Here is a 230,686-nt window from a genome sequence, read left to right on the forward strand (position 1 = left end):
CTAATACTAAAGCTGATGTTGGATTATTAACTGTTATCCAACCATCTTTTTCAGAAGCAATAGTTTCTTTGTAAGATGGAAAAACAACATTAGATGAATCTTTTTGTTCATTATTTTCTTTTTTCTTATCGTTATTACCTAGAGCAAATACCTTTTGTGTACCATCACAGTCACTGGTAGATTTTTTAAAACACTGGATTTGAGCAGATTCGCTTTTAGTTTCAGATTTAGAAAATAATAGAAAACCAACTTGTGAGACTAGCAGGACACCAGTTACAGAAATAATGGATGTCCACATTTTTTTTCTCAATATATTCCCTTCTCTCCTTATGAATTTTATCTTCATTCTATTTCTGAATCTTTTTTGAAAACCATTTTTTGATTAAACAGAAAACGAAATTATAATAATCCAAGAGAGAAAAACAACATATGGGGTTAAGTGGGTTGAAAGTTGATAATTTATATCTACATGTTGAATGGAGGTTTGGGAGAATGATACAAATAAATCAAGTGATTCTGGATTAAAATTTAAATTTATGGATTTAAACAACGAAATAAAATAACTGTTATAATCGTAATAGTTTTAAACTAATATGTTATTTTCAATACCTTTTTTGAATTATAGGGGGAAATATAGTGGAAGAAAAGAAAGTAAAACGTACTGCTCCGCCAGATAAAATTGAAACGCCTAAGTTCTATCGTCGTCCAGAAGTTTTAGATGCTAAAACTTACAAAACGGATACTCCATTTGGAAAAGGATATGTAACAGTAGGTCGTCATCCTGAAAAAGGGAATGTAGAAGAAGTATTATTCAAACTTGGTAAAACAGGTGCAGATATTGCAGCTATTGCAGACGGAATGGCTATCGCATTAACAGGTATGCTAAGCCCTAGAATTGCTAATCTTTCCGAGGAAGAAAAAATTGATTGGATTATCAAGAAATTCAAGGGTATTACGGGTCAAACAACAGTTGGATTTGGTCCAAATCGAATTGATTCTCTTCCTGATGCTATCGCTAAAGTATTTATTAAAATGGCGTATGGCGAACAAATAGAAGAAAAAGGGGAAGTAGTAGCAGAACAACCTAAAAAGAAAATGAACAATGACTCCGTTGATGTTTGCCCTCAATGCGGCAAAGCAACGTTTGTTAAACAAGGTGGTTGTACAACATGTTTGCCTGACCTAGGCGGTTGCGGTCATAGTAAATGTAGTTGAATTTATAAGATTTTAAACAAACAGAGATTGGGAAACCACAATCTCTGTTTTGTTATTCCTAAAAATTATTATCGGTTTTTCAAAATCTAATATTATAAAATAAGTTACTTCTCCTAGCGAGGCATGTTTTTATTGGTAAGCATAGTAATCACTTTTCTTAGGGGTTTTTAAAATCTCACTGAATACATAAGAAAAGTGAGGTGGGAGAGATGGAAGTAAGGGAAGAACTATTTTATTTATATGAAAAAGAAAGTTATATTCAGAATAAGTTAGGGATTCATAAGAAACATATGCAAGTAACAATTGATGCCATATATGATGCTTGTCATTGGTTAGAAGAATCGTGTTTTAAAGATATGATAAAGAACGTACAAGTTGAGATTAGTGACACTCCAGTAATTGATACAATGGCTCTCATAGGAATTGATGATAACGATAATGATATTTTAGTATTTATTAATATTGCACATGTAGTTTATTATTTTGAAAAGGAAAAATACGACGATATATTTCTTTTAAATAAAATGACTTGTTATGAATTTGCAGCTTTTGTATTTTTACATGAAATTGGTCATCTAGTACATGCTTGTCTTCAAAATCCGAATGAAAATTTTATTGAAGAAAAACTAAGAATTCACCTAAATGAGAACAAAAAAATCTATAATAGATTTAAGGGATGGGTTAGGGATTCAAAATACAATGATTATGAAGAACATAATATGATTCATAAGAAATATAGAAAATTACCTAATGAAAGACAAGCAGATAATTTTGCTAAAAGGTATCTTAAAAATGTAGTACAACGTAAGAAAGGAAGAAAATGATGCAAAGGTTGTATATAGATGGAAGTGCAAGGGGCATGACTGTAGGATGTGGAATAGCTATAGTAGATTTAAATCATTTAGTTGAACCCTATTCAAGTTATAAATACATGCCCATAACCGAATCGATATATGGAGAATATTATGCTATGTTTGAAGCGTTACGAATTATTAAAGAAAGAATGTATCGCATAGCTGTAATTAATACTGATAATCAACATTTCTTTTCAATGTTTGAAAAAACAAAAGGTGTTTTTGTAATGAAAAAACCAATTTCAGAAGTACCAGTAGATTTGCAGCCATTGATTAATTCCATACACAGTTTGTTGTATACTATTTCGAGAAACAGCAGAAGTAAATTGGTGATTGAAAAGGCTTGTGAAGATAAAAAAGAAGATGTCTTTTACAGAAACATTGCGCATTACGAAAGTAGAAGGTATTTGTCAGAAGTAGATGATATTTACTTAGAAAATAATGATTTATTGCTGCATGATAATGTGAAAAATAAAAGTAAATTAAATAGATTGTCAGCCAAAACTAAAACATTAAAAGAAATAATGGATGAAGATAATGTTATTTCTTTGTAGATATGAATTGTAAAAAGCAATGCGTCTTTCATAAAACGCATTGCTTTTTTAATTTCAATATTTATGAGTATAGATTAATATTTATCTTGTTAAGATTGCTGATACAGGTAAACTGAATGTTTTATTTTTGTGAAAATTTTTGTCAAAAGAAAAACCAGCATGGGCTTTGAATTCATATGTTTTTCCAGGTTTTAATTTTTGTATGATTTGTTTAGGGAATTCGTATTCTTCAACTTGGGGCTTGTTTCGAATTAACGTTGTTTTTCCAAGAGGTAAAGGCATCATGGATGGGTAATTAAATGTTCCATTTTTTTCTTCGATACTAAAGTTAAAGATGCGGTATCCATTATAAACTACTATTTTATCATTTTTTCCGATATACGTAATCGTAGCTGTAACCTTATTGGTTTGCAAAACATCATCTGCATCGATTGTTGCGATGAAATCACCAACTTGATAAATATCTGTTCTATTAGAGATACTTGTTTTAGATTTCGAAATAAAAATGCTACTAATTAAAGTTAGAATAAAAACAATGATTAAAGAAATCACCAAGGTCTTTTTCATTACTATCAATTCCTTTCTTTATAAGTGAACGGTATATGAATCGCTGGATTTAACAAATAACCCCAAATGAAAACAGAGCGATTCAATTAAGAAAAGCTCTGTTTTTTTATGCTAATTTAATATTAATCTATTAATCAAAACTTGTTATGATGATAAAATCTAGTTTTGATTGATAGTTATTTTTTTGATTACGTTATCTGCTGTCTCGTTATAATAGACAGATTTGTCTTTGTGATTATAAGTGAAGGTAGATACACCATTTGCTAGGACATAGTTTTCCGCTGTTCTGAAGTTATATAATTGTAATTCCCCGGCTTCAGAATCAATCGTATAGATTATACTTTCACCATCAATCCACTCAGCGTTTGTGATGTTTTGTAAATCTGGACAAGTCGTACCATTAATGGTTACTTTCTTACCTGTTAAATCTCCATCGATATTAGAAAACGATGCGATGTAAATAAGTTTATCAGTTCTAAAAGGGTTTACTTTTAAATGAACTAGATACTTCAAATCAGGATAATTCGGTAAACCAAATAGTTTTTTGGGAGATTTTCCGAATTGAAGTTTGTAAAGAGAGTTATCAGATTTTGAATAACTGATTACATAATCTTTATAGGGCTGTGCTAAATCTGATGAAAAATTTCTAAAACCAATTTCTTCTGCTTCGATTGAACTTTTTGGAATCGGTTGATAGAAGTATTTATTAGGTTGTTCTTGTATTGCGAAATAATTAAATTCACCTTGTCTACCGAAATCAATTGCGCTGCTTGCTATTTTGACAATCTCTTCAAAACCATCTGTATTTTTTATGAAATCATAGCTATAAAGTGTATATCCCTTGTCGTTCTTCTTTTCAAATAAAATATATGGAGTATTAGAAGAAGGGAATGCTTTTGTAACACCATCGGTTAAAGAGAAAGTTTCTTTTTTTGATGGGTCATAATATAGTATTTCATTTGCATTTCTATACATAAAAATATATCCATTGTAGTTACCGATTATTTTTCGGCTCATTCCAGGGAAGTTACTATTTTCAACTATAGTAGGTTGGCTTAAATTATAGGAACCTAGTTTGGAAGTGTCTTTTTTTGATTCAAATATAGTCTTAAGCGTCACTTCTGTTTCGTGAACTTCTTTGGTTTCATCATATTGTTTGTCTTGAATTGCTAAATCTTCTTTTGTAACCTCACCATAAATAACGGATGACTGCGAACTTTTATGTGTTTTCTGAGTATTATCTACTGTGGTTGGAGCAACGTCTTTAGATTTATTAAATATAATTATGATAAGAATTATTGCAATTAGTAAAAAAACAGTTAAAATGCCAAGGACTGTTTTGCGTTTATTTAATCTCAAGTAAAATCGCCTCTCTTTTTTCTCATGAAAATTTATTCTATGATACCATATTAAAAAAAATTGGAAAGTTTTTTGGTAAGGAGGTGTAAGAAAGATGCTATTAGTTAAGATAGCTCTATATATATTTGTGTTTTTCTTTATTATGTATTTGGCACATAGGGCTTTGTGGTTAATCTTTTTCTTGTTTAATTTTAGATTTTGGGAAATGGCTATGTTAAAATATGCAAATGGATTTTTTGAAAGTCTTGAGCCATCTCACAAAATTCTTTTCTTAATATTTTTATCGGTTATTTCTTATTTGATGATTTATTTTACAACTATGAAAATGCCTTTAATAAGATATATTTTATTAGGGGTAATGTTTATATTAGCGATAAGGACCTATGATATCTCAGATATATTTATGTTTAAAGATTATTTCGAGAAAAGTGGAATGTGGGGACTGGATTATTGGAGCAAACAAATCAGAGGGGTATTTTCATTAAAAGAAGGCGATATTTTTGGCGTGTTTCAAGATGTATGCAATGTCTTTGTAAAGTTTTTTGTAAATGTATTTGATTCGGTCAAGAAGTTATAAAAAAGACGGTAAATAAGTTTACCGTCTTTTTTCTTTTTTCCTAGATTTATAATCATCTAAATAGGAATCGTGTATACCAAATAATGCTCCAAGCCAAAAGTAATAGGTGTGAAATGGTATTTCATCTATGACTTCATTTTCCATTAAAAAATACTTGTGTGAAAACTCCTCACAATAAAAGAAAAGATTTACATCTAGGCTATAGTCATCTAGCAAGAAATACAATTGTCCAAAAAATTTTCCATCGACATAAACTGTAATAGCTTGTGATTCTTCTACTTCCTCTCCTTCCAAAAAGGGCTCTTCAATATATAAATTTTTCCCTCTGTTTTTAAAATATTCTTGGAGATGGGTTAGAAAAAACGGGAAAAAATTGCTTCTCGAAGTATATTTAGAAATTGAAATAGTTGGAGCGTTATGATAAATGAGCTCAATTTGATTTAAATAGAGCATATAATCACCTCTCGATACCGCTAAAACGAACCCAAAATAACATATTTCTAGGGAAAAGCAAATAATTGAATAACTTTATTTAAAAAAGCTAGAAGTTCTAATTTTTTTGTAATTTTCCTGCAAGGAAAAAATAAAAAGGGGGATGCAATTGAATATTCAAAGTGTAAGTTCGCAGTCATTGCAAAACAATGGTAATTTGCAAAAGATGGATAAGTTACATGTAAATCCGTTTAAAAAAGAATTCAGTTTAGATATGACAAAGAAAGAGAAGGTCCATGATACAAAAGAAACGTTGGAGAAAATGTTATCTGATATTAATGATTTAAAGGATAAAATTGATTTTGAAGTAACGGTTGAAAATGTCATGAATTATAAAACTCTTGTGAAGTCTTTTTTGACTTTTTACACAGAACATGCTTTGCAGACAAAAGATATCATATATAGAAATGGAAGAAATAATGAAAAGTTAACGATTGTTAAAAAAATTGACGATGGTATTAAAGAGTTAGATGATACGATGTCATTGCTTGATACAAAGAGTGGACATTTGGATATGCTTCGACGGATTGGTGAAATCAACGGTATGATTGTCAATTTAAGAGTATAAGAATCGTCTTTATATGTTTTTTAATGAAGAAAGAAGGAAATAAAATGTACGAAAATCTATTTTCGAGTTTATCACAAGTTAAATCAAAATATGAAGAAGGAATTGAGGTAACTGAAAAGATTTTTGATTCCCTAAAAATGAACAATATTAAGGCGCTGCCGCCTTTAACGACTACGCAAACTGAATGTATGTCTGAAATTAAAATATCGAAAGAGAATCTAAGAGATACTTTGAAAAATATAATATTGAAACACAAAATTGATACGGAAGACTACAGAATACATCACATTCTCTATTTATTTACACAAAAACAAAAAGAAGACGTTATTGATTTATCTAGGTTAATTCATACATTGGAAGTCTCATTGCAGAGAGCGTTGTACAGAAATCAAGATATGTTGGCTTCTATTATTAATTCAACGCAAACAGTTGTAGAAGCTGCTATTGATTATAGTGAAAATGAATATAGTGAAAGTCAATTGTTCCTGAATGAAAAATTTTAAAAAGGGAGGTAAAAATAAATGACATTAGGTTTCAATACATCTTTATCTGGTTTATTTGCTGCTCAAAGGGGAATTCAGACCTCGCAGATGAATGTTTCTAATTTAAATACAGAAGGATATGTTCGTCAGAGAATGCAACTTTCTGAAAATGCTTCGGCGGGAGGAGCAGGGATTGAACAAAAAATCGGTTCAGGTGTGCTAGTAGAAAGTATCAAAAGAATGACGGATGCAAATATGCGAAATAACTACAATAATCAAAGTTCGAGAGTAGGATATTACGAACAAATAGAGTCTGTTTTGAATGAAGTAGAAACTGTTATGGGTGATTATTCAATTGGTAAGTTAAGCAATATGATGGGCGGTTTCTTTAATGCTTGGCAAGAAGTATCGAAATTCCCTGAAGAAAGTTCATATCGATATGCATTAGTTGGCGAAACGGCAAAATTCACTCAAAAAATTAATGAAATGGGAAAGGAATTAAGTAGAGTAGAACAGGATACAGTTGGAAATATCGGAGTACAAGTATCTGAAATGAATACCATTTTAAACGGGCTTGCAGAAGTTAATAAGAAGATTAATCAAACCGGTGAATTTGTACCAAATGCGCTTTTAAATGAAAGAGATAGATTAGTTAATAAGTTGTCATCATATGCCGAAATAGAGGTTTCATTTGAAAGTAATAATCCAGAGGCTATTAGTATTAGGTCTGGAGGCGCATATCTTCTTGACAACGAAAAAAGCTATGATATTCGTTTAGTGAACTCGAACAATGAATACTATTTATCAAATGGAACCGCGAGAATTGATATGTCGACTGGTAAATTAAAGGCTAATTTAGACATAGTTGATAATTATATTGGTTCCTACAAAAAACAATTAGACACATTTGCAACGGGACTTATAAAACAAGTAAATGATATTCACAAAACAGGATTTAGCATTAATGGGGATACTGGTATAGACTTTTTTGTGGGAACTGGAAGCAAAGATATTGCAATAAATCCTGCATTGAAAGCTGACCCTAGTAAACTTGCTACTTCAGCTGTAGCTGGTGTAGAAGGTAATACGGACATTGCGAAGCAAATTGGGAATGTCATGAATCAAACTGTTTCAGATAATATGAGTTTTAGAAATTACGTAAACTCTTTTAGTATGGAGATGGCACAAGATTTGAATACAGTATCTAATCAAGTTGCTATTCAAAACGAAGTGCTTACAGGAATTGGAGAGCGAAAAGCTAGTATTGAAGGAGTTAATTTAGAAGAAGAAATGACTAATCTGATGATGTATCAGAAACTATTTACGGCAAATGCTAAGGCGATAAAAGCTATAGACGAAACGTTAGATACAATTTTGAATATTAAACAATAGAATTTTTCTTTTTGTAGGGGGTATCATGATGAGAGTTGCTTCTTTTCATCAATTTAATCTAAACCAATTGAATATTAATCTGATTCAGGAAAAACAAGGTAAACAACAGTTGCAAGTGTCGACGGGGAAAGAATTTTCTAGAGCTAGTGAAAATCCAATAAAAGCTAAACAAGCTGAAATTATTACACAGGCTATGGATAAAGTAGACCAATACCAGAAGAATGTGAATGATGCAAAAGGTATTCTAGAAACAACAGCAACCATTTTGCAAAACACATATCATCTTCTTGAAAATGTAAATACTGAAGTTCTAAAAGCGCAAAACGGTACATATAACCAAGACGATTTAGATACTATCGCTATGGTTATTGATAAAAATATTGAACAGCTAGTTTCAGCAGGAAATACACAACATTTAAATAGATATATTTTTTCAGGTGAAAAAATGTTAACGAAGCCATACGACTTTGATGGAACAAACTTAACATATAACGGAAATGATAATGATGTTAAAATCGGGGTTTCTCCGTATATTGATACTACAGTTATGAACAGCGGTAACAAATTTTTTACAGATACAATTAAAAATCTAGTAACAATGAGAGACCAGATAAAGGCTGGAGATAGAGTGGGATTGGCTGCTAGTTTTAAAACGCACCAAACTAATATGGATGCTGCCTTGAATTCTATAGCTGAAGTTGGTGTGCGTTTAGATGGTTTAAATGTTGTAAATGAGGGATTTATAGCTCAAAAGAATAATTTAGAAGCGAGACGTATGGATGTTGAAGATGTTGATTTTACAAAATTAATGGTTGATATATCTGCAACACAAAGAACATACCAAGCTACTTTAAAAGCGACTACTATGATGTTCGATTCAAGTATTTTGAATTATATGTAATAAAGTTTTATTTTTAAATGAAGAGGTGGAAAAAATGCCAGCAGAATTAACCAGATTTGATAATACTACTCGATTAATGGGAGTAGCTAATACTTTATTTAATACAAATGACCTTGTGGATGCAGAATTACAGATATTAGACGCGCAAGCTAAACCAAAAAGAACTCAAAAAGATTTATTAACACAGGAGCAAACTGTTTGGAAGAATTTTAAAACAGATTTTGGTAGTCTAACAAGTAAATTTTCAGATTTAAGATTTTATAAGACGAGTCAAAAAGATATTTCTTATACAAAAGAGGGAGTAGTCTCTTTCAAAGCAGGAGCAACTGCCCAATCAGGGGATTATGTTATAAAAGTTAATGCTTTGGCTGCAAAACATCAAATTGCAGGCTCAGATATGGGGGCTACTGATAAAGCCTTAGGTATTGATGATACGATTAAGATAAAAGATAAGGATTTAAAAATTACAGATACTATGACTCTTAGAGATGTTGTTAATGCTATTAATGGAGGGAATTATGGAACTTCCGCTTCCATTATATCTAATAGATTGGTGCTGACATCAAAAGATTCTGGTGCTAAAAATTCGTTAGAATTTAGTGATGGAGCCAATGGTGCACTAAAGACATTAGGGATTTTGAATGCAGATGACTCCATTAAAAATGAGTTAAGTAAGGGACAAGATGCTGAATATGTTATCAATGGTATTGAGTCAACTAGTCCAACTAATACCATTACAAATGCAGTTGATGGATTTACAATAGATTTAAAAAATACTTCTAATGAAGAAATTAGAATTTCAGTACAAAATAACAAGACGGATGCTGTAAAAGCGATTGAAGATATGGTTACTGCTTACAATAAATCAATAAACCAATTTAAAAGTTATACGGATAAGGGCACATTCTTGCAGGGGCAGTCGATTCCGCTAAATATAAGAAGAGAAATGACGCAAATAAGTAACTTTTCTTCTAAAGATGGAGAGCATTTGTTCAATTATGGTATCCAAGTTGATGGGGTTTTGAAAGATGGAACGTTAAAATTAGATAAAACAAAACTTGAAAAAATGTATACTGATGACCCAGAAAAATTTGAAAATATGTTTTTTGGACAAAATGGATTAGGAAAATTCATGGAAGAAAAAATGCTTAAATTCACGGGAGAAACAGGTACAATTAATGGGAAAATTAATGGATTGCAAAAAAGCATTGATACTATTACTAAGGATTTAAAACAATTTGATGTTTATTATGCAAATCAAAAAGATTCGATTTTAAAAAAATATAGTCAATTTGAAAAGACCTTAGCGGGATTAAATTCAACAATGGAATATATGAAGGCTCAAATGTCAGCACTTACAGGTTCTGATAAATAACGAAAGGGGAATAACTAATGGAAGGGTATAAAAAATACATGGAAGATGAGATTATGACAAATCATCCAGTAGAAAATACTATTCTAATGTATGAAAATTGTATTAAAAGGCTTAGAGTTGTTAAAAAATATTATCAGGATTTTAAATTTTCTCAGGCAGATGAAGAATTAGAAAGAGTAGAACAAATTTTAGCAGAACTAAAAATGCAAGTAAATGAATCAGTTGATTTGGAATTAGCGAAAAATTTATATGGATTGTATGACTATATCTTAGCTGAATTATTTAAAATTCATAAATTAAGAATTATTGAACCTATTGCTAATATAGAAGGTATATTGAAAGATTTAATTGAAGGTTTTAGAGGAGCAATGAAAAATGCAGAGTAAAAGTGAAGTTTTATCCGAGTTTTTAAAAAGTTTACGTAGTTCGTTTGAGAAGGAAGATATGAATCAATTTAATGAACATTTAATAGAATTCAATGAATGGTTAAAAGGTTTGAATGAAGAAGAAAAAATTGAAATAATGCCAATTGGAATGCGTGAAATTGACTTAATAATGAATGAAGTGGAAGATAAAAAACAAATGTATGAAGAAATTGCTTTTGACCAAACGAAAAAGCACGGAGCGAATCAAAAATATAGTCAATATTAATTGGAACAGAGAGGGTGAGAAGTGGTTTGCAATCAATTTTACTGGTTTTTCTAAAACTATCAGGAATTCTTTTGTTTGCTATTTTAAATCAAATTTTCATATCAATGTTGTATAAAAAGGGATTAAGTTTCAAAACAAAATTATTTTCAATTATAGGATTAGTAATTGTAAATGTAGTTATAATCTTTTTCATGTACAGTGACATGGGAAAAATAATGTTTTTACTTCCGGTAATTGTTTTAGGACCTTCTTATCCTCTGATTTTCGATAGAAAAAAGAATAACAAAAAAGATTGTTAAATGTAATTGAGAAAGAAACCTACTAAATTTAAATAATTTAGTAGGTTTCTTTTGTTTGCATATCTTTTGAAAGTTTGTAGGGTTTTAGTGATTCGCGGTAAAAAGAAAAAAGAGAAAATGAATTTATTCTGAAAAGAGAGGATTTTATGAGTTACGTAGATGACCTTAGTGGAGTAATGAGTTACTCTGTGAGAAAAAGAGAAACGATATCAAATAATATTTCAAATCAAACTACCCCGAATTATAAGGCACAAGTAGTACGATGGAATGATGCATTAGAAGGCGATGCGAATAGTTTAAAAGTTACAAATGAGGGACATATTCCATTAAACCAAAATGGAGAGAAATTCACTATTCAAAGTGATAATGAAACAGAGGTTAGGTCTGATGGGAATAGTGTTGATTTAAATAAAGAAATTGTAGAAATGATGAAAAATAACCAAATTTTTTCACTTTCTTTAAATGCACTAAATAGTTATTACGAATCTATGGGTGCGGCAAGAGGTAAATAGTGTTTTTTCCTTTAAGGGGGCTAACTTATGTTTAATAGTATCGATATTTCTGGTTCTGGTATGGCGATGTCAAAAAGATGGATGGAAGTCACTAGTAATAATATAGCTAATATTAATACTACCAGAGGTACAGACGGAAACCCATACAGAAGACAAACGGTTGTATTAGAAGAACGAACAAAATTTGAAAGTTTCCTTGATAGAGAAGTAGGAAATGGTGTTCAAATAAAGGAAATTGCACAAGATAAAACGGAAGATTTAATATACAATCCAGAACATCCAGATGCAATGAAAAATGGCTATGTAAGAATGCCAAAAATTAATCTAACAGCTGAGATGACGAATATGTTGGCAGCACAAAGAACATATGAGGCAAATGCTTCTGCATTTTCAGCAAACAAAAAAATGATGGAAAAGGAACTGGAAATTGGTAAGTAATCAAAATCAAAATCAAAGGGGGATAGGTAGTTAACTACCGATATCAATGATAGTAAATAATATTGGGAATCAAATTAATAGCACCTTATCTTTAAGTGGCGATAAAGCAGTATCTAAGGAGAATAAACTTAGTTTCGAAAACATGCTAAATACTGTTAGTTCGATAGAAGCAAATCAAGTTAATACAAAGGCATCTGTTTATAATATGCTGACTACTGGAGAAGGAGATACACATGAGGCGATGATTGCAATGCAAAAAGCAGCTTCACAAATTAAAACAGCATCTGTTGTTAGAGATAAATTTCTTGAAAGCTATAACGCCATCATGAATATGCAAATCTAATATGGATGGAAGTGTGAAAAATGGAAAATAAGAATTTTATGAATAAGTTAAAGGAGTTTGGTGGTAAATATAAGGGAATAATCATCGGGTTAGTAATTGTTATATTTGCTATTTATACTTATATTAGCTTAAAGCCGGATGGATATGAAAAATTATATTCAAGTTTATCAGATGAAGATAAACAATCAATAGTTGTAGAGCTATCCAAACGGGGTGTTGATTACAAAATTGATGATGCAACAAAAACAATCTCTGTGAAGAAAGAAAATGTGTCATGGGTTCGTCAAGAAATGAGTGATATTGGACTTCCTAGTAGTCAATCAGGTGCACAAGGCTATGATATATTTATGGAAAGTTCTCTTGGTAGTACGAAAAAAGATTTAGAGCTAAGAGAGTTAAAAGCTCGAAAAGGACAATTAGAACTAGAATTGGTTCGTAGTTTTCCTTTTATTGACGAAGCTACAGTCAATCTAACGATTCCTGAACAAACAAGTTTGTTTGAAAAAGAAGATAAAAAAGGAACGGCGTCGGTTACTCTAGGGTTTAAAAGAGGTTCTGATGTTACTAAACAGCAGCTGCTAGGCATACAAAACATGGTTAGTTCAGCGATTCCAGGCGTTGCACCTGAAGATGTGAAAGTAATAGACAACAAAAAAGGGATTATTTCTGATTCAATTTTAGAAGAAAATAATTTGGGTTCTAGTCAATATGAAAAACAAATGACTATTCAGAAAGAAGCAGAAAATGGCATTCATGATGATATTAAACGTTCTCTTTCAAGCTTGTTTGGATATGATAATGTTCAAATCAATGTAAAGGTTGCTATTAATTTTGATGATATTTTGCGAAAAAGTGAAAACTTCGATAATAAAGGTGTGCTAAGAAGTCGAAATAAACAAGCAGAAGACACTGCAAAAATTGATGGAATAACTAATCCTGAAGCGGGAATAGATGCAAATGGGGAAGTTGTTGGATATGACGTAAATTCAAAAAATGGAAAAGTTGTGTATAAACAAAAAAAGGAAAATACCACTGAAAACTATGAAATATCTAAAACAATTGAAACAGTAAAGAAAAATCCAGAATTAACAAATACGAATATTGTAGTTTGGGTAAATCAAGCCGCATTAAAGCAGAGACAGATAAATGTTAATCAATTTAGACAAGCAGTTGGTATTGCAGCAGGATTAAAATATAATCAGCCAACGGATTCTTTTGACAATGGACAAGTAAGTGTTCTTTTCTTGGATTTTCAACCTAAAGATAAAGTAGAGGTAAAAAAACCAGTAGAACAGAAAGGTTTGGGAGCTTTTCTTAGTAAATATGGTTTATTTGTAGGTATTGGCTTAGTGATTCTATTAGCGGTAGTCGGTGTTGTACTATTTTTACTAAATAAGAAAAAGAAACAAGAAGAAGCTGAAACTATTGCTGCAATGGCAAGACAAAGAGAACCGGAAACGCTGGAACAAAATGGATTAGAAGCAGAAACTCAAAGTGAGGGTATACATATAGTATTCGACGACGAAGATTCTGAATCTGAAGAACAAAAACAAATCAGAATCAAGAAAGAAGTTAGACACAAAGAATTAAGCGAACAAGTAGTTCAGTTGAGCGATGAATATCCTACAGAATCTGCTGAATACATAAAAAAACTACTAAAAGAAAGGAAGTAGTTAAGTATGGAAAATGAAAATACAGAAAAAAAAGAATTGCCATCGCGGGTAAGAGCCGCGATGTTAATTCGTATGTTCAGAACTGAAACTTCTCAAAAAATTATACAAGAATTAAATAAAGAGGAACAAGAAATACTAGCTCAAGAACTAGGTAAACCTGGGGATTATACAAAGGATGAATACAATGAAGTAATGGCTGAGTTTTTATTCTATTTCGGAAGTAGAAACATTGGAACAATAGGAAATGGAATTGATTACTTAAGAAATCTATTTAAGCATATGGACGAAAAGGATTTCCAAAAGATGTTAGGACGTGTCTATTATGATGTAGATAATCCATTTGAATTCTTAAAGAAAGTGAAAGATGTTGAACCTTTAATTACAGCATTAGGAAAAGAAGACCCTCAAACAATTGCTCTTGTTTGTAATCACATGGACGCTAAAATGGCTGGAGAATTACTTCAAACTCTGCCGGAAGAAAGAATGATAGAAACGTTTATTGCCTTGGCTAAATTAGAACAGGTAGACAGTGAGTTAATATTTAAAATTGGTAAACTTGTAGAAAATCAACTAAATAAAATGAGCATGGGAGATTCTAATCAACAAGAGGGATTAAAATCTGTTGTTAATATTCTAAATAATGTACCTCGCGGTATTGAAAAAGTCGTATTAGAACGACTAGAAGTTGTTGATAAACCGTTGTCAGTTACAATCAAAGAAAATCTATTTACATTTGATGACCTGAAAACATTGGATAGTCTAACTTTACAAAAAATATTAAACGAAGTTCCGGATATAGGAACATTGGCGAAAGCTATGAAGTTAGCCCCAGAAGAATTAAAAGAAAAATTATTGCAGTCTATGTCTGAAGGTAGAAGAGACATGGTTAGGGATGAATTGGATGGAATGGGACCTGTAAAACTTAAAGATGTTGAAAAAGCGCAGCAAGATATTGCTACTCTTGTAAAACGTCTTGAGAGAGAAGAGAAAATTCAAATAGCTAGAGGTGATGAAGATGTCATCTTATAAAAATGGAAGTGGTAACAGAATTCCCCGTGATTCTGTTACCCTTTCCAATGAATTGTACAGAATAAAAATAGAGGATGTAATTGGAGAAGAATTTTTAACAAATGAAGAAAAAGAAGAACGAGTAAAAAAGAGTGATTTACAATTAAAGGAGGAAGAGTTAAGAGATTATGAAGAAAAATTAAAAGAACATGAACAAAAGTTACAAATGGAATTAGAGAAATTTGAAACAGAAAAAATGGAATTACTAGAAAGAATTCAAAAAGAAGAAGAAAAATATGAAAGAAAAAAAAGACAAGAATACTATGATATAAGGGAATTCATGTGGGAAAATGCAATAAAACTTTCTGAAGAAATAGTTGGTCAAAAAATTAGAACAGAAGATTTCTCAATGCCAGAAATGTTCAAAGGTTTAATAAAAAAACTTCCCATTGCTTTTGAAGAACTTACAATTACGGTTCATCCTGAAACGTTAGAATGTATAAAAAAGGATAATTCCAAAGAAAGTTGGATGTTGGAAAATATTAATTGGAAGTTAGATTATAAGCTAGAAATTGGTGAATTTATGGTAGAAGAAGAAAATGAATACTATGATTATCGATTTTCTTCCATATTCAATAAAATAAAAGGGGATATTCGTAATTTAAACCAACAAATTAGAAGAGAGGGAGAATAATGATGAATTTTCAAAAAGAAAATGAATATTGGAGAGGAATTGTAGATTCTTCTTCTCTTTTTTTAAGAAGAGGAAAAATACATACAATTAAAGAACAATATTATGTTTCAAAAGGTCCGAAAGCAAAAATTGGTGACATATGCTTAGTTGGAGATAATAAAATTATGTGTGAGGTAGTAGCAATTGATAGAGAAAACAACATATTGCTGCCTTTTAATGTGGGAGAAAAAGTTGAAAATGGTGATTGGGTAGAAATTATATCAGATATGGTTTATGTGCCTGAACCATCTTATATTTTAGGGAAAGTTTTGAACGCGAATGGAGAAGTAATTAATAATCCTGGAAACTATCCATTACAAGAAATATCATTAGAAAGTCCTCCAATCAATGCGTTTGAACGGGAGGAAATAACGGATGTAATGGTTACTGGAATAAAAGCAATCGATGGTATGACGACCATAGGCGTAGGTCAAAAAATAGGAATTTTTGCTGGTTCTGGTGTAGGTAAATCGACTCTTTTGGGGATGATAGCAAAAAATGCAGAAGCCGATGTAAATGTAATAGGTCTAGTTGGAGAACGTGGTCGTGAGGTAAAAGATTTTATTCGTAAGGAGTTAGGAGAAGAAGGGTTAAAAAGAAGTGTGCTAGTAGTAGCAACTTCAGATGAAAGCAGATTAATGCAATTAAGATGCGCAAAATTAGCTACATCAATTGCAGAAAAATTTAGGGATGAAGGAAAAAATGTTCTACTTATGATGGACTCGGTTACTCGTTTTGCTGATGCAAGGCGTGACCTAGATATAGCAACTAAAGATTTCCCTGTAGGAGGAAAGACCTTATCTATGGGTGATTATATGAAAAAGTTGCTTGAACGTTCTGGAAAAACTAAGAAAGGTTCAATTACAGGGATATATACAGTATTGGTAGATGGAGATGATGAAAATGGTCCAGTTCCTGATTTAGCTAGGGGTATATTAGATGGGCATATTATTTTAAGTAGGGATTTAGCCACTGCTGCTCATTATCCAGCAATCTCTGTTTTGGGTTCAGTCAGTCGTATTATGGAAGACATTGTTGATGAGGAACATTGGAATATAGCGAATAGAACAAGATACTTGTTGTCCCTTTATAGAGATAATGAGACATTCTTTAAATTAGGTACAATTAAAGAAACACCAGATAATATCCATATTTTCGAAGCTAAGAATAAAACAGAAGGAATAAACCAAGTATTGAAACAAGGAAGACATGATGCGGTGAATTTTGAAGATACTGTGCAGCTGTTTAAGGAGAAAATATAATGAAATATTGGAATAGATACTTGTCTGCATTATGTATTATTTACGTATTTATTTTATATTATTGCGAATTGAGAATTGATGCAGGCATGGTATTTGTTCTAATTATAGGCACTTGTTTGTTCTTTGTTCCTAAAATAAAAAAGAAACAAATGTTATGGAGAATTTTAAAGATATGTTTGGCGATGGGCTTAGTTCTAATGTTGATTTTTGAAAGTTTAATTTTTCTAGAATCAAGAAATGATGTTATTAAGGATAAAATTGATTTTGTAGTAGTATTAGGGTGTGGATTAAGAGATGGTTCACCATCTGAAATGCTAAAAGATAGATTGAATAAAGTTATTCCGTTCTTGGAGAAAAACACCAAAACAAAGGTGGTTGTAAGTGGTGGAATTGGAATAGGCGAAGTTCAATCAGAAGCACAGGTAATGGAAAAATATTTAATAGCTCATGGCATAGAAAAAGAAAGAATTATTAAAGAAGAAAAGGCAACTAGTACATATGAAAATTTAGTGTTTAGTAAAGATATTTTGATAAAAAGAGCATATGATTATCAAAATAAACATGTTTTAATCGTAACAAGTGATTTTCATATGTTTAGAAGCAAATTAATAGCTAAAAGGCTAGAATTTAATACTTTTGGATTAGTATCTAGAACACCTATTATAAACATTGTACAAGCTCATTTAAGGGAATATCTAGCCATTACAAACTCTTATTTTTTTAATAAATAAAACAAGAATTATTATTTAAGGTGAATGTTAAAATAACATTTGCCTTTTTTTATGCAATGTAAGTGAGTGGGAATATGAAAGAAAATGTTTATAATGCAATAAAACTTAAATTAGAGCAAGAGAAAATGGAAGTAGAAGAAGAATTAACGGTGTTACAAGCAAAAAAATATGAATTAAATAACCGTAAAAGTGTGGAAGAAAATAAATTAAGTGCATCTACAAAAATTTTAAAAGAAAAAAAGACTGTAAGAGCAGGAATGTTAACACAAAGATTTAATTCGGATTTTGTAAAACAATGTGAAAAAGAGATAAAAATAATTGATAGCTATATTCAAAAACAAAATATTGAATTGGAGAAAATAAAGGAACAAGAAAAGTATGTAGATGGTATGTTTCAACAAAAGTTGAAAGAAAAAGAAAAACAGGAGAGAAGAAAAGAAGAGGAGATGCTATTTGAATATAAAAAATGGTTGGATTTTTCTTAAGTAAGGGGGAAGGAGTTTTACTCCAATTACTATGAATATAACAGCATTATTGAACGTGCTACCTAATAATACCAATGGGGTGAGTAACACTTTAAAAGAAGAAAATGTTTCTAGTCCTAGAACGAACAAAGGTGAAGAAACGTTTTCAAATATATTAAACAAAGACAATTTAAAGAAAAAAACAGTAACACAAACAAAAAATGAAACAAGTAAAGATGAGAAGACAAAGGCGACTGACATTAAAGAAGAAGGTGCCCAAAAAGCTAATGTTAAAGAAACTAATGCAAAAGAAACGGATACTAAGGACAATGGTGTTAAAGAAACTAATGTTAAAAAAACTAACGAAAAAGAAACTAGTGCAAAGGAAACGGATACTAAGGATAATAATGTTAAAGAAACTAATGCAAAAGAAATTGATATTAAAAAAATTGATATTAAGAAAGATGAAATTCAAAAAGTTGATAATAGTGCGGAAAAGATAGAAGAACTTAATATTAAAGAGGACTTAGAAATCAAAGGGGATTTAAAAAACGGAGAAGACGTAACATTAGATGACAAAGAGTTATTCTTTAAAAATAATCCGGGTTTTAAAATTGATATTAATAATAAAGCAAAGAGTATTTCTGATAAAACAGAGCATTTATCAAAAGTGGACTTTGAAAATTTAGAATTAAATGCTAAGGAACTTGTTGAATTGTTACAAAATATAGCTGAAAAAGTTTTAAATAAACAAGAAACTGAAAAAATAACAACACCAGATTCAGAAAAATTAGTGGAAAAGACGAAAGATTTATTAGAAATACTTAAAGACTTGCAAAATGTTTTAAGTCAAGGAGAACAACCTAATCAATTAATGAACAACCTAAATAAATTAATAGAAAGCGTAAGTGAGTTCAAGAATAATATAGGCGGTATAGAAGATTTTAAAAATTTAAAAGAAATAGGTACTGTTTTAAGTGATATTAAAAATGAAACATGGGAAATAGGAAAAGATATTATGAATAATGAAGAATTAAAACCTATGTTCACTAAGTTTTTAAACAAAATAAATGAATTAGAAGATGCCATTGTTAATATAACAAAAGATAAAACTTCTAATATTAAATTAGAAGTTATTGATATCATGAAAAGCGAATCACCAAGTAATGAAAAAGCCGAAAAACAAAACGAAATAGATGGAAACAGTACATTCAATGAGATTGAAGTAGAAAAAAACACGCCTACAAATAATGTAGAAAATAACATTACAATAAATAGAGTTGAACATAATGCGATTGATAAAAATATAAAAGCAGAAAAGCCAATGGAACTTAATCTTGAACAGTTAAAACAAAAAGTTCATGATAAATTCGAACAAATCCAGAAAATGATTGTAACTAAAGATAAAATGTTTGTGCAATTAATTCCAAAAAATTTAGGTAATGTGGAGATGTTATTTAAAAAGACTTCGGAAGGTATAGAATTAACTATCGAAACGGAAGGGAAAAGAACGAAGCATAAGTTAGAGATGTTATTTGATGATATGAAAAAGGATTTTAAAGAAAGAAATCTAGAGTTAAACTTTGTTTTTAAAGAAAAACCAAAAGAAGAAAAAGAAGAAAACTCAGAAAGAAAAAATGAATATAGGCAGAAAGAACGAAATGTAGAAAATGAAAATGAGCCTGAAGAGGTTTTCGAAGAAATTATGGAACGTGTATTGAGAGGTGAATAATTTGGAAGTTAACAGTCCCACAGTCACTCCTACGGTTACTCAAACAAATAACGTTAATGCAACAACTAATGCAACAACTAAAGCAGCAGCAGAACGAGGAGTAATGAATAAAGATGATTTTCTAAAATTGTTTTTAGCTAGTTTACAATATCAAGACCCTATGAGTCCTATGGAATCAAAAGATATGATGGCTCAAATGAGTCAATTGACAATGGTTGAGCAAATCACAAATTTAGGGAAAGTTGTAGATAATCTTAAAGCAGCAGTACAAAAAAATCCATTAGAGCAAGGTATGGGGTTTTTAGGGAAAGAAATAACAGGGATGACAACAGAAGGTGAACTGGTGGAAGGAAAAGTTAACCAAGTTCAAGTATATAAAGGTGTGCTTGAACTTATCGTTAATAACAAACCTATTGAAATAGGGAATATTGCTAGAGTAGCAAATTATCCAATGGATAAACCGGTAGATAAACCAGAAGAAAAGCCAGTGGATAAACCAGTGGATAAACCAGTGGATAAGCCGGTAGATAAACCAGTAGATGCAGATAAACAGACACCCGTAGAAAGTAATAAATAGTTTTATTTTTGTTTTTTAGTATATAAGGAGAGTGGAACGACAATGATTCGTTCATTATCAGTTGGTGTTACAGGATTAAAAACTTTTCAAGAAGCTCTTGCGATTACATCTAATAATATTGCAAACTCCCAAACAGTGGGACATAAAGGTCAAAAAGCTAGTTTTGAGGATTTAGTTTATTTTCAATCTAGACCGGGTTCAAAAAGCACAGATAAATTTGCTGGTGTAAACCCTAATGATATTGGTAGTGGTGTAAAACTGTCAGGTGTTAAAACTAATTTAGCACAAGGAGCTATTAATAATACAGGTGGAAAAACAGATGTAGCAATTGAGGGAAATGGATATTTCATGGTTGGTAATGCCAATGGAGATGACGTTTTATATACAAGAAAAGGTTCGTTTTTGGCTGATAAGTATTTGACAACAGAAGGTGGTCAATATGTATTAGGATGGGGAGTTAATCCTATGACAGGAAAATTAGATACAACTACCGTTCCTAAAAGAATAGAAATTCCTATGGACCAAGTAATTCCAGGGGAGGCTACTACGAAATCTACAATAAAAGGGAATATTAATTACGATACACCAATTGGAGAATCGGTGAGAACACAATTTCCAGCATATGATGCAATGGGTAAAAGAACAGATGTTACTGTAGAATATGTAAAGACTGGAAATAATACATTTAAATATGTTGCAATGCCTTCCGATATTAAACAAACACCATCAATAAAAAATGCAATGCTTAATATTAAAGGTAATGCAGGTGACTTAATTCCGGGAGATTATAAAGTAGACCTTCAACAAGTAGCCGGAAATCAAGTTAAAATTACAATTACACCACCAGCAGGAAGTCCAATAGGTCCAATTACACAAACTGTGAGTGATATAGACCAAACTGTTACTTTGAAAAACGGTACAAATGATTTTATGACTCTTGATTTAAAAAAGATGAAATCAGCTAATGATTCTACTGTGGTTACAATCGGAGAAACAGGTGATGTTGCTTTCGATATGACTGGTAAAGTTTCTAGTATTACTAATTTTGGAAACGATGCGGTTCCTACTATTTCGTATGTTTCACCAGCTTCTGGGCAAAAAGTAAATATAGAATTAACAATGAACAATTTAACTTTGTATGCAACAGAAAATGGTTTAAGAACAGAAGGTGTAGATGGTAAAGCGGCAGCAATGATTAAAGATTTTAGTGTTACTGATGACGGGATTGTTGTAGGTCAGTATAGTGATGGTTCTATTAAAGAATTAGGACAAATTGCGGTAGCTGTCTTTGATAATCCTCAAGGATTAACTCGTGTAGGTGCTAGTGAATATGCACAAACTCCAGCTTCTGGAGAACCTGGAATTGCTCGCTCTGGTGATGTTGGAGCAGGAAGAATCCGAGCAAATTCTTTAGAAAATTCAAATGTAGATTTGTCACAAGAATTTGTAGATTTAATGATTTATCAAAAAGCATTTCAATCTAACACAAAAATAATACAAGTTTCGGACCAAGTTATAGATGGAATTGTTAATTTGATTCGATAAAACAGGGGGGATTTCCCCTGTTTTTTATTATGAAATTATATAAAAAAAGATAGAAAATAAGATTAGAAAAAGATTTTTATAAATCTTGTTGAAATTTATTAAGAGAAAAAAGAAAAGCGAGAGGTGAAAGTAATGAATATAGAAGAAAAACACAAGTTTTTTAATGAGCTTGGATTTTTTACATTATGTAATGCTGCGCCGGCATTGGGAAGATTTTTAAAAGATACTATCATGATTTCTTCTCCTAAGACAGAACTAGTTAGTATGGCGGATATTGAAAAGGAAATTAAAGATTTAGTATATACAACGGTTGTATTTAACGGTGGGGAAATTGGAGAAACACACGTATTTTTAACTGAAAAAGATGCAATGTGTTTAGCTAAGTACGTAATTAAAAAGAGATTAAATTCAGAAAAAGATGTTGAGGAATGGGATGAACTTTCCATTAATGCAGTTGAAGAGGTAATGAATATACTAGGTGGAAATATGACTGAAATTTTAACTGTAGTTTTTGGTAAAGGAGTCATAATTGATGTACCAGAATTAAAGTATGGTAAAGATAGTGTCGAGTTATATCCAAAAGATGAGGAATTAGTTTTAAATACTTTTACAATGCATCTTGGTACAGGAGAAAAAATAAAGATGAAAGAAATAGCAAAAGCATCTTATTACAAAGAACTTGTAAATCAATTAAGGAATAGGGTGTGAATGATGAAAACTAGAGATGAAATACCGTTAACGGTTAGTTTTGAATTAGGTAATACTAAAAAAAGTATTAAAGATTTATTAAACATCTCAAAAGGAACAACGTATCGCCTAGAAAATTCAAAAAAAGATATTGTAACTATCAAAATTGGAAAAGAAAAAATTGGAGAAGGAAATATATTTATTCGCGGAGGAAAAATGTACGTTGAAATAGTGAAATTAGGAGAAGAGGGGGAAAATAAGTGAATAAGAAAAAGATTTTAATTGTAGATGATGCCATTTACATGAGGGCGGTTTTGAAAGATTTATTAGAAAAAAACGGATATGAAATTATAGGTATGGCAAAAAACGGTGAAATGGGAGTACAAATGTATGAGCAATTATACATTTCAGGAGATAAACCAGACCTGGTATTAATGGATATAACCATGAAAAAGAAAAATGGGATTGAAGCCCTTAAAGAAATAAAACAAATTGATGCAATGAGCAAAGTTGTAATGGTTAGTTCGGTAGGAGCAAAAGATTCTTTGGTAGAAGCAATTCAAGCAGGTGCCAAATATTTTATAAAAAAACCTTTTGAAGATGATGAACTCTTAATTACAGTGAAAAAAGCCATAGCAAGCAATTAATACAGAAACATAAAAAGGAGGTAAAAATTTGAGTAATGATAAATTATCCCAAAATGAGATAGATGCTTTGATATCGTCTTTTCAAACAGGTGGAGAAGATGCTATTGAAATGGATAATTCTAAATATAAAGCTTATGATTTCAATAGACCGGAAAAATTCAGTATTGATAATCTACAAAGTATTGAAAGAATCGCGAATACAATTTCGAAGAGTGTGTCACAATCATTAACTGCAAGATTAAGGACTCCTATTAATGTTGATTTTTCAGGAGTTGAGCAGGTAGCATTTGTAGCAGATTATGCAGATACCATGACCAAAGATTATTATGGTTTCTTTATAACAAGTTTAGGACATCCAGATTTGCATGAAATAGTAGTGGAAATAGATTTAGCTTTAATCATGGCTATTCATAAAAGATGGTTAGGAAATGAACTACCAAAAACATTAGGAGAAAGAATACCATTAACTGATATCGAACAATTAACGGCAGTGAAACTTTTAGAAAGCGTTATTTATGAAAACCTAGAAACAGCTTTTGATAGTGTTGCGCCAATAAGTCCAAAATTCATTGCATATCAAACGGATTCAACATTGTTAAAAATAACTTCTGGAACAGATATGGTTGCACTTGTTAATTTGACTGTTAGCAATGAACATTGGCAGTCCACTATAAGGTTGGTGATTCCATATGAATCTGTAGAGCCAATCATTGATAAATTAACTGTTGAGAACATTATGGAGTTTTCTCATAATAAGAAAAAAAATAATTATAGAGAGGATATTGAAAAAGGTTTAAAAAATGTAGTAGAAGATATTTATGTTAATGTCGGTGAGACTACGATGACTGTAAGTGAACTTGCAGAAATTGAAGTAGGGGATTTCTTGAGATTTGATAATAAAGTCACAGAACCGGTTAAAGGTTATGCCGCTGGCGTACATAAATTTAATTGTTTAATAGGAAAAGATAGAAGTAAAAAAGCTTTTCGTTTTCTGAATTACACGGAAGAGGAAGAAGAGATAGCAGATAAAGTGCAAGAAGCTTAAAACGAAGATTAAAAGGAGTGATAATATTGGAAAGAAAACCAGAAATTTTTTCAGTTGAATTTGAAGACTTTTCAGGTTCAGCAAGTCAGAAATTAGGTAATATCCAAAATGATATTGCGAAGCTGGCAGACCTAAAATTGAAGGTTATCGCTCAATTAGGAACAAGCAAGTCGAATATAGGAGAAGTGTCCAAATATAAGGTTGGGGATTATATAGAAGTAGACCGAATGGCAGGACACACAGTTAATATCTACGTAGGAGAAGAAAAAATCGCTATTGGAGAAGTAATACTAATGGACAAAAATTTTGGATTGAGGGTTACAGAGGTAATTTCTAAAAAAGGCGAGTTTTTGAAAAATATAAGTAAGAATGGAGAGATAGAATAAAATGTTTTGGTCTCTATTTCAAATGATAATAGTTTTTGGTGCAATGGGAGCTGGAATTTATTATTTTGTAAAAAAAATGAAAACAAATCAGTTTAACAAAATTGGAGATAGCGGGAAAATTAAAGTTATTGATGGAATTAATTTAACTTATCAAACATCTTCTTACTTATTGGACGTAGATGGACAACTTGTTTTTGTGGTTATTGGACCTAATGGAATAAATACTACTCCATTGAAAGAAAAACGTTTTGAAGAATTGATGAATTCTGGATTTGAAAAAACTATGGAAAAGGAAGAAAACGAGTATGATAATGAAAATGAGTAAATATAGAATAATCACACTTTTGGTGGCTATATTTGCTCTCTTTCTTTTCGGACAAGAAGCATATGCAGAAACAGTTCCAAGTGTGCACTCTGCCTCTAACTCACTTAATGATGGATTTATAGATATTAAAATTGGTAGTGAGGAAAAAGGTGGGGACCCTGTTGTAAAAATGCTCCTAATGGTTTTCCTTATGTCAATAGGACCTTCATTGGTAATTATGTTTACACATTTCACCTATGTAGTTATTGTTTTAAGTATGACTAGACAAGCATTAGGAACAATGAACATACCGCCTAACCAAGTTCTTATTGGTTTGGCAATTTTTATCTCAGCTTATATAATGTTCCCAGTTTTAAATCAGGTTTATAAAGAAGCCTGGGTTCCCTTAGAAAAAAATAAAATTGAAACAGTAGAAGCGTTAAAAATTGCTGAGAAACCATTAAAAAAATATATGCTAGACAATACATATGAAAAAGATTTATCAATGATGATGAAAATAAGAGGGGATAAAAAACCTACCAGTTATAAAGATGTCTCTATACTAGCAGCTGTACCAGCTTTTAGTTTGACTCAAATTCAAAAAGGTTTATTTACCGGTATGATGATATACTGGACATTCATATTTATTGATATGATTATTGGTGGATTGTTAATGTACATGGGTATGATGATGCTACCTCCTATGATTATAAGTTTACCTATTAAAATATTGATTTTCATTTATCTAGGTGGATACTCAAAAATTACAGAGATTATTTTCAAAACTGTTCAAGTGAGCTCATAGCTAAGTCTATGAGCTCTTTTTTTATAAAGAGAAAATTATAAAAATAAAATGATTAGGAAAAAAGGAAAAAAAGAAAAAAACAGTTACAAGAGGTGAGATTTATGGATGAAACCCTGTTTATAGAATTATTTAGACAGTATTTTTACAAGGCTTTTGAAATTATGACGCCAGCATTGATATCGAGTTTGGTTATTGTTTTAGTAGTAGCGGTTCTAATGACTGTTATGAGTATTCAGGAACAAACACTTACTTTTTTACCTAAATTAGTTGGTTTTGTATTGGTCTTAGCTGTAATGGGTCCTTGGATGTTTGATTCCCTTGTTACACTAATAGCAGATACCTGGGATAGGATTCCTTCGCTATTATGAATCTAGGGGATAATCTAACAGTAATTATTTGCGCATTTGCGAGGATATCGGCATTTTTGTTTATGATACCTTTGCTTTCCGGAAAAATGATACCTAGAATGGCAAAAATAGTTCTGTCCGTTGGTTTGTCTCTAGCTGTTGTTGGAAGGGTGGAAGTCAGTACGTTTCAAAGTGAATTTGAATTAATAGGATACATTATAATGCAGGTCATTATTGGTGTTACATTGGCTAAAATCGTAGAAATGCTTATGGTGATACCAACAATAGCAGGTTCAATAATGGATATGGAAATGGGATTTTCATCAGTAAGCTTATATGACCCTACAACAAAGCAAAACAATACTATTTTAGGTGTTATGTTAAATATCATGTTTGTTGTTAGTTTTATTTCATTAGGTGGAATACAAAGTTTAATAATGACTATTGTGCGCTCATTTGAATTAACAGAAACATTAATGTTCTTGGGAAAAAAAGAATTTTTAGAACTTGTTACTTCAATTTTCGGTTATATGCTATCATCTGCGGTGCAAATTGCTTTACCAATTATGGGTGCCATGTTTGTTGTGAATTTTGTAATGTTAATTATCGGTAAAACAGCTCCACAGACACAAATATTAACAAATATGTTTCCTATTAAAATAGGTGCAGGTATTCTCTTTTTAGCAATAACAATACCAATAATGGGAGATGTTTTTCAACATCTTTCAGAAAAAGTAATTGAAGAGTTTATTCATTCTTTCAATTATATGTTTAAAAAGTAAATTTATAAGGGGGGATAATAGTTGGCTAAGGATGCAAAAACCGAGAAAGCCACCCCTAGGAAAAGGCGGTTAGAGAGAGAACAAGGTAACTTGGCTCGAAGTAAAGAAATGGGAACGTTTTTAACGTTACTATCCTTTGCAATACTGTTGTTTGTATTTGGTAGTAAATTAGCCAAAGACATGCTAGATTTAGTTTCCTCTCTATACAATATGATAATGACTGGCGCTAAAGCGCCAGATTTGATTATTGGTGGGTTTAAGCAAGTATTTTTCACATTGATTCCTGTTTTTGTATTGGGTACATTATTTTATATTATCAATTATGTTTTGCAAGTAAAATTTCTTTTTTCTTTTAAAATTATTAAGCCTAATTTTAAGAAACTAGTTAATTTTAAAGGTTACTTTGGGGAATTATTTTCAAGGAAGAAGGTCATAGAGGTACTTCGAAATTTTGCGATGCTTATACTGTTCGTAGTTATAGCTTACTATGTTTTAAAAGGAAAAGTTAGTATATTAGCGGGTTCAATATGGGTTCCTTGGCAAAAGGCATTTGAAAATATTATTGGAGTATATAAGGTTGCTTTTTTATCGTTATTAAGTTTGTTATTTTTTATAGCTCTCATAGATATGCTATATCAAAAATGGGAACATGAACAGAAAATTAAAATGAAAAAAGAAGAAGTTAAAGATGAATCTAAGAATAACGAAGGAAGTCCAGAAGTTAAAAGAAGAAGAAAAGAACTTATGTTTGCATTGCTTCAAAAAGATGTTACTGAAAAAGTGCCTCAAGCAACAGTTATTATTAATAACCCGACTCATATTTCAGTAGCATTAAGATACAAAAAAGGTGAAGATGATTTGCCAGTTGTCATTGCGAAAGGCGAAGAACAATTAGCGTTATATATGCGTACTTTAGCTAAAGAACATAAAGTTCCGATGATTGAAAATAAACCATTAGCCCGTACTTTATATTTTAATGTGGATGTTAATCAGCCAATACAAGAGGAAATGTTTGAAGCTGTGGCGATGATTCTGCGCCAATTAATAGAAAAGAATCAAATAGAACTCTGATATTAGGAGGAAGAAATGATTAATCAGGTTAGAAACTACTTTCCAATAATGTTAGCAATCTCTTTTATTGTTGCATTATTGATTCCTTTGCCGGGATGGATTTTGGATTTAGTAATTGTATTTATTCTGGGTATTTCAGCCTGGGTTTATATGAACGCAACAAGAATTAATGAATGGAATGAAATGAAAACATTCCCTTCTATTTTATTATTAGTGGGTATATTTAGGGTTTCTGTAAACGTATCTACAACGAGAAAGATTTTAACTGATGGACAGCCAGGTCATGTAATTGAGCAATTCGGAAATTTTGTTATTGATGGCAATTTAATGGTTGGAGCTGTAATGTTTATTATCCTTATTATTTTCCAATTTATCGTAGCAAATGGTGCGAGTCGTACATCAGAAGTAGCTGCACGTTTTACGTTAGATGCTATGCCCGGAAAGCAGATGGCAGTTGATGCGTCGGCACAAGCAAAAGAAATAACCAGAGAAGAAGCTGAGGAAAAACGTAAATTAATATTAATGGAATCTGATTTTTATGGGGCTATGGATGGTGCAAGTAAGTTTATTAAAGGCGATGTCGTATTTGGAATCGCCATCTTATTTATAAATATCATTTTTGGTTTAATTGTAGGTATAGCTCAAAAAGGAATGCCTTTTGCAGAGGCTTTAAATGTTTATACTAAACTTACTGTTGGAGAGGGAATTGTAAATCAAATTGGTTCATTGTTACTAGCGATTGCTTCAGGATTAGTAGTAACAAGGGTATTTGATAATAGTGGAAAAACCTTACCAGGAAGTATTTATGATGAACTAATGAAAAATGGTGTGGTCGTCTATGCATTAGGAGCATTATTTATCCTTATGGGCGTATTTACTCAATTACCAGCGGTGCCTTTCGTTGGCATTGGGGGAGGAATTATGTATTTAGGATTCCAACACCAAAGAAAACTTACAAGAGCAACTGAAGAAAAAATGCTAAAAGAATTAGCAGAAATTAAAGATAAAGAGGAAGAACAAGAAAAAGCACAAATATCCGACAATGTAGCGTTGGCTAGAAAGAATGATTTAATTTTAGTAGAGTTGGGTGTAGATTTAATCCCATTAGTTTTGCGAAATGAAAAAGCTAAAAACAAGGTTGAATTAATGAGAAAAATGATTGCTACGCAGCTTGGTATAAGGGTGCCGGCTATAAGTATTAAAGATAATACTGGATTAAAACCAAAAGGTAGATATGTAATAAAAATAAAAGGTGCAAAAGTTGCAGAGGGTGTCTTGAAAAGTGGACATTTACTAGCACTTAAAACTCCTCACACGCTTTCAGAACTTAATGCTGAACCTGTTAAGGACCCTATATTTAATGAAGATGGTTATTGGATTGAAGAGGATGCGGTTAGTGAGGCTAGAATTGAAAATTATCAAGTGCTTGAACCGTTAGGTATTATGGTTACCCATTTAGATATGTCTATAAGAAAAAATCTACATGAAATTTTGAATAGGCAGCAAGTAAAAGAATTATTATCTACCTTAGAAGATGATTACCCAGTGTTACTGGAAGAAATTAACGAAGAAAAGTTGAATTTATCTACAGTGCAAACGGTATTACAGAATTTGTTAAGAGAAGGAATATCCATTCAAGATTTGCCTACTATAATAGAGGGAATTTTAGACGGCAAAAGAATTTATAATAACGTAGACGATATTATGGCTATTGTCCGTGAAAAAATCTCAAAACAACTTTCTGAAAAGGCAACAAGTCGAGATGGTAAAATACATGCGATACTGTTTGACGAAGAAGTAGAATTAAAAACTGAAATTGTTCTAGATGGACATAAAGGTTACTTTTTGAATTGGGATATAGAACTTGAAACATATATAGTTGAACAACTAGCCCATGCAATTCGAAAAGTTAGATTAAAGGACAGAGAGCCTATACTTGTTGTTAGAAGAAAAGATTTTCGTTTTGGAATTTTGAAAACGTTGAGAAGGTATAATACCGATATTCAAATATTGTGTGTAGATGAGATGGAACCAGAAGTTTTAGTAGAGTATTCCGCAATCATCAAATAAAAATGAAATAAGGGGGTGAATGGAGAGGTCTCCTCTCCGTTAAAAAATGACTAGTAAAGTGGTAACTGAGTACGGAAGAACTAGAGAAGAAGCTGCATCAAAACTGAAGACTAAATATCCAAGTTCTGAAATTTTTTATGATAGAACATTCCGTAATGGTTGGAAATTTTGGTCGAAAAAGTGGGAGTTGAAAGCTGTTTTATATGAAGAGCCAAAACAACCAAAAGTAAAAGCAGAAGAACCAAAAGTAAAAGCAGAAGGAAAAAAATCCAAAACAGAAGAAAAAACAAAAAATAAAAAAAATAATAATCAACAGGAAGCTTTAAATACAGATGAAAGAAAAGCTACTCTTTTAAAAATGTTAGCTAATTCAGAAGTTGCACCAAATGGGACAACAAGTGTTAGTGACCAAAAAATTGAAGAGTTAATGAATACAGTTGATATGTTGATTAAAAAATTAAATACAGAAGAAAAGAAAAAAAGTCTTCCATTGCCTTTAGAAAAAATGGAATCGTACTTAAAAGAGCAAGAAGTCGATGATAGAACAGCACGAATTTATGTGGAAAAAGTTGAAGAAGAATTCAAAGGTGTTCCTAATATTGAAGATAATGAAGTTAATGAAAGTATTCGTTCGCTAATTGAAAATCAAATCAATGTAATGGGTCCAATGAAGAGTGAAGAGAAAAAAATTATCTGTGTAGTTGGTCCTACAGGAGTTGGTAAAACTACAACCCTTGCAAAAATTGGTTGGGAAATTATTAGTCAAAATCGAACAGTAGGGTTTATTACTACCGATACTTTCCGTTCTGGAGCTAAAGAACAATTGGAACAATACGCACAGAAAATGGACGCAGAAACAATTGTTGCAAAAAGCGCAAAAGAATTAAAAGAGGCAATTCAATATTTCCAAAATGTTAATAAGGTAGACCATATCTTAATAGATACAGTGGGACGAAATCCTCTTGTAGAGGAATCAATTGAATCTGTAAAAGAGTATCTTGAGATTGCAAAACCACAAAATGAAGAAGAAATGTTAACGTGTTTAGTGCTTTCTTCTACTAGTAAAGTTCGTGATTTAAAAGAAACACTAAGTCGATTTGAACAGGTGAAAATAGACTCTATGATTTTTACTAAACTGGATGAAACTTATAATATTGGCAGTGTATTGAATGTATTTAATTTTACAGATTTACCTTTGTTATATGTTACTGATGGTCAAGATATTACGAAAAACATTTATGCCCCAACTAAAAGAATGTTGTCAGAAAAAATCTTAAATAAAGATACGGCTTTAGAAGGAAAAATAATTGCTTAAAATGCTCCTATAGGAGCATTTTTTTTTATTTATTTACATGATTTTTAAAGGAATTCCCATGTAATGTGGAATCTATGGAAAGATAGGTTTTGTTTTTTTAGAGGTGAATTAAATGGTATCCGATAAACTTTGGAATCAATACTTTAATAATCGAACGATTGAAAACAGAAATAAAATTGTTGAAGGCTATCGCTATTATGTACGTTATTTAGTTAATAAAATTTATCACTCTGTTCCAGAAGGGTTATCTAAAGAAGATTTAATTCAAGAAGGAAATAAAGGATTAATTGAAGCTGTAGAACGTTTTAATCCGATAAACGGAAATAAGTTTGAGACTTATGCAAAAATTAGAATTACCGGTTCTATTTTTGACTTTATTAGATATTATAAGAAAAGCAACTTAGGTATTTCTCGTATTAAATCAACACGTATTCGAGAAATTATTGAAAAGAAAAATGAATTAGAACAGATGTTGAACAGAACTCCTTCTAAACAAGAAATAGCAGATGCTTTGAATATGAATGTTGAAGATTATGAAAAAATCCTTCAGGAAAAAGAAGTTAAGGTGTTTTATGAAGAAGATTATTTGGATAGAAAAAATATAGGTTTCGAAGCGGAAGAAGATAGAGGGATTGAAACACCGGAAGAAAATTATTTGATGAAGGAAGAAAAAAATTTACTTCAAGAAAAAATTAAAAAGTTGAATGATGTTCAAAAGAAAGTATTGCAGTTATATTATTACGAAGAAAGAAATTTCAAAGAAATTGGAGAAGAATTATCTTTAACTGAATCTAGAATCAGTCAAATACATAAAAAAGCAATTCATAGATTGAAATATCTATTTGATGAAACTATAGATGGCAAAATAAGAGCGCGTGGGTAAGGGGTGAAATGAATGGAAGGTATTTATATAGGAGCTATGGGTATGCTTTCTAGTCAGAATCATATAGATACGCATGCAAACAACATAGCGAATGCTAATTCAAATGGTTTTAAGTTTGATACAATGATGTCAAAAGTATTTGAAGAAAAAAGTGCATATAGGAATGAGGGTGGAGCAAGAACATTTATCGGGGATTATTCTAATAAGGTTGTCGATGAAGGGATTATAACAAATTTAAGACCTGGACAAACTAAAATTACGAATAGCCCTTTAGATGTTACTGTTAATGATAAACCAAATGGAAATGTTTCATTCTTTGTTGTATCAAAGGATAACAAACAATACCTAACTAGGAATGGGGAATTTGAGTTAGATGATGAAAGAAAATTACGTACAATGTCAGGTGCGTACATTTTAGATTCAAATAATAAAAAAATAACAGTTCCTAAAGGTGTAAATCCTATGATAGATAAGGAAGGTAATGTTAGAAATAATGAAACGGGAGATTTGTTAGGGAAAATTCAAATGAGGGCAATTTCTCAAAATAATAGACCAAATCTAAACAAAGAAGAAGGTACGATGTTTAGTTATATGGGGGGAATTAATCAATTGCCAATATCCCAATCTGAAGTTCAATCTAATATGCTAGAACTATCTAATGTAGATATGTCTAAAGAAATGGTGGATTTATTGAATTCACAGAAAAGTTTTCAAGCAAATCAAAGAGCCTTTTTAAGTTATGATAAAGTGTTGGACAAGGAAGCAAATCAATTAATTAGATAAAAAGCTCGTAATTTAGACGAGCTTTTTTAAAAAAATAAATTAATGTTGAATACATTTAAATATAGAGAAGGGGAATGAAATTATGAGTAAATCAAAAGTAGTGATTTTAGGAGCAGGTTATGGTGGAATGTTAACTGCTCTTACATTACAAAAAAAGATGAGCAAGAATGAAGTGGAAATTACTTTAGTTAATAAAAATGACTATCATTATTTTACTACTGAGTTACATCAACCAGCAGCAGGTACGTTTCCGGCAGAAAAGACAAGAGTATTAATTAGAGAATTAATTAATACAAATAAAATAAATTTTATAAAAGATGAAGCTATAGAAATTAAGACGGAAGAAAAAAAGGTTGTTTTAGGTAATTCTACATTGGAATATGATTATCTAGTAGTAGGATTAGGAGGAGAATCAGAAACATTCGGTATTCCTGGTCTGAAAGAATATGCATTTGGAAAATGGACATTCGATGGCGCTACTCAGTTGAACAATCATATTGAAAATCAATTTGCTAATTATAATAGCCAATCTGATAATAAAGATAGTTTATCAATTGTTGTAGGAGGCGCAGGATTCACAGGTATTGAATTTGTAAGTGAAATTGCTGAAAATGTGCCCAACCTTTGTAAAAAATATAATATTCCAAGAGAAAAGGTGAGAATTTCATGCGTAGAAGCAGCGCCAACAGTATTACCAGGGTTTGATGAAGATTTAGTAAAATACGCAACAGAAAGATTGAAAAGAAAAGGAATTGAATTTTTTATCGGTACGCCAATTAAAGAGTGCAATGAAGAAGGCGTTATTTTGGCAAATGGAGAGGAAATAAAAGCTGGTACAGTAGTATGGGCTGCTGGAGTAAGAGGTAGTTCGATTATCGAAAAATCAGGTTTTGAAAATGTAAGAGGTAGAGTCGGTGTAAATGAATTTTTACAAGCGCCTGGATTTGAAAATATATTTATAATCGGAGATAGTTCTTACATTATGAATGAAGAAACCGGAAGACCATATCCTCCAACAGCTCAAATAGCTATGCAAATGGGTGCAAATTTGGGTCAAAATTTAACCTCTATTATAAAAGGCAAGAAACAGGGTTTAATTTCATTTAAGCCGCAAATTAAAGGGACTGTTGCTTCTCTGGGTCGTAAAGATGCTATTGGTATAGTTGGGAAACGAAAAGTGTATGGTTTTGTAGCTACATCATTAAAAAAAGTTATTGATTTAAGATATTTATTTATCATCGGTGGAATTAAACTTGTATTAAAAAAAGGTAGATTTTAAAAAAATCCATTGGTATTAATATACCAATGGATTTTTTTATGTATTAATTATGATTTAAATGATATAACAAGTCGTTTGAATCAACTATTAATGAGATAGAGCCGTCCCCAAGTATATTACATGAACTAATTCCTTTTGCTCCTTGTACAAATGGATGCATAGATTTTACTACTATACTTTGTTGACCTAAAAATTCATCAATTGTTAATCCAACTATGTAATTATGAGAGCGTAAAATCATAATTTTAAAAAATGGATTGTCATCTTTTTCTCTTAGTTGCATACCGAAAAATTCTTCCGCATAAATAATAGGTATTTCCTTATCTTTTAAAAAGAAATATTTTTTGTCAGAAGAAGTACGGACCTCTGTTTTTTTAATATTAATAACTTCTTCTACCTGTGAAATAGGGAAAGTAAAGTATTCGTTATTAACTTTAGTTATCATACCTTCTATAATAGCTGTAGTTAAAGGAAGAAAAAGAGTTATATTAGTCCCGACATCATCAATAGAAGATACGGAAATTGAACCGTTAATTGCATCTATTTTTTTTCGAACTGCATCCATCCCTATTCCTCGACCCGAATATTCCGTCACTTTTTCAGAAGTTGAAACACCAGATTTAAAAATCAATTCCAGTAAATCTTGTTTATTCATATTGTTTGCAAGCGAAGGGGAAACAATATTTTTATTAATGGCAACTTGTTTTAAAGTTTCAAGATTTATGCCTTTTCCATCATCAGAAATAGTTATGATGACCCTGTTTTTATCGTGTTTAGCTTGAACTGTTATTGTTCCTTCAGGATTTTTCCCTTTTTGAATTCGATGCTCAGGGGATTCAATACCATGAATAACAGAATTTCGAATGATATGCATAAAGGGGTCAAATAATTCATCCAGTATGCTTTTGTCGATTTCGGTGTTACCGCCAATTGTATTAAGTTTAATAGGTTTATTGTACTCTTTTGAAAGTTCTCGTATGTCTTTTGGGAATCGATTAAATAATTGTTCAAAAGATGTCATACGAATCTCTAATACGCTTTCTTGTAAATAATCAACATGAGAATTTATTTCATTAAAAAGTTCTTCTAATTCTTTTCTTTTCTTAGTTCCAGTAAGAAAATCATTTTGGATAAGAAATTGGTCCAATTTATTCTTTAATATAACTAATTTTGATGTGTGTTTTAACACATTGTCGATTCTCCTGGTAGATATTCTTAAAGGCTGGGATTTAGTCCTTTTTCGGGAACTTTTATTAGGTTCATTTTTGTTAGAATCAATAAATTCTTTAATAGATTTTGTCTGGTAATCTTTTGGAGCTGAAGAAACTACTCTGTTATTATAAGGAATGTTCGTTACTTCACCTACATTATCCAAATTCAAAATAAAGTCTCGTATTTTATCTTGTTCGTGTTCAGAATTTATTTGAATTGTAATTAAATCAAAATCTTTATTTTTTAATAAATCATCTTTGCTAGGAATGAAAAATGAATCAGGATAAGTTTGTTCTATTTCTCTATACACTATAGTTAAATAGCCATGTTTGTAATCTTCATCAGAAATTAGCGTAATGTTAAAAAAGTGTCTTTTACTTAAATTTTTTAAATTAGCCTCGTCTTCTTCATTATGAGATTTTAGATTACTAAAAAATATATCAATTTTTTCTTCTTCCATAGTTTCAGTGCTTTCATTTTCAATATAATCTTTTAATTCTCTAATTAAAGTATCGAATTCTAATAGTATAGAAACATCTGCTTCGAATAGTTCCTCTTTTTGTTTTAAGATTTCTAAATAATCTTCAAATGTATGGGTGATTAAAGCAATCTTTTCTACATGATTTTTGCATACGTGGTTATCTTCTTTATTTAAATTATTGAGCAACGATTTTGAACTACCTTTAATAGTGTGTACGTTAATATACAAATCATCAAGCAACGAAATATTGGCTTCTTTTTCAATTTCAAAAAAAGTTGTTGAATATTCTTCTAATTCTTCTTCTAATTCATATAAAAATAAATTAATTAATTCATTCAGTTCCATTATTTATCAACTCCCTTTTAAAAATGTCATATATTTTTTTTATGCTAAGTAAAATAACTAGTTCTTCGGAGGAATCTCTGTCTTTATTAAAATGTTTATCATCCATTCGAATTGTTCCATCAGAAAAAATACGGACATGTTCTGAAACATAGGTGAATTCTTTCTTTGGAGGTACATCTGTTTCTTTAAGTTCGAAAATAGAATCGGCAAGAATACCAATTAATTTATCATTGTGTTCAAATAAAAGAACGAAATCTTCAGTTCCTGATGTTTTAGGTAATTTCATTCTTTCTTTTAAATCTATGATAGGAACAATTTGTTCTTCAAAGTCTATAATGCCACTAATATATTTTGGTAAATTAGGAACTTTTCTAATTAAAGGTGTTGGTATAATTTTGTCTAAAGTATCTATTTTTACACAATAATACTCGTCACTTAGTTCAAAAACTACGTATTCTTGTTTATTGAGAGTAAGATTTTTTGTTGATTCCATTAAAAACATCTCTGCCTTTCTGAAATTAAAATTCAAAATTTAATTTTTTTAGAATTCGAATTGATATAATTAGCTCATTAATGAACTAGTTATATAAGATATTCAACATAAAAATAAATTTTCTGTTTTAAAAAAGGTTTTATAAGAAAAAAAGAAAAAATAATTTCCAAGGAGTGATTATTGATGGAAAAGGATAAGAACTTAGAACTCATGTCACAAGAATTCAATCCACAATATGACCTAATCAAGGCAGAAGATGTTAAATTGTTTATGACTAATCTTCCCAAAACTCCAGATAAAGAGATGGTCAAAAGGCTTCTTTTAGAACTTCCTCAACAAATTACTTTTTTAGATAATCAAGCGGTTGAATTCAAGAAAGAAATTAAAGATGCTAAAACAGCAGCGAAAGCTAAAAAAAATCTTCTTGAAATTGAAAAAAGTGAGATTCGAAAAATAGAGATTGAGAAGTTTTCAAAAGAACATGAATTGTATATGAGTAGAACTCAAGAATTAATGAGAGAAATTATGAATTCTGATGAACAAAATGCTTCTTTGAAAAAAGCGTATTTACAAGAAGTTGCTCGTGCAATCAAACCGGAAAGACCTACAAGAGCTGATTTGGATGATATAGCTAATATCAAAACTAAACACTTGCAAGAAGATATCGATGAACTCGAAAAAAGAATAAGCGATTATCAATTCGAGTTAGACCTTCTAGCAATAAAAAAGGATTTCTACAATAATATGTGGATTACAGTAAGGGCATATAAAGGAATCATTGTAGAAGAAATGAGAATGCTTAGCGAGCATTAATAAAATACCCAAAATTTTAGGAGGTTAATTTGAAATGAACGAAAAAAATAACGGAATAAACAGTACGGTATGGTGTGGTGAAGTAGTAGAACCATTAGCATTTAGCCACGAAATTACTAAGAAAGACACTAATGAAGTGGTTGAAAAGTTCTATCGCTTTTCACTTAAAACTAAAGTAATTACTAATAAAGGCAAAGAATTAGATGATTCTATTTTACCAATTATAGTTAGTGAAAAACATCTGAATGGTTTAGAAAAAGAATTAGAAGTTGGAGATGTAGTGTTTATCCGTGGTTCTTGGAGAGCATATACTATTAATGAAGAAAATAGCCGTAAAGTAGAACAAGTAGGGTTTGTAAATCATATTGTTCATTCTGAATTAAAAGAAGGTAAATATTTAAATCGCTTTGATTTCCAAGGTTATTTAGTAGATAAATTATATATTCCGGTTCGTGATGAAGAAACAGGAAAACCATTGCGTGACCCAGAAACTAAAAAGTTTGTTCCTTTATTAGATGAAGAAGGCAATAAACAATGGACAGTTCGTTTAAATCGTGAAAAGAAAGTCGTAAATGATTATACGATTGCAATTAATACGAATAACCGTTCATTCTATATTCCAAGTGTATCTTATTTCGGTCTTGCTAAACGTGTAGCGGAAGATTTCCCACTTGGTTCTGAAGTAAAAGGTTCTGGTTATGTTCGTTCTCGTTCTTATGATGACGGTTTTGGTAATACACAAACAGTGTATGAGGCAGTTGTTGTTGCTCTTGAACTAGTTCCTCAAACAGAAGAAACAGAAGTTGTAAATGGTGCAGAAACTCAAGAATAATACATAATGCGAATAAACGCATAAAAAGGTTCCATTTTTTAATGGAGCCTTTTTTATTATATGAATAAATATAATTCAGAAATCTATATAGAAACAGGGGTGTATTTTTCTGAATTTCATTGCTAAAATATGAAAAGATGTTATATTCCAGACATAAGGAAAATAAAATTCAGAAAAAATAAAAATACATGATAAAATAAGATAAAAAAACAAAAAAGGAGAATGCTTTATGGCAATTTTGAATGCAAAAAGTACAATGAATCAAAACAGTATAATAGAAATCGAGGATTACTTTCATGCTGTGAAATCAAACGGATTAAGTTATGCTGCAATTACTAATGATGGAACACTGCATGACTTATTTGAAATCTCAGAAGCTGCAAAACAAACAGGTTTAAAACCAATTGTTGGTAGCAAATTTCCGTTTAGAATTGGTTCTAATGTAATTGATTTAGCACTTTATCCTCGAAATAATAGAGGTAAAAAGAAGCTAAATGCTCTAAGCACTAGATTCCACAAAAACCAAAGAAGAAACTTTGGTTTAGAAGGAATGAAGAACATTTTGCATGATATGGCAATAGTCGTTGATGCAGGAAATGCTGATTCTAAAGCAACCAAAGAAGTTATAAAAACTCTAACTACATTTCTTGAAAAAAATACTTTGTTTGTTGGTTTACAGGAAACATTTGAACAGGATAACAAAGAAAAGAACTTAGAAATTAAGAAAGTTCTTGTTGATGAGAACATTAAATTTATTCCTTTTAATGAAATTAAGTTTTTGAAAGAGGAACAAATGGATAGTTTCAATTACTTTTCAAAAATGAAAGGTCTTGATACTGTCGAAGATATTGAAAATGTATTACCTACAGTGGAAGATGTTGAACAAATGTTTGATTACATGGAAGATATAGAAGATGGCACAACTGATATTGTATCGCAAATTAAAGCGGATTATATTATTGACCAAGAGGCTATAAAAATACCTTCTTACCCAGTTCCATTGGATTTTAATCCAAGTGAAAAGTTCAAAAAACGATTCCAGGAATATATTAAAGTGGCTTCTGAAAAACAAATCAGAAGCGCAGGTTATTTATGGCACTTGGTATTTAAAGGATTAGTAGAAAGATATGGTGTTGATGAAGTTGCTATTAATAGAGCAATTAAAGAAATGGAAGTTATCGTGAAAATGAATTTCTCTGATTACTTTTTAATTGTTTGGGACTTCATTGATTACGCAGGGAAGAATGGTATTATTATTGGTCCGGGTCGTGGTTCAGTAGCGGGGAGCATTGTATCGTTTTGCTTAAATATTACAAAAGTATGTCCTATAAAATATAAGTTGCAATTCGAAAGATTCTTAAGCAAATATCGTAAGGGTATGCCGGATATCGATGTAGATGTTAGTCAGAAAACTCGCGGTAAGTTGATAGCATATCTTCGACGCAAATATGGTAAAGGTTTTGTTTCTCATATTATTACAAGAGCCAATTATGGATTTAAAAACATAAATAATAATATGTTAAAACAAATGAGAGTTCCAGAAAACCTTGTTACAGATATGATGAAATTTTCACCAGAGTCTTATAACAGTGTTAGCGAACTAATTGAAAAAAAACCGGAAGCAAAAGAACTTATGGGGAAATCAAAAGATGTTCGTGTGTTGCTTGAACAAGGATATGCACTTAAAAATATGCCAAACACAACTTCAATTCATGCAGCTGGAATTATTATTTCAGGTGAACCACTAGAAGAAGGTGGTTTACCAATGATGTATGATGAGGAAGGGAATTTGGTTACTCAAATTCAAAATGATACAGATAAAAATTCATTGGAAAAGATGGGTTATTTGAAGTTTGACATTTTAGGTTTGAGAAACTTGGATGTAATTCAAATGGCAAAACAGTTAGTGGAAAAGAAAACTGGAAAACAATTTGGAGAAATCCCTCTGGATGATTCAAAAACTCTAGAATTGTTAGAAACGGCAAAATTTTTAGCAGGAATTTTCCAACTTGAATCTATTAGTGCTAAAAATGTTATTAAACAAATAGGAGTTAAAAGTTTTGATGACATCGTAATGGTAAATGCCTTTAATAGACCGGGTCCATTGGATTTCGTTCCTGTATATGCACAAAGAGCAGGGGAACCTATTAAGATGTTTGATGAAAAAGGAAATGAACTTCGTAATGTAGATAAACTGTATCCAACTCTTCAGGAAACAAGGGGTATCATTATATTCCAAGAACAAATTAATGAACTTGTTTGTGTGTGGGCTGGATATAACTTGGCAGATGCTGATGTATTTAGAAGAGCAATTTCTAAAAAAGATGAAGAGGCGTTAAAGAAAGAAGGAGAAAAGTTCATTAAGAAGTCTGTTGAATTTGGACGTGATGAACAAACTACTATTGAATTATTTAAAATCATTTTAAGATTTGCTAAATATGGTTTTAATAAGAGTCACGCAGTAGTTTATTCTATGATTACTTATGAACTTGCTTATCTAAAAGCGAATCATCCGTTGGAATTTTGGTCAGCGTTATTGACATCTGTTGGAAATAGCACTAAACAGGTTGCTGAATATATCTCAGAGGCTCGACAAATGGGAATCAAAATATTGCCGCCAGATATTAACTTATCTACAGATGAATTCCAGGTTGAGGAAAATGCTATTCGTTGTGCATTCCAAATGGTGAACGGTGTTGGGGTAAAAACATCTAAAGGAATTGTAGAGGCGCGAAATAATGTTCCATTCAAGCACATTTACGATGTAGTTAAGCGAATTAAAACGACGCCGAGTGTAGATAATGGAAATCTTGAAGCATTTGCGCGTATCGGAGCATTTGATTCCGTTGGAGAGAGACATGCGGTATTAGCGCATTTATCGAACAAAGAAAATGTGACGCCGTTAACACTAGGAGAGAAAGTTGCTTTAGAGTTAGAAGGTTGTCATGTTGAGTTTTCTATTCCTGAAGAAATTCGGGAGAAACTAAAAAATGCTATTTCTCAAAAAGAAAATTATGTTGCGGGGATAGTTGAGAAAGTAGAAAATAAGATAGATAAATACAAAAGAGAGATGGCTAGGATAGAAATGATTTCTCTAGATGGAGATTATTATAGTCCGGTTATTTTCTCTAAACTATGGAAAGATGTGAAAAATGATATAAAATGTGGCTCCGTTGTTTTAGCTGAGATTAGCAATGGGAAAAAAGGAGTCATTGAAAAAATTTCGACAATAAAATTATAGAATCGACTTTTAAAGTCGGTTCTTTTTTTTATTTTTATTGGACTTTTTTTGAAAAAAATAATATATTGTGCTGGGTTTGATTATGAGGAGGGCTTATGATGAAACGAATTATTATGGTTTTTGTCTTTTTGCTTTCAATGAGTTCTTTAGTTTATACGTTATTAAGAAAGAACAAAAAAGTGAATGAAAATAAGGACAACGAATGGTTCATTTAAAACTACCTATTATAGGTAGTTTTTTAATATATGAATAAGGATTTAAAGGTTTTTTAATTTTAAATAAAAATGTAAAAGTAGAAAACGGAGTAGAAGGGAGATACAGAATTGTTAACGAAAGTCTATACTTATTTTAGAGGATTGAATACATCGTGGCAATCCATTATTTTCGTAGGAACAGTTTCTATTTTATTTTTTGTGATTGTTTCTCAAAGTTTATCTATTATCCAAATGAGGTATCACATCAATGGGTTAGAAGAAAGCATTATGGAATCGGATAATGAAAATAAGCTGTTAGTGGAAAAACTAGAGAAAACTTCTACAGAAAAATATGTTGAAGAAATAGCTCGCGAAAAGCTAGGGATGGTTAGAAGTAACGAAGTGCCTGTTCAAGTTAACGTTGTTAAAAGTGAAAAAACTACAGAAGAAAACCACATCTTAGACTCTAAAGATAAAGCTGGAATTTATCTTGAAGAATGGTATACACAATTGGGTAAGTGGTTTAAAAAAGAGAAAAAATAGGGGTGAGTTAACATGAAAATCATGCCCATTAAAGAAATACCTTATTTTTCACGATTAGGACAAAATATCTATCGACATGATGGTTTATTGGCTTTGCCTAGGGGAATCGTCTTAAGAGAAAAAGAATTGAAAGAAATAGAACACTATGGAATAGATTTTACTATTGTTTATGATAAAACTATTTCAATGGGAAGTTACGAAGATACAAGTTTTACTCTGAACGTAATAGAATCTGCTTTTTTAAAGACGACTTTATGGGAAGAAAAAACTGGAGAAATTTTGTATGAATATATACATAATGAGGTTATTAACAATAAAAAAGTTGCAAAAATGCTAAACGAATTAAGAATAGCGGATTCCTATTCATTTGCACATAGTATCAATATTAGTTTGGTAGTTTCGAGTATACTTATGAAAAAGGTTAAGGATTACGAAACTTTAGGTAAAATTGCATATATATCATTAATTCATGACATTGGAAGATTAAAGATGATAAATCTTTTTAATAAAGAGGGGAAGTTAACTAGTAAGGAATACGAGGTTTTAAGAAAACATCCAGAAGAATCATATAACATGCTGAAAAAAGCGGGTTTCATAGATGCAGAAGTATCTTTTGTAATAGAAACTCATGAAAAATATAACGGTACTGGTTATCCATATAATCTAAAAGGACCTGAAATTTCGGAATTAGGACAATTGATATTAATTGCGGATGTTTATAATGCTCTTTCTAGTTTTAGACCTTATAGGGACTCTTATTTGCCTCATATTGTTTCACAAATGATTGAAGAAGAAAAAGGGCATGCTTTTGGTAAAGAAGTCGTTGAAATATTTAAAGAGAACTTTGAACCCTACAAAAAGGGAATGCTAGTTGTTTTAAATGATAATACAATAGCCAAAGTGAAAAATACATTTTTCAGCAAAACTCTTCCTGTTGTGGAACTGATTGATGAGGAAACAGGTGAAGTATTAAAAATGGTAGATTTATCATCAAGTAATAAGTATAGAATTAAAAGGATTATCGGTGTATAAGAAGCGCTTAAAAAAGCTGCTTCTTTTTTATTAGGGGGAGGGATTAATTTTGAATTACTTTAAACCGGATTTTTATTTTGAACATTTTTCAAATATTAGCGTTGATTGGTTAAAGAAAAATAATATAAAGCTAATTTTATCGGATATAGATAGCACGCTCGCTCCACATAATGAAATGGGAGATGAACATTTAAATAAATGGCTAGATGAACTAAAAAAGGAGAACATAGAAGTTGTCTGTGTTTCTAACAACACGGAAAAACGAGCTAGAGATTTTGGTGAGCATCATAATTTAGCTGCATTAGGAAAATGTAAAAAACCAAAAACAAAAAAAGTGGAACAATTTATTGAACAAAAGGGAATAAAAAAAGAAAATATTGTGTTAATAGGAGACCAAGTATTTACAGATATATGGTTTGGTAAACGATTATTTGTACGAACAATATTAGTAATGCCAATTGGAAACTATCAGCCCGTTTGGATTAAAGCAAAAAGAATCTTGGAAAATAAAATGCTCAAAAATTGGAAATTAAAATAAAGAATATATTTGGCTGTGCCTAAATTAAAAAGAATAGGTAGATTAGCAAATGAAGGAATATATAAAAGTACGAATAAAACAAGATATGGAGCAATCAGTATTTCTAATTGAATTTTAAAATATAAGTGCATGTTTATAAAGAAAAAGCCGAAACCCTGTTATAGTAAGAGGGTTTTTGTTGTGGATGTTTTTCAAGATAATAAAATTATAAATTAAAACTAATTCAGAAAATCACATGGTATACTTACGCGGGAGAGGTGATGAGATTTGAAAACTTTAGTTATTGCAGAAAAAGAGTCTCAAGCTTTAGACTTGAGTAAAGGTTTGGAGAAATACGGTTCTTTTAGGTTAAATAAACCTGGTCGTTATTTCGAAAGTAATAAATACATAATTACATGGGCTCAAGGGCATATTTTAGGATTAAAAGAACCTAGGGACAGTGAAAATTGGGGAGACAGAAAATGGGAGTTAGAAGCGCTTCCTTGGTATCCACCAAATAATAAATTTGAATATAAAGTTACGAATGAAAGAATATATAATCAATTGAAAGCTATATTTCAGCGCAGCGATATTACGGAAATCATCGTTTCTACGGATGCTGGACGCGAAGGGACATTAATTGCACAAGAATTAATTGACCATTTTGAGTTTAAAGGTCCTGTTAAACGTTTTTATGAATCGGCAGTATTATCACCTGAAAATATTCAGCGCATCATTGAAAATGATTTAAAAGGTCAGGATTTTATCGTGCCGAGGGTTAAAGCTGCATATGCAAGGTCGTTTGCAGATTTATTGCTAGGTATGAATTTTTCAATAGGATTTTCTGCAAAAGCAGGGGCTACATTGAGTATGGGGCGCGTGAAAACACCAGTAATGGCAATATTAGCGCAAAGAAAAAAAGAAATTATGAACTTTAAAGAAGAAACCTATTTTGAATTAGAAGCTGAATTTGGAGGAGTTTATAAAGGGCTTTGGTTTAAAGAACAACTAAGTAATACAAAATTTGGGAAACTTGAAGAAATAAAAGCAATGATAGCAAAAATTTCAGGGAAAGATGGAATAATAGTAAAAAAGGAAGTTAAAAAAGTACCAGAAAATCCTAAACTTCTTTATAGTTTAACTACTCTTCAACGAGAAGCTAGTAAAAAGTTTGGATTTGACCCAGACCGAACACTAGAAATTGCTCAATCTTTGTATGACACGCATAAAATGCTAAGTTATCCAAGAACAGAGTCAGAGGTTATCGGGACAGGTCATGTAAAAGATTTGCCTGCAATTTTAAATGCAATTAATGTAGATACGTATTCAAGTCATGTACAATATATTTTAAGTAATGGAATACCAACTAATAAACGTATGGTTAATGATAAAAAGTTATCAGACCACCACGCTATAATTCCTACAAATATAGCACCTAAGATATCTGCCTTAAATGGTGATGAAAGAAAAGTTTATGATTTGGTAGTAAAGAGATTTTTATCTGCGTTCTATCCTGCTGCTATGTATGAAAAAACAGAAGTAATTACTGAAGTTGAAGGAGAAACTTTTAAAACGTCAGGAAGAATTGAAGTAGATAAAGGGTGGAAGGTAGTTTACGGTTCGGATGTAGAAGACGGGGATGATGATTCAGAAGATGCAAATATCCCTCCTATTGAACAAGGGGAATCTAGGGTCGTTTCCACAACAAAAGAAATTTCTAAGAAAACTTCGCCGCCAAAATTATATGATTACGATTCTTTGCTAGCTATAATGGTAAATCCGAAAAGATTGTTGGCGACGGATGAACTGAAAGAAGCGTTGGATTCAGCAGAAGCTCCAGCTGGTTTAGGGACAGTAGCTACCCGTGGGGAAATAATTAAAGAATTATTGAATAGAGAATACATAATCAAAAAAGGTAAAAGTTTAGATATTAGTGATTTTGGGATGTTAATGATTGAAGTATGCCCGGAAAAATTAAAGTCTCCAGAGATTACGGCTGAGTGGGAAGGCAAATTGAGAAAAATGGAATTAAATGAGTATGAGTTTGATGTATTTATGGATGAGTTGCATAGTTATATCGAAAGCATTTTAGATGAATTACGTGTTACTCAATGGTCAGTTGCGTTTCCGAGAAAAAATGGAGGAGAAGAGGTTGCCACATGTCCGCATTGTGGTACTGGCATTAAAAATATCGGAAAAGTGTATGTATGCGGAACAAGTACACCAGAAGAAACTTGTTTTATTGTTGCTACAGAAATAGGGAAGAAAAAGATTGCGCCTAGCTCAATTAAGGAATTAGCTGAGAATGGTGAGACAAAGCTCATTAAGGGTTTTACTTCTAATAAAGGTAAAAAATTCGATGCAAAATTAAAATTAGATGGAAAGAAATTATCTTTTAATTTTGATAAAGATGAAATTGCTGTTTGTCCTTATTGTCAAACTTCTGTTACGGATAAAGGGAAAGTGTATTCTTGTAACACTAATTCTATTGAAAATCCTTGTTTTGTTGTATTTAAGGAAATAGCCAAAAAACAAATTCCAATATCTGCTGTGAAACAGTTAGCAGAAAAAGGTTTAACAAATGAAATTAAAGGTTTTACAGGAAGTAAAGGTAAATTTGATGCTAAATTAAAACTTGAAGATAAAAAAGTAAGTTTCGCATTTGATGTGAAAACGAAGTCAGAAAATAAAGCAACTAATTTAAAATGTCCATTCTGTCAAAAAGGTGAAATTAAAGAAAATGAAAAAAGGTTTGGATGTAACAATTGGAAGGAAGGTTGTAAATTCACTGTTTGGAAAAATGAAGATAAAATTACTGTAAATGTTGTTGATAAATTAATTAAAGATGGAGAATCTGGAAGAATTGATGGTCTTCGTTATCCAAACGGGTCTTATTACAATGCCAATCTTAAATTAGACTTGAATAAAAAGGTTATAAATACAGAATACATTAACGATTAAGTTCTTTTATGCAATAAATTAAAAGAACCGATGTACAGTCGGTTCTTTTTTGAATGAATATATTTGTGGATACAATTAAATAAACTATCGTCTTAATGTTAATTTAATAGTTTTTAGCTTTATAATTTAGCTGATTGGTTTGGATTTTAAAGGTAAAAAATGACGTTTTTAATAAAAGTAAAAAAATAAATTCAGAAACAATAAAAAATAAAAAAAATAAAAAGGGTTTCTGAATTTCTTCGATAAATATAGTTTATTGACAAGTACAGAATAAATGTTCAGTCAACGAATATAAAAAATGGAAATCAGAAAATGAAAAGGTACTTTAGGAGGTAACTATAATGGAGAACTTTAATGAAATTTTAGAAGCATATAAAGGTGCAAAAATGTTAGTGGTGGGCGCTGGTGGTGGCGGTTCCAATGCTATTAATTATATGATTTCTCAAAATGTAAAAGGCGTGGACTTTGCTATTGTAAATACTGATATTCAAGCAATTCAAGAATCAATCGCACCTAAGAAATTACAAATTGGTATTAAACTAACTCGTGGTCTTGGTGCTGGTGCTAATCCTGAAATTGGTCGTAAAGCTGCTGAAGAAAGTATTGAAGATATCGAAGCAATGTTAGAAGGATATGATTTAGTATTTGTTGCCGTAGGTCTTGGTGGTGGTTCTGGTACAGGTTCTGCTCCAGTTGTTGCAGAAGTAGCTAGAAGAAAAGGAATTCTAACAGTTGCTGTGGTAACATTACCATTTGGATTCGAAGGTCGTTCTCGTATGAAAAAGGCTATGGAAGGAAAACGTGAATTGACTGAACATGTGGATACAATTATCACGATTCCTAATGACCGTTTAACGGGTCATGTACAAGCTTTAGGCAAAAAATTCAATATGAAAAAAGCATTCGAAGAAGTAAACAATGTATTGCTTCAAGCTGTAACAGGAATTACGAATTTAATTACAAAGCCAGGTTTAATCAACTTAGACTTTGCTGATGTTAAAACTATCATGTCTATTCGTGGTGCTTCTTTAATGGGTATGGGTGTTGGTACAGGTGAAGACCGTATTCGACAAGCGACGGAAGCTGCAATGAGAAACCCGTTATTAGAGCAAGGCATTGATGGTGCTCAAGGTATTCTATTTAATATTACTGGTAATGAAAATCTTGATTACGAAGATTTCATTTTAGCAAACGAAATCATTTCTCAATATATTTCTGAGGATGCAGAAATTATTACTGGAACTGTATTAGATGAGACGATTCCAGAAGACACAGTTTATGTAACTGTTGTTGCCACTGGATTTCCAGAATTAAATAAGCAAGTTGCAGCTCCTATGGCAAACAATGCTCGTCTTGTGAATTCTTTACAAGACCGCAATATGGAACGTCGACCTGTAGCTGAAAGAGCTCCAATGATGGAAAGAACTCCAATGATGGAAAGAGAACCAGTTCAACAACCGATTGCGGAAGAACAATATGAGGGAAATAATGATTTTGTAACAAAAGAAATGAATAGTATTTTTGAAGGTTTAGATATGCCTTCGTTCATGCGCAACCTAGGGCGTAACTAGTGCATAGGGGGATGTTTGTATGCAAAATCGTTTAAGTGAAAATATAAAAGAAAAAGAATTTAAGGAAATAAAAGTAGGTCTTCTTGGTGCAACAGTAGTTTATGGAAAGCAAGAGGTTGAGGATTACCTTCAATCTCTTGCAAATGATGTTGAACAATTAGAAAAAGATATTAAACTTTCTTATAGAAAGATTGAATTGCTTGAATCTCAGCAAAAAATCACTTCTGAATTAAAAGGTCGCTCAGCAGAAGAACTTCAACAATATGAGAAAGACCTTGTTGAAAGAGCAAGACAAGTTGAGAGAATGGAAAAATCATTTAAACGTATGGTTCTTATGGCAGAAGAAGATGCGGAAAAAACAAGAGAAAGTGCTAAGAAAGAAGCTAAAACTATTCTTACAGAAAGCAGAAAACGTGCAGAAGAATTGTTAGATGAAGCTAAGAAAAAGCTTGATGAAGCACAAGGAGAATCTCTAACAATTGTTGAAGAAGCTAAGGAACGTCGTCTGATGATTGATAATAGATATCAAGAAATTAAAAAAGAATTAGTAGGAATACATAATTTCATTGAAAAAGTTGTTATCAGTGAAAAAGGTTTAGAGAAATCGCTCTTCTCTGAAAAAGCTAAGCAAGCAGTTATTAATGAGTAGAAGGGACTTACCCTTCTATTTTTTTGTTAGGAAAAGGTTTTTATAAAAACTAAAACAAAAAATAGGTACAGAACAATTAAAGGAGGTAATCTCCAAAAGATGAAGCTTTTTGGAAAAATTAAATGGCAAAAGTTGAAATTAGATTTAGAATTGTCCATAGTATTGATAGCGCTAATGGCAATAGGGTCGTCCTTTGTATTTAGTGCTAGTTCGATAATGGCAAGAGAAAAATATCACAATATGATGTATTTCTTTGATAGGCAAGTTGTTTATTTGGTCTTAGGAACTATAGCTATGTTGATTATATCAAAGATTAGATATCAGAGTTTACGTGGCTATATTTTATTATTGAATATAGTAACCATCCTTCTAAATTTAATGATTGTTTTTGGAATTTCATCTGTCAGTGTAAACGGGGCAGCTCGTTGGATAAGTATCTTTGGTATTACTTTTCAGCCATCTGAGTTAGCAAAGATTACGTTGATAGTTACGCTAGCAAGCATGATTGACAAAAGAAGACGAATGGGCGTATTAAACGACATATTCCAAGGGATTCTTCCTATTGCAGCGTATTGCGCTATGATAATAGGTATTGTATTCATGCAAAAACACATGAGTGCTTCGGGTGTCTTGATATTTAGTGCAGCTTGTATGCTAATTGTCTCTGGTTTGAAAAAACAGTATGTAGCTATTGCCGGTGGAGCAATTGGTGTATTTGCCTTACTTGCGGTTTTAATGTTCCCGTTTCGTATGAAACGTATGTTTAGTTTCTTAGACCCATATAAAGATGCGCTAGGTTCTGGATTCCATATTATACAAAGTTGGAGAGCTTTGGCTGGTGGTGGACTAGATGGACTTGGGTTAGGAATGAGTCGTCAAAAATTCTCATGGCTACCAGAGAGTCATACAGACTTCATTCTCGCAATTATTGGAGAAGAATGGGGATTTATCGGAATACTAATCATATTTGGTCTTTTTGTATGGTTCTTGCTTCGTGGAATAGTTATTTCATTAGAAGCTCCAGATTGCTTTGGAATGATAATAGGAACTGGAATTGTGAGTATGTTCTTCTTCCAAGTAGCAATTAATGTATCCGTAGTAACGGGAATGTTCCCTGTTACAGGTATGCCGTTACCATTTGTATCATATGGTGGTACGTCGAGTATTATGCTTTTAGGAACTGTTGGTGTGTTATTAAATATAGCTTCTCAAAATAAAGAAAAAAATAGAAATATAGAGTAGGATTTTTGAAAAAAATAACCAAATTATTGTTATAGAAAAACAAGGATACCTCCTACATTCCTTATAAATAAAAAGTATAGCTTAAAAAGCTATGCTTTTTTTGTTAGAAAAGGGTTTGTTCTATTTATTTTGAAAACAATTATGTTGAAGGTGTTGTTGATAATAATTGAGAAAATGAGGAGGGTTAGTATGATTTCATTACAAAATGTCTCGAAAAGGTATGGAAGAGATGTTGCTGCATTGACAAATGTTAGCTTTGATATAAGACAAGGAGAATTCTTGTTTCTTACAGGGAAATCGGGTTCTGGAAAATCAACACTATTTAAAATGTTATACAAAGATGAATTACCTAGTGAAGGTAACATTGATATTTTTGATAAAAGTTTAAGAAAAATTAAAACAAAAAATCTTAGAAGAAAAATGGGCGTAGTCTTTCAAGATTACAAATTATTAAATAACAAAACGGTCTATGAAAATGTATCTTATCCTCTTTCTTGCTTGGGGGTTAACCCTTTCATTGTTAAAGAAGAAACATTAAAAGTTTTGAAAATGATGGGAATTGAACACCTGTATCGAAAAAAACCAGAAGAATTGTCGGGTGGAGAGCAACAAAGAGTGGCTATTGCTAGGGCTATTATTAACAAACCAATTATTTTACTCTGTGATGAACCTACAGGGAATTTAGACTCTGAAAACACCTGGATTATTATGAAACACCTCCAAGAATTAAATGATTCGGGTACTACTATAGTTATGACGACTCATAGTGAAGAAATAGTTCAAACTATGAAAAAAAGAGTTATTGTATTGGATAAAGGTGTATTAATCAGTGATATTCAACCAGAAGAGTTAGAAGACGAAGAGGTTGATATGCATGCATTGAGCGAAGCTGAACGAAATAAATTGGAAATTTTAAAGGGTATAGGGTGGAAAAAGGAAGAAAAAAAATATGTTGAGAGGAGGAAGTAGGAGAGAATGTCTCTCTTGCGAAATGAGTGTTTGTTTTCTTATTATGGGTTAAAGAAGCTTCAATAGGTTTGATTAGAAACTTTTGGTGGAATTCGGTTGCTTTTTTAATGTCTCTTGTTTGTTTAGTTGCATTTTCCATATCATTTGTGTCGGGTACTACTGCTGAATATTTTTCATCAAAATTAAATCAACGTTTAGAAATTCAGGTAGATATAGCCGATGGTCATATGAATTACAATGAAATGAAGAATCAATTGATGGAAGATAAGAGAATTAGCGAAGTTAAATTCATTAGTAAAGAAGATGCCCAAAATCGTATGATTGAAGAGATGGGGAACGATGCCAAAGTTCTAGATATTTTCAATGGAAAAAATATTTTTCCAGCACAATTTATTGTAAAGGTACATAAAGCAGAAAATATTGAAGACGTAGCTAAAAAAATAGACGGTTTGGATTACTCGGAAAAAGTCCTTTATGGCAAGGAATATATTGATAAAATGTTAACTGTTACTGAAAAAGTTAAAAAAATAGGTTACTACGTAACAATCGGAGGTTCAATTTTTGCTGTTCTTTTAGTAATGTGGGTTATCCGAATGAATATTGAACAACGTAAAGATGAGATTGGTATTAAACAATTAATTGGTTCAAGTTCTTTAACAATTCGAATGCCGTTTATTCTAGAGGCATTATTGTTGATGGGAACATCTAGCATAGCAGCATATTATCTATTTGCTAAATTGTATGGAGAGTTTGTTAGCTACATAAATCAAGAACTACCTATGTCATCATTGTCATTATTAAAAGTGGGAACTGTTCAAGAAAGCTTAATTTTACCTCTGTTTGGTCTAGCTTTAGCAATTGGGTTATTTGGTAGTATTTTTTCAACAAATAAACATCTTAAGAGAGTTTAAAGAAGTTATTTTATTTAAATAAATATAACTATAACTATAGAGAGAAAAGATAGTAAGGGTAATCCCTACTATCTTTTTTTGTTTTGTTCATAGATTTATTGCAAAAGACTTGCAAATATTTAATTTTGTGAGATTTAAAAGTAAATAATTGTTAATGTAAATGTGAAAAAAAGCGTTTTTAATGTAGAAAACAAAAATATAAATGAAGTGTTTAAAAGGAGGGGTGTGTCATGAATGAGCAAGAGATAAAAAGGAAAAAAATATATGGGATTGTATTTTCAGTTTTTCGTCTAATAATGGTTATTTTCTTTGTAAATCAATTATTTAGCGGAGCTTTTGCTGGAAATATGAATACTTTAACTTTAACTAAGTTAGTAGTTTTGGCATTATATGTGTTTGGTCTTGCATTGTTACCAGTGGGTAAAATAGCTATATACGCAGAATTAATAATTATTTTTGGACTAATGTTATTTTTGGGAGAAAAAGAGTTAGTAAGTTTGGTTATTTTCCCATTAACAACTTCTGTTGTTAGTCAAACAAGTAAAATAGATATATTGATAATTCCAGCTATGTTTACGGGGCTAATTCTATATGCCGTAGGTAAAGACTACGTTACAATAGGTTTTTCAATTGGTCTATTTTTATTTTTCTTAGTAAAAGAATACGAAAAATTAGAGAAATCAAATGAAATAAAGAGATTACAAATAACTTCTTTGGAAAGAGAAGAGAAAAATAGGGAGCTAGAAATGGAGTTGTTATTAAGGGAAAAAGATAATGAAAATCTTATGGATGTATTTATTAGAACCAAATCCCTTAATGAAAAAATTGATATCGATGAATTGATTGAAGAATTGATTGAAGCACCTAAGAATTTCTTCCATTCAGAATGTGCAGCTATTTATGTTCTTGATGAGGATAGATATAGATTATTGAAGTCATCAGGAGATGAACAACGCTTTGAAGTATCGAAAACAATTTCCATTAAAGATGGTAAAGAACCTATAATTACAAATAAACATTTAAGGGTTCCAATTAAACTAGAGAAAAAACTTTGGGGTGTTTTGGATATATTCGGAAAAAGAGAAGAAGTTATGAATGGACAAAAAATAATATCTAACTTTAACGAAGATGACTATGTGACGATTGCTACATATACAGGTCAAGTTATGTTTAGTATGAAACATGCCAAATTGTTGATAGAGATGGAAAGAATGGCGTTAACAGACCCGTTAACGAAATTAGCAAATAGAAGACATTTTGAAAATCAATTTGATTATTTGTTAAGACAAGCAAAACGAGGAAACGAATTGGCATTAATTATGCTGGATATTGACCATTTTAAAAGTTTTAATGATACATATGGTCATGATAAAGGGGATGAAGCTCTCGTTATTGTAGCGGAAGTTCTCCAAACTTATTTAAGAGAAATGGATGTTGTTGGAAGAACAGGTGGAGAAGAATTTTGTGTATTAGTTCCAGGTGGAAACGATAAAGCAGTTGAAATTGCAGAAAGGTTGCGTAAAAAGCTTAGCTTGGTTCCTTTTGTTAAACCAATAACAATATCTTTAGGAATAGCTTATTATGGAATAGACGGCACAAGCATACATGAATTAACTAAGAGTTCGGATAAAGCTTTGTATTGGGCTAAAGAACATGGAAGAAATCAAGTTGTTGAATATTGTAAAGTAAAAGACGGGGACGAATAGTTAAATATTCGTCTCTTTTTTTACTTTGAAAATTATTCTAAATATTTTTGAATATACTACGTTGTCTTATTTAAAGAAAATGAAAGGCGGTGTATGGCTTTTTGCCACTAGAATGAAAATTGGCTTTCATATAAGGTTTGCCGGTAACTTAAAACGTTTGAGTAATGATGTCATAAAAACAAGAGGTAATGTTTTTCAATTCTTTTCGAGAAGCATTAGAGGCGGAAGGATGCCAGATATAAGTGAGAGACAATTACAAAATTATTATAACTTTTTATTTGAGAGAAGAATTTCAAATGTGATTGTTTTAGCACCTTATGGATTTAAGGTTGCAGGTAAAGATGTGTCTTCAAATTTAGCAGTACCTAATGAAATCGCAATTCGAGAAATCTTAAAAGACCTAGAATTCGCAAAAGAAATCCATGCAAAATATTATGTTGTAAATGCTGGATATAGTAAAGGATTATCTGAATTTGAGTCAATTGAAATTTTGAAAATGCAATTAAATGAGATTTTACAAAAAACAACATGGAACGGAGATATTTTGGTTAAAAATATGGCTGGAGGAGGAACAGAACTTGCAGCTGATTTGTATAGATGGAAAGAAATTATCTCTTTTAATGAACGGATAAAAGGAGCATTAGATTTTGGAAGGGCGTTTTCGTTTGGATACTCGTTTTTAACTAAAGCAGAAGCAGAAGTGTTTTTAAAATTTATCGAAACAGATATAGGATGGGACAAAATTCCTTTGATATATATAAATGATTCAAACAGATTTGCTGGTTCTAAAAGAGAAGATGTTGTTCCTTTAGGAGACGGGGTTATTGGCTTTCATGGATATAAAAATATCTTAAACAATAAAGATATTTTAGAAAAAATATGGATGGTTGAAAATCAACCTGATGTTATTTATTACGATAGAACGATTAATTTTTTAGTAGAGTTTCATAGAAACAATAAAGAAAAGGGAGGAGGATTATAATATGAGTCCAAGAGGCACATTGTCATTTGCAATAATATCCTATATTAGCAGTCTTATGCTTTATTTTGTATCACAAGAAAATACATTATTTTATGTCATGTTGCTATTTTTATATATTAATGTTGCTACTATTTTTCATCCGTTAGTATTTCATTATGGAGTTATGAAACCTATAGAAATAGGGTTATCATCAGTAGGTTTATTAAGTTTGTTTACAGGAGAGTTTTCTTCGTTTGTATTTATTCTGATGTTTGTCGTGACTTTAATATTTATTGAAAAAGAAGATATGTATTCTCTTATAGAAGTTCCGAACAAAAAAAGAAATACACTGGGATTAACTATAAAAAGAATGATAGCGACCATTTTTATGCCTTTTTCTGTAACTTATGTTGTAATGATAATTCGACCATATGAAGAAATTACTTCTTTGTTGATTGTGTTACTATATTTTGCCGCACTTTTTGTAGCATCTAAATGGTTTGATAGTATAATTTCATTCGGCATTTTTACGCTTGTCCAAATATTCCTTTTTGTATATGTCATAGAAACTTATATAAATTGGAATTCTACACAAATTACGATGTTCTTTGTATCTATTTTCCTATTTTTAGTAATTGGATATGGCAGAAAAGGATTATTAAATTATGTAAACAATAATAAAAAATAGAAAAAACTTTTTTAGAAGAATTTATAAAATAATAATGAATGTTTAAGAATAGATACGCTTAAAGGGGTGAACCCCCTTTTTTAATTGATAAAAGCAAGGAGGAAAAATAGAAGTGAGTAATTTAAGTACGGTTAAAGTTATACCGCTAGGCGGTTTAGATGAAGTTGGAAAAAATATGACAGCTATTGAATATGAAAATGAAATAATAGTTGTGGATGCAGGGACGGCTTTTCCTTCTGCTGATATGTATGGAGTACATTTAATTGTACCGGATATTGATTATTTAAAAGAAAATAGAGCAAAAGTGAAGAGCTTGTTTATAACGCATGGTCATGAAGACCACATTGGCGGAATTGCATATTTTCTTAAAGAATTTGATGTAGATGTTTATGCAACTAAATTAACAACAGCGTTAATTAGAAATAAATTAAAAGGTCAAAAAGATGGATTGAAAAGACTAAAAATTGTTGATAAAGATACAGAAATAAAAGGTCAAAATTTGCATGTATCTTTCTTTGAAACAAATCATAGTATCCCAGATTCCGTAGGACTAGTAATTAAAACTCCTCACGGAAATATTGTTCACACCAGTGATTTCAAGGTGGATTATACTCCTGTAGACGGGAAAACACTAGATTTTGCTAAAATTGCAGAGCTTACAAAAGAAGGAGTTTTGTTGCTGCTTTCCGATAGTACGAACTCTTTAAAAGAAGGATTTTCTCCTTCTGAAGATGCGGTTGCTAAATCTTTGCATGAATTAATAGCAAAAGCAAAAGGTAGAGTAATAGCTACGACATTTGCTTCTAGCTTGTATCGAATCCAAAGTATGGTTCGAATTGCAGAAAAAGAAAAAAGAAAAATAGTATTAATAGGTAGAAGTATGAAGAATAACGTGAAGGCTGCTCATAAGTTGGGTTATTTGGAGGCAAAAGAGAAGACTTTTATTTCAGATAAACAAATGCACGAGTATTCGCCAAACGAGTTATTGATTATAACAACAGGTTCACAAGGGGAACCAACATCGGCATTACGAAGAATGGTGGAAAATAAAAATCCTTTAATCACTTTAAATGAAAGTGATATTGTATTGTTTTCTTCACACACTATACCTGGGAATGAAAAATCAGTAAATCACCTAATTAATGAATTATCTAAATTAGATATAGATGTAGTTATAGGTGGAAGTATTCATACATCTGGTCATGGTTATCAGGAAGAATTAAAACTTATATTAAGTTTATTTAAACCAAAGTTTTTCATGCCTGTTCATGGAGAACATCGTATGTTGAAAAAACATGCACAACTTGCAAATAAAACAGGAGTTTTAAAAGAAAATTGTTTTGTATGTGAAAATGGTGATGTCTTAGAATTCACAAAGGAATATGCAAAGAAAAGCAAACCGGTTAAAGCGGGTGCTATTTTTGTAGACCAATCTGGTTTGGGAGATGTTGAATTTAATATTATGAAAGACCGTGGAAGATTAGCTAATCACGGGGCAGCGTTTATTCAAATTCAGAAAACTCCTCACAGATACAAAACTCGTGTTATTTTGAAAGGTATTATTGCAGCTTATGACAGTAAACAGCTTTATCGCGAAGTTAATTCTGTAGTAGAGGAAATCATGAAAAAAAATGAAAATAATAAACATTCGTCGAAGCGTGAGCTGTACAAAGAGGTCGGAGAAGTGCTAGAAAAGCATTTAAATAGAAAGCCATTAATTATTCCGATTTTTGATTAAATACAGAAAAAGCCAATTCGAATCTTGACGAGTTAATTAATCGGGGCATTTGGGTTGGTTTTTTTCTATGAAATAATAATGAGGTGAGTGTATGGGTGTAGTTCAAGAAAAAAACTTTGCTAAAGTTAATACAGTGATTCCAATTCCGAATTTAATTGAGAATCAGATTAAATCATTTAATAAATTCAGAGAAGAAATGATTGATGAAGTTTTTAGAGAAGTATTTCCTATTGAAGATAATACGGGGAATTTTGTATTAGAGTACATTTCTTCAAGATTGGAGGAACCAAAAGTAACTCCAACTGAAGGTAGACTGAAAAATATGACATATAGTGGTGTGTTAAAAGCGACGCTTAGATTAATCAACAAAGAAATGGGAGAAGTTATAGAGTCTGAAGCCTTTTTTGGAGAAATTCCTTATATGTCTGACAATGCAACATTTATTTTTAATGGAATTGAACGTATTGTTGTAAATCAAATAGTTCGTTCTCCGGGAATTTATGTAACTAGTTCGATGACAAATAGAGGTAAGTATAACTATCAGGCTAAAATCATCCCTGATGAAGGTGCATGGTTATCATTTGATACTGATAATAAAGATAATTTATGGATGTATGTTGATTTGAGTAAGAAAAAAATACCACCAACATTACTTATTAAAGCATTAGGTGGATATTCTGAAGAAGAAATTTTAGAAATGTTTAATCATCATCCTTTTATTAAAGCTAGTTTTGAAAAAGACCAAGCTAAAACTCAAGAAGAGGCGTTACTGGATTTCTTCCATATTTTACGTCCAGATGAACCAAGAGTGTTAGAAAGAGCTCAAAAACATATTGAAAATCTGCTTTTAAATCCTAGAAAATATGATTTGTTGTCTGTAGGTAGACACAAAGTTAATGAAAAACTTTCTGTAAAAGAAAGAGCAATAGGAAGAGTTTTAGCTAGAGATATAAATGGCTATCAAAAGGGAGATATAATCGACAAAGAATTTTTCGAAACATTTGATGGAATTACACTATGGGTATTTAATTCTGAAGGAGAAGAAGTTCAGATTAGAGGTACAAAACCTGGAAATACAAAGTTATTGCGTGTAGAAGATATTATCTCTGCAATAGACTATGTGATTACAGCTAATAGTGGAATTGCAAACTTTGATAATATTGACCATTTAGGTAACAGAAGAGTTCGTTTATGCGGAGAGCTTTTAAGAAATCAATTTAAAATTGGTATGAACCGTGTAGAAAAGAATATTAAAGAAAAATTAAATGTTGGTATGGCAGACGGAAACTCAAAAATGACACCACAATCTCTTATCAACGTAAGACCACTAGTTGCTGTATTGAGAGAGTTTTTGGGTTCTGGTCAATTATCTCAATTTGTTGAACAAGTAAATCCTTACGCAGAGTTAGGACATAAACGAAGAATTTCAGCATTGGGACCAGGTGGTTTCCAAAAAGACCGTGCTGGAATCGAAGTGCGTGATGTTCACTATAGCCACTATGGAAATATGTGTCCAAGTGAAACACCAGAGGGAGCGAATGTCGGTTTAATTACTTCCTTAGCTTTATATGCGCGCATAAATGAATATGGAATTATCGAAACTCCTTACTTGAAAGTAGATAAAAAATTAGCAAAGGCTACAAAAGAAGTGGTTTATATGACTGCTGATAAAGTAGAGGAGTTTTATATAGCTAAAGCAGATAGCGTTGATGAAAATGGTAATTTTAAAGAAGAAAAATTAACGGTTAGGAAAAAAGGTGAATATCCAGCGATACATAAAAATCAAGTAGATTATGTAGATGTTTCTCCAGGGCAAATCGTGGGTGTTGGGATTCATTTAGTACCATTCTTACCTCATGATGATGCAAACCGAGCAGTTATGGGAGCAAACATGCAAAGACAAGCTGTTCCACTGATAAATCCGGATAGACCTATAGTGGGAACAGGTATGGAGAAGGTTATTTCTTTAAATACAGGAGCATCATACGTTGCAGAAGAAGATGGGAAAATTGTAAAGGTGACATCTAATGAAGTAATTGTAAATTACAACAAATTAGGTGAAAAGAAGTACATTTTACACAAATACCAAAGAACAAATGCTGATACTAGTTTCACGCACAAAATAAGAGTAACTGTGGGTGATAAAGTGAAAAAAGGAGATATCTTGGTGGATAGTACATCTTCTCAAGATGGGGACTTGGCATTGGGTAAAAACTTACTTGTAGCCTTTATGACATGGAGAGGTTACAACTATGAAGATGCTATCGTAATTAATCAAAAACTTGTAAAAGCAGATGCATTTACAACAATTATGATTAAAGAATACAAAACGGATATTAGAGATACTAATGCGGGTTCAGAAGAATTAACAGTCGATATTCCAAATGTTTCGAAGTTTAATAGAAGATTTTTAGATGAAGAAGGAATTGTCAAAGTTGGTTCTTATGTAAAATCTAATGATGTTTTGGTAGGTAAAGTAACACCAAAAAGCCAAGAAGATAGCACACCAGAAGATAAGTTGCTGAGAGTTATTTTTGCAGATAAAGGTAAAAATTACAGAGATTCTTCGCTAAAAATACCGCATGGTAAAAAAGGCGTTGTAATTGATGTTGTAAGAATTACTAAAGAAGATTGTGAATTACCTAGTGGTGTCAAAGAACAAATAAAAGTATTTGTTGCAGAAAAACGTAAAGTGGTTCCAGGGGATAAAATGGCTGGAAGACATGGAAATAAAGGTGTAATTGCAATAGTTGTGCCAGAAGAAGATATGCCATATATGGAAGATGGAACACCTGTAGATATCGTCCTCAATCCATTGGGAGTTCCATCTCGTATGAATATAGGTCAAATAATGGAGACTCATTTAGGAATGGCTGGAAGAGCGCTTAATAGAGTTTACAAGATTCCAGTATTTGATGGAGCTAATGAAGAAGATATTGTTAATGAATTATCAGAAGCTGGATTGCCTGTTAAAGGTAAATTTAAATTAACTGATGGTATTACTGGTGAGGAAATCGAAAATGAAGTTACCGTAGGCGTTATGTATATGATGAAATTAAACCATCAAGTAATGGACAAAATGCATGCCCGTTCTACTGGACCATACTCACTTGTAACGCAACAACCTCTTGGAGGAAAAGCTCAATTAGGTGGGCAACGTTTTGGAGAAATGGAAGTTTGGGCATTAGAGGCACATGGAGCAGCTTATATGTTAAGAGAAATGCTTACTGTTAAATCGGATGACGTAATTGGGCGTACAGAACTTTATGAATCAATTGTTCGTGACAGAGAAATGCAACAAGAAGGGCAAACAGAATCATTGAAAGTAATGATAAAAGAATTAATGTCATTAGGATTAGACGTAAAACTTGAAAAAGAAGAATAAACAAGTTTCATTATGCTGAATTGAAAATGTGAGGAGTGGGAAGATGGCGAAAGTATCTGGTAAAGAACACTTAAGTATTAAATTAGCTTCCCCAGAGACCATAAAATCATGGTCTTTTGGGGAAATTAAAAAATCAGAAACTGTGAACTATCGTACTTTTAAACCTGAAAAAGACGGTTTGTTCTGTGAAAAGATTTTTGGTCCAACCAAAAATTATCAGTGTGGAGTAGGTTGTGGAAAATACAAAAAGGAAAGAGATGTTGGTACCATTTGCGAAGAGTGTGGGGTAGAAGTACAACATTCCCGTGTTCGTCGTGAACGAATGGGTCATATTGAACTAGCTACGCCAATTGTTCATTTTTGGTATTTTAAGAAACAAAATTACATTCCTCTGCTATTAAATATGAAACAAAAAGATGTAGAAAGTGTAATTTATTGCAAAAATTATATTGTATTAGATGCAGGGAGTACACAACTTCAAAAGAAACAGGTCGTTACAGATAAACAATACGCTGAATTATATGGGAAATATGGCGAAGCATTTAGAGTGGATATTGGCGGAAGAGCAATTAAAGAACTTCTAGCAGAAATTGATTTAGATAAAATGGCTGAAGAGTTAAAAAAAGAATTAGAAGAAACAAAAACTCTAAAAGCAAAAGATATTGCTAGAAGACTTAAATTAGTAGAAGACTTCAGAAAATCTGGAAATAGACCAGAGTGGATGGTTATGGACATGATTCCTGTCCTTCCTGCTGATTTAAGACCATTAGTTCAATTAGATGGTGGTCGTTTCGCAACATCTGATTTAAATGAATTGTATCGTCGTATTATTAATCGTAATAATCGTTTGAAACGTTTAAAAGAACTAGGAGCTCCGAGCATTATTGAAGAAAACGAACTTCGTATGTTGCAAGCGGCAGTGGATTCATTAATTGCCAATCAAAACAGACAACATCCTGTAACGGGACCTGGTAAACGTGTTCTTAAATCATTGTCTTCTTACTTGGAAGGTAAAGCAGGGCGTTTCCGCCAAAACTTGTTGGGTAAACGTGTTGATTATTCGGGGCGTTCAGTTATTGTAGTTGGACCTGAATTAAAGTTACATCAATGTGGTATACCTCGTGAAATGGCGCTTGAATTATTTAAACCATTTGTAATGAATCAAATGAAAGAATTAGGTTATGTAGAAACGTTTAAACAAGCAAAACGTCAAATTGAAAATAGAAACGATAAAATGTGGGATGTTTTAGAAAAAATCGTACAACATCATCCAGTGTTACTTAATCGTGCACCAACTCTACATAAATTGTCAATTCGAGCTTTTGAACCTGTCATTATTGAAGGAAAAGCAATTCAATTACATCCTTTAGTATGTTCTGGATTTAATGCCGACTTTGACGGTGATACAATGTCTGTACATATACCGATTTCTCGCGAAGCCCAAGCAGAAGCAAGAATTCTTTTATTGGCAACTAAAAACCTGTTGCATCCGCAAAATGGTAAATCATCTGTAACTCCATCACAAGACATGGTTTTAGGCTGCTATTACCTGTCTATTGAAGAGGAAGGTGCAAAAGGAGAAGGTAAGTTCTTTGCAAGTGTTAGAGATGTTTATTCTTCTTTAGAAAATAAATACATAACTTATCATACGAAAATTATTTTAAATGTAGCTGATGATGATAGATTTAATGGTAAATACCTTGTTACCACACCTGGTAAGATTATTTTTAACGAAGATTTGCCAGAAGGAATTCCATTTATGAATAATGGGGTAGTAAATCTAATAGAGACAGAAGGCGTATTTGATGATATTGAGGAAACGCTAGATTATCTAAAGAATAAGAAAGTCAAAAATTTTGATAAAGGTTTCTTAGAAGAATTTGTTTCTCAGGTATACAATGAAATCGGAGAAGAAAAAACAGCTATATTGCTAGATAATATTAAAGAAAAAGGTTTTGTATATTCTACAAAAGCTGGATTAACTATTTCTTTAGCAGATGTTGTAGTTCCGGAACATAAATGGGATATCATTAAAGAAGCTGAATCTGACATGGTGGAAATAGAAGAATTATATCAATATGGTCGTATTTCCAAAGATGACCGTCATGAATTTGTTGTGAATAAATGGTCAAAAATTAGTGCGAAAGTTGCAGATGCATCAATTGATACTCTTGATGGAGGCGGTTTTAATCCAATAAAAATGATGATTGATTCAGGAGCTCGTGGTTCTAAAAATCAATATCGTCAGTTAGCAGCAATGCGTGGATTAATGGCAGACCCTTCTGGTAAAACAATTGAACGCGCAATCTTGAAGAACTTTAAAGAAGGGTTAGACCCATTTGATTACTTTATTTCTTCTCATGGTGCTCGTAAGGGACAAGCCGATACTTCTTTAAAAACAGCCGATTCTGGTTATTTAACTCGTAGACTTGTAGATGTTGCGCATGATGTTGTGGTGAATGAAGATGATTGCAAAACAGAAAGTTATATATTAGTTAGAGACATTGAACCTAGAGTTGAGAAATTGGAAGAGCGAATTTTAGGTAGAAGATTAGGAAAAGATTTAATGTTGGATGGAAAAGTTATCTTCGAAAAAGATTCTCTTATTAACAAGCAACAAGCGAAAGAAATAGCCGAATTATTTGAAGAAGTACCTATTCGCTCTCTGCTTACTTGTGAATCAGTCCAAGGGGTATGTAAAAAATGTTATGGATATGACCTTTCAACAAATAAAGAGGTTCCAAGAGGAGAAGCTGTTGGTGTTATTGCTGCACAATCTATTGGTGAACCAGGGACACAGCTAACAATGCGTACTTTCCACTCTGGTGGGGTAGCTGGTAATGATATTACACAAGGTTTACCTCGTATTCAAGAAATATTTGAGGCGAGAAAAAAGATTAAAGGTGAAGCCATCCTTTCTGAATTTAGCGGAACGGTCTCTATCATAGAAAAAGGTCGTTTAAAGGATATTAAAATTATAACTGATGAGGGTAAAGAGCAAGTTTATCATGTTAGCCTTGGTGTGGGTATTGAAGTGGAAAATGGAATGAAAGTTGTTCCTGGACAGCAATTAACTAAAGGCTCAATTAATGCTCATAAATTATTAGAGTTACGAGGCATAGAACCTGTACAAGAGTATCTACTTCAAGAAGTGCAACGAGTATACCGTGGTCAAGGTGTTAAAATAAATGATAAACATATTGAAGTAATCATTAGACAAATGACGAAACAAGTTCAAATTTTCAATCCAGGTGATTCTGACGAAGTAATGGGCTCTATTCTGAATAAAGGATACATAGAAAGAAAGAATAAACAATTACGTAATGAAGAAAAACAAGTAATAGAATTCATACCTGTACTAATGGGAATAACAACTGCGTCATTATCAACAGAATCATTCTTATCCGCTGCATCATTCCAAGAAACGCCTAGCGTCTTAACGGAGGCTGCGGTTAAAGGGAAAATTGATAAAATTATTGGATTAAAAGAAGCAGTTATTCTAGGGAGAAATATTCCGGCTGGAACTGGATTCCCTGAGTATTCCGAAGAATAATAGAAGGGGGCTCAAAGAGCCCTCTTTTATTTTGGATTTATGTCACTTTCTGGATTTGAAATGCATTTATTTTTTCTGGATTTATATAAAGGTAGGATTTCGCAAAGAAATTCAAAAATAACGAGATAGAATAGAGTGTTTAGGTTCTTTTAAAAAATAAAAAAAGGCGGGTGTTTCACTTTGAATTTAGGATTTAAGAAAATAGAAGTCCAATATGAAGAAATTTCAAATAAAAGAGCAAGATTTCATTTTTCTACTTTAGAAAGAGGATATGCTAGAACATTAGGAAATGACTTGCGTAGGGTTTTATTATCAAGTATTCCAGGGACTGCTGTAATGGGTCTTCTTATAGAAGGTTTGAATCATGAATTTCAACATGTTTCAGGTACTATTAATAATGGTACAGAGTTAGTTACTAGATTAAAAAACATGATTTTCTCTGTTCCTGGAGAAGACATGATGGAACTTAAATTTTCCGGAAAAAAAGCAGGTAGTTATTACGCTAAAGACATTGCTCTTCCTGAAGGTGTTGAGTGTCTTACTCCAGATGTAGAATTTTTAAAGCTTACAGGAGATAAGGAAGTTAACATTACAATTTTTGTGAAAAGAGGCAGAGGTTATTTAGATGCAGATGAGCATAAAGAGTTTGAAGAAGAAGGATTCCAAGATGTAATTCGCATTGACTCAGACTTCAAGCCAGTAAAAAATGTATCTATACATGTTGAAAAAAAACGTGTGGGACAAAACACAAACTATGAAAAACTAGTTTTAGATGTAGAAACAGATGGGGTTGTTTCGCCAAAAGAAGCGATTACAATAGCTAAGTTTATCCTAATAAGCCATTTAAGATATCTTGATGATATGAAAGAGTTTGTTGAGGAATTTGAATTACTAGAAGAAGAAAAACAAAAAGAAGAAGAAATTTTTGATATGTTGATTGAAACCTTAGATTTATCTCCAAGACCATATAATTGTTTGAAAAAGTCTGGATATAATACTATTGGTCAAGTATTGGCATTGACTAGAGAACAACTTAAAGCATTAGACCAATTAGGGGCTAAATCAATTAAAGAAATTGAAGAGAAATTAGTTAAAATCGGATACAAATTAAAAGATGAATAATATGTAAAATTACCCTTCTCTCTTTTTGAGAAGGGTAAAAAATTAAAAACGATATAATTCTTCTCTTATAAATGTTATTATGTTATCTTTAATACTTAGGTTTTCTAATTTTGTAAAGATGCTCTTTGCGTCAGCTTCGCGTGTTTGGAAAATGGTATCAACTACCCATTCGCCGGTTGATTGTCTAGGATGCCCATTTTCGTTTTTCATAGACTGTTCTAATGTAGGCAAATGTGTATGATGCCCTGTTGGAATATAGGTTAAAAAAACGAAAAATAATGGTTGTCTCTCTAAAATAACGAGAGATTCAAAGCCTTCTCTATAATAAGAAAATGGAGTATTTGTTGTTTGCATTGTATTTATTACACCATTTTCGAATTTATCTGAAGACATGTATCCTTCAAAATCAATAATCATAGGATGCACACTCCTTTTCAGATAAAAACTGTCTGCTTTTTTATGGTTCAATCTAGAATCTATATATCCTTTAAATGCGGGGTTTAGAATTATATTAAGAAGTTGGGTGAAAGTTTGAATACGGTAAAAAAAATTAATATTATAGTAATGTTGTCGATGTTTATGTCGTTGTTTATTTCCAATTCGGCTTCTGCGGAGAGCGTAGAACCGAATATAATTGGAAATCATGGTGTGAGTTTAGATGCACAATCGGGAGATGTTTTATTCGATAAAACTTCTCATCAAAAGGCTTATCCGGCAAGTGTAACAAAGGTTATGACAGCTTTGATGTTAGATGAAAATATTAAGGAAAATGAAACTATTACGCTGTCAAAAACTTGTGTCAATGAAGTTAGAAGTAATTCTCAAATTGCATTTAAAGAAGGCGAAAAATTGAGTAGAGATACAGCTTTGTTTACAATGATGACTATTTCTGCAAATGATATAGCTTGTGCAATTGGGGAACATATTGCCGGCAGTCAAGAAGCTTTTGGAGCTATGATGACAAAAAGAGCTGAAGAATTGGGTGCCTTAGATACTCAATTCAAAAATGCAAATGGATTGCATGACCCAGAACATTACACAACTGCATATGATATGGCTTTGATTGGTAGAGAAGCAATTAAACATGACTTAGTTCGTAAAGCAATGGCAACAAAACATTATAAAGTAACAACTGATTTACAAAAAGATGTACCAATTGTGAACAAGAGTAAAATACACGATGACCCAGATTCAATAGGTGGAAAGACTGGTTTTACAAATGAAGCAAGAAATACATTAATGAAAATTGACGAAAAAGATGGAATTCGTGTTGTAAATGTGATATTTGGAGCAAACAAGCTTACAGATAAGTACAATATTTATGATGATATCCTAAAAATATCAAAGTACAGTATGGACCAATTAACAAAAAAATTGGTTGTTGATGAAGAAAAATGGAATAAAAAATTGACTTTTTTAGAAAAAAAGGTAATAGTAAAACCAGAAAAATCGTTGTACTTAACTATGCAAAAAAATGACAATTCAGCATACGATGTAAGATTTACCCCTAAAAAGATAGATGAAGACTTGTTGTATATAAAAGGAATAAGCAAAGGTCAGAAATTAGGGGAAATAGAAATCATAAAAAACGATAAAAAAATTGATACAGTTAATGTGGTGTCGACACAAAATGTTGTTTTTGAGAAACCAAAGGATATTTTAATTCCTTTTTGGATAAAAGTATTAGCGGCAATAATAATTCCTTTAGGTTCTTACATTGGATTTGTATTTCTTTATAATTATAGATATTTTAATAATAAAAAGAGACCAGTGTAAGAAACACTGGTCTTTATTTTTAATTGATTTCCAAAACCTTAAGTTGCAAACGACCAATTGGAGCCTCGATAATGACTGAATCATTTATTCTTTTGCCCATTAAAGAACTTCCTAATGGAGAGTCAATGGAAATTTCGGTTTTACCATTACCATATCCAAGAAGTTTGATAACTTCAGTTTTACCGTCGGACCATTCGATGGTTACGGAGTGTCCAATTTCTACTTTATCATTTGATTCATTTTCTTTAATAATAATGGCGTTGTTAAGTAAATTTTCTAATTCAGTTTTCTCTTTGTATAATTTGGCTTGATGTTCTTTTGCGGCGTCGTACTCGGCATTTTCTGAAAGGTCGCCCTGTGCCTTTGCACGTTCGATTTCTTCAGCATTTTTTGGGAGTTCAATGTTTATAATTTCTTCTAGTCGAGCTTGTCTTTGATTTTTTTGCTCGTCAGTCAAATAATACTTTTGTTGGTTATTCAAATTTATCACCTCTAGCAAGTTAGTTTGCAGATTTTAGGTGGAAATCCTACTAAATAGAAAGGAGTTTTTAATAATGAACTTAGAAACAATTGGGTATATTTTGTATTCTGGTTTAGGAATGCTTATTTTAGCGTTTTTATTCTTGTTGGCAAGTTTGGTAAACAAAACTAAACAAACAGAAAATAGTTTTTATGGTGAAGATACAAGTGATTATGAATATGAAGAAGAAGTATATCCTGTACGAGAAAGAAAATCATATTTTCCGTTTGGTAAAAATAAAAAAGACAATCATATAACGCATGAAACAGAAGAGTATCCAGAACACATTAATTATGAAGAAGACTCTGATGATGAATTATATTCAAACTATGATATAAAATCTGAATTTACTCCGAATCGACCTGATGAGTATAACTATGAAGATGATGGAGTGGAAGATGAATATGAAAGTGATTTTGCATTCATAGAATCAGTTTCAAAAAAAGCAAGAAGTGAACATAGTGCTTTTGAATTTGATTTTGATAAATATACAAAAAATAAAATAGAAGAAATTGATACGGAAGAAGATATTTTACTAGACGATGATTTTTCAACAGATAAAATTCAAAAAGAAGAAATGAAAAACTCAAATAAAAAGAAAGGTCTTACAATAAAGCATTATGAAGAAGAAAATGAAAATGATGCAGATATAGAAGCGGAAATGATGCAGCGTATTAATGCTTATAAGGAAAGATTTAAAAAATAGAAACAGTTTAATTGTTTCTATTTTTTTTGCAATAAACGTTCAAGAAGCAACTTCTGATTTAATAACCTAAAGTTAGTAGTAGATGTTTCTCCAGATAAAAGTGACATTAAAGTATAAAAATTATTTTTAATTGATTCGGGGAATTCATAAAGCGTTAAAAAGTCATTTATAGTGTGAGTAGAAGTTGCGTAGGCAAAAACTATTAACTGCAAATGATAGTTATTTTGTGAATTTGGTAAGATTATAGATTTAGGGTCGAATTTAATTTCAAAAGGGCAAATTAGACCTATTTTTGATAAAAATTCAAGTGATAGAAGGGGGTATTTTGAATTTAAGATTTTGTATCCTTCTTGTGTCTTGATGCTTTTATTTATTAAATTTAAAGTTGATTTGGTCTTTTCCAAAGTATCTAGTAATTCTTTATCAATTATAAACCCTGTAGTAGAAGATAACCTAAAAGGTTTAAGCCAAATGAAAGGACTAGTTGCTACAAGTTCTTCGAAGTTATTTTTCACACTGCTAATTATCTTTTTTTCGAAGTCCTTTAAGGAATCGGTGGCATCTATTAAATGATTTCCGTCATATGTTAGTGAGTTAATGTTTAAATCAGCGTCCGATGCTTTTTTTAACAAATCCTCTGAATTGGGAACTATCTCGAATACTCTTCCTTTAATGGTAAAAGAAATTATTGTATAACCAGATATGGTCTCTCTTATATTAGCCATTGGATAAATAGAAATAACTTGTTCCGTTGATAAGGTTGTGGCTATATCTATGTCTTTTGGATTAATGTTTAATAAAATATCTCGGATATATCCACCAAATATAGCGCTTTCGCCATGTTGATTTAAGGAATGAAGAACATTCGTTACAATTGGGTCTTTAAGTTCAAACATTTATTGTACCTCCTTAATAAAAATAGCCATTTTAAACAATTTCTGAATTTAATAATATATAATGTAAGGAACTAAAAATAGCAACAAAAAGGTGGAAGAAAAAATGAAAAATGGAAAATTTATAAGAACTGTAATCCATATGCAAAACGTTCCCCGTTGGGATGAATACGTCCCTCACTTCGATGATAATGCAGCAAATCATAGTTTTAGGTGCGCAGCTTATGCTACATTGGCAGCGTTAATAGAAGAAAAGAAATTCGGAAAACAAGTGGATAAATTCCGAATAATAGGGAAAGCGTTGTTTCATGACTTAAATGAAACAATTACGGGTTCTATTAAACATGTAACCAAAAAGGACCCATTTGTTCAAGAGCATATTCGTAGTTTTGAACAAGAAGCAAGTAAGGAAATTGTTTCGTATTTATCTAAGTCATTACAAGCATTTTTTTGGGATTTCATAGTGGAAGCAGAAGATATGTCCTTTGAAGGTAGGCTTGTGGATGGTATTGATACATTTGATGCTATGTTATTTTGTCACAGAGAAATGTTATATGGTTCGAATCCTATTTTCAGAAAAAAGTTTACAGAATTTCACGATAAGCTTGTAAATCATGAAATAGAATCTATTCGTTGGTTGGTGAATGAATTCGATAAAAGAGAAGGGGTTTATGAATTCCTGAATAATATTTTGATGCTGGATACAATAGCTAGATGGAAAGGGAACTTTAATCTAGTAAAGGATAATGATGCTTCTCATACATACCGAGCGACTGCTCTATCTATATTTAATGGTCTTTTAGAAAACGTTAAATATGGTAAGAATATAGATATGTATTTATTAGCGGGTAAAACTATTTTTCATGATTTAGTAGAAGCCGTTACAGGTGATATTTTGGGACCAGTAAAACATTCTAATCCTAAGATTAAAGAGGCTTTCGAATTGTATGAAAAAAATGCAGCTAGTCAAATGATTGAGTCATTGCCGGAGTTTTTAAAAGAAGAAATAATAGAATTGATGGTAGAGTCTAAAAATAATACATATGAAGGTAAAATGGTTGATATTTCGGATAAGCTAGATGCTTTAATTAAAGCTAATTTAGAAATGAAAAACAACCCTAGTGAATATGCTGATACATACTATAGACAATTACAAAAGATTCAACATAAATTTGAAAATGAAAGTGTAATATTCTTTTTAGCATATGTTTTACATGATATTACCAATAGTAATTTTAGCAAGTAAGTGTATTTCGCAATGCCTATATTTTTAGAAAATAAATATTTTCTGGATTAAGGTAGTGTAAGTAAGGATATATGATAAAAAAAGGTTAGGCATTATTAAATAATGTTCCTAACCTTTTTGTTTTTTTTATTATTTTCAGTGACACTATCTATTTAATGAAAAACGAGGAGATAGGCAAAGAAGAATTTAATTAATGTAATTTAATGGGTTTGCATAGCTAAATGTTCCTCCATCAAAAGAGGTAGCAACACAGAAATGTAAATGATTTCCTGTGCTTCCGCCATTTGAGCCAACTCCACCTATTTTTTGACCTCGGAACACATATTCTCCAGGACTTACGTATACACCATCGTCATACATATGACCATAGATTGTATATAATCCATTATTAGGATGTTTAATTACAATCCAGTTACCATATCCATTAGCATGTCCTGCATATAAAACATAACCTTCTTCTGCTGCATAAATAGGTGTATTCCTTGGTGCACCAAAATCTACTCCGTTGTGTAATTTTTTCTTACCGGTAATAGGGTGAGTACGATATCCATAAGGTGATGTAATTGTATAGCTTCCTGGTTCCATTGGGTATGCTAATATTGCACTTCCTAAATTTTGACTAGTTTCATTGCTTTCTCTTGCTGATTCAGATGCATTTGAACTTGAAGAATTTTTCTGTTGTTGTTGCTTCTGTTGTTGTTTCTCTTGCTCTTGTTTCTGTTGTTGCTGTAATAGTAACTGTTTTTGTTTTTCTTTTGCTATTCTTTTTGCTTCTTCAATTTTAGATTGTTCAAATTGAATTGATTTTTCTGCCTCGGCAATAGCACTAGATAAGCTTGCCATAGCTTCATCTTCTTCATCGATTGAATGTTGAACTTGCTTTTTCTTTGCATTTAAATCGTTTTGTACATTTTGTTGTTCAGTTTTTTGAAACTCTTGTAATTTCTTTTTTGTTTCAAGTTCTGTTTTCTCAGTTTCTATTTTTATTTTTTTGTCTTCCAATAGTTGTTTTTGTGTCTTTATGAAGTTAATTTTTTCTAATACTTCATTATGAAGCTGTTCGCCTTTGTGCATAATATCCGTGTATTTTTCAAAACGGAATAGAAATTGAGATAAGCTGTCAGAGCGAAATAAGAACTCTAGAAATTGAACATTCCCACTAGAATACATAAGTTTTAAGTTTTGTTCAAGTTTCGCTTTTTTTTGTTCTAAATCTATTTGTTTTTCCTTAATAACATTTAATATCTTATTGATTTCTCTCTCTGTGTTTCGTATTGAAGTTTCTTTCGTTGTAATTTCTTTGTTTGTAGAATCTAATTCTTTGGTCAATGTTGCAAGTTTCATTTCAAGGGTTTGAATTTCAGATTCAACCTGATTTAATTCTTGCTGTAATTGTTCTTTTGTATTAGCAGAATCATTTGCTTGCTGTTGGAGTTGTAACTTTTTATCTTGTAATTCCTTTATGTTCTCTGCGTGGGCAGTTTGAGAAACTAGAAGCAAAGTTATACCAAAGCTAAAGGCAAGTGTATGTGCTTTTTTGTATTTATTCATTTTAAAGCTCCCTTCGTGAACAAAATTGTTGATAGACTTATGTATTTTTTTAAAGAAATATTCAAAACCCTTATGAAAAATCAACGCCTTTATCACATGACTTGGATAAAGGCGAAAGGGATTAGTAATTTACTTGTTTTTTATTCTTGTATTTCAATAACCGTTGCGTGTCGCTCTGTTTCGAAAAAGAATAAAGTTTTTCCTATGCGAATTCTTGTTTTGTCTAGTAAAATTGGGATTTCTTCAATAGTTTCTCCGATATGGACTGTCATTACGTAATAGGGTTTCTTATATTCGAACGTAATGGTGTTTGTGATTTCTCCCTCGTGTTTGATTCCATTTATTACAGCCTCTACATGTTGATTTAAAAGATGAAAATTTAAATATTTGTCTAGGAAATCAATCATTTGAGGTTTATCATTAGCGATATTCAGTCTCATGTCTTCACCTCTTTTAAATATAACGCAAACGCTTAATATCTAAAAATAGGTGTTTTGTCTAGTTTTTATTGTAATTTTATCTGAAACGAAGAAAAACCCCCACATAAAGTGGGGGAGAAATTAATTCTTGTACAAATCCAATTTTTGTTGAAGTTCTTTTGAAACTTTGATTCTTTCTTCTTCGTCTACTTTTACAACGGACATTCTACCTTCTCTAGCAGGATTTCCTTGTAATTCAACTTGATTTATTTTCAAAGTGTCGTCATAGTCTAATTGACCTAAGAACAAAGGAATAGCAGAAGATTTGACATTTGTTCTAAAATTATCTTTTAAAATGCCAGTTAATTCATTGATTTTTTTAATGTTTTGAAGGTCTGCTGATTGTTTGATAATTTCAACCATAACCTGTCTTTGTCTTCTATTTCTTCCGAAATCACCTTCGCCATCGCCACGGAAGCGAGCATAGTTTATGGTTTCGTTTCCGTTTAAGTGGTGCGTTCCTTTTTTAATTCTAACGTATTGATTTGTGATGCGGTCATAAAATTGCATTTCTTTTTCTACAGTGATATCAAGACCACCAATTGCATTTATCATCTCGATAAATCCGTTCATGTTGATTGATGCATAATAATCAATTGGAATTTGAAAATAATTTTCAAGACTATCAATTGTATTGGAAACGCCTTTATTGAAAGCGTGAGTAGCTTTATCATACTTTCCAGTAGCTTTATTAAGCATCCAAGTATCCCTTGGGACTGATACTAGGTTTAATGTATTCTTCTTAGGTTCTACTACAGCTATGATGATTGAATCACTTCTACCATGTTCTATGGTATCAGAATCGGTTCCTAGCAATAGAAAAGCAAAAGGTTGTCCATCTTTTAAAGCTTGTTTCTTATATACAATTTCTTCTAAACCGGTCTCAGCATTGATAAGTTTTATGGTTTTTTCTTGGACTGGTAACTCTTTATAAACATCTTTCCAAACAAATATACTAAAGCTTAAATAAGCACCATATCCGAAGAGAAAAACCACAATAAGGGCACTAAAAACTTTAACTAGGCGTTCTAAGAACATACTTGTGTGTCACTCCTCAATTGTAATTTTTTTTTACACTTAAAATAAATTTGTACGTAACTTAAAAAAATCTTTTTAAATTACGAATAAATAATGAAATTCAATCATTCTTAAAGGTTTTTTTGTTACAATTAAAAAAACAATAAAGCATTGGAATATGTAGAAGTAAGCAAATTCCATGTTAGGTAATCGTAAATTAATTCAATTATTTAAACAAAAATATAAAAAAGAAAAAGAAGTTTGAATATGATATTTGAATTCATTTTTTTCTGAAGGAGACCTTATGGTATGGAGATAATAGTACAAAAATTTGGTGGAACCTCAGTTGCAACAGAAGAGGCAAGAAAACATTGCGTTTCGCACATCAAAAGGGAACTAGCTAATGGAAAATCTGTTGTAGTTGTTGTTTCTGCAATGGGTAGAAAAGGAGACCCTTACGCTACTGATACTTTATTATCATTATTGCAAGGGGAAGTTAGCAAAAGAGAAAAAGATTTATTGTTAATTACAGGAGAATTAATTTCTGCATCGGTATTCTGCTCCATCTTGGAGAAAGAGGGAATTTCTTCCGTTGTACTTACGGGTGGTCAAGCGGGTATAATTACAAATGATACGTTTGGTTCATCACTTATTATGGATGTATTGCCACAAAGAGTAAATGCAGAATTAAAAGAAGGAAAAGTAGTCGTTGTTCCAGGATTCCAAGGTGTAACTACAACAGGAGAATTTACCACTTTAGGAAGAGGCGGTAGTGATACAACAGCTGCTGCGTTGGCTGCTGGGTTAGAGGCAGAAGTGGTAGACATATTTACGGATGTTGAGGGAATAATGACAGCTGACCCAAGAGTTGTTAAGGATGCAAAATATCTAGAAAAGATTTCTTATGAAGATGTTGCTCAAATGGCTTGGGGTGGGGCAACGGTAGTTCATCCGAGAGCAGTAGAGTTGGCAATGAAACATGAAATTCCGATGAGAATTCGCTCTACGTTTTCTAATAGTTTAGGTACTAAGGTAACAAAAAAATCCATAAGTAAAAGGGAATACGATGCTAAGGAAGTTATGATTTCTGGAGTTGTATCAACGAATAAAATTCATAGATATACAATTGGAAAAAAACATAATCCAGAATTAAGAAATTTCCAAGGCATTTTTAACTTTCTTCAAGAATCAGAAATTAATGTGGATTTTATTAACATTACAAAAGAAGCTGCTTATTTTACAGTGACAGAGAGTGATTCTGTAGTTCTAGAACAATTTCTAAAAGTTAAAAAAATCCAGCACGAAAAAGAGGAAAATGTATCAAAAGTTTCAATAGTAGGTAATGCAATGAATGGTGTTCCAGGAGTTGTAGCAACCATTATTAAAACAATAGAAAAAGAAGAAATAGAAGTAATTCAAACTTCAGATTCAAATACAACAATTTGGTTATTGATTAACGAAAAAGATGAAAAGAAAGCAGTGCAAGCGCTTCATCGTTCGTTTTTTAAATAAATCTTTATAATAAATCTTTATAAATAAGGAGAGATTGAATTATGTGTGGAATTGTAGGATATATCGGTAAGGAAGACTCAAAAGAAATTTTATTAAAAGGTTTAGAGAAATTAGAGTATCGTGGATACGATTCAGCAGGGATAGCTGTAATGAACGATGAAGGCGTACATGTATTTAAAGAAAAAGGTAGAATTCTGAATTTGCGTGAAGTAGTAAATGAAGATATTCATGCTGCTGCTGGAATTGGTCATACAAGATGGGCAACTCATGGAGTACCAAGTAAGGTTAATGCACATCCACATCAAAGTGAATCTGCGCGTTTTACTCTTGTTCATAACGGGGTAATAGAAAACTACGAAATCCTGAAAAAAGAATATTTAAAAGATGTTTTATTGAAAAGTGATACGGATACAGAAGTTATTGTGCAGGTAATTGAGAAATTTGTAAATCAAGGTTTAGAAGTTGAAGAGGCATTCCGTAAAACATTAAAAGTTCTACATGGCTCTTACGCAATTGCCTTATTGGACAAACAGAATAAAGACGTAATCTATGTAGCAAAAAATAAAAGTCCTCTGTTAGTTGGTTTAGGGGAAGAATTCAATGTTGTTGCTTCTGACGCAATGGCAATGATTCAAGTAACGAATGAATACGTTGAATTAATGGATAAAGAAACGGTACTTGTAACAAGAGATTCTGTTATTATCAAAAATATTAATGGCGAAGTGATTTCAAGAGATTCATACATTGCCAAATTAGATGCAAGCGATATTGAAAAAGGTACATATCCTCATTACATGTTAAAAGAAATTGATGAACAACCATTAGTAATGAGAAAGATTATTCAAGAATACCAAAATGATTCTGGAAAATTAACTGTTGATAAAGAAATTATTGATGCTGTTAATGAAGCAGATAGAATTTACATTGTGGCTTGTGGAACGAGTTACCATGCAGGTTTAATTGGAAAAGAATTTTTGGAGAAATGGGCTAAAATACCTGTGGAAGTTCATATAGCTAGTGAATTTTCTTATAATATGCCTTTACTTTCTAAAAATCCATTATTTATATTTATTTCTCAAAGTGGAGAAACAGCTGATAGTCGTGCAGTATTAGTTCAAGTGAAAGAAATGGGATATAAAGCTTTAACAATTACAAATGCGCCGGGTTCAACGCTTTCTCGTGAGGCTGATTATACGTTATTACTTCATGCAGGACCAGAAATCGCCGTGGCGTCAACAAAAGCATACACAGCACAAATTGCTGTTTTAGCGATTTTAGCAAATGTGGCAGCGACATCTAAAGGTATTCATTTGAATTTTGAGTTGACAAAAGAATTGGCTATTGTCGCAAATGTTATGGAAAATCTATGTACTCAAAAAGAAAAAATGGAACAAATCGCAAGTGAATTTCTTTCTACAACACGTAACTGCTTCTTTATCGGAAGAGCGCTAGATTATTATGTAGGTCTAGAAGGTTCACTGAAATTGAAGGAGATTTCATATATTCAAGCTGAAGGATTTGCAGGCGGAGAATTAAAACATGGAACAATTGCTCTTATTGAGAAAGATACACCAGTGATTGCTTTAGCAACACAGGAACATGTGAACTTAAGTATTCGCGGGAATGTAAAAGAGGTAGTGGCTCGCGGTGCTAAACCATGTATTATTTCTATGAACGGATTAGAAACAGAAGAAGATGCATTTGTAATAGCTGAGGTACATTCTTCTTTAACACCGTTAGTGTCAGTTATTCCGTTCCAATTAATTTCTTATTATGCAGCTTTACATCGTGGGTGTGATGTGGATAAACCACGAAATCTTGCAAAATCAGTTACTGTAGAATAATAGAATCTCATATTTAGAGATTTAAAAGAAATGGTAATCTGGAAAGTATGAATAAGATTAATGAGGATGTTTAAAAAGAAGGAATCTGTAGTGTTAATTATAGATTCCTTTCAAAAAAATGTAAATAACTCATTGTAAATATTCGAGGTAAAAGTTTTTAAGTTTGTTGAGAGACTTTTTCGAGTCTCTCAGTTTTTAAATTGTATTGGTCGGTGGAAATTGTGGATTTAAATATTATTATTATGATTTTAAGTGCGTTATTAATGTCGTTTTTACTTGCTCCGTTTTATTTGAAATGGTTAAAAAATAAACAGTTCGGACAGTTTATAAGGGAAGATGGTCCGAAAGCTCATTTGAAAAAATCAGGAACTCCTACTATGGGTGCTTTGATTTTCTTGCTGCCGGTTGTGATATTGTCATGTTTCTTTGTAGATTATACAAAAATTCAAAATTTATCTTTGCTTATCTTAATTTTAATTTTTGGATTTATTGGCGGAGTAGATGACTTTGCTAAAATTACAAAAAAACAAAATGAAGGATTAACATCAAAACAAAAGATTGTATTACAATTTTCTGGAGCAGCAATTTTTTATTTAATTCTTCAAGTAGGTAATGTAGATACTAATGTATTTGTACCTATTGTGAACCAAACTATAGATTTAGGTAGTATTTTATATACAGTCTTTGTAATGTTTTTAATTGTGGGTGCAAGTAATGCAACCAATTTAACAGATGGATTAGATGGATTATTAGCTGGAAATGCTATTGTTTCTTTTTCAGCATTTGCCTTTATTGCTCATTTACAAGGTAATCAAACAGTGTTTGCTTTTGCAATTTTATTTATTGTAACTTTATTAGTATTTTTAATGTTTAATTTTAATCCAGCTAAAGTATTTATGGGTGATACAGGTTCGCTTGCTTTAGGTGCTGTAATGGCAGGTATGGCTATTATTTTAAAAGTAGAAGTTTTATTATTGTTCATTGGGATGATATATGTAATTGAAACTTTATCTGTTATTATGCAAGTGACTAGTTTTAAACTTACAGGAAAAAGAATTTTTAAGATGAGCCCAATTCATCATCATTTTGAATTAGTGGGTCTTTCAGAAAAACAAGTATTCAGTTTGTTTGTTATAACTCAAGTGCTGTTTTCAATTGTATCTGTTATATTAATTATGAAAATGATGTAATGCGAAACCCAACCGACATTGGTTGGGTTTTTTATTATCTCTTTTTTTTAATAAGAGATATAATATAAGAAAATAAGGAGAATGAAATATGAAACTAAACAAAAATCAATATTTAATTCTAGAAAAGAATGATGACGAAAGCGAAAATAAATTTAAAGTAGAGGTTGCTAATATAGCCGAAGAACATGACAAAAAAGTTATAGCTAAATTCGTAGATATTGACAGCGCTAATAAATGGATAAAGGATAACTTTAAAGAAAAACATTTGTTACCTTTAGCGATGTTTAGTGATGAGTATCGAAGAATTTTTGATAGTATTTCTTGTTTTATTAAAGATAAGTTTGAAGAACAACGATTAACAATGTTATTTTCAGAAAGCGAAGAAATAATTAGTCATATTGTTCTTATGGGGATATCTATAGAAGAAGAAAAAGAAGAAGGTTTTGAAAGTGTACATGCAATTAAGCATCACTTTTTAGTAAGTACAAACGAAAGAATATTTGTATCGCATCAAATTGTATATTATTGTCCTGGAGTAGAAGAAAAAAGAGAAAAGACACAGTTTGATTGTGTAGTTCCGCTTTTCCAGAATGGCTCATATTTTGATACGAAATCAGGAGATTTTGTTGTTGAAATCAGAGAAGATAATACGTTTATGAAATCATTTATGGAAAATGGAATAGGGAAAGAAACATATAATAAAATGAACAAAAATACTCAACAGGAGAAAGAAATTGCTAGGTTGCTGGAGAATATCGATTATCCAAAAGTTTTAAAAAAGAAGACAGATTGGTTAAGAAAAATAAAAAATGCATATTTTAAAATGCTAGATGATTTTGTTTCACATTATAATCAGTAAAACCGTAGCAGAGCTACGGTTTTTTTAATTTCCTGGTCCTTCTTCAAAATAAGAAAAGTCATACGCGATACGGTCCAAAATGTTATTTTTTATGTATCCGTTCAAAGGTTTTGCTAGTTTGTATAGTGCTTTTAAATCATCAAGGTAAATAACTTTGCAACGTTGAGAAATGCTAGTGTTTTTAAAAATAGGTCTATTTAACTCTTTCTTTAATTTCTTCTCGCGATTTCTTGTAGTTACTATGTAAAGCTCAATAGGAATATTTAAAGTATATATAAGGTCGGAAAATCGTAAAAGTCCACTGGATATAGAAGTCGTTGTCTCTATTTCGAAAGCAGCGTAAGGTACACTGTTTTTGAACCAAATTACATCTATTAAAGAGATTATGTTTTTAGATTCTTTTGGGATATTTTCATAAGGAAGAACGTCCAAAGTTCCATCACCTAAAAACTCTTCATTAAAAACTTTATTTTGGTCATTTCTTGCAATAAAAACATCAATTTCAAGAATATTTGCTAACTCTTTTAAAATGTACTGAGCATTTAGGTGCGGTTCTGAAATATTACTTTGTTTCGTATTTTCTATTGGTGGATTCTCAGAACCATTTTGAATTGATTTCTTTTTTTGCCTTTTTATTTTGTTTTTTTCTCTTATGAATAAATCTTCTGCATTATTTAAGTAATATGTAAAACTATATGTGCTATTGTGAATTAAATTAAGAATTTGTTTGAGTTCATTATTGTCCACGTTTAAACACTCATCTTCAGATTTAGGAAATATGAAGGGGGCAGAAATTCTTTCTTCTGGTTCAGTTATGTGTTTGATGTCTATCTTGTAATAAAATAGGTTGTCTATTTCATTTTCGTATGAGACTGATGTAAATGCTGCTATTCTACCATTTACAACATAAATGAGATGGTTATCTACGTTTTCATCAAAAGAAAAATCGATAGTAGATTCAAGTTTTTCTTCGAGAAAAGCCTGTAATACATCATGTTCAGTTGCTTGTAAAGCATATACCTTCATAGTAAATATCCTCCTTTCTGAATTTGATTAGAAATTTTATTTAATAGTGAAATTGGCTGCTTTAAATATAGCAAATGAAAAACCAAAAAAGTTGACATTTCGTAAAAAGTTGCTATTTTGAATTAGCCAAAAAAAGGAATTTGCATCCAATTGAGTTGGCGGTTAAATTTTATGGAGGTGTAGATGTGGATAAAAAAATAAGTAAAGCTCTTATAACAAGTATGTTGGCAGGAGTTGTTGTTTCTAGTGTTCCAATGAATGCATTCGCAGCAGAAAAGGTTCCTAGTGACCTTAACAAAATTAAAAATGAAGAAGCTAAACGTGTTGTAAAGGAGTTATTTGAAAAAGGGAAGATTAATGGATTTGATGATAATACATTCAGACCAGACAAAAAAGTGACTCGTGCAGAATTTGCTGCAATGTTATTGAGCGTTGTGAATTATGATAATAAAAGTGAAACAAACCGTAATGTGAATTTTGCGGATTCTAAAAAAGGCACAAGTTGGCACTATGATGTACTAAACAAAGCGTATAATATAGGTCTTATATCTGGTAAAGGAACGAAAGGAAATGGAGAAATTATAATGGCTCCCAATGCTCCTATTACGAGAGAGGAAATGTTAACGATTCTCGTACGTGCTTATGAACTTAATAACGTAAAGGCTACTATTACAGATAAGGAAGTAAATGAAAGTCTAAAAAAATTCGTGGATGCTTCAAAATTACCTTCGTGGTCTAAAGCTCCTGTTGTGAAATCTTTAAAATATGGAATTACATCAGGTCTTACAGAAAATCGTATTGGGGCTGGTGAAAAAGGAGACAGACTGCAATCCGCTATGTTTTCTTATCGCCTAATGAAAAATCCAGGTGGAGAAAAGACACCTATTATCGATAAAACAGCTCCAGTAATTACTCTGAAGGGGTCAAAAGATGTTGTTATTTATGAAGGTGATACTTATAAAGATGCAGGTGTCACAGTAATTGATAACGTCGATGGAAATATTAGTTCTTCTGTAGTTAAGAGCGGGGATGCTGTTAATTCAAATAAACCAGGAAAATACGTAGTAAAATATAATGCTAAAGATAAAGCGGGGAATAAAGCTGTTGAAGTATCAAGAACTGTAATTGTGAAAGAGGCAATAGCAAAGCTTGAAACTGACAAAGAGATTATTCATATTAAAAAATCTGGGGCAACAGTTGGTGAAATAAGAGGCATCCTGTCTGAACGCCACGCTATCGCTAAAGAGGGTATTCATTTTGTTTCTAAAAAATCTCTAACTGATAAACTAGGAAGTCCAGAAAAAGTTAGTAATGTGCAAAATTTAGTAGTGCATGTTAATCATACTAAAGTAGATAATAAGTTCACAAAGTCTACTATATATGATGTTAAATTTGATAAAGATGCTACAGATGTACAAGTTGATACTACAACAAGAACAGTAACAGTTAATGATACACATACTTTGGCAGATATTAAATCAGCATTTGAAACAAAAGCACAGGCAATTATTGGTGAAAATAGCGTGGAATTCTTTACTGAAATGAACGACAGTGAAGTTGTTTACGGAGATACAATAGTATTAATTGAAGGTTTGAATAATGATGTATCTATTAAGAACGTCACTTACAAATTTGGAGATTCTCTGGTTGTTGAAGCAGGTGAAAGCTCATTAACGGTAAAAGGATTGAAATTTGAGGATTCGTTAGATTTATATAGTTATAATCCGACAACTAAAACTACTACAAAACTAATTGATGGTGCTGAAGTAAGGGTGGACGGAACGTACGAATTCAAGAATTTAGCAACTGGTTTTTATGTTGCTGTGCAAAAACCACTTGAAAAAGGTAAACCTGGAGAAAAAGCTTATGAAGATGAGTATCAACAACGTTTGAAAAACGAGAATGTTTATGAAATTAAGCCAATTTTAAAAGCCGAAGGAAATTCAGCTGGTGCATATCGATTGTCTGCTAATTATCCAGGGTTTTCATTGTTAACACCGGATGCAACTGCTGATTTTGTAAAAGATGAGAAAAAAGTTGCTAAAATTACAGGTGGCGGAGACTTATATGCAGAAATTGTTTATAAATATCGTACAGAAAGAGTGAAATTTAAAAATATGAAACTTACATTTGGAACGGAAGCTGTAGACCATGATAAAAATTCAGCTACGCCAAATGTAAACTATCCAACAGTATTATTAAATCCAACTGCTGATTATGAACAATTTACATTAGGTCAAACTGTGTTATTTACTTTGGTATTGAAAGATAAAGATGCATCAGGTAATGTGACTTCTAAAGTCGAATTACCTCTTCAAGCAAAAGTTGTATTAAAAGATGCAGCATTGACGTTAGAAGTAACGCCACAATAAAAAACCAAGCACGCTATGTGCTTGGTTTTTTATGCTGCAAACTTTTGTAATAAATTGTTGCAGATAAGAGTGTTGTTATCAAGAATAAAGGAGTCTTGATACAAGACTTTTGTTTTTGTTTGAAGATTTTCCTTGATGTGAAATAAAGTGTCAAATAAATCTGCTTTGAATGTGAAGATTTTCTCATTATTTTCAGTAGATACTGATTCTAAAATTAATTTAGAGATGAGCAGATTTTTCATCAAAGATTTCTTTGTGTTCATTTGAATTACAGGTATTTGTTTCTTTGTTTGTGATTCGTGACTTGTAAAAATAATTTTTTTGCGTTTAATAGTTTTTGCTTGCTTAGAAATAGTTTTTAACATATTGATTTGTGTTTCTTGGGCGAAGAAACACCTTCCCACCTTTCAATTTAAAGTTATTTGATTGAGTGGGCGGTTTTTTTGGGGCTTTCAAGGTCGGGCGAGACCTTGTTTTTTAATGTATATAATGAATTTATATTGTTAATATACTTTGTATATACATAGTATATACAAATAATCGAACGATGTAAATACTTTTTTAGAATTATTATGATTTTTTGAAAAAGTATGTTGTAATCACAATGTATTTCATGTTTTTTTACAACGTTCATTGATGAACTGCACTTATGAATGTGAAAGTTTTCTTTGGTTTATTCTGTAAAACCGTAAAAAGTTAGGTTTTTATGAAAGTGAAATTAAAAAAAACGTGAATAATATATAGAATAATAAAATGTAAGAAAGGGAGGAATGGTCATGTCGGATGGCGGAATGTCTCAAGAAGAGATTGATAAAATCCTAAATGGAACTTCAGATGAAGATAATAATGGAAATACAGGTGGAGAAATGTCTCAAGAAGACATCGATAAAGTATTGCAAGAAAACTCCAATGACAATGAAGAAGGAACAAAAGATGAAAATCCAAGTGGCGGAATGTCCCAAGAAGAAATAAATAAACTTGTAAACTCAACAACTGATGAAAATACAAAGGGAAATAATGAAGTATCTCACGAAGATGCAGTTGAACTGTTAAAACGTGAATCGGTTGAAAATAAAACTTCATCTCAAGAACCATTAACTCAAAATAATCAAAGTGAAATAAATCAAGAAGAAATAGATAGAATGTTACAAGAAACTGTAAGTGAAGAAACAGATAAAAAAGAATTTTCGCAAGAGGAAATAGATAAACTCTTGCTTGCTGCTTCTGATGCAATGCCACAAAATAATAATTCTTTTATAAATTCTAAGAAAACTGCTATGGAAAAAAGTCAAATTGATTTAATTGACGAAGAAAAGAATAAAAGAAATAATTTAAATTTTTCCGAAGAAGAAAAAGAAGTAATTGTAGAAATAATGAATACATCATACAGTGCAGCGTCTGCTACATTAACAGCTCTTTTGGGTCAAACTGCACTTATAAAAAATCCAGTTGTTGAACTGATAGAAGAAAACGATGTAGAAGGTGCAAATATACCGCATGTAATTTTGAACGTAGATTACACCAAAGGATTAGAAATGGAAAATTCATTAATCTTTAAGAAAAGTGATGCTTTTCGCATTTCAGATAGTATGATGTCTATAACAAGTCAGATAGATGAAACAAGAGAAATGGATGAAATGACATTAAGTGCTCTTAAAGAAGCAGTAAATCAAATAATGGGTAAATCAGCTACAGCAATGTTTAAAGTTTTACAAAAAACTGTAGATATTTCACCTCCTGAAATAAAAATAGATAATTTTAATTCGGAAATTTCTCGTATAAAAGGTAACAATCAAAAAGTTGTTTGTATTTCATTGGATTTAGAAATAGGTTCTAATGAACCATCGAAAATATATCAAGTTATATCTGTTGAAAATGCAAAAGAAATGGCTAAGTATCTTCTAGACTTAAGAGAACCGAAAAAAGAAGTTCAAGAATTAAAGATAGAAAAAGATGATAATTCTGGTGGTAGTAAAAATTATGTTAATCCATTATTGAAAGATGTGACAGTAAAAATGGAGCTGGTATACGGAACTACAAGAAAAACACTTAAAGACTTCTTGTCAATGGAACAAAATCATGTTATTGAACTTAAAGAAGAAGTACATGAACCATTAAAGCTATTTGCTAATGGAGTATTAATTGCTGAAGGAAATCTAGTGAATGCTGATGGTTATTACGGAGTAGAGATTCGAAAAATATATTAGTTTTGTTAAAAAGGAGCTTTGGAATGGATAAAAAAAGAAAAAAAGTTTTAATTTTCTTTGGTTTTATTTTATTTATAGGATTAATATTAATGCTATTTTTATTTTTTAAAAAACCACCGGTTGAAGAACCTCATGAAGGAAGCACAAACGTAATTTCAAAAGAGCCTACAAATCATACCGAAAAACCAAGTGAGCCGAAAGGTGAAGATAAAAATGACGAAGAAGAAAAAAGCTTGGTTGGATTTGCTAGTAAGGAAGATGAAAATAAATTATTTATGGATGGTAATAGAGAAAAAGCAGAAATAAAACAGAAAGATTATACGTATTTATTGAGTTCAAAGCCAATCGATTTTAAAGTGCAATTGCCGCCGGAATGGGAAAATCAAAAAACACAAGTGGATGAAATACCGGGTTTTTATGAAAAAACACCATCAGAAAGAGCAGTTTATTATCAAGAAAAAACGGATTTCACAGAAGAACAAAAGAAAGAATTAGAAAAAATTAAAGAATTAAATTCAAAAATGTATGAAGCCTATCAAAAAAGAGATTATAATACGTTTTTAATGAATATGTATAAAGGGTGGAGAGAATATTACGGAGTATATATAGGGAAAATTATTAAAAGTGGTGATTATAAAGAAAAAAATCTAGGATTTTATCCAGAAAAAATAGATACTAAAATTGGTTACTCTTATGGATTTATGGTAAGAGAAATTTCCTATATTTATCAAGGAGAGATAAGGGAAAGAAGAGTTGTAGATTGTTTTGTAGTTTATAAGCAAAATGACGCAGGAGATTGGGAAGTATATTACGAGCATCAATTATAATAAAAAACGAGGAGAAAAGGCATTTTTCCTCGTTTTTTAATTTTTGTAATAATCAACAACATATAAATCTCTTTGTTGAGACAAATCTAAGAATGTATCGTTTTCTAATTCAATAATAGGACGAATGATGTCTTTTGGATTCAAATAATAAATCTTGCCTATTGAACCATCTGATAAGATAACATATTCATTTAAATACATTTCATACATATACTCAATCCACGGGAAAACAATGATTGGATTTAAAATCCCATCAATTGAATCGAAATAAAGTTTATTTAGGGACTCGAACATGCTGTCTCTTTTTTTATAAACCCTATCCGAACATAAAGTGTCAAAAACATCTGCTGTTGAAATAACTTGAACATTGATAGGAATAGATTCTTTGGGAATTTTATTTGGATATCCGTCTCCGTGTAGGGATTCATGATGAAGAAGCGCAGAATCAAGCAACTCTTTTTTATAAACACCTATGGATTTTAGTAAACGTTCTCCTAATAAAGTATGGGCTTGTATGTGAAATTTTTCTTCTGTTGTTAAAGAATCCGGTTTATTTAATATATTTTTATCTAATTTGACTTTGCCAATGTCATGAATATAGCCCATCTGACTTAATAAGGTATTGCTTTCGATAAGTGTATGTAGATTTCCAAGTAAGAAAGATACAATGGAGACATTAACAGAATGACGATACAAAGAATCTGAACATCCTTCAACGGAGTAAGCAAATTCAAAAAATTCTTTTTCATCTTCCAATAGTGCAATTAAATTATGAATTTTTAATAATAGTGGTTCAGGATTTTCGATTGCGCCTTCTTCAAGAAGTGTAAAAAACACTTTTGTTTCTTCAATGGTATTTATATATTCTTCCCAAAAAAGGGGTTGTTTGCTTTTAACGATAAATCCCTCCATTTGTAATAGGAGCTCATTGTCCAATTTTAAAAAAGAAACAGGTACTTTTTTTATATTATTTTTAAGGAGATAAGAAATTATGTTTGTTGATAGAATTGAATTTTTTTTGATTAGTATCGAGCCGTCTTCTGCTTGAATATCCTTTTTTATGAGTGCTCCTAATAATTTTGGAGATAATTCTTTCCATTTCATTTTATATATTCCCCCTTTGTACAATGGTTTTAAAGTTATAAAACAAATAAAAGAAAAAGTGAAATTATTTTGCTTTTTTTCGTAAGGAACAAGAGCTTTTAATAAGTAAAATAAAATAAAAAAGAAGAGTCTTAGTTAAGACTCTATTTTTATGCATATTTTCTTTGTGTTGTAGTTTTACGTCGAGAAACACGTCCAATAGATTGTTTTCGTTTTTCTAAACGAGCATCCAGAATAGCAATTCTATTTTGAAGATGTTGTACTCTTTCTTCATAATCCTCTGGAAGTTGTTTCTGTGGATTATGCTTATAGTAGGGGCTGTTAACCCACTCAACATCGTATGAATTTAGTCTTGCTTTTAATCGGGTTCTTTCTTCATAATCCAAAACATACTGATGCCATTCTGCGCCCATTATATTAATCTTATCACGAGCTATTGCGATTAGTTGCTCATCTGAATATTGTTTAAAACCACGCATTTTTCCTGCTTGAGCACCTCTCCAAGTATCTCTCGTTTCAAACTCGTAATGGTCAATAATAACTAAAGCCTCATCTACTAACATATTAATTATCCCCTTTGTAAAATAGCTCTCTAGCTATTCACGTTTTTTGCACATATTATCATGAAATTTTATCTATTGTTAAAACTTTTTGAAAAACATTTAAATGAAGTCGATAATATGATTGATAATTTTTAATATTCCTAAAAATGAGCATAAAAAAAGGGAATACAATAGGAATTTAATATTTTATTTAAAAATAAAATATTAATAAAATTAAGGGAGGGAGCCTGAATAGGCTAACTTATGGAAAAAATATTTATCAATCATAAACTTGTAGATTTAAAGGATGCCAAGGTCTCTATTCTAGACAGAGGTTATTCATTTGGAGATGGAGTATACGAAGTAATACGTTTTTATGACGGAGTATTATTTCGTTTAGAAGAACATTTAGAAAGATTTAAAAGAAGTGTACAGGAATTAGATATTGATTTTGAATTTGATATGGAATTATTGAAGTCAGAAATAGACTTTTTAATCAAGAAAAGTGGTTATAATTCAGGTTATATATATGCCCAAATCTCTAGAGGTGTAGGGAAGCGTGACCATGTATATGTGGATAAGGAATTATCTGAACCACAATACATTATGTATGTAGTACAAGAGGAAGAGAGACCATTAAAAGTGATGGAAAATGGCATTAAAGTGCTTTTGACTGAAGAAGTTAGATGGGCACGTTGTGATATTAAGAGTTTGAATTTATTAGGAAGCGTTATTGCTAAAAATGAGGCTTATAGACGCGGAGCTAAAGAAGCAGTATTTCATAGAAACGGATATATTACTGAAGGTAGTGCAACGAATGTATTCGTAGTGAAAGACGGAGTATTGTATACACATCCTGCAAATAATTTTATTCTTAATGGTATTACAAGACTAACTATTATTGAAATAGCAAAAGAGTTAAAAATCCCAGTTGTGGAGACACCATTTATTGTCGAATTCTTTAAACAAGCAGATGAAGCGTTTACTTCAGCGTCTGTGAGTGAAATTTCTCCTATTATCGAATTCGAAGAAGATGTTGAGGGGAGCTCAATTGTTAGAAAACTAGGTAAAGGTACAAGAGGAAATGTAACAAAAGCTATTCAGGATAAGTACGGTGAATACATTGCAAAATAAAAAATTTCTAGACGAAATACAGTACGCTAGAGCATTTGCTATGTTGGCTGTTCTATGCGTACACTGTACGTCTACTGGTCTTGGTTCGAGCCCGCACGAATCTTTTATGTTTTCTATTTATAATTTTTTTAATGTGTTGGGTAGTTTAGGGGTTCCAACGTTTATTTTTTTAAGTGGTTTTATTTTCTTTTATAGCTACTATGACAAGACTCTCAATACCAAGTTATTAAAAAGGTTTTATGTTAATCGTTTTACAACCATATTATTGCCTTATTTAATCGTTTCTTTATTGTATTGGGTTATAAAAGGATATTTGTATGGAATGGGAGATTGGCAGAGTGAATCTAAAAGGATAGTATACCTTTTAGCGACTGGAAAGGCGCATACACATCTGTATTTTGTATTTATAACTGTGCAATTCTATGTTTTATTTCCGGTGTTGCTGTATATCTTTCAAAAATTTAAATTCGTTAGGAAGTATGCAATTATACATGGGATATTGTTGCAATTTTTATGGGTATATTTAAATTCAAAATATTTTCAAGTTGAAATGAAAGGTTCAATTTGTTTTTCCTATATGATGTTTTATTTTATTGGAGCTTTCTTTGGAATTTATTATCAACAGATATTAGAGTGGACGAAAGACTTAAAGAAAAGTATTGCTTGCATATGTAGTATCTTTTTTGGATACGGACTTTCACTTTGTTTTTATGTTGGTATTATCTATTTAGCAAAAACAAAAGAATTCTATCTTTCTAATAAATGGTTTGAACTTGGATGGACTATGCATGCTTTATTTGCAGGGCTCGTAATTTTTATCATAGCTCATTATGCAGAAATTAAATTTTCTATAAAAGTAAAAAGGTTCTTTATGGGTATGGGTGCTGCTTCATTTGGTATCTATCTTATTCATCCCGTTGTATTAATGATAACTAGAGGGGTATTGGATTCAGGTACTCCAATTGTTTTTCATAGTTGGCAAGTCATTTCCTTTTTACTTTCTTTATTTGGCAGCTGGGCAGTAGTGAGATTCTTTTATAATTACATTCCGTATTCATGGGTTTTATTTGGGAAGGATTCTCTTAAGAAGTAGTGAAATTAAGTCAAAGAGGGGGCTAAAAAATGGCTATGACGCGTGAAGAAAAAATAAATTTGCTTCATAAAACTTATGGTAAAAATAACGAATTTTCTTGGAGCATTGAAGAATTAAATAAAAGAAATGAAGCTCAAATTGATATGCTCTATAATGCTTGTTTAGATGAAAATTCAAAATTAAGTACAAATGAAGAAAAATAGTAAGGAAAAGGGATATTCTAAAAATCAGAATATCCCTTTTTTTAATTCTTCTTCTTCAATTCTCTTTTGCTCTTCCACATATTCTAAATATCTTCTGTGTACGGTAGCCTTGCTAACGTCATAATTACCTGTTCCACGTAATGTAGCAGCGATTTCTTCAAATGTAAGTTTTAAATTTCTTAATCTTACTATTTCTAACATAGGAAGCTCCTTTTTTTCTCTACCTCCTTCATGATTGTTTTTTATGTTTTTATGAGGCTTATAGCCATTTTTAACGGCTCTTTGCATACCTCGTTGAATCTTTAAATTGTGAATCTTTCTTTGATATTCTTCAACAATGCTAACAATTTGTAATACCATAGAATCAGCTTCGGATAATTCTAATTCTCCTTGTTGGCTATTTGTGTATATTTTAACGTCCTGCTTTAAAATGCAGTGAAATAAAGCAATTTTAGCATTTCCTCTGCCTATTCTAGTTTCATCCTGAATAAGAAGCGCATCCACTTTCTCATTTTTAATAGTATCTAGTATTTCAAATACGCCATTTCTATTTATCTCATATCCACTTTCCTGTTCTTGAATAATCTTGATTACATTCATTTGGTGTAGATTAGCTAAAGCTAATAATTCTTCTTTTTGTCTAACAAGAGAAGTTTCTTGTTGTTCCTTTTGTGTGCTTACTCGACAATAAATAATAGCATTCAAGTCTAGTTCCTCCTTTTCGTTAGTGTATCTTTATTATAAGGGGTATGGAGATAATTTTTCCAGCATTATCGAACATAAGTTTTGCGAATGTATGTTTTAGTTTAAATTAGAAAAGATTGTACGCTACGAATGCAATAGAGAAATTATTGATGGTTAAAAGGGATATTGTTTTTAATAACATACAAAGAGGGTTTTGTGCTTTTTTTAATAATTAGTACCTAATCATAAAACTAAATAATATAAAGGGAGCGTAATGATATGAATAAATTAGCGTATGTATTCCCAGGACAAGGTTCTCAATATGTAGGCATGGGAAAAGATATTTATAATGATAATTCAAAAGTGCAAGATATTTTTTCTACGGCAAATTCTTTGTTAGGGAAGGATTTATCAAAACTATGTTTTGAAGGACCGGAAGAAGAATTAAAAATTACTTATAACACACAGCCGGCTATTTTAACTACAAGTTATGCTTTATATGAATTAGCGAAAAAACAATTACCTAATCCAGATTATGTAGCTGGGCATAGTTTAGGAGAATATACTGCATTAGTGGTATCGGGTGCGATGCCTTTTGCAGATGCAGTGATTGCTGTACAAAAACGTGGAGAGTTTATGGATAGCGCAGTTCCTACTGGAGTAGGGGCAATGGCGGCTGTTCTTGGCGGGGATAAAGATACTATCCAAATGATTTGTGAGCAAGTATCTGATAAAGAAAAGATAGTTCAAATTGCCAACATAAATTGTCCAGGACAAATCGTAATTTCAGGTCATAAAGAAAAAGTTATGTTGGCTACTGAGAAATTAAAAGAAAGTGGAATTAAAAGAGTTATTCCATTGGTTGTAAGTGGACCATTTCATTCTAAATTAATGGAGCCTGCTTCTGAAAAGTTGAAGGAAGAAGTTTTAAGTTCTATCAATATGATGAATACAGTAATCCCAGTAGTAGCAAATGTAAATGCAAAAGAAATTACTTCTGCTGAAGAAATTAAAAACGCTTTAGTAGAACAAGTGTATTCTTCGGTTCTTTGGGAAGATAGTATTAGATATATGATTCGAAATGGTGTAGATACGTTTATTGAAATTGGTCCGGGAAAAGTATTGAGTGGATTAATTAAAAAAATTGATAAAAGCGTAAATGTTTATTCTATATCAGACATAGAAACTATGAATAATGTAATTGAAAAGTTAAAACAAGTAGGGGGGAACTCAAATGAAATTAGAGCATAAAGTAGCGATTGTAACAGGGGCATCTAGAGGAATTGGTAAGGCAATTGCTTTGGAATTAGCAAGAAATGGTTTAGATGTTGTGATTAATTATTCTGGAAACGAAGAAGCTGCTAAAAATGTAGCTAAAGAGGTAGAAAAATTAGGTAGAAAAGCTCTTGTCATTAAGGCTAATGTTGCTGTTGTTAGCGAAGTAGAAGAAATGTTTAAAGAAACAATTAGTGCTTTTGGAAAAGTTGATATTTTGGTAAATAATGCTGGAATAACAAGAGATAATTTAATGATGCGTATGAAAGAAGAAGAATGGGATGCTGTTATCAATACCAATTTGAAAGGTGTTTATAATTGTATGAAAGCTGCAACTAGACCGATGATGAGACAAAAGAGTGGTAGAATAGTAAATATTTCTTCGGTTGTAGGAATATTAGGAAATCCGGGTCAAGTTAACTATGTTGCAGCTAAGGCTGGAGTTATTGGTATTACGAAAACAATGGCGAAGGAATTGGCATCTAAAGGAATCACAGTTAATGCAGTTGCGCCAGGGTTTATTGAAACCGATATGACAGATGAATTAAGTGAAGGGGTTAGAGAAGGTCTTTTAAAACAAATTCCGTTAAATAAACTTGGACAACCAGAAGATATTGCGAAAGTAGTTCGCTTTTTAGTAAGTGAGGATGCTCAATATATGACGGGTCAAACGATATCTGTTGATGGCGGAATGGCAATGTAGAAAACTCTTAGAATTTCTAAGGGTTTTTTCTATGGATTAAAAATAAAAAAACCACCTACAAAGAATGAATAGATGTAAGTGGTTTTATTATTAAATTATGTTGTTTTATTATTTCTTAAGTGAACTGAATTGTGATAACAGTTCATCAGCTTGTGCTCCTAATTCATTAGCTAATTGACCTAATTGTTCAATAGAAGCATTTTGCTCTTCTAAAGATGAAGCGATTGCTTCTGAACCAGCAACTGATTCTTGAGTTATATCTGAAATTTTAATAGATTCTTTTAAAATATCTTCTTTCTTTTCGTTAGCAGTGTTTATCTTGTTAGTGATTTCATCAATCATAGCTTTGCTCGATTCGATTTTTTCAATAATTAATACAAAAGATTTTTCGGTATCTTCTACATATTTGCTTTGTTCTTGAATTAAATCATGAGTAGATTCGATAAGATTAACAGTTCCGCTAGTGTCTTTTTGCATTTGTTGAATCAGTTGTGTGATTTGTTTGCTAGATTCAGCAGATTTTTCTGCTAGTTTTCTTACTTCTGCTGCAACTACAGCAAATTCACGACCAGATTCTCCAGCACGAGCCGCCTCGATTGCTGCATTTAAAGCGAGTAAGTTTGTTTGTTCTGCAATTTCTGAAATAGTATTAATAATTTTATTAATGCTTTTAGAGTTTGTATCTAGAGATTGAATAGCTGAGACCATACCTTTCGTCATTTCGGTTGTTTTTGTAGATTGTTCTTGTAATTGTTTAAGTTGGTTCATTCCTTTGTCTGAAACAATTAATAATTCATCTGATTGTTTTGAAATTCCTTTGCTTTGTTCTTCTATTTGTGAAATCTCTTCTGATAGAACAGATAAGTTTTGTGTATTCTTGTCTGTTAAATTAGCTTGTTCTGTTGCACCATTTGCCATTTCCTCCATTGTAAAGGCGATGTCATTAATTGCTGATTTATTTTCTCCGATGCTTTCAACAAAAGTATTTACTTTGTTTTTTACACTCACAGAAGTTCCTTCGATAGAAGTAATCATATTTTTGATTTGATAAATCATGTGATTAAATCCTCTTGCCAATTGACCGAATTCATTATTATTTTTCACAGGAACTTCAACTGAAAAGTCACCTTTTTCAACTTTTTTCATTTCTGTTGAAAGTTGTTGTAATGGTTTAAATATACGTCTAATTAATACATATAAAATTATTGCAGAAACAAGAATAGAAATAGAACCAATAAGAAGTAGGGCTGGTATTACAGAAGCAGCTTTCTCTTGGATATCACTCTTTATAATAGTTCCTGTCATATACCAATCTGAAGTTTTATTCTTTTGGTAAAATAAAATCTTATCTGTTCCACCTTCTGTAAAGTCAATTTTTCCTTTTTCTTCTCCACTAGTAAGCATTTTTTGAATGAATGGTTTTGAACTTAAATCCTGTCCTTTCATTGTTTCATCAGTGTGTTCGATAATCTTGCCATCTTTTCCTATAACAGTAATAAATCCATTTTCACCCAGTTTAGTATCCATTAAATAAGAATGAATTTTTTTCAATGAAACATCTAAACCAATAACAACTGGTTCTTTTCCTTTTTCGTGAATCATTTGACTTACTGTTATAACCTGTTCTCCAGAAAAAGCATCTTTGTAAGGAGTGCTCCAAACAGCTTTGCCATTAGCTTTTATAGCATTCTTGTACCAATCTCTTTCAGTAGGCTTATAACCACTTCCTGAATTTTTACGCGGGTAGCTCAAAAATTTATTATCCTTTGTTGCGACATAAGCAGAGTTTAAGTCTTCTGAAGTGTTTTTATAGTTTTTAAATAGTTTTTCTAATTCTGCATAATTGTTTTGAGAAGGGGCATAAATTGATTCAAATTTAGAAAACATTTTTAACTTTTCTTCTGTGTCATCAAAAAAAGTATTCGTTAGTGCATTGAAACTTTTTGTTGAAAGTTCAGTTGATTGTAGTAGCTCTTTTTCTAAATTATCTGCGCCAATACGATAAGAAGTTATTAAAATTATAATGTTGGAAATTAAAAATAATACAAATGTAGTTAAAAGTATTTGAGTTTTAATGCCTATGCTTTTTTTCATTCATTACAACCTCCTAGTTTAATATGAATTAAGGAATTGACTTAATTGTTTGAGAAACGTAAGCGATGATAATGATTCCATAATAAGATACTAATTATTTTGAAAATTAAATCGCTAATTAGCCCTCCTAATAATAGAACGGAAATTTTATTCGTAACGATAACATTTTGAGATATAAAGTAAAAAATATAATCATTCAATATTTTTGTATGAAAAGCAGAATGAATTTACAGTAAAAAAGACGTTGGCATAATAATGCACAACGTCTTGATTAAATATATATAACTTGAAATCCCACATTTTCAAAAATTTCACCTATAATACCACGATGACAAATTTGATGATTTCCACAATAACAAGCAAAAGCCACATCTTTTCCACTTTTTAGTTCAAGAACCATTCGTTTTAAGTCTGATTTAGCTTGAGGGTTGTTGGTTATTTCATCCCTAAAACGGGGTTTGTAAAATTTTTGAAATGATTCTTCGTTCCAAGAGCCTTCTTTTTTGAGATTTTGCGTATCCGAGAATAATCTTTTGCTAGGTGCAAGAGAGTCTATGTATTCCCAACCATCAGGAAGAAATTTTTTTACTCGAACTGCAAAGAATTTCAAATCTATGTCTGGTAAATCTTTAATTCTACTAATACAAACACAATATAATGTTCCATGCATTGTTTATGAACCGATTGCAACGACATCAAACAAGTCATTTAAAGTAAGTTGTTCGGCTGCTTCCATTTCTACTTTTGTTTCTAACGTAATCGGTTCTACTATTTCAATTTCTGTTTCTAACGTAACTGGTTCGGCTGCTTTTACGACATGTTCCATTGGTTCTATAAAATTATCATCCATAATTCCGGAAGAAAAAGGTTTTTCGTCATTATTTAATTCACTAATATATTCTTCATTTTGTTCTTCTGTATTTTGTGAGGTTTTAATGGAGAACCATTCAACTTCTTCAATTGGAATTCCTAAGTATCGCCATTCTAAAGACTGTTCTGTCATTCTTACTTCTACCTTTGATTCGTTAAGTAAAGCATCAAAATAAGAGTATTTTAGGTCCTCGTCGTACCATTTTATCTTTGTAAACCCAGCTGTTTGTATAGTTTCTATTTGTGAAGCTGTAATTTGGTCTTGATTCATGTAAATGCAATCCCTTCTTGTATTGTTTTTTATTTATTGTAACAAAAAATAAACATAGAATGATAGACTTATAGAAAAATAAAGATAAAAATATCTTTGCAATAAACAAAAAATCATAAATAATAAGAAATAAATTCAAAAAAATCATATTCAAGAAGGAGATTTGAAACATATCCAGAATATAATTATACTTGATTGAACATCTTATTAAATGTTAGAAGAAAAATTAAGAAGTAATAAAAATAAATTCAAAAAACAAACACAAACATTTTTGAATCTGTTAATATAGTCTCATATTTAAAGAATCAAAAGCATAAAGCGAGTAAAATTGAATGTATGTTTAATACGTTAAAAATAGATAAATGGACCCTTAGCTCAGCTGGTTAGAGCAGACGGCTCATAACCGTCCGGTCGTAGGTTCGAGTCCTACAGGGTCCACCATACATGTCTCTGTAGCTCAGCGGATAGAGCATTCGCCTTCTAAGCGAAGAGTCGGGAGTTCAAATCTCTCCAGGGACGTAACAAAGTTGCTGACGACAGGAAAGGTTCCCTGCACGCTGAAAAATATTCAGTTAATAGGTATGTCGGATACGCCGCCCGACCAGCAGCTATTTATTCCGCAATATCTCAGTGAAAAAACAACATTTATTATATGCCGGTGTGGTGGAATGGCAGACACGCCTGACTCAAAATCAGGTCCGAAAGGGTGGAGGTTCGAGTCCTCTCATCGGTATCTTAAAAATTCTCTATATGAGGGAATTCTACATTTGAATATTTAGAAGAAATTTATACTAAGATTTAAAATACCTGATAATATGTATCAGGATAAAATGATTCCACTTTTTCTAAGGGGTCTTTTTATATCCTTTTAATATATGAGGAGGAATAGAATATGGCTATTAAAAATGTAACAGATAACAATTTTTCAGAAGAAACATCTAAGGGATTGGTGTTAGTGGATTTTTGGGCTCCTTGGTGTGGACCTTGTAAAATGATTGCTCCAGTTTTAGAAGAGTTAGACTCTCGCATGGGTGATGAAGTAAAAATCACTAAAGTGAATGTGGATGAAAATCCAGAAACAGCTGCTAAATTTGAAGTGATGAGCATCCCTACGTTACTTGTATTAAAAGATGGTAGTGTAGTAGATACAGTGATTGGATTTAGACCAATAGATGCATTAGAAGAAGTTATTCGCAAGCATCAATAGTTATATTTGGCTTTTGTGTGATTGAAGTCGAAGGTACAGTGTACAAAATCACTCTTTTTTATTTTGCCGGGATGGTGGAATTGGCAGACACACGGGACTCAAAATCCCGCGCCCCTAAAGGCGTACCGGTTCGAGCCCGGTTCTCGGTATCAAAGGTTTAAATTACTAATAATTGTAGTGATGTAAAGTTATGTTTTAGGGTGGACCGTTATCCTATGAGTCCTAGATGCGGATGGCAAGATGGAGCAGATACAAAATGCTTTGAGCTAGAAACATTATTGGGAAGTTGCAACCTCATAGGGTTGTGTGGCTAGTTGCCAACTAGAACGGTGAGGGAGACACTTGGCGGTGTCATGGAGTCCTAACAACCAAAGAATAACCTTAGAGTGGCTTAACATAGCCAGGGACTTATGAATATAACTATGCTTATCAAAGCAATTATTCTCGATGTGATATCGATAAGCGAAGGCAAGTCGGCGGTAGGAACTAGTGTAGAGGAGTCGACATAGTTCGGTGAGGGGGCTTATTCCGAATAATTTCCGATTAAACAAAAAGTAAGTCCATAGGTGTATGCTGAGCGAAGTTCAATGTAATGAAACCATGTTAAAATCTCGTGGGTTAGTTACCTTCCCTAGAGGCAATTTGTAGGAAATAAAGAGGGGAGATTTCTTCTCCCCTTGTTTCTGCATTGGCGTGTCAGGCGATTTGTAGGAAATAAAGAGGGGAAACCCTCTTTTTTATTTATGTTTCTAGCTACAGGAACCTTTCTCAAATGTAGAACTGTAGGTGGAGAGAGTTCAATGGAGGTTTTATAAATGGAAAAAGAAAAAATGGTAGAGGAAATAAATAAGTTTCTTCTAAGTAAGGGAAAAGAAATTTCTGATGAACTATTAGATATGTGGTATGTATTGATAAAAAATAATTTTGCTACTAAACAAGAATTTAAAGAATTTTTAGTTTCTGAATTTGAACAGTATGCGAACGGGGATTTAAAGTGACAACTTTTTTATTTATTTTATTAGTTTTGTGTATCAATGCATGTCTTCTATATGCACTGCATCTTACAGGATTTTTAGCAATATATCTTACTGTTATATGTATTTTATTTGGGATATATTTAATTTTAAGAGTCGCTTTGTTTATTTTAGATAAAGGTTATAGAGGTGGATATGATAGGCTGAAATTTCAATCTACGGTAATTAAATCTTTAATTGCCTTGTTCCTAACAGTGATAGCATTGCTTGCATATAAAAAGTATTTTTAAAAATTAAACCAGATGAATGCAGGGAAAATAAAATTTCATTTGAATTAATTATAGTAATGCAAGGCTTCCATAGCTTAGTAGGTAGAGCACTTGCATGGTAAGCAAGAGGTCGTCGGTTCGATTCCGGCTGGAAGCATATGTTCGTTAGAGTCGTGTGTTGTCGGGAGGTGATTGGAGCATGCCACTAAAGCTGTAAAAGGTAATATCGAAATCCAATGAATGGGGATTCTGTGGACGCACAAAATAGAATTATACTTTTATTTGCACAAGCCAAGCCTCTGCCGAGAGCACATGACAATTGTTAAATGGAATTTTATCTACTTCTAAAAAATAAAGCATTTAATAATGTATTAAAAAAGAAGGAAAAAGATGAAAACATAACAATATATTATTAAGAAGCAATTAATTAAATAGATTGCGTTTTTTATGGAGGAATACCCAAGTTTGGCTGAAGGGGTCGGTCTTGAAAACCGAGAGGTCGTGAAAGCGGCGCGGGGGTTCGAATCCCTCTTCCTCTACCATAATTTAAACAATTATTTAAACTAAATATAAATGTAAAATTTTACGAAAAGCGTCTGTCACATTGAGCATTGAATCAAATTGTAGATTCATAGCTCCTATTAAGTGGCAGGCGTTTGTTTTATTTTTAATTATTTTTTGAATTTCAATAAAAAATAATTTGTAATTTTGTATGATAAGCATAGTACAAAAGAAAGGGTGTAAAATATGAATGATTTCAGAAGAATATTTCCAATTTTTACATTAATTTTGCTTTTGTGTTTCATCTATTTTTCAGCTTTTGGTGTAAATACAGAGCCTGAAATAATTGATGCCAGTTCAAAGTCTATAGGTAAGTTGAATTTTAAAGAGCTTAGTAATCAAGTGATAGGAAATACAGAATTATCTATTGTCCTAGACAAAGATACGGATTGTCGGTATGTAAATAAGAATATCTACAATAATAATGCTAGTAAGGTAGAAATGATACCAATGGGATGTAATGCAGTCAGTAAAGAAAAACCAGGATTTAAGTTATTAAAAATGGATGTAAAAAGTAAATTGTATCTTGTAGAGGATACATGGACAAAAGGAAAATACCTGTTAGGTGACAATACAGATTTCATTGAATATCAAACAAATAAATGATAGGGGATAAAAATATGAATGCAGAATTTCAACGTTTAATTGAAGCAGAAGTAGAGCGGAAAGTGATAGAACGCTTAAAAGAAGAAAGAGAGAATTTTAACAAGGAAGATATTTTAGAACGTTTCGAGGGAATATTTGGGCGCATGGATGAACAAGAGCAAATTGCCTTTCTTTTAAAATTAATTAGTCCTTCGGAAGAATCCCTGTGCGACAGTTTTGGAGAAGGTACTTGGGGGATGAGTAAAAATTATAAAGCTAGTGTTGCAATCACTATGATTTTGCAAAACTTATTAAATAAATAATAGTTTTTTAAATAAAAACAAACCATTATATGTTTTGAGTTTAGGGGTGTATGTTATGGGAAACATAGTGAAATATAGACATGGTTCAGAAGATTCATTGGATATAGATGTAGTGTATGTATTTGAGAAGATGCCTACTTTTCAAGAATGCCAGGAGTTTTGTTCGGATAAACAAGAAAACAGAAACATAATGGTGATAGAAAATGGAACAGTAGTGGATTGCTTTAAAGGAAGCATTGATGAATTAAATAATGGGTTGTATGATACATATGATTTGCATGAACAAGAGTGTGAACTGCGGATAAAACGGAAGGTAGAGCGAGATGTGCTAATGAAAGTAATTCGAGCTGTAAGATGTATATTATCACATTGCTCTCGAACATCTTATAGAAAAGTCGTAAAGAAGGCTTTGAAAAGTTCAAGTTGGACAGAAAGAGTTCAGGTGTTGCAAAGTATTGATATTCATTCTATTGACGACTATGGAAAGTCAGGTTCAAAAGAAGATATATTCAAAGTTTTTGCCTTTCAAATAGGTCAGGCATGGGGGTTACTAGAGGGTATGGAGTTGTATACAAAAAGTTCCATATCCACACAGTTCCCTTTGTTAAAACAATACTTGTATCGAGAACCAGGGGTATCTTCGTATCATTTGTCTAGATACTTATCTATTTTTTTAGAAAAAGTATCAGAATTTAAAACCATTGAGGTAGATGGTTTTGCAGAATTTTTGGATTTTAAAAAGAAAGTAGATTTAAAAAAAGAAGCATATGTATCGTTCAAAAATTGAACACTAGAAACAAAAACGCAAGAGTTTATACTCTTGCGTTTTTTTGCTAAATAAGTAAAAATAATGTCCTTAATTAGCTTGTTATTTTCTTAAAATTTAAATGAAGATATGATAGGGTCAATGTCATCTTCAGTTGCCCACTCGAAATCATTACTAAGTATAAATTCAATGTATTGTTCGTCCATGCTAATTGATTCATCACCGATTTCATTCAGTTGTACAATGATGAATGTTCCTCTTACCATGTCGTATTCGGTATCTCCACGATATAATCTTCTGTTCTTAGGGAGGTTATGTAAAACTGCTTGGTCATTTGCTATTAATTGAAAGACGGTACCATCATCCATTTGAATCGGATGAAAAGATAATTCTTCTCCTACAGTTTGTTTATAACCATTCAAAGATTCTTCGATTTGAGCTACATATGGTTGTTTTTGAGGTTCAAAAACTACGACTTTCATATATGCTTTCTCCTTTATCTACATAATTAATAATATTTTTCATGGAAATATATAATAAGTATAAACTCTTAGTATAAGCATAGCAAGAAAAGGTCTTTTTTCCATAAAAAGGAATGTTGCAAAAGTGTAAAATTTTATTGTTTATTTACGATGAATGTAATGTATAAAAAAGTTTAGTTCGTATTTGTGATTTAAGATTTTTATATAGATAGTAATTGTTAGGGAGGTAAGCATGAAAAAGATAAAAGTATTGATTGTAGATGATTCGGCTTTTGCAAGGCAGCAAATTCGAAGTTTATTAGAAACAAATAATGAGTTTGAGGTAGTAGGTATTGCACGAAATGGAGAAGATGCAATTAAAAAAGTATGTGAACTGAATCCAGACCTTATCACGATGGATATAGAAATGCAAACAATGAATGGAATCGAAGCTTTGAAACATATTATGAAGACTAATCCAAAGCCGATTGTTATGGTAAGTGAGTATGTAAAATCGGGGGCGAAATATGCGTTAGAATCGCTTCAACACGGAGCCGTAGATTGTATTCTAAAGGGAGAAATTTTAAGTTATAATCCTAACCCTCAAGCGATTCGTAATTTTTTTGAGAAATTAAAAGTAGCTACAAAGGCGAATGTTAGGATATTAGATAATAAAGAAAGAATAATGCCGAAAAATTTAAAGAAAGATTTTCTAAAAAAAGAGATAGATATGGTGTTTATAGGTTGTTCTACAGGAGGTCCAAATGCTTTAAGAGAAATTTTACCTAAAATTCCATCTACGTTTAAACTACCTATACTTGTAGCGCAGCATATGCCAAAGGGATTCACTTCTTTGATGGCTAATTCTTTTGAAAAAACATGTCAACTACCAGTGAAAGAAGTAGAGCATGGGGAAATAGTAGAAAAAGGGGTTATATACATAGCACCAGCTGGATATCAAACTACTATATATAAACGTGGAAATTATAATATTTTTAGTGTGGAAGACAATGAAAAATACAAACAAGTATTTAGTCCTGCTGTTGATGTTTCTTTGTTCTCTTTGGTTTCAATATATAAAGAAAGATTATTAACTGTCATTTTAACTGGAATGGGGCAAGATGGGTTAAAAGGATGTAGGGAGGCAAAGAAACAAAATGGCTATATAGTAACGCAAACAAAAGAGTCGTGTGTTGTGTATGGGATGCCAAAATCTGTAGATGAAGCAGGTTTGTCGGATGAACAAGTTGATTTATATGATGTATATAAAAGAATTGTTTCTATTGCAAAAAAAGAATGATAAAAAAGTATGTTTTGTTTTGAAAACAATTTTTAAAAAAGTTGCAGCATTAAAAAACTGCAACTTTTTTTGACTTTTTAATTAAAGAGCATTATATTCTTGGAAATTCAGGATATGAAAATAAATAAAAAAGTAATTTAAAAAGAAGGGTTTATAAAAAATACGAATAAATATAATGATGTCGATTGTGACATGAAGAAAAGTAGGCGTTTACTGCAAGAATATTAATGTATATTAAATTCTTACAAGAACAAAATTATCAATCATACAAAATGAATCAAAACATGAAATGAAAGTTAAACATTTGACAACGCCTAGTTAGTTACATAAATAGAATAATTATATTTAGGTGCATACAGCGAATTAATAATCCAATTTATTAACCTAAAATTTGAATGAAATTACTTCGTATAAGTTTAACCCAGAGCAGCACCTAGTTATATAAGACACATACAGCAATTTATTACATTAAATGTAGAGGATACAACTTATCCAACTTGTCAGTGTCTTGATATATATAATTATTTTATTAACTATTTTCTAGAAGTCACATTATTAAATTCGGAAATAATAAAAGAATAAAGAAAATTAGTTTTAACAAAACTTTTCATAATATAGACGCAAACAGCAAACAACAAACTAACTCAACATTGGTCGTTAAGTAATGCGTCTAGTTTTTTATTGTTAAAACATAATTTAGAAACTTAATAAATTAGAAATTCAAAAATAAAGTAGATGCAAACAGCAAAAAGACCAAACATGATTACATAAAAGAATTAAGAACAAGAACATTAATCCTTTAGTAAAAGTAAGAGTCTCGTAAGCATCTAGTTTTTTTATTTTAAATTGAAATGGTAAGTAACAAATGATTTCCCTATTAGACACAAACAGCAATCTTAATACATATATGCTATCTACTAAAATTTGATGAACAAATATTAATAAGATTCAGAGGGAACTAGAAATAGTTCAAATTACTTTTAAAAGTGTCTAGAGATTTTGAAGCAGGTACAAACAGCAAAACAAATTCATAACTAAATCTAAAAGATTAAAACAAAGATTTACTTTAATGGTTCTAAATATCTATGCATAAGATAAAAAACCGCAATTTGAAATTTGATGTACCTAGATATAGTAAGAAGCATTCCCAAAAAGACGCAACCAGCAAATCAGTATTATTGTAAAAGATACCTAAATGTTGAGATTCGTACAGATGTTGCTACAAACAAGAAACATAAATCAAATAATTTGTTTATACAAAATAATTGTTTAATAAGTTTTTAATTTGGATTTAAGAGATGCAATTCGCGTCTTGGGGGTTAAAAGGCACAAACAGCAATTTTTTACTCAGGTGAAGATATTTGAAAAGAGATTGATATTCAAAATTGAGTGCCTTGTGATGATTCTGAAAATAAAATTTCTAATATAAAGGGGATAGTCGTTATGTTAAATCATTTAAAAAACGAAACTAATGTCGCTTATTCTGAAAATGGAGCTCGTGCATTTGCAACAACAAAGAGTGCAGTTTTAGATTTCTTTGCGCAGGGTGGAGCTTTAAGATATAGAGATGAAACAGAGATTATTACTCTATTCACAAAAGCATTTGGAGAAAATCCATTGCTAGCAATGAAAGCATTGTTTTATTTTAGAGATATTCGTGGTGGACAAGGGGAACGTAACACTTTCCGTACTATCGTGAAGTATCTTGCGAATCACCATGCACAAACAATGGAGAAAAACATTCATTTGATTTCGTTATTTGGACGTTGGGATGATGTGTATCATTTGTTTGGCACACAGCTTGAAAATCGAGCTGGAGAATTAATTAAAGAGCAATTCAAAAATGACATGAATTCTGAAACACCATCTTTACTTGGTAAATGGTTAAAATCAGAAAATGCGTCATCTTACGAAACAAAGAAATTAGCGAGAAAAACTCGTGAAATCTTAGGATTAACTCCTAAACAATATCGTAAGTCTTTGTCTAGCTTACGTAAGAAAATTAACATCGTTGAGTCTGTAATGACTGAAAGACGATGGGGAGAAATCGAATATGATAAACTTCCTTCTCAAGCTGGGTTAAAATATCGTCAAGCATTTTTCCGTAATGATGAAGAAAGATATCGTGAATTTCTATCTGCTGTAGCAAAAGGCGAAAAGAAAATTAACGTTAAAGATTTGTTCCCTTATGAGATTGTACGTAAGATTCCTTCATATGATGAAGTGATTCATGATAGAAAGTACAACATTGTATTTGGACATGCGGAAAACGAGGAAGTTCTTAATACCATGTGGGATAACTTGCCGGATTACGTGAATGGGGCGCATGAAAATGCTATCTCTGTTATTGATACATCTGGAAGCATGGAAGGACTTCCAATTGAGATTGCTCTTTCTATTGGTATTTATCATGCAGAAAGAAATAATGGACCATTTAAAAATCATTTCATTAGTTTTAGTCAAAAGCCACAACTAATTGAAATGCAAGGTGCTACATTCTGTGAAAAAGTTCGTAATATGTCTCGTACATATTGGGATTCAAATACAAATATAGAAGCTGTCTTTGAACTGATTTTGGATACTGCTATTAAACATAGAGTGTCTGATGATGAAATGGTTAAGAAGGTTTATATTGTGTCTGATATGGAATTTGATTCAGCTACAAATATGAGAAAGAATAATCAACTATTCCGAGAGCTACGTGCTCGTTTTGAGGAAAAGAATGTTCCGTTTCCAACGCTTGTTTTCTGGAATGTTAACGGAAGAAACGCTCAGTTTCCAATGACAATGGACGATAACGGAGTTCAATTTGTTTCAGGAGCGAGCCCGACAATTTTTACGAATCTAATTCGCGGAAACTTCATGAATCCATACGACCTTATGTTGGATGTATTGAATGATGAAAGGTATGAGCAAGTAACGGCATAAGTCATTTTGTTCTAGCTTTCAAGATAATAATAGGCACATACAGCAAATAAAAAATAATCAGAACAACTTTATGTATAAAAAGTTAAAATCTAAGTGCCTAGTAAAAAAGACGCATACAGCAAAACATAATATAATACATAACAAACTAATGGATAGTTAATATTGAAGCGTCTTGTAAAACCACATCGTTAATTCGATGTGGTTTTTGTGTTATGGATATGTACTTTTTGCTGTTAAATTTGTTACTAGGAATAGGATATACTTATTTACAAATCGGATGATAAAAAGCTGAAGAAAATATATCCCTTCAGCTTGTAATTAAAAATGTTTTATATTTTTCGTTGAAAATCAACAATGTTTCATAACATAACTTAAATAAATAAGTTATGCAGTTACTAATGTTTTTTCTACAACAGTAGATTCATTTTGGTTCCAATCATTTATATATTTTTGAATGATACGCAATTTTTCTTTATGGTATACCTTTACAAAATCTTTATATTCTTGTGTTTCTCTATGTGCTCGATTGAAATCAAATAATTGGTTTGGTGGTTTAGGCATATTGAAAACTTCATCAAACAAATCACTTAAATCATTCCACATATTATAGCCGTAGTGACAAATGAAATAACCTAGTCCGCTTGTTGCTTCTTCTTTTGTAAGGATGCCTAAAAGAATGTCTTGCCAAACTAATTGATAAGAATTGCTTTCTTCAACATAATACTTAGTTTCTTGAAGTTCCATAGCAGCTATTGCCTTCTTTAAAACTTCCTTGTCCATGTCAGAAAAATTGGTTGGTTTAATAGGATTGTAATACTTCTTTTTTAGTGTAAGATTCATGAGTAATTGATTCTCCTTTATATGTTTTTTTGATATCTTGAATATTATATATTAGATTGAAATTAATGGTTTAAAGTGGTAAATAAATATTGGAGAAATAAAAATGTAACGTAAATATAGAGATGAGTGAAATTTTTCCCATGTTCACACCCCATATTATATGACAGGTAATATCGATGAAATATAAAAACGGGAGAGTGCGTAATGTATTTGTTCAAAGCGGAATATAAGATAAATGGAAAGTTAAAAACAAAGAAGATGATTGCTGAAACACAGGAAGAAGTTCAAGAGAAAATTGTAGGTATAAATGAAAATGTGGAAATAAAAGAATTCAAAATAAAAATAATTAACATTGATGATGCTATCGATAAGTTAGAAGAACATAACCAAATTATAAATAAAAGAATTAAGTCAAGAATAGAGCAAGTAATAAGTCAAAAAATGGCGTTAATGGAGTATAAGGCTATTCAAAAAAAGGTAAGATGTTTCTCGGAACTGAAACTATTAAGAGTTTCGTTAAAAAAAGATGCTCGTATAATTAAAGAAAAATATTTGGTTGAAAGAGAAGATGAGGCTATCCGGTTATTTGCGCTCAAATATCCCGAATTAGAGGAAGAAATGGACAATTGTTTGGCAAATGAGCTGAATGTTAGTTTTCAAATAAATCGAATTCAAGAGATGATTGAGACTTTGGAACAGAAAAATCAATTGGATACTGATATATTAGCTAAAAATCACATGAAAGTAATAGAGCTAACTGAGTATCAACAAGAAATAGAGAACCAATAAATATCAAAAGACCATTATTGTTAATCATGTAATGGTCTTTATTCATTTGTATTAGTATAGAGAGATTAAAATGCTACAATATAAAAAATGTTAGGCGAATAAGAATAGTGAAAAAGAAAGGATACATGTTGAAACAATATAACGAAAAGCTGACAGTTTATACTCTTATCTTTTTCTTTTGTAAAATTTCATGTAAATTAAGAAACTCTTTCTATTTTGTTTCCATTAACCAGAAAATGTGCATTTGTACTTTGAAACAAAGCTTTTACTCTTTGTTCCATAAGAATATCTTCCCAACCGGATAATGCTGAGCAACTCATTAAGGAGTTAAACTGTTCCGCATTTTTAATGGGTAAATCCAATAGAATTTCATTACCCATACCTAGTGAACGGAACAATAAATCTAAATCATTATTCCAAGAGCGTCTTCTAAAATGGTGCATTTCAACAAGGTTAAATTTTTGACTTAAATCGTTTTTGAAATACTCTAAGCAGCGTTTTCCTTCTTCGTCATTGGGGAAGGTTAACTGTAGAGTATGTTTATCTCGTGATTTATCATAAATATGTGGTTTAATGCGATGAAGATTAAGGATGACACTTTTGTGATTTATGTTTCTTCTTTGCCAAGTGTTATTTTCTAAAACAAAAAAATATTTTTGTAGCTTACAGAACTCCCCAGACCTATAATCACGTTCCAGCATAATAAATGTCTCATCAAAGTAAAAATCTATTTGATTGTTGTAGTCTCCGAAAACGGTAAGGGTGTTTCCTTTTAAAAGGGGATATTGATTGCTTTTTTTGAGAACTATTTTTAATGCTCCGTGATAGAACTCGTGAGGCGCTTGCATAAGTTATTCCTCCTTTTATTTTTATCTTTGACAAAGTTAAGAGAGAGTAAACAAAGAAAATAATTTAAAGTGAAAAACACCAAGAGAAGTGGTGTAAAACTGTATTTGCTTTGCTTTATTGCATCTGATAATTCTAGAGGTTTTTTGTAAATTCAAAATAAAAACAGTGATATTGAAAAATACAGCAGCAAAGATTGCTATAATGTAGGTTCAATTAAGAATTCTTAAAAATATTTTTTAGGATTATTAGTAATTAAGAATAATGTATGTGTATTTAGTAATGTAACAAAACGGAATGAAGATAGAGGGATATTTATGAATAAATATTTTGTGATTGGTGATATTCATGGCTGTTATGACAAGTTGATAAAATTGTTGAAATTCTGGAATCCAAAAGAAGAAAAACTTATTTTTTTGGGTGATTTAATTGATAGAGGAGATAGAAGTTTAGATGTTTTGTTGCATGTAAAAAAATTAGTAGAAGACTATGGTGCTATAGTGATTAAAGGGAATCATGAAGAACTCTTTTTAAACTGGTTAGAATCTCCTGCAACTCAATCAGTGGTATACTTAAATCAAGGTGGATATGAAACAGTGTCTTCTTTTATGGAAGGGACAAATATAGGGAAACATACACCTGCTTTTTTGACGAATTACATAAATGATTATTTTCAAGAAGAAATTTCTTTTCTGAAAACATTTCCTTTATATTTTTATGATGAATTATATATTTTTGTACATGCAGGTGTAGATTTATATAAAGCGGATTGGAAAAATACAAGAGATTTGGATTTTAATTGGATTCGCAACCCATTTATTTATGGTAAGAATGAGACCAATCATACAATTGTATTCGGACATACTCCAACAAGATTGATTCACAAAGATGAAAGTGATGATATATGGGTATCTCCTTGTGGCACAAAAATAGGTATTGATGGAGCTGCTGTGTTTGGTGGGAAATTACATGCGTTACGTATTAATGGGGAAAAATTTGATGTAGTATCTGTTGCTTAATAAAATAAACATATGGAAATGAATGGAAGTGGGGGAACTGGTAATGGACCAAATTAAACTATTAGCAAAATGGATAAAGGAATCTAAAAAAATAGTCTTCATGTCAGGCGCGGGGGTAAGTACGTCGTCGGGAATTCCCGCATTTCGAGGTGCAGGCGGCGTATGGACTGAAGATGTGAATAGAGAATATTATATTTCTCGTTCTTTTTATAATGGGAAGCCAAAGAAGTTTTGGGAAAAATATAAAGAAATTTTTCAAATTAAATTAGCAGGTAATTATGAGCCAAATGAAGGTCATTTATTTATAGCAGAGCTTGAGAAGTTAGGGAAAGAAGTAACAGTGTTAACTCAAAACATAGATGGTTTACATCAAAAAGCAGGAAGTACAAATGTAATTGAACTGCATGGAACATTAAAAACTGCAACGTGCCCGAAATGTAAAACAGTGTATGACTTAGAATATATCAATGAAAATAAAATACCAAGATGTAGTCGTGAAACAACGAAAGGTATATGTAATTTCATTTTAAAACCTGATGTAGTTTTATTTGGAGATGCAGTCAAGGGGTATAAACTAGCAGAAGAGTCTCTTGAACAAGCAGATGTATTTATTGTTTTGGGAACATCACTGGAAGTGTATCCTGTAAACACACTTCCAAGGCATTTTGTATATGTAATGAATGATTGGGAAGAAAATAAGGAACCTAAAATGGCAATCATTAACCTTGAGGAAACAGGCAAAGATGAAATGTTTCAAGCAATTATACATGCAGACATTGTGGATACTGTTAGAGAACTAAAAAAAGAGTTAAATAAAATAGAATAGTTTTGAAAAAGACCTTGTACTGTTTAAGTGCAAGGTCTTTTGAATTTGTTTATAATTTCTTGTTAATTTGGCTGAGAAAGAATATGGAACTCAATTATATTGATTTTATTACTTGTACATACTTGTTGTTCGGTTAGGAGTTCGTTTTGTTTCTTTTTCAAAATTTGTTTAAAGTTATATATTGATTTTTTTATTTCCATTGTAGAGTTTAAGTATCTTTCAATATCTTGTTGTACTTGCCAATCTACGAATATATTATCTACAAACAAATCTAATGCCATTAAAAGTTCATTGTCATCGAGCCATACATCTGATATATTGGTCGTATTTTCTTTGGAGATATTTATGCTATCTTTTAAACTTTTTAATTGTGATAGCATTTTGTTTAATTTTTTTAACTCATTTATTCCTTCGTCCAGTGCGTCTTTCTTTAATAATGAAATCCCCAGGTTATTTGTAGCAATGTCTGCCAACCCAAGGTTTTCTGCTTCTTTTAATGCTGAAATAGTTTTTGTTAATTGTAGTTCTAAGTCAGGGATAAAACTAAGGACATTTTCATAAGAATTTAATTCCTTTTGAATAGAGTCTAATGAACGGTTCAATTCGATTATTGCTAATAGCCCTTTGTTTAACAGTTCTTTTTCTTTTAAAGAGAGTATAGCGTTGTATTTTATTTTAGCCTCTTCGATTTTTTTAAAACGCAATTCTAATTCGCTTAGGTTTCTTCTTTTTTCTAAAAGGGTTGCTTCTGCTGTTTGCACATTATTAGTGGCTTCTTGTAATTCTGCCTTTTCTTTTTTTAACTTTTCATCTTTTTTTCCTATCAAAGAGTAAACTGCATTATTTAAGCTAAATCCATTTAATTTTACTACATCATTTCTCTCTTTTTCTTCCGATTTCTTAGAGTTTTCATATTTAATCTGAGCATTTTCAACTTCTTCTTTTGCTGCAATAATTTGTTCCTTCACCAAAGTCTCTTCATTCACTGTGTTTTTTAATGTAATGAAATCTACCTTCATCCTGTTTTCCTCCTAATAATATCCACAATGTGATATTTTTTAAATATTGTAACATTATAAGGGGTCTTATAGTTAAAATTTCAGATTATACAAATGTAATTCTCAACTATAAGTGTGTAAGCAACGATAGAAGTGTCTTTTTGTTTACAATTCATAAAACTGTGCTATTAAACAATTGGAGGTGAGCGAATTGAAGATTATTAAAGTTGCGAACTATGAAGAAATGAGTTTAGTTGCATTCTCAATTTTAGAAGAGAAATTAAAGTTGAATGCTGCCTTAAACATAGGTTTTGCTACAGGAGGTACTCCACTTGGATTATATGAACATCTTGTTGCAGCAAATGTAAACAAAGAAATAACGTTTAAAGGTGTAAAAAGTTTCAATTTGGACGAATATGTGGGTTTAAGTAAAACAAATCCGAATAGTTATCATTATTTTATGTTTGATAATTTATTTAACCATATAGATATCAATAAAAATAATGTACATATACCAAACGGGGAAACTTTAAATATAGAAGAAGAGTGTGCTTCTTACGAAAGGTTAATAAAAAAATATGGAGGCATTGATATTCAGATTCTTGGTATAGGAGGGAATGGTCATATAGCTTTTAATGAACCAGGTACTTCTTTTGAATCTGTTACACATATAGTGGATTTAGATGAATCTACTAGACAAGCAAATGCAAGATTTTTTGAAAATATAAACGAAGTTCCAACAAAGGCAGTTACAATGGGACTTTCAACCATAATGAATAGTAAAGAAATTTTGTTATTAGTTAATGGTGAAAAGAAAAAAGAAGCGTTTCAAGAATTAATTTCTGGAAACATTTCAGAACAATTCCCTGCATCTATACTTCATAAACATCCGAATGTCATAGTTATAGTAGATGAAGAAGCATATTCAGAATAATAAAAGGACTGATAATATCGGTCTTTTTGGTTTTGGGATAAGGAAAATAGTGAAATTAAATCCGGTTTCTGTATTTTGTTATAGATTTTTATGATAATATGGAACGGTGAAATAATGAGCGAGGTGGAAATGTTATGGATAATATGTTCTATCAAGAAATTACGCAGGAAGAAAGCTTTAAGTATGCTTGTCACTATTTTTCTATTTATAAAAGCAAAATAAGACAGCATAATTTGGATTTCAATCATCATTATGATTATGATTGTGATTTTAATAAGTCGTTTTTTGAGAATATTGTATTTGGAAATGACTTTTTTCTGGATTTATTTAAAGAAAACCAGAATAAATTAATAAAGCAGGGAACGTATGATTTAAATGGGGTAATGGAATTAAACGAACAATTTAAAAAAGAAACTCTTGCTACATTCATGAACGATTTTAAAAAAGAGTTTGTAAAAGAATACATAACTAAGATTGACGATATTTTGAAGGAATATAACAAAGAATTAAAATACGCGATTGAAGATGAACAGTTCTATCAAAATCGAGAATATCTTAACCACAAAGAATTTCTAGATGACCCTGTTTCAGAAGAAGAACGAACAGAATGCATACAAGATGCACAAGAAAAGCAGGAAGAATTCAAAGTAAAAATTGAATTGTATGAAAGTGCGAAAAATAGCATTTCTAATTCGCTTTCTAATTCTAATTTAGTGTCAGCATAAAAAGAATTATATCAGCAATTAAAAATAGAAAATATGTAAAGAAATTGAGGAATTTATTATGCAAAAAACATCAACAAAACCACAGAAGAGTGTACATATGATATTGGTTGTTCTTTTATGTGGATTCTTTTTAACAGATGCAATACTTATGTTTTTTATTAAACCTAGTCTAACGTATCTAATTGTAGCGATGGCTGTGTTATTTGGAGCGGGTTTAGTTTTACTGAAAGTAAAGAAAGAACTTATGTTAAAAGAGATTAGTCGTTCACGAGCATTTTTATTGGTGTTCGGAGCGATTCTTATTAATTCGGTTGCAGAAGTAGTACGTATGATTTGTTTTTAATTTTTTAATAGAATTCAAATTCTCTAAGGGAAATCAGAATTCATTTAGAAATTAATTAACTGAAGATGAAAAAGATATAATTTTGGGTTGAGTACGAAAAGTAGAGGATGTACTCCATTAACTTATCTGATTAATTTTGCAAAGAGTGAAAGGTGCGGTTGGTGTATTACAAGAGGGGTATCTCACGATGATGTGTAGATTAGGGAGCTTGTAATAAACATGCATGTGGGGCTATATGCCCCAATTCTACGTAGAAAAGCATTTAAGTATTAGATTACTGATTGTAATCAGTGTGCCATTGGCGTATTGTCTCCTGATTGTTGTTTACTGTGGAGACGGTTTTAATAATTGAGGCTCAATAACAAAAAGGTTATTGAGGAAAAAAGACAAGAGGCTACGTGCCGACTTATATGTGATAGTTAAAATATCCAATGGGTATTTTATCGAAAAAAAGGGTGTAGTCGCTAGGACCATCGACTTTTCATGGTACGGTTTGATGGTATCCGAAATATTAAGCCCGCGACGAGGGTGATAATCGACATATAAAACCATGATGAGATTATCATGGGTAGTGATTGGATGGATGGGCGCTACCTATTATTTTAAATTTCAGGGGTGTTTATACGTGCTTGAAAAAAAGATTACTGTAAATAATACAACAGGTATTCATGCTCGACCTGCTACTAAATTAACAACTACAGCTAGTAAGTTTCAATCAGAAGTACAAATAGAATATGCTGGTCGTGTAGTAAACGTGAAGTCTATTATGGGAGTTATGTCTCTAGGTGTTCCTGGAGGGGCAGAAGTAATTGTGCGTGTTACAGGTGTAGATGAAGATGAAACTCTTGTAGAAATGTTAAAGTTATTCGAAGATAACTTCGGAGAATGATTTTGAAAAAATTGAATATTAACCAATAAATTTTGGGTTGATATAATAGGCAATTTATCCTTTGTTTGCATGGGATAAATTGTTTTTTTTATTTTCCAACAAATTTCTTGTTTAAAGGGAAAAATAAATATATTAGCAAATTAATTATGTTCTCATAAAGCTCATTGATTCAGTATGAAAAATGAGTAAACAAAACGAGGATATATAATAGTTGTTTTTAGAACAATAACTGAACACCCATGAATAGGGGTTCTTATTTTTGTTTATATAAAAGAAAAGAGGTAATTTAATATGGCTATGAATTTAGAAAATTTAGCTATTAATACAATCCGTACTTTGTCTATTGACATGATTAACAAAGCGAATTCAGGACACCCTGGATTGCCTATGGGTGCAGCTCCAATGGCATATACACTATGGAGTAAGCATATGAATCATAACCCGTTGAACTCTGATTGGTTTAACCGTGATAGATTTGTATTATCTGCTGGTCACGGCTCGGCTTTATTATATAGTTTGTTACATGTATTTGGTTACAATGTAGCGATGGAAGATTTAAAGAATTTTAGACAATTAGGAAGTGCAACTCCTGGTCATCCTGAATATGGACATACAGATGGAATCGAAGCCACAACAGGTCCTTTAGGTCAAGGTATTGCAATGGCAGTAGGTATGGCGATGGCTGAAAAACATTTAGCTGCTACTTACAACAAAGAGGGATTCCCAGTTGTAGACCATCATACATATACACTGGTTGGAGATGGTTGTTTGATGGAAGGTGTGAGCTATGAATCTATTTCAATGGCTGGACATCTAGGATTAGGTAAACTAATTGCATTATATGATTCTAATGACATTTCTTTAGATGGTGCATTGAATTTATCTTTCTCTGAAGACATTAAAAAACGTTTTGAATCTGCGAAATGGCAATATATTCGAGTAGAAGATGGAAATGATGTAGATGCTATTTCAAAAGCGTTAGAAGAAGCAAAAGCAAATACAACACAACCAACAATTATTGAAATTAAAACAGTGATTGGTTTTGGTAGTACAAATGCAGGAACAAACAAAGTTCACGGTGCTCCTCTAGGTGTAGCAGAAGCAGTTAAAACAAAACAATCATATGGTTGGAATTACGAAGAAGAATTTTTCGTTCCACAAGAAGTAAAAGATGTAATGGAAACAGTAAAGAAAGAAAGCGCTGAAAAAGAAAAAGCTTGGGAATCTTTAATTGAACAATATGAAGTTGCTTATCCTGAATTAGCAAAACAATTAAAACAAGCTATTTCTGGTGAATTACAACAAGAAGTATTTGAAAACTTACCTGAATTTGAGGTAGGTAAAACGATGTCTACTCGTATTGCTTCACAAGAGGCAATTAACTACTTTTCTAATTTAATTCCAAGTATTTTTGGAGGCTCTGCTGATTTAGCTCATTCTAATATGACAGATATCAAAACAGAGAAGAAGTTCGTTGTAGAAGAAGAGACTGGTCGCAATATTCATTTTGGTGTTCGTGAACACGCGATGGGCGCAGCTTTAAACGGTATGACTTTACATGGTGGTTTAAAAGTGTTTGGTGGAACATTCTTCGTATTTAATGATTATTTACGTCCATCTATTCGTTTAGCGGCACTTCAAGGACTTCCGGTAACATATGTATTTACACATGATAGTGTAGCAGTAGGGGAAGATGGACCTACACATGAACCTATTGAACATATAGCTGCTTTACGTTCTATTCCGAATTTAACAGTTATTCGTCCTGCCGACACACATGAAACATTCACAGCATGGGCATATGCTTTGAAAGATGCAAAAGAGCCAGTTGCACTTGTTCTTTCTAGACAAAACTTACCTCATCTTGAAGGAACAAAAGGTAATTATGAAGGATTAACAAAAGGTGCTTATGTGTTAGCAGATAGTGAAGGAACTCCAGATGCGATTTTAATTGCAACAGGTTCAGAAGTTGCATTAGCTTTAGATGCAAAAGAACAATTAGATAAAGAAGGTATTCGTGTACGTGTAGTAAATATGCCATCTTGGGAATTGTTCGAGAAACAGACTAAAGAATACAAAAATGCAGTTATTCCTAAAAACGTAAAACATCGCCTATCTCTTGAAATGGGAATTTCTATGGGATGGGAGAAATACGTAGGTGACGAAGGAGAAACACTTTCTATCAACACGTTTGGTGCTTCTGGTAAAGGTGATGAAGTGATTAAACACTTTGGATTCACAACAGAAAATGTAGTAAATAAAGTAAAAGAAATGATTAAGTAATAGTTGAAAGCCGCATGGAAAGTGCGGCTTTTTTGTTTGGTTTCGTATGATGCTTTGGGGAAAATAGAAAAAGACCTTGTATTAAAAGATACAAAGTCTAATGTTTTATGTGTTAAATTATTTTTCTGTTGTTTCGAACATCAATTGTTTCAATTTCGACAGAGTATTGAAAGTGGACAAAATTAATTCGAGTGCAGAATCATCAGCAACTTCAAGGATTGATTTGTTATGAGTAAGTTTTTTGATGCATTCGCTAAACGATAATAAGTGATTTAATACCGTTTCTTCAAAGTCTTTTGGGTGCATTAATTCATGTAATTCTTCTGCAATAGAAACCAATTGTTTCGTCGCAAATAGACCTACAACATTTCCATTCAATGTGTCAGTGAAAAAAGAGAAGTCGACAGGTTCCGAAACCAATGGACATGCTTTAAACTCTTTGAATTCTATTGATTCTTCAATCGTTAATTTATTTCCATTGCTTAAAAAAGAAGTAATATTACTTCCTATTCTAGAAATACAATCTTTTTCTAAGCATTCGAATCGTTTTAACAACTTAATATGAATTTCATAAATAAGATAATAATCTTTTTCAATGTATGATTCTTCGATATAAGATGGATACTTTGGAAATTCCGTAATACCGAATTTGAAACGCAATATTTTTAAAATAGAATATGTGATAATTTCTTCAATATATTCATAATCTTTCTCGTTAAATATTATCGGTTCTTGCCCTTGATTAAATAAAAATTGTAACCTCTCGGTTTCGAATGTATCTTCGAACATGATTTTGTTTCCATCAAGCAACCAGTCTCTATATTTTTTAAGAGTTTCTTTAATACCTGATATGTTTGCATTTATCAGTTGTTCTTTCGTATCTAAGTTCATTCTATCAATTTGAGATTGAGTGAATGGAATTATTTTTTTAAACAAATTCTTTGGTTCAATTTCTGTTTCTTCTACAGTATCTGGTCCTGTTTTTGCAAATCGAATAAAGGGACTAAGACCCCTTAAGAGAATAGCTAGTTCCTCATTAGCAGAAGCTAATTTTGCAAAAGTGGTTTTCTTAGGAACATAAGGATTTACTGGTTCTTTTTTCGTTTTAAGAGAAGAGTTTTCCTCTTTGTGAATAGAATTTTTTTGAATTAGATATTCTGATACTTCTTTTTTTAAATCGGGATTAAAAATTAATTCTAGTGATTGAATCAAGTCGATATTTCTTTTTTTAGTCGTCATTGTTGTTGCTCCTTAGTTTTAGTTTTTCAATATTATACAGTAAAAATGAAATTCTATAGAAAAAAGAGAACGACCTCTTTAAGTAAGCTCGTTCTCTGGTGGTTTAATAAATAATGTCATTTGTAAATTCTTAATTTCTTTATGCTCCTCCGCTTCGAAAGTTCCAGCAACTCGGAACCCATATTTTCCTTTGATTTTCACAGAAGCTCTATTAAATACAGGCTTTGTGATAACATTACTACTAAAACTATGGTCTGGAAACATCGTGAACATGGAATGATAATAAAAACTACCAACGCCTTTATGTAGCATGTCTTTACGAACAGCTCCTTGTTCCATGTGCCAATGTTTTAGTGACATTAATACATTTTTATCAGCTTCGTCTTTAAACTCGAATCTGTCCAGTGTAAGACCGTTCATCGTTAGTGTGTGGAATATTTTTGATAGAATAATCCAACCAACAACTTCTCCGTCTGCATTTTTAGTTACGAAAATTTGGCTGTTTGGGTTATGTATTTTACCCGAAATAATTTCGTAAGTGTATTTTGAGACAAGGAAGCCATTTGGTCCAAATGTATAGTAATGTGAGTCGGCTATTTCCAAAATTTCTGGAATATCAAGCCGTGTTGCCTTCTGGAATGTGTATCCCATAGGTAGAACACCCCTTTCAATAGTTTCATATATAGTAGTGGAAAAAAAAGAAAAAGCAAGAAATAAATAATTTTTTCTTATTTTACTCAAAATACATTCTGAATTTGGCAATATGAGCGAACAAATAAACATAAAAAGATAGATAAAATTAATAGGGGAAATAAAATGTCAAAGTATACAATTGTTGAAGTACGAATAAAAAAATAATGCGTTTTCTTGAAAAAAGATAAACTGCATTATATAATACGAAAGGTTTTTCCTAGTGGTAGGGGAATAAACCTTGAAATTACTCCCTACATATATCTACCACAAATTTTGATGCGTCTTTTTTAAGTGCTGAACAATGGGCTCACTGTAACGGGTCTTCAGTAGTTGGGTCGCTCCCGACACGCATCACCAATTTTATAGAAAATAAAAAAAGGATTATTATGAAAAAAACATAAATATAGTAATAACAAGGAGTGGTACCCAAGTGGCTATAAGGGGCTCCCCTGCTAAGGGAGTAGGCTGAGAAATCGGTGCGAGGGTTCGAATCCCTCTCACTCCGCCATAATTTAAAACCTTTTCGAAAGAAAAATGTTAAATTTAAAAATATATTCTGACGTAGCTCAGTGGTAGAGCCATCGGCTGTTAACCGATTGGTCGTAGGTTCGAGTCCTACCGTCAGAGCCATATTGGTCCCGTAGTGTAGCGGTTATCACGCCTGCCTGTCACGCAGGAGAGCGCGGGTTCGAATCCCGTCGGGACCGCCATTATATTGAATGAGTTATTTCATAATATGCCGGTGTAGCTCAATTGGTAGAGCAACTGACTTGTAATCAGTAGGTTGGGGGTTCAAGTCCTCTCGCCGGCATACTTGTCGCAAACCAATAAGCGACTCACAAAATGTTGGCTCGATAGGTGTTTGTCGTGGACCGATAAACGACTGATAAGATATCGGTTTGAAAGTTTTTTAATCGATGAGATAAAATAGGAAAACGTTGATGTTTAATGTATCAACGTTTTTTGTTGTTTTGAAAACTATTTTTAAAAAATACTTGATTAATTGAAAAATAGCCGTTATATTAAATGTAAATAGTACAGTTAACAATTAAAAAGAAGGAAAAAACAAAAAAAATTTTAAATATATATCATAGGTAAGACGGTATTAGTTTTAAATAAAAAAGGAGATGCGAAATATGGGTAAGTACCAAACTGAAGAGGAAGTATTAAAAAATTACAATGCTAAAAAATATGTGACTCCAGATGGATATACTTCAGATATCTCTGTATTCACCATTGTTCCTGATGAAGATAATGGGAAAAAGGTTCTTAAGATTATGTTAATCCAAAGAGCTGAATTAGATGAAGAGGGAGAACCAAATATTGAAGGTGGAAAATGGGCATTACCTGGTGGATTCGTTCAACCTAATGAAGATGCTTTTATGGCTGCTAAGCGAGAACTTGAAGAAGAAACAGGTGTAAAGGGTATTCATTTAAAACATTATGGTGTTTATGATAAACCTGGTCGTGATAAGAGAGGTTGGATTATCTCTAATGCTCATTATGCAATTGTTCCAGAATATTATTTAGAAAAACGAAAAGCAGCGGATGATGCAGCAGAAGTAGAATTATTTACAATGGAAGAAGCATTCAATTTAGAATTAGCATTTGACCATCGTAAAATTATTGCTGATGCTTTAGAAATTATTAAACGTGATATGATGCAAACAAACTTAGCGAAGGAATTTCTTCCTGAAGAATTTACTGTAGCTGAGCTCCGAAATGTGTTGTTGGCGGTATACTACCATAAAAGCATTGATTCTGAAAACTTCTTTAAAAAAATAAAGAATTTCACTTTTATCACAAAGGTAGAAAATAAAGATAAAAAAACCCAACGAAACTCAAAAAGACCCGCTAATTTATACCGTTTTATGGGGGAAGAGGAAATGGTTTCGAAATATTTTTAAAAAAATAAATAATATTAATAAGGTGTCTAGGAAGATGCCATTATTTTTAGAAATAATAACTGTAAAAAGTACAATTAACATTTAAAATATTATATAATAGGAGAGTGCTGATAATGAAAGCTTTAATAAATATTGATTATACTGTTGATTTTGTAGTAGGAGCATTACCTTGCGGAGAACCTGCTCAAAAAATTGAAAATGAAGTTGTACGCTTGACTCGTGAGTTTGCTGAAAATGGAGATTATGTTGTGTTTGCAATTGATTTACATAAAAAGGGGGATGTATTCCATCCAGAAACAAAGTTATACCCACCTCATAATATTGAAAATACAGAGGGAAGAGAATTGTATGGGAAGCTGAAAGACCTCTATGAAGAAATCAAAGAACGTGATAATGTATACTATATGGATAAAACAAGATATTCTGCATTTGCTGGAACAGATTTAGAAATAAAATTAAGAGAACGTGGAATCACGGAACTTACCATTATATCTCTATGTTCAGATATTTGCGTATTACATACAGCAATCGATGCTTATCAACGTGGTTTTAAGATTGTAATACACGAAAAAGCAGTGGCTAGCTTCAATCAAGAAGGTCATAAATGGGCATTAGAGCACTTTAAAAATGTATTAGGTGCTGAAGTGATTTAATAGAAAGAGGAGTATTTGCTTCTCTTCGAATGGAGGGAAATTAAATGGGCTTAGATAAAGTAAACTTAGAAAATTTTAAAATAGAAAACATAGATTTAAACGAACTAAAAGATATTACAGCTAAAGCACAGGAAAATAAACGTGCAGAAGAACAGCGAAAAATACGCGAAGAAATGTTTCAAAAGCAAATGGAATTGGAAAAGAAAAAGAATGGCGCATTAGCAATCATTCAAACAATACCATATGTCGTGAAACAAGCTGCTATTGAGGGTAAAAGCGGTGTTAATATAATGGAATTAAAATATGAGGACTTCACAAGAAGCTCTTTCTATGACAAACGTGAAAAACATGAACGTTTAGATATCAAAGCAAAGATGGTTTGGGATTATCTTGTAGAAAATCGTTTGAATCCAAAAATATATACTGCACACGATGGTGTTGGTATACAAAGTTGGGACTATATTCAAGCAAACTGGTAATACATAATTTATTTAAGAAAATGGAGGAATTAACAATGAATCAAAATTACACAGATGATAGCTTTGCGCTTCATACAGACCTTTATCAAATTAACATGGCAGAAACATATTGGGAAGACAATATGCATAATAAACGTGCAGTGTTTGAATTATATTTCCGTAAGCTTCCTTTTGGAAATGGATATGCTATTTTTGCTGGATTAGAAAGAATTATTGAATACATTAAAAGTTTCAGATTTACAGAAAGTGATATTAGTTACCTAAGAGATGAATTGGGATATCAAGAAGATTTTTTAGAATATCTAAAAACAATGAAATTCAATGGGAAAATTAGAGCGATGAAAGAAGGAGAATTAGTATTTGGTAATGAACCTATCCTTCAAGTAGAAGCTACTTTAGCGGAAGCACAATTGATTGAAACAGCTTTGCTTAACATTGTAAATTACCAAACGTTAATAGCAACTAAAGCCGCTAGAATTAAACAAGCAGCGGGCGAACAAACAGTTATGGAATTTGGAACAAGACGTGCTCATGAGTTTGATGCAGCAGTATGGGGAACAAGAGCCGCTTATATTGCTGGTTTTTCTGCAACAAGTAACGTAAGAGCGGGTAAGAAATTTGGTATTCCTGTTGCAGGAACACATGCACATGCATTGGTTCAAGCATATAGAGATGAATACAAAGCATTTCACAAATATGCTCGTAGACATGAGGAGTGTACGTTCCTTGTTGATACATATGACACATTGAAATCTGGTGTTCCAACTGCAATTAAAGTAGCGAAAGAATTAGGTAACAACATTAAATTCAATGGTATCCGATTGGATAGTGGAGACTTAGCTTATTTATCTAAAGCAGCACGTAAAATGTTAGATAAAGCTGGTTTTAAAAATACTAAGATTGTTGCTTCTAATGATTTGGATGAATACACAATTATGCATCTAAAAGCACAAGGCGCAAAAATTGATGTATGGGGAGTAGGAACAAAGGTGATAACTGCTTTTGACCAACCCGCACTTGGAGCTGTATATAAACTTGTACAAATTGAGAATGACAATGGAGAAATGATTGACACAATTAAAATTTCTGCAAATCCAGAAAAAGTAACTACTCCTGGTTCAAAGAAATTATATCGTATTATCAATCTCGTTAATAATCGTTCTGAAGGTGATTACATTGCAATGGCAGATGAAACTCCGCAAGAAGAAGAAAAACTAAAAATGTTCCATCCTGTTCATACGTTTGTTTCTAAATTTGTTACTAATTTTGAAGCAAAGGAATTACATCAAGATATTTTTGTTGATGGTGAACTTGTATATCAATTGCCAAAAATACAGGAAATCCAACAGTATGCAAAAGAAAATCAAAATTTGCTATGGGATGAATACAAACGTGATATGAACCCAGAAGAATATCCAGTAGATTTAAGTCAAAAATGTTGGGATAATAAAATGCAAAAAATCAAAGAAGTTCAAGAAAAAACAGCGGTGGGGTTAGGTCGATGAAAACTGCTGAAATGGAAAGAGTAGTAATGGAAAGGGTTAAGAGACAGGACTGGTCGCTTAACCCAAGAGAGGATTTAAATAGTATTGTCGAAGAATTAGGAGAATTAAGTAGGGAAGTTCGTCGCTATGAAACAGGTAGACAACGACCAGATGAAACAGAGGAAAACAAGGAATTGATTATAAAAGAGATGGCTTCTGAAATAGGAGATATTTTGTTTCCATTGATTAAAGTTGCACAATATTATGGAATCACATTAGAACAAGCATTTTTAGCTCATCATGAAAAGATGGAACAACGATACAAATAAATATTTTTATAGAATCGAGGAATGAATAATGTCTATTTCTAAAGAAAAATTAATAAAGTATTTTCAAGAGTTGAACCCAGGGAAAAACGTAACAAAGCTTTTTGAAGAGGGAGTAAGAATTGGTTTTTATGGGTCTTCATTTGACCCTATAACGAATGTTCATTTATGGACAGCTTCTACTGTAGCACATCGTAAGAAATTGGATTTCATTATTTTCTTGCCATCTATCGGAAGAGCACGTAGAGATAAAACTCTTCAAACACAAGATATCCATAGAGAGCAAATGGTTAAATTGGCAATTGCTAAAAATGAAAAGTTTATTTTGGATACATACGAAATGAATGTGCGACCTGAAAAGCAATTTACTTACTTCACAATGGAACACTTTAAAGAAGTATTTCCAAATGCAGAATTGTTCTTCATAATGGGAGCGGATTTGTTAGTTGATATCGCAGATGGTAAGTGGACAATGGATAAAGATTTAATAGCAAATAATCAATTTATTATTATGGCGAGAAATGGAATTGACATGTTGCAAACGATTAGTCGTTCTCCAATGCTAAGAAATCATGATGACGGAAGATTTCAGTTGTTGGATAAAGGTTTGGCAATGGAGATTAGTTCTACATATATTCGGGAAGAATTTGCTCGTGGTGGAGAACCACAATATTTGTTACCAGATTCTTGTTATGATTACATTAAAGAAAAAGGATTGTATAAAGAAATAATTCGATAAGAAGTAGGGAGTTAAATTAAAATGGTTAGAGAAAAAACAATTTATTTTTATTCTTGGGCAAAAAAGTATTTTGAATTTAGTAATTTTAGTCTTCATTCTATTGTGATTAATGGAAAAGAGTATGCAACTAATGAACATTATTTTCAATCTATAAAGTTTGTGGAACCGGAATATCAGGAACAGGTTCGATTAGCTAAAACTCCAAAAGAAGCTAAGATTTTGGGTTCAAGCAGAAAACATAAAATTCATCAAGATTGGGATTCTAGAAGGTTAGATGTTATGAAAGAAGCGGTATTAGCAAAGTTCACACAACATGAAAACCTAAAACAATTGTTATTATCTACTGGAAATGCAGTTCTTGTAGAAGATAGTCCAACAGATTCCTTCTGGGGAATTGGTAGGAATAAAACAGGGCAAAACATGCTGGGTAAGATTTTAATGGAAGTGCGAGAGTTACTAAGAAATCAAGTTAATTAATTTAAATATTTAGTGGAGGTAACATGTGATGAATACATTGCAAGAACAAATCATTGAAGCTTTAAAAGTACAGCCAGTTATTCATGCAAAAGAAGAAATTCGTAAAAGTATAGTTATGTTAAAAGATTACTTGAGAAAGCATCCGTTTATTAAAGTTTTTGTGTTAGGGATTTCAGGAGGACAAGACTCTACTTTAACGGGTAAAATTGCTCAAATGGCAGTGAATGAATTAAATACAGAAATAGGAACTAAAGTGTATTCTTTTGTCGCTGTAAGATTACCATATGGATTACAACAAGACGAGAGTGATTGCCAAGATGCTATTCAATTCATCCAACCAGATGAAGTTATTACAGTAAATATTAAACCAGCTGTGGATGCCAGTGTGAATTCATTAAAAGAATCAGGTATCGAATTAACAAGCTTCTTAAAAGGGAACGAAAAAGCTAGAGAACGTATGAAGGTACAATATAGCATAGCAGGTGCAAAAAGTGGTGTTGTGTTAGGAACAGACCATTCTGCGGAAGCTGTTACAGGGTTCTACACTAAACATGGTGATGGAGCAGCTGATTTGGTTCCTATTTTCAGACTTAATAAACGCCAAGGAAGAATGTTATTAAAAGAGTTAGGTTGTCCAGAACATTTGTATTTAAAAGTGCCTACAGCTGATTTGGAAGATGATAAACCACAAATTCCAGATGAAGAAGCGTTAAAGGTAACATATGATGAAATTGATGATTATTTAGAAGGAAAAGAAATAAAAGAAGAGAGTAGAAAAAGATTAGAAGGGCATTACTTAAAAACTGAACATAAACGTCAGGGAGCAGTTACAGTATTTGATACATGGTGGAAATAGTTACTACAGGGGGAGATTTAATCTTCTCCTGTTTTTTTGTATCAGAATTTATCGTTTTTATACAAAATTTTAATTTTAATTTAAAGGGTGCCATCTGTATTTCTTTAATGTTTTAAATAGTGTAAACGAGGTTATTTTAATCAAGATTCATGGATTCTGAAATTGAGTTCTTTCATGATTCAATAACTTCAAATCGATATACTGAGAATTACTTTTTGGAGAGGAAGTGAAAAAATGACGGTTCAAAAAAATAAATCAATGTATTTATTAAGAATTATTCAGAAAATGTTTTTTATTACAATAGGTTCGTTTTTGATGGCGGCAGGATTAGAATTGTTTTTGGTTCCAAATGAAATTATTGATGGTGGAATTGTAGGCGTTTCTATTATGTTATCTTCATTAACTGATGTTAAATTAGGTATTCTATTAATGATTCTTAATTTACCTTTTTTGTATATAGGATATAAACAGATAGGTAAAACGTTTGCTATGTGTACACTATATGGTGTAGCAATGATGTCTATTTTTACAGCATTTCTTCATCATACCCCTGTAATTACAACGGATTCAATCCTGTCTACTGTGTTTGGAGGAATTATATTAGGAGCTGGCGTCGGAATTGTTATACGTAGCGGTGGCTCATTAGATGGAACGGAAATTTTAGCTATTTTGCTAGACAAGAAAGTTCCGTTTTCAGTAGGGCAAATAGTAATGTTTTTCAATGTCTTTATATTAGGCAGCGCAGGGTTTGTATTTGGTTGGGATAAAGCTATGTATAGTCTGTTAACATATTATATTGCATTTAAAACGATTGATGTTGTGGTAGCAGGTTTGAATGAGTCAAAGGTATTATGGATTATAAGTGATAACCATACAGAAATAGCAGAATCCTTAATGGAAAGCTTAGGAAGAGGAGTTACATATTTAAATGGTGAGGGCGCTTATCGTAATGAAGAAAAAAAGATAATTTTTCTTATTATTAACCGTTTAGAAGAAGCAAAAGTAAAATCTATGGTTGATGAAATTGACCCGGAAGCGTTTCTTGCAGTTGGGCATATTAATGATGTTAAAGGGATGCATTTCAACAAGAAAAAATTACATTAAAGAAGGAACAGGGATAAATATTCCTGTTCTTTTAATATTTAAACAGGAATATTTATCTTTTTATCGAAATATAATTAAGCAAAATAAAATATTCCGCAATAGCTCAGCGGTAGAGCAATCGGCTGTTAACCGATAGGTCGTAGGTTCGAATCCTACTTGCGGAGCCATATTATGCGCCTGTAGCTCAGTGGATAGAGCATTCGCCTTCTAAGCGAAGAGTCGGGAGTTCGAATCTCTTCAGGCGCGTATAATAATCAGAAGAAGACAAATATTTGTCTTCTTTTTTTATTTTTACCACATATAAAATTCCGTGATACAATCTCAAAAATTAAGAAAATAACTAAATCAGTATGAAAGGAGTTTTTTTCGGTAGGAGGGATTGTTGATGAGCGGAGCAGAAGTAAGAGAATATCTAGGCGAATTATATGAAGATGTATTGTTTGCTGATGGATATGATGATGCAATTATGGGTTTTGCAGAAAGATGTGGTCTAACTGTCGTATTATATGATTCTAGAAAGTGTATTGAAATACTTGTAGAAAGAGATGGGATGACAGATGAGGAAGCATGGGAATGGTTCTCGTATAACGTTTTAGGGGCATATGTAGGTGAAAAAACACCGATGTTTGCATTCTTAAAAGAAGAATTTTAAAACAACATATAATTTGTTGTTTTTTTAATTTAAAAAACAAATTAACCAGTAGGTATAATTCAAGAAGGAAAACTAAGGTATGGAAGCAAATTTGTATATTGTATTTCGAAAAAAATTTGATTGTGGGGGGAATTATTTATGTATGTAACAATTTCAGACTTTATTAAGGAATGGAATAGGGAAGCAATGCTAACTCAAAAGGTTTTGGATGGTTTGACAGATGAATCTTTAAAACAACAAGTTTATCCAGAGGGGCGTACTTTGGGAAGGATTATATGGCATCTTACAACAAACATTCCAGATTATTTAGCTCATTTCGGGTTGAAGATAGATAGAGTAGAAAATGCAGAAAGTGTACCAAACTCAGCGAAGGAGATTGCTGAAACCTTTAAAAATCTAAGCCTCGATGCAACTAAAGCTATTGAAGAGCAATGGACAGATGAATCCCTAAAGCAAATACAAGAAGCTTTTGGAAGGCAAGAATCAAATGCTTCAATCTTAATGGGGCTAATTAAGCATATTGTTCATCATCGTGGACAAGTTACAGTTCTTATGCGTCAAGCAGGAATAAAACCATTTGGTGTGTATGGTCCACCAAAAGAAGATTGGATTCAATTAGGAGTCGAAAATCCGCCACTTTAAAAAGATTATAGAGATAAGAATTCATACTTATATCACAGAAAAAAGACACAGGAACTGTGTCTTTTTTGATATATTGTTTCATTATACGGGCATTAAAACTTTTTCTTCATTACGTTTTTGTAATTCCATATATTCATCCCATTTATCTTTTAGGAATTGAACAAGATTTTTAATATGTTCTATTTCTAAATGGGGAGAGATGAAGAAAGCTTTAATAACCGAAATAGGTAATCTTTCATCAGTGTTTCGGACATTTACATAACATTGTTTAGTGGTATCACCAAAAAATACATCGTGTCTGTATTGACCCAAATAATCAGTAAATCCTGAATTCAAATGATTAATTTTCTCTATTTCTTGACTAGTTAATTGTCCGTTTAATTCATCTTTCCATAGATTATGTTTTTCATAAAAACGGAAAGTGATAATTGGACCTCCGTTTTGTTCATTTGTAATCCCTACGTTTTCGAATACTCCAAGTAATTCTTTTCTAAATTCAAGATTACAACGAACAAAATGTCCAAGTAACAGTTGATACCCTTCGATTCCGAATGTCTGTAAAGCTGAATAAATAGGAATTGAACTTCCACTTCGAGAACATTCAAGGGTATATCCTGTATGATAGTTACCGAATCCACGATGACCAATGTATGGCGTTTCGTCTGATTCTAAGTCTAGATACTTAAAGTCTTCTGCATTTTTAGCAAGATAAAAGCTTGTAATGTACGGTGTTTGTCCTAATTTATGAAAATCAAAACAAACAGTATCAGCGAAATGTAAATTTCTCATTTTGTTTGAGATATTATGTATTTCGGATAATACATCTTTTTCGAATTTCAAAGGATTTGATTGGAAATCATAATTATTGAAAAATGAAAACATGCCGCCCATCGCAGAATCCGCATGGATATGTATTGAAGAAAGACCATGTTCTTTCTCTACTTCTACACAAGCTTCCTTCACAGTAGAAACATCATCTATTCCAAATGAATCAGTTGTTCCTGTTGTAGCTACAACAAAAATAGGAATTCCACCGTTTTTGATAACTTTTTGAAGTTGATGTCTTAAGTCATTGATATCCATACTGTTATCTTTATTTGCTTTTATACGAATAAGATGGTCTGAACCAATGCCTGTAGCTTCGATTGACTTTAGAGTAGAATAGTGAGCCAATTCTGATGCAAAACAGTATAAATTATTTGGTACTCCTTCTTTGTTTGAATTCGGAAATTTCTTTGCGATGGCTAAGCGTAAACTATTGAAAACGGCACCTTGACCGCCCCATGTAGTGTAGCCCAAACTTTTTTCAGGATTGTATCCAATAAGTTTGGATAGCATCGCAGTTACTTTTACTTCTGCTTCAGTAGCAGCAGGACCATATACATCCCAAATCGAGTTACTGTTTAGTAAAGCCATTGTTAATTGACCCAATAAACCAGGTATACTGGAAAGGGGAATAGCGTTTGCCAAATAGTTTCGATTAGCAAATGGATGTCCCTGACTCAAATCTAATAATTCTTCAACCATTTTTTCAGTTGGAATGCCATTTTGGGGAATATTTATAGAATTAATGATTTCTGTATAAAACAGTTCATTTTTTTCTTTTTCTTCTCCTAAAATTGCTGTGTTAGGATTTTTTTGTTGGTCAAGCCCTGTTAAGAGTTGTTCAACTAAACCCAACATTACATTTCTGTTTTCGGTATTCCCATCTTCACTAGGGAATAGGTTTTTTAAATTCATGTTCATCTAGTAACACTTCCTTATGTAATATTCTTGGAGCATATCTATTGTATATTCAAATTATTTTTTTTCAACCTTTTTTGATTTTTTTTCGAAAAAATAAAAAACCTTTTTGGAATTTGCATAATAAAATCCATGCTAAATGCATGGATTTTATGAATAACAATTAGATTTTAAATTTATCTAATTCTTTATTTAATTCGGTGGAAATTTCTTTTATAGATTGAGATTCTGATTTGAACTCTTTTATTTGGTCGTATTGATTTTTGTTGGAAGATGATACTAGTTCCATTTTCTCCGTAGAGTCCTGTGCTAATCTTTTCAATTCGTCAAAGTTTTTCAGTGATGTCCCCATGTTAGCGGACATTTCTTCTGAAACTTGGAAGACCTTTTGAGTTTCTTCAGCTAGACTTTGAGCGATTTCCATAATTCGATGGAACGAATTTTGAGTTTCTTCTACAGATTTAATTCCGTTTTGAGCTTCTTCGTTTCCTTTGTTCATGGTTTTTACAACATTCTGCGTTTCAGTTTGAATTTCTTTAACTAAGAATGCTATTTGTTGAGCTTGTGAATTGGAATCTTCTGCAAGTTTTCTTACTTCTTCAGCGACAACTGAAAATCCTTTGCCGTGTTCTCCTGCACGAGCTGCTTCTATAGAAGCATTCAAAGCTAACAAATTAGTTTGGTCTGAGATTCCATTGATTACTTCTACGATATTTTCAATTTGTTTTGAGCGTTCTTCTAAAAATTTAACAACTTTTAAGGCATCCAAAATGGTTTCATAAATAACTCCCATTTGCTGACTTGCTCGGAATAGCAATTCGTTTCCTTCAGAAGCTTCTTTTACCATGACATTAGAGCCATCATTAATTTCTTCTGTATATTGATTCATTTGATGAATGGCATGAGTTGTGTCCATCACCATATTGTAACTTTCATTTGTTGCTTGAGTTTGATTTTTTATTGTATTATTCGCATCGATTAAAAGACTTTCAATGTTATGTGATAATGAGTTACTTACTTCTACGCTTTGACTCAATTTATCTGAAGATGAGTCCATTTCTTTTGAAGTAGCCTTGGTGTAACTTAACGTTTGACAAATATTATCTAACATTTCATTGAATTTCACCGAAAGTGTTCCGATTTCATCTTTTCCATGATGGTCAATACGTATTTGTAAATTTCCAGTAGAAACTTCTTCTATAACGGTAAAAATCTTTTTGATTGGGCTTAAGATTTTGTTAGTAATTAAAAGTTGTAGAAGTAGTATGAAAATAATACTTACAGCAAAAACGATAGACGCAGATATGATGAAATGTTTTTGACCATCTGCTACTGAAGATGCGTCAACATCGATTCCGAAAATCGCTTTTAGATTTCCTTTATCATCTAAAACAGGTTCATATACTGAAATCCAAGTACCTAAGTCATCTTTATAAATGTCGGTTACAACTGTTTTCTTGGTTTCTTGTACCGTGTTATATGCTTTTAACGTTACGTCATTAAGCGGATAATTGTCTCCTATCTTTAATCCAGAATCCAATACGTGTTGTGGTAAACCTATCATTTTTAATTCGTTTTTTTCATTTAGGTTGATATCTAAAAGATAACCTTGAGATATTTGTGGATTTTCTTCTGTTAAAATCGATAATTTTTTACTCATTTCTTTTTGGATATTATTATTTTGGTCATGTATTTTTTTTTCGTAGATTTCATTCATTTCGGTTCCAAAGGTTACAGTTTTACCATAATGAGATAGACCTAATGATAATTCCTTTAAAACACCATACATTGAGTCTTTTTGAATGAAATAACCACTAATTGTGATAATTAATGAAATTAAAAATAAGCTAACAATAGCTATTAGGGCATTCTTTTTAAAAATAGACATAGTTTTATTATTCACCTACCATTGTTCGAAAATTATTTGTTCAGTATATCTGAAAATAAAGAAATTAAAATAACCATAAACTATATCGAAATAAACCAAAAAAAAATTAGAATTAATTTCTGGTTTTTTATTTTCTGAAAAATGTAAAAATATGTTATTTGAAGTATTAAGTGCAAGCGATAAATTACGAATCATTAAGAGAAGGGGTGTATATGAAAAAAAGATAGAATTGTAAAAACATGTATATTTGGAGCTGAGAATGGAGATTTAAAACTGAACAAATTGAATTTTGATAATACTCATGGAAAATGCGGAGATAAGATTAAATAAAACTAAATGTTATTTAATAATCATATATGTTTGCTTGTGTGTTAAATAAAGAGTTAATGTTTAGGGTTTTGGTTTGTTTTTATAAATATATAGGGGTTAGAAAGGGGGCAGGTGAATGTATCATTTAATTGTTTTGATTTTATGCATAGGTATGACAATAATAAATTATTGTTATCCTATTGTTTCTGATAATGCAAATCCTATCTTTTCTGATAATGTAAGAATATCTATCATAATCGTTGGGATTATAGCTTATCTTAGATATATGTATGAAAAAAATGCTCAAAAAGCAAATTTTCTATTAGAAAGAGCCAAAGATTTAGAGAATAAAGAGAAAGCTGAAGCAACAGTTGGAGTAGGGGCATGTATATGTGTTTTCCAAGAAGGATACCAAATGATTCCCGGTTTTTATGATTTTTTAGTTAAGTTTGAAGATGATAGTGAACTTATCCTATCTTCAAGTAAAGCGGAAGTAACAAACAAAATAATAACAGCAAAAGGCAAGATGTTATTTTATTATGTGGATAGATTCATAGTGGATGTTGAAGAAATTCCTACAGAAATTAGTAGTGAAGATAAATAGGATGATAATAAAAAGAAAGGATTACGAAATGTAGTTTCTTTCTTTTTTTTATGAAAAAATTCATATCAATAATAACAAGCAAAAATGAAACAATATAAACAACAAAAGCTCTGAATATAAGAAGGAGATATGCTTTATTAATGCAATTAATAATAGATTGTTTTTGAAATTGATATCTGAATGTGTGCGATGTGATTTTTCTTTTATTACATTAAAACGTGATTCTGAATTATATTCTTTTAATTGTCTTTAATAAACCTGAAAAATAAGATTTATTCAAAAGAAAAATAGAGTTTATGAGGAATATAAAAGTGGATGAAATTAGAAAATGGGGTGATTACTATGAATAAGATGGTTAATTACTTTAAGGGAGTAAAATCTGAATTAAAAAGGGTAAGATGGTCAAAGCGAAATGAAGTAGCTAAAGATTTTGTTGCAGTTGTAGTTACTATTTTGCTTTTGGTGGGATTTTTTGCTCTTTCAGATTTTCTTATTGTAAATATAAAAGAATTATTATTTTAGTAAGGAGTGAATACGACTTTGCGCCTATTCAGAGATATTTTTAGTATTAAGGATTTAAGAAAAAAAATAGGTTTTGTATTTTTAATGCTGTTCCTGTATAAAGTGGGGACTTACATAGTTGTACCAGGTATTGATTCATCGTTATTAGATAATTTATCTAAGCAAGGTGGAATGCTTGGTTTCGCTAATATGCTTTCAGGTGGAGCGCTGCAACGATTTTCAATATTTGCTTTAGGTATTGTTCCGTATATTACAGCTTCAATCGTTGTTCAATTATTACAAATGGATGTTGTTCCTAAGTTAACTGAATGGAATAAACAAGGCGAAAAAGGAAAGAAGAAAACGAAAAGATTGACTCGTTATTTAGCGATTATCTTAGCATTAATTCAATCATTTGGTATGGCGTTTAGCTTTAATGCAATGTTTCCAGGATTAGTTACAAATCCGACTGTAAAAACATATATCATTATTTCACTTGTAATCACTTTAGGTACTATTATTCTAATGGTTATGGGAGAACTAATTGATAAAAAGGGTATTGGACAAGGTATGTCTGTAATTATTACAGCAGGAATTGCAATGGGTATTCCGAATGCTGCTTATGCCTACTATGTAACGGATATTCAAGGAGTAGATAATGTATTTATTGCTATTCTTAAAACAGTATTACTACTAATTTTTGTTTCTCTTCTAATCGTAGGTATTATTCATGTTCAAAGAGCAGAGAGAAGAGTTTCAATTAAATATCCAAATCAAAACATGGGAACGCAAACTAGCACGTTACCGATTAAAATCAACTCTGCTGGTGTAATACCTGTAATTTTCTCTGTTTCAATTTTAATGTTCCCAACAACAATCGCACAATTCTTTAAAGACAGTGAAGTAGCTCAATTTATCATTAAATACTTTAACTACAATCATCCGGTGGGAATGGCATTTTATGCGATAATGATTATCCTATTTGCTTATTTTTATGCGTTTGTACAAATGAGTCCTGAAAAAATCGCGGAAAATCTTAAGAAAAGCGGTGGATTTATTCCAGGGATTCGACCAGGAAAAAGTACAGAAAACTACATTTCTAAAATCTTATCAAGATTAACGCTTATCGGTGCTTTATTTTTAACATTTTTATCAGTTACTCCTATGATAATTGGTAAAATTACTGCTTTGCCTCCACAAATACAAATTGGTGGAACATCACTAATTATTATTGTAGGTGTAGCGTTAGATGTTGCAAGTAGAGTTAATAGTTATTTAATTGATAGAAAATATGATAGCTTCTTAAAATAAAAAGCCTATGGCTTTTTATTTTTTTTTGTAAAATCGGATTAATAAGTAGTAAAAAACCTTTATGTACTTAACATAAAGGTTCTTAATGTGTGTATTATTATTTTTGTATGAAAACTTTGATACGCATGCCATTCACGGTATTAATTAAAATATGTTCTCCAAACACAACATTATCAACTTCTTCTTTAACAACTGTATAAACTTGGGTTAGTGTCTTTACAATGATTGGATGGGAATGGTTTTGTCCTAAAGAAAGTTCAACTTTAAAAAATCCGGTTTCTACTTTTAAATCTTGATTCACAAGAGAAGTTCTGCTTACAGAGAGAATTCCAATTGTACAAGATTCACCATCTTCCTCTGCTGTAATTTCCTTAAAGAAAAATCCTTTTCCTTCTTTCGTTTGCTCTAGGTTTTGTAATTCTTCCTTTGTTAGCTTCATAATAAGTTCCATAAGAAATACCTCGCTTTTTTTAAAATTTTACCATATAAAAAAGAAAAAGATGTGAAAATAAACCCAATTAGCCAAATAAAAAAATTTACTTTGAGAGAAAAAAGAAAAGCGGAATCATATATGAATCCGCTTTTTAATCTTATCTTCTGTTTTTAATTTTGGTAGCATAGCCTTCTTTATTTTCTTGTTTTGTTCTAGAAATAGTTAGCGCATCTTCCGGTACATCTTTTGTAACAGTAGAACCCGCAGCAACAATAGAATTTTTCCCAATTGTTACAGGAGCCATTAGGTTTGCATTACAACCAATAAATGAACCATCTTCGATAATTGTTTTGAATTTGTTTTTCCCATCGTAATTCACCGTGATTGTTCCGCAGCCAATGTTAACACCGTCTCCTACCTTAGAATCTCCAATATAACTTAAGTGATTTGCTTTGCTTCCTTCGCCAAATGTAGTTCCTTTAAGTTCAACAAAGTTACCAACCTTTGCTTTGTTTTTGATTGCTGTCTTTGGACGAATATGAGCAAATGGACCAATTTGAACATATTGACCAACGGCACTATCGTGAATGACAGATTGACGTATGATTGAGTAATTGCCGATTGTTGCATTTTGGATTTCAGAGTTCGAATGAATTGTTACTCCAGAACCAATAATTGTGTTCCCTTTAATAACGGTACCAGGGTAAATAATAGTATCGTTACCAATCGTTACTTCAGATTCAATATAAGTATTAGAAGGGTCAATAATGGTAACTCCATTATCCATATGTTTTTGATTAATCTTTTTTCTCATAATAGTTTCAGCTTCAGAAAGTTGAACTCGGCTATTGATTCCCATTGCTTCGTTTGGGTCTTGTAATAGGTATCCACCAAATTCTTTGCCTTCTTCTATAAACACAGAAACGATGTCTGTTAGATAATACTCGTTTTGCACATTTTTATTTTCAATCTTAGGTAAACCTTCCAGTAAGGTTTGATTATCGAAAGCGAAAATACCAGTATTCACTTCTATAATTTTCTTTTGGATTACGTCTGCATCTTTTTCTTCTACGATTCCTACAACGTTTCCTAATTTGTTGTCTTCGTGTATATCGGTTACAGAATTGAACTCTCTAATAATTCTTCCATAACCAGTTGGGTTGTTTTGAATTGCCGTTAAGACAGTTCCTTTAGAATGACTATGTATGTGTTCCTGAAGAAGGGACTCTAACGTAACTTCTTCGATTAGTGGTGTGTCCCCAGTGATAACTAGAGTAGTTCCTTCTTTTCCAGCTAAATGAGGAACAGCTTGTAACACTGCATGAGCAGTCCCGTTTTGTTCAGTTTGTTCTACAAAAATTACATCATCTTGTATTGTTTCTCTAATTTTGTCAGCCTTATGACCAATTACTACTATGATTTTATCTATATCAATTTTTTTTAGTTTATTTATTATGTGCTGAAGCATTGGTGTGCCACAAACAGGGTGCAGAACTTTCGGTAAATCACTTTTCATTCTAGTGCCTTTTCCTGCGGCTAATATAATTGCATATTTGTTCATTTTATAACCTCCGTTAACAAAGTATAGATATATTGTAAAGAAGAGAATAAAGTCCTTTATTAACAGTTATTTCTGTGTGATTATAATAAGTTTATACAAAATCTGTACGAAATGTATACAATATATATGTAATATACATACGTTGTATATAAACTCGTTTTTTGTTGAATTTATCTCCTTAAACTAGCTAACAAAGTAAAGGTGAAACAAAAAAACGAAAAAATAAACGTGAAGATATAATACATACAATTATTTATGAAAGGGTGGGTGGTTCTAATGAAGATTGGGGCAAATGTAAGTATAGCTGGAGAGGGACTATTAGCAGCTGTTAAAGAAACTTTAAGCTATGATGCAAATACATTTATGATATATACAAGAAGTAATAGAGGTGGAAAAGCGAGAAGTATTGAAGAGTTTAATATTGAAGAAGCAATGAAATTGATGGAAGAGAATGGACTGGATATTAAAGATGCTGTTGTACATGCTCCTTATTACATTAACTTAGGGGGAGAAGAAAAAGCTCGTCGTATCGGAATTGAAGTCCTCAAAGAGGAAATAAAAAGAACAGAAAAGTTAGGGATTCAATATCTTGTATTTCATCCGGGAGCTCATGTTAAACAAGGAGTCGATGTTGGGATTCAAAATATCATTAACTCTTTAAATGAAATTCTTACAGGAAAAGAAAAGACTTTTGTATTGTTAGAATCAATGGCAGGTGATGGTACTAAAGTAGGAAATAGTTTTGAAGAACTCGCTCAAATTATTAATGGAGTAGATGAAGATAAAAGGGGAATTTTGGGGGTTTGTCTGGATACTTGTCATAATTTCGCTTTTAAATACGATATAGTGAATAACTTAGAGGGAGTTCTTGAACAATTTGACGAGATTATAGGATTAGATAAATTAAAAGTATTACACTTAAATAATTCGAAACATCCATTTGGTTCTAAAAAAGATAGACATGCTAATATTGGAGCTGAGGATGGTTATATACCAAAAGAAACACTGAGAGAAATTTGCCATCACAAGGTATTTTCGACTATTCCTATTATCTTAGAAACACCATTTGGTCAATATAAAGAAGAAATTGATTATCTAAGAGGGAACGATAATGTAAAATTATCATGTAAATCATTAAAATAAAAAATAAACAAAGGAACGTTATATAAACGTTCCTTTGTTTATTGGTTTAGAAACGAGCGTTTCCACCAGAAAGTTGTTGTTGAGCCATTGTAACTAAGCGTTTTGTGATTTCTCCACCAACAGAACCGTTTGCGCGAGAAGTTGTTTCTGGTCCAAGGTTTACTCCAAATTCTTGAGCAATCTCATATTTCATTTGTTCGATTGCAGATTCAGCACCGTTTACAAGAATTTGATTTCTGTTATTATCTTTAGCCATTTATCAATCACTCCTTTGTAGAATATAATATTAATATAACAAAGAATGATAATCGCTATTCATAGTTAAAGATGGTAATTTTAGGTAATTTTTTTAGAATCTTGATTGAAAATCTTCATAAGCAAAATATCCTTCTTGCTCTAAACGCCAGTTCTTTGCAGCTACTTCTACTAATTCAGCGATATCTCTTCCTGGTCTAATAGGGATTTCGATATGTTTTATTTTAGTATCAAGATATGTAACATAGTGTACTTCAGCTTGAATAGCATCATAGTATTTGCTATCGTCCCAAGTAGATAGTTTAATTTCTAAATTGATTTTAGTTTCATTTTGTATTGAACCAGAACCATATACTTTTGGAACATTAACTAATCCAATTCCTCTTAATGCTAAAAAGTGTTTATTGTACCCATTGTGGGTTCCGATTAGTGCATGGGGACCTATTTTTTTCAATATAACTAAATCATCAGCAATTAATCGATGACCTTTATTAATAAGAGATAAGGCAGCTTCGCTTTTACCAACTCCAGAATCCCCACGAATTAAAATTCCGACACCAAAAACATTCATACAGACACCATGTATGCCAATTTCTTTCGCTAGTGATTTTTCTAAGAAATTAACCATTTTATCTCCGAATTCGTGACTTCCATCGCTAGTAGAAAATAAAGGTACGTTATTTTGTGTACAAAGTTCTTCGAAATAAGAGGTATCATGATTATTAGTAACTACAATGCATATTGGTTTAGCCTCTATGTATCGTTGTATTGCCACTTTTCGTTCTTGTTCATTTAAAGATTGTATATAATATGTTTCTTGGTTTCCTATAATTTGAACCTTTTTACGAGGGAATTTGTCGTAGAAACCTACTAATTGTAAACCTGGTCTGTGGAAATCAGTTTTTGTAATTTCTTTTTGTAATCCCTCACTTCCAGAAACAAGTTTAATCTTTAGAAATTTCATAATTTGTTCTACTGTAACATATTTATTCATAATTACCTCCAGACATTAAAACTGAATTACTTATATAATCATTTTGAATTTTATAAAGAAAAAAAGGGAAAAAGTTTTATAACTGGAGTCAATCATTTGATTTTTGGTTTGTGATTCGATGATTATAGGAATATGTATAATTACTATGGTATGTACGAAAAAGGGGAATGTATCATTAAATGATTAAGATGAAAAATAGGGTGGATGTCTCATATATCGGACTAAGAATTTAATGTTTTTATGTAAAATTAAACAAAAAAAGCGAGCTAAGGCTCACTTTTATTTGTCTGGAATGTAATCTATAGTATTTTTTTCTGATTCTGATGCACCAGCAAATAACGCTAGTGTAATAATTAGGACTGAGCCCGTTATAATTCCAAAAACAATGGACATAATGGGTAAATGGCAAATTAACTGTGTAATTATGGATATGAAAATACCATAACATAATCCTACTAACAAAATGGCATTGCGTCTGCTCATAATAAGAAAATCTCCTTAGTTATGTATTTATGTAGAATATAATTGTGATGAAAATCCTAAATACCTACCTAACTAAATAACGATATTCTTATCTTTGGTTGTTATAAAATGAGTTAATCGTTCACTAACTTCTTCAACTGTTAGATGTGTTGTGTCAATTCGAAAATCAAAACATGCATCATCTAAAGCCGTTTCGGTAGGGTGATTTAAAAGTTCCTCATCAATTTCCCCATAAAGATTATAAATACGTCTAATCTGTTCTTCTTTTTCGATGTCTAGTCTAATAATGTGAAAATCATTTTGTTCAAATAGTTGTTTCTCTGAAGGAATTCGTAGGTCATCGATAATTACAGGTATATCGTTTTCTAAAATAAGAAAGGCTTCATTTTTTGCGAATTCACACCAAACATTTTCCCCTAATAAATTTCTTCCGGTTGTGGCAACCACTTGAAGTAAGTCCCTGAAAGATTGGTTTTTAATCAATTCTCCTTTTGTATTCTTGGTCCATTCTGAGTGAGAGAATCCTTTGTTATATGCAGTTAATAAAGAAAAAAACAATTCTTGTGCTTTGTGATTTTCTTTTACCATTTGTTTTAAATACTGAAAAAGTAAAGGTGGGTTATCAATAAGAAGTGTAGAAGTTTTTTTAATTGTAGTGCCTATTGATACGATTTGAAAATCCATTTGTTCGACTAATACTTGTGACAAGGTAGATTTCCCTGTTGTCATTTTTCCACTGAGCGCTATTCTTTTTTTCATAGTAGCCTGTCTCCCTCTGAGATGTTTCTTTTTTACGAGAAAATTATAACAAAAGAGTGTAAGCGGTTTGTGGCTTTTCCCGATTTTTTTATCATTTTAAACGAGAAGACCTCCACATCAAGCGCAGAGGTACGTGGGGGTAGTTCAATATGCGAACAAATATGTGAATGTCTTTTCATCACACATTTTATTTTCATGATATCATTTTAAAAAAATAGATATCAAAAGGAGAATACAAGATGCAAACATTAAAGGATTTAAAAACTAAAATAGAGAATAAGGTTTTTTCCTATAACCAATCAGAAGGTAAATTAGATTTTTCTGTAAGTTTCGGAACGAAAAATGTAGAAATAAATATTCAATTAGTTAAGAAAGACATTCGTGAAGTCAGAGGAATACCTAGGGAAATAGTAAATAAAACACTTTTTGTGAAAATTGCAGCTCGATTAGAAGATATAGAATTTGGAAATGCATTTGTAAAATTCACAAGAGTAATATCGGATAATATGCGATACAGCAACCCTGAAAAAATTCAAATATCGAATGAAACCATATTAGCTATGATGCAATGTCTAATTGAATACTGGAAGGGATATAAAAAAATAAAACAATTGAATGCCCTGTTTTTAAATGGTAGTTTTTATCCTCAGGAGATAATGGACGAATTTCGTATGGTAGCCTTAAAGGATAAGGACATTTGCGAGTGTGCAATGTATGACAAGGTAATAGTGAAGCCTAAAAACTTCAATATTTCCTTAGGATGTTTAGATGAAGAATACCAAGAAAGAATACTTCCAGTTTTGCAGTTGCAAAATGAACTAGAACATTTATTGGATGAAGAAAAAACATTTACAATGGAAAACTTGGAAGAAAAGTTCGCATATAATGTGGAAAATATGAAGTTCTATTTTGAAAATGCATATTTTAACATTAAAACGAAGGACAAAATGGTAGTAATTGAAGGAGAAGAAATTGAAACATTTGAAGTGCCATATAGGGAAGGTGTAGGAAGAGAGATTTTAAATGGCGTTGAAGAACAAAGACGTGTATTTAATTTAATGCATCCACCTATTCGTAATATTAAAGATTTAATGAGTAATCAAATATTTACTAATTTTCCAGATAACATGTATGAGAAAAAAATTGAAGAAATGGATGCTTTAATTGGAATGGGAAAGACAGAAGAGGAATGTGTTGAAATTATCGATGTTTTTGAGAAGTATAAGGACCTGAAACGTTTTGAAATGTGGAGAGCTAAGGGGAAATTCAAGGCGGCTAAAAATGATGATTTTGAATACTACTGCGTAAAAACAGAAAAGTATTTCTGGCATATCCTAGTCGATAAAGGAATTGAACTTTGGATGTATCCATCAGATAGTAATGAGTATCCTGAATATATTCATGAGGCATTATTTGAAGTTATGAAAAGAAGTATGAAGAAAAATTAATAAAAGACAATTAAAATAAAAAACGTTGGATTAATCCAACGTTTTTTTAGTTTATACTTTTAACTCAAACTCTCGATATAGTGTTGCGCCGATTGAGCAGCAATACTGCCATCTGCGGTAGCTGTAACAACTTGTCTTAACATTTTTTCTCTACAATCTCCAGCTGCAAATATTCCTGGTATAGATGTTTCAAGAATTTCGTTTGTTATGATAAATCCTTCTTCGTTTGAGATAGGTAGGTTTTTAAATGCTTCTGTTAAAGGTAACATGCCAATGTATATGAAGGCTCCGTTTGCTTTAAATTCTTTTCTTTCACCAGTATTTACATCTCTAATAGAAAGCTTTTCAACAACTTTTTCTCCTAGAATTTCATCTACAGTGTGGTTCCAAATGATTTCAACTTTTGGGTTATTTAATAATCGTTCTTGTAATATTGGCTGTGCTCTGAATTGGTCTCTTCTATGGATGACGGTTACTTTAGAAGCAAAACGAGTAAGATATAATGCTTCTTCTACAGCAGAGTCTCCGCCCCCAATTACTACTAATTCTCTTTCTTTAAAAAATGCTCCGTCACATACGGCGCAATAAGAAACTCCTCTTCCTGAAAGTTCTTTTTCTCCGGGAATGCCTAATTTTTTATGTTCGGTACCTGTAGCAATAATAATTGTTTTTGTTTTATAATTCTGTTTTGACGTTTCTACTATTTTGTAGTCACCATCTATGCTAATGCCTTTTACATCTCCATAAGTGTATTCAGCACCAAATTTTTGTGAATGTGAGAACATTTTAGTAGATAATTCTGGTCCTAATATGCTTTCGAAACCAGGGAAGTTTTCAATCTCTTCGGTATTTACCATTTGACCGCCAGGAACACCACGTTCAATCATTAGGGTCTTTAAATTTGCTCTTGCAGCATAAATAGCTGCTGTAAGTCCTGCTGGACCAGCTCCAATAATAATAACATCATATATTTGTGTCATATGTAATCCTCCATTGTTTAACTAATTATATGTTTTTTTATGAAATGTTCATTTTTCCTAAATGATATTTTCTAAAAAAAAATGTAAGAACCATATGAAACAAAGGGGGAATGAAAAATATTATGTTTTTTAACTATAAACTAATAAATCGGCTATAATCATTAAAAATAGTAATCACAACCAAGGAGGAAAATAAAATGAAAATGAATGGACAAATCGTAAAGGAATTAGGAAAGGAATTTCTAGTTGTAAAAATCGATTTTTACAATAATGGAGAAGATATCGAATACTTCTTATTTAGAAAGAGTGAAGTAACTGAAGAAAAAATTGCTCAGGTGTACAAAGAATACAATGAAGAGTATAATGCTGATAAATTCAAAGGTGAGTTTTACGATTATCTAGAAGAAAAAGGTATTAATTACGATTTACTTAAATGCCCTGAATTGAGATACAGAGAAATCATAAAATAAATTAGAAAGGATGATATGTATGAACAAGGAGCAAATCATTCAAATTATTAAAGACGAAGTTGTTTCTTTGAAATGGGATTATGAAAAGTGTCTTGAAGCCCTTACTAAAATTAACTTTGAAATAGATAAAGTTGTCGGTAACGAGCTTTTTGACGAATCAAAGATTAAAACATCAGTCGCAATGGCTTACTATGCATGTGCATAGGATTAAAGAAAATATATTTTAATTTTAGGACCTCTGTATTTTGGGGTCTTTTTTAATTTTTCTTTCACAAAAATATAAATCCAGAATAAAAAACGGAAATTTTATGTTTTTTAAATTCAGAATCCCTATAATGAAAATATCTTAAACATGGAAGGAGAAATCCAAATGAATGCGAACGCTTTGAAATTAGAAGAGGTACAAGTAGAAGAAAAAGAAATGTTTCAAAACCAGTTAGACAAACAACAGGTTGAAGAAAACGTAATAAAAGTGGTATCTAATAATGAAATTGCAAAAGAAAGAAAAGTTGAAAATGACATGTTAAAAGAGGATATTGCCAGGCTTCTAGGGGATGCAGATGAACCAACGGTGGTAGAGTTACCTAATGGTGAATTTGCTGTTATTAAAATTAGAAAAAACAAAAGAGAAGTTTTAGATAGAGAGGCTTTAGCACATGTTTCAAAGATTGATAAAGATGAATTTAAATCTCAACTTGATTTTGCAATGCTGGTTAAACAGGGAAAAATCACAACAAGTATGATTAAACATTGTATGGCAGAAAAAGAATCCAAAACAGTTTCTATTCGAGTTGTGAAAACCAATCCTTTGGCGAAAAAAAGAAAGAAATTCAAAAAAAATTCTTTTTAATTTTACATACATAATCGAATGTAAGTCAGTTGCCTTTAAAAAAGAAAATTAAAGGATGAAAGTGTTTCTGAGAAAGGAAGTCTTTGTAATAAAGGCTTCTTTTTTGTTTTGTATAAGTTCTACTCGTAATAAATGATTATAAAAAAAGGTTTGACAAAAAAATAAAATAATATATAAATATAGAAAAAAGCAAACGCTTTCATATAAAAAAAGCGTTTAAGAAGGTTTAATAAAAAAATAAGGAAATATATAGATATAGTACAACGCAAACGTTTTCGATTGATAATAAATAGGAGACGTTATTATAAAATTTAATATAATTAAGGGGGATTTTAGTATGAAAAAATCAACAAAAAAAGTGCTTTCTGGTGTATTAGCCCTATCTATTGGAGCGTCTTTACTAGCAGGTTGTTCTAATGGGGATGAAAAGGCTACAAATGATAATTCAAAAAAACCATCAGATAAACCCGTTCAAACTGCTGAACTTAAACCAGAACAAGGTGCTAAATTAGTTCTTTGGGATAATGGTGATTCTGAAGGAGAGTTTGCTAAATATGTAGCAAAAGAGTTTACGAAAAAATATAACGTGCCTGTAAAGGTAGAAAAAGTAAACCATACAGATTCTGCTGCTAAAATTGAAGCAGGAGGTCCAACCGGAAAAGGTGCCGATGTATTTGATGCAGCGCATGACCATGTAGGAAATATGGAAGTTGCGGGAAGTATTTTCCCTAATATGTCTGGTGATGACTACAAAAACCGCTTTGTTGACGCAGCTATCACAGGTACATCTGGAAAAGATGGATTTTATGGATTCCCACTAGCTGTTGAAACTTATGCTTTATATTATAACAAAGACCTTGTAAAAGAACCGGCTAAAACAATGGAAGAGTTATTTGCACAGGCAAAAGAATTCCAAAAAGGTTCTACAAGTAAAAATCCAAAATACGGTTTAATGCTTGAACCAGGTAATTTCTATTTCAATTATGCTTTTATGGGTGCTAATGGTGGATATGTATTTGGTGAAAACAAAGATGGAGGATTCGATACAAAAGATTTAGGATTGAATTCAGAAGGCGCTATTAAGTCTGGTGAATTTATGAAGAAAATTCATGATGAATTATTACCACTTAAAAAAGAAGATATCAACGGTGATTTAATATCTACTATGTTTAATGAAGGGAAATTAATGTATCGCATTTCTGGTCCTTGGGATATTAAGAATCATCAAGATGCTAAAGTGAATTTTGGTGTAACTACATTACCAGCGCTTGAAAATGGAAAAATTCCTACATCATTCTCTGGAATCAAAGCTTACTATGTAAGTGTTTATACAAAATATCCTAAAGCAGCAACGTTATTAGCTCAATTTGCTACTAGTGACGAAATGCTTCAAAAACGTTATGAGTTAACTGGACAATTACCACCTTCTAAAAAACTTCTAGAGAGTGAAGCGATTAAAAAAGATGAAATTCTTTCTGGTTTTGCGAAACAATTAGAACATTCTGTTCCAATGCCGAATATTGCAGAAATGCAAAAAGTTTGGGGACCAATGGAAAACGCATACTCTGCTATTTGGAATGGATTAGCTACTCCAAAAGCATCTCTAGATAGTGCAACTAAGCAAATTCAAGATTCTATTAAGGCTGAAAAGAAATAATAAGTATATGAAATTGCTTGGGTAATTGAATAGCAAGCCAGTACCAATTCATGGTATTGGCTTGTATTTTTAGAAAAGAGGAAGGTGGATATTGTGCGTTCACAATCAAAAGTAGCAGCTTTGTTGTCAGCCTTATTTATGGGTTTAGGTCAACTATATAACCGTCAATATGTAAAAGGTATCAGTTATATTTTATTAGAATTATATCTAATCATTATGTATTCTGCTGATTTGAAATATGCTATGTGGGGATTATTTACCTTAGGCGAAACTAAACAACATATTGAGGGGTTTAATGTAATTCAAGGTGATAATTCAATACATCTATTGATTATGGGTTTAATTTTCACAATCGCACTGTCCCTGTTTATGTGGACATATGTGTTGAATGTACGTGATGCTTATAAAGTTGGGAAAGAAAAAGAAGCTGGCATTGAGCCAAACAGCATTAAGAAAACAGTAAGAAACATATATGAAAATGGATTTCCTGTTTTGCTTTTATTACCACCGATTATTTGCACGGCTTTTTTAACAGTTTTACCGTTGTTATTTGGTGTTTTATTAGCTTTTACAAACTATTCTTCACCAAACCACATACCACCTAAAGGGTTGGTAGATTGGGTAGGTCTACAGACTTTTACTGATTTATTCCAAATGAGCATGTGGAGTGGGACATTTAAAGGCGTATTTTTATGGACGGTTATTTGGGCAGTTCTTTCTACCGCGACTACTTTCTTCGGAGGGTTATTTGTAGCGATTATTATCAATCAAAAGGGAATCGTTCTCAAACGTTTTTGGCGTTCCGTATTTATTTTACCTTGGGCTATTCCGCAGTTTGTATCTATTTTGATTATGCAAAATTTATTTAGTGGCGAATTTGGACCTATAAATCAATATTTAATGCAATTTGGTATTATTGATTCTCCGATTTATTGGCTAAGTGACCCATTACTTGCAAAAATCACAATTGTAGTCGTGAACATTTGGTTTGGATTCCCTTACTGGATGGTTCTAATGAGTGGTGTTATGACTACAATTGACAAAGAACTTTATGAAGCTGCTGATGTTGATGGGGCTACGAATACACAAAAGTTTTGGAAGATTACAATGCCAATCGTGATGTTTTCAACTGCTCCGCTATTAATCATGAGTTTTGCGGGTAACTTTAATAACTTTAATATGATATATCTTATGACAAAGGGTGGACCGGTAAATCCTGATTATCAATATGCAGGTTCAACTGACATTTTAATTTCTTGGATTTATAAGATGACATTAGAACAACATCAATATGCAATGGCATCAGTTGTGTCTATTTTAATCTTCATTGTTATAGCAACGCTTTCTGTTTGGAATTTCAGAAAAACTAAAGCGTTCAAAGAGGAGGATATGATGTCATGATGGGGAAAAAGAAGATTTTTAATTTTTTACGTTTAGCATTTAGTTATGTATTCTTATTTGTTTTAGTATTTGTAGTTTTATTTCCTATTTTCTTAGTCATCATAGGAAGTTTTAAATCTGGAAACTCTATAACTATTACATCTTTCAAAGATTTACATTTTTCACTAGACCACTATCGATACTTGTTTGAGAAAACAGATTATTTCCAATGGTATTGGAATACATTAAAAATTGCTACTGGTAATATGATTTTATCAACCGTACTGGTAGTAACGGCAGGATATGCGTTTTCACGTTATCGCTTCCCAGGTCGTAAGCAAGGATTAATGACTATGTTAGTTCTACAAATGTTTCCATCTTTTATGGGAATGATAGCTATCTTCCTATTACTTGATAGAGTAGGTCTACTAGATACACATCTTGGATTGATATTAGTATATGCTGGAGGTGCCATTCCGTTTGGCGCTTGGTTAGTGAAAGGGTACTTTGATGGAATCCCTCGTAGCTTAGAAGAGGCAGCAAGAATTGATGGGGCAGGACATGCAACTGTGTTTTTCAGAGTTATGATGCCTTTATCTAAACCAATTTTAGTGTTTGTTGCAGTGAACAATTTCATTGGACCTTGGATGGACTTTATTTTCGCTAGGTTAGTTTTAACTTCCACAGAAAAGAAAACATTAGCAATTGGATTGTTTGAGATGGTAACAGGAAGAGGGAACACTCAATTTACAAACTTTGCAGCAGGAGCAGTGTTAGTAGCAGTTCCAATTACGATTCTATTCATCATTTTCCAAAAACATATAGTTGATGGATTAACGGCTGGAGCAAATAAGGGTTAATATCCTTATTTGCTAAAGCTTTCGTTTAAAAAGGGAGGAAATAAAAATGTCTAAAATCAAACTTGAAAGTGTTTATAAAATATATCCAAATGCAGAAAAACCGTCAGTAACCGATTTTAATTTAGAAATTGATGAGGGAGAATTCATTGTATTTGTAGGTCCATCTGGTTGTGGAAAATCTACAACTTTACGAATGATAGCAGGTCTTGAAGATATTTCAGAAGGCGTTCTTTCTATGGGGGGTAAAAAGGTGAATGATGTTGCTCCAAAAGACCGTGACATTGCGATGGTTTTCCAAAACTATGCTTTGTACCCACATATGAATCTGTATGATAATATGGCATTTGGATTAAAGTTAAGAAAATTTCCTAAAGAAGAAATTAAACAACGTGTAGAAGAAGCAGCAAGAATTCTTGGTTTAACAGAAATGTTGGAAAGAAAACCTAAGGCATTATCTGGAGGTCAAAGACAGCGTGTTGCATTAGGTCGTGCAATTGTAAGAAATCCAAAAGTGTTTTTGATGGATGAACCGTTATCTAATTTAGATGCAAAGTTACGTGTACAAATGCGTGCGGAAATCTCTAAATTACATCATAGTTTAGGTGCCACAACAATTTACGTAACACATGACCAAACAGAAGCGATGACAATGGCTGATAGAATTGTTGTTATGAAAGATGGTTTAATTCAACAAATAGGGACACCTAAAGAGGTTTATACAAATCCAAACAATGTATTCGTAGCGCAATTTATTGGAAGTCCAGCAATGAACACGATTAGTGGAAAATTGATTGGGAATGACTTTGTTCTTGGTGATGTGAAACTTCGTATTCCAGATTCTAAAGTGAAGGTTCTTCATGAAAGAGGGTACGATGGAAAGGATATTATTATAGGTGTTCGTCCAGAAAATATTTACGATGAAAATATTATGATGGAAACATACTCTAATGCATTATTGGATTTTAAAATTGAAGTGTTCGAGGTATTAGGAGCCGAAACGATTTTATATTCTAAGTTTGGTGGGCAAACTATTCTAGCAAAGATTAGTGCTCGTACAGATGTAAGAGTAGGGGACACTGTAACATTAGCAGTAGATATGAATAAAGTTCACTTCTTTGATGTAGATACAGAAGAAAGAATATAATATTAACGTGTGAGACATCTCAATTCGAATATAGAATTGGGATGTCTTTTTCTGATGGAAAATAAAATGATGATAAAAAAGACAGCATATATGCTGTCTTATTTGAAGATATAATAACCGTATGGTGGGACTTCTAATATACGTTGACTATTAGTATTGTTATCTGAATTTGATAAAATTTGTGTTAAATGATGATGTTTAAAGCTTATTTCTTTTCCAGTGTTTGTTGGGTTTATAATGATAAATATTTTTTCGTCTTTATAACGTTTTTCGAAAACTAATACATCATTGTGAGGATGATGAACAATATCTCCTGTATAAAGAGAAGGTGTTTCATTTCTTAATTTAATTAAGGATTGTACAAATGTAAATAGCTCTGTATCTTGTTTTTCCTTTTCCCATATCATACATTTTCGGCAACCAGGGTCATTTTCTCCATCCATGCCAATTTCATCACCGTAATAAATACAAGGGGAGCCACTAAACATTAATTGATACAAAAATAACAATTTCAGCTTATCTTTATTATGATTGCAAATGTTTAAAATACGCGCGGTATCGTGACTACCTAACAGATTAAAAGCTACTTCGTTTACGTTCTTTGGATATTTAAATAATAGTTCTTCAATTCCATTTTTGAATTCTGAAATTGAAATTTTTTCCCTGGCAATTAAATCTAATACTAATTCTGTAAATGGATAGTTCATTACAGCATCAAATTGGTCTCCTTGTAACCAAGGCATTGAATCATGCCAAATCTCACCTAAAATATATACTTCTTTTTTTGTTTCTTTAACTACTTTGCGGAATTCTCTCCAGAATTGATGGTCAACTTCATTAGCTACATCTAATCTCCAACCATCGATATCACACTCTACAATCCAATGACGCGCCACATTTAACAGGTATTTCTTAACTTCAGGATTTTCTGTATTAAATTTTGGCATCATATGGGTAAATGCAAATGTATCATATGATGGAAGCGGATTTGTCTTTATAGGGAATTCATGAATATGGAACCAATCTTTGTATATGGAATTCTCTCCGTTTTTTAGAACATCTTGAAAAGGCTCAAAGTAAAATCCACAATGATTAAATACAGCATCAAGCATTACTTTGATTCCGCGTTTATGGCACTCAGAAACCAATCTTTTTAATGTTTCTGTATCACCAAAGTGAGGGTCGATGCTCATGTAATCAGTAGTATCATATTTGTGGTTGGTACTAGCATTGAAAATAGGGGTAAAGTAAATTCCGTTTACTCCTAATTCGTTTAAATGGTCTAAATGTTGAATGACTCCTTCTAAATCTCCGCCAAAAAAGTTTTCTGGTGTAGGTTCTGTTTTATCCCACTCCAATGTATTTTCTGGATTAAGGGAAGAATCTCCATTTGCAAAGCGTTCTGGGAATATTTGATACCATACCGTGCTCTTTACCCATTCCGGGGCAGTAAATACATCAACATTATTTAAAAATGGGAATTTGAATTGACTCTTAATGTCTGTAGCATTTTCAAAAAAGCCACGTTCTGTATAAAATAATGTTTCTTCTCCATCAGATAATTCAAACCAATATTCTACTCTGCGATGAGGTGGAATTAATTCAGCTTGCCAAAAATCATATAGAACATTTGAACCTACTTTTTTCATAGGTGTTATGGTATGCCCTAGACCAGCCCCATTCCAATGAAAAGGGTCTTTAAAATGAATATTTACTGTTTCTACATCATCTTTTTTTGTTTGAATTCGAATATGTAGTGTTTTATTGTCATAAGCATAGGCAAAATTATTTTTTGGTCTATGATAAATAGCTTCTTTTAACATAAAAAACCTCCTAAAATGTAACTGTTTATTATTTAAAAATAAATATATAAAAACCTAGTAAGCGTTTTCCTTAATAAGATTAGAAGCAGCATCGTTTCCGATGCCACTTTGTTATTTTTGAAAATTAATGTTGAATACCGATAAATTATCAAGGTGTTTACCTTCAAATTTACGTTTTTAGGTATAGTGAAATATATTTTGTTGTATTTCTTATGAATGTCTAGAAATGACTCGTTTAAATAAAATTTATTTTAGAATGTATATTCTGGCTTCATATGGTTTTAATATAATTCTTGAACTGTCTACATTTTCTATAGGATAGTTATGTAGAATCAGTTGAGTATTTTCTGAAACGAATTCTTCAGGAAGAGAAAACGTATTATTGGATTCACTGAAGTTGCATAGAATCAATGCTTTTTCATTGCCTAATGTTCGAGTGTAAACAAATAAATTTTCATCTTCTTCGAATAACAGCTCATAGTTTCCATAAACAAAGATGTCGTGTTCTTTTCTGATTTTAATCATGGTTTTATAAAAATTAAGAATAGAGTTTTCTTCATGTAATTGTTTTTCGACATTAATGGATTTGTAATTAGGATTTACCCCAAACCAGGTTGTATTGCCTGTTGTAAATCCACCAAAATGACTGTCATTCCATTGCATTGGAGTACGGGAATTATCTCTGCCGCGAGACCAAATAACTTTCATTATTTCTTCGTGAGGATGACCTTTTTCTTTTTCGATTCGATAGTAATTTAACATTCCAACGTCGTTGTAATCTTCAATATTAGGGAATTGAACATTTGTCATTCCAATTTCTTGTCCTTGATAAATATAAGGTGTGCCTTTCATAAAGAAATAAAGAGTAGCTAGCATTTTTGCGCTTTCTTCCCAATATTCTTTTTCGTTCCCCCAACTGGATACAGAGCGTGTTTGGTCATGGTTTTCGAAGAATAAAGCATTCCATCCTCTGCCTTCAAGACCATTTTGCCATTTAGTTAGTGCTTTCTTTAGAGCACGGACGTCTACGGAATTGTCAGTTCCTTTGTCCCATAAACCTAAATGTTCAAATTGGAATATCATATTGAAATATCCATTTTCCTCGCCAACCCATTTATCTGCATCATCTAAACCTACACCATTAGCTTCGCCAACAGTCATGATGTCATAGTTTTTTAATGTTTTATCTTTGAATTCAGATAAGAAGTTATCGATTCCATCAACGTTCATCATGTGTTCGAAACATGGAACAAATTCTTTGTCTTCTGGATTATCTATATCAGGAAATCCTGGTGTCTTTTTGATATGACTAATAGCATCTACACGAAAACCATCTATACCTTTATCAAGCCACCAATTTACCATATCATAAAGCGCATTACGTACTTCTTCATTTTCCCAGTTTAAATCGGGTTGTTTAGTTGAAAAGATATGCATAAAATGTTGGTCAGTTTCTTTATCGTATTTCCATGCTGAGCCACTAAAGATTGACTCCCAATTGTTAGGCTCTTTGCCATTTTTACCGTCTTCCCAAATATACCAATCACGTTTAGGGTTATTCTTAGAAGAACGTGACTCGATAAACCAAGGATGTTCATCACTCGTGTGATTGATAACTAAATCTAAAATGATTTTCATATCTCTTTTATGTACTTCTTCTAATAGCAAATCAAAATCTTCCATTGTACCAAACTCATCCATTATGTCTTGATAATCACTGATATCGTAACCATTATCATCATTAGGGGATTTATACATAGGACAAATCCAAATGACATCAATGCCTAAATCCTTTAAGTAATCTAATTTGCTGATAATTCCTTTTAAATCACCAATTCCATCAGCATTCGAATCCATAAAACTACGTGGGTAAATTTGATATACTACACTTTCTTTCCACCATTTTTTATTCATGATTATAGCCTCCTAAAAATAAAAGCGTTTTCAATATTATTAAATAAATAAATGCTTTGTCCTTTAATTAACAATTTTCGATTGAAAAGGACTACTAAGATTTTAGCAGTCCTTCATATAAAATCAATTATTTTTTTAGTCTATAGACTCTAGCTTCATATGGATTTAATACTATTTTAGAAATATCTTCATTTTGATTTATTTCGTAATTAGAAATAAGTAATTCTGTTGATGTGAAATCAATACCTTTAGGTAAATTGAAAGTAGGGGAGTTGTTAGTAAAATTACAGATTACTAAAACTTTGTCTTCTCCCAATGTACGTGTAAAAGCATAGATTTCTTCGTCGTCTTCTAAAATTAAGTCGTATGTTCCATAGACAATTATTTCGTTTTGTTTTCTTAGTTCGATGAGTTTTTTGTAATAATAAAATATGGAATCTTTATTTTTTAAAGCAGATTCAGCATTAATTTCTTTGAAATTTGGATTTACTTGAATCCAAGGTGTACCTTTAGTGAATCCAGCATTTTCTGTATCGTTCCATTGAACAGGTGTTCTTGCGTTATCTCGGCTGCGTTCATGTATGCCTCTCATCAATTCTTCACGACTTAAAGAACCTTCTTCTACAAGTTCCTTATAAGCGTTTAGTGTTTCAATATCTCGGTAATCATTGATATTTGCAAATGAAACATTTGTCATCCCAATTTCTTCACCTTGATAAATATAAGGAGAACCCTGAAGAGTGTGTAATAGGGTAGCTAACATTTTACCTGATACTTCTCGGTACTCTGGAGAATCATTTCCCCAACGAGAAATAGCTCTAGGTTGGTCATGGTTACTCCAATACAGGCTGTTCCAACCATCCTTTTCTAATCCCTTTTGCCAATTAGTAAAGATTTTTTTTAGTTGGGTTAGATTCCATTTAACAGGATTCCATTTTCCATAAGAACCATTCCCTAAGTCAACATGCTCGAAATGGAAGACCATATTAAGTTCATTTCTGTTTTCACCAGTATAAAGTTTTCCTTGTTCTGCATTAACTCCCGGCATTTCTCCAACAGTAATAGTGTCATATTTACTTAGTGCTTCTTTATTCATCTCTTGTAAAAAGTCGTGGATGGAAGGACCATTTAAAAAGTGTGGACCACCATCACCATATTTATTACCTTCTTGAGTTAGACCATCAGGATAAGATGTGTCCTTTGAAATGAAGTTAATAACATCCATTCTGAAGCCATCAACACCTTTATCTAGCCAGTAGCACATCATATCGTAAATTTCTTTTCGGAGAGTAGGGTTTTCCCAGTTTAAATCCGGTTGTTTTTTGCTAAATAAGTGTAAATAATACTCATCTGTGTTTTCATCATATTCCCATGCTGAACCTCCGAAAGCAGCCCCCCAATTTGTAGGAGGTTTTCCGTCTTTTCCAGGTTTCCAAATGTAATAATCTCTATAAGGATTATCTTTTGATTTTTTAGATTCGATAAACCAATGATGTTCATCACTAGAATGATTTACTACTAAATCCATCATGATTTTGATTTCTCGTTTGTGCGCTTCTTCTAGCATCTCATGAAAATCTTCCATAGTTCCGAATTCATCCATGATATTTCTGTAATCTGATATATCATAACCATTATCATCATTTGGAGATTTATAAACAGGTGACAACCAAATAACATTGATTCCAAGTTCTTGTAAGTAATCTAGTTTTTGTGTTATTCCTTTGATATCACCAATTCCATCATTGTTTGAATCATTAAAACTTCTTGGGTAAATTTGATAAATGACACTTTCTTTCCACCATTTTTTATTCATATATTAGTATTCCTCACTTTATGAATTAATAGAAACTACAATGTAATTTTAAAAAAATATTAATTTTTTCCTCTTTAGGGATGGGTGTAATTGCATTTGTATTGATAAAAAACCCCATATGGGGTTTTTTATTTTTGTGTATGACCAGTTATATCAATAAAAGGAGTTGCTCCACCTGTAACATTCGGTAATGTACCGTTCCATTTGTTGATTGCTTTTTCTTGTACATCTAACGCTTTTTCTTGTACTTCAATTTCTTTCAAACGAACTAGTTCAGGTGTTACCGCTAGTTTTTTCATTTCTAAAGCTTTTGCTTCTGCTTGTGCTGAAGTGATTTTTTGTTCTGCTTCAATTTTTACTTTTTCTAAAACACGTTTTGCTTTAAGAGCATCCTGCTCAGCGCTCTGCTTTCCTTCTATGGCGTGGTTGAATTCATCTGAGAAGGCGAAAGCGGTGAGTGAAATTTCATTTAATGTAATGTTATATTTAGCTAATTTTGCAGTTAACATTTCTTTCACTTTCGCAGAAACTTCAGTACGTTTTGTGATTAACTCTTCAGCTGTGTATTCAGCAGTAACCGCTTTTAAAGATTCGGAAATTGCAGGTTCTACGATTCTAGCTCTATAATCTAAACCTACATCTTTGTATAGTTTATTTACTGAATTAGGATTTAAAGAGTAGTTAACGGCTACGGTTGTTGTGACATTCTGCATGTCACGACTCGCAGACATCTGAGAACTTTCTGATTTTTGGATTCTAACCTCTATAGGAACTACTGTTTCCACAAAAGGAATTTTAACGTTAAATCCTTCTGAAAAAACTTTTGGTTGAACTTGTTGCAAATTAAGAACAACGCCACTGTGACCTGCTGGAACAATAGTGATTGAACTTATAGCAGTAACTGCTGCCACTGAAAGTAAAACTATACCTGTAATTTTCGTTTTCAACATATTGACACCCCTAATACTCTAAAATCACTAAATATTTCCATGCTTCAGAAAACATCCCTTTAAAGAATATGGTCTAATATTTTTTTGTAAGAAGAAGGGTGAAAGGTTCTTTTTTATTTGAAGGAGTAGAAACTCTAGTAAATAATTCTGAAGCAGAAATAGAAAAACATAAGGAAGTGATATTTATTATTAATTCTATAAGTGGAAATAGAACAAATTCAATGTCAGCAATAGACATAGACAAAGATTATGCCCAAATTAAGAAGGAATTAAGTGCAACAGAAGACTTTGAAAGAGTGTTGTATCAACAAAATGCAAATAGTCCTCATAAGGTATTTAAAGATGCTGAGGAAGAGATAAAAAATGCTATGAATAATACATCAAATATACCGTCTCAAAATCATATTGATTTTGGAACAAAAATAACGCCAGAAAGTGCATATAAAAAATATGGCGAGGGTAACGAAACATCCATCACTAAACAAAATGAGAAAAAAGAATCACCAATAGAGGTGACACCGCCAAAAACTGAGACAGTACAGAAACCGGCTGAAGAAACAAAGATTGAAAAACCTGCTCCAGAGCCTGTACCTGAACCGACTCCAATATCTCCTAAACCTGAGGAGGTAAATCCTTCTGTAAATGATTATTATAAAAATGGTCATGCAAAAGTTACAGGTGATGTAGAAAGGTACAGAAGTATTGTTGAAAGGGAAGCTAGTAAATATGGTCTGCAAGATTATACAGATGTTTTATTATCTTTAATTATGCAGGAATCTAGCGGTACACTTGCGGATGTAATGCAATCATCAGAAAGTGCTGGTCTAAAACCTGGTGCAATTACTGACCCGGAAAAAAGCATAGTGCAGGGATTGAAACATTTTTCATCAGTATTTAAAAGTGCAGAGGGAGATATACCATTAACGTTACAATCGTATAATTTCGGAGGTAACTTTATTAGGTGGTTGAAAAAGAATGGGCTAGAAGGTTATTCACCTGAAAATGCACAGGCGTATTCAAAGTGGTTAAAACAAAACTTTGGGATGACTGGGGACCCTAAATATGTTCAACACGTCCTTAGATATTATGAAAAATAATAAATTATTTAGAACACCGACAAATCAATTGTCGGTGTTTTTATTTTGTATAACTACTTAACGCCAAAATTTAAATTCAGAAAAGGTTTCGGAAAAAATATTTAAAAATAATTCAGATAAATCATGAAGCAAAAGGAAAGAGGGGAATAGAATTATGATTAATTTCACCTACCGAAACGAAGTAGAACAAGGCTTTATAGCAAGAAGAGAACATCCGGAAGATAAAAACATTGTGATTTTAAATTATACAGACTTGGCTGTATACGAGAAATATTGGAATGCTGCGACGTTAGCATGCAGAGGGTTAATTATAAACGAGGAAACAGGTGAAATTCTTGCCCGTCCATTCCCAAAGTTTTTTAACTATGGGGAAAACTGCGGTCTGGAATTAAGAATACCAAATAGTGAACCTACTATTGCGATTAAAATGGATGGTTCGCTGGGAATCTCCTACTTTTTAAATGGAAGACTTCGTTGGTCAACAAGAGGGTCATTTGTATCAGACCAAAGTGTTATTGCACAAAAAATATGGGAAGAAAAATATTCACATGTGGATGAAACAAAGATTAATGGGATTACTTTGTTGACTGAAATTATCGATAAAGGAACCAGAGTCGTAGTTGATTATGATGGAGTGTCAGATTTGGTATTACTAGGTGCTATACGAATTGAGGATGGCTATGATTATCCACTTGAGGAATTGTTAAAGCTAGCGAATCAAATTGGTATGAAAGTTGCTGAAAACACTGGTTTAACGCTGCAAGAAGCTTTGGGCAAAAAAACACAATTAAGTTACAACGAAGAAGGTTATGTCCTCAGATGGGGAGATGGGCTTAATGCATTTCGCCTAAAAGTTAAGGGTGAGAAATACCTTGAAGTGCATCGTATGCTGTACGGCTTGTCTTTAAAGAAAAAAGTGATGTCGTGGGTTACGGGTTCGTTAGAGGAACTGATTTTCGAAGTTCCGGAAGAGTTTAGAGCTGAAATAGAAGAGTTCAGAAATAAATTAAATGATGTTGAATCTGTTATGTATTCTGAAATTCATGAATTTGTAAAGACAGCAAAAGAAAAAGGATTAGAGAGCAGAAAAGAATTTGCGTTGTTCTTCATGCAGCAAGGGAAAAAGGAGTACCTATCTTTTTATTTTAATGTGCTGGAAAACAAAGAACCGAATATTAAGGAGTACATATACAAAAATTATTTAACTATCTTAGGTGAGGATGAACAATAGTGCCGAAAGTGTATATGATGATAGGTATGCCAGGTAGTGGTAAATCCTATGAAAGTGAAAAAATAGCAAAAGAAGAAAATGTTATATATTTATCGAGTGATAAATTAAGAAAAGAACTATTTGGGGATGAATCTGTTCAACAGGACCCCCATCTTGTTTTTTCAGAATTAGAAAGAAGATTAAAAGATGCCATTTCTCAAGGTAAGAATGTAGTATATGATGCCACAAATGTTTCTAGAAAAAGACGCATAGCGTTTATAAAACAATTCAAAAAAAGTTGTGAAATTATAGCTTATGTTTTTCTAACTCCGTTTGAAATTTGTGTTGAAAGAGATAAATTAAGAGAGAGAACGGTTGGAAAAGATGTTATAACACGAATGTATAAGAACTTTCAAATGCCTTTAAAAGGAGAGGGATTTTCGGAAGTAATATATAAATTTTATAAAGAAGATGTAAATGTTCAACAAAAAGATTTAACTTCTGTTTTATTAGAAAATAAATCATATGAAGTAGTTTTTGAAACGCTAAGAAAGATTCCTGAATTTAATAGCGTTTGGGAGCTTCCGCAAGACTCTACATATCATAGTTTTTCAGCAAGTAGGCATATTTACTATGTCTATGACCAAATACATAAAGAATATCAAAATGAGAAAAAAATAGAAATGTTATATGCGGGTATATTTCATGATGTAGGAAAAGGCTTTTGTAAGTCATTTTTCAATTACAAGGGAGAACAAACCCGTTATGCTAACTTCTTGGGACATGAAAATGTTAGTGCTTATTTGGTTATGCATTACCTTTGGAACCTTGGATTTGATGAAATATTTATCAAAACTGTAATGGAGTTAGTAAGTCTTCATATGTATCCTAAGAATTTATCTCTTAAGGTAGAAAATAACCTTAAGGGCTGGGTTGGAGAAGAACAGTATCGAAAAATTGTTTTATTTAATAATTATGATGATAATGCTAAGTAACCCTCTCAAAAGAGAGGGTTATTTTTAAAAATTGGTGGCTATATTAAGAGGCATCTGTTTCCTCTGAATCTTTAGGGTTTTCAAGTCTGCGAATAGCGGTAGCTAACATAGTGAACTCTTGAAGGTCGTTATTGAGTCTTCCATTGATTTGCTTAAGTTTTTCATTCTCTTTGCGAAGTTGTTGAAGTTCTTCGCTGTTAGCTTCTTTTTGAGTGAGTAGTTCAATTTGACTTGTTGCTTCTGATAATTCAACTTCTTTAACCGATAATTGTTGTTGAAGGTATTGGACCTTTTCTGTTAATGAATTAAATTTTCCAATGTGGTTTGTAACCATCTTCAAGAAATCAGTATCATACAAGTCTAAAATGTCTTTATCAACTGGGGCAGCGATAGAAGTTGTTTCGCTTAATGTAGGAGTAATGGACTTTTCCTCAATCGCAACAGGTGGAGTTGTTTCTTGTTGTGTCACTTGGATAGGTTTTTCTACCTTTCTATCAACTTTACCTACTCCGGTTCTTTTCTCTTTCTTAGTTGCCTGTTCAGTTGCTTTCTTTTCTTTTTTTGCTGATTTTTTAATTGATTCCCTATATTTTTTCGCTAGTTTTACTGCATCTTCGTAGCTTTTTTTTACTTCGCTGTTCCATCTAAACTGTACAGCTGCTTCTGTTTTGTTAAATTTATCGCCTATAATTGAAAACGCATCTTTCATCGTTTTTCCTTCTCTTAACGTCGAAAGAACTGTTTCTGCTAAAGTTTCGTCCATTTCTTGTGTCCAACCATCAGAACGTTGTTTCTTGTTAGTCATGTTTTATCCTCCAATCAAAGTGTTTATTAAGCATTGTAGACAGGTAGACTATACAATATACAGTATAGAACAAAAAAATGTATTTTAAAAGGTGCTCAATTTTGGAACTTCACTTCTACCTAGAAACATATTAAAATTATAGGAAATGTAGACGTGAGGAGATGGAGACCATGAAAGTTTATGTTGGGCATCAAAATGTTACAAATGAAGGTTTACATAACGTGATTTTAAACAGTGAAATATTGAAAAAACATCAGTTTATATTTAGTGAAAACGTAACAAATGAAAAAGAGTGTTTAAAAAAATGTGAAGTAATGATTGCTGATGTGAGTTATCCAACAATACCTTTGGGAATAGAAATGGGTTGGGCTGATAACTATAAAATTGATATCATTTGTGTATGTGTAAAAGGAACAGCTATTTCTTCTCATTTAACTAGAATGAGCAAAGAGATTCTTATTTATACAGAGATTGTAGACTTAGTTGAAAAACTTGAATGGTTGTTTGAAACACAATATAACAGAAATAAAAAATTAGGGGAATAGTTAAATTATGAGGTTTTTTACTTTTTGCGAGGTATTTGTAAAGTGAAGAAATACTTTACTTTTTTAAGGTTTTTTTATGAAAAAGGGTGATGTGATTTTGAGATTGCCATTTCTAAAACAAGTAAATGATTATGCTTTCTATACTACGTTGAGTTTACTGTTAGGGATACTATTGATATTCTTTTTTGCTAAATTCTTATTGGGTATTCTGTTGGGAATTATAATAGGTATTCCTATAGGTGCATTTCTGATAAATGCTAACAAGACTGGATACTATGAAGAGAAATTAGAGGAAGATGAAGTGCACACTACAGAAAAGAATATCCAATGATAACAAGATATGCAAAGAGTAGCTCGTTTAATATTTTTGGAAAATTAACAAAATTTATAAATGAAACAGACTTTTTAACTTAGTTAAAAAGTCTGTTTTTGCAAGACAAATATTTTACATTTTAATTTTAAAAAATATATAGAAAAAATCAGAAAAACTGACATATTTGATTTTAAAATTCGATATAATGAATGCGACCATAGAAGAAAGAGGTGAATAGGACAAACTCTATAAGAGTGCGTCTTTTTAAATATGATAAATAAAAATAAATTTCATTTTGTTGGAATCAAAGGTTCTGGAATGAGTGCATTAGCTCAAGTTTTACACGGTATGGGGTATGAAGTAAAAGGTTCGGATTTAAATAAACACTTCTTTACACAAGTTCCACTAGAACAAAAAGGAATTGAAATTACAGAATTCAATACACAAAATGTAAATGAAGATGAAACGGTAGTAATTTCAAGAGCTTTTGATGAAACTAATCCAGAGGTAGCGCAAGCATTTCAGTATGGTAATGGTCAATTTTATTTTGACTTCTTAGGGAAATTTATCAATACTTTTAATACTTCAATTGCTATTAGTGGTTCACATGGAAAAACAAGTACAACAGGTTTAATGTCTCATGTTTTATCAGGGATAAATCCTACGAGTTTTTTAATTGGAGATGGAACGGGAAAAGGTACTCCAAAAAGTGAGAATTTTGTATTTGAGGCTTGTGAGTATAAAAATCATTTTTTATCTTATTATCCGGATTATGCTGTAGTAACAAATATTGATTATGACCATCCAGATTTCTTTAAATCAAAAGAAGATGTAGTTGATTCATTCCAACACTTCGCTAAAAATGTTAAAAAAGCTTTAATTGTATATGGTGGGCAAAAAGAAACGAAAGAATTAAAAACAAATGCTAAAGTTTGGACATATGGTTTAACTTCAGATAATGATATCTATGCAGAGAATGTATCTGTTTCTGAAAATGGTACTACGTTTGATGTAATGGTTTCAGATGAAAAACTAGTTACCCTTTCTATTCCTTCTGTAGGAGAACATCACATTCTTAATTCATTAGCTGTAGCAAGTGTTGTAATTTTAGCTGGCGGAGAATTAAACTCTGTTGTAGACAGATTTGCAACTTTTGGTGGAGTGAAAAGACGTTTTAATGAAACTGTAGTAGGAGATAATGTTGTGATTGATGATTATGCGCATCATCCGACTGAAATTAAAGCGACTTTACAGAGTATTCGTCTAAAATATCCAAATAAGAAGGCTGTAGTCTTATTCCAACCACATACATATACAAGAACAAAAGCATTGTTTAATGAATTTGTGGATTCTTTGGAAGGCTTTGATACAGTATTTTTAGCTGATATTTTCGGTTCAGCAAGAGAAAAAACAGATAGCATGGGAATATCAAGCCAAGACATTGTTGAAGCACTAGAAAATCCAAGTTCCTATACAGTAGGAGAAAAACTTCCAAATCAATACTATGAATTTGAAAACAGTGTTTTAGCGTTTTTAGGTGCTGGAGATGTTAATAAATACAAGGATGAATATTTAAATAAACAACGTGCATAAGAAAAAGCCAGGGCTACCTGGCTTTTTTTAATTCACATTTTCTGTTTCTATCTTTTCTAATGCAGCATCAATTACTACAAAAGGGAGTTCTGAGTTTTCTAATGCTTCGCATCTAACTAAATGTTCAGCTTTTTCATTGCAGAAAGGGCATGGGTTTTCTATACCTGCGGAATTTAAATGCATTATGATTTTATTTTCAAAAATCAAATTTTCTTTTTCTAGTTGGAAAGATGCTGTTTGAATGAATGTATGATTTTCATACATGAAGCCGATATTCAGCTGATTTTTTTCATCTATTAAGATACCTTGCAATTCTAAGTCGTTTTTGAATTCTTCTGTAGTAATATTTTTCATTCTTATTTCTTCCCCTTCGCGATTTTGTGTTATTTGTTTATCGTGTTTTTTTGAAAACCCTTTATTATCCTGAATTTTACAAATCGAGTGCTTCTAGTTTTGAATTTTGTTTAGGTAATTTAATAAAGGTATACAATTTATATTTATGTTTTGTATTTGAAAGAAAGGAGTTTGCCTTATGAACGAACCGTTAGCATATAGAATGAGACCCAAGAGATTAGAAGATGTTATAGGTCAAAAACATTTAGTTGGAGAAAAAAGTATTCTTTCTCGAATGGTCAAGTCAGGAAGATTATCTAGTATCATCCTTTATGGACCTCCAGGGACAGGGAAAACTTCTGTTTCGAGAGCTATTTCTGGAAGTGCAAATATCCCATTTTTTGAATTGAATGCTGTTTCTGCTGGAAAAAAAGACATAGAAAAGGTGGCTAAAGAAGCAGAAAAACAACCTGTTATGCTATTTATAGATGAAATTCATCGCTTTACAAAAGTACAGCAAGATACATTATTACCATATACAGAAAATGGGAAATTCATTTTGATTGGTTCTACAACTGAATCTGTTATGCATGAAATTGTTCCAGCTCTACGGTCTAGATGCCAATTGTTTGAATTAAAACCTCTGGAAGTTGAAGAAATTGAAATGGGAATCGAGCGAGCAATTTCCGATAAAGAAAATGGATTAGGTAATTATAAAGTGAAAGTTTCAGAAGAAGCTATGAAGTATTTTGTATATGGTTGTGGCGGAGACATGCGTTCAGCCCTAAATGCAGTTGAGTTAGCTGTCCTTTCTACTGAACCAAATGAAGAAAGGGAAATTGTCATTACATTGCAGGATGCTGAACAAAGTTTACAAAAAAAATCATTTCTTATGGATAAAAGTGGCTCTGAATTTTATTCTACAATCAGTGCGTATCAGAAAAGTGTAAGAGGTAGTGACACGGATGCTGCGTTACATTATCTTGCCAAATTGATAGAGGCGGGTGATTTAAAAACAATCGTAAGACGTACTAGGGTAATTGCTTGGGAGGATATTGGATTAGCAAATCCAGAGGCAGCATTAATAGCATCTAAATGTTGTGATGATGCAGAGCAACTTGGTTTCCCAGAAGCTCGCATTCCTTTAAGTGTTGCTGTAGTTACTTTGTGTTTAAGTGCAAAAAGTAATACGGCATATAAAGCATTGGATAAGGCAATTATGGATGTTAAAAATGGAAACATTGGAGAAATACCAAAACATCTTCGTGATAACCATTTCAAAGGAGCGAAAGAATTAGGGAATGGCATAGGATATATTTATCCACATGATGTAGATGGTTTTGTTAAACAACAATACTTACCAGATAACTTAGTAAACAGGCGATATTATGAGCCGAAGATAAAAGGGAAAGAAAAAATGTTGGCGATTTATTATGAAAAAATCAAAGAGTTACAAGATAATTAATTTTTGCTTTCAAAGAAACCTTTAATATAATTCCACAAAAGTTCACAAATTTTCAGTAGAAACAACAGTAAGTAATTCATTAAATAAAAAGAAAATAAACTACAAAATAAGTATGAAAGTAAATAAAAAACGCCCTTTTTTTGAAATTTATGGTATTAAAATATTAATATTAAATTTTAAAAAGAAAGGCGAGGATAATATGAGTATATACGCAGTAATAAGAATACCTGTAAATGCTCCTATAAGTGAAATGGGATTATTTTATGTTAAAAATTTAGATGAAGCACAAGGGTATCTTAATATTAGATATGAACATATAAGTAATTTTAATGATGAAAATAAAGAATCTGATAGAAAATTTAAGTGGTTGTGGGAGGTTTATGAATTACCACATGATTTTGAAAAACCTAAAATAAAAGATGTGAATAAACGTGATTTTAGAGATTTCTATCAATCTCCGATACCAGAGATTGTTGAAAAAATAAAAAAGAATGCAATCAAAAGAATTATATGATTTTACTAGGCTGATTACTTAATTGGAAATCAGTCTTTTTTTTATGAAAAAAATAGGGTATTTCATCCTCTTTAACTAGGTTTTGTAAGTTTTTTTCGCAATGAAAAATACATTCAAAACCTCAAAACATACATGTTTTGAATTTAAAGGGAGGATGAATATGAAAAAGTATATGGATATTCCAAGGTTAGGTCATCAAACAACTTTGGATTATTTGATTCAAGCTGCCTCTAAGGGTCATATTATTAGAATAGCAATTAAATATGATGGAGCAAATGCACAATTTGAGGCAAATGATGATAATGAATTATTGATATATGGTAGAAAAACCGTTTTGGATGAAGAAAATAATTTAAGAGGATTTTATCAATATGTACATTCAAAAGTAGACCCATCTAGATTGCCAAAAGGATATAAAATATTTGGTGAATGGTTGGTTTCACATACGGTTTCATATCCCAATGATGCTTATGGTCATTTTTATTTATTTAATATATTTGATGACAATGCAAAAGAATATATCAAGCCAGATTCCGAAATATACAAACAAATAAGAGATTATTTAGTTGGTGAGTTAGGTATGAAGGAAGAGGAGGTTCTTTATGAAGGACCATACTTGAATCTAGAGAAGATTGAAGAAATTTTACGTACAGTAACAAAAGATGGTATTGAATATACAGGTCAAAAACCTGAAACAATGGAAGATGTTTTTCATGAAGGTATTGTTATAAAGTCATATGATTATCGTGATAAACACGGAAATCAGTTATTTGTAAAATGTGTAGGAGAAAAATTTAAAGAAGTAAAAAAGGTGAAAGTAAAAACAAAAAATAAAGGACCTGATACATCAATTGAAGCTCATATTGCGAATTTCGCAGCTACAGAAGCTCGTGTTGAAAAAATACTTAATAAATTGATTGATGAAGGTGTTCTTGTTGAAGAATTGGAATTAGAACACATGGATATAATTGCTAAGAATCTTCCTAAAAGGGTTTTTGAAGATATTATGAAAGAAGAACTAGATACTATTAAAGTTGAATTTGGCGAATTTGATGGAAAACTTATAGGAAAGAAAATAAACATCAATGCTATGAAGTTCGCAAGAGAAATTGTAACGAAAAGAATTGAAGATAGATTTAATAAAGAGTCCATAAAATAATAAGAATTCAACTGTCCGTATAAAGGGGTGGTTGAATTCTTATCTTATTAAACATTTTGCATTATAAATTAAGAAAAGAATGCTTGGAGGATATAAAATGAAAAAAATTCCCTATACAAAAATGCATGGTCTAGGAAATAGTTATATCTACGTTAACATGTTTGAAGAAAATATTGATGAAAATTTACTATCTGAATTAGCAATTGAAGTATCAAATGCAAATACAGGAATTGGTTCTGATGGTTTGATTTTAATTTGTCCTTCTAATAATGCAGTAGTTAAAATGAGGATTTTTAATAATGACGGTTCGGAAGCGAAAAATTGTGGGAATGGATTAAGATGTGTAGCTAAATATGCTTACGAAAATAAAATAGTACAAGTTACAGAATTTACAATTGAAACAATATCAGGAATAGTCCATGCTAAGGTACATATTAAGAATAATATCGTAAACGAAGTCACAATAAACATGGGATTTCCTAAACTGAGAAGAAAAGAGATACCAATGATAGGAGAGGGACCCGATACGGTTATTTCTGAAACATTTAATATAGAAAATAAAACTATGCATGTTACAGGTGTTTCGATGGGGAATCCCCATGCTGTATTTTTTATTGATAATATACATGATGCTCCTTTACGTACTCTAGGACCTAGTATTGAAAAAGATATAAGATTTCCCGAAGGTGTGAATGTTGAATTTGTAGAGGTTATCAATAACAAGGAAATGCATTTTAGAGTGTGGGAAAGAGGTTCAGGAATTACACAGGCATGTGGAACTGGTGCTTGTGCTGCAACGGTAGCCTCTATATTAAATGGGCATATGAATAAAGATGAAGAAATTACTGTTCATTTAGCTGGTGGGGATTTATGTATTACATGGAATTCAAATAATGAAGTTTTAATGAAAGGACCAGCTGAGACAATAACCAAAGGAATTTATTATTTCAAAAAGTAACTGATTTAATTAAGTAACGAGAACTTTGAGATAAATCGAAAGGGAGAATATAAGTGTCGATTTTAAAAAAAGTAGTGGGATTAGTTGATAGCATTCCAATGGGAGAAAGAGATAGCTGGGAACAATATTTTATGGCTCAAGCTTTTATGTCATCTACAAGGGCGACTTGTGGAACTAGAAGGGTTGGAGCTGTTATTGTAGATAGTTTGGAAGCAGGTAAAAGAAGAATTCTTGCAACAGGTTATAACGGGAATCCGCCGGGCTCAAAGCACTGTATAGATGGAGGTTGTCCTCGATTTGAAGCAAGAAAACAAGGGCTATTAAAGAGTGGAGAATATAATGAAAAATATCAATGTGATGCTTTCCATGCTGAAGCCAATGTTTTATTCGACATGCAAAGAAGAGGAATTTCGACAGATGGACGGATTATTTTCACGACTACGTTCCCTTGCCGGGCATGTGCAGAAAAAATAAATGGTGCAGGAATAAAGGAAGTATATTATTCAATAGGTTATCCAGATGAAATTTCAAAAGCATATTTAGAACGTTATGGGATTAAAACTTTCCAAATAGAGTTATAAAGGAACCTCACTCTTTTAGAGTAGGTTCCTTTAATAATATTAGAATGTTTATTTTATTTTTTCTGTAAGACTAAAGTATGACCGTTTAAAATTTGCTGTTTTGAAACATTTATTTCAGCCCCTGTATGAAATTTCATAATAAAATCATCATCAGAACCAGAATAAAGTATGTCTTCTAATCCTGGATAACTATTTTGAACTTCGGCAAACAAATTTTGAGCTTCCAAAACGTGTTTAGAAGAAGAAAATTCTTGCAATAAATCGTATTCACTTAAGAAAAACTCTCTGTATTCCATTTCTTCTAATAAAGAACATAATCCAAAATCATTTGAGTTTCCTTCTTGAAATAAACTTCCACCATTATCTTCTTCATAGGTATAATAATAATTATTTGTGATAGCTATATCTCTTATTTGTGCATCTTCCTCAAAAATATCTACATTCAGAATAGTTGAGTCGTTTAATTTAAAAACATGAACATAAGTTGTGAAAACTCGTCGTTTGTGCAATTCTTCTTTTTTGTCTACGTAAATGTCTAATAAAATTAAATCGTCTAATTCGAATTGTAATTCATCCTGTAATTTCATTGTTAGTTTTAAACGCTGTTCTAAAAGGTGTTTCTGAAAAAAATCCTGAGAACGTTTTAATACCTTGCTATTTGTAATCATAACAATCTCCTTATTTGTTTTTTTGTTTGTATTTTTCAATAGTTTTCTTAATTTCAGATACATCGACACACATAGAAACATCATTCGGAAAATGCAAGATGCATTTTTCTATGGAAAATGACTCAATATGAGTGATAGTAGGAATGCATTTCTTAATATCTTCTAATTCAGTAACATAATTGTTTGCAGATTCGCTTTTGAACTTGTAAATTAAGTTGAGTTCACCGATGATTTCATTATACTCATATAAATTCAAATACTCATGAAGACCAAAATCTACAAAATTTTCATCAAATAAATCTATCTGGGTTCCGTCTTCTTGTGAAAAATGAATATTATAATTATCGAGAGGGTATATTCCTTCGAAACTAATATTTTCATCAATTGATAATTCAACCGTTTTTTGACCTATCTGGAAAACATGAACCAAAGTAGTATAAGTATTTTGATAAGTAGACCGACTATGTGTTGTAGCTTCATCAAAATAAATATCAACAAGTTTCAAATTATCGAATTCAAGTTCTGTAGCCCTGTCAATTGTTGTAATAATTTCTAATTTATTTGGTATTACATGTTCCTGAATAAAGTGATTAATGTTATTGAGGATTGTTTCTTTATATTGCATATTAATATTCTCCTTTTAGGTTTGTTTTTTTATGTAATTGTAGCGTATTTTTTCATAATGTGTTTTTTTTATAAGTATTTTAAAAGATTCATAAAGGAAATATATTCTGGAAAACATTTAGGTAAATATGATGATTTGTAAAGAAATTCAATTTTTTTCTTTACCTTCTGAAAAAGAAAGTTACAATATTTGAAAACAATTGCTTGAATAAGCGTTTTAGGAGGAAATTTTGTGATAAAAGAATTAATGGATTTCTTAAAGGTAGAATATTTATTAGAAGTTGTGAAATATCAAGGAGAAGACGATGAAGGATTTTATTTTGTGGTTATGAATAAAAACAAGTGTTTTGAAGAATTCAGGATATTAAAAGAAGTTAATTTATCAAAAGAACATAATATCGAGAAACGTTCTTTAGGTTTATCTTATTGGAAATTCGCTGGCGAAATCAACCTAAATAAACAATTAACTTATATTTAAATCAAGAAAATTAAACGTTACATTACAAACCATAGGAGATGCAAAGCATCTCTTTTATATTATTCGTATATTTTGTAAGAAAATACTTCTTGATAAAAGTGTGAATTTGAAGCAAAATATGGAGTGATGAAAAAAATAAAACTCACTGAAAGTTTAGGAAGTAAAAAAATCAAGTCAGCCGGGTTTCATTTTACAGGAGAGTGTTGACTACGTGTTTAAAAGAATGTTTCGAATTCGACCAGAGACAAAGGAGCTGATAAAAAAGATAAAAGAGATTCAAGATGGCGATGAAGAACTTCGTAATGAGTTTATTGCTGAATATACAGACTTTGTTTTAGAAACCTTGTCTAAAATCACCAAAAAAGAAAAAGATGTGCTAAGGGAAGCGGATGAGTTTAGTATCGGTCTTATTGCATTTGATGAAGCAATTCGAAACTATACAACAGATAGCACACAAACTTTTACTTCTTTTGCAGCTCTCGTTATAAAAAGAAGACTGGTGGACTTTTGGAGAAAAGAAACAAATTCGCAAAACAATAACTTTGATAGTGAAGATATAACAGATACAAATGAAACAAATGCTTCGTATTCTCAATACTTATTAGACCAAATTAAACAGGAGAGGATAGAAGAAATTCAAAACTTTTCTTTGTTGTTAGGGGAATTTGGAATAAAATTCGATAATTTAGCAGAAGAAGTACCTAAACACATAAGTGCTAAAAGAAACGCAATTGAGATAGCAAAAATAATATCAGAAGATGATAACCTTGTTTATTATCTTTATGAAAAAAAGAAACTGCCTATTAAAGAACTGTTACATAAAGTTGAAGTTAGCAAAAAAACTATAGAACGAAACAGGAAATATATTGTCGCTGTAACACTAATATTAGTTGAAAGATACATGCACCTTAAAGAATATCTGAATGTTTAAAAGTGTTTTCAAAAAATAGAAGAATAAAACTTTATTACCATAATATTGAAATAAAAGTTTTTTAATATAAAAAATGAAACTAAAATATGAGAAAAGATTACCTTACGTACTACAATCTGGACAAAAGAAGCCTATTATGGCTTCTTTTTTTTGAAAAATTCCCATACTTAAGGGATTAAATGTATTTGTTAAAGAATGTTGATAATTTTACAATATTAATAAAAAGTGAATTATAATGAATGAAAACGTACATAGCAGTCAGTATGTATTTAAAAAAGGATTAAAGGGAGGACTATTTGTATGTTCCGTTTAGACGTTGTAGTAGAGATTTTACCTATGTTGGTAGGAGGGAATAAGTATATAGCAAATTGTGGAGCGGCAGATGAAAGAAAAAGAGTTGAAGATTTCAGCTTGGAAGGAAGCACAATGCGTGATTTATTTGTTTGTTTGATTGATAAGATGGAAGAATTAAACATTCCCGATGATGAAATAAATATTGCAGGTGAATTTAATTTAGATGATTTATCGGCTGAAGATTACGAAGCTTGGTCCACAACATTGAAAGATATCCGTAAACATGACTCTGGACTAAATCGATATTTAAAGAAACTAAATAATTGAAAATACTAGACAAAAAAATCACTAACTAATGTTTAATTGTTAGTGATTTTTACATGGGTTATATTTGTTAATAGTGTAATTTTGTTTTGTGTTTGATTACATGAGGAAATCTGAAATGAGCATAACTGGTTTGAAAATATTTTCAGGTCATTAAATCCAAGTAACTTTAGGTTCGGTTTTAGATTTAATCCTTTTAAAATTTTCGCGATGTTTATATATGATGAATAATGTAATTAGCAAAGTAAATATTTGCGTGTAAATGTCTACGGTAAATGAATAAAATAATATTGCGATACCGGATATAACAGAAGATAAAGAAACATACTTTGAAATTTTTAAAGAGATTAAAAATGAAATAATGCCTATTAAGAAACCAACGGGTAATAAAAACAGTATAGTTCCTGCTGTTGTTGCAACAGCCTTCCCACCTCGAAAACCAGCAAAAATGGGGTAACAATGCCCAAGTATTGCAGGAACAGCAGCCCAAATTGGATGAAGGTCACTTCCGAAAATAAGAGGGAGAGATGCAGCTAAAGTGCCTTTTAGAGCATCTCCTAACATAACAAAACTGCCTGGTTTTTTTCCTAATGTTCTCATGGCATTTGTTCCACCAAGATTTCCACTACCGTGTTCACGTATATCTACTTTATAAATTCCTTTCCCGATTACTAATGCGAAAGGAATAGAACCAATTAAATAACTTAAAACTAAAATAAAAATAGTCATGTTTCCTCCGAATTATTGCTTTAAAAGTTCGATTACCTTGTCTAAATTCATTCCTCGTGATGCTTTTGCCATAACAACAGTATTTTCACTCAATAAAGGAAGGATTTGTTTTGCAACTTCTTCGTGGCTAAATGAATGTGATGACAAAATATTTGGTAATGTTTTTTTAATTTCATCATGAATCCATTTAGATTTTTCTCCCATTGAAAATACATGTGTAATGGTGTTGTTTATAGAATTGACGATACTTCTATGAAGTTGTTCTTCATTATCGCCCAGTTCTAACATATCTCCCAAAATTAAAATTTTATTTTGATATCCAGTAAGGTCTCCAATTGTTTTAATGGCACCCTTCATAGAAATAGGAGAAGCGTTATAAGCATCATTTAATAATAACGACTGTTTAATACCGATAAATGGTTCCATGCGCATACCAGTTACTTGAATATTAAAAAGATGTTTTTTAATGTTTTCACTTTTTACTCCTAGTTCTTTTGCAATAGAAATAGCATAAGCGGCATTTTTCGCATGGTGTTTACCAATGATAGGTAATTCATAAATATCATCTGAAAAACTAAAGGAAATACTGTTATTTGTCTGTTTGATTATTTGTATCTCATTGGAATGTAAGCCGAATTTTAAAGGAGTACCTTCTGTTCCAGCTAATAAGATTTCGTCACCGTCATAGAATAAAGATGATTTATTTTTTAATCCAGAGGTGATTTCAAGTTTGGCTTTAGCGATATTTTCTCTGGTTTTTAACTGAAGTAAATGAGATTCACCAATGTTTGTAATGATGGCATAGTCAGGTTTTGATAAAGTAGATAATTCTTCGATTTCTCTTAATCCAGACATCCCCATTTCAATTACTGCGACTTCTGTATTCAGTGGCATAGATAATAATGTTAACGGTACTCCATAATGGTTATTTAAGTTTCCTTCTGTCTTATGAGTTATAAGAGAAGGGGAGAGTATAGTATACAAAATATCTTTTGTTGTTGTTTTTCCGTTACTACCAGTAATTCCAATCACGATTGGATTTACTTTTTCTCTGTAGTATGTAGCGATTTGATGAAATGCATGGTAAGTAGATTGGACTTGAATAAATGTAAAATCTTTTGGAACATTATGCGGGATTGGAACTTCATTTTCCCATAAAGAAGCAACAGCTCCATTTTGGATAGCTTGTTGTAAGAAGTCATGTCCGTCATTATTTGCTCCCTTGATAGGGACGTATAAACCATTTGGTTGTATTTTTCTTCCGTCTATAGCTACATTTGAAATTAAAGTTTCGTTATAAGATAAATTGTTTGATGAAATGAAATTTAGTTCTTTTAATGTAAACATATTAAAGGGCTCCTTATTATAAAATAACCCTAGAAACTGAGTTTCTAGGATGATTTATTTAGTATTTTTTCAAAATGATATCAACAATTTGTTGAGATGTATCGCCTATTCCATAAGGGTTTTTCGCTCCACTCATGACTTGATACATATCATCATCTGTTAATAATTGTTTTATAGCTGCATAGACGCTTTCTTCTTCTGTTCCACAGAGGCGAAGAGTTCCAGCTTCGACACCTTCTGGTCTTTCTGTGTTGTTTCTTGCAACAAGAACAGGTTTACCTAAAGCGGGTGCTTCTTCTTGGATTCCTCCAGAATCTGTTAAGATGAAATGAGCGTTCTTCATTAACTGTGCAAAAACTGTATAATCTTGAGGTTCAATGATGTGTACTCTGTCACTTTCTTTTAGGTGTTGAGATAATTCGTTTCGAACCGCAGGATTTTTATGTACAGGGAAAATGATTTGTATATCATCATGTTCGTTAAGAATACGATTAATAGCTTTATATACATTGCCTAATTGACTAAGATTTTCTCTGCGATGAGTTGTCATTAAAATAGTTTTTAAACCAGAATTTAAAATCGTCTTAAGAGGCTCTTGGAATTCAAATGGTCGATTTGCTACATCAACTAATGCGTCAATTACACTATTACCGACTACATGAATAATATCTTCCTTTTTCCCTTCACGAATAAGAGAGTTTTTGTTTGTTTGTGTTGCTGCAAAATGTATATCTGCTACAACACCTGTTATTTGTCTATTAGCTTCTTCTGGGAAAGGTGATGTAATATCATATGTTCTTAAACCTGCTTCTACATGACCAACTGGGATTTGATTATAAAAAGCAGCTAATGCTCCAGCGGAAGTAGTAAGTGTGTCTCCATGAACAAGTACCAAGTCCGGCTTTTCGGATTCTAAAACGTCAGAAATTTTTTCAACCATTTTAGCGAACATTTTAGGAAGAGGTAGTTTTTCTTTCATCATATCTAAATCATAGTCAGGTTTTAAATCAAATAAATCTAAAACTTGGTCAAGCATTTCTCTATGTTGTGCTGTATTTACAAATACACATGTTATTTCTGGGTGTTTTTTTAATTCTTTAACAAGCGGAGCCATCTTGATGCCTTCTGGACGAGTTCCAAATAAGGGCATTACTTTCATGTTCGTTCCTCCTCATTTATTTCGAATTCTATACATGATTTTTTAAGAAAAAAGATTTTTCCTAATAAGATATAGAAAAAAATGGAGGTTTAACGGTTTGGTGTCATTTTCACACCGCTTTCATATTATTTAAGTGTTGATTGGGTATTTATGGAGTGTTAATATGGACATAACAAGGATGAAAGAGAAAGAAGGTGTTTGAATTTGGAAGAGAAGGAAAAAAGAATAACCGTAGGACTTCCTTATGGATTAAAGCGAGATTTAGAAAAAATAAGTGTAGAAACAGGTATTTCTCAAGTTAGATTAATTACTTTAGCAACGCATGCATTGGTGGCTAATTATAATGAGAATGGTATGGGGATTTTCAAAGGGCTTCTTAATATATCTAAAGACTATAACGAAAAAGGAGGGGGAGAAAACATTGGAGATTGAAGCACTTATTGTACAACCAAAAGAAGATGTTTTGATTTGTAATATTCCCTGTACTTTAGAGGTGTTTGAAGGTGTATTGGGTGGAAATGTATCTTTGATGGATTTACCCTATGGTTATGTATTGATATGTAAAGAAAATAAAGGGAAACAGATTAATAAAGTGATTTTAAAAAGAAATATAGAAGATACGTTTATAGTTGTAAAAAAAGATGGGGAAACCGGGAGTGTAATGGGGGTGGAAGAAGAGAAAGACTTGTTAGTTGATATATTTTCAAAAGAGCACATTGTTGAAGAAGATTTTGATGTACTAGTGAATGTTTTGTGTTAATAATAAAAGGTCTCCTTTAAAACTAAAGGGACCTTTTATTATTACATATTTAATAACCTTTCGATTCTTTCTTCAGCAGGAGGATGTGTAGCAAATAACTTATTAAAAGAAAACTTACTTTTCTTGTTTTCTTTTTTAAATGGTTCTGAAAAATACATGCTCGCTGATGAAATTGGAATATTATCTACAGGGTCATCATCTAATGATATTTTGTGAAGAGCTGATGCTAATGCTTTAGGATTTCTGCATAGTTCGGCACCTGTTGCGTCGGCTAAGAATTCTCTATTTCTAGATAAAGAAAAATGGATAGCATATGCAATGAGTGGTGACAGAATTAATAGGATGATGGAGACAATAAGGATAAATGGATTCTTATTGTCACTATTCCTAAACAAAAATCTAGAAGCAAAATCTGAAATCATTACTATGATTGCAACTAAAGCCAAAGAAATCGTTGTTAGCCGTACATCATAATTTTGAATGTGGGCTATTTCATGCGCAATAACTGCCTCTACTTCTTCTCGACTTAATTTTTCTAATAAAGCTGTTGTAACGGCTATCGAAGCGTTATTTGGAGAGATTCCAGCAGCGAACGCATTTGGACTTTCTTCCTCAATAATATAAATTTCAGGCATAGGTATTCTAGCAACCATAGATAAGCTTTCAACAGAGTTCCACAAGTGGGGAGCTTCTTTGCTTGAAGTGATTTTTTTTGCATGGTTCATCCTCATAACAATTTTTTTAGCAGAGGCTATAGATATGGGTACATAGATAGCAGTAAAAATTGTTGTAATACATAGTCCTAAAATTAAATCACCAACTAAATAATATGAAAGTGCAGCTCCTGTTGCGAGTGTTAACAACATAAAAAAGAATATGATAACTAAGGTTTTACGCTTATTAGATTCTATTTGTTCAAATAACATAGGTTATCACCACTTAGAACGAAACCTTTACGGATTCTCTTTCTTGTGCAGCAACTTCTAGCATGTTGCGTTTTTCAAATCCATGAGCTCCTGCTACGATGTTTGTAGGTACAGTTTGAATTTTTGTATTGTATTTCATTACAGTTGTGTTGTATAACTGACGAGCATAGGCAATTTTATTTTCAGTGCCAGAAAGTTCTTCTTGAAGCATAAGAAAATTTTGGTTTGCTTGAAGGTTCGGATAAGATTCTGCTAACGCAAAAATGTTTTTTAATGCTCCTGTTAACATGTCGTTTTGAACCATAGTTTCTTCGCGTGAAACATTATCATTGTTTACTAAGCTATTCCTAGCTTCAATAACAGTTTCTAATGTTTCTCTTTCGTGCGATGCATAACCTTTTACTGTTTCTACCAAATTTGGAATTAAGTCATAACGTCTTTTTAATTGAACATCAATTTGTGCCCATGATTCATCAACCCAATTTCGATATTTAACTAAAGAATTGTATGTTCCAAACCATATAAATAATCCTAAAACAATTAAACCAACTAAAACAATTGTGAATATCATCAAATCACTCCTTTCATGTGGAATAATAAGAAAATTTTTACAAAAGTCAATAAAAATAACAATTTGTTATCCATATCAATAGAAAAGACGTCCTTTATACAAGAACGTCTTGGTTTTTTTTCAATTGATGAATATAGGAAATGAATTGATTGCCTCTCTCTTCAAAGGATTTAAACTGGTCCCAAGAAGCACAAGCCGGGGAAAGAAGAATGATATCTTTCTCGGAAGAATTTGCATAAGATTTAACTACAGCATCTTCAAGAGAATTTACCTTAAAAACATGATTAAGTTTATGGTCAACGGCTATATTTACGATTTTATCAGCAGTTTGTCCATATACAAAAACCGCTTTGCATTTTCTTAATGTTGGAATAAACTCTTCAAAACCATTCCCTCTGTCTAAGCCACCGGCAATTAGAATAGGTGAATGTTCAAAAGATAAAACTGCATTGTTTGCTGCTGGAATATTTGTTGCTTTAGAGTCATTATAAAATTTACGATTTTTAATTGTAGTTACATATTGAAGACGATGTTCTACTCCAGAAAAAGTAGCAAAAACATGTTTAATACTATCTTCTGGAATGTTGTGAAGTTTAGCTACAATTAAAGCTGAAAGTATATTTTGTAAGTTATGTTTGCCGGGTAAAGCGATTTTATTTGTTTCCATAAAACGTTCACCTTTATAATAAATCCAACCTTCTTTGACGCAAGCGCCTTCTGTATTGAAATTATCTGTTGAAAAGGGGATAGTTGTAGCATTTGTTGTTGTTGTTGCCACATCCCGAAGAATTGGGTCTTCTATATTATAAATAAAAAAATCATCAGCTGTTTGATTCTTCGTTATCATAGATTTAGATAGTACGTAGTCGTTCATATCTTTATGATAATCAAGATGTGATTCATTTATGTTTAACAGAATTGAAATAAAAGGTTTGAATGTTCGAGTCCCTTTTAATTGGAAGCTAGAAAGTTCCATAACAAGAGTTTTGTCTTGTTCTTCTTTTACAACTACGTCACTTAAAGGTCTTCCGATATTCCCACAAGCAATAGTATCTTTGTGTAAACTAAGTATATTTTGAATAAGTGTTGTGGTAGTCGTTTTCCCATTAGAACCTGTTATAGCAATGGTGTCTTTTAGGAAAGGGGATGTAATTTCGACTTCAGAATAAATAGGGATGTTACGTTTCTTAGATTCTATTAAAAAAGGGATACTGTATGGTATTCCAGGGTTTTTAACAATAAAATCTATATTATTATTTAATAAATCTATAGAATGGGGACCCCATATGATTTTTGCCCCTAATGTATGTAATAATTCTATATTTGAATCACTTATATCTTTTTTTAGTGCGGAAATAATAACATTAGCACCAGATTTTAGTAAGAGTAAAGCTGTTGAAAATCCTGATTTTGCTAAACCAAGGACGATTACATTTTTATTTTTAAACATAGTTTCCATTTCTATCGACCTCTCTATTCAAATTATGCATACTATTTTTGTAAAAAACATTTAAAATCCCTTTAAAGAAAGAGGGAAATAGGGGATGATTATTTATTTTTTAAAGAAAAAACATCCTGATAATCTACAGGATGTTTTCATGTTTATACTAGCGCAATTTTTAAGGCGTTTATTCGGAATGCAATCTCTGTTTCTTCGTCCATTTTGGTAATATACTTCTCGAATAATTCAACCATGTTTTCAGACTTTATATCTTGTACAATTCTTGTGGTTATTATAGCATTGTTTTCTAAAAGTAGATTTGCTATATCTACATGGTCTTGTACAACAGCATAATGAAGAGGAGACATTCTATCAACATTAACAACGTTGACTTCAGCGCCGGCATTTAGTAATAATTCTACTGGTTTGTGATTAGATGAATCTTGATGGCAGCAAGTTATTAAAGGTGTGTCGTTATCAGTATCTTTTGCATTTACGTCATAACCTAACTCCAAAAGAAGCGATATTGTTTGAACATAACGAGTTTCAGCTTCTTCTTTCTCTTTTGCAGTAATTTTACTAGGAAGGAAACAAGCTGCATGAAGAGCAGTTTGTTCATAGTTATCTAAACTATTTTTGTTTACGTCTACTCCTTTTTCTAATAATTGCTTGCATAATACGTGATTATTAGTATTGGCAGCATAATAAAAAGGGGATTTTCCATCGTAATCAGCAATGTCTAATAACAAGTTATTTTTAAGATAAAAGTCTATAATATCTTGTCTTTCGTGAATAATTCCATTAACAAACAAACTTCTTCCATTTTTATCTATTGAGGATGATAAGATGTTAAAGGCTGTTTCTTCGTCCCAAAAGTACCATCCCTGTGCGGAAAACGTATAAATTCTACCATCTACAGAACTTATGTATTTAATTCCAGGATGTTCTAATTTAATAAAAGTATCAAAGAATAAAGGGTTTTGAGAGTGGGAACTAAAAATTTTAGTTCCTTCTGGAATGATAGAAAAATCTGCAATAGGAGTTAATAGTTTGATGAATTCCTTTGCGTACTGAGAGTCTACTTCGTGAATTTTTTCTGACATAGATATTTCTCCTTTTTTCTAATATGTTATCATATAAATGAAAATGTAAATAAAAAATATAAATGACAAAGGTGATACAAATGAATATTGAACTAAACAAAACCTATAATATGCCTTCAAATTGTGTTTCTTTACTTGAAAAGTTCGAAATAGGTCAAAAAATTAAAATCAAGTATGATGGTGGATTGGGCGGAGTTTATGAAGTAGAAGGGAATATCATCAAAATAGAAAATCCTGAATTCGATATCCGTTTGTCAGACGGAAGAGAACAAGGATTCATTATGGCGGACATTGTAGAAATTACGTTGTTAGAAGATAAGGAAGAAGTAAAAAAGTTAGTTAGAGAAGAATTGGATAAAAGTGAATTCGCAGAAAAACAAAAAGAAATAGTTGCTGCTAAGTTAACTATTGCAAAATTAAATTCTGCACAAACAGAAGAAGATATAGAAAAAATCTTAAATACAAAGAATTATCCAGAACTCAAAACAATTGTTAAATTGTTAATGAATCTAATTTAAATTATAATTCAGAATTAGAAAACGCATGGGGATTATTAAACCAAGATAATAATCCCCATGCGTTTTATTTGAATTTAATTAAGTTGTTGTTTAATTACATCTGCAATATTGTTTACAATTGAAGTTACAATTTCTTCTGTTTCTCCTTCAGCCATTACGCGAATGAGATTCTCTGTTCCAGAAGCTCGTACTAAAATTCTTCCATTGCCATTTAATTCAGCTTCATGTGTCTGAATAGCATTTAATATGTCTTGATTTTGATTCCAACCGTTTTTATCTTTAACTTTAACATTGACTAAAAGTTGTGGGTATTTCTTGAATGGCGAAACAAGTTTGTTTAATGATTTCTTTTCTTCTACTAAAACATTTACAAGTTGTAAGCCACTTAGAATTCCGTCTCCTGTTGTATTGTAATCTAAAAAGATGATATGTCCTGATTGTTCTCCGCCTAGTGCGTAATCATTTTTTATCATTTCTTCTAATACATATCTATCTCCAACTTGAGTTTGAACATTGTTAATCTGTTCTGTATTTAATATTTTTTTGAATCCAAAATTACTCATAATTGTTGAAACGACAGTGTTGTTTTTTAATAAACCTTTGTTTTTAAGTGCGATTCCGCAAATATATAAAATTTGGTCTCCGTCAATTATATTACCATTTTTATCAACGGCAATAAGTCTATCTGCATCTCCATCAAAAGCGAGACCGATATCAGCTTTTTCTTGGATAACAGTTTGTTGTAAAACTTCTGGATGAGTAGAGCCACAATTAACATTGATATTAATTCCACTTGGTTTGTTGGCAATTGTAATGACTTTAGCGCCTAATTCTGTAAATAATTCAGGAGCAACAGAAGTAGCAGCACCATTTGCGCAATCTAGAACAATTTTTAATCCTGAAAAATTGTTCGATACTGTGCTTTTTAGGTAATCAATAAATAATTTTGTATATTGAGTACCTACTTCTACAGAACCAACATGTTCGGAAGTGGGTCTAGGTAACGAGTCTGTTGCATCTAATAAAGATTCAATCTCTAACTCAATTTCATCTGTTAGCTTATAACCTTCATGATTAAAGAACTTAATGCCGTTATCTTCGAAAGGATTATGTGAAGCTGAAATCATAACACCACCTTGAGCACTTAATTTTCTTGTAAGATAAGCTACACCAGGAGTTGGAATAACGCCAAGCTTGATTACTTTAACTCCAACAGACATTAAACCAGCTATTAAAGCAGCTTCCAACATTTCTCCAGAAAGTCTAGTGTCACGTCCAACTACAAACTTTTTGGATTTTTGTCCTCTTGTAATAATATATCCACCTATGCGACCAAGTTTATACGCTAATTCGGGAGTAAGAGTGCCATTAGCAACTCCGCGAACGCCATCAGTACCAAAATATTTTCTCATAAAAAAAACCTCCATTAATCTAGTTACTTTTTTTGTTTTAGTGTTAAGTAATGATATTCCTTTTAAATAGATTTTGAAAAATAATCATTAAAAAAGAAGCTGTGCAAACAGCATCTTTGATTCTATTTTCTGTATTTAAATAAGTATTTCTATTTGTTTTTCTTCGTTTTTTTGAAAAACAAAATTAGTCATATTGAAAGAATTGAATTGATTTAATAACCTGTTGAGTGTAAGGCTAAAGTTTTCTGGATTATTTGTATATATTTTTCCTGAAAAAGTTTCTGATTCGGTATTGATTATGTAATCTCTACAGGTATATCGCTCGGTTAATCTATGTTCTTCTTTCAAAATAAACTCCCCAAAAACTGTGAATAGAATATACTTATCTTCGGTTTGTTTAAAACCAGCATTGATTAATTGTTCGTGAACTGTATTCATAAATAGCCCCTTTGTTGTTTTAGTCTCAACGTAGAATATTTTACTATTTTTTTTTGGATTTGTGTGAAAAAAGAAGGATTTTTATTTTATTGATAGGAATTAATACCAAGTAGTAAATCCAGAATGAAAAAACTAATTCTATTGAGAAGTTTTTTATATTTTACATATACAATTTAATTACAATTCATATTATTTGGAGGAAATAAAAATGACAGTATTAGAACGTTTAACAAAAGTTATTGTAGACCGACTTGGAGTGCCTGAGAGTGATGTTACTTTAGAAGCTACTTTCAAAGATGACCTAGGTGCTGATTCACTTGATGTAGTTGAATTTATTATGGAAGTTGAAGATGAGTTTGCCGTAGAAGTAGCTGATGAAGATGCAGAAAAGTTAGTAACTGTTGGCGATGTAGTTAAATATCTTGAAGAAAGAATGGAATAGCTTATTAAAGGGTTTGCTTATATTAAGTAAACTCTTTTTTTGTTTTAGGCTCTAATGTTGATATTTGAAATCAACCCGAAATCTTAGTATTATTGTATGGGAATTAAGAAAAGGGTGAGATATTGGATAACTCAAAATGGATACCTTTAAGTAATGTTGATGATGATGAGGAAATATGGGCGGGAGCAAGAGTTAGGTTGTACGATGTTGGTATGAATAGAGAAGACAGAGAAAATGATTTCTACGAATATATTATTTCTTGTATCTACGACAACAATAACTACTTACAACTAACTAATTTAACAACGGGAAAAGCAGGTTATATTATTTGTGTTATTGAAAAAGAATTACCAAATAATTATGCTTTGGGAAAAACATTAAAGCAAAGGATAGGCTTAGAAAATACTTATTTAAGATTTGAATGTGAATAATTAACAACTAAGGGAAGCACCAACTATAAGGTGTCTTCCCATATTTAATACTTTTGATAAGTATTTTACAGATTGCAAATATAATTTTATTTTGAAAAATAGGTGATAAAGATGAAAGTGTTCGTGTATTCGGATATTCATAAACAAGAACTGATAATTCCTGATAAAAAACCTGACGTTGTGTTTTTATTAGGGGATATTGATTGGAGAGATGTAAAGCGTCTTAGTAATCATTTTACAAATTCTTTTTCTAATCCCGTTCCTTTGATTGGTGTATTGGGTAATCATGATGTGTTGGACACTTTTGTTAATACAAATGTTATACATGTTCACGGGAAAACTGTTGAGTTGAATGGTTTTGTATTTGCGGGATTTGGAGGTTCTCCTCGATATAACAATAAACACAATTCTGCTCAATATGAAGAATGGGAAGCACATGAATATATAAGAGATTTAAAGGAAGTGGATGTGTTCCTTGCGCATTCCAATCCTGCATTCCAAAAGAGTTTTGATTCCACAGATTCTCATAGAGGTTTCAATTCTTTTAAAGAGCTACTAGATAAAAATAACGTTAAGACATTTTTTCATGGGCATCTCCATGAAAATAAAGAATATGTTTATAATGATACAAAAATTGTTTCTACATACGGATTCCGTGAGTATGAGTTATAAGAAGAGCGCAAATTAATTGCGCTCTTTTCTTGTATTAAAAATTAAAAGTTACTAACTCAAATTGTTCGTTCAGCATGTAAATCCATTCTTTATTTTTTGTAAATTATAATATGTCGACAAGATACTTAATTTAAAATGAAAATCATTCTTCACCAAATATATATTTTTAGAAAAAAAACATGAATTGATTCATTAGTATAGAGAAAATAGACAAAAAAGCAGTCAAATCACAAATTATTTTTAAATAAATACAGAAAAAACAAATTGAGCAAGGAAAAATTAAAATAAATGAATTTTGATTAGAAGATTACTTTGCTGTATTTGGTAATCAAAAACTAATCATTTTGACACACTAAAATTAGAATAAAACGACAAAAATTATTATTGGAAGAAGTGTTGAGAATGTAAAAAATCCTGTATCAATCATTACTGAGTTAGTAATCAAAGATGCAGGATTCAAATTTAAATGTTTAATAAGTATTATGTAAGGCTAACTTACAAATATTTACGAAGCTAAAAAACAAGTGTTTTTTTATGATTTTTAAATAAAAACAATAAAATATACGATGCGCATAGACAAGATTTAAAAATGAGTTGTTTATGTTTGAAAACGAATCTAATTATATCTCTTCTTTGTGTACTCTGTTCATTAAATCGTGAGTTGCTTGTTTAGGACACTTATTTTCAAAAAGAATTTTAAATAATTCATTTGTAATAGGGGTTTCTATGTCTGTTGTTTTAGATAATTGGTAAGCGGATTTTGTAGTTTTTACTCCTTCTGCTACCATTCCAATTTGTGTCAAAGCTTCTTCCAAAGAATATCCTTGAGCCAATAGATTTCCTGTTTTCCAATTTCGACTATGCTTAGAAGTTCCGGTTACAATCAAGTCTCCCATTCCAGTTAAACCAGAAAATGTACTTTCTCTAGCTCCTAAAGAAACGCCTAAACGTATAATTTCGGATAATCCGCGTGTTAATAGAGCAGCTTTCCCATTATCTCCATAACCTAATCCATCTGATATACCTGCACCAAGGGCGATAATGTTTTTTAAGGCTCCTCCTAATTCAACTCCTATTACATCAGAATTCGTGTAAACCCTGAAATAGTTATTGTTGAATATTTGTTGTACAGTTTTAGCTAAATCGATATTTTCACTAGCGGCTACAATTGTTGTAGGGATTTTCCTTGCAACTTCTTCTGCATGGCTAGGACCAGATAAAACACATATTTGATTTTCAAATTCTAATGGTAGTTCTTCCCTTAATATTTGAGACATTGTAGACAACGTGTCATTTTCTATTCCTTTGGTTGCATGGATGATTATAGTATCTTTTTCTAAGATAGAAGATATGTCTTTTGCTGTGTTTCTCATAACATGAGAAGGTATAGCAATTAATACAATTTTAGAAGATTGTAAAGCTTCTTCGTATGATGTTGTACTAGAAATATTGACAGGAAGCGTTATGCCAGGTAAATACTTGGAATTTGTTTTGTACTGATTGATTTCATTTGCAACTGCTTCTCTATGAGAATGTAAAACGACGTTATAATTATTATCAGCCAATACCATTGCAAGTGCTGTTCCCCAGCTGCCTGCTCCAATAACACTAATTTTATTCAAATATCATCACTCCTAAAAAATCTATAATTATTAATAATTGTAAAAGAAAAGAAAAAAACCCAGCTTTCGCGAGGTTTTTTTTATCTTAGTGAATCAGGTATAGGAACTTTCTTATCACCATTGTCACTACGATTCACGTTTATGTAATAAGTTTCGCCTAATTCATTGTACTCTACATAGGCTTTGGTAAATTGCTCTTTACGGTAATTTTCAATCGGATTGATTACATCGATGGTTTGATTATAATCCGGCGGTATGGTTAATGAATTGGATTCAATTGGGTAGCCTTGATAACTTCCTGAAACAATGCATTGGAAACTTTCATTTGGTACAGAGAAAGAAGAAGAATTCCCAATTACAGTAGGTGTAGTTTTACCTTTGGATAAACTTTCACAAGTTACAATAGGGCTAATTAGAGCTAGATTCCAATTTAAAGAGATTTTAGAATTTGCTCTAGTGCCTGATAAATTTAAGACTGATGTAGATTTATCAATATTAGTAATTTCAAATGTTTTTGTACTTGTTTTCGTTAATGATGAGTTAGTTGCCGATATTTCATCATTTTTTACTAAATCGAATGTACAGGGTTTTGAGGAGCATGAATAATTGTTAAAACCAACTTTATAGCTTAAACTTTGAGTGCCATTAATAGATACTTTTACGTTGCCTTTTGTGGCGTTAGTTGGCGAATATCCAGTTGTTGGAATGTCTAAAAAATTGATTGCGCCTGTAGAATTCCCAACTGTATCTGTTACGGTAACAGAAGTGGGAGCGGTTGCTAAGTTGTCTGCAACATAATATGCATCATTAGCTCCTTTGGTAATAGATTGATTTGTATTTAAAACGACGGATTTAACTTCTACATTGTCATCTGCATCAACTATGACTTTGAAAGTTTTGTCTTTTTTCTCGATAAGAGTTAGATGAGAAATGGTTGGTGCTGTTCTGTCAATATTAGAAACAATAACAGTGTGTGTGTATGTGTTGCCCGCAAGGTCGTCAATTGTAAATAGGTATTTCCCGTTTTGAGTAGCAGTAAAAAGGGCAGTTGTACCGTTTACAACAGAAGAATCGGGTAACTTAATACTTTTGACCCCTGAGTCTATATCGCTAGCATTTAGCTGAATTTCAACGTTTCCATTCGTAATATAGTTCGGAGAAATAGTAGCTGAACGAACAAAAGGTTTAGTTGTATCAATAGCAAAAGAGGTTTCGGGAAAAAAGGCTAATATTGCCGATAGCAAAATACATGTACCAGTAATTTTTTTGAATTTCATATAAACACCTCCTTGTGTTTTATTTTCAGTGGAAATAATATGCAAAATCTATAAAATGTCAATGTTTTTTGCATTTTGACTCATATAAAAAATGCCTCTAAATTCTCCTAGTATTTATAAAAAGGTGAATTTGGGCATTTTTAGTTGTAATTGTTTTTAGGATTTTATTTATGCTGTTTTTTTAATCCACTTTTTATTTTCATAAATCCAAGCGTCGTCCGTTAAAATTTGTTGAATGTGTTTATATTTATCAATGCGTAAGTAATCTTTTTCAGTTGGATTTGGAATTCTGCTTAGGTCTAGATTTTCAGAAATGTCGGCTAGTTTAACAACTCTACTAATAGGATTAAGTTTAACACGGTATATATATGAATCATAACTTTCTTTTTTGCGTTTTGTTATGGCATCAACAGCTTCAACAATGAATTCTGGAAACCCTTCGTTTCTTAAATCATCTAATGTTAATGGTGTATCTTCAATAATGTCATGAAGTACAGCTACTATTTTTTCTTCTAGTTTATGAACTTTCATCATTACGGCAAGAGGATGAAGAATATATGGGTTCCCACCTTTGTCAACTTGACCTTTGTGATGAAAGACAGCTAATTGAATGGCTTTTTCTAATAATAATTTCATGTTGCATCCCTCCATATCTATAATAACAAATTGAAGTTAACAATATCCAAAAAACGAGATTTTTCGAGCTTTTGAAATCAATAAAGCGAATTTTTCTCAAAAAACGAAATTCTTATAATTACAGAGGTTATTAGAGAAAAAAACGAAAAAGATTTAGATAGAAATTAAACAGTTTTTGTCGGAATACTTGACTAGAAAATAATTTCTGTTTATAAAACGATAAATTTTTTAATAAAGGTAAGGTGTTATGGAAATGAAAAAAGTATTAATTTTAGGTGGAGGATACGGGGGTACAACTATCCTTAATTCATTAATTAAGAAAAAATTGCCGAAAGATGTAAGAATCACTGTAGTCGATAGAAATCCATATCATTCTTTGAAAACAGAGTTTTATGCATTAGCTGCGGGAACGGTTTCAGATAAAGAAGTTCGAATTTCTTTTCCGGAACATGACCAAGTAAATTATGTGTATGGGGAGATTACTAAAATCGACCCTGATACTAAAATAGTCTCTGTAAAAGATGAAGAGATTTCGTATGATTACTTAATTATAGGTTTAGGATGTGAAGACCATTATCATGATGTAAAAGGGGCAAAAGAGAATACTTATAGTATCCAAACTATATCCAAATCTAGAGAAGCATCTTTAGCAATCGGGAATGCGAAAGCATATAGTGGTATTACTGTAGTTGGAGCTGGTTTAAGTGGAATTGAAGTTGCTGCTGAGATAAGAGAAAGTAGACCAGACATTAATATACGTCTTTTGGATAGAGGAGAAGCAGTTTTAAGACCGTTTGACCCGAAAGTTCAAAAATATGTAGAAAAATGGTTTGCTGAAAATGATATAGAGGTTATTCATAATGCGCAGGTTGATTATGTTGAAGAGGGAGCGGTGTGTAATAAAGGGGTTTGCTTATTAAGTGATGCCACAATATGGACAGCTGGTGTTCGACCTCATTATCTTGTTAGAGCACTCCCGTTTGCGCAGGATAGCCAAGAAAAAATTTTATTGAATGAATATCATCAAGTGCTTAGTCATCAAAATGTCTATATCGTAGGAGATTGCGCATCGTTACCATTTTCTCCAAGTGCACAATTAGCGCAGCATCAAGGTGCTCAAATTGCTGATGTACTATATGATATTTTAAGGGGTGAAACTCCTAAAAAACCAGGAGAAATAAAATTAAGAGGAACTTTAGGCTCTCTTGGTAAACATGATGGATTTGGAAGTATATTTGAACTGCCATTTACTGGTCTAGTGCCTAGAATCGCCAAATCAGGTGTGTTGTGGCTAAGTAAACGCCACTAATGGAATTAAGTTAATATATGATAAAAGGAGCAGATTATTCAGCTCCTTTTTCATCGCAACAACAAATGTATGAAAAAGAATATATGAATGATTTTGTTAAAAATATGATGAAAATAAATTTTGGGAAACTCCGTAATTAACGAAGTTTTTTGTTATATTAAAGAAATAAATGGATAAAGGATGATAATATATGAGTCAATATTCTATGTTGAAATTGAAACTGCAACCTAAACAATCTCTTACTGAAATAGATATTTCGACAATATACAAAAAAATCGATTCGAGGTGCGGAGTAGGGGATTATGAAAAAATAGATAAAGAATCCATTGAATTTCAAACTACGTTTAATTACGGATTAAATAAAATTGTAGAACTTATAGTGGAGCTAGAAAAACATATTGATTATGATAAAGTGGTTGAGGTTGGGGAATTTAATACCGAATCTATTGCTAAAATGGATTATGAATTAAGTGTGTATGTTTTCCGCAATAAAATTATAATACTTCGATATGAAACAGAGTCATCATGGGGATTCCGTCAGGATATATACTATATTAGTGATTTAAGAGGGAATGAAAAAGAAATCATTTGCAAAGAAAACAAAAGTGGTATGATTGAAAAAATAATAAAAGAATTTGTAAATAGTTATTAGTAATAGAAAAAGCAGTTGATTATATATCAGCTGCTTTGTTTTTTGATTTCGCTTTAACTGTTACTACCGTTTTGCATTGACTTGATAAATTCAACTACTTTATTGCTGTGTTTTAAATCAAATGTTAATTCAGATAAATAGCTACCTAGATGTAATTCTTTAAGTCGAAACGTTCCATCTTCAAATTCAATATCTAATTTAAATTCTCCGTTATTATAAATCGTTTCTTGTTTCAAGCTTATCACTCTAACATTTTGCATTGACTTGATAAATTCAACTACTTTATCGCTGTGTTTTAAATCGAATGTTAATTCAGATAAATAGCTACCTAGATGTAATTCTTTAAGTCGAAACGTTCCATATTCATCTTCAAATTCGATATCTAATTTAAATTCTCCGTTATTATAAATCGTTTCTTGTTTCAAACTTATCACTCCTATGTCTCTTTTGGCTTCAACTCTATATTAATTATAGCATGATTTCTTTGTTTTTTTAGATGATAGAAGAATAATTAAGAGAAAAGAATCCAATTCATATGAGAAGTGGATTCCGTATTAGACAATTATTTTTTGGATTTTAAAAATTTAATTATTATATAAATAATTAGCAGTATAAAAATAGAGATTCCGATGGGAGTTAAGTATGTAGAAAGGGTAGGACCAACTTTGCTCCAATTTTCTCCTAATTTTCGTCCTAAATATACGTATAATGTAGAAATAGGTATCATTGCCATGATTGTATACAATCCAAATAACCAAGCATTCATTTTAGAAATTCCGCATGGGATGCATATTGCAGTTCGTATTCCTGGGATAAATCTTCCGATAAACGCAACGATATAACCGTATTTTTGAAAAAATACATCAGATGCATCGATGTGCTTTTCTTTAATAAGAAGATACTTTCCATATTTTAAAATAAAAGGTCTTCCTCCAAATCTGCTTATTGCGTATAGACCAAGGGGACCTGTTGTTCCTCCAATTACTCCGGATAATACGGCTAAATAAAAATTCATATCCCCTTGATATACCCAATACCCAACCATCGGTAATATAATTTCTGAGGGTATAGTTTCTGAAGTTAGTAAAATAATGATTCCTAGATAAGAAAATTGTTTCAAGAAATCAATGAATTGAATGATATGTTCCATTTTTTTACTCCTTTTAGTGATAACGTTTAATATTTTCCATTTTTTTTAAAAGCACCTTTAATATTAGGGTAATTATACATGTCAAGGATAAAGAAAAAACGCTAGTAAAATAACTAGCGCTATGTCTCTAATGTGAGTTAAAAAGCTGATTTAAAAAAGATATGTGCTTTTTTAATAACGGAAATTTCTTTTTCTTTCACTTCAACAAATTTATCTATTTTGTTTACTTGTTGTTGATACATTTTTTCAACTTTTATTTTTAATTTATCAATGTATTTAGTTGCCTTTTCCAAAGACTTAAAATGCTTTGATGTAGTTTCATTGTTGAAAGGGTCGATAAGGTAAACTTGAAATGGTTTTTTTACTCCATATACGTGAACAAACTTTATCGTATAAGGGCGCAAATAACTAAACGTATTGTAGAGCAGAGTTGTATTTTCAAGTACAGGGTACCAGGGATAATATAAATCTGCGAATTCAATTACAATATTGGAATAACTAGGTTGTAAGGTTCTAGAGTTTATAGTTCCATGCTGCTTCCATTCACATTTTTCAGTAGAGATAATTTTTTTTGCGTGTTCTAATTGGTACAACTCTTTGTTTGCCTTTTCTAATTGCTTTTTTATCGTGTACTTTTTACTAGATTTCAATATTTAACAGCTCCCTTTGGAAATGTATTTCCTATAGTATACCTTTTATTTTGAATTTAAGGATATTTTGATTTAAAGAGAAGAAAGATTTAGGGGGAAGTTATTCAGAATTGCAAATCAAAGAGATGTAAGAATCCGGTTGAATTCTAATAGATTTAGAAATTATCTTGTAAGGTGATTTACCTGTATGTTTCTGTACAAATATTATTAATAATATTTGTACAGAAACATTGATATTATAAGGAATGACGGAGCGACTTAGAACACTGAAAGTATCATGATAAATGGAAATGTAATATTAAAAGAAATAAAAGAACCGAAAATAATCAATTTACTAGTTGCAAATGTTTCATGATGTATGTAGGAAATATTTTTTAAAATTTCATAAATGTAAACCAAAAAGAAATAAATCCATAAATTTTTATATAATTATGTTATAAAATATATAAAAATATCGCCTGTTTTTAAGAGTTCATTTTCTTGTTTTTACAAAACTAAATAATTTAAGAGTTATAAAAAGGTGTTTAATGAGAAAAAGGGGCAGAAAACAATGCTTTTTTGTTAAGTGGGTAATTTACATAGAATAAATAAAAATAATTTGAAGATAGTAATGTGATGTTTTGTAAACTTCTGTATAAATAATAAAAATATTATTTATACAGAAGTATTGGGAATGAATCATTTCTGATAAATAAAGAGGTTAATGAATTGGATGTTTTATCGTTATTTGAAACGAAAGAAAAAATCAGATGCATAAAAAATTTAATAGATAGGAGTGAAAAATGTATGGAGAAAACCAAAAAATTAATGATTGGTATTATTTCTGGTATAACTGCGATAGGATTGAGTGGTTGCGCAAAAAGTGTGCCTCCTAAACCAAAAGATGGTGAATGTAAGAATTGGAAATTTGATAAGGGTGATGGAGTGTATAAATGTGGAGACAATAATTCCGCGCACTATGGGCATTATTATTATGGTGGTATGTATTATCCGAACAAAAATTCTTTGTATGCCAATTCTTCATATAAAAGTTACAAGAATAGTTCATCGTTTAAAGGTGGAAATGGTTTTGGAAGTGGAAGTAAAGGATTTGGTGGCTGACTTGAATTTTAAACAAAAAATATAGGGGATGGGTTTATTTGTTAATTTTAGTTAACTTCGTATTGCATAACACTCATCTAATTAATATAATAAGATGAAGTTTTATTACAGGTGCAATTAAAGGAGAGTGCTCACGTTGAAAAGAAACAAATATACATGTACGGTTGTTCAATGTGAATGCTGTGAGAAATCCATTATATCTCCTATCAAAGAGCTTCCGGATAAATGTCCTTACTGCGAAGAATTAGGTATGTATAGTATTGTTTATTTGAGTTGCGAGGACCAGGAAATATTCACAGTGTATATTCAACAAGAAGGCTAACTGCGACGAAATTGTAGTTGGTTTTTTTGTTTTGGTAAAAGAATTTGGCGTAGTGTGTAAAAGCACCCCCACATCAATGATAAAACGTGAGGGTGTTTCAGTATTAGGAAGGTAGTTCTGTTACATATATAACATATACTTGTCTATCTTCATCTAATTCGGAACTGTCTCTGAGCATTTGCCCACGATTAGGTACATCAACAACATCTTTTAGGAGATAGCGTATTACTTCCCAATGTGAGTTCATATGCTTTACTGATAGAAGAGTCATGTCACCAAAAGCATTGTATAGACGAAATTCAATATTTAATCCTAATCCCGAATAATTCTTTTCATCGGAAAATGTAGTGACTTCTCCCATTTCTTCAAGGACAAGGATTTCTTCTTCACCATTCATTTCAGTTGACTTTAACTGATATTGTTTCCCGGATTTAACAAAATACTCACAGAGCTGCCTCGCATAAATCTCATCTTCGGAAATGCTGTCTTTTCTGTATTGATAGAACTCTTCGAACTCATTAAACATACGTTCAATGTAGTATGTTAAATTCATAATTAATTTCCCCTTTATTAATAAAATGACAAATGTATCATATCATCTTTAAAACTTCGAAAATGTTTTTCTGGAATTTTATTTTTAAACTTTTTCAATATGTTATAAATGACAGTAGGAAGAGCAGGTAAGATAACATAAGTAGTTTAAAAATAAAAGAAAGTAGGTACTTTCTAATGAACGCGCAGAAATCGAAAAGGGAAAACTTTTATGGAGAAATTCCGAATTACTGGGCTAATATGTACGGACAAGAATATAGTTTGTATGATGTATATCGAATTAGTGAAGAGGAAGAAGCAAAAATTAAAACAGCAGCAGAAAAGATTGCTCAAGTGTTTTTTAAAATTTGCGGGCTGTTAAGGAATGTCGACGATGAAACGTTAATGCAAATGGGTTTTCCAAGAGAAACTTTGAAATTTATAAAATTAAAGACAATAAGGGCAGAAAGTGTAATCTCTCGTTTGGACTTGGTAAAAGTTAAAGATGCCTATTGTGTAATGGAAATCAATAGCGATACGCCTACATTTATTAAAGAGTTGTTCCATATTAATGGTTTAGTTTGCGATGAATTCAACTTAGTAAATCCGAATGAAAAAGAAGAAGAACGTTTAGGGAAAGAAATTCGTGCAGCGATAGAAGAGGCTTATGCTAAGTTAGAAAAAAGAAATTTTCCTAATATTGTATTCACTTCGCACGATGAGAATGAAGAAGATAAATACACTGTAAAATATCTTCAAGAAATTGCGGGGGTGCCTTCGAAATATGTGCCTTTAGAAGAATTACGTATTATCGAGGGAGAGGGTCTTATTGACCCGGATGGAGATATTATAGATGTTTTATATAGACAAACGTTTCCTATTGAAAGTTTAATTTTAGATAAAGACCCAGATACAGGCTCAAAAGTAGGATTGCAGCTATTAGAACTAGTGCAAGAAAATAAATTGGCATTCATAAATCCTCCGAGTGCATTTCTGTTGCAAACTAAAGCGGTACAAGCTGTTATTTGGGGATTGCATGAAGAAAACAGTGATTTCTTTACAGAGGAAGAGCGCCAATGGATTCGTACACATTTTCTCCCTACATATTTAGAAGAAGAGACATTTCTTCTAAATAGGGTTCCGTACATAAAGAAGCCATGTTTCGGAAGAGAAGGAGATACTGTAGAGATTTACGATAATAAGGGTAGCAAGATAATGGAAGACCCTAATAAATCTTATACGGATTATTTAGCCGTGTATCAAAAATACGTTGAATTACCTAAAGCTTCTTTTCGAACAGAGAACGGAACTTTAGATGGTCACATTATGGTAGGTTGTTTTTTATTGAATGGGCAGCCAAGCGCATTTGGTTATCGAGTTGGAAATCGAATTACTGACAATCTAAGTTATTTTCTTCCTGTAGGAATAGAAAATATAGTCTGAGGTACAGGCACAAGAAAGATAGTTAAATAATATATGTAATCATAAGAAATTTTAAAATAAAAAGTTAGAGTTAATTTAAGATTCATAAGGGTGTAATTAGTTAAAACGAGGAAAATTCTCCTCGTTTTTTTATATAAAAAACATCCTTTGAAAAGGATGTTAATGTTAAGAAGGTATTATTGTTTGGCTAGAATGAATTTAAATCTAATGTGATAAAGGGATTCGAGTGAAAAATTATCCATTTTAGAATAAAACTGTTCAAATAGATTAATCATTTCTGAAGAACAAGCATAGTCAACAATGCTTTTAGTATGATTAAAGACCTTTTTATTGATATTAAATGTTTTAGATTGTGTCATACGTTTAACGGCTTCAATATTGTTGGTTTGTACTGCATGTATGATAGGGCTAAAGCCTAATGAATCTTCTGCATAAAAATTGATGTCATTGTTTATTAGTAAGTCAATCACATCAATTTTTATTCTGCGTTTAAAACAATTGTGTAAAGCATTTTGTTTTTTGTTATTTGTATGGTGTATATTAATGCCTTTTTCAATTAGATATTTACACATATTCAAATTCCCATTGAAGGCTGCATAATTCAAAGCATTATCTCCGTTGTTTCCTGCTTCATTAATGTTTTCATTTTTCTTTTCAATTAGATACTTCAACACTTCAAAGCAATTACAGAGGGTTGCTGCTACTATGGCAGGGGTCCCATCTTCATCGATATCTTTTAAGCAGTAATGTCCATTTTCAATAAGTTGAATAGCTACTGCTTCTTGCTGATGTGCTAATAAAAAAAATAAATCTTCTTTCATCGTTTAATCTCCCTTTTTTACTATTATTATATCAGGTTAATGTGAATTCAGAAATCTATTTTGGATTTAGAATTCAATAAAATTAAAATTGAATTCTAAATCTCATTAAAATATATAAGAATGTTTCAAAGGATAGTATGGAAGGCTTTTCCCATTAATATTTCATTTGTGATATCATAAGAAAAAAATAGAAAAGGAGAAAAATAAATGTTTATGAAACGAGGGAAACAGCTGGTTGAAGAACTAAAAAGCATAAATAAATTAGAACTTAAGAAACAAATAAAAGAACAAATTGGAGAAGAGAATAGAAAGAAAGAACAAGAAACAATAATTGAAAACCCATATAGACCTACAAAGAAAACAATAGAAAAGTTAAAAAGAGAACTAGAGGGAGTAGGGTATTTAATTACTGTTTTTTCTCCTTATAAAGTTTCAGGTGTTAATTCTGATAAAAAAGTATTTTCTACGCTGTTAGCTAAATTATTTGGATATAACACAACTATTAAGAGAATGGAAGAAGGCACAAAAAAAGACTTAATTGTTGCTGGTATTGAAGGTTTACAAAAAACATTCTATGTAAATAGACAAAGACTGCTGCTTCACGGAACAATGTTTGAAAATGACTTTCTTGAAAATAGACTGGAATATGTAATGAAAAATGGAGAGGAAGCAGAAGAGGTATCGGAGAGTGTGTATGATTTTCTGGAGCAGCAATTTATAGAAATAATGAAAGAAGCAATGTATATATACTTTGATGTAAAAGAAAGCAGAAAAAACAATTATAAATTAGGCTTAAGTTCCCATAGTGATGCGCTTTTGTTTCAATATAGAATAAGTTGTTTAACAGGAATCGATGACATGAATGATTATTTTGTTAATGAAATACACAGATACTTTGCAGGGAAAATATATCGTGCGATGTTTGATGAATTAAAAGAAGTTTATCCAAAGTGTAAGATAAGATTTCTTACATATCAACTTGTTAGAGAAAACGAAAAAAATGAATTATACGTACACGAATACGATTACGAAGGGTTCTTTAAAATATGCGAACATTTCGAGCAACTAAAAGAATTATTTGATGCAGAAGAGCTAGAGACCTTATTAAATGCGTGGTTGCTTATTTTAGATGCATATCAGAAAGCTATAGATTCAAAAGTAGAGAGTAAAATATTGAAGCATTCTGAAAGCTTGGCAGCTAACTTAGAAACAATTGAAGAAATTATGGCTGAATTAGAAAACAAAAAGGAGAATAAGTGATGACAAATAACAAACGAATTTTAAATATTCTTGAGGATGAAAAATATAAGGGACTTATAAATAGAGATGCGCATTTACTAAGAAATGAACGTGGTACAGAACAATCTTTATCAAAAGAGTTAAGGGATTTATATAGTACCTGTGTTCTTGAATATGAATTCATTGAACAACTTAGTCCCTTTAAAAAGAATTTTACGACTGAATTGACGGGAATGTCTAAAATGTTTAATCAGTTTTATTTAGAACAAGATTTTCATTACCTAACTAAGTCAGCAAAACAAGAATTATGTGAAGTAGGAATAGAAAGTATGATGAATAGTATTAGGGAAAGAAATAAAGCATTATTAACAAGAAGTATATTATTAGAGGATGATTATTTAGAAAATAGATTGCATCACCTAATTGAATATGGAGAAGAGGCAATTGAGTTTAAAAATAAAGATATGGATTATCTTCTAGAACAAATTGAAATACTTCTAAGAGAAATGAACAAACATTTCTTTAAGATAGAAGAAGAAAAGGCTTTAGATGGCTTAAATAAAGATGTATGCAGCGAATTGTTTATGGGGTATCTTATTAGATGCTCAGAGTATTTTCCTAATGTTGCAACTGGGCATGTGATTGATATTGGAGATTATTATTTAGAAAGAATCCATACTTTAACAGATAATGAAATAAAGGATTATAAGAAATTAAAAGTGTGTCCTATTTCTTATGGATTAAACAATAATATGATAACAAAATTCAAAATCCGTAAAATGGGTATTATTAGCGAAAACTTAGAGGGAATAAAATACATTGTTGAGGAACATAGTTTTAATGACATTATAGAGTCCTTTATTGCGACATCTGAGAAAATTTTAGAAGAAATAAATGCAGGTAAAAAGTTGTATGAAATCTTCTTAGGAGAGGCAGATTACGGAAATTATTTAATGAAAATACTAGAGACTCTTCCAAAACTAGAAAAAAATATATATAATGAGAAGCAGGCGAATTAATGCCTGCTTTTTTTACTTATTGTTATGATTCCTGCTTCACCAAGATTTACGTTTTCTGTTTCTCTATTTATGAATATAACTGGAGAGATAGATGTTTTTTTCTCTTTTGAAGTGGGGGATTCTGAATTTACTTGAGGAATATTATTGTTTTTAAAAAATATGCGAATAATACGCAAAGTTTTTTATTTGTTTTTAAACAGAGAATCAATTTGAGGTTTGAAAACAAAAAATGAAAAACAAAGGAGAATCATTATGAATACATTTGATGTAAAAGTAAAAATTAACGTATTAAACCAATTAAGATTACTCAGAAATAGCACATTTAAAGATAAGTTAACGTTTTTAGATGAAATCATTCAAAATGCACAAAGGGCGAAAGCGAAAAATGTATTTATTGAATATGAAAGCTACAATGATATTATGATTATAGAAAATGATGGGCAAATTCTAAAGAACCCTCAAGTTTTATTTAGCATGAGTGATAGTGGCTGGGATGATGATGTTAAAAATACAGAAAATCCATTTGGCGTAGGTTTTTTTAGCGTTATTACTGTTTCAGATTATGTTGAAATTTTCACAGGAAATCTTCGTGTTGTTTTTGACGTAGCAAAAATGCTAACAACAAACAATACTGATATTTTAGTTGAAGAAACAGAAAAGAATTATGATGGATTTAAATTAATTTTACATAATTTTAAAATAGAAGATACATACTATACTGATATTGAAGAACGAGTAACCTTATTAGGAAAATACATACACGAATTAGATATTTATTTTAACGGAAAGAAAAAAGAAAAGAAAAATTTAACGGAAGGCGATGGTTCGCCTTTTGAAATGAGTATAAATGAAGGAAAGCTTTTTAAAGGTTGGATGGCTTTTCAAAGTGGATGGTCCACGGAAGGATTAAATATCTTTTATAAAGGTAGATTGGTAACAAAATTTAATAGTCTTCCGTATTTAAAAGGCGACCTACATATTACAGATAAAGCGTTAAATTTAAAACAACCGGATAGAAAAGATATTATCCATGATAATAAATATTTTGATTTTGTAGATATGATAAAAATGTATGCAGAAATGCTGAGTGAAGAATCTTTGTTGAAAGGGAAACAAAAAGATGTGGATGAATACGCATCGGTACTGTCACGTTATAGCAACAAAGAAGAAATAAAAAAGAAGATGAAATTTACTGTCTTTAAAGGCAATAGTTCAAACGATATTACGTATTTACGTGGAATGGCTTTGACGATGAAAAATGTAGAAAAAGATGAAATTAAATCTTTGCGAGAATATGAAGTTTATCTTCGAGAGGAAGAATCTAAGGAAGAAGGTTCTTCTGAATTTAGAGTAGAAGAAAATGTGTCGCATGCAGCTCCAAGAGCAAAGGGAGTCATTCATCATGAAGCTACATCTTATAATGAAGAAAACAACCATTATAAAGAAGCTTATACCGAAAGACCAGAAATTAATGAAGAAGAAATGGAAGAAAGCGTTGGTGAAATGATTATCGAGGAAGAACAACCAACATTTTGGATGCGTTTTTCAGAATTAGAACGTTATGAGCAACACTTTAACATCATTAAACATTATGGATTAAAATTAATTATTGCCAGAAATAAATTAGAAGAAGAACTCCTTGGGATGATGATTGATTTAAATGTCCTTCATATTAAAGAATTGAAGGAAAACATAAAAATCGAAGCTACTATATCAAATCAAGCGTTAACAATTAAGGAAAAGAGAGCAGTTATGCTATTAGATATGGTTAGTCGAATGAACGGCTTTGAAGAAAATGTTTTTCTAGTGGGAGATTTAATGGTTTTAAAAACTACTACAATCGAAATTTTAAATCAAAAATATGAACAAATAGAAGAAGAAGTTGTAGCAATGTATAGCAAATCACAAAATAAAGTATTAGTAGACCGAACAATTATTGATAATAGTATGTTAGAAGAAAGTTTGGATACTGATATTACATTAGCAGATTATAAATTTGTTTTAGCTAATTTGCCGGTATTAATTCATCAACTTAAAATGCTGAATTGTAAAGATAAAAATAACTTATTAGAGAGAACTATTAAGGCTTTAGCGATAGCATAGTGCATATACAATCATATAGTAAACAAAAGCCTGGTCTTTATTCTATAAAGATTAGGCTTTTTCTGCTTATATGAATAAAGTAAAAAGGATGATGAATAAATAATTAAAATAAAGAAAATTAAGTAAGATAGAAAGTAGGTGCGTGGTATTGAAAGAAAGATTGATTACGGGGACAATAGCCGGCTCACTATTTATAATGTTATTGTATTTAGGGGGATATTCTTTTTACGTTTTTACATTACTTTTAGCTGCAATCGGGCTTTATGAAATTAATAAAATGGGAAATTTCATAGGGAAATATAATTTTCCTCTTTTCTCTGGAAATGTAATCAGTGTTGTTATGTTTTTAGTTAGTGCTGTACAAATAGATATTGATAAAACAGTATGGGTCCTTTTATATTCTTTTGCATTGATGTTGTATATATTGTTCACAAAGAATGAGTATTCGTTTGAAAAAGCAGGGTTTAGTGCTCTAGGATTTATTTATGTTGTATTCGGATTTATTGCATTTGCAGAAGAAAGAGCGGTACATGGTTTTTGGTATGTTTTATTTATTTTGTTATTGATTTGGTCAACGGATTCTGGCGCATATTTTGTGGGAAAAAACTTTGGGAAAAAGAAGTTGTTCAAATCGATTAGTCCCAATAAAACAATTGAAGGTTCAATAGGTGGAATAATAACAGCATTAACTGTAGGGGTTGTATTTTACTTATGTACGAATATATTCCAAAACATTTATGAAGTTATTATTATGACTCTCGTCGTTTCTATTTTTGGGCAAATTGGTGATTTGATAGAATCTGCTTTAAAAAGGAATTTCAATGTAAAAGATTCAGGGAGAATTCTTCCTGGTCATGGAGGAATATTAGATAGGTTCGATAGTACAATTTTTGTATTTTTAATACTTAGTATTTTGGAAAGGTTCTTTTCGTAAATCTTGTTGTTTTAAAAATAAAAAGGATTTATTATGATTTCGCCAAAATACATTTATAGCTTTAGCAGAGCTATTATCACTTCTTTTGAAGCGGTAGAACCCTTCCTGTTGCACACCAGGAGGGGTTTTTATTTGTAATAAGGTTGATTACTTTTAGAAAGAGAACTAGATTTAAAGGTCGGTTCTTTGTTGATATAACAAAAACACCATGAAAATTTATTCATGGTGTTTGTAGGAAGTTTATTGGTTAAAGCGTTCTTGTGCCAATTTCTGTATTGTCACATAATCTGTTTTTCCGCTTCCTAATAGTGGGATGTTTTCAAACACTTCGATTTCAGAAGGAATGAGAAGAGAAGAAAGCTTGTTAGATTTTATAAACTTTTTGAACGTTCTTTCTTGTGTGTTCAAGAAGCTTTCTTCAACAGGTTTGGTAGTGAATAAGATGATTTTTTCACCTTTTCTTTTATCTGGGATAGCAACAGCTGCAAAACTAGTGTGACCAAAACATTCCGCAGCTAGTTCCTCAACTAAGTTCAGAGATACCATTTCTCCACCGATTTTAGCAAAGCGTTTCAATCTAGATTTAATTGTAATAAAATTGTTTTCATCTATCTCTACTATATCGCCTGTGTCGTACCAGTCTGTTAAAGGTATGTATCCTTTTCCGTGGATAAGATATCCCTTCATTAAGTTTGGACCTTTTACTAACAGACTGCCTCCGTTTTCAATTCCCTCTATAGGTTTAATCTTGTGCTGCATACCCGGAACTATCTTTCCAACCGAGCCATTTTTATTAAACAAAGGTGTGTTTAAAGCTAATATCGGAGCTGCTTCAGTAACGCCGTATCCTTCTAAAATTCTGATGCCAAATTTACTCATCCAATTATCTCTAATCTCAGGCTTAAGTTTTTCTGCACCAGTAATAATGTATTTCACATCTTTAAATGTAAATGGATGCGCATATCTTTCATAATGAGTTAAGAAGGTCGGTGTACTAATAAATAAAGTTATGTCATCTTGATAGATAAATCTCGGAATTTCCTTACTATGTGTAGGTGATGGATAAAGATATACAGGAATCCCAGTAATCAATGGTAAAAACGTGCCGACAGACAAGCCAAATGAGTGAAACATAGGTAAAGCATTGAACATCTTATCTTTGGTTGTTATATCTAATGATGTTAATGCCTGCTGAACATTAGCATATATGTTGTCGTGTGTTAGTATAACGCCTTTTGGTTTACTCTCACTACCTGACGTGAAAAGAATAACTTCGTTTGATGAGAAGTTTGCCTTTTGTTGCCTGTAGTTGTTTGCTAGACCCATTAACTTATCTACACTGTTAATAGATTCTTTTACTTCTTCCAAATATATGATTTTATATTTAGTTTCTAAGATAGATAAGAGGTCTTGTAAGTTGGCTTTTTCTACAAAGGCAGATGAAGTGATAATTGTTTTTAATTCTGCTGTTTCGCAACAATCAACTAAGTTTTGTTCGCCCATTGTAAAATTTAGAATTGCTGGAGAAACACCTAACTTAAATAAAGAATATAGTGTTACAACATGAGCAATAGCGTTAGGTAATAAAACACCGATGCGTTTTTCCGTAATAAGCTTTTCTAATCGTTGGCTCATGACATTAATATTGAGAATAAGTTTATTATAAGAAAGGGAAGCGCCCGTATCTTTTACGATATATTCATTATCTTTGTATGTTTTTGCATCATTTAAAAGTTCATTATAAAGATTTATGTTTGTTTTGTTTAAACAAGAAAATTTCAATTCATTTAATTGATAATGTATAAAAGCCGCAATTTTTTCTTTTTCTTTTTCTCCAGAAGCTTTTTCGAATTGAGAAAGAGTAAAAGGAGTACCTACTTTTACAAATGGCTTGTTGGTTTGCACTATGTTTTCCACGAAACGAAATTTATTTGGATTTTTCCCCGCGCCATTAATAAAAACAGGATAGATGGTTGCTTGTGCTTTGAAAGCAATGAACGCCATTTCGGTAAAGATACGAAGCAGAGTACCTGCTTTCGATACCTTAAGTTCCGGGAATAAGAGAACCGGTTCTCCTGTTTCTATTAAACGTATAGTCTTCATTACAGCTTCTGCGTCTAACTGTTTAAATATCGTAACTTTTCGGTTTTTTAACTTTGATTCATTATGAATAAACTCCGAATTATCAAATGTAATAAATCGGACATTATCTGGTAATGTTGTATGTAAAGTAGCCAAGTCATCAATGGATACATGATTGGACATATAAATAACATTTTTATTTTCTACTATATTCAAAATGCTTTCCTCCCTTTGGATTCAGTAAAGTTATTCTTAATTTTATCATTTTTCCCTCTTAAAAAGGAGGGTAAATCGGAATATATTCATCAAATGTTATAAAAATAAATACCAAATAATGTAAAATTGAATTGTTGACAAATTCTGAAAACAATTTATCATATGTAAGAATTAAGAATGGAAAAAATGATGAAGGGTTGGTTTGATATGGCAAAAAATATTGTAGAAGAAAAGAGAGAACAGTACATAAAGGAGATAAAAGAAGTGTATGTGCACTTGGACCAAGCCGCGATAAGCTTTTTCTTGGCAGAGGTTCTTATTAAATTTTTTAATAGGGAGAAAGAATATCTGTCTAATGTGTTTGAAAAGAAGGCTATAAATGATGCGATAAAAATTCTTAATCATAAAATTACAGAAAGGAAATCTATGCTGTTCATTAAGGAAATAGACGGAATAGATAATCGAGAATTTAAAAGTTCGATTAAAAATGTATTAGAAATAATTAGTTATACTGCTGCTGCGCAACTTGGTATTCCAACTGATAATGTGGAGTTCTATAGAGATAGGGCAGATGCATTAAGAGTAGCAGATGAATTATTAACTATTATTTAATTATACATAGCAACATTGACATCGGTAATATATACATAAAAAAGATAATGATAAAAAACAGAAAGTTTAGACATAAAAACTCAGTATTTTTATAACTGAGTTTTTTTTGAATTTAATTCAGAAAAAAATAGGTTGATTTTGATACTTATGTTAATAAAAGCCCATTCCATATCTTTTAATATGGTAATGGGCTTTGTTTCTTAATGTCATTAATCTATGTATGGTAGTAAATTTAATAGGCATAAGAATTGTTGCTATTTTAAACTTAAGGTATGCATCGAAGTGCTTTTTAATCATTTACATTAATTCAGAGAATAATTTAGATAGTAAAGTATCTGATTCTTTTTTTAAATTCCAAATTTCTTCTTTGAAATCTTCACTTTCATTTTCAACTTTTTGATACATTCCAAGGACAATGGCTGAAATTGTTCCTAATTGATTAATAGCGTCGAATTTGTTTAGGTTTGGCGTTATTTTGCCCGATAAACCATCGTTAATGGCTTGTATCTGTTCATTGATTGAATCCTTTAAAATTTGAATATCGATTTGCATGTTAGTTCTCCTTTTTGTTTTGTAGTTCATTATTATGAATTTAAATTGTATGGAAAACAGAAATTACATTAAACATAATTCATAATCACAATAAAAATAATCCCGATAATAAATAAAAGGGGAGAATAATTTGGAATAAGCCTCATAATCTAATGTTTTTTAAATAGAATTATGATTTTACACAATCATCTCATGTTCGTCCTTTTTCGAGAATTCTGTATGGAATTTTTGTAGAGGGGATAAATAAAAATTTTGATTAGAATCAAAATAGAATACTAATAACTCATTCGTTGTTAAGTGTACCCCTTCGCCAATTACATAATATGAATTATTTTTATTATAATGAACAGATTCAAAAGATTCAATTTGTAAGGCTTGTTTCTGAATTTGTTTGGTGATAGAAGCATCTAATATAGTAGTTTCATAAAATTTATCTTTAGGTATCGCAACGAATTCATGTTTATGGTTTCGAGTTAAAACTAATAATTCATCTGTTATAGTATGAATTCCTTCATTTATGTATTGCACGAATTCACCAGTGTAAAAATTAACGTAGTCTACATATGTAATTGAAGGGGTTTTTGACATAGAAACACATCCTTAGAAAAAAATAGAGCATTATATATAAAATAAGCCAAGTAGGGGATAAACCCTGCTTTTTTCTGAATTATATGAGTTTTCATCAAGTGGAAGATGAGTAACGAAAATAAGAAAAGTATATTTTTAACAAAATATACCAAAACGATATACAATGGATAAAAATATTGAGGAGTTGTTTAAATGAAAGATTTTAATATTCAATGTATGTCTGAAGAACAAGAAGAAATGCTATTAAGATTTGCAATGGAAAATGGTATGAAAATTGAAGGAGCAAATGAGTATTATCAAAGAACAAAACTCAAAGAGAGGAGAAGTCAAATAGAAAGAGAGTTAAACATTATAGGTAGAGTTTATACACCAATTTGTAAAAAGGAAGTCCGCAGAGTGCCATATAAGATAACTTTAATAGTTGAACCTAAACGTTTTGTTATGCTTGTGCATGATAAAACAGGGTTTAAAATGGAACTACGTGAACATGGAGAAGTGGCTAGGCTAAAATCAGTATGGATGAATGTAATGAAAAACTTTGTAAAGGAATTAAGAAGAGATGGAATACATGAGCTAATTCTCACATTTATAATTGGTCCAAAAAATGAAAGTAAAAAACATCTTGAAAACGCATCCTAATTATGGGATGTGTTTTTTTAAATGTTCAAGCTGGATTTTTATCACAGTTGTTTGGTAGAATAAACTAAAACTGCTGGAGGGGTGACATCATGTGGAATTATGAAGAAATTATTCCAATAGGTTCTAAGTTTACCATGTTTGATGGTGAATCATTAAAAAATGTAGAAAGTGCATCGTTATTTGAAGCTTTACCTAATAATCTAGGATATGTTCAAGCATTATTTTTATTTGATATGGATAATAATGAAATAGAGTTTTTAAATAAAGGAAATATTTCTTTTAGATATATAAAAGGGGAAGCAGGATTTGTATTAGCTTTAATTCATTTTGAAGGAACAGATTTATTTATTGAGATAGAATTTGACCCAACAACATATAAAGATGATAGAGCTATGCAGCTTATTCAAAGTAATAATAGTATATGTTTTGTCGGAATTGAAAGTACCGACCTACAAGTTAAAGTAAATAGAAATATTGTAATTCCGCTTAAATTGGCGAATATTTGGTCTTCAACATGGGCAACAGCTCTTAATATAAAAGATTTTTCAAGAAAATATAAGAATTGGATTGAAACTTTACAAAATGATTATGATAGCCAGGAACTTTGGTCAATCGCGAAACCAGTTGGAATTATAAAAAATTAACTACTGGGAGGAGATGGAGTGCTAGAAAAGGGTGATATTTGTTACTGGGGAAATAAGAAATATATTTTAATATGGGATTATGGAGATGGGAGTTGTGAGATAAAAGAATATGATGGAATGAATATAAATTTAGTGAAAAAAGAAGAACTAAAAATAGAATTACATACACAAGAATAGTAGCTGCCTTTATAAAGGCAGCTTATTTTATATGAATACAGAAAAATAAAAAGTGCTTAAAATATTGTTTTTTTTCGAAAATCAAGTATAGTTGGTTTGTTTTAAAAGTAGGGGTGATACAATGGACGTTAAATATATTAATGCTGTGTGTAGAGCAACAGAAGGTATTTTCCAAAACTACTTTGGCTTAACTTCGAAACCATTAGCTCCGTATGCGGGGAAATTTGCAGTTGATTCTAGACAAGTTTCTGTGATATTAGGTGTACACGGACAACTGAAAGGTCAAATTATTTGTTCTTTTGAGTTAGACACTGCTAAAAAAATCGTAGGATTAATGATGGGTGGCATTGAAGTTGAAGAAATCGATGATATGGGTTGGAGTGCTATTCAAGAATTCGGAAACTGGATTGCAGGAACATCTGCAACTGAAATTTCAACAGAAGGTGTGATTGTAGATGTTACACCACCGGTTGTTAATGAAGGGAATTCAATTTTCCGTTCACACAACATATTCATTTCTGTTCCAATGCAAAGTGAAATTGGAGTTATAGAGGTTCATATTTCTTTGAAAAAAGACTAGTATAAGATGTCTAATCGATGTATGGTTAGACATTTTTGTAATTGCATACAAAAAACAGAAATACTTAATTAAAAGTATTCCTGTTATTCTTTTTATCTTATGCTTTTTAATGTGCTGCTTCCGCGATTTTTGTATCTTGTAAAGATTTAATAACCTCGTCTTTGTTCATACCTTCCTTGAATGCATTTGCGCTTTCTGGAGAAGTTTTGATTTTTAAATTATATTTTCCGTGAGTTTCGTCAAACCAAAAAGCTGCTTTGATATTTGGATATTTTGATGGGATTTTATTGAATACATCTAATATCCATTGTGCTTTGTCTCCGCCATATTCAACAGAACCGAATTCTCCGATTATTAATGGTTTGGCAAAGAAAGAACGAGAATAGTTCCAATATAAATCTTCATATAAATCTTCGATTGATTGGAAGTCATTCCATTTTGTTTTTCCGAAATTATATGATGTCATTCCAACAAAATCTACATAATTATCTCCTGGATAATAAACAGCTCCTTCGTTCCATTCGAAATATGGAGCAGAAAAATTATTAGGATTCCAAACAAAGTATGCATTTTCAACTTCGTTTTTACGGAAAATATCAGTGATATGCTTAAAGGAAAGCTTATATAAATCAGGGTCATTGTATATGTTTTTATGAGACCAAGCGGACCATTTACCATTCATCTCGTTTCCTAAACGTAAGAATACAGGGGCTTCGGTTTTCTTAATCCCATTTACCCAACTAAGGAAATTTGAATCAAATTCACCATTTAATATTTCCATAGTAACGTTTTGTTGTTCGTCGCTATTCGCTTTTTCAAATAAGAAAGTGACCATAGGTAAACGATTTTCTGCTACTAATTGTTCCACATAGATATCGTAGTCTGAGTTAACCGGCTTATAAAACATCTGAGCACCTATGTGATTTTGTGAAAATGATTCTAATTCTTTAATTTCAAGCGGTTTTGGCATATAAACTCCCATCATAAAATGATTTTTAGGGATATTCAATGTCTTGTTTTTATGCTGTAACATCACATCTGGATTTTTGTTAAAGGCTTTTACTTTTTCGTTTAAATTCATGTCTATAGGTGTAGTCGTTTTAAAATCACTTACTAGTTCTTTCATTTGTTTGTTCGTTTGTTTAAGTAGCTCTTGTTTTGTTTTTACTTGGAATGTATAAACAAGTTTACCTTCAGTAATAAAATAATAACTATAATAATTTAAGTCATTTTTAATTCCTTTGATAAGAGGTCGGTTATAATCTATCTTTCTGATAGAATACCCATTTTGGGACCATTCTGTATCGGAAGTGATGTAAGGTTTTAATGTCTTTATAGTGGAAGAAATAAAACCATCCGAAGAGGTCCAAGCCTTTTTAACATCTTGTACAAAAATATCCACCCTAAAATCTTTTGTGAAGAACCTAGTGTAGGAAGATGCTTGATGGTTATCAACTACCCAATTTGATGGATACGAAAATTGATATCCAAAGAAATGATTCTCGTATTTGTTCTTTTCTTTATTTGGTTTGGTAATGGAATCAATGTTATCTGGATTTAAAGTTTTGCTATTAGCTTCGTTTAGCCACAATACATAATTATCTCCATATAAATCAGCTTTGTGTTTTTCTTCGTTATAAGCCTGAAGCATTTTAGAGATTTTTATCTGTTCTGTGGGTTTGTGTTTGCTATTTTCTGATTGAGGCGTCATAAAATAGATAAGCCCCCCAAATAGACCTAAAAATACAATAATAAGAATAAAATTTTTCACATATCTTCCTCCATAATTAAAAAGGTATTGTTTTGTATTTCGCATGTATATTTTTCAGTTTTCAATTTTTAACCTTGCTTTTTCATAAATCTATATTATTACATAAGTGGAGAATTTCTTTTTTTATAAAAAATTAAGTTATAATTATTTAGGTTTTTGAGGAGCTAGGAGGTGTTGAAGTGAGAATATTATTTGACTTTGACGGCACTTTGTTTGATAGTTATCCAAATATAGTTGAAAACATATACCAGGAGATAGCTGATGAAAGAAAACATATCATACCTAAAGAGGAGGTATATCGATTAGTAAAAGTAAATGCGAAGTTTGCGATGGATATGTTGGAATTTAATGAAGAACAACGAAAAAGAGTATATAGTAAACAGTATGATGTGATTCCTGAACTGAATAAGCCGTTCCCCCATATTGAAAAGGTTTTACAGTATGCAAGTAAGAATGTTATCATGACACACAAATCTGGGGATGCGGTGAGGGAGATACTTGAATTTTATAATATGTCCCATTACTTTGAGGAAATAGTTTCAAAAGATTCCGGATTCCCTAAGAAACCAAATCCAGAATCCTATAAGTATTTACATGAAAAATATCATATAGACTTAGTAATCGGTGATAGGCAATTAGATTTGATTCCAGGAAAGGAATTAGATATTGTAACTTGTTCATACCAGAACCATTTGCCAGCAGCAGATTATTACATTGATGATTATTCTAATTTCCCATTGGTTGTACTGGGGATGAAATATGATGTGAAAAGCCATTCAAAGAAGAAGCCGGAATTAAATGAAAGTTGGTTAAAACAGTATTTTAATGTTGATAGTCAAGAGTATAGAGATATCTTAAAAACTGCGGAAACAACCCAACAAACAGAGATAGCTTTTTTGCACAAGTTAGGATTATCCCCTAAAGTGAAAAGAACAGGGTACTACCCTTTAGATGGAGCTCTGTTTGCTTTAGAACATGGATTCAAAGCTTCTTTGGTAAAAACAATTCTATTGCATAACCGAAATAGGGAGGAAATAGATAGTAATAAAGAGGTAAAAGAAATCATAGATTTATTCGAATCATTCTTAACTCCTTATGTGGAAGAAAAAATTAAGAATTTTAATTGTGATTTCTAAAAAACTTCGCTTTTCTAATATTTGCGAAGTATGTTTATGATAAAATCTGATAAGCAATACCTTTAATGGTATTGCTTTGTTTTTGATTGCTCAATACAGAAAACGAAGGAAAAAATGAAATAAATACAAAATCATAAATAATGAGATATAGAAAGGTAGCGATTATGATGGGGAAAAGAGAAAAGTTTGCAAATATCGCAAAAGAAACGCTTGAAATTGTAAAGAATGGCTTGTATGTAAATGATATGAAAGAGGAAGTAGTTATCGAAGATACGATAAAACGTTCTGTTGCAAATACAATTTTATATACACCTAAAGATACTGATGCGTTATTGACTCAAATAAATACAGACGGAACTAACGAAACTATAATCGAAGTAACAAATGATTCTACCTTAAATGTTGCGAAGAGATTAAGAAGAGAAGGTTTTGATAAAGTTTTAGCATTAAACTTTGCTTCAGCTAGGAATCCAGGCGGCGGTTTTTTAAATGGAAGTTCAGCACAAGAAGAAAGCTTGGCTCGTTCCTCAGCACTTTATGAAACACTCATATCCAAAAGAGAAATGTACGAATATAATCGTAAATTGAAAACGTGCTTGTATTCAGATTACATGATTTATTCACCGAATGTTCCAGTGTTCCGAAATGATGAAGGGAACTTATTGGATGAGCCATATATTGTTTCTTTTGTAACATCTCCAGCAGTAAATGCGGGTATTGTGAGAAGCAAAGAAAGTATGGTGGCACAAAATCAAATTCATCAAGTCATGAAAAAACGAATTGAAAAAATACTTTCTTTAGGAATTCATCATGGTTATGAAACTATTGTATTGGGTGCATTTGGATGTGGTGTGTTTAAAAATAACCCAAAAGATGTAGCCGGTTATTTTAAAGAAGCGATACATAATAATCCGAAGTTACAAAATCAATATAAAAAGATTGTTTTTGCAGTATTAGATTTCTCAGAACAAAAACAAATCCATAATACTTTTAATAATGTTTTAATGAAATGATTGTAAATAAAAAGGAACCATTAACCTGTGAAACTAAGGGAGATATATGGTTTCTTTTTTTATATATTTATATCCATGTTAGAATATGTAAAAAAGGAGAAAAAATTATGAAATTACATATTGATAAAATCCATACGGTAGTTGTACAACAATGGGGGAACGAAGCTGAAATAACGTTTATGTTGAAGCAGTATGTGGGAGTGAGATTCGAGATTAAGGTTAGAGACGGCAAGGCATATAGTTATGGGTGGGAAGCTTGTAAAAAAATAGTTGATGGAATAGAGTGTAATGTAACACCTAGACAAAAAACGTTTTGCGGTAAATATATAGAAAAAAATTCCGAAGCTTTATTCCAATACTTCAAAAATGAATGTCTAGAAACAAAAATGCCTTTGCTTTTAACAGGAGCTTAAATTTATAAAAATAGATGAAAGTATTGAAATAGAAAACAATATAATTAAAAGTGCCGGAAATATATCCGACACTTTTTTCGTTTTAATTTTTAGTTTGATTAATGAACATATACTATGATTCCGTCTTTTTCATATACATCTTTAATTGCGTAATCTCCGTATGCTTTCTCCTGAAATCCATTTTCTAATAAAAATGAACCTACGTTTTCTTTAGGGTAATTAAAAGTAAATTGTTGATTTAATGTTTTTAATACTTCTTTTTGAGTATCGTCATCCCAATCACATTTACCATCGAGCTCGTATTCGGCTATTACAAGACAAGCTAAGCGCTGGTCGCAAAAGTCGCAACATTCTGCTAATGGATTACCATCTTGAATGATAAATCGACCTTTCATTTTTGTATCTGCTGGATTATCAAAAGAAAAAAATATTGCTGAAAATCCTGTAGAATGAGGTTCATTTATTAATATTTCGTAGTCTCCAAAACGGTTTTTATTATTAGCAATAAACTTTTTGAAATCATTTAATTTTGTTTGGATTTGTTCTTCTGATAAATAGTCTTTAGAGTCAACGGGTTTTAATTCGATGTTAAAATTTGATAACAAATCATCGATTGTTGTAGGTAGGTATTGTTTCATGAGTGCACCTCTTTCTAGTTTTCGCTTCATTGTATCATATATAAGGATTTGTTCATAAAATTTTACACATGAGTAACTATGTAATTTTTACGAAATGCTGGATAATCACTAAAAACAATAGGTGGTAATTTCAGGAATCTTAAATTTAGTATATGAAAATATAGATAATTAGTGATAAAATAGGGAAGTTGTGTATCGTATGTGAAAGATGCATTTTTAAAATGAAATCGTTTCTTTTCAAATTTATTTAAAATAGCGGCAGTTCTTGTTAGAAGACCATTATTTTCTTAGTATTTATTAATTTTTTCTAAGTTAGAATTTATACCTGTTCTTTTTTTATTTTCTTTTTTATGAACTCACATTTGATTATACGTAATTTTTACGGTATTATTGATATATAGATGCATACATATAAACAAGAAGGAACAAAATACATTATTTTACGGACTCTTTATCTCCAAAAGAAGAAAAAGAGGATGTTAGTTATTAGAAGATAAATGTAAGGGAGAGTGTTTGTTTGTATTTAATTAATGTTTGTAAGGACTATTTTTCAAAGCCAATAGAAACTATTGGTCCGGTTGTAGAGATTGAAGAGGTTATTAGTATTGTCAAAGGGCTTTATCAAAAACATAAACAAAAAGATTTTACAGGAAGTATAGAAATTCAAAGTGATGAAAGCGAAATTGAATTTCTATATGTTGATGATGTATCTATAGAAGAGGTAGATAAGGTATTAAAACATGTTAAGATGAAGCTTCAATTAAAGAAATGGGAAAAAGCTGAAGATTATCCTGTGATTGATATAGAAAAGAGAAAATCTGCGTATTCGGAATTCCCTTGCTACATTTGGGCACCAAATAAAACATATGAAGAACACGTTGATATAAAGAACATATTTGGTGATAATTGGGCGTTTGATAAAAAAGAAGATAGAGGGAATTATCCTCGAATTACCAAATTATTTTCTATTTTAAAGGGCTTTCTTGAGATAGATGGACCGAATAAAGTACCTCCTGCTCCACTGATAAAAATCAAAGAAATGTATTTTTTAAGTGAAGGAAATCATCGTCTATATATGTCGAAGTTATTAAAGAAAAAAACACTTTATGCAGAAGTTTGTGAATATGATTATGATTCATTCCTTTTACATGCTAATTTAATTACAGTTGGTGAAAGTTATCGTATTGTATACAATAATTCAGTTCACATGGTAACTGAAGAAGAAGCTGCTACATTTAAAAAATTAAAAGAGAATAACTAAATTCAGAAGTTCCAAGAAGATTTAACCATTATTATGTGTTTTTAAATCTTGATGGAGCTTTTTATTTTGCTCATTTTTTCATTACCATACACCTATTTGTGAATGGTAATGGGGTATAAATTGTTTTAAAAATAGAGTCTGTGTAAAAATGAATATTTTCTTATCGGTATAAATATTTTTCTGGATTGATAAATATATTAAGGGAAATTATAATAGATTGATAGGAACAGTTTCAAAATGATAATAACAGGTAAGAAGTCATTTTTTATTTATTTATTTATTGTGTATTATATTTATTAAAAACGATTGGAACAAATGGCTATTATGAAACACAGGTGGAATTCAATATAAATCCAAAAAGAAATAATAGAGAGGGCGAAGTAAAATGAGAGACCCATTGGGCGCTTTTATGAGTAAGATATTGAGACATGAACCAGAGAAGCATGGCATTACAGTGGATGAATACGGGTATTGCAAAATTAAGGATTTAACTATAGCTATAAGTAAACAAAAGCGTTGGTCATTTGTAACTGAACAGGATATTGTAGAAATTGTACATGCTTCTGATAAAAAACGCTATGAAATAGAAGGAGATAAAGTTCGTGCAAGATACGGACATAGTTATCATGTTTTGCATCCTGGAATTAATCGTGAGCTGCCAGAGTTTTTATTTCATGGAACAAATGAGCATGCTTTGAAGAAAATTATGGATGAAAAAGAGGGATTAAGACCCATGAACCGTCAGGATGTGCATTTATCAGAGACGCGGGCTTTTGCAGACCTGGCAGCTAAAAGGAGAAAAAATCCTAAAATGGTGAAAGTGAATACAATTATGGCAAGGGAATTAGGAACAAAATTCACATATGCAGGACATGAAGTGTGGTTAAGCACAAAAATTCCTTGTATATGCTTAGAAGAAATACCGTTTTGAAAAATAAAAAGTGAAAAGCAAGGCGACAAATGGTCTTGCTTTTTCTATTGAGAAAAATATTTGGAAAAGAGAGGTTGTTTACCGTTCAAAAGCAATCATGTATAATTTAATTAAGATGTTATGAAATTATGTATTAAGGGAGCGAATCAGAATGTCATTAGCTTTACTTCATCCGGAAATGAGTTATGAAAGATTTCTAGATGAGTGGATAAAAGAGAAACGAAAAGAAGTAGTGAAATCTACGCTCGCAAGATATGAAAATCGTATAGATGTACATATAAAGAACCAAATAGGGGACTTTGCTATAGAAGAAATCGATAAAGACGTTTTACAGGACTTTGTTGATGAAATGGAAAAGAAAATTCCGAATCAAACTAGCACTATTAAAGATGTTTTTATCGTTATTCGTAGTTCTTTAGAACGGGCGAAGGAAGTAGGAATCATTCCTGAAAATCCGGCAGAAGAGGTATCGGTTCCTAAAGAGAAAAAACAAAGTGAAATGGTGCTTTGGAATAAAAAACAAATAAAAACATACTTGGACGCTTTATATGAGCATCCCAGTTACCTTGCTATGTATCTAGTGCTAAAAGAAGGTTTACAACAAGGAGAAGCTCTAGGACTACAATGGGAAAACGTTAGTTTTCATTACAAACTAGCAAAAATAGTTAAGATATTATCTCATGATGGAAAAGAACTCATGGATAAGACGGAGGACCATAAGAGAAGTTCTAAGGTTAGAAAAATGAAGTTTAGCAGTGAAACGATGGCTGAATTGAAAAAAAGATTGAAGGCTCAGGAAGAATCAAAAATTGATAATCCACTAGATTTAGTTGTTATGACATCTAACGGAACGCCAATTGCACCTAAAAACTTACTTAGGGTTCATTATCGTTACTGTGAACAATTAGGGTTGCCTCGTACATCTTTTGTAGAACTTAGACATAGTTATGCCTTGGCGTCTATTAAAAGGGGGATGAACCCACTTAAGCTAACAGAGAAACTTGGTTTCAATGATATGAGGTACCTGAAAACTTATGAGAATTACCTCACTGCAAAAGAAAAAGAAAAAATTAATGAACTCTCAAGGAGCAACTATGGGAGAAGTATATTTGTTGAGAATGCCTAAGAAAAATTCTTAGGCATTTTTGATTATCATTTCAAGTGATTAGACCCTTTCCTCAAACACGGAATGTTAGGTGGGGGAAGGTGTCAAAAGAAGATGATAACATAACAAAGAAGCTCTTTAAAAATAAGAGCTTCTTATTTATTTCTCATACATTTTTATGATATTTATTGTAAAGGTATTGGTCTTCTTTTATTTTTTGCTCAGTCATACTTTCGATTTCTTTGATTGTATGTGTAGAGTAATCGATAATTGTTAACTCGTCAGCTAAATTTTGATTCTCTATTTTAATTTGTATTTTTTCTAATACGTTTGTTATTTCTTTTTGTATGGCTTTGGCTTCATTTAAATATCCTGGGAAAATTGCTCCGTTGAAATAGGAAGACCAGTTATTGTCTTCGAAGATTGATATGTCTGTAAAAACAAAGATTTTTTCATCATCAGGAAATATTTTTCCGATTCCTAGTTCTGCACATAAATAGCGTCTGTCATTTAAAATGAAATGTAACCTTTTGCAACTCATGGTTAGTTTCGAGTATTCATGTGTTTCTAAACCTTGGAATAATGTTTCTACATTTTTAAATTCTCCAGCGTTAAATTCTTCTAATATCGATTTGTATTGCGTAACGTTCATTTTTGTTTTCTCCTTGAATGATATAAGTCATATTTTAATTGAAAGAACCCCTGCTTAATTTCATTTAAAGTAGGGGCTCTTTCAATAAAATACTATTACTTTTCATTAATTAGTTTTTCTGCAATTTGTACTGCATTTAAAGCAGCACCTTTTAATAAATTATCTGATACTACCCACATATTCAAACCATTTGGATGATATAGGTCTTTTCTAATTCTACCAACAAATGTGTCACCTTGACCGGCAGCATGAATAGGTAATGGATATTCTAGTTTTTCTAGATTGTCTACAACTTTTACGCCTTCTGAATTTGAAAGGATTTCGCGTACATCAGAAAGTTCAAATGGTTTTTCTGTCTCAATGTATACAGATTCTGAATGTCCATGTAATACAGGTACTCGTACACAAGTAGCAGTTACTTCGATAGAGTTATCTCCAAAGATTTTTTGTGTTTCATTAATCATTTTCATTTCTTCTTTTGTGAATCCATTCTCTTCAAATACATCGATTTGAGGTAATACATTGAATGCGATTTGATGAGGATATACTTTTGCTTCAACAGGGAAACCAGATAAAATTTCTTCTGTTTGGTGAGTTAATTCTTCGATTGCTTTGTATCCAGTACCAGAAACAGCTTGGTATGTAGAAACAATGATGCGTTTAATTTTGTATGTATCATGAATTGATTTTAATGCTACTAACATTTGGATTGTAGAGCAGTTAGGGTTCGCAATAATTCCTTTATGTTTTTGAATATCTTGTGGATTAACTTCTGGTACCACTAATGGAACATCAGGATGCATGCGGAAGAAACTTGTATTGTCGATTGCAACAGCACCGCGTTTTGCAGCCTCTGGAGCTAACTTTTCGGATACGCTGCCTCCAGCAGAGAATAATGCAATATCTACGCCCTCGAATGATTCTGGAGTAGCTTCTTCAATTACATATGACTTTCCTTTAAATTCTACAGTGTTTCCAGCAGAACGTTTTGATGCTAAAACTTTTAATGTATTGATTGGGAAGTTTCGTTTTTCTAAGGTTTCTAACATTTTAGTTCCAACGGCTCCTGTTGCTCCAACAACTGCTACATTATATGTTTTTTTCATAAGTGACACTCCTAATGATTGATGTTTGAGTTATTACATAAGGTGAATAACTCGCAAAAACATTGTATCAATTTCAAAAAAGTTTTTCTTAAAAAATCAGAAAAAATTTTAAATTTTTGTTAATATTATTTTTCTTCGTGTATGAAACCTTACAAAGAGTAAGAACAAGAGAGTGAAGTGAGAAAAAATAAAACATAAAAAATTAACAAAAATGGAAATGAACCGTTAAATATACAAGGGAAAGTATATATTTTGTTGAAAACCATTTAAGTCAAAAGGAGGCTTTTTTATGGAAGAGAACCAATTTGTTTCAAAACCAAAGAAGAAAAGAACCCTATTGCGTGTGTTAGCGATAGTAATAGGTCTATTGCTTGTTCTAGGTCTCTCGTTGGGATTTTATGTGTTTAAATGTTTACAACCATACACGAATGTAAAAAAAGAAATCGTGGTAGACATCCCAATGAACTCATCTCTGAAAACCATTTCAGAAGTTTTAGAAAAAGATGGGGTAATTCGGAATTCTAAAGTATTTTATTACTATGCGAGATACCATAAGGAAACGGACCTAAGAGCCGGAAAATATCAACTAAGTTCAGATATGGAATTAGATGAAATCATCAGTAAGATAAAAGAAGGTAAGACTATGGAAGATAAATCAAAGTTTACGATTCCAGAAGGATATACCGCTAGACAAATAGCAGATTTATTAGAGAAAAAAGGATTAACTACAAAAAAAGAATTTATGAAAGCTGTGAACTATGGAAAATATCCGGAAATTTGGTATTTAAAACATGTACCAAATAAACCGCTTGTTAAATATAAGTTAGAAGGATTTTTATTCCCAAAAACATATACAGTGAAAGAAGGAGCGACTGCTGAAGAGATTGTGAAGGTTATGCTAGAGCAAACAGCAGAGGAATTCCCTAAAGAATGGATTAACGAATTAGCGAAAAATCACATTTCATTTTATGATGCTATGATAGTTGCATCTATTGTAGAAAGAGAAGCTGCGTCTGATAATGAAAGAAGCAGAATTGCAGGAGTTTATTATAATAGACTTAAAAAAGGAATGAAGCTTCAAGCAGATGCAACGATTCAGTATGTGATGGATAAACAAAAGTCTCGTTTATTATATAAAGATTTAAAACTAAACACACAATATAATACATACATGTATAAAGGTCTTCCACCAGGACCTATTGCGAATTCAGGTATTGCTTCTATCAAAGCAGCAGTATTCCCTGAAAAACATGACTACTTATATTATGTGACGAAAAAAGATGGTTCTGGTGAACATTATTTTTCAAAAACATACGAACTACATGAACACAATATAAGATTAAGTAAACAGAATCCAAAATAGAAACAAAGGCTTCGAAAAGAAGCCTTTGTTTTTTATTGTTTTAAAAAATATGGAAATCAAATTCAGAATTCGACGTAGGTAAACGAAAGAATTTTAAAAAATAATAATTGGATAATACAAGAAGGGTGGAAGTAAAATGAAAGTACATGATATAACAACACCGATTTTCAAAGGTATGACTGTTTATAAAAACAAAGAAGAGAAACAACCAACATTAAACCGTGTTACAAATGGATACGTAACAGAAACTCGTATTGATATGGACTTACATACTGGAACACATATTGATGCACCACTTCATATGGAGAACAATGGTTCTACATTTGAATCTATTTCTTTAGAAAGTTTAGTAGGAACAGCTAAAGTGTTGGATTTAACAAGTGTGGAGGATGGCATTTCAAAAACGGATTTAGAAAAATTCGACCTGCAAAAAGGAGATTTTGTACTGTTTAAAACAAAAAATTCTTTTACGGAAGAATTTGATTTTAATTTTATTTTCTTAGCAAAAGACGGTGCTGAATATTTAGCAGAAAACGGAGTTAGAGGTGTGGGTATTGATGCGTTAGGGGTAGAACGTAGTCAAGAAGGACACCCAACACATAAAACATTGTTCGCTAATGACGTTATCGTTATAGAGGGGCTACGATTAAAAGAAGTACAGCAAGGTGAATACTTCATGGTAGCGGCACCAATTAAGTTAGTAGGGACAGATGCAGCTCCAGCAAGAGTATTGCTGTTTGAAGGAATGAACAAGTAAAAAATGAGGGGATTCCCCTCATTTTTTTTATTTGTCAGTTGGGTGAAGGAATGGAACGACTTCGTTATCTATTTCATAACAACAACCGTCTTCGCAAGGACATTCTCCCTCTCTGCAACTACGATGGCATTTGCTTTTATGTAAAGCTACCGCAGCAATAGCCGCTGCACCTGCTAATGATAAAGCTACCAATAAACCTTTTTTCACAATATCACCTCCGTCCGCATGCTTTATAAACTATTAGGTAGAAAATGCAACTTTTTGGTCCATTTTTTTAGAAATGACATAAAGTGAATTCTATATAGGGTAGGGATAATTAAGATATGAACAACTATTATTTCATGTAAAACTATCTTTCAGGACTTAGATAAACAAGAAAAATGAAAGAAGTTACTTCAATATGTCTAATTATAAAAAGGATGTTATTTGTAAAAATATTATTTTTACAGGAACTAATTATAATAGGTTTTAGGGAGGTTATTGGAATTGAATAAACCAGTTGTTTTAGGTGTTTCTACTGCAAAGGGTGGAAGTTCTAAAAGTTTTACAGCTATTGTATTAGCTCATTTATTATCAACTTCTTCTGAAAAAGGCTTAAAGAGGGAAGCGAAAAAAGTATTGTTCGTGGATATGGATTTTCAAGGTGATGCAACCGAAAACCTAACAAAAATGGACCAAGATGAATTTGAAGGTCGTTCTGTATTTGAAGCGATTCAAGGAAAAGATGTAAATGAATGCATACATAAAGTAAATGAAAATTTATCGATATTGCCAGCTACTAGTGATTTGGCATTATTAGATAAGTATATATATGAAAAAAATATTAGGCATTCGAGTTTATTGTTAAAAGAAGCTATACATAAGGTAGAAGGTGACTATGATTATATCATCATAGATACAAGTCCATCATTGTCTAAAGGAGTAATTTTATCTTTAGCAGCAACAGAGAAATTAATTATTCCGATGCAAACACAAAAATTTGGATATAGAGCGGTAAGTAAATTTTCAAATACAGTGTTAGAAGTAAATCAAAGTATTAATTCAGACCTTGAGTTATTAGGTATTTTACCTGTTATGGTGGAAACTCAAAAAGGTAGAATGGACATGGAAGTGCTAGAACAAGCGAAAGAGGATTACGGTGATTATATGTTTAGTACAATTATCCGTAGACGCAGTACCTTGAATCGATTAATTAACCATGAGGGTTTTTCAGATAAATATGCAAAGCAACGTGAGTCATTGCAAGATTATTATTCTTTGTATCAAGAGGTGATAGAGCGTGTCCAAAGGGCTTAATAATTTTCAAAAGTTACAGGCATTAAAGAAGGGAGAAACGTCCGCATCTGGTCTTATTGAGGAAAAGCCAAGACCAAAGAAAATGACGTTTGATATAGATAGGGAATTACATGATGTTTTAAAACAATATAATAAGAATACAGGTGTTACATTAGGATTTATGTTGAATGAAGCAGTAAAAGATTATTGTCAGAAAAAAGGCTTAATGGAGTAATATGCAAAAATTAATGTGTCGAAAAGGGTGATTGTTACTTATTTGGCACATTTTATTATTGGAAAATTGGATTTTAGTAAAATTTATTTCTTGAATTTATAAAAAAAATGTCATATTCGGTTTTTTTAAAACTAAATCTATTATAATGATTAGGAAAAAGTCATAGTGAAGAGGTTATGAAAATGGATAAAGTATATAATGATTTATTGAATATATTAGATAGTAATAAAGTTAAAAAAGATGAGCCGTTAAAACGTTACACTTTCACTAAAACAGGTGGAAATGCGGATTATTTTGTTTTACCTACTACGTATAAAGAAGTACAAGACGTAATAAAATATGCAAATCAAAATAATATAGTTTTCACTATTCTAGGTAATGGTTCAAACTTAATTGTTAAAGATGGCGGCATTAGAGGGATTGTTCTGAATTTAACTAAATTAACGGATATTTCTCTGAAAAACAATAAGATAATTGTTCAAAGTGGAGCGACTATTATTGATACTTCTAGGTTTGCATTAGAAAACCATCTAACTGGATTGGAATTTGCTTGTGGTATTCCAGGAACAGTTGGAGGAGCAGTATACATGAATGCAGGAGCATATGGTGGCGAAGTATCACATGCTATTGAAAGTGTAGTAGTTCTAACTAGAGATGGTGAAATTCTGAATTTAAATAGAGATGATTTAGAATTGGAATACAGAAAAAGTGTTATTCCTAAAAAAGGGTATCTTGTATTAGAAGCGACATTTGCTTTGCAAGAAGGCGAATACAATGAAATCAAAGAAAAAATGGATGAATTGACATTTTTACGTGAGTCAAAACAGCCATTAGAATATCCTTCTTGCGGCAGTGTATTTAAACGTCCTCCAGGTATGTTTGCTGGTAAGTTAATTCAAGATAGCGGTTTGCAAGGAAAGCAAATTGGAGGAGCGCAAGTATCTACTAAACATGCTGGATTTATGGTGAATGTAGATAAAGCTACTGCGAGTGATTATGTAAAACTTATCAGATATGTCCAGGAAACAGTAAAAGCTAAATTTGACGTAGAATTAGAAACAGAAGTGAAAATTATCGGTGAAGAATTAGTATCTTAATGATAAACGCCTTTCTTAAGAGAGGCGTTTTTTTGTTTGGTGAATCGACTAAATTATTTTTAAAGTTGATATTAAAAAAGAGCTCGTAAATGAGCTCTAAGTTTGTAATGTGAATATATGTTATTATGCGTGAAAACCTTCTTTACCTTCTGGGCAAGTGCAACGATAATAATCGCCACTAGCATATGTTGCGACATAAATAACGTTATCTGATTCGCCACAAGAACGACAATATACCTCTTTTAAGTAATCAGATGTATCATCTATTTCTACTTCTTTATTTTCTTTACGTTTTAAGATTCCTGTTTTGACAACAACAGAAGCATCCCATACAATGTCTTCTTCGTAATTTTTTAAACCTGATTGCGCTGCGTAAGAATTAACTAAAATTACTAGTTCTCCTTCGCTTTTAGCTTGAAATGGTTTTTCATCTAAAACTTTTCCTTTTGAATCTGTGAAAACAACAGTATAGTTCATATGTTTTCCTCCTCATAATTTTTAATATGAAATGTATTTTTTAATCTGTATAATTTCTACCGCATTGGCAGAAATGACCTAAACAAGGGTGGTCATCGTACATTTCTTTAATTTCTGTGTTACATGTTGGACAAATTTTTCCTGCGGGACACATATCCATTTCTTCAAGTTCCTCAAGTGTAGATTGGAATTCTGATTCTTTTATAGTCATTGTTATTCTCCTTTTTATATATCGTTTTTTATTATTGTATATCGATTTGAATTTTTAGGTTAAAAATAATCAAAAAAGCAAGTCCGATTAAGAGGGACTTGCTTTTTTAATGAATTATAGAAGGTAAAAACCGATGCCCATTATGATATAAGCAGCAAGTAATGTTAAACCTTCAAACCAATTGGAATCTCCGTCGTTGGCAATAGATATAGTTAAGAAAACAGCTGTAACCATTGCAACTAGCTCTTGCCATGAAAATACAAGGGACATTTGTTCAGAAAGGAACATAGAAGCAATAACAAGTACAGGAGCTACGAACATTGCAACTTGTAGTGTAGAACCTACGGCAATTTCCACAGCGACTGACATTTTATTCTTATATGCCATAACGATAGCAGAAGCGTGTTCTGCTGCATTACCAACGATTGCTACAATAACAACCCCGATAAATAATTCTGTCCAACCAAATGTTTGTCCAATTGTATGGAACGTATGTACAAGAGCTTCAGATACGTAAGCAACTACAAGAGTAGTAAGACCAAGAATAGCGATTGCTTTGCCTTTGCTCCATTCTGGTGTTTCCTCTTCGTGTTCTTCGCTAGATTCTTCTTGAACGATATATGAACCTCTATGTGTTACTAACTTAAAGAATAATGCTGCTAAATATAAAGCAATTAAAGTAATGGAAGTCCCCATACTTAACGTGAATGTGTCTTCTTTATTCATGCCTAAAGAAAAAACTTCAGGAATAACAAATGCAACAATTACGGCAAATGTTAATAATACTGCATTATGACGTGCATCAAATACGTTGAAACTTTGTCTCTTATATTTTAATCCACCAATAAAGAATGAAAGACCACCTACAAGAAGTAAGTTCCCAAGGACAGAGCCAGTTAAGGAAGCTAGAACAACTTGTGTCAGTCCCGCTTTTAAAGCGAAAAATGAAATAATGAGTTCTACTGCGTTTCCGAATGTAGCGTTTAATAATCCGCCAATTCGTGGACCACTAATAATTGATAAGGATTCAGTAGCTCGTCCCATGAAACTAGATAGTGCAATAATTGTAAGGCAGTAAATACCAAACATTAGCGTTTGACTCCAGTGAAGTGTATTACCCAATACGGATAATGGTACTCCAACTGCTGCTAATATAGTAAAAATCTTATTAACCATAAAAACACCTCTTCCACTTATTGAAGTTATATAGCTTCAATAAATTCCCTTATTTTTTAAACATTAATTTCGTTCAACTTGTTTTGAGCTTTTTCTACAAGTTGTTGAAACCAATGAGGTGTTCTTTTTATTTTATCGCCTCTAGAAGAATCTAAGGCTTTTGTTCCGGAGAAGTATTTCCAACTAATCTCTCCATTTGTGTTTAGGGGGATGAAAATACAAATCCAATCCATAACGCGTTTATCTTTAAAAAAATATTCAAGACAGTCTTCGTGATTTTGTCTTCCTGCCCATTTACTGTTCATTAGAAAACGAAAATGATTGTGCATAATTTTAGAATCCATAAAAGCCTCCGTAATATTAGTTGATTGCAGAGATAATACCATTTTACGGGGATAGATTGTTTGAATTTAAGATTTTTATTTGTTTTCGCAAAGGAATGTTTTAAAAAAAGAGGAATCAATAAAGAGATTAAATTGGTTTTGTTTGTTTTCCTAGTTTTATTAAAGCCAATTTTGTCTTTCAAAACTTTAAATAATAGGTGTTGTGAAAATGAAAAAGTTTTTATCGGCTTGTATTAGATTTTTTGTTTTCTGTTGTTTTGTGGGAACAATCGCATTATTTTTCACTGCAATAGGACACGAAGTTCGTGTAACGATTGCTGAAATGATTTTATCATCTCAGCATAGGGATTTGGCTAAGTATACATTTCTGCCGCAAGAAGAATTGGATAAGATATTGAAAGGTATCCAAAATCCAAATTATGAAAATAGTACGGCAGAAGGTAAAAATAGACGACACTATAAAGGAAAAGATTTCGAAAATAAAGACCTCGTAGTTAAATTGGAACATATTAAAAAAGAATATAGTCCAACTTCTTATTATGAAGGTGTTATTTTAGAAGTTTCTAATCCATTGAACGTAAAACTAGCAAGTTCTAGCTTAGAAAAACATGGAGAGCAGATTTTTGAAATTGCTGAACGTGAAAATGCCCTCGCTGCAATTAACGCTTCTGGATTCGTTGACCAAAACGGTCATGGAAACGGAGGAAGTTTAACTGGTATTGCAATAGAAGACGGAGAAATTAAAAATAAATATCCAGATGAAAAGGGTTTTGTCGCGGGAATTACGAGACGTGGAGAAATGGTTACTGGTAAATATTCTGGTAATGAACTGTTAGATTTAGGAGTAAAACATGCAGCTGGATTTAAGCCGCAATTAATTGTGAATGGTAAAAAGATGGTTGAAGGTGATGGCGGATGGGGTCTTGGTCCTAGAACAGCCATTGGTCAAAAAGCAGATGGAACCATTATTATGGTTGTTATTGATGGTCGTCAACCATCTAGAAGCATAGGTGCATCTATCAAAGAGGTACAGGACATCCTATATGAACGCGGTGCAATAAATGCGATGTGTATGGATGGAGGTTCTTCTTCTAGTATGTATTTTAATGGTGATAATATTACCATCCCATCATCAAAAAATAACATTCCAAGATACTTGCCAAACATTTGGGCAGTAGTGCCAAAAGAGGGGCAAAAAATAAAAGTGTATGTTGATGGGGAAAAGAAAGCTAACAGCGAATTAAACTATTAATATGAAGGAAGCAGAACAATTTAATTGTTCTGCTTTTTTCTTGCGCTTTTCCGTTTTTGGGTTATTTGTATACAAAAAACGGAAAGGGGAGACCATTCTTCATGGCTTTCTTAGAAATCAATCCGAAGGAAAAAACACAACAAAAGAAAACTGAAGAAAAACAGTTTTCAAAAGAAGAAATTAGAGCGATGGCGGAGAAATGCGTCTCTCCAACTCCATTTTGGAACAAAAGAAGCTGGAATCCTTTTGTTTTTGAAAAAGATGTAGAAACAAATGCACTTACTTTATTTGTATCACCTCATATGTTGATTCGAAGCAGACAAAGAAAGTGTGAGCTTGGCGGAATGTTTCTTGCATTAGAAAAATTATGTCAAACTGTAGATATTACCTCTTATCCTCTCGGTCAAGAATTTAATATCTTTACTTGTGAGGAAGATTTAGTATTTTGTTTTACTACTCAATTGAACCCTGTAAACGGAGAATATCAAATCGTAGGAAATACAGTATTCAAAGGTGTAGATAGTTTCTTTTTCAGAAAGAGTAGTATTATTTTTGAAGCAGAAGTAAATGAATCTAATGAAATTGTTATCAAAAATAGTGTAAAAAGACCATTAAAATGGAATAATAAATATTAATAAGGAGAGAGATTCATAATGAAATTTCAAATCAACGCACAATTAGGAACAAGATTATCCGAACAAGGATTAAAAAATACGCTAATATCTGCATATCCTATTTTTGAAGATATTGAGGATATTGTTTTCATTTATGTGAAAAAATCTAAGGCTTTACTTATGATAGAGAAAAATAAACATATAGAAAACGAGTTTATTATAAGTGAAGTTTTTCAGGGACAACTTATGTTGTCGGATGATATTGATTTAAATGTAATAGATACAACAGATACAAATGAACATGTATTTGTATATTGCTTACATGAAAAAAATCTCTTAATTAAAACAAAAAACGAAATTATAAAACAAGCAAAGGGAGATTTACTGGTTAATACCGGATTTCTAACCCAGCATATAACTGAAATTAAAAATATATAGGCACCTTTTTCAGGTGTCTTTTTTATTTTCAATGATTATATATACTAAGTTGCGTAATTTTAAATTTTGTATGTTCTACTTCTTGATATGAGGTACTGAATATGAATTTTTTAAATGATTATGGAAAAGTGTGGTATATAACATAGGAGGAGGTGATTTTTTTGAATACTAAAATATTAGGAGGAATCGTATTGTGTTCTTTTGGATTATTAGCTATTACTGTATTGGGTACTAGTGATAAACAACCTATCGTGATTGATGGAAAGAATTATTCGCCAGATAATACGATTACAGTTGTTGGTACAGGTAATAGTAAAATGAAGGCAGATACCGGTTATCTATATGCTGATGTAACGGTCGAACATAAAGATTCGAAAGAAGCGCAACAAATGGCTGCGGATACAATGGATGAACTATATAATTCGCTACGTCAAATGGGCATAAATAATAAAGATGTTGAAACAATGAACTATTCGGTAGAAATGGTAAGGGACTACCAAAATCAAAAACCACCATATCCAATCAAAGCTTATCGAGTACAAAATTCCATTAAAATAACAATTGATGATGTGAAGGAAATTAGCGATGTAATTGATAATGTAGCAAATTCACCATACGTTTCAGTTAATAATTTAGCATTTGATTTAGCAGATAAAGAAAAAGCTGAAAATGAAGCGATTGAAAATGCAACAGACAATGCTGAGCAAAAAGCAAAATTGATTGCTAAAAATCTTGGTGTTCATATACAAGGTATTAAATCAGTAGAGATTTTGAAAACAAATAATGGCGGAGATAATGTCAGAATCCCTTATACTTCTGGATTAGAATCAGCTAATAAATCTGTTTCTGCACCGATTTCTGCTCAAAATATCAAAACAGCTACATCGGTAGAGGTTAAATTCTTAGTGGATTAATCGTGATAAAATATAAAAAAGTCAAATTCATAATTTGAATTAATTATGAATTTGACTTTTTTTACTATTATTTTTAATTTAGCTTTATAATTATTAAAACCAAAGGAGGAATTCTTATGTATTCTGTGCAGATAATACATGTAAAAGAGTTTGTAAAAAGCGCAAAAAAGAAAGTAGAAGGTTTTGATAAGTACGATATAGGAAGCCTAAAAGAAATATTGAGACTGGCAATTGATGAATTTAAAATAAATGCAAAAATTGAATTCGATGAAGAAGAGGAGTATGAATATATCAAACTTTTCAGAATAGAGGATGAATCATTATTAGATAAGGTTCTTGAATTAGCAGTCAATGATGGAGAAGAATGTTCAATTTCATATGTTTTTGAAGGAAATATACTAAGAGAATATTAATAAATGGAGGAAATACAAATGAAAAAAATGACACTAGAAGATTTACAACCAGGAACAGAGATAGTAGCAATTGAGGCTTATTATTCAGGATTAATGGGTAATGTATCCCATGTATTATCGGGAGATGAGAAAGAAACAGAAAATGAAGGGGACGAAATTGTTGTTGATTTGGAAGAAGTAGAGGATATGGAAAAGAAATATCCTGAATTAAATGGAACCGGTGTGGAACAACTCGTTATGGGTATAGAAGATATTGCGATTATACTAGAGGATGGAACGGCATTAGATTACAAGGGGAATATCTATCTTCCTCAAGACCTAATTAGATAATATAAAAAAGAAGGGGTGTGTGAATTTTATATTTGCCATTCCTTTTTGTATTAAATAAGTAAGGATTAAAAAAAGCTAGTTCATTGACTAGCTTCTTCACTATATTGTTTTAAATCGTCGAACATTAATATGCGCAATTTATCATATTCTAAAATCTGTTCGAACTTCTGTAAAAGTTGCTTTTCTTCATCATTTTTATTTGCTTTTTGCTCTAGTTCTTTTTTTATTGTAACAATATCTAAATACTCTCCGCCTTCCAATTGTTTTATGTCTTCTAGCATGATTCCTCCAAAAAAGTATCTCACACTTAGAAATCCATCGTTTGTAAAGAAAATAAAATATTCGTTGTATCTGTTGTTTCTTCCGGCAGCATCGATGAATGTAAAGTCGAACCCAGTGTCATATATTTCTTCAGCTGTATACCCTTTGTTGATTTCAGCTATACAGTTTTCTTTAAAATACTCAATGAATTCACTTAGAGTTAAATCGATTTTTTTAAACATTGTCGTTTTGCTCCTTTTCACTTTTTTTCAATGTTAATTATACCTTGAATCCAAATAATGAGATTAAAAAATGTTAATTCTCTTTGTAGTGTTTTAATTATGGATTATAAATTGAGAAAACTACTTCAACAAAAAAGGATATATAAAAGGGAGAAAATTATGGCAAATAAGCAAAAAATACACAAAAAAATAGCATTTTTAGAATATCAGTGTAGAATGTTTGAAATCATTATTTAAAAATAGGGGTGTGAAATGATGCAAAATGATTACCATGATTTCATTGCATTAGTTAAAAAGAAGACAGGAATCGACTTGGCTCAATATAAAGAATCGCAAATGAAAAGAAGATTAGAAAGCCTTCGTGACAAAAGAGGATACAAAAACTTTAAAGAATATTATGATGCTATTTCAAAAGAGAGAGAGCTTCTTGATGAATTTTTAGATAGAATTACAATAAATGTTACAGAGTTTTATCGAAACTATAAGAGATGGGAAGTATTAGAGAAACAAATCATTCCTAACTTATTGAAATCCGGAAGAAAATTAAAAATTTGGAGTGCAGCATGTTCAACAGGGGAAGAGCCATATACGCTTGCAATGGTTTTTTCTAAATTTATGCCGTTATCTCAAATTTCTATTTTGGCTACAGATATTGATTCTAATGTAATTGAAAGAGCTAAAGTAGGGTTTTATCCTGAACGTTCGATGGTGGAAGTGCCAGAAGAAATGAAGAAGAAGTATTTCACAAAGGATGGCTCAGGTTATAAAATAAATGATGAAGTAAAGAGAACGGTGACATTTAAGAAACATAATTTACTAGAAGATACGTATCCTTCGGAATATGATTTAATTGTATGCAGAAATGTACTTATCTATTTTACGGAAGAAGCAAAAGATAGTATTTTTACTAAGTTTAGCAAATCATTAAGAAGAGATGGTATTTTATTTGTAGGCAGCACTGAACAAATCTTTAGTCCTGCAAAATATGAATTTGATACAGAAGAAACCTTTTTTTACCGTAAAAAATAAACCCATCAATATTTTGATGGGTTTTTTAATTTAATTGCTAATATCGATTGAAACGAGAGGACTGATGTTGAGCTCTGAAAGCAGCATTTATTTGTCCTTGTAACATTTTTTCTCTGATATCGCGAGATTGGTTTTTTTCTTGCTCTTGTTGTTTTCTATTTTCTTGTTGTCTTATGTTGTATGTGGAAACGCCTTTATTCACTTTTTTTGAAATCTCAACTAACTTTTCAATGTCGTCAAAAGAATATTTTCTTGTTCCTCCATTGCTTCTGTCAGGAAATATTAATTTTCTATCCTCATAATATCGAATTTGTCGTTCTGATAATCCTGTCATCTCACTGACAGCACCAATTGTAATCGCTTTAATAGTTTTGAATGACAACGAAAATCACTCCTTTCCATATTATTTATGAGAAAAGAATTAAATCCTGAAATGTAATTTATGGATTTTCGATAAAAAAAGTGACCTAGATTTGGTCACTTATGAATTTTAATGTATTAGGTTGCTACTATGGTTTTGTTAAGATATTTATGCTTTCTATATAATTCTACAAAATTTCCGTCTCTGTTGAACCAAAAATTGCGAACCCATTGAAAAGGACGAATTTGGATTGTTCCAGTATCGGTAGGAAGTGTGACTTTAATTCCGAATAAATCCCCTTCATCGATATACAAACAGTTCCATTTGGCACCAGGTATATTTTGAACCAATGCTTCACCTAAGTAGAATCCAAAAGGAATAAATGTAGTAGTCAACGGGGGTTGTTCTTCCAAAGGATATAAATGATTAAAGCATTCCTCCAATGAAATTAAATCTTGTTCAGAGTAATCACCTCTAAAGATATATTGATTACCTGCTAGTTGGAAAGCCACCTGAAGGAGTTTTACTGCATTTTCCTTCATTCTTTCAATCATGATTACATTTTGATTTACAACATCAGTAGAAGAAACAGCATTCATATTACATAACCTCTTTCTATAAAAAGGCTCTTCACCTTTTCGAGTTTTTATAGATTGTACTACAAAAAATAAAAACTCAATTAAAAATAAAAAAGAAGAGCATGTAAGCCCCTCTTTTAGTAGTTTGGAAATTTAATATTTATACATTCGTTGCATTTAACGAAATACTTACCTTTGTATACCCAAGAATCGATTTTGAATTCTTTTGTTTTGTTAATCTTATTTGGGCAAAGCCAGCAGTATATTGTTTTTGTTTTTCTCCAACGTTGTTTTCTCATATATAACACCCATTGCTATTATTTGATATCTCTTTCTTTTGTTTGTAATACCCCTTTGTTTTGTACAAAATACTCAATTCCTGAATATATTGTGATGATGGCAGAAGTCCACAATGTAATTTGATTTAGAAGAGGATGTAAATTAAGAATTAATGTGATGATAGTAATAATTTGAATGACAGTCTTAAGTTTTCCGGCAAAGCCAGCTGCAATGACTACTCCTTCGGAAGCAGCTATTACACGAAAACCTGTAATTGCTAATTCTCTAGATAAAATCAAGATTACAATCCAAGCTGGAGCTAAGTCTAAATCTACAAGTGCGACAAAACCGCCTGTCATGAGTAACTTATCCGCAAGTGGGTCCAAAAATTTACCAAAATTCGTAACCAAGTTAAGTTTTCTTGCTAAATAACCATCTAACCAGTCTGTAAGAGAGGCGATTCCAAATACAAGCAAAGCTAATAGTGTATTTGTTTTGAAAATCCATATGCTACCTAAATCAAACGGTGACAATAAGAAAAATAAAAATATGGGAATGAGAAAAATCCTTAATATAGATATTTTATTTGGAAGGTTCATTTGGGTATCTCCTTTATATTAGGTTTTATAATGTTTTCTTTTAAAGAAATGTTCATTTTTCCTTGCTCCGGTGAAGGATATATTAAAAGGGTTTTAATAGAATGCAAGTAAATGCAATTATAGAGTAGTTATTAATGAGAAGTGAAGGGAAGAAGGTAAGAAATGAATAAAAAGGCTAACTTAATTTTATTGGTACCTTTGTTCTTTATAGCATTTTTGTTTTTAAGAGACAAAGAAATCCATATACCATTTTTAGATAAGAAAAAACCTAATTTGATAGTAGTTCAAATGGAAGCATTTCAAAGTTTTGTTCTTGAAAAAGATATAAACGGGAAAGAGATTACACCTAACTTAAATGCTCTTATTAAAGACGGTGTGTATTTTCCTAATTTCTATCTGCAAAATGGAGCGGGGTCTACATCAGATGCAGAATTTATGTTTAATACATCTCTATATCCATTGAAGCCACCTTTAGTTGCAACTACAGGGGCATCGTTACAAGAATTTAATAGTCTTCCAAGGTTATTAAAAGACGAAGGATATAAGGCGTTAACATTCCATACGAATAGAGCAGTATTTTGGAATAGAAAAGAATTATATTCAGCTTTAGGATTTGATAAGTATTATGATAAAAAAGACTTCGAGGAAAAAGATGTAATGGCGTTTGGTTCTTCAGACGAAGTGTTGTATGAAGGAACTGCAAAAATTTTAGGGAAACAAGATGAACCATTTTATGCGCATGTAATTAGTATGTCTGGTCATTATCCATTCGTATTGCCTAGTAAATTGCGAACGTTCGACCTTCCTGAAAACTATAAAGGTACGATGGTAGGAGACTATGTTGAGGCAGCTCATTATGCAGATGCAGCTCTTGGTCAATTCATACAAGACCTTAAAGATGCTGGTAAATGGGATAATACAATCTTTGCTGTATATGGAGACCATAGAGGAATTGAACCTGTATTCCAAAATAAAAAAGATGAACAGGCGATGAAGAACTTATTAGGACGTAAATATGATGAAGTGGATGCTTTGAAAGTACCATTTATCATTCATGCTCCTAATTTGAAAGCAGAAAAAATTGAACGTGTTGGAGGGCATTTAGATATGATGCCTACTATTGCTTCTTTGTTGGATGTATCATTGAACAAAAAAGAAGTTTTCGGGCAGAATTTATTTGAAAATAATACCCATGTAGTAGGAGAACGCGGTCATTATGCTCCAGAAGGTACATTCGTTGCTGAAGGAAAATATTTTAACCCAGAAACAAAAACTGTAATTGATATAAAAACACATCAAAAAGAAACAGGAGATATTAAAAAGTATCAAAAGATTGAAAAGGAATTATTAAATAGATTTAAAGAGTCGGATAATGTTATTGCTGGATTACCACTAAAAAAAGAATCGTTTGGTAGAGAATTAACGGTAACAGAAAAAACGATGTTATATACGGAACCGAATGAAAAATCGAGAACCAATCAAACAATTCCTGCTAATACAACAGTAGATTCGTTTGATTCGAAAGCAGGAAACTGGTATTCCATTAAATTAAATAAAAAGGAATATTGGATTAAGATAAAGAATCCAATTCTTGAAGGATGGAGTTTTGTAAAAGTAAAGGGTGAAATTCCTCTTTATAAAGAGCCAAATAAAAAAGAAAAACCTGTTATGACCGTGAAATCTCAAAATTTATTTGTTTCTGAAGAATGGATAGGTAAAGGTTGGTATAGAGTGTTCACTTGGGCAGGGAAAGATTTATGGGCTAAAGTCGAATAATTTACATAAGGTTGCTTATTTTAAGCAACCTTTGTTTATTCATGTTGTATTCAGAATATGGATACAAAAAATATTTTGAATTTGGTTTTATTTTTGTTAATATAAAATATGTGTCTTTACAATTACATAGAGTGATTCCAAGTTTAAAAACATTGATTTTTAAGAAGTGAGGAATAAATAAATGAAAAAAGCAAGAGTAATATATAATCCGTCTTCTGGTAGAGAAGAAGGGGTTAAATATTTAGCAAATATTTTAGATACATTAGAAGAAATGGGTTACGAAACATCTGCTTTTGCTACGAAAGGCAAAGGGGATGCCACTAGAGAAGCAGAGCGAGTAACAAAATTAAAGTTTAATTTAATTGTAGCGGTTGGTGGAGACGGAACAGTCAATGAGGTTGTAAATGGAATGGCTGGTAAACCGTATAGACCAAAACTTGCTATTTTACCACTTGGAACAACAAATGATTTTGCTAGAGCTATTGGTGTACCAAGAGATATCAACAAAGCATTAGAAGTTTTAAAGAAAAAACAAAGTAAAGCTGTAGATATAGGCAAAATGAATGATAGTTATTTTATTAACATAGCCGGTGGGGGTTCATTGACTGAATTAACATATGAAGTTCCAAGTAAATTAAAAACGGCT

At 31.4% G+C, this 230,686-nt stretch carries 238 protein-coding genes, 12 tRNA genes and 1 pseudogene (2 of these 251 only partly in view); 174 read left to right on the forward strand and 77 right to left on the reverse strand.

What is annotated here, in order from left to right; translation table 11 throughout:
* Positions 1 to 310 carry the beginning of a M15 family metallopeptidase gene (locus PDL00_RS02010; protein ID WP_270725867.1) on the reverse strand. It extends 539 nt beyond the left edge of the window, so 310 of the gene's 849 nt are visible here — the first part of the coding sequence; it begins with the start codon at positions 308 to 310; the stop codon falls past the left edge of the window.
* A gap of 326 nt (positions 311 to 636) precedes the next feature.
* On the opposite strand from PDL00_RS02010, the gene PDL00_RS02015 reads away from it, so the two are divergent.
* The 3 genes from PDL00_RS02015 to PDL00_RS02025 all read left to right on the forward strand — a co-directional run bounded on the left by PDL00_RS02015 (position 637) and on the right by PDL00_RS02025 (position 2,623).
* Positions 637 to 1,215, forward strand: a complete 579-nt coding sequence (locus PDL00_RS02015; protein WP_098517480.1) for a TSCPD domain-containing protein — start codon at positions 637 to 639, stop codon at positions 1,213 to 1,215.
* Positions 1,216 to 1,424: 209 nt separating this feature from the next.
* Entirely contained in the window at positions 1,425 to 2,039 is a 615-nt protein-coding gene (locus PDL00_RS02020; protein ID WP_270725868.1) for a hypothetical protein, read from the forward strand.
* Positions 2,039 to 2,623, forward strand: a complete 585-nt coding sequence (locus PDL00_RS02025) for a hypothetical protein (RefSeq protein ID WP_270725869.1) — start codon at positions 2,039 to 2,041, stop codon at positions 2,621 to 2,623. Before PDL00_RS02020 ends, PDL00_RS02025 begins: the two co-directional genes overlap by 1 nt.
* Positions 2,624 to 2,704: 81 nt before the next feature.
* Here PDL00_RS02025 and PDL00_RS02030 read toward each other — a convergent pair whose 3' ends face one another.
* Together PDL00_RS02030 and PDL00_RS02035 are read right to left on the reverse strand one after the other, a co-directional pair.
* A complete protein-coding gene (locus PDL00_RS02030) occupies positions 2,705 to 3,190 on the reverse strand; it encodes a hypothetical protein (RefSeq protein WP_270725870.1) in 486 nt (161 codons plus the stop codon).
* A gap of 159 nt (positions 3,191 to 3,349) precedes the next feature.
* The gene (locus PDL00_RS02035) at positions 3,350 to 4,549 is read right to left on the reverse strand and encodes a hypothetical protein (RefSeq protein WP_270725871.1); all 1,200 of its coding nucleotides are present in this window, start codon (positions 4,547 to 4,549) and stop codon (positions 3,350 to 3,352) included.
* Positions 4,550 to 4,643: 94 nt separating this feature from the next.
* Between PDL00_RS02035 and PDL00_RS02040 the strand changes: the two genes are divergently transcribed.
* Complete coding sequence (locus PDL00_RS02040; RefSeq protein WP_098006061.1) at positions 4,644 to 5,126, forward strand: hypothetical protein; 483 nt, start codon at positions 4,644 to 4,646, stop codon at positions 5,124 to 5,126.
* 18 nt (positions 5,127 to 5,144) lie between these two features.
* On the opposite strand, the gene PDL00_RS02045 is transcribed toward PDL00_RS02040, so the two are convergent.
* Complete coding sequence (locus tag PDL00_RS02045) at positions 5,145 to 5,579, reverse strand: hypothetical protein (protein ID WP_098006059.1); 435 nt, start codon at positions 5,577 to 5,579, stop codon at positions 5,145 to 5,147.
* 148 nt (positions 5,580 to 5,727) lie between these two features.
* Between PDL00_RS02045 and PDL00_RS02050 the strand changes: the two genes are divergently transcribed.
* The 34 genes from PDL00_RS02050 to PDL00_RS02215 all read left to right on the forward strand — a co-directional run bounded on the left by PDL00_RS02050 (position 5,728) and on the right by PDL00_RS02215 (position 34,708).
* Complete coding sequence (locus PDL00_RS02050; protein ID WP_170953025.1) at positions 5,728 to 6,186, forward strand: YaaR family protein; 459 nt, start codon at positions 5,728 to 5,730, stop codon at positions 6,184 to 6,186.
* Between the two features lie 44 nt (positions 6,187 to 6,230).
* Complete coding sequence (locus tag PDL00_RS02055; RefSeq protein ID WP_270725872.1) at positions 6,231 to 6,689, forward strand: hypothetical protein; 459 nt, start codon at positions 6,231 to 6,233, stop codon at positions 6,687 to 6,689.
* Positions 6,690 to 6,707: 18 nt separating this feature from the next.
* Positions 6,708 to 8,060: a flagellar hook-associated protein FlgK gene (gene flgK / locus PDL00_RS02060; protein WP_270725873.1), complete on the forward strand. Its 1,353-nt coding sequence runs from the start codon at positions 6,708 to 6,710 to the stop codon at positions 8,058 to 8,060.
* A gap of 28 nt (positions 8,061 to 8,088) precedes the next feature.
* Positions 8,089 to 8,961 (forward strand): flagellar hook-associated protein FlgL, encoded by an 873-nt coding sequence (flgL, locus tag PDL00_RS02065; protein ID WP_270725875.1) that lies wholly within the window; start codon positions 8,089 to 8,091, stop codon positions 8,959 to 8,961.
* 34 nt (positions 8,962 to 8,995) lie between these two features.
* On the forward strand, positions 8,996 to 10,336 hold the full coding sequence (gene fliD, locus PDL00_RS02070) for a flagellar filament capping protein FliD (RefSeq protein ID WP_270725877.1): 1,341 nt from the start codon (positions 8,996 to 8,998) through the stop codon (positions 10,334 to 10,336).
* Between the two features lie 17 nt (positions 10,337 to 10,353).
* Positions 10,354 to 10,722 carry a flagellar export chaperone FliS gene (locus PDL00_RS02075; RefSeq protein WP_098006045.1) on the forward strand — a complete coding sequence of 123 codons (369 nt, stop codon included), beginning with the start codon at positions 10,354 to 10,356 and terminating at the stop codon, positions 10,720 to 10,722.
* On the forward strand, positions 10,712 to 10,987 hold the full coding sequence (locus PDL00_RS02080; RefSeq protein WP_270725880.1) for a hypothetical protein: 276 nt from the start codon (positions 10,712 to 10,714) through the stop codon (positions 10,985 to 10,987). Before PDL00_RS02075 ends, PDL00_RS02080 begins: the two co-directional genes overlap by 11 nt.
* A gap of 445 nt (positions 10,988 to 11,432) precedes the next feature.
* Complete coding sequence (gene flgB / locus PDL00_RS02085) at positions 11,433 to 11,798, forward strand: flagellar basal body rod protein FlgB (protein ID WP_098007148.1); 366 nt, start codon at positions 11,433 to 11,435, stop codon at positions 11,796 to 11,798.
* A gap of 27 nt (positions 11,799 to 11,825) precedes the next feature.
* Complete coding sequence (gene flgC, locus PDL00_RS02090) at positions 11,826 to 12,236, forward strand: flagellar basal body rod protein FlgC (RefSeq protein WP_098007149.1); 411 nt, start codon at positions 11,826 to 11,828, stop codon at positions 12,234 to 12,236.
* Between the two features lie 46 nt (positions 12,237 to 12,282).
* Positions 12,283 to 12,579 carry a flagellar hook-basal body complex protein FliE gene (locus tag PDL00_RS02095; RefSeq protein ID WP_098007150.1) on the forward strand — a complete coding sequence of 99 codons (297 nt, stop codon included), beginning with the start codon at positions 12,283 to 12,285 and terminating at the stop codon, positions 12,577 to 12,579.
* A 20-nt stretch (positions 12,580 to 12,599) separates the two neighbouring features.
* The gene (fliF, locus tag PDL00_RS02100) at positions 12,600 to 14,252 is read left to right on the forward strand and encodes a flagellar basal-body MS-ring/collar protein FliF (protein ID WP_270725885.1); all 1,653 of its coding nucleotides are present in this window, start codon (positions 12,600 to 12,602) and stop codon (positions 14,250 to 14,252) included.
* 6 nt (positions 14,253 to 14,258) lie between these two features.
* Entirely contained in the window at positions 14,259 to 15,281 is a 1,023-nt protein-coding gene (locus PDL00_RS02105; RefSeq protein ID WP_098007488.1) for a flagellar motor switch protein FliG, read from the forward strand.
* Positions 15,268 to 15,954 (forward strand): FliH/SctL family protein, encoded by a 687-nt coding sequence (locus PDL00_RS02110; protein ID WP_270725888.1) that lies wholly within the window; start codon positions 15,268 to 15,270, stop codon positions 15,952 to 15,954. The genes PDL00_RS02105 and PDL00_RS02110 overlap by 14 nt, the downstream gene beginning before the upstream one ends.
* A gap of 2 nt (positions 15,955 to 15,956) precedes the next feature.
* Entirely contained in the window at positions 15,957 to 17,255 is a 1,299-nt protein-coding gene (locus PDL00_RS02115) for a FliI/YscN family ATPase (protein ID WP_420107057.1), read from the forward strand.
* The gene (locus PDL00_RS02120; protein ID WP_270725891.1) at positions 17,255 to 17,986 is read left to right on the forward strand and encodes a YdcF family protein; all 732 of its coding nucleotides are present in this window, start codon (positions 17,255 to 17,257) and stop codon (positions 17,984 to 17,986) included. Before PDL00_RS02115 ends, PDL00_RS02120 begins: the two co-directional genes overlap by 1 nt.
* Before the next feature lie 74 nt (positions 17,987 to 18,060).
* The gene (locus PDL00_RS02125) at positions 18,061 to 18,471 is read left to right on the forward strand and encodes a hypothetical protein (protein ID WP_270725893.1); all 411 of its coding nucleotides are present in this window, start codon (positions 18,061 to 18,063) and stop codon (positions 18,469 to 18,471) included.
* 55 nt (positions 18,472 to 18,526) lie between these two features.
* Positions 18,527 to 20,182 (forward strand): hypothetical protein, encoded by a 1,656-nt coding sequence (locus PDL00_RS02130; protein WP_270725895.1) that lies wholly within the window; start codon positions 18,527 to 18,529, stop codon positions 20,180 to 20,182.
* Position 20,183: 1 nt separating this feature from the next.
* The gene (locus PDL00_RS02135) at positions 20,184 to 20,759 is read left to right on the forward strand and encodes a flagellar hook capping FlgD N-terminal domain-containing protein (protein ID WP_270725897.1); all 576 of its coding nucleotides are present in this window, start codon (positions 20,184 to 20,186) and stop codon (positions 20,757 to 20,759) included.
* Between the two features lie 42 nt (positions 20,760 to 20,801).
* Positions 20,802 to 22,304 (forward strand): flagellar hook protein FlgE, encoded by a 1,503-nt coding sequence (locus tag PDL00_RS02140; RefSeq protein ID WP_270725900.1) that lies wholly within the window; start codon positions 20,802 to 20,804, stop codon positions 22,302 to 22,304.
* 132 nt (positions 22,305 to 22,436) lie between these two features.
* Positions 22,437 to 23,012, forward strand: coding sequence for a hypothetical protein (locus PDL00_RS02145; protein ID WP_270725902.1), 576 nt, complete (start codon positions 22,437 to 22,439; stop codon positions 23,010 to 23,012).
* Positions 23,013 to 23,015: 3 nt separating this feature from the next.
* Positions 23,016 to 23,255, forward strand: a complete 240-nt coding sequence (locus PDL00_RS02150; RefSeq protein WP_098517520.1) for a FliM/FliN family flagellar motor switch protein — start codon at positions 23,016 to 23,018, stop codon at positions 23,253 to 23,255.
* Positions 23,252 to 23,638 carry a response regulator gene (locus PDL00_RS02155; RefSeq protein ID WP_255301977.1) on the forward strand — a complete coding sequence of 129 codons (387 nt, stop codon included), beginning with the start codon at positions 23,252 to 23,254 and terminating at the stop codon, positions 23,636 to 23,638. Before PDL00_RS02150 ends, PDL00_RS02155 begins: the two co-directional genes overlap by 4 nt.
* A gap of 28 nt (positions 23,639 to 23,666) precedes the next feature.
* On the forward strand, positions 23,667 to 24,683 hold the full coding sequence (gene fliM, locus PDL00_RS02160; RefSeq protein WP_098006987.1) for a flagellar motor switch protein FliM: 1,017 nt from the start codon (positions 23,667 to 23,669) through the stop codon (positions 24,681 to 24,683).
* Between the two features lie 26 nt (positions 24,684 to 24,709).
* A complete protein-coding gene (locus PDL00_RS02165; RefSeq protein WP_170953108.1) occupies positions 24,710 to 25,069 on the forward strand; it encodes a FliM/FliN family flagellar motor switch protein in 360 nt (119 codons plus the stop codon).
* Position 25,070: 1 nt separating this feature from the next.
* The gene (locus PDL00_RS02170; RefSeq protein WP_270725908.1) at positions 25,071 to 25,394 is read left to right on the forward strand and encodes a flagellar motor switch protein FliN; all 324 of its coding nucleotides are present in this window, start codon (positions 25,071 to 25,073) and stop codon (positions 25,392 to 25,394) included.
* Positions 25,381 to 26,178, forward strand: a complete 798-nt coding sequence (locus PDL00_RS02175; RefSeq protein WP_420107061.1) for a flagellar biosynthesis protein flip — start codon at positions 25,381 to 25,383, stop codon at positions 26,176 to 26,178. The genes PDL00_RS02170 and PDL00_RS02175 overlap by 14 nt, the downstream gene beginning before the upstream one ends.
* A gap of 101 nt (positions 26,179 to 26,279) precedes the next feature.
* The gene (locus PDL00_RS02180) at positions 26,280 to 26,546 is read left to right on the forward strand and encodes a flagellar biosynthetic protein FliQ (protein WP_098006983.1); all 267 of its coding nucleotides are present in this window, start codon (positions 26,280 to 26,282) and stop codon (positions 26,544 to 26,546) included.
* On the forward strand, positions 26,543 to 27,307 hold the full coding sequence (locus PDL00_RS02185; protein WP_270725913.1) for a flagellar biosynthetic protein FliR: 765 nt from the start codon (positions 26,543 to 26,545) through the stop codon (positions 27,305 to 27,307). The genes PDL00_RS02180 and PDL00_RS02185 overlap by 4 nt, the downstream gene beginning before the upstream one ends.
* 21 nt (positions 27,308 to 27,328) lie before the next feature.
* Complete coding sequence (locus tag PDL00_RS02190; RefSeq protein ID WP_098006981.1) at positions 27,329 to 28,378, forward strand: EscU/YscU/HrcU family type III secretion system export apparatus switch protein; 1,050 nt, start codon at positions 27,329 to 27,331, stop codon at positions 28,376 to 28,378.
* A 15-nt stretch (positions 28,379 to 28,393) separates the two neighbouring features.
* Entirely contained in the window at positions 28,394 to 30,448 is a 2,055-nt protein-coding gene (locus PDL00_RS02195; RefSeq protein ID WP_270725917.1) for an FHIPEP family type III secretion protein, read from the forward strand.
* A 46-nt stretch (positions 30,449 to 30,494) separates the two neighbouring features.
* Entirely contained in the window at positions 30,495 to 31,763 is a 1,269-nt protein-coding gene (locus PDL00_RS02200) for an AAA family ATPase (RefSeq protein ID WP_270725920.1), read from the forward strand.
* A 112-nt stretch (positions 31,764 to 31,875) separates the two neighbouring features.
* Positions 31,876 to 32,646 carry a sigma-70 family RNA polymerase sigma factor gene (locus tag PDL00_RS02205; RefSeq protein WP_098007114.1) on the forward strand — a complete coding sequence of 257 codons (771 nt, stop codon included), beginning with the start codon at positions 31,876 to 31,878 and terminating at the stop codon, positions 32,644 to 32,646.
* A gap of 12 nt (positions 32,647 to 32,658) precedes the next feature.
* Positions 32,659 to 33,429, forward strand: a complete 771-nt coding sequence (locus tag PDL00_RS02210) for a flagellar hook-basal body complex protein (protein WP_270725926.1) — start codon at positions 32,659 to 32,661, stop codon at positions 33,427 to 33,429.
* 82 nt (positions 33,430 to 33,511) lie between these two features.
* A complete protein-coding gene (locus PDL00_RS02215; RefSeq protein WP_270725928.1) occupies positions 33,512 to 34,708 on the forward strand; it encodes an NAD(P)/FAD-dependent oxidoreductase in 1,197 nt (398 codons plus the stop codon).
* Between the two features lie 43 nt (positions 34,709 to 34,751).
* Here PDL00_RS02215 and PDL00_RS02220 read toward each other — a convergent pair whose 3' ends face one another.
* Together PDL00_RS02220 and PDL00_RS02225 are read right to left on the reverse strand one after the other, a co-directional pair.
* The gene (locus PDL00_RS02220; RefSeq protein ID WP_270725931.1) at positions 34,752 to 36,746 is read right to left on the reverse strand and encodes a chemotaxis protein CheA; all 1,995 of its coding nucleotides are present in this window, start codon (positions 36,744 to 36,746) and stop codon (positions 34,752 to 34,754) included.
* The gene (locus PDL00_RS02225; protein ID WP_170953131.1) at positions 36,733 to 37,239 is read right to left on the reverse strand and encodes a chemotaxis protein CheW; all 507 of its coding nucleotides are present in this window, start codon (positions 37,237 to 37,239) and stop codon (positions 36,733 to 36,735) included. Before PDL00_RS02225 ends, PDL00_RS02220 begins: the two co-directional genes overlap by 14 nt.
* 183 nt (positions 37,240 to 37,422) lie before the next feature.
* Between PDL00_RS02225 and PDL00_RS02230 the strand changes: the two genes are divergently transcribed.
* The 19 genes from PDL00_RS02230 to PDL00_RS02320 all read left to right on the forward strand — a co-directional run bounded on the left by PDL00_RS02230 (position 37,423) and on the right by PDL00_RS02320 (position 65,867).
* Complete coding sequence (locus PDL00_RS02230) at positions 37,423 to 38,052, forward strand: hypothetical protein (RefSeq protein ID WP_098517501.1); 630 nt, start codon at positions 37,423 to 37,425, stop codon at positions 38,050 to 38,052.
* A gap of 34 nt (positions 38,053 to 38,086) precedes the next feature.
* A complete protein-coding gene (locus PDL00_RS02235) occupies positions 38,087 to 38,884 on the forward strand; it encodes a hypothetical protein (RefSeq protein ID WP_098007100.1) in 798 nt (265 codons plus the stop codon).
* A gap of 229 nt (positions 38,885 to 39,113) precedes the next feature.
* Complete coding sequence (dnaE, locus tag PDL00_RS02240) at positions 39,114 to 42,125, forward strand: DNA polymerase III subunit alpha (RefSeq protein ID WP_270725936.1); 3,012 nt, start codon at positions 39,114 to 39,116, stop codon at positions 42,123 to 42,125.
* A 323-nt stretch (positions 42,126 to 42,448) separates the two neighbouring features.
* On the forward strand, positions 42,449 to 42,862 hold the full coding sequence (locus PDL00_RS02245; protein ID WP_270725938.1) for an FtsB family cell division protein: 414 nt from the start codon (positions 42,449 to 42,451) through the stop codon (positions 42,860 to 42,862).
* A gap of 12 nt (positions 42,863 to 42,874) precedes the next feature.
* Positions 42,875 to 43,894: an HD-GYP domain-containing protein gene (locus PDL00_RS02250; protein ID WP_270725941.1), complete on the forward strand. Its 1,020-nt coding sequence runs from the start codon at positions 42,875 to 42,877 to the stop codon at positions 43,892 to 43,894.
* A 49-nt stretch (positions 43,895 to 43,943) separates the two neighbouring features.
* Positions 43,944 to 44,432, forward strand: coding sequence for a YqeG family HAD IIIA-type phosphatase (locus PDL00_RS02255; RefSeq protein WP_270725943.1), 489 nt, complete (start codon positions 43,944 to 43,946; stop codon positions 44,430 to 44,432).
* A gap of 267 nt (positions 44,433 to 44,699) precedes the next feature.
* A complete protein-coding gene (locus PDL00_RS02260) occupies positions 44,700 to 47,372 on the forward strand; it encodes a type IA DNA topoisomerase (RefSeq protein WP_270725946.1) in 2,673 nt (890 codons plus the stop codon).
* Positions 47,373 to 47,713: 341 nt separating this feature from the next.
* Positions 47,714 to 48,943, forward strand: coding sequence for a cell division protein FtsZ (gene ftsZ / locus PDL00_RS02265; protein ID WP_270725949.1), 1,230 nt, complete (start codon positions 47,714 to 47,716; stop codon positions 48,941 to 48,943).
* Between the two features lie 19 nt (positions 48,944 to 48,962).
* A complete protein-coding gene (locus PDL00_RS02270) occupies positions 48,963 to 49,592 on the forward strand; it encodes a DivIVA domain-containing protein (RefSeq protein WP_098007483.1) in 630 nt (209 codons plus the stop codon).
* A 99-nt stretch (positions 49,593 to 49,691) separates the two neighbouring features.
* On the forward strand, positions 49,692 to 50,834 hold the full coding sequence (locus PDL00_RS02275) for an FtsW/RodA/SpoVE family cell cycle protein (protein ID WP_270725953.1): 1,143 nt from the start codon (positions 49,692 to 49,694) through the stop codon (positions 50,832 to 50,834).
* Positions 50,835 to 51,023: 189 nt separating this feature from the next.
* The gene (locus PDL00_RS02280) at positions 51,024 to 51,803 is read left to right on the forward strand and encodes a cell division ATP-binding protein FtsE (protein ID WP_270725956.1); all 780 of its coding nucleotides are present in this window, start codon (positions 51,024 to 51,026) and stop codon (positions 51,801 to 51,803) included.
* A 68-nt stretch (positions 51,804 to 51,871) separates the two neighbouring features.
* The gene (locus PDL00_RS02285; protein WP_270725959.1) at positions 51,872 to 52,714 is read left to right on the forward strand and encodes a permease-like cell division protein FtsX; all 843 of its coding nucleotides are present in this window, start codon (positions 51,872 to 51,874) and stop codon (positions 52,712 to 52,714) included.
* 230 nt (positions 52,715 to 52,944) lie between these two features.
* A complete protein-coding gene (locus tag PDL00_RS02290; protein WP_270725962.1) occupies positions 52,945 to 54,420 on the forward strand; it encodes a sensor domain-containing diguanylate cyclase in 1,476 nt (491 codons plus the stop codon).
* Between the two features lie 112 nt (positions 54,421 to 54,532).
* Positions 54,533 to 55,402, forward strand: a complete 870-nt coding sequence (locus PDL00_RS02295) for a TIM barrel protein (protein WP_333563528.1) — start codon at positions 54,533 to 54,535, stop codon at positions 55,400 to 55,402.
* Between the two features lies 1 nt (position 55,403).
* Positions 55,404 to 56,069 carry a hypothetical protein gene (locus PDL00_RS02300; RefSeq protein WP_270725969.1) on the forward strand — a complete coding sequence of 222 codons (666 nt, stop codon included), beginning with the start codon at positions 55,404 to 55,406 and terminating at the stop codon, positions 56,067 to 56,069.
* Between the two features lie 112 nt (positions 56,070 to 56,181).
* Positions 56,182 to 57,807, forward strand: coding sequence for a ribonuclease J (locus tag PDL00_RS02305; protein ID WP_270725972.1), 1,626 nt, complete (start codon positions 56,182 to 56,184; stop codon positions 57,805 to 57,807).
* Positions 57,808 to 57,898: 91 nt separating this feature from the next.
* Entirely contained in the window at positions 57,899 to 61,192 is a 3,294-nt protein-coding gene (rpoB, locus tag PDL00_RS02310; RefSeq protein ID WP_098007014.1) for a DNA-directed RNA polymerase subunit beta, read from the forward strand.
* 43 nt (positions 61,193 to 61,235) lie between these two features.
* Entirely contained in the window at positions 61,236 to 64,745 is a 3,510-nt protein-coding gene (rpoC, locus tag PDL00_RS02315; RefSeq protein ID WP_098879838.1) for a DNA-directed RNA polymerase subunit beta', read from the forward strand.
* Positions 64,746 to 64,925: 180 nt separating this feature from the next.
* Positions 64,926 to 65,867 (forward strand): DNA-directed RNA polymerase subunit alpha, encoded by a 942-nt coding sequence (locus PDL00_RS02320; RefSeq protein WP_270725978.1) that lies wholly within the window; start codon positions 64,926 to 64,928, stop codon positions 65,865 to 65,867.
* A gap of 42 nt (positions 65,868 to 65,909) precedes the next feature.
* On the opposite strand, the gene PDL00_RS02325 is transcribed toward PDL00_RS02320, so the two are convergent.
* Positions 65,910 to 66,284 carry a hypothetical protein gene (locus tag PDL00_RS02325; protein ID WP_270725980.1) on the reverse strand — a complete coding sequence of 125 codons (375 nt, stop codon included), beginning with the start codon at positions 66,282 to 66,284 and terminating at the stop codon, positions 65,910 to 65,912.
* Positions 66,285 to 66,398: 114 nt separating this feature from the next.
* On the opposite strand from PDL00_RS02325, the gene PDL00_RS02330 reads away from it, so the two are divergent.
* Positions 66,399 to 67,643 (forward strand): D-alanyl-D-alanine carboxypeptidase family protein, encoded by a 1,245-nt coding sequence (locus PDL00_RS02330; RefSeq protein WP_270725982.1) that lies wholly within the window; start codon positions 66,399 to 66,401, stop codon positions 67,641 to 67,643.
* Between the two features lie 19 nt (positions 67,644 to 67,662).
* Here PDL00_RS02330 and PDL00_RS02335 read toward each other — a convergent pair whose 3' ends face one another.
* Complete coding sequence (locus tag PDL00_RS02335) at positions 67,663 to 68,124, reverse strand: GreA/GreB family elongation factor (protein WP_270725985.1); 462 nt, start codon at positions 68,122 to 68,124, stop codon at positions 67,663 to 67,665.
* Positions 68,125 to 68,197: 73 nt separating this feature from the next.
* Between PDL00_RS02335 and PDL00_RS02340 the strand changes: the two genes are divergently transcribed.
* Positions 68,198 to 68,869 carry a hypothetical protein gene (locus tag PDL00_RS02340; protein ID WP_270725988.1) on the forward strand — a complete coding sequence of 224 codons (672 nt, stop codon included), beginning with the start codon at positions 68,198 to 68,200 and terminating at the stop codon, positions 68,867 to 68,869.
* A gap of 17 nt (positions 68,870 to 68,886) precedes the next feature.
* On the opposite strand, the gene PDL00_RS02345 is transcribed toward PDL00_RS02340, so the two are convergent.
* Positions 68,887 to 69,765 carry a hypothetical protein gene (locus PDL00_RS02345; RefSeq protein ID WP_270725990.1) on the reverse strand — a complete coding sequence of 293 codons (879 nt, stop codon included), beginning with the start codon at positions 69,763 to 69,765 and terminating at the stop codon, positions 68,887 to 68,889.
* Between the two features lie 103 nt (positions 69,766 to 69,868).
* On the opposite strand from PDL00_RS02345, the gene PDL00_RS02350 reads away from it, so the two are divergent.
* Positions 69,869 to 71,008 carry a YfbR-like 5'-deoxynucleotidase gene (locus tag PDL00_RS02350; protein ID WP_098517516.1) on the forward strand — a complete coding sequence of 380 codons (1,140 nt, stop codon included), beginning with the start codon at positions 69,869 to 69,871 and terminating at the stop codon, positions 71,006 to 71,008.
* Positions 71,009 to 71,194: 186 nt separating this feature from the next.
* Here PDL00_RS02350 and PDL00_RS02355 read toward each other — a convergent pair whose 3' ends face one another.
* The 3 genes from PDL00_RS02355 to PDL00_RS02365 all read right to left on the reverse strand — a co-directional run bounded on the left by PDL00_RS02355 (position 71,195) and on the right by PDL00_RS02365 (position 74,076).
* Entirely contained in the window at positions 71,195 to 72,559 is a 1,365-nt protein-coding gene (locus tag PDL00_RS02355) for a murein hydrolase activator EnvC family protein (RefSeq protein ID WP_270725996.1), read from the reverse strand.
* 140 nt (positions 72,560 to 72,699) lie between these two features.
* Complete coding sequence (locus PDL00_RS02360; protein WP_098006787.1) at positions 72,700 to 72,999, reverse strand: hypothetical protein; 300 nt, start codon at positions 72,997 to 72,999, stop codon at positions 72,700 to 72,702.
* 120 nt (positions 73,000 to 73,119) lie between these two features.
* The gene (locus tag PDL00_RS02365) at positions 73,120 to 74,076 is read right to left on the reverse strand and encodes an LCP family protein (RefSeq protein WP_270725999.1); all 957 of its coding nucleotides are present in this window, start codon (positions 74,074 to 74,076) and stop codon (positions 73,120 to 73,122) included.
* Between the two features lie 288 nt (positions 74,077 to 74,364).
* Here PDL00_RS02365 and dapG point away from each other — a divergent pair, with 288 nt between their 5' ends.
* The 4 genes from dapG (at position 74,365) to PDL00_RS02385 (ending at position 79,460) form a co-directional block, all read left to right on the forward strand.
* Positions 74,365 to 75,567 (forward strand): aspartate kinase, encoded by a 1,203-nt coding sequence (gene dapG, locus PDL00_RS02370; RefSeq protein WP_270726002.1) that lies wholly within the window; start codon positions 74,365 to 74,367, stop codon positions 75,565 to 75,567.
* Between the two features lie 41 nt (positions 75,568 to 75,608).
* Positions 75,609 to 77,411, forward strand: coding sequence for a glutamine--fructose-6-phosphate transaminase (isomerizing) (gene glmS, locus PDL00_RS02375; protein ID WP_270726004.1), 1,803 nt, complete (start codon positions 75,609 to 75,611; stop codon positions 77,409 to 77,411).
* A gap of 221 nt (positions 77,412 to 77,632) precedes the next feature.
* Positions 77,633 to 78,601, forward strand: a complete 969-nt coding sequence (mraY, locus tag PDL00_RS02380) for a phospho-N-acetylmuramoyl-pentapeptide-transferase (RefSeq protein WP_270726007.1) — start codon at positions 77,633 to 77,635, stop codon at positions 78,599 to 78,601.
* A gap of 88 nt (positions 78,602 to 78,689) precedes the next feature.
* A complete protein-coding gene (locus PDL00_RS02385; RefSeq protein ID WP_270726008.1) occupies positions 78,690 to 79,460 on the forward strand; it encodes a hypothetical protein in 771 nt (256 codons plus the stop codon).
* Positions 79,461 to 79,484: 24 nt separating this feature from the next.
* Here the strand turns inward: PDL00_RS02385 and PDL00_RS02390 are convergent, their stop codons facing one another.
* On the reverse strand, positions 79,485 to 80,486 hold the full coding sequence (locus PDL00_RS02390) for a hypothetical protein (protein WP_270726010.1): 1,002 nt from the start codon (positions 80,484 to 80,486) through the stop codon (positions 79,485 to 79,487).
* A 185-nt stretch (positions 80,487 to 80,671) separates the two neighbouring features.
* Between PDL00_RS02390 and PDL00_RS02395 the strand changes: the two genes are divergently transcribed.
* Complete coding sequence (locus PDL00_RS02395; RefSeq protein ID WP_270726013.1) at positions 80,672 to 82,858, forward strand: immunoglobulin-like domain-containing protein; 2,187 nt, start codon at positions 80,672 to 80,674, stop codon at positions 82,856 to 82,858.
* Positions 82,859 to 82,887: 29 nt separating this feature from the next.
* Here the strand turns inward: PDL00_RS02395 and PDL00_RS02400 are convergent, their stop codons facing one another.
* On the reverse strand, positions 82,888 to 83,223 hold the full coding sequence (locus PDL00_RS02400) for a hypothetical protein (protein ID WP_098517863.1): 336 nt from the start codon (positions 83,221 to 83,223) through the stop codon (positions 82,888 to 82,890).
* A gap of 411 nt (positions 83,224 to 83,634) precedes the next feature.
* On the opposite strand from PDL00_RS02400, the gene PDL00_RS02405 reads away from it, so the two are divergent.
* Both PDL00_RS02405 and PDL00_RS02410 read left to right on the forward strand, forming a co-directional pair.
* Positions 83,635 to 85,065, forward strand: a complete 1,431-nt coding sequence (locus PDL00_RS02405) for a FliM/FliN family flagellar motor switch protein (protein ID WP_270726016.1) — start codon at positions 83,635 to 83,637, stop codon at positions 85,063 to 85,065.
* Between the two features lie 23 nt (positions 85,066 to 85,088).
* Positions 85,089 to 85,892: a hypothetical protein gene (locus PDL00_RS02410; protein WP_270726021.1), complete on the forward strand. Its 804-nt coding sequence runs from the start codon at positions 85,089 to 85,091 to the stop codon at positions 85,890 to 85,892.
* Positions 85,893 to 85,928: 36 nt separating this feature from the next.
* On the opposite strand, the gene PDL00_RS02415 is transcribed toward PDL00_RS02410, so the two are convergent.
* Positions 85,929 to 86,996: an HD-GYP domain-containing protein gene (locus tag PDL00_RS02415; protein ID WP_270726024.1), complete on the reverse strand. Its 1,068-nt coding sequence runs from the start codon at positions 86,994 to 86,996 to the stop codon at positions 85,929 to 85,931.
* A gap of 149 nt (positions 86,997 to 87,145) precedes the next feature.
* Complete coding sequence (locus PDL00_RS02420) at positions 87,146 to 87,559, reverse strand: hypothetical protein (protein WP_270726027.1); 414 nt, start codon at positions 87,557 to 87,559, stop codon at positions 87,146 to 87,148.
* Positions 87,560 to 87,802: 243 nt separating this feature from the next.
* Between PDL00_RS02420 and dat the strand changes: the two genes are divergently transcribed.
* The 3 genes from dat to PDL00_RS02435 are packed head-to-tail and all read left to right on the forward strand — an operon-like array spanning position 87,803 to position 89,968.
* The gene (gene dat, locus PDL00_RS02425) at positions 87,803 to 88,672 is read left to right on the forward strand and encodes a D-amino-acid transaminase (RefSeq protein WP_270726030.1); all 870 of its coding nucleotides are present in this window, start codon (positions 87,803 to 87,805) and stop codon (positions 88,670 to 88,672) included.
* Complete coding sequence (locus PDL00_RS02430) at positions 88,653 to 89,765, forward strand: acyltransferase (protein WP_270726033.1); 1,113 nt, start codon at positions 88,653 to 88,655, stop codon at positions 89,763 to 89,765. Before dat ends, PDL00_RS02430 begins: the two co-directional genes overlap by 20 nt.
* A 29-nt stretch (positions 89,766 to 89,794) precedes the next feature.
* Positions 89,795 to 89,968: a hypothetical protein gene (locus PDL00_RS02435; protein WP_270726036.1), complete on the forward strand. Its 174-nt coding sequence runs from the start codon at positions 89,795 to 89,797 to the stop codon at positions 89,966 to 89,968.
* A gap of 24 nt (positions 89,969 to 89,992) precedes the next feature.
* Here the strand turns inward: PDL00_RS02435 and PDL00_RS02440 are convergent, their stop codons facing one another.
* Positions 89,993 to 90,673: a YneB family resolvase-like protein gene (locus tag PDL00_RS02440; protein WP_270726040.1), complete on the reverse strand. Its 681-nt coding sequence runs from the start codon at positions 90,671 to 90,673 to the stop codon at positions 89,993 to 89,995.
* 258 nt (positions 90,674 to 90,931) lie between these two features.
* On the opposite strand from PDL00_RS02440, the gene fabD reads away from it, so the two are divergent.
* Both fabD and fabG read left to right on the forward strand, forming a co-directional pair.
* Complete coding sequence (fabD, locus tag PDL00_RS02445; protein ID WP_270726043.1) at positions 90,932 to 91,903, forward strand: ACP S-malonyltransferase; 972 nt, start codon at positions 90,932 to 90,934, stop codon at positions 91,901 to 91,903.
* A complete protein-coding gene (fabG, locus tag PDL00_RS02450) occupies positions 91,887 to 92,630 on the forward strand; it encodes a 3-oxoacyl-[acyl-carrier-protein] reductase (protein WP_270726046.1) in 744 nt (247 codons plus the stop codon). The genes fabD and fabG overlap by 17 nt, the downstream gene beginning before the upstream one ends.
* Before the next feature lie 108 nt (positions 92,631 to 92,738).
* Here the strand turns inward: fabG and PDL00_RS34820 are convergent, their stop codons facing one another.
* From PDL00_RS34820 to PDL00_RS02465, 4 genes and pseudogenes are all read right to left on the reverse strand, one after another.
* On the reverse strand, positions 92,739 to 93,686 hold the full coding sequence (locus PDL00_RS34820) for a methyl-accepting chemotaxis protein (protein WP_420107062.1): 948 nt from the start codon (positions 93,684 to 93,686) through the stop codon (positions 92,739 to 92,741).
* A 6-nt stretch (positions 93,687 to 93,692) separates the two neighbouring features.
* Positions 93,693 to 94,724: pseudogene (locus PDL00_RS34825) on the reverse strand (HAMP domain-containing protein); the annotation flags it as partial.
* Between the two features lie 271 nt (positions 94,725 to 94,995).
* Positions 94,996 to 95,394: a DUF488 family protein, N3 subclade gene (locus PDL00_RS02460; RefSeq protein WP_270726051.1), complete on the reverse strand. Its 399-nt coding sequence runs from the start codon at positions 95,392 to 95,394 to the stop codon at positions 94,996 to 94,998.
* A 3-nt stretch (positions 95,395 to 95,397) separates the two neighbouring features.
* Positions 95,398 to 95,865: a hypothetical protein gene (locus PDL00_RS02465; protein WP_270726054.1), complete on the reverse strand. Its 468-nt coding sequence runs from the start codon at positions 95,863 to 95,865 to the stop codon at positions 95,398 to 95,400.
* Positions 95,866 to 96,229: 364 nt separating this feature from the next.
* On the opposite strand from PDL00_RS02465, the gene PDL00_RS02470 reads away from it, so the two are divergent.
* The 11 genes from PDL00_RS02470 (at position 96,230) to PDL00_RS02520 (ending at position 100,571) form a co-directional block, all read left to right on the forward strand.
* Positions 96,230 to 96,306: transfer RNA gene (locus PDL00_RS02470), tRNA-Ile, on the forward strand.
* 5 nt (positions 96,307 to 96,311) lie between these two features.
* A tRNA-Arg gene (locus PDL00_RS02475) sits at positions 96,312 to 96,384 on the forward strand.
* Positions 96,385 to 96,519: 135 nt separating this feature from the next.
* Positions 96,520 to 96,598: transfer RNA gene (locus PDL00_RS02480), tRNA-Leu, on the forward strand.
* Between the two features lie 159 nt (positions 96,599 to 96,757).
* Positions 96,758 to 97,072 carry a thioredoxin gene (trxA, locus tag PDL00_RS02485; protein WP_270726057.1) on the forward strand — a complete coding sequence of 105 codons (315 nt, stop codon included), beginning with the start codon at positions 96,758 to 96,760 and terminating at the stop codon, positions 97,070 to 97,072.
* 65 nt (positions 97,073 to 97,137) lie between these two features.
* Positions 97,138 to 97,221: transfer RNA gene (locus tag PDL00_RS02490), tRNA-Leu, on the forward strand.
* 666 nt (positions 97,222 to 97,887) lie between these two features.
* Complete coding sequence (locus PDL00_RS02495; RefSeq protein ID WP_270726059.1) at positions 97,888 to 98,070, forward strand: hypothetical protein; 183 nt, start codon at positions 97,888 to 97,890, stop codon at positions 98,068 to 98,070.
* Positions 98,071 to 98,399: 329 nt separating this feature from the next.
* A tRNA-Thr gene (locus PDL00_RS02500) sits at positions 98,400 to 98,472 on the forward strand.
* 292 nt (positions 98,473 to 98,764) lie between these two features.
* Positions 98,765 to 98,857 (forward strand) — tRNA-Ser (locus PDL00_RS02505).
* 205 nt (positions 98,858 to 99,062) lie between these two features.
* Positions 99,063 to 99,482, forward strand: a complete 420-nt coding sequence (locus tag PDL00_RS02510; protein ID WP_270726061.1) for a hypothetical protein — start codon at positions 99,063 to 99,065, stop codon at positions 99,480 to 99,482.
* A 14-nt stretch (positions 99,483 to 99,496) separates the two neighbouring features.
* The gene (locus PDL00_RS02515; RefSeq protein WP_270726064.1) at positions 99,497 to 99,784 is read left to right on the forward strand and encodes a hypothetical protein; all 288 of its coding nucleotides are present in this window, start codon (positions 99,497 to 99,499) and stop codon (positions 99,782 to 99,784) included.
* Positions 99,785 to 99,839: 55 nt separating this feature from the next.
* Positions 99,840 to 100,571, forward strand: a complete 732-nt coding sequence (locus PDL00_RS02520) for a hypothetical protein (RefSeq protein ID WP_270726066.1) — start codon at positions 99,840 to 99,842, stop codon at positions 100,569 to 100,571.
* A gap of 89 nt (positions 100,572 to 100,660) precedes the next feature.
* Here PDL00_RS02520 and PDL00_RS02525 read toward each other — a convergent pair whose 3' ends face one another.
* Positions 100,661 to 101,032 carry a DUF3846 domain-containing protein gene (locus PDL00_RS02525; protein WP_270726068.1) on the reverse strand — a complete coding sequence of 124 codons (372 nt, stop codon included), beginning with the start codon at positions 101,030 to 101,032 and terminating at the stop codon, positions 100,661 to 100,663.
* A 232-nt stretch (positions 101,033 to 101,264) separates the two neighbouring features.
* Between PDL00_RS02525 and cheB the strand changes: the two genes are divergently transcribed.
* A complete protein-coding gene (gene cheB / locus PDL00_RS02530; protein WP_270726069.1) occupies positions 101,265 to 102,311 on the forward strand; it encodes a chemotaxis-specific protein-glutamate methyltransferase CheB in 1,047 nt (348 codons plus the stop codon).
* Positions 102,312 to 103,754: 1,443 nt separating this feature from the next.
* Positions 103,755 to 105,239, forward strand: coding sequence for a DUF2828 family protein (locus tag PDL00_RS02535; protein WP_270726071.1), 1,485 nt, complete (start codon positions 103,755 to 103,757; stop codon positions 105,237 to 105,239).
* 384 nt (positions 105,240 to 105,623) lie between these two features.
* On the opposite strand, the gene PDL00_RS02540 is transcribed toward PDL00_RS02535, so the two are convergent.
* The gene (locus PDL00_RS02540; protein ID WP_270726073.1) at positions 105,624 to 106,079 is read right to left on the reverse strand and encodes a hypothetical protein; all 456 of its coding nucleotides are present in this window, start codon (positions 106,077 to 106,079) and stop codon (positions 105,624 to 105,626) included.
* Between the two features lie 204 nt (positions 106,080 to 106,283).
* Between PDL00_RS02540 and PDL00_RS02545 the strand changes: the two genes are divergently transcribed.
* Positions 106,284 to 106,868, forward strand: coding sequence for a hypothetical protein (locus PDL00_RS02545; RefSeq protein WP_270726075.1), 585 nt, complete (start codon positions 106,284 to 106,286; stop codon positions 106,866 to 106,868).
* A 197-nt stretch (positions 106,869 to 107,065) separates the two neighbouring features.
* Here the strand turns inward: PDL00_RS02545 and PDL00_RS02550 are convergent, their stop codons facing one another.
* Positions 107,066 to 107,716, reverse strand: a complete 651-nt coding sequence (locus PDL00_RS02550; RefSeq protein WP_270726078.1) for a hypothetical protein — start codon at positions 107,714 to 107,716, stop codon at positions 107,066 to 107,068.
* A gap of 315 nt (positions 107,717 to 108,031) precedes the next feature.
* Between PDL00_RS02550 and PDL00_RS02555 the strand changes: the two genes are divergently transcribed.
* Both PDL00_RS02555 and PDL00_RS02560 read left to right on the forward strand, forming a co-directional pair.
* Complete coding sequence (locus PDL00_RS02555; protein ID WP_270726081.1) at positions 108,032 to 108,733, forward strand: metallophosphoesterase; 702 nt, start codon at positions 108,032 to 108,034, stop codon at positions 108,731 to 108,733.
* A gap of 43 nt (positions 108,734 to 108,776) precedes the next feature.
* On the forward strand, positions 108,777 to 109,559 hold the full coding sequence (locus PDL00_RS02560) for an NAD-dependent protein deacylase (RefSeq protein WP_270726084.1): 783 nt from the start codon (positions 108,777 to 108,779) through the stop codon (positions 109,557 to 109,559).
* A gap of 62 nt (positions 109,560 to 109,621) precedes the next feature.
* On the opposite strand, the gene PDL00_RS02565 is transcribed toward PDL00_RS02560, so the two are convergent.
* The gene (locus tag PDL00_RS02565; RefSeq protein WP_270726086.1) at positions 109,622 to 110,578 is read right to left on the reverse strand and encodes a hypothetical protein; all 957 of its coding nucleotides are present in this window, start codon (positions 110,576 to 110,578) and stop codon (positions 109,622 to 109,624) included.
* A 190-nt stretch (positions 110,579 to 110,768) separates the two neighbouring features.
* On the opposite strand from PDL00_RS02565, the gene nagB reads away from it, so the two are divergent.
* The 5 genes from nagB (at position 110,769) to tkt (ending at position 115,731) form a co-directional block, all read left to right on the forward strand.
* On the forward strand, positions 110,769 to 111,491 hold the full coding sequence (gene nagB, locus PDL00_RS02570) for a glucosamine-6-phosphate deaminase (RefSeq protein ID WP_270726089.1): 723 nt from the start codon (positions 110,769 to 110,771) through the stop codon (positions 111,489 to 111,491).
* Positions 111,492 to 111,625: 134 nt separating this feature from the next.
* A complete protein-coding gene (locus PDL00_RS02575) occupies positions 111,626 to 112,216 on the forward strand; it encodes a hypothetical protein (protein WP_270726092.1) in 591 nt (196 codons plus the stop codon).
* 58 nt (positions 112,217 to 112,274) lie between these two features.
* The gene (locus PDL00_RS02580; RefSeq protein ID WP_270726094.1) at positions 112,275 to 112,559 is read left to right on the forward strand and encodes a hypothetical protein; all 285 of its coding nucleotides are present in this window, start codon (positions 112,275 to 112,277) and stop codon (positions 112,557 to 112,559) included.
* Positions 112,560 to 113,184: 625 nt separating this feature from the next.
* On the forward strand, positions 113,185 to 113,448 hold the full coding sequence (locus tag PDL00_RS02585) for an HPr family phosphocarrier protein (protein WP_270726096.1): 264 nt from the start codon (positions 113,185 to 113,187) through the stop codon (positions 113,446 to 113,448).
* A gap of 291 nt (positions 113,449 to 113,739) precedes the next feature.
* On the forward strand, positions 113,740 to 115,731 hold the full coding sequence (gene tkt, locus PDL00_RS02590; RefSeq protein ID WP_270726099.1) for a transketolase: 1,992 nt from the start codon (positions 113,740 to 113,742) through the stop codon (positions 115,729 to 115,731).
* 117 nt (positions 115,732 to 115,848) lie between these two features.
* Here the strand turns inward: tkt and PDL00_RS02595 are convergent, their stop codons facing one another.
* Positions 115,849 to 116,970: a hypothetical protein gene (locus PDL00_RS02595; protein ID WP_270726101.1), complete on the reverse strand. Its 1,122-nt coding sequence runs from the start codon at positions 116,968 to 116,970 to the stop codon at positions 115,849 to 115,851.
* Between the two features lie 78 nt (positions 116,971 to 117,048).
* Positions 117,049 to 117,621: a hypothetical protein gene (locus PDL00_RS02600; protein ID WP_270726105.1), complete on the reverse strand. Its 573-nt coding sequence runs from the start codon at positions 117,619 to 117,621 to the stop codon at positions 117,049 to 117,051.
* A 458-nt stretch (positions 117,622 to 118,079) separates the two neighbouring features.
* Between PDL00_RS02600 and PDL00_RS02605 the strand changes: the two genes are divergently transcribed.
* The 17 genes from PDL00_RS02605 to PDL00_RS02685 all read left to right on the forward strand — a co-directional run bounded on the left by PDL00_RS02605 (position 118,080) and on the right by PDL00_RS02685 (position 126,982).
* Positions 118,080 to 118,171: transfer RNA gene (locus PDL00_RS02605), tRNA-Ser, on the forward strand.
* Positions 118,172 to 118,218: 47 nt separating this feature from the next.
* A tRNA-Asn gene (locus tag PDL00_RS02610) sits at positions 118,219 to 118,293 on the forward strand.
* Between the two features lie 4 nt (positions 118,294 to 118,297).
* Positions 118,298 to 118,373, forward strand: a tRNA-Asp gene (locus PDL00_RS02615).
* Between the two features lie 28 nt (positions 118,374 to 118,401).
* Positions 118,402 to 118,474 (forward strand) — tRNA-Thr (locus tag PDL00_RS02620).
* 325 nt (positions 118,475 to 118,799) lie between these two features.
* Complete coding sequence (locus PDL00_RS02625; RefSeq protein ID WP_270726108.1) at positions 118,800 to 119,570, forward strand: NUDIX hydrolase; 771 nt, start codon at positions 118,800 to 118,802, stop codon at positions 119,568 to 119,570.
* A 110-nt stretch (positions 119,571 to 119,680) separates the two neighbouring features.
* A complete protein-coding gene (locus PDL00_RS02630; RefSeq protein WP_270727804.1) occupies positions 119,681 to 120,223 on the forward strand; it encodes a cysteine hydrolase family protein in 543 nt (180 codons plus the stop codon).
* Positions 120,224 to 120,267: 44 nt separating this feature from the next.
* Positions 120,268 to 120,702 carry a hypothetical protein gene (locus PDL00_RS02635; protein WP_270726110.1) on the forward strand — a complete coding sequence of 145 codons (435 nt, stop codon included), beginning with the start codon at positions 120,268 to 120,270 and terminating at the stop codon, positions 120,700 to 120,702.
* Between the two features lie 35 nt (positions 120,703 to 120,737).
* Positions 120,738 to 122,207 carry a nicotinate phosphoribosyltransferase gene (locus PDL00_RS02640; RefSeq protein WP_270726113.1) on the forward strand — a complete coding sequence of 490 codons (1,470 nt, stop codon included), beginning with the start codon at positions 120,738 to 120,740 and terminating at the stop codon, positions 122,205 to 122,207.
* Positions 122,204 to 122,515, forward strand: coding sequence for a MazG nucleotide pyrophosphohydrolase domain-containing protein (locus tag PDL00_RS02645; RefSeq protein ID WP_270726115.1), 312 nt, complete (start codon positions 122,204 to 122,206; stop codon positions 122,513 to 122,515). The genes PDL00_RS02640 and PDL00_RS02645 overlap by 4 nt, the downstream gene beginning before the upstream one ends.
* A 28-nt stretch (positions 122,516 to 122,543) precedes the next feature.
* Complete coding sequence (gene nadD, locus PDL00_RS02650; RefSeq protein WP_270726118.1) at positions 122,544 to 123,251, forward strand: nicotinate (nicotinamide) nucleotide adenylyltransferase; 708 nt, start codon at positions 122,544 to 122,546, stop codon at positions 123,249 to 123,251.
* Positions 123,252 to 123,272: 21 nt separating this feature from the next.
* Positions 123,273 to 123,728 (forward strand): NADAR family protein, encoded by a 456-nt coding sequence (locus PDL00_RS02655; protein WP_270726121.1) that lies wholly within the window; start codon positions 123,273 to 123,275, stop codon positions 123,726 to 123,728.
* A 28-nt stretch (positions 123,729 to 123,756) separates the two neighbouring features.
* Entirely contained in the window at positions 123,757 to 124,584 is an 828-nt protein-coding gene (nadE, locus tag PDL00_RS02660) for an ammonia-dependent NAD(+) synthetase (RefSeq protein WP_270726125.1), read from the forward strand.
* A 234-nt stretch (positions 124,585 to 124,818) separates the two neighbouring features.
* Positions 124,819 to 125,688, forward strand: a complete 870-nt coding sequence (locus tag PDL00_RS02665; RefSeq protein ID WP_270726127.1) for a YitT family protein — start codon at positions 124,819 to 124,821, stop codon at positions 125,686 to 125,688.
* Between the two features lie 92 nt (positions 125,689 to 125,780).
* Positions 125,781 to 125,855, forward strand: a tRNA-Asn gene (locus PDL00_RS02670).
* A gap of 6 nt (positions 125,856 to 125,861) precedes the next feature.
* Positions 125,862 to 125,934 (forward strand) — tRNA-Arg (locus tag PDL00_RS02675).
* A gap of 139 nt (positions 125,935 to 126,073) precedes the next feature.
* Positions 126,074 to 126,340, forward strand: coding sequence for a hypothetical protein (locus PDL00_RS02680; RefSeq protein WP_098006915.1), 267 nt, complete (start codon positions 126,074 to 126,076; stop codon positions 126,338 to 126,340).
* A 138-nt stretch (positions 126,341 to 126,478) separates the two neighbouring features.
* Positions 126,479 to 126,982 carry a DinB family protein gene (locus tag PDL00_RS02685; protein WP_270726132.1) on the forward strand — a complete coding sequence of 168 codons (504 nt, stop codon included), beginning with the start codon at positions 126,479 to 126,481 and terminating at the stop codon, positions 126,980 to 126,982.
* An 81-nt stretch (positions 126,983 to 127,063) separates the two neighbouring features.
* On the opposite strand, the gene PDL00_RS02690 is transcribed toward PDL00_RS02685, so the two are convergent.
* A complete protein-coding gene (locus tag PDL00_RS02690) occupies positions 127,064 to 128,728 on the reverse strand; it encodes a pyridoxal phosphate-dependent decarboxylase family protein (RefSeq protein ID WP_270726134.1) in 1,665 nt (554 codons plus the stop codon).
* Positions 128,729 to 128,888: 160 nt separating this feature from the next.
* On the reverse strand, positions 128,889 to 130,613 hold the full coding sequence (locus tag PDL00_RS02695; RefSeq protein WP_270726137.1) for a methyl-accepting chemotaxis protein: 1,725 nt from the start codon (positions 130,611 to 130,613) through the stop codon (positions 128,889 to 128,891).
* A gap of 445 nt (positions 130,614 to 131,058) precedes the next feature.
* Here PDL00_RS02695 and PDL00_RS02700 point away from each other — a divergent pair, with 445 nt between their 5' ends.
* The 3 genes from PDL00_RS02700 (at position 131,059) to secY (ending at position 133,338) form a co-directional block, all read left to right on the forward strand.
* The gene (locus PDL00_RS02700) at positions 131,059 to 131,526 is read left to right on the forward strand and encodes a hypothetical protein (RefSeq protein ID WP_270726140.1); all 468 of its coding nucleotides are present in this window, start codon (positions 131,059 to 131,061) and stop codon (positions 131,524 to 131,526) included.
* 342 nt (positions 131,527 to 131,868) lie between these two features.
* Entirely contained in the window at positions 131,869 to 132,048 is a 180-nt protein-coding gene (gene secE, locus PDL00_RS02705) for a preprotein translocase subunit SecE (protein WP_170953070.1), read from the forward strand.
* An 18-nt stretch (positions 132,049 to 132,066) separates the two neighbouring features.
* Positions 132,067 to 133,338, forward strand: a complete 1,272-nt coding sequence (secY, locus tag PDL00_RS02710; RefSeq protein WP_098006729.1) for a preprotein translocase subunit SecY — start codon at positions 132,067 to 132,069, stop codon at positions 133,336 to 133,338.
* A gap of 97 nt (positions 133,339 to 133,435) precedes the next feature.
* On the opposite strand, the gene PDL00_RS02715 is transcribed toward secY, so the two are convergent.
* Both PDL00_RS02715 and glmU read right to left on the reverse strand, forming a co-directional pair.
* Positions 133,436 to 133,789: a hypothetical protein gene (locus tag PDL00_RS02715; protein WP_270726145.1), complete on the reverse strand. Its 354-nt coding sequence runs from the start codon at positions 133,787 to 133,789 to the stop codon at positions 133,436 to 133,438.
* 139 nt (positions 133,790 to 133,928) lie between these two features.
* Entirely contained in the window at positions 133,929 to 135,332 is a 1,404-nt protein-coding gene (gene glmU / locus PDL00_RS02720; RefSeq protein ID WP_270726147.1) for a bifunctional UDP-N-acetylglucosamine diphosphorylase/glucosamine-1-phosphate N-acetyltransferase GlmU, read from the reverse strand.
* Positions 135,333 to 135,608: 276 nt separating this feature from the next.
* Between glmU and PDL00_RS02725 the strand changes: the two genes are divergently transcribed.
* Entirely contained in the window at positions 135,609 to 136,475 is an 867-nt protein-coding gene (locus tag PDL00_RS02725) for a deoxyribonuclease IV (RefSeq protein ID WP_270726148.1), read from the forward strand.
* Positions 136,476 to 136,521: 46 nt separating this feature from the next.
* Here the strand turns inward: PDL00_RS02725 and PDL00_RS02730 are convergent, their stop codons facing one another.
* From PDL00_RS02730 to PDL00_RS02745, 4 genes are all read right to left on the reverse strand, one after another.
* Positions 136,522 to 136,731 carry an alpha/beta-type small acid-soluble spore protein gene (locus tag PDL00_RS02730; RefSeq protein WP_098006736.1) on the reverse strand — a complete coding sequence of 70 codons (210 nt, stop codon included), beginning with the start codon at positions 136,729 to 136,731 and terminating at the stop codon, positions 136,522 to 136,524.
* A gap of 93 nt (positions 136,732 to 136,824) precedes the next feature.
* Positions 136,825 to 137,724 carry an HPr(Ser) kinase/phosphatase gene (gene hprK, locus PDL00_RS02735; protein ID WP_270726151.1) on the reverse strand — a complete coding sequence of 300 codons (900 nt, stop codon included), beginning with the start codon at positions 137,722 to 137,724 and terminating at the stop codon, positions 136,825 to 136,827.
* 279 nt (positions 137,725 to 138,003) lie between these two features.
* Positions 138,004 to 138,207: a hypothetical protein gene (locus tag PDL00_RS02740; RefSeq protein WP_270726154.1), complete on the reverse strand. Its 204-nt coding sequence runs from the start codon at positions 138,205 to 138,207 to the stop codon at positions 138,004 to 138,006.
* Between the two features lie 72 nt (positions 138,208 to 138,279).
* Entirely contained in the window at positions 138,280 to 138,966 is a 687-nt protein-coding gene (locus tag PDL00_RS02745; RefSeq protein WP_270726157.1) for a hypothetical protein, read from the reverse strand.
* A 239-nt stretch (positions 138,967 to 139,205) separates the two neighbouring features.
* On the opposite strand from PDL00_RS02745, the gene PDL00_RS02750 reads away from it, so the two are divergent.
* Positions 139,206 to 140,414, forward strand: coding sequence for a hypothetical protein (locus tag PDL00_RS02750; protein ID WP_270726160.1), 1,209 nt, complete (start codon positions 139,206 to 139,208; stop codon positions 140,412 to 140,414).
* Positions 140,415 to 140,473: 59 nt separating this feature from the next.
* Here PDL00_RS02750 and trxB read toward each other — a convergent pair whose 3' ends face one another.
* Positions 140,474 to 141,394 (reverse strand): thioredoxin-disulfide reductase, encoded by a 921-nt coding sequence (trxB, locus tag PDL00_RS02755; RefSeq protein ID WP_270726162.1) that lies wholly within the window; start codon positions 141,392 to 141,394, stop codon positions 140,474 to 140,476.
* A 197-nt stretch (positions 141,395 to 141,591) separates the two neighbouring features.
* On the opposite strand from trxB, the gene PDL00_RS02760 reads away from it, so the two are divergent.
* The 7 genes from PDL00_RS02760 to PDL00_RS02790 all read left to right on the forward strand — a co-directional run bounded on the left by PDL00_RS02760 (position 141,592) and on the right by PDL00_RS02790 (position 147,755).
* Positions 141,592 to 141,864, forward strand: coding sequence for a hypothetical protein (locus PDL00_RS02760; protein WP_270726164.1), 273 nt, complete (start codon positions 141,592 to 141,594; stop codon positions 141,862 to 141,864).
* 19 nt (positions 141,865 to 141,883) lie between these two features.
* Positions 141,884 to 142,069: a hypothetical protein gene (locus PDL00_RS02765; RefSeq protein WP_270726167.1), complete on the forward strand. Its 186-nt coding sequence runs from the start codon at positions 141,884 to 141,886 to the stop codon at positions 142,067 to 142,069.
* 165 nt (positions 142,070 to 142,234) lie between these two features.
* The gene (locus tag PDL00_RS02770; protein WP_270726169.1) at positions 142,235 to 142,714 is read left to right on the forward strand and encodes a hypothetical protein; all 480 of its coding nucleotides are present in this window, start codon (positions 142,235 to 142,237) and stop codon (positions 142,712 to 142,714) included.
* A 337-nt stretch (positions 142,715 to 143,051) separates the two neighbouring features.
* Positions 143,052 to 144,371: a sugar ABC transporter substrate-binding protein gene (locus tag PDL00_RS02775; RefSeq protein ID WP_270726172.1), complete on the forward strand. Its 1,320-nt coding sequence runs from the start codon at positions 143,052 to 143,054 to the stop codon at positions 144,369 to 144,371.
* 93 nt (positions 144,372 to 144,464) lie between these two features.
* Positions 144,465 to 145,772, forward strand: a complete 1,308-nt coding sequence (locus tag PDL00_RS02780; protein ID WP_333563523.1) for a sugar ABC transporter permease — start codon at positions 144,465 to 144,467, stop codon at positions 145,770 to 145,772.
* Entirely contained in the window at positions 145,769 to 146,611 is an 843-nt protein-coding gene (locus PDL00_RS02785) for a sugar ABC transporter permease (protein WP_442868303.1), read from the forward strand. Before PDL00_RS02780 ends, PDL00_RS02785 begins: the two co-directional genes overlap by 4 nt.
* Before the next feature lie 46 nt (positions 146,612 to 146,657).
* Positions 146,658 to 147,755: an ABC transporter ATP-binding protein gene (locus tag PDL00_RS02790; RefSeq protein WP_270726176.1), complete on the forward strand. Its 1,098-nt coding sequence runs from the start codon at positions 146,658 to 146,660 to the stop codon at positions 147,753 to 147,755.
* A 98-nt stretch (positions 147,756 to 147,853) separates the two neighbouring features.
* Here the strand turns inward: PDL00_RS02790 and PDL00_RS02795 are convergent, their stop codons facing one another.
* The 4 genes from PDL00_RS02795 to PDL00_RS02810 form a co-directional block, all read right to left on the reverse strand.
* Entirely contained in the window at positions 147,854 to 149,578 is a 1,725-nt protein-coding gene (locus tag PDL00_RS02795) for a glycoside hydrolase family 13 protein (RefSeq protein ID WP_270726179.1), read from the reverse strand.
* A 246-nt stretch (positions 149,579 to 149,824) separates the two neighbouring features.
* A complete protein-coding gene (locus PDL00_RS02800; RefSeq protein WP_270726181.1) occupies positions 149,825 to 151,492 on the reverse strand; it encodes a glycoside hydrolase family 13 protein in 1,668 nt (555 codons plus the stop codon).
* Between the two features lie 127 nt (positions 151,493 to 151,619).
* Positions 151,620 to 153,308 (reverse strand): glycoside hydrolase family 13 protein, encoded by a 1,689-nt coding sequence (locus PDL00_RS02805; protein ID WP_270726183.1) that lies wholly within the window; start codon positions 153,306 to 153,308, stop codon positions 151,620 to 151,622.
* Positions 153,309 to 153,436: 128 nt separating this feature from the next.
* Complete coding sequence (locus PDL00_RS02810; protein WP_270726184.1) at positions 153,437 to 154,258, reverse strand: prohibitin family protein; 822 nt, start codon at positions 154,256 to 154,258, stop codon at positions 153,437 to 153,439.
* 98 nt (positions 154,259 to 154,356) lie between these two features.
* Here PDL00_RS02810 and PDL00_RS02815 point away from each other — a divergent pair, with 98 nt between their 5' ends.
* The 3 genes from PDL00_RS02815 (at position 154,357) to PDL00_RS02825 (ending at position 157,560) form a co-directional block, all read left to right on the forward strand.
* Complete coding sequence (locus PDL00_RS02815) at positions 154,357 to 155,355, forward strand: lysozyme family protein (RefSeq protein ID WP_270726185.1); 999 nt, start codon at positions 154,357 to 154,359, stop codon at positions 155,353 to 155,355.
* Between the two features lie 154 nt (positions 155,356 to 155,509).
* Positions 155,510 to 156,586, forward strand: coding sequence for a T4 RnlA family RNA ligase (locus tag PDL00_RS02820; protein WP_270726187.1), 1,077 nt, complete (start codon positions 155,510 to 155,512; stop codon positions 156,584 to 156,586).
* The gene (locus PDL00_RS02825) at positions 156,586 to 157,560 is read left to right on the forward strand and encodes an AAA family ATPase (RefSeq protein ID WP_270726189.1); all 975 of its coding nucleotides are present in this window, start codon (positions 156,586 to 156,588) and stop codon (positions 157,558 to 157,560) included. The genes PDL00_RS02820 and PDL00_RS02825 overlap by 1 nt, the downstream gene beginning before the upstream one ends.
* Before the next feature lie 43 nt (positions 157,561 to 157,603).
* Here the strand turns inward: PDL00_RS02825 and PDL00_RS02830 are convergent, their stop codons facing one another.
* Entirely contained in the window at positions 157,604 to 158,365 is a 762-nt protein-coding gene (locus PDL00_RS02830; RefSeq protein ID WP_270726190.1) for a hypothetical protein, read from the reverse strand.
* Between the two features lie 170 nt (positions 158,366 to 158,535).
* Between PDL00_RS02830 and PDL00_RS02835 the strand changes: the two genes are divergently transcribed.
* Both PDL00_RS02835 and murC read left to right on the forward strand, forming a co-directional pair.
* Complete coding sequence (locus PDL00_RS02835; RefSeq protein ID WP_270726192.1) at positions 158,536 to 158,910, forward strand: hypothetical protein; 375 nt, start codon at positions 158,536 to 158,538, stop codon at positions 158,908 to 158,910.
* Positions 158,911 to 159,493: 583 nt separating this feature from the next.
* Positions 159,494 to 160,816, forward strand: coding sequence for a UDP-N-acetylmuramate--L-alanine ligase (gene murC, locus PDL00_RS02840; protein ID WP_270726193.1), 1,323 nt, complete (start codon positions 159,494 to 159,496; stop codon positions 160,814 to 160,816).
* 27 nt (positions 160,817 to 160,843) lie between these two features.
* On the opposite strand, the gene PDL00_RS02845 is transcribed toward murC, so the two are convergent.
* Positions 160,844 to 161,170, reverse strand: a complete 327-nt coding sequence (locus PDL00_RS02845) for a hypothetical protein (protein ID WP_270726196.1) — start codon at positions 161,168 to 161,170, stop codon at positions 160,844 to 160,846.
* A 178-nt stretch (positions 161,171 to 161,348) separates the two neighbouring features.
* Between PDL00_RS02845 and PDL00_RS02850 the strand changes: the two genes are divergently transcribed.
* The 5 genes from PDL00_RS02850 (at position 161,349) to PDL00_RS02870 (ending at position 165,826) form a co-directional block, all read left to right on the forward strand.
* Complete coding sequence (locus PDL00_RS02850; RefSeq protein WP_270726198.1) at positions 161,349 to 162,614, forward strand: replication-associated recombination protein A; 1,266 nt, start codon at positions 161,349 to 161,351, stop codon at positions 162,612 to 162,614.
* A 112-nt stretch (positions 162,615 to 162,726) separates the two neighbouring features.
* Entirely contained in the window at positions 162,727 to 163,128 is a 402-nt protein-coding gene (locus tag PDL00_RS02855; RefSeq protein WP_141462997.1) for a hypothetical protein, read from the forward strand.
* Between the two features lie 160 nt (positions 163,129 to 163,288).
* The gene (locus PDL00_RS02860) at positions 163,289 to 164,287 is read left to right on the forward strand and encodes an RNA ligase family protein (protein ID WP_270726204.1); all 999 of its coding nucleotides are present in this window, start codon (positions 163,289 to 163,291) and stop codon (positions 164,285 to 164,287) included.
* Positions 164,288 to 164,384: 97 nt separating this feature from the next.
* The gene (gene dapF / locus PDL00_RS02865) at positions 164,385 to 165,245 is read left to right on the forward strand and encodes a diaminopimelate epimerase (protein ID WP_270726207.1); all 861 of its coding nucleotides are present in this window, start codon (positions 164,385 to 164,387) and stop codon (positions 165,243 to 165,245) included.
* 53 nt (positions 165,246 to 165,298) lie between these two features.
* Positions 165,299 to 165,826 carry a deoxycytidylate deaminase gene (locus PDL00_RS02870; protein ID WP_270726210.1) on the forward strand — a complete coding sequence of 176 codons (528 nt, stop codon included), beginning with the start codon at positions 165,299 to 165,301 and terminating at the stop codon, positions 165,824 to 165,826.
* Positions 165,827 to 165,879: 53 nt separating this feature from the next.
* On the opposite strand, the gene PDL00_RS02875 is transcribed toward PDL00_RS02870, so the two are convergent.
* Both PDL00_RS02875 and PDL00_RS02880 read right to left on the reverse strand, forming a co-directional pair.
* Positions 165,880 to 166,494, reverse strand: coding sequence for a hypothetical protein (locus PDL00_RS02875; protein WP_270726214.1), 615 nt, complete (start codon positions 166,492 to 166,494; stop codon positions 165,880 to 165,882).
* Between the two features lie 10 nt (positions 166,495 to 166,504).
* Entirely contained in the window at positions 166,505 to 167,119 is a 615-nt protein-coding gene (locus PDL00_RS02880; protein WP_270726217.1) for a hypothetical protein, read from the reverse strand.
* 231 nt (positions 167,120 to 167,350) lie between these two features.
* Here PDL00_RS02880 and PDL00_RS02885 point away from each other — a divergent pair, with 231 nt between their 5' ends.
* From PDL00_RS02885 to PDL00_RS02895, 3 genes are all read left to right on the forward strand, one after another.
* Positions 167,351 to 167,596, forward strand: coding sequence for a hypothetical protein (locus PDL00_RS02885; protein ID WP_098517064.1), 246 nt, complete (start codon positions 167,351 to 167,353; stop codon positions 167,594 to 167,596).
* 211 nt (positions 167,597 to 167,807) lie between these two features.
* On the forward strand, positions 167,808 to 168,527 hold the full coding sequence (gene sigI, locus PDL00_RS02890) for an RNA polymerase sigma-I factor (protein WP_098007472.1): 720 nt from the start codon (positions 167,808 to 167,810) through the stop codon (positions 168,525 to 168,527).
* Between the two features lie 300 nt (positions 168,528 to 168,827).
* The gene (locus PDL00_RS02895) at positions 168,828 to 169,148 is read left to right on the forward strand and encodes a hypothetical protein (RefSeq protein ID WP_270726223.1); all 321 of its coding nucleotides are present in this window, start codon (positions 168,828 to 168,830) and stop codon (positions 169,146 to 169,148) included.
* A gap of 150 nt (positions 169,149 to 169,298) precedes the next feature.
* On the opposite strand, the gene plsY is transcribed toward PDL00_RS02895, so the two are convergent.
* Genes plsY through wecB form a run of 3 tightly spaced genes read right to left on the reverse strand, consistent with a single transcriptional unit; the run spans position 169,299 to position 172,380 of the window.
* Entirely contained in the window at positions 169,299 to 169,874 is a 576-nt protein-coding gene (plsY, locus tag PDL00_RS02900) for a glycerol-3-phosphate 1-O-acyltransferase PlsY (protein ID WP_270726224.1), read from the reverse strand.
* 12 nt (positions 169,875 to 169,886) lie between these two features.
* Positions 169,887 to 171,221 carry a UDP-N-acetylmuramoyl-tripeptide--D-alanyl-D-alanine ligase gene (locus PDL00_RS02905; RefSeq protein ID WP_270726226.1) on the reverse strand — a complete coding sequence of 445 codons (1,335 nt, stop codon included), beginning with the start codon at positions 171,219 to 171,221 and terminating at the stop codon, positions 169,887 to 169,889.
* 58 nt (positions 171,222 to 171,279) lie between these two features.
* Positions 171,280 to 172,380 carry a non-hydrolyzing UDP-N-acetylglucosamine 2-epimerase gene (gene wecB / locus PDL00_RS02910; protein ID WP_270726227.1) on the reverse strand — a complete coding sequence of 367 codons (1,101 nt, stop codon included), beginning with the start codon at positions 172,378 to 172,380 and terminating at the stop codon, positions 171,280 to 171,282.
* 204 nt (positions 172,381 to 172,584) lie between these two features.
* On the opposite strand from wecB, the gene PDL00_RS02915 reads away from it, so the two are divergent.
* The gene (locus PDL00_RS02915) at positions 172,585 to 172,812 is read left to right on the forward strand and encodes a hypothetical protein (protein ID WP_270726228.1); all 228 of its coding nucleotides are present in this window, start codon (positions 172,585 to 172,587) and stop codon (positions 172,810 to 172,812) included.
* Entirely contained in the window at positions 172,802 to 173,140 is a 339-nt protein-coding gene (locus tag PDL00_RS02920) for a hypothetical protein (RefSeq protein ID WP_270726232.1), read from the forward strand. Before PDL00_RS02915 ends, PDL00_RS02920 begins: the two co-directional genes overlap by 11 nt.
* A 41-nt stretch (positions 173,141 to 173,181) precedes the next feature.
* Here PDL00_RS02920 and htpX read toward each other — a convergent pair whose 3' ends face one another.
* The 4 genes from htpX to PDL00_RS02940 form a co-directional block, all read right to left on the reverse strand.
* Positions 173,182 to 174,066: a zinc metalloprotease HtpX gene (htpX, locus tag PDL00_RS02925; RefSeq protein WP_270726234.1), complete on the reverse strand. Its 885-nt coding sequence runs from the start codon at positions 174,064 to 174,066 to the stop codon at positions 173,182 to 173,184.
* Between the two features lie 13 nt (positions 174,067 to 174,079).
* Positions 174,080 to 174,637 (reverse strand): LemA family protein, encoded by a 558-nt coding sequence (locus PDL00_RS02930; protein ID WP_098007004.1) that lies wholly within the window; start codon positions 174,635 to 174,637, stop codon positions 174,080 to 174,082.
* A 94-nt stretch (positions 174,638 to 174,731) separates the two neighbouring features.
* The gene (gene murD / locus PDL00_RS02935) at positions 174,732 to 176,096 is read right to left on the reverse strand and encodes a UDP-N-acetylmuramoyl-L-alanine--D-glutamate ligase (RefSeq protein ID WP_270726242.1); all 1,365 of its coding nucleotides are present in this window, start codon (positions 176,094 to 176,096) and stop codon (positions 174,732 to 174,734) included.
* A gap of 143 nt (positions 176,097 to 176,239) precedes the next feature.
* Positions 176,240 to 177,181 carry an ankyrin repeat domain-containing protein gene (locus PDL00_RS02940; protein ID WP_270726245.1) on the reverse strand — a complete coding sequence of 314 codons (942 nt, stop codon included), beginning with the start codon at positions 177,179 to 177,181 and terminating at the stop codon, positions 176,240 to 176,242.
* Positions 177,182 to 177,261: 80 nt separating this feature from the next.
* On the opposite strand from PDL00_RS02940, the gene PDL00_RS02945 reads away from it, so the two are divergent.
* Entirely contained in the window at positions 177,262 to 177,699 is a 438-nt protein-coding gene (locus tag PDL00_RS02945) for a hypothetical protein (protein WP_270726248.1), read from the forward strand.
* 74 nt (positions 177,700 to 177,773) lie between these two features.
* Here PDL00_RS02945 and glmM read toward each other — a convergent pair whose 3' ends face one another.
* Positions 177,774 to 179,111: a phosphoglucosamine mutase gene (gene glmM, locus PDL00_RS02950; protein WP_098005681.1), complete on the reverse strand. Its 1,338-nt coding sequence runs from the start codon at positions 179,109 to 179,111 to the stop codon at positions 177,774 to 177,776.
* A gap of 135 nt (positions 179,112 to 179,246) precedes the next feature.
* Positions 179,247 to 179,549: a hypothetical protein gene (locus tag PDL00_RS02955; protein WP_270726252.1), complete on the reverse strand. Its 303-nt coding sequence runs from the start codon at positions 179,547 to 179,549 to the stop codon at positions 179,247 to 179,249.
* Between the two features lie 208 nt (positions 179,550 to 179,757).
* Here PDL00_RS02955 and acpP point away from each other — a divergent pair, with 208 nt between their 5' ends.
* From acpP to PDL00_RS02970, 3 genes are all read left to right on the forward strand, one after another.
* A complete protein-coding gene (gene acpP, locus PDL00_RS02960) occupies positions 179,758 to 179,991 on the forward strand; it encodes an acyl carrier protein (RefSeq protein ID WP_098005677.1) in 234 nt (77 codons plus the stop codon).
* Positions 179,992 to 180,131: 140 nt separating this feature from the next.
* Complete coding sequence (locus PDL00_RS02965; protein WP_270727809.1) at positions 180,132 to 180,422, forward strand: hypothetical protein; 291 nt, start codon at positions 180,132 to 180,134, stop codon at positions 180,420 to 180,422.
* Between the two features lie 111 nt (positions 180,423 to 180,533).
* Positions 180,534 to 181,094, forward strand: coding sequence for a metallophosphoesterase family protein (locus PDL00_RS02970; protein ID WP_270726256.1), 561 nt, complete (start codon positions 180,534 to 180,536; stop codon positions 181,092 to 181,094).
* 620 nt (positions 181,095 to 181,714) lie between these two features.
* On the opposite strand, the gene PDL00_RS02975 is transcribed toward PDL00_RS02970, so the two are convergent.
* The 3 genes from PDL00_RS02975 to PDL00_RS02985 all read right to left on the reverse strand — a co-directional run bounded on the left by PDL00_RS02975 (position 181,715) and on the right by PDL00_RS02985 (position 184,629).
* A complete protein-coding gene (locus PDL00_RS02975; RefSeq protein WP_270726258.1) occupies positions 181,715 to 182,716 on the reverse strand; it encodes an NAD(P)H-dependent glycerol-3-phosphate dehydrogenase in 1,002 nt (333 codons plus the stop codon).
* Between the two features lie 80 nt (positions 182,717 to 182,796).
* Positions 182,797 to 183,993 carry a hypothetical protein gene (locus tag PDL00_RS02980; RefSeq protein ID WP_270726261.1) on the reverse strand — a complete coding sequence of 399 codons (1,197 nt, stop codon included), beginning with the start codon at positions 183,991 to 183,993 and terminating at the stop codon, positions 182,797 to 182,799.
* A 168-nt stretch (positions 183,994 to 184,161) separates the two neighbouring features.
* Positions 184,162 to 184,629, reverse strand: coding sequence for a GTP pyrophosphokinase (locus tag PDL00_RS02985; protein WP_270726264.1), 468 nt, complete (start codon positions 184,627 to 184,629; stop codon positions 184,162 to 184,164).
* A gap of 253 nt (positions 184,630 to 184,882) precedes the next feature.
* Between PDL00_RS02985 and PDL00_RS02990 the strand changes: the two genes are divergently transcribed.
* A complete protein-coding gene (locus PDL00_RS02990) occupies positions 184,883 to 185,938 on the forward strand; it encodes an NAD(P)/FAD-dependent oxidoreductase (protein WP_098006572.1) in 1,056 nt (351 codons plus the stop codon).
* Between the two features lie 190 nt (positions 185,939 to 186,128).
* Entirely contained in the window at positions 186,129 to 186,590 is a 462-nt protein-coding gene (locus tag PDL00_RS02995; protein ID WP_270726269.1) for a hypothetical protein, read from the forward strand.
* Positions 186,591 to 186,643: 53 nt separating this feature from the next.
* On the opposite strand, the gene PDL00_RS03000 is transcribed toward PDL00_RS02995, so the two are convergent.
* The 3 genes from PDL00_RS03000 to PDL00_RS03010 all read right to left on the reverse strand — a co-directional run bounded on the left by PDL00_RS03000 (position 186,644) and on the right by PDL00_RS03010 (position 188,390).
* Positions 186,644 to 187,024 (reverse strand): hypothetical protein, encoded by a 381-nt coding sequence (locus tag PDL00_RS03000; protein WP_270726270.1) that lies wholly within the window; start codon positions 187,022 to 187,024, stop codon positions 186,644 to 186,646.
* A 128-nt stretch (positions 187,025 to 187,152) separates the two neighbouring features.
* A complete protein-coding gene (locus tag PDL00_RS03005) occupies positions 187,153 to 187,740 on the reverse strand; it encodes a DedA family protein (protein ID WP_270726272.1) in 588 nt (195 codons plus the stop codon).
* Between the two features lie 137 nt (positions 187,741 to 187,877).
* A complete protein-coding gene (locus PDL00_RS03010) occupies positions 187,878 to 188,390 on the reverse strand; it encodes a hypothetical protein (RefSeq protein WP_270726273.1) in 513 nt (170 codons plus the stop codon).
* Positions 188,391 to 189,098: 708 nt separating this feature from the next.
* Here PDL00_RS03010 and PDL00_RS03015 point away from each other — a divergent pair.
* Positions 189,099 to 189,491: an aminotransferase yhxA gene (locus PDL00_RS03015; protein WP_333563524.1), complete on the forward strand. Its 393-nt coding sequence runs from the start codon at positions 189,099 to 189,101 to the stop codon at positions 189,489 to 189,491.
* A 425-nt stretch (positions 189,492 to 189,916) separates the two neighbouring features.
* Here PDL00_RS03015 and PDL00_RS03020 read toward each other — a convergent pair whose 3' ends face one another.
* On the reverse strand, positions 189,917 to 190,366 hold the full coding sequence (locus tag PDL00_RS03020; RefSeq protein WP_270726274.1) for an RNA helicase: 450 nt from the start codon (positions 190,364 to 190,366) through the stop codon (positions 189,917 to 189,919).
* 176 nt (positions 190,367 to 190,542) lie between these two features.
* On the opposite strand from PDL00_RS03020, the gene PDL00_RS03025 reads away from it, so the two are divergent.
* Positions 190,543 to 191,787: a glutathionylspermidine synthase family protein gene (locus PDL00_RS03025; RefSeq protein ID WP_270726275.1), complete on the forward strand. Its 1,245-nt coding sequence runs from the start codon at positions 190,543 to 190,545 to the stop codon at positions 191,785 to 191,787.
* A gap of 176 nt (positions 191,788 to 191,963) precedes the next feature.
* On the opposite strand, the gene PDL00_RS03030 is transcribed toward PDL00_RS03025, so the two are convergent.
* Positions 191,964 to 192,608 (reverse strand): ankyrin repeat domain-containing protein, encoded by a 645-nt coding sequence (locus tag PDL00_RS03030; protein WP_270726276.1) that lies wholly within the window; start codon positions 192,606 to 192,608, stop codon positions 191,964 to 191,966.
* A gap of 207 nt (positions 192,609 to 192,815) precedes the next feature.
* Here PDL00_RS03030 and PDL00_RS03035 point away from each other — a divergent pair, with 207 nt between their 5' ends.
* From PDL00_RS03035 to PDL00_RS03050, 4 genes are all read left to right on the forward strand, one after another.
* Positions 192,816 to 193,868 carry a hypothetical protein gene (locus PDL00_RS03035; protein ID WP_270726277.1) on the forward strand — a complete coding sequence of 351 codons (1,053 nt, stop codon included), beginning with the start codon at positions 192,816 to 192,818 and terminating at the stop codon, positions 193,866 to 193,868.
* Positions 193,868 to 194,866 carry a hypothetical protein gene (locus PDL00_RS03040; protein ID WP_270726278.1) on the forward strand — a complete coding sequence of 333 codons (999 nt, stop codon included), beginning with the start codon at positions 193,868 to 193,870 and terminating at the stop codon, positions 194,864 to 194,866. Before PDL00_RS03035 ends, PDL00_RS03040 begins: the two co-directional genes overlap by 1 nt.
* Before the next feature lie 252 nt (positions 194,867 to 195,118).
* The gene (locus PDL00_RS03045; protein ID WP_270726279.1) at positions 195,119 to 196,969 is read left to right on the forward strand and encodes a hypothetical protein; all 1,851 of its coding nucleotides are present in this window, start codon (positions 195,119 to 195,121) and stop codon (positions 196,967 to 196,969) included.
* 148 nt (positions 196,970 to 197,117) lie between these two features.
* Positions 197,118 to 197,903 carry a phosphatidate cytidylyltransferase gene (locus PDL00_RS03050; RefSeq protein WP_270726280.1) on the forward strand — a complete coding sequence of 262 codons (786 nt, stop codon included), beginning with the start codon at positions 197,118 to 197,120 and terminating at the stop codon, positions 197,901 to 197,903.
* Between the two features lie 240 nt (positions 197,904 to 198,143).
* On the opposite strand, the gene PDL00_RS03055 is transcribed toward PDL00_RS03050, so the two are convergent.
* Positions 198,144 to 200,201, reverse strand: a complete 2,058-nt coding sequence (locus PDL00_RS03055) for an AMP-binding protein (protein ID WP_270726281.1) — start codon at positions 200,199 to 200,201, stop codon at positions 198,144 to 198,146.
* A gap of 207 nt (positions 200,202 to 200,408) precedes the next feature.
* Here PDL00_RS03055 and PDL00_RS03060 point away from each other — a divergent pair, with 207 nt between their 5' ends.
* Positions 200,409 to 200,813, forward strand: a complete 405-nt coding sequence (locus PDL00_RS03060) for a hypothetical protein (RefSeq protein ID WP_270726283.1) — start codon at positions 200,409 to 200,411, stop codon at positions 200,811 to 200,813.
* Positions 200,814 to 201,110: 297 nt separating this feature from the next.
* Here PDL00_RS03060 and PDL00_RS03065 read toward each other — a convergent pair whose 3' ends face one another.
* Together PDL00_RS03065 and PDL00_RS03070 are read right to left on the reverse strand one after the other, a co-directional pair.
* On the reverse strand, positions 201,111 to 201,365 hold the full coding sequence (locus tag PDL00_RS03065) for a hypothetical protein (protein ID WP_270726285.1): 255 nt from the start codon (positions 201,363 to 201,365) through the stop codon (positions 201,111 to 201,113).
* Between the two features lie 177 nt (positions 201,366 to 201,542).
* Positions 201,543 to 201,953, reverse strand: a complete 411-nt coding sequence (locus PDL00_RS03070) for a hypothetical protein (RefSeq protein ID WP_270726287.1) — start codon at positions 201,951 to 201,953, stop codon at positions 201,543 to 201,545.
* A gap of 192 nt (positions 201,954 to 202,145) precedes the next feature.
* On the opposite strand from PDL00_RS03070, the gene PDL00_RS03075 reads away from it, so the two are divergent.
* The 4 genes from PDL00_RS03075 (at position 202,146) to PDL00_RS03090 (ending at position 203,993) form a co-directional block, all read left to right on the forward strand.
* A complete protein-coding gene (locus PDL00_RS03075) occupies positions 202,146 to 202,592 on the forward strand; it encodes a hypothetical protein (protein ID WP_270726288.1) in 447 nt (148 codons plus the stop codon).
* Positions 202,593 to 202,681: 89 nt separating this feature from the next.
* Positions 202,682 to 203,236, forward strand: coding sequence for a hypothetical protein (locus tag PDL00_RS03080; protein WP_270726289.1), 555 nt, complete (start codon positions 202,682 to 202,684; stop codon positions 203,234 to 203,236).
* Positions 203,237 to 203,254: 18 nt separating this feature from the next.
* The gene (locus PDL00_RS03085) at positions 203,255 to 203,413 is read left to right on the forward strand and encodes a hypothetical protein (RefSeq protein ID WP_170953226.1); all 159 of its coding nucleotides are present in this window, start codon (positions 203,255 to 203,257) and stop codon (positions 203,411 to 203,413) included.
* Positions 203,414 to 203,534: 121 nt separating this feature from the next.
* Positions 203,535 to 203,993: a chemotaxis protein CheX gene (locus PDL00_RS03090; RefSeq protein WP_098006245.1), complete on the forward strand. Its 459-nt coding sequence runs from the start codon at positions 203,535 to 203,537 to the stop codon at positions 203,991 to 203,993.
* Positions 203,994 to 204,099: 106 nt separating this feature from the next.
* Here the strand turns inward: PDL00_RS03090 and PDL00_RS03095 are convergent, their stop codons facing one another.
* A complete protein-coding gene (locus PDL00_RS03095) occupies positions 204,100 to 205,764 on the reverse strand; it encodes a glycoside hydrolase family 26 protein (RefSeq protein WP_270726291.1) in 1,665 nt (554 codons plus the stop codon).
* Between the two features lie 179 nt (positions 205,765 to 205,943).
* Here PDL00_RS03095 and PDL00_RS03100 point away from each other — a divergent pair, with 179 nt between their 5' ends.
* The 3 genes from PDL00_RS03100 to PDL00_RS03110 all read left to right on the forward strand — a co-directional run bounded on the left by PDL00_RS03100 (position 205,944) and on the right by PDL00_RS03110 (position 208,326).
* Positions 205,944 to 206,900, forward strand: a complete 957-nt coding sequence (locus PDL00_RS03100) for an HAD-IA family hydrolase (protein ID WP_270726292.1) — start codon at positions 205,944 to 205,946, stop codon at positions 206,898 to 206,900.
* Positions 206,901 to 207,067: 167 nt separating this feature from the next.
* Entirely contained in the window at positions 207,068 to 207,913 is an 846-nt protein-coding gene (locus PDL00_RS03105; protein WP_270726293.1) for a TIGR02452 family protein, read from the forward strand.
* 107 nt (positions 207,914 to 208,020) lie between these two features.
* Positions 208,021 to 208,326, forward strand: a complete 306-nt coding sequence (locus PDL00_RS03110; protein WP_270726294.1) for a hypothetical protein — start codon at positions 208,021 to 208,023, stop codon at positions 208,324 to 208,326.
* 98 nt (positions 208,327 to 208,424) lie between these two features.
* Here the strand turns inward: PDL00_RS03110 and PDL00_RS03115 are convergent, their stop codons facing one another.
* Positions 208,425 to 208,964, reverse strand: coding sequence for a hypothetical protein (locus PDL00_RS03115; RefSeq protein WP_270726295.1), 540 nt, complete (start codon positions 208,962 to 208,964; stop codon positions 208,425 to 208,427).
* A gap of 517 nt (positions 208,965 to 209,481) precedes the next feature.
* Here PDL00_RS03115 and PDL00_RS03120 point away from each other — a divergent pair.
* The 3 genes from PDL00_RS03120 (at position 209,482) to PDL00_RS03130 (ending at position 212,282) form a co-directional block, all read left to right on the forward strand.
* Positions 209,482 to 210,225: a hypothetical protein gene (locus PDL00_RS03120; protein ID WP_270726297.1), complete on the forward strand. Its 744-nt coding sequence runs from the start codon at positions 209,482 to 209,484 to the stop codon at positions 210,223 to 210,225.
* A 385-nt stretch (positions 210,226 to 210,610) separates the two neighbouring features.
* The gene (locus PDL00_RS03125) at positions 210,611 to 211,156 is read left to right on the forward strand and encodes an RNA 2'-phosphotransferase (RefSeq protein ID WP_270726298.1); all 546 of its coding nucleotides are present in this window, start codon (positions 210,611 to 210,613) and stop codon (positions 211,154 to 211,156) included.
* A 151-nt stretch (positions 211,157 to 211,307) separates the two neighbouring features.
* Positions 211,308 to 212,282 carry a tyrosine-type recombinase/integrase gene (locus PDL00_RS03130; RefSeq protein WP_270726300.1) on the forward strand — a complete coding sequence of 325 codons (975 nt, stop codon included), beginning with the start codon at positions 211,308 to 211,310 and terminating at the stop codon, positions 212,280 to 212,282.
* 145 nt (positions 212,283 to 212,427) lie between these two features.
* Here PDL00_RS03130 and PDL00_RS03135 read toward each other — a convergent pair whose 3' ends face one another.
* Together PDL00_RS03135 and PDL00_RS03140 are read right to left on the reverse strand one after the other, a co-directional pair.
* Positions 212,428 to 212,913 carry a hypothetical protein gene (locus PDL00_RS03135; protein ID WP_270726301.1) on the reverse strand — a complete coding sequence of 162 codons (486 nt, stop codon included), beginning with the start codon at positions 212,911 to 212,913 and terminating at the stop codon, positions 212,428 to 212,430.
* Positions 212,914 to 213,008: 95 nt separating this feature from the next.
* Entirely contained in the window at positions 213,009 to 214,019 is a 1,011-nt protein-coding gene (locus tag PDL00_RS03140) for an aspartate-semialdehyde dehydrogenase (protein ID WP_270726302.1), read from the reverse strand.
* A 289-nt stretch (positions 214,020 to 214,308) separates the two neighbouring features.
* On the opposite strand from PDL00_RS03140, the gene mltG reads away from it, so the two are divergent.
* Complete coding sequence (gene mltG, locus PDL00_RS03145; protein WP_270726304.1) at positions 214,309 to 215,382, forward strand: endolytic transglycosylase MltG; 1,074 nt, start codon at positions 214,309 to 214,311, stop codon at positions 215,380 to 215,382.
* Positions 215,383 to 215,518: 136 nt separating this feature from the next.
* Positions 215,519 to 216,139, forward strand: a complete 621-nt coding sequence (locus PDL00_RS03150; RefSeq protein ID WP_270726306.1) for a cyclase family protein — start codon at positions 215,519 to 215,521, stop codon at positions 216,137 to 216,139.
* Positions 216,140 to 216,166: 27 nt separating this feature from the next.
* Here the strand turns inward: PDL00_RS03150 and PDL00_RS03155 are convergent, their stop codons facing one another.
* Positions 216,167 to 216,346 (reverse strand): hypothetical protein, encoded by a 180-nt coding sequence (locus PDL00_RS03155; protein WP_098007026.1) that lies wholly within the window; start codon positions 216,344 to 216,346, stop codon positions 216,167 to 216,169.
* Between the two features lie 279 nt (positions 216,347 to 216,625).
* On the opposite strand from PDL00_RS03155, the gene PDL00_RS03160 reads away from it, so the two are divergent.
* From PDL00_RS03160 to murB, 3 genes are all read left to right on the forward strand, one after another.
* Positions 216,626 to 217,435, forward strand: coding sequence for a ParA family protein (locus PDL00_RS03160; RefSeq protein ID WP_270726308.1), 810 nt, complete (start codon positions 216,626 to 216,628; stop codon positions 217,433 to 217,435).
* Positions 217,419 to 217,649, forward strand: coding sequence for a hypothetical protein (locus PDL00_RS03165; protein ID WP_098007028.1), 231 nt, complete (start codon positions 217,419 to 217,421; stop codon positions 217,647 to 217,649). Before PDL00_RS03160 ends, PDL00_RS03165 begins: the two co-directional genes overlap by 17 nt.
* 176 nt (positions 217,650 to 217,825) lie before the next feature.
* Positions 217,826 to 218,746: a UDP-N-acetylmuramate dehydrogenase gene (gene murB / locus PDL00_RS03170; protein ID WP_270726311.1), complete on the forward strand. Its 921-nt coding sequence runs from the start codon at positions 217,826 to 217,828 to the stop codon at positions 218,744 to 218,746.
* Positions 218,747 to 218,869: 123 nt separating this feature from the next.
* Here murB and PDL00_RS03175 read toward each other — a convergent pair whose 3' ends face one another.
* From PDL00_RS03175 to PDL00_RS03190, 4 genes are all read right to left on the reverse strand, one after another.
* Complete coding sequence (locus tag PDL00_RS03175) at positions 218,870 to 219,223, reverse strand: hypothetical protein (RefSeq protein WP_270726314.1); 354 nt, start codon at positions 219,221 to 219,223, stop codon at positions 218,870 to 218,872.
* A 40-nt stretch (positions 219,224 to 219,263) separates the two neighbouring features.
* Positions 219,264 to 219,434, reverse strand: coding sequence for a hypothetical protein (locus PDL00_RS03180; protein ID WP_270726316.1), 171 nt, complete (start codon positions 219,432 to 219,434; stop codon positions 219,264 to 219,266).
* Between the two features lie 114 nt (positions 219,435 to 219,548).
* Positions 219,549 to 220,610, reverse strand: a complete 1,062-nt coding sequence (gene cax, locus PDL00_RS03185; protein WP_098007469.1) for a calcium/proton exchanger — start codon at positions 220,608 to 220,610, stop codon at positions 219,549 to 219,551.
* Between the two features lie 56 nt (positions 220,611 to 220,666).
* Positions 220,667 to 220,954, reverse strand: a complete 288-nt coding sequence (locus PDL00_RS03190) for a hypothetical protein (protein WP_270726320.1) — start codon at positions 220,952 to 220,954, stop codon at positions 220,667 to 220,669.
* A 208-nt stretch (positions 220,955 to 221,162) separates the two neighbouring features.
* Here PDL00_RS03190 and PDL00_RS03195 point away from each other — a divergent pair, with 208 nt between their 5' ends.
* The 6 genes from PDL00_RS03195 (at position 221,163) to PDL00_RS03220 (ending at position 224,915) form a co-directional block, all read left to right on the forward strand.
* A complete protein-coding gene (locus PDL00_RS03195) occupies positions 221,163 to 222,206 on the forward strand; it encodes a phosphodiester glycosidase family protein (RefSeq protein WP_098007347.1) in 1,044 nt (347 codons plus the stop codon).
* A 101-nt stretch (positions 222,207 to 222,307) separates the two neighbouring features.
* A complete protein-coding gene (locus PDL00_RS03200; protein WP_270726324.1) occupies positions 222,308 to 222,841 on the forward strand; it encodes a hypothetical protein in 534 nt (177 codons plus the stop codon).
* Between the two features lie 18 nt (positions 222,842 to 222,859).
* Positions 222,860 to 223,258: a hypothetical protein gene (locus PDL00_RS03205; protein WP_270726326.1), complete on the forward strand. Its 399-nt coding sequence runs from the start codon at positions 222,860 to 222,862 to the stop codon at positions 223,256 to 223,258.
* A gap of 161 nt (positions 223,259 to 223,419) precedes the next feature.
* Positions 223,420 to 224,172: an SIMPL domain-containing protein gene (locus PDL00_RS03210; RefSeq protein WP_270726329.1), complete on the forward strand. Its 753-nt coding sequence runs from the start codon at positions 223,420 to 223,422 to the stop codon at positions 224,170 to 224,172.
* Between the two features lie 116 nt (positions 224,173 to 224,288).
* Positions 224,289 to 224,585 (forward strand): DUF6407 family protein, encoded by a 297-nt coding sequence (locus tag PDL00_RS03215; protein WP_270726331.1) that lies wholly within the window; start codon positions 224,289 to 224,291, stop codon positions 224,583 to 224,585.
* An 18-nt stretch (positions 224,586 to 224,603) separates the two neighbouring features.
* A complete protein-coding gene (locus tag PDL00_RS03220) occupies positions 224,604 to 224,915 on the forward strand; it encodes a hypothetical protein (protein ID WP_270726334.1) in 312 nt (103 codons plus the stop codon).
* Positions 224,916 to 224,995: 80 nt separating this feature from the next.
* Here the strand turns inward: PDL00_RS03220 and PDL00_RS03225 are convergent, their stop codons facing one another.
* Positions 224,996 to 225,418 carry a hypothetical protein gene (locus PDL00_RS03225; protein WP_270726337.1) on the reverse strand — a complete coding sequence of 141 codons (423 nt, stop codon included), beginning with the start codon at positions 225,416 to 225,418 and terminating at the stop codon, positions 224,996 to 224,998.
* Between the two features lie 255 nt (positions 225,419 to 225,673).
* On the opposite strand from PDL00_RS03225, the gene PDL00_RS03230 reads away from it, so the two are divergent.
* Positions 225,674 to 226,447: a CheR family methyltransferase gene (locus PDL00_RS03230; RefSeq protein ID WP_270727813.1), complete on the forward strand. Its 774-nt coding sequence runs from the start codon at positions 225,674 to 225,676 to the stop codon at positions 226,445 to 226,447.
* A 37-nt stretch (positions 226,448 to 226,484) separates the two neighbouring features.
* Here the strand turns inward: PDL00_RS03230 and PDL00_RS03235 are convergent, their stop codons facing one another.
* The 3 genes from PDL00_RS03235 to pgsA all read right to left on the reverse strand — a co-directional run bounded on the left by PDL00_RS03235 (position 226,485) and on the right by pgsA (position 228,264).
* Entirely contained in the window at positions 226,485 to 226,829 is a 345-nt protein-coding gene (locus PDL00_RS03235) for a MerR family transcriptional regulator (RefSeq protein WP_098007138.1), read from the reverse strand.
* 116 nt (positions 226,830 to 226,945) lie between these two features.
* On the reverse strand, positions 226,946 to 227,407 hold the full coding sequence (locus PDL00_RS03240) for a hypothetical protein (RefSeq protein ID WP_270726339.1): 462 nt from the start codon (positions 227,405 to 227,407) through the stop codon (positions 226,946 to 226,948).
* A 296-nt stretch (positions 227,408 to 227,703) separates the two neighbouring features.
* Positions 227,704 to 228,264: a CDP-diacylglycerol--glycerol-3-phosphate 3-phosphatidyltransferase gene (gene pgsA / locus PDL00_RS03245; protein ID WP_270726341.1), complete on the reverse strand. Its 561-nt coding sequence runs from the start codon at positions 228,262 to 228,264 to the stop codon at positions 227,704 to 227,706.
* 162 nt (positions 228,265 to 228,426) lie between these two features.
* On the opposite strand from pgsA, the gene PDL00_RS03250 reads away from it, so the two are divergent.
* Together PDL00_RS03250 and PDL00_RS03255 are read left to right on the forward strand one after the other, a co-directional pair.
* Positions 228,427 to 230,040, forward strand: coding sequence for an LTA synthase family protein (locus PDL00_RS03250; protein ID WP_270726342.1), 1,614 nt, complete (start codon positions 228,427 to 228,429; stop codon positions 230,038 to 230,040).
* 181 nt (positions 230,041 to 230,221) lie between these two features.
* Positions 230,222 to 230,686 carry the 5' portion of a diacylglycerol kinase gene (locus tag PDL00_RS03255; protein ID WP_098879767.1) on the forward strand. 432 nt of this gene lie beyond the right edge of the window, so only the first 465 of its 897 coding nucleotides appear in the window; it begins with the start codon at positions 230,222 to 230,224; the stop codon falls past the right edge of the window.

The sequence above is a fragment of the Bacillus cereus group sp. TH152-1LC genome (genome assembly GCF_027710505.1).
Taxonomy (GTDB): Bacteria; Bacillota; Bacilli; order Bacillales; family Bacillaceae_G; genus Bacillus_A; species Bacillus_A mobilis.

Excerpts from the sequence above, each read along its gene's own strand:
- PDL00_RS02020 (WP_270725868.1), top strand. The coding sequence starts at position 1,425 with ATGGAAGTAAGGGAAGAACTATTTTATTTATATGAAAAAGAAAGTTAT.
- PDL00_RS02025 (WP_270725869.1), top strand. The coding sequence starts at position 2,039 with ATGCAAAGGTTGTATATAGATGGAAGTGCAAGGGGCATGACTGTAGGA.
- PDL00_RS02030 (WP_270725870.1), bottom strand. The coding sequence starts at position 3,190 with ATGAAAAAGACCTTGGTGATTTCTTTAATCATTGTTTTTATTCTAACT.
- PDL00_RS02040 (WP_098006061.1), top strand. The coding sequence starts at position 4,644 with ATGCTATTAGTTAAGATAGCTCTATATATATTTGTGTTTTTCTTTATT.
- PDL00_RS02045 (WP_098006059.1), bottom strand. The coding sequence starts at position 5,579 with ATGCTCTATTTAAATCAAATTGAGCTCATTTATCATAACGCTCCAACT.
- PDL00_RS02055 (WP_270725872.1), top strand. The coding sequence starts at position 6,231 with ATGTACGAAAATCTATTTTCGAGTTTATCACAAGTTAAATCAAAATAT.
- flgK (WP_270725873.1), top strand. The coding sequence starts at position 6,708 with ATGACATTAGGTTTCAATACATCTTTATCTGGTTTATTTGCTGCTCAA.
- flgL (WP_270725875.1), top strand. The coding sequence starts at position 8,089 with ATGAGAGTTGCTTCTTTTCATCAATTTAATCTAAACCAATTGAATATT.
- fliD (WP_270725877.1), top strand. The coding sequence starts at position 8,996 with ATGCCAGCAGAATTAACCAGATTTGATAATACTACTCGATTAATGGGA.
- PDL00_RS02075 (WP_098006045.1), top strand. The coding sequence starts at position 10,354 with ATGGAAGGGTATAAAAAATACATGGAAGATGAGATTATGACAAATCAT.
- PDL00_RS02080 (WP_270725880.1), top strand. The coding sequence starts at position 10,712 with ATGCAGAGTAAAAGTGAAGTTTTATCCGAGTTTTTAAAAAGTTTACGT.
- flgB (WP_098007148.1), top strand. The coding sequence starts at position 11,433 with ATGAGTTACGTAGATGACCTTAGTGGAGTAATGAGTTACTCTGTGAGA.
- flgC (WP_098007149.1), top strand. The coding sequence starts at position 11,826 with ATGTTTAATAGTATCGATATTTCTGGTTCTGGTATGGCGATGTCAAAA.
- PDL00_RS02095 (WP_098007150.1), top strand. The coding sequence starts at position 12,283 with ATGATAGTAAATAATATTGGGAATCAAATTAATAGCACCTTATCTTTA.
- fliF (WP_270725885.1), top strand. The coding sequence starts at position 12,600 with ATGGAAAATAAGAATTTTATGAATAAGTTAAAGGAGTTTGGTGGTAAA.
- PDL00_RS02105 (WP_098007488.1), top strand. The coding sequence starts at position 14,259 with ATGGAAAATGAAAATACAGAAAAAAAAGAATTGCCATCGCGGGTAAGA.
- PDL00_RS02110 (WP_270725888.1), top strand. The coding sequence starts at position 15,268 with ATGTCATCTTATAAAAATGGAAGTGGTAACAGAATTCCCCGTGATTCT.
- PDL00_RS02115 (WP_420107057.1), top strand. The coding sequence starts at position 15,957 with ATGAATTTTCAAAAAGAAAATGAATATTGGAGAGGAATTGTAGATTCT.
- PDL00_RS02120 (WP_270725891.1), top strand. The coding sequence starts at position 17,255 with ATGAAATATTGGAATAGATACTTGTCTGCATTATGTATTATTTACGTA.
- PDL00_RS02125 (WP_270725893.1), top strand. The coding sequence starts at position 18,061 with ATGAAAGAAAATGTTTATAATGCAATAAAACTTAAATTAGAGCAAGAG.
- PDL00_RS02140 (WP_270725900.1), top strand. The coding sequence starts at position 20,802 with ATGATTCGTTCATTATCAGTTGGTGTTACAGGATTAAAAACTTTTCAA.
- PDL00_RS02145 (WP_270725902.1), top strand. The coding sequence starts at position 22,437 with ATGAATATAGAAGAAAAACACAAGTTTTTTAATGAGCTTGGATTTTTT.
- PDL00_RS02150 (WP_098517520.1), top strand. The coding sequence starts at position 23,016 with ATGAAAACTAGAGATGAAATACCGTTAACGGTTAGTTTTGAATTAGGT.
- PDL00_RS02170 (WP_270725908.1), top strand. The coding sequence starts at position 25,071 with ATGTTTTGGTCTCTATTTCAAATGATAATAGTTTTTGGTGCAATGGGA.
- PDL00_RS02175 (WP_420107061.1), top strand. The coding sequence starts at position 25,381 with ATGAAAATGAGTAAATATAGAATAATCACACTTTTGGTGGCTATATTT.
- PDL00_RS02180 (WP_098006983.1), top strand. The coding sequence starts at position 26,280 with ATGGATGAAACCCTGTTTATAGAATTATTTAGACAGTATTTTTACAAG.
- PDL00_RS02185 (WP_270725913.1), top strand. The coding sequence starts at position 26,543 with ATGAATCTAGGGGATAATCTAACAGTAATTATTTGCGCATTTGCGAGG.
- PDL00_RS02195 (WP_270725917.1), top strand. The coding sequence starts at position 28,394 with ATGATTAATCAGGTTAGAAACTACTTTCCAATAATGTTAGCAATCTCT.
- PDL00_RS02200 (WP_270725920.1), top strand. The coding sequence starts at position 30,495 with ATGACTAGTAAAGTGGTAACTGAGTACGGAAGAACTAGAGAAGAAGCT.
- PDL00_RS02205 (WP_098007114.1), top strand. The coding sequence starts at position 31,876 with ATGGTATCCGATAAACTTTGGAATCAATACTTTAATAATCGAACGATT.
- PDL00_RS02210 (WP_270725926.1), top strand. The coding sequence starts at position 32,659 with ATGGAAGGTATTTATATAGGAGCTATGGGTATGCTTTCTAGTCAGAAT.
- PDL00_RS02215 (WP_270725928.1), top strand. The coding sequence starts at position 33,512 with ATGAGTAAATCAAAAGTAGTGATTTTAGGAGCAGGTTATGGTGGAATG.
- PDL00_RS02220 (WP_270725931.1), bottom strand. The coding sequence starts at position 36,746 with ATGGAACTGAATGAATTAATTAATTTATTTTTATATGAATTAGAAGAA.
- PDL00_RS02225 (WP_170953131.1), bottom strand. The coding sequence starts at position 37,239 with ATGGAATCAACAAAAAATCTTACTCTCAATAAACAAGAATACGTAGTT.
- PDL00_RS02230 (WP_098517501.1), top strand. The coding sequence starts at position 37,423 with ATGGAAAAGGATAAGAACTTAGAACTCATGTCACAAGAATTCAATCCA.
- PDL00_RS02235 (WP_098007100.1), top strand. The coding sequence starts at position 38,087 with ATGAACGAAAAAAATAACGGAATAAACAGTACGGTATGGTGTGGTGAA.
- dnaE (WP_270725936.1), top strand. The coding sequence starts at position 39,114 with ATGGCAATTTTGAATGCAAAAAGTACAATGAATCAAAACAGTATAATA.
- PDL00_RS02250 (WP_270725941.1), top strand. The coding sequence starts at position 42,875 with ATGAAAATCATGCCCATTAAAGAAATACCTTATTTTTCACGATTAGGA.
- ftsZ (WP_270725949.1), top strand. The coding sequence starts at position 47,714 with ATGGAGAACTTTAATGAAATTTTAGAAGCATATAAAGGTGCAAAAATG.
- PDL00_RS02270 (WP_098007483.1), top strand. The coding sequence starts at position 48,963 with ATGCAAAATCGTTTAAGTGAAAATATAAAAGAAAAAGAATTTAAGGAA.
- PDL00_RS02275 (WP_270725953.1), top strand. The coding sequence starts at position 49,692 with ATGAAGCTTTTTGGAAAAATTAAATGGCAAAAGTTGAAATTAGATTTA.
- PDL00_RS02280 (WP_270725956.1), top strand. The coding sequence starts at position 51,024 with ATGATTTCATTACAAAATGTCTCGAAAAGGTATGGAAGAGATGTTGCT.
- PDL00_RS02290 (WP_270725962.1), top strand. The coding sequence starts at position 52,945 with ATGAATGAGCAAGAGATAAAAAGGAAAAAAATATATGGGATTGTATTT.
- PDL00_RS02295 (WP_333563528.1), top strand. The coding sequence starts at position 54,533 with ATGAAAATTGGCTTTCATATAAGGTTTGCCGGTAACTTAAAACGTTTG.
- PDL00_RS02300 (WP_270725969.1), top strand. The coding sequence starts at position 55,404 with ATGAGTCCAAGAGGCACATTGTCATTTGCAATAATATCCTATATTAGC.
- rpoB (WP_098007014.1), top strand. The coding sequence starts at position 57,899 with ATGGGTGTAGTTCAAGAAAAAAACTTTGCTAAAGTTAATACAGTGATT.
- rpoC (WP_098879838.1), top strand. The coding sequence starts at position 61,236 with ATGGCGAAAGTATCTGGTAAAGAACACTTAAGTATTAAATTAGCTTCC.
- PDL00_RS02325 (WP_270725980.1), bottom strand. The coding sequence starts at position 66,284 with ATGATTATTGATTTTGAAGGATACATGTCTTCAGATAAATTCGAAAAT.
- PDL00_RS02340 (WP_270725988.1), top strand. The coding sequence starts at position 68,198 with ATGAACTTAGAAACAATTGGGTATATTTTGTATTCTGGTTTAGGAATG.
- PDL00_RS02345 (WP_270725990.1), bottom strand. The coding sequence starts at position 69,765 with ATGTTTGAACTTAAAGACCCAATTGTAACGAATGTTCTTCATTCCTTA.
- PDL00_RS02350 (WP_098517516.1), top strand. The coding sequence starts at position 69,869 with ATGAAAAATGGAAAATTTATAAGAACTGTAATCCATATGCAAAACGTT.
- PDL00_RS02355 (WP_270725996.1), bottom strand. The coding sequence starts at position 72,559 with ATGAATAAATACAAAAAAGCACATACACTTGCCTTTAGCTTTGGTATA.
- PDL00_RS02360 (WP_098006787.1), bottom strand. The coding sequence starts at position 72,999 with ATGAGACTGAATATCGCTAATGATAAACCTCAAATGATTGATTTCCTA.
- PDL00_RS02365 (WP_270725999.1), bottom strand. The coding sequence starts at position 74,076 with ATGTTCTTAGAACGCCTAGTTAAAGTTTTTAGTGCCCTTATTGTGGTT.
- dapG (WP_270726002.1), top strand. The coding sequence starts at position 74,365 with ATGGAGATAATAGTACAAAAATTTGGTGGAACCTCAGTTGCAACAGAA.
- glmS (WP_270726004.1), top strand. The coding sequence starts at position 75,609 with ATGTGTGGAATTGTAGGATATATCGGTAAGGAAGACTCAAAAGAAATT.
- PDL00_RS02385 (WP_270726008.1), top strand. The coding sequence starts at position 78,690 with ATGAAACTAAACAAAAATCAATATTTAATTCTAGAAAAGAATGATGAC.
- PDL00_RS02390 (WP_270726010.1), bottom strand. The coding sequence starts at position 80,486 with ATGAAGGTATATGCTTTACAAGCAACTGAACATGATGTATTACAGGCT.
- PDL00_RS02400 (WP_098517863.1), bottom strand. The coding sequence starts at position 83,223 with ATGTTAAAAACTATTTCTAAGCAAGCAAAAACTATTAAACGCAAAAAA.
- PDL00_RS02405 (WP_270726016.1), top strand. The coding sequence starts at position 83,635 with ATGTCGGATGGCGGAATGTCTCAAGAAGAGATTGATAAAATCCTAAAT.
- PDL00_RS02410 (WP_270726021.1), top strand. The coding sequence starts at position 85,089 with ATGGATAAAAAAAGAAAAAAAGTTTTAATTTTCTTTGGTTTTATTTTA.
- PDL00_RS02415 (WP_270726024.1), bottom strand. The coding sequence starts at position 86,996 with ATGAAATGGAAAGAATTATCTCCAAAATTATTAGGAGCACTCATAAAA.
- PDL00_RS02420 (WP_270726027.1), bottom strand. The coding sequence starts at position 87,559 with ATGTTAGTAGATGAGGCTTTAGTTATTATTGACCATTACGAGTTTGAA.
- dat (WP_270726030.1), top strand. The coding sequence starts at position 87,803 with ATGGAAAAAATATTTATCAATCATAAACTTGTAGATTTAAAGGATGCC.
- PDL00_RS02435 (WP_270726036.1), top strand. The coding sequence starts at position 89,795 with ATGGCTATGACGCGTGAAGAAAAAATAAATTTGCTTCATAAAACTTAT.
- fabD (WP_270726043.1), top strand. The coding sequence starts at position 90,932 with ATGAATAAATTAGCGTATGTATTCCCAGGACAAGGTTCTCAATATGTA.
- fabG (WP_270726046.1), top strand. The coding sequence starts at position 91,887 with ATGAAATTAGAGCATAAAGTAGCGATTGTAACAGGGGCATCTAGAGGA.
- PDL00_RS34820 (WP_420107062.1), bottom strand. The coding sequence starts at position 93,686 with ATGATTTATCAAATCAAAAATATGATTACTTCTATCGAAGGAACTTCT.
- PDL00_RS02460 (WP_270726051.1), bottom strand. The coding sequence starts at position 95,394 with ATGCATGGAACATTATATTGTGTTTGTATTAGTAGAATTAAAGATTTA.
- PDL00_RS02465 (WP_270726054.1), bottom strand. The coding sequence starts at position 95,865 with ATGAATCAAGACCAAATTACAGCTTCACAAATAGAAACTATACAAACA.
- trxA (WP_270726057.1), top strand. The coding sequence starts at position 96,758 with ATGGCTATTAAAAATGTAACAGATAACAATTTTTCAGAAGAAACATCT.
- PDL00_RS02495 (WP_270726059.1), top strand. The coding sequence starts at position 97,888 with ATGGAAAAAGAAAAAATGGTAGAGGAAATAAATAAGTTTCTTCTAAGT.
- PDL00_RS02510 (WP_270726061.1), top strand. The coding sequence starts at position 99,063 with ATGAATGATTTCAGAAGAATATTTCCAATTTTTACATTAATTTTGCTT.
- PDL00_RS02515 (WP_270726064.1), top strand. The coding sequence starts at position 99,497 with ATGAATGCAGAATTTCAACGTTTAATTGAAGCAGAAGTAGAGCGGAAA.
- PDL00_RS02520 (WP_270726066.1), top strand. The coding sequence starts at position 99,840 with ATGGGAAACATAGTGAAATATAGACATGGTTCAGAAGATTCATTGGAT.
- PDL00_RS02525 (WP_270726068.1), bottom strand. The coding sequence starts at position 101,032 with ATGAAAGTCGTAGTTTTTGAACCTCAAAAACAACCATATGTAGCTCAA.
- cheB (WP_270726069.1), top strand. The coding sequence starts at position 101,265 with ATGAAAAAGATAAAAGTATTGATTGTAGATGATTCGGCTTTTGCAAGG.
- PDL00_RS02535 (WP_270726071.1), top strand. The coding sequence starts at position 103,755 with ATGTTAAATCATTTAAAAAACGAAACTAATGTCGCTTATTCTGAAAAT.
- PDL00_RS02540 (WP_270726073.1), bottom strand. The coding sequence starts at position 106,079 with ATGAATCTTACACTAAAAAAGAAGTATTACAATCCTATTAAACCAACC.
- PDL00_RS02545 (WP_270726075.1), top strand. The coding sequence starts at position 106,284 with ATGTATTTGTTCAAAGCGGAATATAAGATAAATGGAAAGTTAAAAACA.
- PDL00_RS02550 (WP_270726078.1), bottom strand. The coding sequence starts at position 107,716 with ATGCAAGCGCCTCACGAGTTCTATCACGGAGCATTAAAAATAGTTCTC.
- PDL00_RS02555 (WP_270726081.1), top strand. The coding sequence starts at position 108,032 with ATGAATAAATATTTTGTGATTGGTGATATTCATGGCTGTTATGACAAG.
- PDL00_RS02560 (WP_270726084.1), top strand. The coding sequence starts at position 108,777 with ATGGACCAAATTAAACTATTAGCAAAATGGATAAAGGAATCTAAAAAA.
- PDL00_RS02565 (WP_270726086.1), bottom strand. The coding sequence starts at position 110,578 with ATGAAGGTAGATTTCATTACATTAAAAAACACAGTGAATGAAGAGACT.
- PDL00_RS02575 (WP_270726092.1), top strand. The coding sequence starts at position 111,626 with ATGGATAATATGTTCTATCAAGAAATTACGCAGGAAGAAAGCTTTAAG.
- PDL00_RS02580 (WP_270726094.1), top strand. The coding sequence starts at position 112,275 with ATGCAAAAAACATCAACAAAACCACAGAAGAGTGTACATATGATATTG.
- tkt (WP_270726099.1), top strand. The coding sequence starts at position 113,740 with ATGGCTATGAATTTAGAAAATTTAGCTATTAATACAATCCGTACTTTG.
- PDL00_RS02595 (WP_270726101.1), bottom strand. The coding sequence starts at position 116,970 with ATGACGACTAAAAAAAGAAATATCGACTTGATTCAATCACTAGAATTA.
- PDL00_RS02600 (WP_270726105.1), bottom strand. The coding sequence starts at position 117,621 with ATGGGATACACATTCCAGAAGGCAACACGGCTTGATATTCCAGAAATT.
- PDL00_RS02625 (WP_270726108.1), top strand. The coding sequence starts at position 118,800 with ATGGGTAAGTACCAAACTGAAGAGGAAGTATTAAAAAATTACAATGCT.
- PDL00_RS02635 (WP_270726110.1), top strand. The coding sequence starts at position 120,268 with ATGGGCTTAGATAAAGTAAACTTAGAAAATTTTAAAATAGAAAACATA.
- PDL00_RS02640 (WP_270726113.1), top strand. The coding sequence starts at position 120,738 with ATGAATCAAAATTACACAGATGATAGCTTTGCGCTTCATACAGACCTT.
- PDL00_RS02645 (WP_270726115.1), top strand. The coding sequence starts at position 122,204 with ATGAAAACTGCTGAAATGGAAAGAGTAGTAATGGAAAGGGTTAAGAGA.
- nadD (WP_270726118.1), top strand. The coding sequence starts at position 122,544 with ATGTCTATTTCTAAAGAAAAATTAATAAAGTATTTTCAAGAGTTGAAC.
- PDL00_RS02655 (WP_270726121.1), top strand. The coding sequence starts at position 123,273 with ATGGTTAGAGAAAAAACAATTTATTTTTATTCTTGGGCAAAAAAGTAT.
- nadE (WP_270726125.1), top strand. The coding sequence starts at position 123,757 with ATGAATACATTGCAAGAACAAATCATTGAAGCTTTAAAAGTACAGCCA.
- PDL00_RS02665 (WP_270726127.1), top strand. The coding sequence starts at position 124,819 with ATGACGGTTCAAAAAAATAAATCAATGTATTTATTAAGAATTATTCAG.
- PDL00_RS02680 (WP_098006915.1), top strand. The coding sequence starts at position 126,074 with ATGAGCGGAGCAGAAGTAAGAGAATATCTAGGCGAATTATATGAAGAT.
- PDL00_RS02685 (WP_270726132.1), top strand. The coding sequence starts at position 126,479 with ATGTATGTAACAATTTCAGACTTTATTAAGGAATGGAATAGGGAAGCA.
- PDL00_RS02690 (WP_270726134.1), bottom strand. The coding sequence starts at position 128,728 with ATGAACATGAATTTAAAAAACCTATTCCCTAGTGAAGATGGGAATACC.
- PDL00_RS02695 (WP_270726137.1), bottom strand. The coding sequence starts at position 130,613 with ATGTCTATTTTTAAAAAGAATGCCCTAATAGCTATTGTTAGCTTATTT.
- PDL00_RS02700 (WP_270726140.1), top strand. The coding sequence starts at position 131,059 with ATGTATCATTTAATTGTTTTGATTTTATGCATAGGTATGACAATAATA.
- secE (WP_170953070.1), top strand. The coding sequence starts at position 131,869 with ATGAATAAGATGGTTAATTACTTTAAGGGAGTAAAATCTGAATTAAAA.
- PDL00_RS02715 (WP_270726145.1), bottom strand. The coding sequence starts at position 133,789 with ATGGAACTTATTATGAAGCTAACAAAGGAAGAATTACAAAACCTAGAG.
- glmU (WP_270726147.1), bottom strand. The coding sequence starts at position 135,332 with ATGAACAAATATGCAATTATATTAGCCGCAGGAAAAGGCACTAGAATG.
- PDL00_RS02725 (WP_270726148.1), top strand. The coding sequence starts at position 135,609 with ATGAAGATTGGGGCAAATGTAAGTATAGCTGGAGAGGGACTATTAGCA.
- PDL00_RS02730 (WP_098006736.1), bottom strand. The coding sequence starts at position 136,731 with ATGGCTAAAGATAATAACAGAAATCAAATTCTTGTAAACGGTGCTGAA.
- hprK (WP_270726151.1), bottom strand. The coding sequence starts at position 137,724 with ATGAATAAATATGTTACAGTAGAACAAATTATGAAATTTCTAAAGATT.
- PDL00_RS02740 (WP_270726154.1), bottom strand. The coding sequence starts at position 138,207 with ATGAGCAGACGCAATGCCATTTTGTTAGTAGGATTATGTTATGGTATT.
- PDL00_RS02745 (WP_270726157.1), bottom strand. The coding sequence starts at position 138,966 with ATGAAAAAAAGAATAGCGCTCAGTGGAAAAATGACAACAGGGAAATCT.
- PDL00_RS02750 (WP_270726160.1), top strand. The coding sequence starts at position 139,206 with ATGCAAACATTAAAGGATTTAAAAACTAAAATAGAGAATAAGGTTTTT.
- trxB (WP_270726162.1), bottom strand. The coding sequence starts at position 141,394 with ATGACACAAATATATGATGTTATTATTATTGGAGCTGGTCCAGCAGGA.
- PDL00_RS02760 (WP_270726164.1), top strand. The coding sequence starts at position 141,592 with ATGAAAATGAATGGACAAATCGTAAAGGAATTAGGAAAGGAATTTCTA.
- PDL00_RS02765 (WP_270726167.1), top strand. The coding sequence starts at position 141,884 with ATGAACAAGGAGCAAATCATTCAAATTATTAAAGACGAAGTTGTTTCT.
- PDL00_RS02770 (WP_270726169.1), top strand. The coding sequence starts at position 142,235 with ATGAATGCGAACGCTTTGAAATTAGAAGAGGTACAAGTAGAAGAAAAA.
- PDL00_RS02775 (WP_270726172.1), top strand. The coding sequence starts at position 143,052 with ATGAAAAAATCAACAAAAAAAGTGCTTTCTGGTGTATTAGCCCTATCT.
- PDL00_RS02785 (WP_442868303.1), top strand. The coding sequence starts at position 145,769 with ATGATGGGGAAAAAGAAGATTTTTAATTTTTTACGTTTAGCATTTAGT.
- PDL00_RS02790 (WP_270726176.1), top strand. The coding sequence starts at position 146,658 with ATGTCTAAAATCAAACTTGAAAGTGTTTATAAAATATATCCAAATGCA.
- PDL00_RS02795 (WP_270726179.1), bottom strand. The coding sequence starts at position 149,578 with ATGTTAAAAGAAGCTATTTATCATAGACCAAAAAATAATTTTGCCTAT.
- PDL00_RS02800 (WP_270726181.1), bottom strand. The coding sequence starts at position 151,492 with ATGAATAAAAAATGGTGGAAAGAAAGTGTAGTATATCAAATTTACCCA.
- PDL00_RS02805 (WP_270726183.1), bottom strand. The coding sequence starts at position 153,308 with ATGAATAAAAAATGGTGGAAAGAAAGTGTCATTTATCAAATTTACCCA.
- PDL00_RS02810 (WP_270726184.1), bottom strand. The coding sequence starts at position 154,258 with ATGTTGAAAACGAAAATTACAGGTATAGTTTTACTTTCAGTGGCAGCA.
- PDL00_RS02820 (WP_270726187.1), top strand. The coding sequence starts at position 155,510 with ATGATTAATTTCACCTACCGAAACGAAGTAGAACAAGGCTTTATAGCA.
- PDL00_RS02830 (WP_270726190.1), bottom strand. The coding sequence starts at position 158,365 with ATGACTAACAAGAAACAACGTTCTGATGGTTGGACACAAGAAATGGAC.
- PDL00_RS02835 (WP_270726192.1), top strand. The coding sequence starts at position 158,536 with ATGAAAGTTTATGTTGGGCATCAAAATGTTACAAATGAAGGTTTACAT.
- murC (WP_270726193.1), top strand. The coding sequence starts at position 159,494 with ATGATAAATAAAAATAAATTTCATTTTGTTGGAATCAAAGGTTCTGGA.
- PDL00_RS02845 (WP_270726196.1), bottom strand. The coding sequence starts at position 161,170 with ATGAAAAATATTACTACAGAAGAATTCAAAAACGACTTAGAATTGCAA.
- PDL00_RS02850 (WP_270726198.1), top strand. The coding sequence starts at position 161,349 with ATGAACGAACCGTTAGCATATAGAATGAGACCCAAGAGATTAGAAGAT.
- PDL00_RS02855 (WP_141462997.1), top strand. The coding sequence starts at position 162,727 with ATGAAAGTAAATAAAAAACGCCCTTTTTTTGAAATTTATGGTATTAAA.
- PDL00_RS02860 (WP_270726204.1), top strand. The coding sequence starts at position 163,289 with ATGAAAAAGTATATGGATATTCCAAGGTTAGGTCATCAAACAACTTTG.
- dapF (WP_270726207.1), top strand. The coding sequence starts at position 164,385 with ATGAAAAAAATTCCCTATACAAAAATGCATGGTCTAGGAAATAGTTAT.
- PDL00_RS02875 (WP_270726214.1), bottom strand. The coding sequence starts at position 166,494 with ATGATTACAAATAGCAAGGTATTAAAACGTTCTCAGGATTTTTTTCAG.
- PDL00_RS02880 (WP_270726217.1), bottom strand. The coding sequence starts at position 167,119 with ATGCAATATAAAGAAACAATCCTCAATAACATTAATCACTTTATTCAG.
- PDL00_RS02895 (WP_270726223.1), top strand. The coding sequence starts at position 168,828 with ATGTTCCGTTTAGACGTTGTAGTAGAGATTTTACCTATGTTGGTAGGA.
- plsY (WP_270726224.1), bottom strand. The coding sequence starts at position 169,874 with ATGACTATTTTTATTTTAGTTTTAAGTTATTTAATTGGTTCTATTCCT.
- PDL00_RS02905 (WP_270726226.1), bottom strand. The coding sequence starts at position 171,221 with ATGTTTACATTAAAAGAACTAAATTTCATTTCATCAAACAATTTATCT.
- wecB (WP_270726227.1), bottom strand. The coding sequence starts at position 172,380 with ATGAAAGTAATGCCCTTATTTGGAACTCGTCCAGAAGGCATCAAGATG.
- htpX (WP_270726234.1), bottom strand. The coding sequence starts at position 174,066 with ATGTTATTTGAACAAATAGAATCTAATAAGCGTAAAACCTTAGTTATC.
- PDL00_RS02930 (WP_098007004.1), bottom strand. The coding sequence starts at position 174,637 with ATGATATTCACAATTGTTTTAGTTGGTTTAATTGTTTTAGGATTATTT.
- murD (WP_270726242.1), bottom strand. The coding sequence starts at position 176,096 with ATGGAAACTATGTTTAAAAATAAAAATGTAATCGTCCTTGGTTTAGCA.
- PDL00_RS02940 (WP_270726245.1), bottom strand. The coding sequence starts at position 177,181 with ATGTCAGAAAAAATTCACGAAGTAGACTCTCAGTACGCAAAGGAATTC.
- PDL00_RS02945 (WP_270726248.1), top strand. The coding sequence starts at position 177,262 with ATGAATATTGAACTAAACAAAACCTATAATATGCCTTCAAATTGTGTT.
- glmM (WP_098005681.1), bottom strand. The coding sequence starts at position 179,111 with ATGAGAAAATATTTTGGTACTGATGGCGTTCGCGGAGTTGCTAATGGC.
- PDL00_RS02955 (WP_270726252.1), bottom strand. The coding sequence starts at position 179,549 with ATGAATACAGTTCACGAACAATTAATCAATGCTGGTTTTAAACAAACC.
- acpP (WP_098005677.1), top strand. The coding sequence starts at position 179,758 with ATGACAGTATTAGAACGTTTAACAAAAGTTATTGTAGACCGACTTGGA.
- PDL00_RS02970 (WP_270726256.1), top strand. The coding sequence starts at position 180,534 with ATGAAAGTGTTCGTGTATTCGGATATTCATAAACAAGAACTGATAATT.
- PDL00_RS02980 (WP_270726261.1), bottom strand. The coding sequence starts at position 183,993 with ATGAAATTCAAAAAAATTACTGGTACATGTATTTTGCTATCGGCAATA.
- PDL00_RS02985 (WP_270726264.1), bottom strand. The coding sequence starts at position 184,629 with ATGAAATTATTATTAGAAAAAGCCATTCAATTAGCTGTCTTTCATCAC.
- PDL00_RS02990 (WP_098006572.1), top strand. The coding sequence starts at position 184,883 with ATGAAAAAAGTATTAATTTTAGGTGGAGGATACGGGGGTACAACTATC.
- PDL00_RS02995 (WP_270726269.1), top strand. The coding sequence starts at position 186,129 with ATGAGTCAATATTCTATGTTGAAATTGAAACTGCAACCTAAACAATCT.
- PDL00_RS03005 (WP_270726272.1), bottom strand. The coding sequence starts at position 187,740 with ATGGAACATATCATTCAATTCATTGATTTCTTGAAACAATTTTCTTAT.
- PDL00_RS03020 (WP_270726274.1), bottom strand. The coding sequence starts at position 190,366 with ATGAATTTAACATACTACATTGAACGTATGTTTAATGAGTTCGAAGAG.
- PDL00_RS03025 (WP_270726275.1), top strand. The coding sequence starts at position 190,543 with ATGAACGCGCAGAAATCGAAAAGGGAAAACTTTTATGGAGAAATTCCG.
- PDL00_RS03030 (WP_270726276.1), bottom strand. The coding sequence starts at position 192,608 with ATGAAAGAAGATTTATTTTTTTTATTAGCACATCAGCAAGAAGCAGTA.
- PDL00_RS03035 (WP_270726277.1), top strand. The coding sequence starts at position 192,816 with ATGTTTATGAAACGAGGGAAACAGCTGGTTGAAGAACTAAAAAGCATA.
- PDL00_RS03040 (WP_270726278.1), top strand. The coding sequence starts at position 193,868 with ATGACAAATAACAAACGAATTTTAAATATTCTTGAGGATGAAAAATAT.
- PDL00_RS03045 (WP_270726279.1), top strand. The coding sequence starts at position 195,119 with ATGAATACATTTGATGTAAAAGTAAAAATTAACGTATTAAACCAATTA.
- PDL00_RS03060 (WP_270726283.1), top strand. The coding sequence starts at position 200,409 with ATGGCAAAAAATATTGTAGAAGAAAAGAGAGAACAGTACATAAAGGAG.
- PDL00_RS03065 (WP_270726285.1), bottom strand. The coding sequence starts at position 201,365 with ATGCAAATCGATATTCAAATTTTAAAGGATTCAATCAATGAACAGATA.
- PDL00_RS03070 (WP_270726287.1), bottom strand. The coding sequence starts at position 201,953 with ATGTCAAAAACCCCTTCAATTACATATGTAGACTACGTTAATTTTTAC.
- PDL00_RS03075 (WP_270726288.1), top strand. The coding sequence starts at position 202,146 with ATGAAAGATTTTAATATTCAATGTATGTCTGAAGAACAAGAAGAAATG.
- PDL00_RS03080 (WP_270726289.1), top strand. The coding sequence starts at position 202,682 with ATGTGGAATTATGAAGAAATTATTCCAATAGGTTCTAAGTTTACCATG.
- PDL00_RS03090 (WP_098006245.1), top strand. The coding sequence starts at position 203,535 with ATGGACGTTAAATATATTAATGCTGTGTGTAGAGCAACAGAAGGTATT.
- PDL00_RS03105 (WP_270726293.1), top strand. The coding sequence starts at position 207,068 with ATGGGGAAAAGAGAAAAGTTTGCAAATATCGCAAAAGAAACGCTTGAA.
- PDL00_RS03110 (WP_270726294.1), top strand. The coding sequence starts at position 208,021 with ATGAAATTACATATTGATAAAATCCATACGGTAGTTGTACAACAATGG.
- PDL00_RS03115 (WP_270726295.1), bottom strand. The coding sequence starts at position 208,964 with ATGAAACAATACCTACCTACAACAATCGATGATTTGTTATCAAATTTT.
- PDL00_RS03125 (WP_270726298.1), top strand. The coding sequence starts at position 210,611 with ATGAGAGACCCATTGGGCGCTTTTATGAGTAAGATATTGAGACATGAA.
- PDL00_RS03130 (WP_270726300.1), top strand. The coding sequence starts at position 211,308 with ATGTCATTAGCTTTACTTCATCCGGAAATGAGTTATGAAAGATTTCTA.
- PDL00_RS03135 (WP_270726301.1), bottom strand. The coding sequence starts at position 212,913 with ATGAACGTTACGCAATACAAATCGATATTAGAAGAATTTAACGCTGGA.
- PDL00_RS03140 (WP_270726302.1), bottom strand. The coding sequence starts at position 214,019 with ATGAAAAAAACATATAATGTAGCAGTTGTTGGAGCAACAGGAGCCGTT.
- mltG (WP_270726304.1), top strand. The coding sequence starts at position 214,309 with ATGGAAGAGAACCAATTTGTTTCAAAACCAAAGAAGAAAAGAACCCTA.
- PDL00_RS03150 (WP_270726306.1), top strand. The coding sequence starts at position 215,519 with ATGAAAGTACATGATATAACAACACCGATTTTCAAAGGTATGACTGTT.
- murB (WP_270726311.1), top strand. The coding sequence starts at position 217,826 with ATGAAAATGGATAAAGTATATAATGATTTATTGAATATATTAGATAGT.
- PDL00_RS03175 (WP_270726314.1), bottom strand. The coding sequence starts at position 219,223 with ATGAACTATACTGTTGTTTTCACAGATTCAAAAGGAAAAGTTTTAGAT.
- PDL00_RS03180 (WP_270726316.1), bottom strand. The coding sequence starts at position 219,434 with ATGACTATAAAAGAATCAGAATTCCAATCTACACTTGAGGAACTTGAA.
- cax (WP_098007469.1), bottom strand. The coding sequence starts at position 220,610 with ATGGTTAATAAGATTTTTACTATATTAGCAGCAGTTGGAGTACCATTA.
- PDL00_RS03190 (WP_270726320.1), bottom strand. The coding sequence starts at position 220,954 with ATGGATTCTAAAATTATGCACAATCATTTTCGTTTTCTAATGAACAGT.
- PDL00_RS03195 (WP_098007347.1), top strand. The coding sequence starts at position 221,163 with ATGAAAAAGTTTTTATCGGCTTGTATTAGATTTTTTGTTTTCTGTTGT.
- PDL00_RS03200 (WP_270726324.1), top strand. The coding sequence starts at position 222,308 with ATGGCTTTCTTAGAAATCAATCCGAAGGAAAAAACACAACAAAAGAAA.
- PDL00_RS03205 (WP_270726326.1), top strand. The coding sequence starts at position 222,860 with ATGAAATTTCAAATCAACGCACAATTAGGAACAAGATTATCCGAACAA.
- PDL00_RS03215 (WP_270726331.1), top strand. The coding sequence starts at position 224,289 with ATGTATTCTGTGCAGATAATACATGTAAAAGAGTTTGTAAAAAGCGCA.
- PDL00_RS03220 (WP_270726334.1), top strand. The coding sequence starts at position 224,604 with ATGAAAAAAATGACACTAGAAGATTTACAACCAGGAACAGAGATAGTA.
- PDL00_RS03225 (WP_270726337.1), bottom strand. The coding sequence starts at position 225,418 with ATGTTTAAAAAAATCGATTTAACTCTAAGTGAATTCATTGAGTATTTT.
- PDL00_RS03230 (WP_270727813.1), top strand. The coding sequence starts at position 225,674 with ATGCAAAATGATTACCATGATTTCATTGCATTAGTTAAAAAGAAGACA.
- PDL00_RS03240 (WP_270726339.1), bottom strand. The coding sequence starts at position 227,407 with ATGAATGCTGTTTCTTCTACTGATGTTGTAAATCAAAATGTAATCATG.
- pgsA (WP_270726341.1), bottom strand. The coding sequence starts at position 228,264 with ATGAACCTTCCAAATAAAATATCTATATTAAGGATTTTTCTCATTCCC.
- PDL00_RS03250 (WP_270726342.1), top strand. The coding sequence starts at position 228,427 with ATGAATAAAAAGGCTAACTTAATTTTATTGGTACCTTTGTTCTTTATA.